We start from the raw sequence: 223,430 nt of genomic DNA on the forward strand, positions 1-223,430 counted from the left end.
GAACGGGTCTTGGCCGGGAGCCAGCTCCGTACGACGGGCGGCGTCCTGGTTGGGGTGCTCGGGCGTGCCCGAGACGAAGCGACGGTTGCCGTCGAGAAGGGCGTCGAGGGCAAGGGCCGGGGATGTTCTGGGCATGCCGCTACCCTATGCGCGCCACCCGCCCTCCGCGCCACTGGCTGAGCCCTCGCCGAGCCCACGTGTGACGCATTGCACGCCCTTCGGAATCCGCACCGCCCCTCACGCCCGGGCCCGGCCACCGACTCCGTCCGCGTACCGGCCCCCTCGTCCCGCCCGCCCCCTTCATCCGCCTTGCCCCGCCTGGGGAGGGTTCAGAGCGTCGCCTCCCAGGCGCGCGTCAGGCCGTCCAGCCAGGCGGGCGGGAGTTCGGCCGCGTCCCACTCCTCCCGCAGCTCCGCCGGCCGAGCGGCGAGCCGTTCGAGGACGGCGAGGCTCGTGGGGGAGTGGACCAGCGTGTAGCGGCCGTGGATGGCGATCGCGCTGCCCGGGCCGTACGTGGCGTACAGCCGTTCCAGATGCGTCCGGTTGTCCGCGGCGAACGACGTCAGCCGCCCCGGATAGGCAGCCCGCTGCCGCACCCCCATCGTGGCGAGCGCCGCGGCGAGCACCTGCTCGGTGACCTCCGGGTCGAGGTCGGACTCCTCGGAGAAGGAGAGGTACAGCGGGACGACCGCCACCTTGGCCCGCTCGACCTCCATCCGGCCGACCCGGGGCCGCGCCTCCGCCTCCGCGGCGGCGTCCTCGGTGACGGCCGCGCCCAGCGCCCGGTCGGCGAGGCCCGCCAGCCCCTCGGTGACGGCCCGTGAACCGTCGCGCCAGCCCGCCGCGTACGGCTCGTCGCTCCCCGGCGGGGCCTGCCGGCCGGTGCCGGCCAGCTCCGCGTGCGCGACGGCGAGCGCGCCCGCCTCGACCAGCCCGATCAGTTCCTCGGCGTCGCCGGAGTACACCCCCGCCCGCGCGAGGAGCTGGAGCAGCGTCGTCCTCGCGTTGTCGACACTCGCGGCGTCGAGCCGGAGTCGTTCTTCCCGGGCGGCGGTCATCGGTGGTCCTCCTCCTCGCGGTACCGGCGCGTACGGGTGCGGCGGACGCGCCTGCGAGGACGCGACGATCACGGGCCCGCGCCACGCTCCCCTCGCGGCGGCGCACGTACGGGACCGGTGATCGGGTCCTCGACGCCGAGGTTTCCAGCTCCCCGGGCCCTCCGTCCAGCCGACGCCCGGGTCCCCTCCCACCAGGCACTCCGTGCCATACGATCTTTCGGGCCGCTTCGGTCGGGGCCGACCCGGGTGCGCCATGGCCTCCATACCCCCGCAGGGTACGTGGATGCCAGTGGGTGCGGCCGTCACGGCGGGCGGAACGGAGACACCAAGTGCCAGTCCGCCTCGGGCGCGAGCGCGCTACGGCGCAGGTACGGCTTCCGCGGGGGCGGGCCCCACGGCGTGACCCGCGCGTCAGGACGCGCCCGGTCCGGCGTCAAGACCGCGCCAGGGGCGGCGACTCCGGGGAGCGGGGTGGCCAAGGCCGCGACGACGAGCCCCGGCGAACCCCTCAGGACCGATCGCACGGGGGAGGACTCCGGGCCCCATGCCCCGCACCCCGCGCCCCGTGTCCTCATGGCCGCACGGCGGGAGCCCGGCACCCGATCCCTCGGACGCGGAACCCGTTGAACCCGCCCTGGCCGGACGCCTCTGCATGCCTGTCCGGCCGGGTGGACACGACGTCACGACCCCCCTCCCGCAGGCCTGTCGCGGCTGTCGTCCGGGAGACCATGGACGGCAGCCTGTGGGCGCGGGGGCGGCGGGCCCGGTCCGCGTCAGAGTTCTTCGTCGGTGGCGGCGAAGAGCTGCCGCACCCAGTACGCGCTCGCCTCCTCGCTGTCGCCGGTCGGGGTGCCGGGGAAGAGCCGGAACCAGGAGCCCGCCCGGCCGAGGGCCGCCAGCCGGACCGCCAGGACCGCTGCCCGCCGCAGCTCCGTCCGTGACGGGCCGAGGCCGGTCCAGTGCTCCAGGTACGCGTCCACCATCGGGGCCACGTGCTCGGCGCCGTACCGCTCCCGCACCTCCCGCACGGGGACCAGGAGGCTGCCGAAAGGGTGGGCCACGCAGGCGTCGCCCCAGTCGAAGAAGGTGAAACGGCCGGGCGACGGGGCGAGGATCTGCCCGTCGTGCAGGTCGCAGTGGTCGAGAGAGTCGGGGACGCCGTACGCGTCGAGCTCGGCGCACAGCTCGACGAGCCGGGGCCGTCGCCGCAGCAGCGCGGCCCGTTCGGCGGCGTCGAAGAGCGGGTTCCCGGCGACGAGCGCGTCGAACGCCTCCGGCAACTCCCGCGCCCGCGCCCCCGGCACCCCCAGCCCCTCGAACCCGCCACCCGCCTCCGGCCCCCGGGCTCCCGGCCCCCGTGCGTTCGCCACGCCCGGGTTCGGTGCCCCCGGGCCCGGCCCGCCCGGGCCCACCACGCCCGCTTCCGCCGGACCCGCGCCCCGTCCGCCGCGCCTCGCGGGCCCCTTCGCGTACGGGACCAAGCGCCGCTGCATCGCGCCGTACTGGCCCAGCGCCGTCGTCCAGGCCTCCGGACCGGCCGCGCCCGCGTCGAGGACGTCGCGGAAGAGCGGACCGCCGTCGGGAAGGAGGACCCAGCCACGGGCGGCGTCCACGGCGAGCGGGGTCATCACGTGCTCGGGTGCCCACGTGGCGAGCGCGCCGGCGAGTCCGGCCTCGAAGGCGTTGGAGGGGGCGCCCGTCTTCAGCCAGACGGCGTCGCGCGGGCCGCCGCCGGTGCGGAACCGGACGAGCACCGACCAGGGCCGTACCCTCACCTCGCGCGCACCCGCCTCCACGAGGCCGTGCGAGGCGAGGACGCGCTCGGCCCAGCCGAACACCTCGCGCCGCCACTCCGCGTCGTCCCAGGGAGTCACCGAGTCGGCGAACCGGCCCCGGTCCACCACCGCGGCCCGCTCGACGCCGCCCGTCCGTCCTTCGTTCCCGTGCATCGGGCGATTCCACCACCGGCCCCCGGCCGCGCGCACCGGAATATGCCGCTCAGGCAGCCCCCGGCCCCCACAGCAGTCGGGACTCCTGCAGCAGCCACGGCTCCCACAGCGGCCCCCGCCCCCGCGGCGGTCCTGACCACCCCGTTCGCCACAACAGCCCCGACCGTCACGACGGTCCCACGCCGTCCCGCCCGCCGCCCGGCCCGGTGACCGACTCCGGCGTTCCCACCCGCCTCCGGACCATGGCGCTCCGGCGCGACGGCTGGCACCGTGGGCGCCACCGGAGGCCGGGGCGGGCCCGGTCCGGGGGCGAGGGAGAGGGCGGGGCCACGATGAGCGGCGCGTTCGGCGGACGGTACGGCGACTACCAGAACGAGATCTACCTCGCCGGACTCGGCGGAGTGCTGCCCGCCCTCCCCATGACCTACGCCGAACTGGAGGCACGGGCGGCCGCCGCCCTGCCGCCGTCGGTGGTGTCGTACGTGGCGGGCGGCGCCGGCGACGAGTTCACCCAGCGGGCGAACGCGACCGCCTTCGAACGGTGGGGCCTGGTGCCCCGGATGATGGTCGGCGCCGCCCGACGCGACCTGAGCGTCGACCTCTTCGGCCTGCGGCTGCCCTCGCCGCTGTTCATGGCACCGGTCGGCGTCGTCGGGCTCTGCGCCCAGGACGGGCACGGCGACCTGGCGACCGCCCGCGCGGCCCGCCGCACCGGCGTCCCGATGGTCGCCTCCACCCTCACGGTGGACCCGATGGAGGAGGTCGCCGCCGAGTTCGGCGACACCCCCGGCTTCTTCCAGCTCTACACCCCCACGGACCGGGAGCTCGCGGAGAGCCTCGTGCGCCGTGCCGAGGCCGCCGGGTTCAAGGGGATCGTCGTCACCCTCGACACCTGGGTCACCGGCTGGCGCCCGCGCGACCTCGCCGCGAGCAACTTCCCGCAGCTGCGCGGCCACTGCCTCGCCAACTACACCTCCGACCCCGTCTTCCGGGCCCGCCTCGCCAAGGCCCCCGAGGAGGACCCCGGGGCGGCGATCCTCGAATGGGTCGGCATCTTCGGCAACCCCCTCACCTGGGCCGACCTGCCCTGGCTGCGCTCCCTCACCGACCTCCCGCTGATCCTCAAGGGCCTCTGCCACCCCGAGGACGTGCGCCGCGCCCGGGACGGCGGCGTCGACGCGGTGTACTGCTCCAACCACGGCGGACGCCAGGCCAACGGAGGCCTGCCCGCCCTCGACGCCCTGCCCGACGTCGTCGAGGCCGCCGACGGCCTCCCCGTCCTCTTCGACTCGGGTGTCCGGACCGGCGCGGACGTCGTCAAGGCGCTGGCGCTGGGCGCCACCGCCGTGGGCGTCGGCCGCCCGTACGCCTACGGTCTGGCGGCGGGCGGCGAGGACGGCATCGTCCACGTCCTGCGCTCCCTGTTGGCCGAAGCCGACCTGATCATGGCCGTGGACGGCTACCCGACCCTCGCCGACCTCCGGGAGCCGGGAGCCCTGCGCCCTCTCTGAGGGCGAGCCGACCGGCCTCATGTGCCCCTGCTCGGCCCGCTGCCGCTGAGCACCGCCGCAGAAGACGCGGATCGAGGTCGTCACCCTCGGGGGCGCGGAACCGGGTCGCGGACGAGGCGGCGGCCTCCGCGGGACCTGCCCCCTCGTCCGCGACCCGGTCGGGTGGCGAGCCCCTACGCGTACGTCTCGAATTCGGCGACGCGCGGGGTGCCGGACGCGGACGTGATCTCGAAGGTGACCTTGCTCAGCGAGGTCGCCGGGACGGAGACCGTGCCGGCCGCGCCGCCGGAGGCGAGTACGGCGCCGGTGTCGGCGTTCAGCAGCCGCCAGCCGGTGACGGTGCCCGCCCCGGAGGCCTCGCGGATGCGGACGGACCGGATCGTCGTGGGGGAGGCCCACTTGACCGAGACCGAGCCGGTGGTGCCGGCGGGCGACCAGTAGGTGGCGAGGTTGCCGTCGCGGACGTTGCCGTAGCTGGTCCCGTCGGCCTTGCTGGAGCCGTCCGCGCCGGCGCCGATGCTGAGGTTGGTGCCGGACGGCGGGGCGGTGGTGGCGGTGGCCGTCGGCGTGGGTGTGGGCGTGCTCGTCGCGGTGGCGGTCGGGGTGGGCGTCGGGCTCGGGGTCTGCGGGGTGCAGGAGCCGTCCGAGACCAGCAGGCCCTTGTTCGCGCCGGCCGTACGGGCGACCACGGCCGGGACGCAGGAGGCGCTGTCCGGGGCGTAGCCGTACGGGACGGAGACGGTCGTGCTGGAGGTCGGGTTCGGGCCGGCGGGCTTGTAGTCGGTGCCGGCGGGCGACCAGGTCACGTTGTCGAAGACGTTCCCGGCGACCTGCCAGTAGCCGGCCGCGTCGGTGTAGAAGGTGCCGAGGACGTCCTTGGAGTCCTCGAAGTAGTTGTTCTCCACCTTGGCGCGGGCGCCGGCGCGGGAGTTGATCCCCGACTCGTTCAGCTGCCGGTAGTGGTTGTTGTACATGTGGGCGATGCCGCCGCGCAGCAGCGGGGCGCGCGAGTCGATGTTCTCGTACAGGTTGTGGTGGTAGGTGATGAAGCCGTTGCTCAGCTCGGTCTCGCTGGAGCCGACCAGGCCGCCGCGGCCGGAGTTGCGCAGGACGCTGTAGGAGAGCGTCACGTACTGCGTGTTGTCCTTCATGTCGAAGAGTCCGTCGAAGCCCTCGGACTCGCCGCCGGAGGCCTCCAGGGTGCTGTGGTCCACCCAGACGTTGCGGACGTCGCTCTCCATGCCGATGGCGTCGCCGCCGTTGGAGACGGGCGAGCCGGACTTCTTGACGTTCTTGACGGTGACGTTCTGGATGATGATGTTGCTCGACTGCCGGATGTGGATGCCGACCTGGTCGAAGACGGCGCCCCTGCCGACGCCGACGATCGTGACGTTGCTGATCTGCTTGAGCTCGATGACGCCGTCGGCGGTGTTGCAGCTGGTGCCGGAGACCTTGGCGGTGTTGGCGTGGTTGATGGTGCCCTCGACCTGGATGACGATCGGGGTGCTGCTGGAGGCCCGGCCGCAGAGTGCCGCGTGGATCTGGGTGCCGGTGGTCGCCCGGACGGTCTGCCCGCCGGCGCCGCCGGTCGTCCCGCCGTTCTGGCTCGCGTAGCCGGTCGCCCCGGCGGCGACGGAGGCGGAGGCGGAGGCGGAGGCCTCCGGCATGGTCAGGATCACGCCGGTGGCGGCCGCGACCGCCATGGCGGCCAAGCCCGCCTGGAGTCGCGTGGAGGGGGAGCGTCGTCCCATGCTCGCCTGCCCTTTCATTGGCGTCCACGCCGCTCGACGGCGGCGCGGAACGTGGTCGTCGTGAGTCCCGTCCCTGGGCCGAAGCGCTAGAAAGCGCTTTCTGGCGGGTGACGATAGGGGCGGCGTCGAGTACCTGACAAGACTCTGAACGCGGTCGGAATGCGCGGGTCCCGTGCGGGAATGGGAGCGCTCCCGTCGGCGAACGGCGCCCCGGCGCTCCTCGACCGGGCGGAAACCGGCAGGTCACGGGCGGGGCGGGCGTCGACAAAAGGGTGGGTGGCGGAGGGGCGGCCGTGATAGGCACTACCTGCACGGGGGAGGTGCGCAACGGCCGCGGAACGCGCGCGGTCGTACGGGGACCGGCGGGCGCGGGGGCGCGTCGCGGCGGTGCCGGGCATCGCTCCCGCACGAGCCATCCACCTCGGACACCACAACGGGAGACACCGCATGCGCGTGAAAGCCTTCGACCACCTCGTCCTCAACGTCACCGACGTCGAGCGGTCCCTCGCCTTCTACACCGATTCCCTGGGCCTCGCGCCGGAGCGGGTCGAGGAGTGGCGCGCGGGCAAGGTGCCGTTCCCGTCCGTGCGGATCGACGAGGGCTCCGTCATCGACCTGTTCTCCCGCCCCCGGGGCGAGTCGAACGTCGATCACATCTGCCTCGTCGTCGACCCGCTCGACTGGCAGGAGGTCATCGCCTCCGGCACCTTCGACGTCGTCGAGGGCCCCGTCCCCCGCTGGGGCGCCCGCGGCTCGGCCCAGTCCGTCTACGTGAAGGACCCCGACGGCAACACGGTCGAACTCCGCTGGTACCCCCAGGACCTCCCGACGGACGAGCAGGGGTCGGCTGCCTCCTGATCGGGGGTTCTTGGAGGTACGGGGACGGGGCCTGCCTCTTGGTGTCGGGCTCCCCCCCCCGGGGGGGGTGCGGGGACGGGCTCGGCTGGACCCCGGGCCTCCCTCCCTGGCGGGACGGGACGGGCCCGCGTTGATCCCAGGGCTCCGCCTTGGGGTACGGGAACGGGGCGCCTCGGTCTCGGGCCCCGCCCTGGGGTGCGGGAATGGGCCCGTCTTGATCTCAGGCTTCCCCCGGGGGTACGGGGATGGGCGCCTTGATCTCAGGCCTCCTCCCCGGGGGTACGGGGACGGGCCCGCCTCCGCGCCTGCGGGTTCCGGGGTGTGTGCGGTCCGGCCCGCTTTTCGCTTGCGCGGGGTCAGGTCTCCTGGGCCGCGTGGGGGCAGCTCCCTCGGGCGTGGGGCGGCGCGTGTTCCGGCCTTCAGGCTCCCGGGGGTGTGGGGTCTGGGCCGCATGCCTGCGGGGCTGCGGTTCTTCCCGGGGCGCGCGGGGGCGCGCCCGCATCCGGCCGCTCCGGCTTGACCCGGGGCGTACGGCCCAGTCCGCGTGCCTGCGGGGATGCGGGCTCCCGGGGGGCGAATACAGGCTCGGCTTCTGGGCTTCAGGCTCGCCGGAGCGGGTGGTCCGGTCCGCGTGTCGGCGGGGCTTCTGGACCTCCCGTGAGTGCGGGGGCGGCCCGCTTTCTGCCCTTCGGGCTGGCCGGGAGGGTGCGGTCCGGTCCCTGTGCCTTGCCGGTTTCAGGTCCCCCCGGGGCCGGCTCGCTTGCTGGCCTTCGGGCTCGCCGGAGGTGTGCGGTCTGTTCCCGTGCCTGGCGGACTTCAGGGCCTTTCGAGGTGCGCAGGCGGGCCCGCCTCCTGCCCTTCAGGCCTCCCGGGGGACGCGCGGTCCGGTCCGCTTCGTCTGCTGGCCTTCAGGCTCGGCGGAGGTGTGCGGTCTGGTTCCCGTGCCTGGCGGACTTCAGGGCTCTCTGGGGTGCGGGGGCGGGCCCGCCTCCTGCCCTTAAGGGCTCCCAGGGGGCGCGCGGTCGCGTCCGCTTCGTCTGCTGGGCTTCGGGCTCGCCGGGATGGTGCGTTCTCGTCCCCGTGCCTGGCGGGCTTCAGGGCTCTCTGGGGTGCGGGGGCGGGCCCGCTTCCTGCCCTTCAGGGCTCCCAGGGAGCGCGCGGTCGCGTCCGCTTCGTCTGCTGGCCTTCAAGTCCCCCGCGAGGATGGGGGACCGGCCCGCATCTTGGCACTCAAGGCTTCCGGCGGAGTACGTGCCCCGCCCGCTTCGCCTGCCGGGCTTCGGGTCTCTGGGAGCGGGCTGATCGGTCCGACTTGGCTCCCGGCGGTCACGCGGACCGGGCGCCTCGCCTTCTGCGTCTCACCTCGCCTGTCCTCGGGCGGCGCGCGGCGAGGGCGGGGGACCTGGCAGGCTGCGGGGGCATGAGCGACGAAGACACCTGGACCACCGTCACCCGCCTCCACGACTGGCTCGCCGACCACCAGTCCCTGCCGCCCGGGCAGGAGATTCTGCTGCGCGTCCTCAAGCTCTCCGAGGAGGTCGGGGAGGCGGCGCAGGCGGTGATCGGCGCCACCGGGCAGAACCCCCGCAAGGGGACCAGCCACAGCTGGGAGGACGTCGAGGCCGAGCTCTGCGACGTCGTCATCACCGCCATGGTCGCGCTGCGCACCCTCACCCCGGACGCCGCCGAGGTCTTCGACCGCCACCTGCGCCGTGTGGCGGCACGGTCGCTGCCGGACGGGCACCCGCACGGCCCGGGGGCGGAGCTCCCGGCCTCCTAACCGGAGACGGCCTTGGACCCGGAGGAGGCGCGGGCTCCCGGGGCGACGTCCACTCGGGAGCCCGAGCCCGAGCCCGAGCCCGAGCCCGAGCCCGAGCCCGAGCCCGAGCCCGAGTCGGAGACGGACCCGGGCCCCGACCGGGAGCCGGACCCGGACCCGGAGCCGGAGCCGGGTCCGGAGCCTCCGACTCCGCCCGTGCCCCCGTCGGGGCCAGCAGCCGCGGCCGCGGCCGTGCCCGCGTTCGTACGGAGGCGGGCACGGAGGGCGGCGTCGGCCGGGGTGAGGCCGGTGAGCTCGACGGTCTTGCCGTGGCGGGCGTACGTTGCCTCTATCGCATCCAGCGCCGCCACGGCGGAGGCGTCGGAGACGCGGGCGGCGGAGAGGTCGATCACCACCCGTTCCGGGTCGCCGGCGGGGTCGAAGCGCTCGGTGAACGCCTCGGCCGAGGCGAAGAACAGTTCGCCGGAGACCCGGTGGACGACGGTCGTCCCGTCCGGGTCCGTCACGGTGGTGACCTCCGTGCGCCGGGCCACCCGCCGGGCGAAGACGAGGGCGGCGGTGACCGATCCGACGACCACGCCGAGGGCGAGGTTGTGGGAGACCAGGACGCACGCCAGCGTGACCAGCATGACGACGGTCTCCCCGACGGGTGTCCGCCGCAGGGTGCGCGGGGCCACCGACTCCCAGTCGAAGGCGGCGACGGACACGATCACCATGACCGCCACCAGCGCGGCCATGGGTATCCGCGAGACGAGCGGCCCGAGGACCACGCACAGGACCATCAGGAACACGCCGGAGAGGAAGGTGGAGAGGCGGGTCCTGGCGCCCGCCACCTTCACGTTCATCATCGTCTGGCCGATCACGGCGCAGCCGCCCATCCCGCCGAACAGGCCGGTGACGACGTTCGCGACGCCCTGCCCGATCGACTCCCGCCGCTTGCTCGACGGCGTGTCGGTGAGGTCGTCGACGAGCTTCGCGGTGAGCAGCGACTCCACCAGGCCGACGAGCGCCACGGCGAGGGCGTACGGCGCGATCGTCGCCAGTGTGCCGAGGGTGAAGGGCACGTCGGGCAGGCCCGGCACGGGCAGCGCGGACGGCAGCGCGCCCCGGTCGCCGACGGTCGGCACGGCGATCCCGGCGGCCACCGTCACCACGGTCAGGACGGTGATCGTGACGAGCGGCGCCGGGACCAGGGTCGTCACCTTGGGGAAGAGCACCAGCAGGACGATCCCGGCCGCGATCAGCCCGTACACGCTCATCGGAACGTTCCGGGTCTCGGGGAGCTGGGCCAGGAAGACCAGGGCGGCGAGCGAGTTCACCGAGCCGACCAGCACCGGGCGGGGGACGTACCGCATCAGCTTCGCCACGCCCACGATCCCCAGCACGATCTGGAAGACGCCCGCGAGGACGACGGTGGCGATGAGGAACGGGACGCCGTGCTCCCGGTTCACCGGCGCGATGACGAGGGCGACGGCCCCGGTGGCGGCCGAGATCATCGCCCGCCGGCCGCCCACGATCGCGGTGGTGACGGCCATCGTGAAGGAGGCGAAGAGCCCGAGCGCCGGATCGACGCCGGCGATCACCGAGAAGGCGATGGCCTCGGGGATCAGCGCCAGGGCGACGACGAGTCCCGCCAGCACTTCGGTACGCCAGACCCGGGGGTCACGCAGCCATTCGGGCCTCAGGGCGCGGAACCGGGACGCGAGCGGCGAGGGGACGGAGGGGGCGGGGGCGGTAGGCAAGGAAGAGGGACCTGTCGTACGGGGAAGGGGGCGGTCGTGGTCGCGGGCCGACGGTGACCGGGAGGAACGGGTCGGGGCGGGGCCGGGTGCGGGGCCGGTACGCGGGGCGACCCATCGACTTTACCCGTCCGCACTCGCCCGCCTGTTCGTCCTGGGCCTTGCCCGACGCCCTGCGGGCAAGGCCTGGGGCGGCCGACGTCACGTGTGAGGGGGGACCCGTCAAGGCGGCTGCCGGGCACTCCCCATCCCGACCGTCCCGTCCGGCGTGGTCGGCACCGACACGTAGTCGGCGGCCGGGGCTTTTCGGCCCGGTCTTCCGGGGCGTCGCCGTGCCGGGCTTCCAGGTGACCTCCGCCGGTCACGGTCCGGCGTCGAGCTCTTCGGCGTCTTCCAGGTGCGGTGACGGTGCTGCACAAACGTCGTGCACCTGTTGTTCGGCGCCGCGGACTTCGTGCCGTACGGCACCGCCGTCAGCCGACGGCTCCGCCTGAGGATCGGCGCCGTCGTGGTCATCGGTCGGTGATCAGTTCGGGCGCACCGGGTGCTTGCTGAGGATGGACACGCGGTTGAAGGCGTTGATGGTGATGGCCACCCAGACGACGGCGGAGAGCTCGGCGTCGTCCAGGACCAGGCGGGCCTCGGCGTAGGCCTTCTCCTGCGTGTCGGCCTCCGCCGGGTGGGTGGTCGCCTCGGCGAGCGCGAGGGCGGCGCGTTCGCGCGCGGTGAAGACCTCGGTGTCCCGCCAGGCGGCGAGCAGCCCGAGCCGGCGGGGGGTCTCGCCGGCGAGGAGAGCGGCGCGGGTGTGGGTGTCCAGGCAGTAGGCGCAGCCGTTGAGCTGGGACACGCGCAGGTTGACCAGCTCGACGAGGATCCGGTCGAGCCCGGCGTCGTCGGCGGCGGTGCGCACGGTCTGCGCGGCCCGGACGAACGCCTTGTAGGCGTCCGGGGTCTGCTTGTCGAGGAAGATCCGCTGGTGGGTCGATGCCGCCACGGCGCCGTCGCTCACTGTCCGCTCCTTCGGGGTGGTCCCGCGCGTGGGGTGGGGCGGGAGTGAGGCCATCTTCTCCCGAAAGGATGTTGAAAATCAAACTACTTGGGGTCGGGGTGGCCGGAATCCGAGGGTCGGTGGGCTTCCGCGGGGCGGAGACGACCGCGCCAGGCGCCGGTCGCGGCGTGGCGGTCCTCCACGAAGTCCTTGAACCGCCGGAGGTCGCCCGAGACCCGGCTCGACACGATGCCCAGCGCGACGGCCGCGCGCTCCGTCGGGCCCTCCGGCTCGACCTCCATCGCCAGGCGCACGCGCGTGTGGCGGCCGTCGAGGGGCGTGAAGGTCACGACGCCGTGCTGGCGGACGTCGCCGCCGACGGTGCGCCAGGCGATGTGTTCGTCCGGGAGCTGGTCGACGATCTCGGTCTCGAAGGTGCGGCGGAAACCGGCGATGCCGGTGCGCCAGCGGAGGTGTCGGGCGTCGGTCTGTTCGACCGCCACGACGCCGTGCATGAAGCGCGGAAACTCCTCGAACTGCGTCCACTGGTCGTACACCCGCCGTACCGGCGCGTCGACCGTGATCGTCCCCTGCACCACGACGCCACCTCCTGACCGGCCCCTCGCTCCATTGTCCGCCGCCGAGCCGCCCCGGGCCCGGCCACCCTCCCCGGGACGGTGGCCCCGGTCGCTCCGTTTGCGGGTGCCGCGCGGCCGTTTCGTCGGGGGCATACGTTCGCTGCGGCGGTGGGGGCGCCCCCTCCAGGCGCAGGAAGCCTTGGCCCGGCAGGGGGCGCCGTCCCTGTGCCCACCCTCCCCCAAGCTCTCGGCTTCGCTCGTCCAGGGGGACCCCATCGCCCAAGCGGGACGCATGCCCACAGGGGGCGGGCGCGTCTACGCAGAAGGGACGGCAAGCGCGGCCCGCAGGGCCGGCAGGCGGAGGCCCAGCGCGAGCGGCGGCCCGCAGGGGCAGCGGACGTGTCCGCGTGCGGGGAGGGGCGGGCGCGGTCTGCAGCGGTGGTGACAGGGCGGGGGTGTCGGCCCAGGACCCGGGGGTGGCGGCGGGTTGGTGGTGGCGGCCGAGGCTCAGCGCGGGTGGCTGCTTGCAGGGTCGCGGGTGCGGGTGAGTGTTCGGTGGTGGTGGAAGGGCGGGCGCGGCCCCAGCGGCGGTAGCGGGACGGAGGGTGGGCCCAGGATCCAGGGGCGGCGGCGGGTTGGTGGTGGCAGGCCGAGGCCCAGCGCGGACGGCCGCTGACCGGTGCCACTGGTGCTGGTGGCTGTGGGATGGAGGGGCGGGCGCGGACCGCAGGGGTGGTGGCGGGGCCGGGGGTGTCGGCCCGGGACCGGGGGCGGGGCCGCCCATGCCTGAGCATGCCCGCAGGGGCCACGGTGGTGTGCGGAAGGTGGGCGCGCTCGGGTGGGTCAGGGGTGCGGGGGGAGGGGGGACGGGCCGCCGAAGGTCTGGTCCCGGGCTTCCGCGAGGGCCAGGGCGAGCGCGCCGGCGAGCACCGGGTTGCCCGTGACCGCCGACAGGCGGACCCGTGCCCGGGAGTGCGCCAGGACGCGGAGCTCGCGTTCGACCAGGGCGCGCAGCGGCTCGCCGCCCGCCGCGCAGAGCCGGCCCGCGAGCACGACCAGGCCGGGGTCGACGACGGTCACGATCGAGGCCAGCCCGGCCGCGAGCCGCGCCGCCACCGCGACGAGGCCCGCCCGCGCCGCCGTGGCGTCCTCCTCGGCCGTGTCCGCCGGTCGTACGGCCTCCGCGCCCTGCGCGACCGTGTCCGCCCGTCGTACGGCCTCCGCGCCCTGCGCGACCCTGTCCGCCCGTCGAACTGCCTCCGCGCCCTCGACGACCGTGCCCGCCCGCGGTCCCGCTTCCGCGCTCTCCTCGGCCGTGCGTGCCCCTCGTATGGCCTCCGCGTCCCCCTCGGCCGTGCCCGCTCGCCGTACCGCCTCCGTGGCCTCCTCCACCGTGCCCGCTCGCCGTACCGCCTCGGCCCCCTCCTCGGCCGTGTCCGCCGGTCGCACCGCCTCTGCGGGCTGCTCCACCGTGCCCGCCAGTCGTACCGCCTCCGCCACCGTCTCCGCGAAGTCGGCGCCCGGTATCCCGTGGCTGTGCAGGAGGTCTCGGATCGCGTCGCCGCCCGCCAGTTCCTGGTAGCCGTGGCGGCCGTAGTGGTCGCCGGCCTCGCGTGCGGTGGGGGCGCCGGGGAGGGGGAGGTAGCCGACCTCGCCGGCGCCGCCGAAGTGGCCGCGGTGGAGGCGACCGCCGATCATCAGCGCCGCGCCGAGGCCCTCGTCGGCCCACAGGAGGACGAAGTCCGGGCAGTCGGCGGCGGCGTGGTCGCGTTCGGCGACGGCGGCGAGGTTGACGTCGTTCTCGATGCGGACGGGGAGCCCGAGGGCCTCGCCCAGCGTCCGTTCGACGTCCGGGAAGAGCCAGGCCGCCATGTCCTCCTCGCTCGCGTAGGCGAGGCGGCCGGTCGTCGGGTCCACCGCGCCCTGCACGCCGACCACGACGCTGCGCGGGGGCTGCGGTGTCGGGACCCTGCCGAGTGCCGTCCGCAGCGCCTCCACCAGGGCCTCGCGGTCCGGCCGCGCGGGCACGGGCGCCACGGTCTCGCCGAGCACCGCGCCGGTGATGTCCGCGGTCCGCACGGCGATGTGTTCCGGCGTCACGTCCACGGCGGTCGCGTAGGCCGCCGCCGGGTTCACCCGGTACGTCTCCGGGACCCGGCCCGGCAGCCCGGGCCGCAGGCCGTTGCCGACCACGAGTCCGGCGTCCAGCAGGCGAGCGAGCACCTGGGAGGCGGTCGGCTTGGAGAGCCCGGTGAGACGGCTGACCTCGGGGCGGGTGAGCGGCCCCTGACGGAGCAGCAGGTGGAGGGTGGCACGGTCGTTCACCGCCCGCACGAGTCCCGGTGTCCCGCGGACGAGCTCCGTCACTTGCCCTCCGCCACGCAGGTCCGGCCCGGTTCGCTCGCATCATCCGCGAACGCGCGAGCGCACAGCCTACAGCGCCCGCCGCCTGCCCGGCGGTCGGCGGATCACGTCCAGTCCCAGCCCAGCCCCCCCCCCCAGCCCCAGCCCCCGGCATCAGCCCAGCCCCCGGCCCCGCCCGGCACGACATCCCTCGCCACGGCCGCCCGCCGCCCCCCCTGAGCCGACCGACGCCCCTCGCCACCGCCAACCCGCCCCGCCCCGCCCCGCACGACACCCCGCGCCCCGGCGGCCGCCCTCTGCCCACGCCGCTGCTCCGAACGAAGCACGGACGGCACGGCCCCGCGCATCTACACGCACCACCGCCCCAGGCGTGGCCCGCATCCACACGCACCACCGCCCCGGGCGTGGCCCGTTCGGAGGATGCTCGTGGGCGGGTGCGTGTCTCCCGGCGGAGCGTCCCGTTGTGAGGGTGTGACCTCACCTCGACGCATCTCCTCGGTCCTCGCCGTCGCCGCGGCGTTCACCTGCCTCGGCGGCGCGGCCGCCTCCCAGGCCGCCGCCGCGCCCGTCGGCCCGCTCGGTCCGCCGATCAGCCCGATCGCCGAAATCGACTCCCTGGCGACCACCGGCATGTCGGAGGACGCCCGCGCCGCATACCCCGGCGTCGGCGAGCAGCTGGGCGGCCTGAGCCGGGTCAACGAACTCCACCAGCTCCACCAGCTCACCGACCAGGCCGCGCCCGTCACCGGCCTGCTCCCCGCGATCTCCACCTGACCCGTCCCGCCGCTCACCCCCCCACCAACCCCCACGGCCCCGAGCCGCCCCGGCCTCGCCCCCACCGGCGCCCGGACGTCGCAGCGCGACCGTCCGGGCGTCGGCGTGTTCCCGCGGACGGGGGCGCCGGAGGCCCGATAGCGGCTCGTCAGCGCAGGTCGAAGCGGTCCAGCTCCATGACCTTCACCCACGCGGCGGCGAAGTCGCGGACGAACTTCTCGCCCGCGTCGCGTGCCGCGTACACCTCCGACAGGGCGCGCAGCTGGGCGTGGGAGGCGAAGACCAGGTCCACGGCCGTGCCCGTCCACTTCGGCCGGCCGGTGGCACGGTCCCGGCCCTCGTAGACGTTCTCGTCGGCCTCCGAGACCTTCCACTCCGTCCCCATGTCCAGGATGTTGACGAAGAAGTCGTTGGTCAGGGTGCCGGGGCGGTCGGTGAGGAGGCCGTGGCGGATCCCGCCGTGGCCGGTGCCGAGCGCCCGCATGCCGCCGACCAGCACCGTCATCTCCGGGGCCGTCAGCGTGAGCATGCTGGCCCGGTCGAGGAGGAGCGTCTCGGGGGAGAGCTTCTCGTCGGGGCCCAGGTAGTTGCGGAAGCCGTCGGCGCGCGGTTCGAGGACGGCGAAGGAGTCCACGTCGGTCTGCTCCTGCGTGGCGTCCGTGCGGCCGGGCGTGAACGGCACGGTCACCGGGTGGCCGGCGTCCTTCGCGGCCTTCTCGACGGCCGCGCAGCCGCCGAGGACGATCAGGTCGGCCAGCGAGATCCGGGTGCGGTCGCCGCGCCCGGCGGCGAACTCCTCACGGATCGCGTCCAGGGTCCGCAGCGCCTCGGCGATCTCGGGCAGGTCGTTGACGGCCCAGTCCTTCTGCGGTGCCAGCCGGATGCGCGCGCCGTTGGCGCCGCCGCGCTTGTCGGTGCCGCGGAAGCTCGCCGCGGACGCCCAGGCGGTGGTGACCAGCTGGGGCACGGTCAGTCCTGAGGAGAGGATCCGCTCCTTGAGGGCGGCGATGTCCTCGTCCGCGACGAGGTCGTGGTCGACCGGCGGCACCGGGTCCTGCCACAGCTGCGGCTCGGGCACCCACGGGCCGAGGTAGCGGGAGATCGGGCCCATGTCGCGGTGGAGGAGCTTGTACCAGGCCTTGGCGAACGCCTCCGCCAGGAGTTCCGGGTTCTCGTGGTAGCGGCGGGAGATCGGGCCGTAGACCGGGTCCATGCGCAGCGCGAGGTCGGTCGTCAGCATCATCGGCGCGTGCGACTTCGACCGGTCGTGCGCGTCGGGGACGGTGCCCTGGGCGGCCGGGTCGGTGGGCTTCCACTGCTGGGCGCCGGCGGGGCTGGTGGTCAGCTCCCACTCGTACCGGAAGAGGTTGTCGAGGAAGCCGTTGTCCCAGGTGGTCGGATGGTTGGTCCAGGCGCCCTCCAGACCGCTGGTGAGGGCGTGGGCGCCGGTGCCGGTGCCGTATGTGTTCTTCCAGCCGAGGCCCAGCTGTTCGATCGGCGCGGCCTCCGGCTCGGGGCCGATGTACTCGGGGTTCACGGCGCCGTGGCACTTGCCGAAGGTGTGGCCGCCGACGATGAGCGCGACCGTCTCCTCATCGTTCATCGCCATCCGGGCGAAGGTGTCGCGGATGTCGCGGGCGGCGGCGAGCGGGTCCGGGTTGCCGTTGGGGCCCTCGGGGTTGACGTAGATGAGGCCCATCTGGACGGCGCCGAGGGGGCCCGACAGCTCCCGGTCGCCGCTGTAGCGTTCGTCGCCGAGCCAGGTGTCCTCCGGTCCCCAGAAGATCTCCTCCGGCTCCCAGATGTCCTCGCGGCCGAATCCGAAACCGAAGGTCTTGAACCCCATGGATTCCATCGCGCAGTTTCCGGCGAAGACCAGAAGATCGGCCCAGGAGATCTTCTGCCCGTACTTCTGCTTCACCGGCCACAGCAGGCGGCGCGCCTTGTCGAGGCTGGCGTTGTCGGGCCAGCTGTTCAGCGGGGCGAACCGCTGGGCGCCGCTTCCGCCGCCGCCCCGGCCGTCGGCGATGCGGTAGGTGCCGGCCGCGTGCCAGCTCATCCGGATGAAAAGCGGACCGTAATGACCGTAGTCCGCGGGCCACCATTCCTGTGAATCCGTCATCAGGGCGATGACGTCCCGCTTCAGCTCCTCGACGTCGAGGCCCGCGAACTCCGCGGCGTAGTCGAATCCCTCGTCGAGGGGGTCGGCCTGGGGGGCGTTGCGATGGAGTACGGAGAGGTCCAGCTGGTTCGGCCACCAGTCCCGATTGGTGCGGGGGCGGGTGTCCTTGGGGCTGGGGGCGGAAATTGCCGGGTTCTCGCTCTCGCTGCCGGTCACGTACGGCCCTCTTCCTGTGCGTGTGCCTTTTCCCGCCGCCGGCCGGAATCTCACGACGGCGCGTCCGTATGGTCGCGCACCGGGGTGCCCGCGGCCACGCGAACACGCAGGGAACGGCGGCCCGGAAGGCGGTGGAACGGGAATTCGTCAGGCATTCCCGCGCGGGTCCGGGCCATTCCGTCGGACGTCCAGCGTGGCGCAGTGGAAGGAGCCGCCGAACGGCGCGTAATGCAGGAGGTCGCAGGGGATCGGCTCGAATCCCCAGCGTTCCAGGGCGCGCAGCGTCCGGGTGTGGTGCCGTTCCGCGACGACCCTTCTCTCGTCGAGCATCAGCACGTTCATGCTCAGCCACTTGCCGCACATCGAGGTGACCTTGAGGAGGGCGTCCGGCAGCGGGTCGGGCTCGGGCGCCATCAGGAGCTCCCAGTCGTCCAGCACCGGGGGCAGCCGGTCCGGGTCGACGTACTCCGGGTTCACCAGGGCGCGGCCGGGGGCCAGCGGCAGGAACGTCGTGTCGATGTGCATGGGGGTCCGGCAGCGGCTCTCGATCTCGTGGATCCGGTACTCGGGCCCCAGGTGCCGGCGCAGCCACTCGATGCCCATCAGGTTGGTGACGTTGCTGCGCGTCACGAACAGGTCCCGGCCGGCACGGACGAAGTCGGCGGCGTCGAAGACCGGCTCGAACTCCGTCACCAGGCGGCGCACCGGCTGACCGGGCCCGGACACCCGGAACGCGGGGTCGTACAGCTCGTCCGTCAGCTGCGGCCTGGGCGCGGCCGTCCAGCGCGCGCCGCGCCGGAAGTAGTCCTTCAGCAGGGTGCGGTAGGCGTGCGTCTCGAAGTACCGGCAGGGCCAGGCCATGGGCGTCTCGATGATCTCGTCGCCGACGATGAGCATGCTGTCGCGCGGGCAGGCGCTGCAGAAGCCCCGGGACGACCAGTCGGGGGTGCCGAACCGCCGGCGGTGGGCCACGGGGTCCGGCCGCCGCACGGTCACCCCGAGGGACTCCAGGAGGGCGACGAACCCCTCGACCTCCTCCTCGGCCTTCCCGACGAGCGCCCGCGGGTAGCGGAACCCGGCGGCGGCGCCCTGCAGCCGGGCCGCCCACGCGGGCATGGTGCACCGGACCGCCGGATGCCGGGAGGGGATCGTGGCGCCGTCGACCCGGCCCACCACGACCTCCTCCAGAGGGTCCCACTCGGTGGACGAGCGGACCGGCGAACTCAGGGCCGCTCCGGCGGGGGAGACCGGCGGGCCGGCCGACGGGCCGGGCGGAGGGAGCTCCCTGGAGCGGATCCGGAAGAGCGTCACGGCGGCCTCCTGGGGGCGGCGGCACCCTCTCGGGCGGCGGGTGCACGGCGCGGCTTCCCCCGATGCTCCGCCCGCATGCCTGCGGGCTCCGGCGGCGCTCGGAAGGAGTCGACCCGGAGACCCGGGCCGGCTCCGGCGGCGCCCGGGCGGGGGCGTCCAGGGGTCGCGGGAACGGCTCCGGCGGTGCCCGGGCGGGGCCGTCCTGAGGCCCGTCGCACGGGCTCTGGCGGCGTTCGAGCGGACTCGTCCAGAGCCCGGGCACCGGCTCCCGCGGCACCCGACCGGGGCCGCCCAAAGGCCCCGGCCCCGGGCACCGGCTCCGGCGGCCCGGCCGGGCCGCCCTGGGACCCCTGAAACCGGCACCGGCTCCCCCGGCCCCCCGCCGGGGGAGCCCAAAGGCCCCGGGCCTCGGGTACCGGCTCCGGCGGCGCCCGCCCGGGGCCGGTCCCCTGTTGAGGGCCCCGGGAACCCTTCCTACGCTGGGCAGAGAGACAGGAGGCGCCGATGGCCACCGTCGCCGTGCACCGCGCCGTCCTCGGCGACGGGCGTCCCACGCTCCCGTACGCGGAGACCGGGCGGCCCGGGAGCGGACCGCCGCTCGTCCTCGTCCACGGTTACGCCGATTCCTGGTGGACCTTCGAACCGATGCTGCGGGCCATGCCGGCCGTCCTGCACGCCTACGCGCCGACCCAGCGCGGCCACGGCGACGCCGACAAGCCGGCCAAGGGGTACCTCCCGGAGGACTTCGCGGACGATCTCGTCGCCTTCCTCGACCACCTCGGGATCGAGCGGGCCATCCTCGTCGGCGGCTCCAGCGGCGGCGTCCAGGCCAGGATCGTCGCCGGTCGGCGCCCCGACCGGGTGGCCGGCCTCGTCCTGCTCGGCACCCCCGCCCTGCTCGCCGACAAACCCGGGGTCGCCGCCGTCCGGGAGACCGTCCGGACCCTGAAGGACCCGGTGGACCGGGGGTTCGCCGCCGAGTTCGCGCGGGGGCTCGCCGCGGGCCGGGTGGCGCCCGGCTTCCTGGAGACCGTCGTCGACGAGAGCCTGAAGGCGCCCGCCCGCGTCTGGCGCGAGACGCTGCGCGGACTCCTGGAGACGGACCTCGCGGCCACGCTCACCGGCATCCTCGTCCCCACCCTCGTCGTCTGGGGCGACCGGGACCCGCTGCTCACCCGTTCGGACCAGCAGCTGATCCTCGACGCCATCCCCGACTCCCGGCTCGTCGTCCACGAGGGCGCCGGACACGTCGTGTACTGGGAGGACCCGGAGCGGGTCGTGCGCGAGCTCGCCGCCTTCGCCGCCGGGCTCCGCCGCTGAGCCCTACGCGCCCGGTGCCGGGGCCGCCCCGGGCCCGGGAAAACCCGTGGACCGCCGCGCCCGCCCTCCGCCACACTCCGTCACCGTACGTGTCGGAACAGCGACGGAAGGTCGTGATGGAAACGTCAGAACAACGCGGCGGCGGACCGGGAAAGGGCTCCGTCCGCCTCGCGCTCCGCCATTACGGGGGAGAGATGCTGCGGCTCCGGAAGGTGGCGGTGCCCGCGCTGCTGCTGCCGGCGCTCGGCAACATCGGGATCCTGTACCTCGCCCCCCTGGTGGTCGCCAAACTCGTCGGCCGGGTCGCCGACGGCGGCCGGGTCACCCTCGACGCGGTCCTGCCCTACGCATTCGTGTTCGCCGCCGTCCTGCTGCTCGGCGAGGCGTTGTGGCGGGTCGGCTTCCACTGCCTCAACCGGCTCGACGCCCACGGCATCGAGCACCTCTACGTCGTGGGCATGGACGCGCTCCTCGCCAAGGACGCGGCGTTCTTCCACGACAACTTCGCCGGCTCCCTCACCAAGCGGGTCATCAGCTTCGCCGGCCGCTTCGAGGACTTCGTCGACACCCTGACCTTCCAGGTCATGGGCAAGATGGTGCCGCTGCTGTTCGCCTCGGTCGTCCTCTGGCAGTACGACCCGCTGCTCGTCGTCGGCCTCCTGGTGATGATCACCCTCACCGGCGTCTGCGTCTTCCCGCTGGTCCGCCGCCGGCAGCGGATCGTCGCCGACCGCGAGCAGGCCATCGCCCGGGTGTCCGGGCACGTCGCCGACGTGCTCACCAACATGGACAGCGTCCGGTCCTTCGCCGCCGAGGACCGGGAGGCCGCCGAGCACCGCGCCCGGGTCGCCGAGTCGCGCCGGATCACCCTGCGCTCCTGGGACTACGGAAACCTGCGCATCGACACCCTCGTCGCGCCCCTGTCGGTCGTCACCAATGTGATCGGCCTGGTGCTCGCGCTGACGCTGGGCGCGGGGGAGCGGGGCGTGGAGGCGATCATCGTGGCCTTCACGTACTACGCCAACGCCACCCGGATCATGTTCGAGTTCAACCAGATCTACCGGCGTCTGGAGAGCTCCATGACGGAGGCCGCGCAGTTCACCGCGCTCCTCCTGGAGCCGCCGACCGTCGTCGACCCGGCCGAGCCCGAGCCGCTCCGGGGCCGGTCGGGCGAGGTCCGCTTCGAGCGGGTGCACTTCGCCCACAAGGGCGCCCGGCCGCTCTTCGAGGGGCTGGACCTGGACGTGCCGAACGGCACCAAGGTCGGCTTCGTCGGCCGCTCCGGCGGCGGCAAGACCACGTTCACCCGGCTGCTGCTGCGGATGACCGACGTCGACGCGGGGCGGATCCTGATCGGCGGTCAGGACATCAGCCGGATGCGCCAGTCCGACCTGCGGAGCCTCATCGCGTCCGTACCGCAGGACCCGGCGATGTTCCACCGCACCCTCCGGGAGAACATCGCCTTCGCCCGGCCCGGGGCCACCGAGGCGGAGGTCCGCAGGGCCGCCGAGGCGGCCCACGTCACGGAGTTCGCGGACGCGCTGCCCGAGGGCTTCGACACCCTGGTCGGGGAGCGCGGCGTCAAGCTGTCCGGCGGCCAGCGGCAGCGGGTCGCGCTCGCCCGGGCGATCCTGCGCGACGCGCCGGTCCTCCTCCTCGACGAGGCCACCAGCGCCCTCGACTCCGAGAGCGAACTCCTCGTCCAGGACGCGCTGTGGCGGCTGATGGAGGGCCGGACGGCGCTCGTCGTCGCCCACCGGCTCTCCACCGTCGCCGGGATGGACCGACTGGTCGTCCTCGACCGCGGCCGGATCGTCGAGCAGGGCAGCCACCGCGAACTGCTCGCCGCGGAGGGCGCGTACGCCAAGCTGTGGCGGCACCAGTCGGGCGGCTTCCTCGACGACGTCCCGACCGGTGACGCCGACCCGGAACCCACCGTGGCCCGCTGAGCCCCGAGCCGCCCCCCGCCCCTCCCACCAGCGGGTTCGCCCGCTCCGCCCCGCACGGGGCTGCGCGCCGTGCGGGTGCGGACACGGTCCGCGTCTGCCAGCCTGGTGCCAGCGTGCCCGGCACAACGCCTTGACGGAAGCCGTCCGCCCCTCCGCCTCCGGGCGGGGGGACGGCGTACACGGAAGGAGGCGGTCATGCTCATCGGCCACGCCTTCGAAGAGGGCGTCCTGCACCTGTCGCTCCCGGGTGATCTCACCCTGACCAGCCGATCCGCCGCCGACCTGGAGGCCCAGGCCCTGGCCCACGCGCACCGGCCCCGGCTCGTCCGGGTCCAGCTCTCCACCGCCGACCCCTCGCCCGCCTCGCTGAGCGTCCTCTCCCGCGTCCGCCGCTTCTGCGAGAACCTCCGCATACCCCTCACCGTCGTGGGGCCGGTCCGGGCCGCGACCGCCCGGCCCGAGGTGATGGACATGACGTGAGGCGCCGAGCGCCGGCGGGGCCCACCTTCGTCGCATTCCCCGGCGGGCACCCGCGGGGGACCCGCGGGGTCCGGTGGGCCGCCCCGGGATGCGGGGCGCCCGGCGCTGCCGTTGACTGGGGCCGACGCGCAGGTGCGACCCGAGGGAGACCACGACATGACCGCACGCTGGGTACGGGGCGCCGCCGCCGGCCTCCTCGCCGGAGCCGTCCTGATGGGCACGGCCGGCTGCTCCGGCGACGGTGACAACGCCGTCTCCGGAGCCGTCAGCGAGGCCGCCTCCGCCGTCGCCTCCGCCGCCGAGGGCCTCTCGCAGGCCGCCTCCCAGGCGGTCGAGAAGGCCGAGAAGCAGATGGCGGAGGTCAAGAACGGCGTCGACGCCAAGGACCAGGTGACGCTCGGCGACCCCACCACCGACGCCGACGGCCGCACCACCGTCCCGCTCACCGTGAAGAACACCGACGGCGCGACGAGGTCCTTCGCGGTCCAGGTGCGGTTCGAGGACGGCGACGGCAAGCTGGTCGACGCGGTCGTCGTCACCCTCTCGGACGTCCCCGCCGGAAAGCCCGGCGAAGGCACCGCCCGCAGCACCCACAAGCTCTCCGGGACCGTGACCCCGACCGTCGCCTCCGCCCTGCGCTACTGACCGGGCCCCGGCGGGACGGGCGGCGGAAAACCGGTACCGCCCCGGCCGTCCGGCGCCCAGACTCCTTCCATGACCGACATGGACGCCTTCCGGGCCGCCGTCGCCGCGTGGGCGGCCGGCGGAACCGGCGACGCCGCGCGCGAACTCGCCGCGCGCCTGCCCGTGCGCACCGTGGTGCTCCTCGAAGGGCGCAGCGACGTCGCCGCCGTCGAGGCGCTCGCCGCCCGGCGCGGCCGTGACCTGGCCGCCGAGGGCGTCTGCGCGCTCTCCATGAACGGTGTCACGAACGCCGCACGCCACGCCCGGCTCCTCGGCCCGCCCGGTCTCGGCCTGCGCCTCACCGGCCTCTGCGACGACGCCGAACGCGCCCACTACGCCCGGGGCCTGGCGGCCGCCGGGGCCGACCCGGACGCCTTCTTCGTCTGCGTCGCCGACCTGGAGGACGAGCTGATCCGCGCCCTCGGCGTGGACCGGGTCGGCGAGCTGGTGGCGGCCGAGGGGGAGGGGCGGGCCCTGCGCACCTTCCTCCACCAGCCCGCCCAGCGCGACCGCGGCCCCCTGCCGCGGATGCGGCGCTTCCTCGGCACGACCTCGGGCCGGAAGATCCGCTACGGGCGGATCCTCGTCGACGGCCTCGACCTCGCCCGCGTACCGGCCCCGCTCGACGGGCTCCTCGCCTCGCTCTGAGCGGCTCGGCGGACTCGCCGTCACCTCCCGGCGGCCGGCCCGGCCGCCGGCCGCGCTCCGTCCGGGCGACCAGAGGGACGACGCCACCGACGGACACGCCCCGGGCGACGCGTCGAGGCTCCGACTTCGGGGTAAACAGAGACCGAACGCCTCCTCTCCCCGAACGGACTTGTGCGCGTTGAGCATGCCACTCGGATCCCGTGTGCCAGGCAGGACCTGGACGATTCGCCTCACCGGACACCACGACCACTCGGCGCGGGTCAGCTGCACCACCGCGGGCTGCCGCATGCCCGACCGCTCCAAGGACATCCGCGCGCTGCGCGCCTTCGCCGCCGAGCACGTGCGGGCGCACGCCCGCCTGGCGACCCCGCGCCCGAACGCCGCCTGCGCCTGCGGAGGGGCCGGCTGCCGCCATCACCAGGCCCGGGCGCTCTGCTCGGGCCGTACGCTCCTCGTCCTCATCCACAATCCGGCCGTCGGCGAGGTGTGGACGCTCGCCGAGATCTGCGAGGCGTGCGCCCCGCTGATCACCCACGCGCGGATCGTGGCCCGTGCCGCGAACCCCGCGGAGACCCCGGGGCCGGAGCGGGTCCCGGAGCCGCGCTCGGCCCCGGCGGCCCCCGCCGTCGCCGGCGGCCCGGGCGTCCCCGTGCTGTTCTCCTCCCCGGAGGCCGCGGGCGGCCCCGGGGACGGCGCCGCTCCCCGCCACGTACGGCGGCCCCGCCGGGGCGGCCGCGGCAACCGCACCGGCGGCGGACGGTACTGACCCGGCGCCGCCGCTACCCCTGCCGAGGGAGGAACGCCGGGCGCAGGGCCGGGTCGACCGGATCGTAGTAGCGGTGGAAGACCGGCGTGGCCGCACCCGACAGCGGCGGGACGATCCAGCTCCAGTCGGCCGGCGTGGGCCGGCCGTGCCGCCGCTCCCGCGCGACGTGGCGCAGGAAGCGCTCGGACTCGGTGTGGTGGTCCGCCATCGTCACCCCGTCCTCCTGGAAGGAGTGCAGGACCGCCACGTTCAGCTCCACCAGTGCCCGGTCCCGCCACAGCGTCCGCTCCGAGGAGCGGTCCAGGCCCAGTCGCTCCGCGACCAGCGGCAGCAGGTCGTACCGGTCGGCGTCGGCGAGGTTCCGGGCGCCTATCTCGGTGCCCATGTACCAGCCGTTGAACGGCGCCGCCGGATACCGCACCCCGCCGATCTCCAGGACCATGTCGCTGATGGCCGGCACCGCGTACCAGCGCAGCCCCAGCCCGGCGAACCAGGCGTGCTCGGGATGGCGCAGCGCCACCTCCCGCACGGTCCCGTCCGGCAGCTCGTACCACTTTGGGCGGGCGCCGGGCCGCTCCCGCACCATCAGCGGCAGCACCTGAAAGGGGTCCTCCTCCCGCTTCCAGCCCAGCTCGCGGGCGAGGGCCGTGGCCGCCGCCGTGCGGGGGTCGCCGATCCAGCGGCCGTCCGCGGTGCGGTGACCGGCGTACCGGACCAGCTGGTCGTTGACGATCCGGGGCGCGGGACGGCCCGGCCGGTCGGGCGCGAAGACGGTGAGGACGGGGCGGATCCGCCCGCCGTTCTCCGCCGCCCGCAGGTGCTCGGCGCAGGCGGCGGCGATCCCGTCGGCGGACGTGACCCCACGCAGGTCCCGCACGACGAGGCTGTTCCAGTAGAGCCGGCCGATGCAGCGGGCCGCGTTGCGCCAGGCGACCCGGGCGCCGAAGGACAGCTCCTCCGGGGTGTGCTCGTAGGTGCCGGTACGGGCGATCTCGGCCCGCACCCGACGGACGCGGGCGTCGGCGTCCCCGGCGCCGGGGCACTCCTCGTGGAACCGCCGGACGAACTCCTCCGCCTGCCGCCGGTCCACCCGGTCCGGCTCGCGCGGAGCGGGCGGCACCCCGGCGGGCGCGGGGCCTGGGGCCGCGACGGCGGCCAAGTACGGGCACGCGGCACCGGCGGGGGCGGCCCCGCGGCGACGGATCAGGCTGAAGACCAAGGTGTTTCCTCCCTGGCCCATGACTACCGTACGGAGTCGTCAGGCTGTGGAGAGTGTTCGAACTTCACCGGGCAGACCCGTCGGCCCTGGTATCGTGCCCGACCCCCGCGCGGCCGACCCTCTCACAGCGCGGTCAGGACGTCCTCGCGCACCCGGTCCAGGACCAGGCCGCCGTCGAGCCGCACCCGCGCCGTGACGACCGGACGCCGGTTCCGGTACGCGTGCCACGCCGGTTCCAGCTCCCGGACCCGCTCCTCCGCCCGCTCCCGGCTCGCCGGCGGCATCTGGGCGCCGAACGACTCCAGCAGCGAGACCAGGCGCTCGTACTCCGCCGCCTCCGGTCCCGGCCGGGCCTCCTCCGGCGCGTCGACCCGTTCGACGGTTCCTTCCGCACCCGCCCCGATGAGCAGCGCCCCGGCGACCGCCGCCGGCTCCCCGGCCGCCGTGACCGTGCCGGCCACCCTCAGATCGACCGCGAGACGCACCCGCCGGCCGTGTGTCAACGTCATCCGGCCTTCTTAGCACGGGGCGCCGCGACCCCGGCGGGTCAGGCCCGGAGGGAACCGGCCGGCGGCGGCGCCGGGATCAGGCGGCCCGCCGCCGATCCGTCCCGGACCACCAGGAGGGCCGTGGTGTCGTCGTCCAGACCGTGGGCGCCGAACCGGTCCAGGTCCTCCCGCAGCAGCTCGGGGATCCGGTCGGCGGGCTCGTCCGCCCAGGCCCGCAGCCGCCGCTCCAGCGGATAGAACGCGCCGCTCGCGTCGCGGGTCTCGGAGACGCCGTCGGTGAACATGAGCAGCCGGTCGCCGGGGCCGAAGGGCACCTCCTCCACCCTGAACGCGGTGTCGACCGGCACCGGCAGGTGGACCGGCACCGACGGCGCGGAGAACTCGACCGTCTCCACCGTCCCGCCCCGCTGCACCACCGGCGCCGGGTGGCCGCAGCTCAGCAGCCGGATCACCGGCCGGTCGTGGGGGATCTCCGCGAGCAGCACCGTGGAGAACCGGTCGGCGGCCTCCGACTCCGGGGCCCGCTCCGCGTAGCGCGCCATGCTGGCCTCCAGGCGCTGGGCGATCGCGGGCAGGTCCGGGGCGGTGTACGCGGCCTCCCGGAACGACCCGAGGAGCAGTGACGCCGCCTCCACCGCCGGGAGGCCCTTGCCCTGGACGTCGCCGATCATGATCCGGACGCCGTCCCGGACCTCCAGCGCCTTGTAGAAGTCGCCGCCCACGTGTGCGCAGGCGGCGGACGCCTCGTACAGCAGCCGCAGGTCGACCGTGCCGAGGTGCCGCGGCAGCGGGCGCAGTACGGCCGACTGGGCGGCCTCGGCGACCGCGCTGACCTGGTGCAGCTCGGTCTCGCGGCGCTGCCGGACGTGGGCGGTGACGGCGGCGGCGAGCAGGACGACGGAGAGCACCGCCTCGTTGCCGAGGAGCCCCCGGTCGAGGTCCCCGCCGCGGACGGCGGCGGTGACGGCCGTCGCGCCCATCGCGAGGGCACCGATCGCGGCCGTGCCGCCGGCGGACCAGGTGGCCGCGGCGAGCGCCGGGGCGGCGATCAGCAAGCGGTCGAACCGTTCGGCCGGTGGGGTGAGGACGTCGGCGAGGGTGGCGAGCGCGATCACCAGGAACGGCAGCGCCCGCCCGAGCAGGTAACGGAACTCCGCGCGGCCCGTGGGGGCCCGCCGCGGGTGGGCGGTCGGATCCGCAGGCATGACTCTCCTTCGTCGGAACCCGCCCGCGGGCGGTTCGCACGGGCCTACGTCCACCAGGGTCCCCGGCGGTCGGGCCGCCCGGCAGGGGCGGACGTCCCGGGGCGGGAGTGACGGAGGGCCCGGCCGAAAGGTCAGGCCGGGAGGTCCTGCTCGGCCCAGACGACCTTGCCGCCGGAGGTGCGGCACGAGCCCCAGCGGCGGCACAGCATGTTGACGAGCTGGAGACCCCGGCCGCCCTCGTCGCTGAGGTCGGCGTGCTGGATCTGCGGCAGGTCGGGGCCGGTGTCGGAGACCTCGACGACCAGCCGCTCGCCGCGCAGCAGCCGCAGCTCGCCCGGCCCGTTCCCGTACCGCAGGGCGTTGCCGACCAGCTCCGAGACCACCAGCTCGCACACGTCGGCGAGGTCGTCCAGGCCCCACTCGGCGAGCTGGCCGGTGACCAGGCGCCGCGCCTCGGACGCCGCCCTGCCGTCATCGGAGAGCGGCCACACCCGCAGCCGGGTCCCGGCGTCCAGCGGTACGGCCCGCGCGGTGAGCAGCACCGCCTCGTCGAAGCGGCCGGGCCCGGCCGGGGCCACCGCGATCAGTCCGCCCGCGTCGAGGGCGGCGGGCGGCAGGGCGAGCGCCGCCGTGCGCAGCCGTTCCAGCTGCTCCTCCAGGTCGGCCCCGCGGGCCTTCACCAGGCCGTCGGTATACAGGACGAGCCCGCCGCCCTCGGGGACCTTCACCGTCACGGAGTCGTACGGGATCACGCCGGCTCCCAGCGGTGCTCCGGCCGGCAGGGGGACGAACTCGGCGCCGCCGCGTCCGTCGATGAGCAGCGGCGGCAGCAGCCCGGCGCCGGCCAGGGTGCAGCGGGAGTCGGCGGGGTCGTAGACCGCGCACAGGAAGGTGGCGACCTGGTCGTCCTCCAGGTCGCGGGTGGCGAGGTCGAGCCGGGCGAGGACCCGCTCGGGCGCCATGTCGAGGGTCATCAGGGTGCGGGCGACGGCCCGCAGCCGTCCCATGGTGGCGGCGGCCGGAAGCCCCTGGCCCATGACGTCGCCGGCCATCAGGGCCGTACGTCCGCCGGGCAGCGACATCACGTCGTACCAGTCGCCGCCCACCGGGTGGCGGGCCGCCGACGGCGCGTACTCGGAGTGCACCCGGAGGCCGGGGGTGACGGGCGTGGCGCGGGGGAGGAGGCTGCGCTGGAGCGAGACGACCCGCTCCCGCTCGCGGCCGTACAGCCGGGCGTTGTCGATGAAGACGGCGGCGCGGGAGGCCAGCTGCTGGGCGAGGGCGAGGTCGGTGGAGGAGAAGGGCGGGCTGCCGGCGCCGCGGACGAAGTCGGCGCTGCCGAGGAGCAGCCCCCGGGCGATCAGCGGCACCGCGAGGTAGCTGTGCACGCCCAGGGCGCGCATCTTCGCCGCGCCGCTCGCGGTCGGGGCGACGCGGGCGAAGTCCTCGTCGCGCATCCGGGCCACCAGGACGGGCTCGCCGCGCCGCAGACAGTACCGGTGCAGCAGGGTCTCGTGCCGGCTCTGGTCGCGCACGTAGGTCTCGCCGACCGGGACGGCCTCCAGCGTGGTCATGGTGTCGACGGCGGAGAGCGCGACCGCCCGCATCGGGGGGACGCCGGTGCCGGTCCAGCGGGAGCCCTCCTCGCCGTGCAGGACGCTCTCCAGGATGTCGACGGCGGCGCCGTCGGCGAACCCGGGGACGGTGAAGTCGGCCAACTCCCGGGCGGTGCTTTCCAGGTCCAGGGTGGTCCCGATGCGGGTGCTCGCGGCGTTGAGCCAGGCGAGCCGTTCCTCGGCGCCGGGCGCGTCGAGCGGAATCGCGCCGTCGGCGCGGCGGCGTCGGGCGCGGAGCGCCGCGGACCGGTACACGGTCGAGGTCCGCACGGCCGAGACCCTGCCGGTCAGGCGCCGTCCGCCACTGCCGCCGCTCACTCTTCCGGCCTCCAGAGGGATCTCGACCAGGTGTGGTGCACAGTCTGCACCGGAACCCCGTCCGGCGCACCATCCGAACAGCAGCGGAATCGAAGTCGAACGGTAGCTCTGTCACATCCGCCGAACGGGTGAAACCTGTTCGGGTCGTCGTTCGTCCTCTCCCCCGTGGACGCGCCGACAGGCGTGGGGTCGCATCGGGAACGCGAGGATCGGAGGGCGCATGCGCCGGATGGGCAAGTACACCGCGCACGTGGCCGTGTTGGCGTCGGCGGTCGGCATCAGCCTGGCCGCGTGGGGAGCGACGGCGCTGGTCGGCGAGGACGAGGCCGTGACGCCGGGGGCGGGCGGTGCCGCCGCGCCGAAGCTGCCGGCGCAGCGGTCCGGAGGCGCTGACCGGCCCGCGGCGCCGACGACGCGGGTGCCGGAGGGGATCGCGCACGCCGCCGAGGCGGGCGGACGGGCCGTCAACATCACCATCGACGACGGGCCGGACCCGCGCTGGACGCCGAAGATGCTCGACATCCTGAAGGAGCACGAGGTCAAGGCCGTCTTCTGCATGATCGGTCCGCAGGCGAAGCGCCATCCGGACCTGGTGAAGCGGGTGGTGGCCGAGGGGCACCGGCTGTGCGACCACACCATGACCCACGACACGACGATGGACCGCAAGTCCGTCGCGTACCAGAAGCAGCAGATCCTCGACGCCCGGAAGCTGATAGAGGAGGCCGCGGGCGGGGTGGAGGTGCAGTACTACCGGGCGCCGGGCGGGGCGTTCACGCCGGACAGCCGGAAGGCGGCGGCGGCCGCGGGCATGCGGCCGCTCGGGTGGAACGTGGACACCAAGGACTTCGAGCGGCCGGGTGCCGCCGCCATCGTGGCGACCGTGAAGAACGAGCTCTCCAACGGGCCGACGATCCTCTTCCACGACGGCGGCGGCGACCGCTCGCAGAGCGTGACGGCGCTGCGGGAGGTGCTGCCGTGGCTGAAGGAGCAGGGCCGCACCTTCAGCTTCCCGGTGCGCACGGCCCCTGACACCCCGTGAGGGCCGGAGCCGTACGGACCGTCAGCGCTTGACGGTGTCGTCGGTCTTGAGGTCCTCGACGGCCTCGTCGAAGGCGTCGACCTGGTCGGGGCAGTACACCTGGAGGACGATCCGCTCGACGTCGACGGCCTTGGAGTCGGCGATGACCGGCCGGTTGCCGGGGCCCGGCGCCCCGGTGGTGAGCTGCTGGAGCCGGTAGAGCGCCTTCTTCAGGGCGTGGCCGGGGTCCTCGCAGACGGGGCCGCCGTCGGTGCCGAGCAGCCGTTCGGCGGTCTCCTGGTCGGGGGCGGGGTAGCCCGCTTCCACCAGCTGGCGGCTGAGCTGTTCGGCCTTCCGCGAGGTCTCGGCGGTCCGCTTGAAGCTGCCGTACCGGACCAGACCGGTGATCAGCAGGCCCACGAGGATGACGATGGCGCCCCAGTAGATCACCTTGTGCTCGGAGGCGAAGCGGGTCGGACTCATGCGGCGTCTCCCTCGTCCAGGGGGGCGGCCTCGGCCGTCCGCCATTCGGGCTTGCGCAGTTTCAGGAAGAGCCAGGGGATGAGGAGGCCGAGGATCACCAGGCCGCCGCCGACGATGAGGACGTACGACCAGACGCTGCCGCTGCCGAACTGCGAGGGCGGCACGAAGCCGATGAACAGGGCGGCGAGCGAGGCCAGCAGGCCGACCGAGCAGATCAGGCCGAGGGCGGGCGCCCGGTAGCCGCGCGGATGGTCCGGCTGGAGCTTCCGCAGCCGCATCGCCGCGACGAACATCAGCAGGTAGACGATGAGGTAGACCTGGGTGGTGATGGTCGAGAAGATCCAGTAGACGCTGGAGACGTTCGGGATCAGCGCGTATCCGAGGGCGATGACCGAGGTCACGACGCCCTGGGTGACGAGGATGTTCTGCTGGATGCCGAACTTGTTGAGCTTCTGCAGGAACGGCGGCAGGTAGCCCTCGCTGCGGGAGATCTCCAGGAGGCCCTTGGAGGGGCCCGCCAGCCAGGTCAGCATGCCGCCGAGGGAGGCGGAGATCAGCATGACGGCCGCGATCGGGGTCATCCAGCCGATGTGGAAGTAGGAGAAGAAGGCGTCGAAGGCCTGCATGACGCCGGCGGTGAGGCTCAGCTGGTCGGCGGGGACGACCCAGCTGATGGCGAGGGCCGGCAGGATGAAGATCAGCAGCACCAGGCCCATCGCCAGGAACATCGACCGTGGGTACTCCTTCGCAGGGTTCTTCAACGAGGAGACGTGCACCGCGTTCATCTCCATGCCCGAGTACGACAGGAAGTTGTTGACGATCAGCACGAGGCTGGCGAGGCCGGTCCACTGCGGGAGGAGGTGGCTGCCGTCCATCGGCGCCGCCGAGGGGTTGCCCTGGCCGAGGAAGACCATGCCGAGCACGACGAGGACGGTGCCGGGCACCAGCGTGCCGATGATCAGACCCCAGCTGGACAGCCCGGCGAGCGCCTTCGTGCCGCGCGAGGACACCCACACGCCGGTCCAGTACAGGACCATGATGACGATCGCCGTGTAGAGGCCGTTCGACGCGAGCGAGGGGTCGATCACGAACGCGATCGTCGAGGCCACGAAGGCCAGCAGGCTCGGATAGTAGAAGATCGTCATCGCGAACTGGCACCACACGGCGAGGAAGCCGAGCGGCTTCGACAGCCCCTCGGCCACCCACCGGTAGACGCCGCCCGACCAGCCCGAGGCCAGCTCGGCGGAGACCAGGGCCGTCGGCAGCAGGAAGACGATGGCGGGCAGCAGGTAGAGGAAGACGCAGGCGAGGCCGTACACGGCCATCGTCGGCGCGGCCCGCAGGCTGGCCACCGACGCGGTGGTCATCAGCGCCAGGGTCACCCAGGTGAGGGTGGGCGGCGCGGTCGGCCGTGCCGCCGCACGGGATTTCGGCAGATCGGCCGGGACGTCCATCGATGCCACGGGCCCTCCCTCGGGTATCGGTGCGATCGGCCCCAGGCTGCGCGGTGCCGGGAGGGTGCGCAGTGCGGGAGGGCCGTTCGGGTGACGCCGGATGCCGGGGGCCGCCCCCTGGGAGATGCTGAGCGTTCGTCACCCTCAGCGCGGCCGCCGCCGAACTCGGGGCGGGGCTGATCACCACCGGCGCCGTCCGGCTGGTGTACGCGGTCTTCCTGCTGGTCCAGCTCTGCGTCGGCGTCCTGCTCGGGGCCTACGTGACCGGCACCCCCACCACCGCGCTCTTCGACACGGCCGCGGCCACCGACCTGCCCCGCTGGCTGCTCTTCGCGTCCTGGACCGTCTTCACCGCCGGCACCCTGCTCGCCTTCGCGATCCCCCGCCGCTTCTTCTGGCCGCTGCTGGCCCTGGTCTACCTGACGGTCGCGATCCAGTCGGCGGCCACCGAGCTGATCGGCGAGATCGGCGGCACGTTCGCCGCCGCGGTCGCGCTCGCGGCGACGGCGACACTGGCCTCCCGCGGCCCGGAGCGGCCGCCCCGGCTCCTCCTCGTCCTGCCGGGCTTCTTCACCCTGACGGTCGGCTCGCTCGGCATGCGCGGACTGACGACGCTGGCCGGCGGGCACGTGGTGGACGGCTTCACGGACCTCCTGGAGCTCGTCCTCGTCGTCACCGCCATCGCGGTGGGACTCGTCCTGGGAGCCACCCTCGTTCCCGAGCGGAGGAGCGGAAGCGAACCGGGCCCGTAGGATCACCGGGACGTCCGGGTGAGCGAGGAGAGCGTGGCAGTGACCGTCGTGGTGGAACCGAACCGTGCGGCCCTTCCCGAGCTGCTCGAACGGGACGAGGACGGGCAGCGGCTCGGCGCGCTGCTCTGGCGGCACGGCCCGGGCTGGCGGGCCGTCAGCAGCGCCGTCCTCGGCGGCGGCATCGGAGAACGCGCCTGGGTGATGAACGCGCAGGTCGCCCACGGCTACACCCGCACCGACCCCGAGGCGCACCTCGCCGCGCTCGCCCGCCGCGCCGGACTCCAGGGGCCCGGCGTCGGCCTGATGACCGCCGCCGAGGTCGCCCGGCGCGGGACCGCCTCCGACGGCGGCGTCGACGCGGTCGCCACCGCCGGGACGGAGGTACGCGGCTGGGCGGCGGCCGCCGGAGCCGGGGTCCCCGGCCCGCAGGCCCCCGGCACGATCAACATCGTCGCCACCGTGCCCGCGCCGCTCACCGACGCCGCCCTCGTCAACGCGGTGGCCACCGCCACCGAGGCGAAGGTGCAGGCCCTGCTCGACGCCGGCCACGACTGCTCCGGGACGCCGACCGACGCGGTCTGCGTCCTCGCCCGCGCGCCGCTGCCCGGCGGCCCCACGGAACCCTTCGCCGGGCCCCGCTCGCTCTGGGGCGCCCGGCTCGCCCGCGCCGTCCACGCGGCGCTCGGCGCCGCGCTGTCCGGCCCCGGCCTCAGCTGAGGGCGGCGACCTCGGCCAGCAGCGTCGCCCGGTCGACGGCGTCGCTCGCGGTGGCGGGGACCGTACAGGCGTGGGCACCGGCCACCGCCCCGTACAGGGCGCAGCGCTCCGGGGGTTCTCCGGTGAGCCGGCCGAAGAGGAACCCGGCCGCGTAGGCGTCGCCCGCGCCGTTGGAGTCGACGACCGGGCCGCGCGGGGCGACCGCCGGAACGTGCAGCGGTTCGCCGCCCGCGCGCGTCAGCAGGTAGGAGCCCTCGGCGCCCGCCGTGGCGACGACCGCCTCCGCCCGGCCGCGCTCCAGGATCCGGCGCATGGTCCCCACCGGGTCGGGCAGCGCCGTCGTCGAGACGAAGACGACGTCGGCGCCGTACGCGAACGGCTCGTGGTACGGGTTCGCGCCGTCCCAGTCGTGCAGGTCCGTCGAGACGGTGAGGCCCGCCTCGCGCAGCAGCGGCAGCGTGAAGGCGCAGGGGTACGTGATCGAGACGTGGGCGTGCCGGCTCGCGGCGGCGAGCTCGCGCACCAGGTCCTCCGGGAGGCGGTCGGACTCCCGGGAGCGGCTGTCGTCGTACAGGGAGAGCCGGCGGCCGTCGGGGCTCACGAGGTTGACGGCCCGCTTGGTGCCGGCGGGCTGCGAGACCTCCGTGAGGCCGATGCCCCGGTCGCGGTGGAAGGCGCGGACCAGATCGCCCGCGTGGTCGTCGCCGACCAGGTCGATGTGGTGGGTGCGCAGGCCCAGGGAGCTGACGCCGAGCGCCACGAAGTCGCCGGTCTGCCCCGCCCGGGCCTCGATGCCCGGGCGGATCATGTAGCTGTCCGCGTACGGCAGCGGGAGCTCGGGGACGTACACGATGGTGTCGACGCCCGCCCCTCCCAGGACGAGGACGTCGTACGCGTGGCTCATGCTTCCCCTCTCGCCGGTGGATCCCGGGCGAGTCAACCAGCCCCGCCATCGAACCCGCAAGATCTTGCGGAAACTTGCAGGACGGGAGGGGGAGACGCGCGGTGGCCCGCTCCCCGAGGGGGAACGGGCCACCGGGGCGCACGCGTTCGGACGTCAGGCGAGGACGACCGGCAGCTCGAAGAGGTCGTTCTGGGTGACGACCGGCTTGTTCCTCAACTCCTCGCGCGGCACGGCGAGCCGCAGACCGGGGAAACGCGCGTACAGCGCCGGGAGCGCCACCGAGGCCTCCAGGCGGGAGAGCGCCGCGCCCGGGCAGACGTGCGGGCCGTGGCCGAAGGCGATGTGCCGGATCGGCTCGCGGGTGACGTCGAAGTCGCCCGCCGTCGGACCGTGCTGGAGCTCGTCGCGGCCGATCGCGCCGTGCGACACGATCAGCCCCTCGCCCTTCGGCAGGACCCGGTCGCCGACCTGGATGTCCTCGCTCGCGAAGCGGATGAGCACGTGCGAGGTGGGCGTCGACCAGCGCAGGGTCTCCTCGATCACGTTCTCCCACGGCACCTCGCCCTTGAGGACCAGGGCGCGCTGCTCCGGGTGGGTCTCCAGGGCGACCACGGCGTTCACGATCAGGCTGATGGTCGTCTCGTGGCCGGCGGCCACCATCAGCTGGAGCGTGTTGGTGATCTCCTCGGTGGTGAGCCGGTCGCCGCCCTCCGAGGCCTCGATCAGCGCGCTCGTCAGGTCGTCGCCGGGCGACTCCTGCTTGCCCGCCACGATCCCCGCGAAGAGCGCCCCGAGGTCCGCCATCATCTGCGGCACCTCCTCCGGCGGCGTCTGCGTCGAGAAGAACTTCTCGAACAGCGCCTTCATCCGCGGGTGGTCCGCCGCGTCCACGCCCATCAGCTCACCGACCACGTTCATCGGCAGCGGGTAGGCGAACTCCGCCTTCAGGTCCACCGTCTCGCCCGCCGGACGCTCCGCGAGCCGGTCGAGGAGCCCCGCCGTCAGCGCCTCGATGCCCGCCCGCAGCCGCTCCACCCGGCGCGCGGTGAGCGCCTGGGCGACCAGCGTGCGCAGCCTGCGGTGCTCCTCGCCGTCGACCGTCAGCATCGACCGGCCCGGGTTGGCGAGGCCGATCAGCGGCCAGTCGAGCGGTATCTCGCCGCGCTGCCAGGCCCCCCACTGCTCGATGTCCTTGACGAGCCGGGAGTCGGTGAGGAGCGCCCGCGCCTCGGCGTGCCGGGTGACGGCGTAGCAGGGCACGCCGCCGGGCAGGACCACGCGGGCCAGCGGCCCGGCCTCGCGGAGCCGGGCGCCCTCGCCGTCGAGGTCCGTGACGAAGGGGTCGAGGACGACGGGCGCGCCCCCCGCGGTGTGGTCGATGGGGCAGGTCATGCGGTCCCTCCAAGGGCGGGGGTCGGGGTGTACGTCACCGGCAGCGCGGTGAGGCCGCGCAGCCAGGGGGAGGGGCGACGGGTCAGGGAGGTCTCGGCGACGGCGAGGTCGACGTCCGGCAGCCGGTCGAGCAGCACCTCGATGCCGGTCCTGGCGACCGTCTCGGCGACCTCCTGCGCGGGGAACGGACAGCGGTGCTCGCCGTGGCCGAAGGAGAGGTGCGCGTTGTTTCCGCCGGTGAGGGCGCCCGCGTCGGCCCGGACGTGCGGGTCGGCGTTGGCGGCGGCGAGCCCGAGCAGCACCAGGTCGCCGCGGGCGATGTGCCGGCCGCCGAGTTGGGTGTCGCGGGAGGCCCAGCGGCCGGCGACGTTCTGGGTGGGCGTGTCCTCCCACAGCACCTCGTTCATCGCCTCGCCGACGCTGTGCCGGCCACCCGAGAGCGAGGCGGCGAAGCGGTCGTCGGTCAGCATCAGGCGCAGCGAGTTGCCGATCCAGTCGGCGGTGGGCTGGTGGCCGGCGGCCATCATCACCATGAGGTCCTGGGCGACCTCCTCGACGGTGAACCCGGCGGTGTTGCCGAGCATCCGCGAGGCGACGTCGTCCCCGGGCGCCTCCGCCTTGGCGGCGAGCAGCGCCACCATCGACTCGGCGAGGTGCCGCTGGCCCTCCAGCGCGCCGGGACCGCCGTTGATCATGTCGTTCATGGCGGTCACGAGCCCCGGGCCCTGCTCGTCGGCGAAGCCGTAGATGCTGGCGAGCACCCGGACCGGCAGCAGCAGGGCGTACTCGGCGATGATGTCGCACTCGCCCTTGCCGCACAGCCCGTCGATGAGCTCGTCGGCGAACCGCTCGGCGCGCCGCCGCAGTTCGAAGGGGTCGACGGCCTCCAGGGCGGCCGAGATCACGTCGGCCCGCTCGCGGTGGCGCTCGCCCACCGTGTACAGGATCGACGGCTGCTTGCGGCCGATCATGGGCAGCAGCGGCCAGTCGGCGGGGATCGCGTCCCACTGGTTCCACAGGTCGGAGTCGCGCGAGAAGAGCACCGGGTCGCTGGTGACCTGGTGCAGCTCGCGGTAGCCGAGGACCAGCCAGGCGGGTACGTCGCCGTCGAGGACGACCGGGGCGACGGCCCCGTGGTCCCGCCGGATGCGCCGGTACAGCTCGACCGGGTCGGTGTGGAAGCGCGGACCGCTCAGCGGGACCGGCGCGGGCTCGGCAGGGTTCACGGGGCGGGCTCCGGGACGGGCCGCCGACCGTGCTCGGGGTCGGCGGCGACGACGTGCTTCAGGTGTTCGACGAGCGCGATGAGGACCTGCTTGCTGGACTCCCGGGACCGGGCGTCGCAGAAGACCAGCGGCACCTCGTCGGCGAGGTCGAGGGCGGCGCGGATCTCGTCGGCGGTGTGCGCGGGCCCGCCGAAGTCGTTGCAGGCGACGACGAAGGGGGTGCCGTGGTGCTCCAGGCGGTCCACGGCGTACCACGAGTCCGAGATCCGCCGGGTGTCGACGAGGACGACCGCCCCGAGCGTCCCGGAGAAGAGCCGGTCCCACAGGAACCAGAACCGCTCCTGGCCGGGCGCGCCGAACAGGTAGAGCACGTTGCGCGCGTCGAGCGAGATCCGGCCGAAGTCGAAGGCGACCGTCGTCGCCGTCTTGGCGGCGACGCCGACGGTGTCGTCGATGCCCTCGCCCGCCTGCGACATGGTCTCCTCGGTGTTCAGCGGACGGATCTCGCTGACCGAGCGGACCAGGGTCGTCTTGCCCACTCCGAAGCCGCCGACGACGACGATCTTCAGTCCGTTGTCGGCGGTGCTGCTCAGCGCCGGGTGCTGCTCAGAGATTGCGGAGTCCAACGAGCACCTGCTCCAGGATGTCGTGATCGGGAAGGCGGTACGTGGCGGGCCGCGGGTGCCGCGCGCTGATCCGGCCGGTGTCGTGCAGATCGGCCAGGAGGATCCGGGTGATCGACACGGGCAGCCCGAGCCCGGCGGCGACCTCCACCACCGCGGTGGGGAAGCGGCACATGCGCAGGATGGCGGCGTGCTCGGACTGCATGCCCGGCACCGGATCGCTCTCCGCGACCACCAGCGTGACCACGTCGAAGGCGGTGGACCCGGAGCTGCTGCGGCCGCCGGTCAGGGTGTAGAGCCGGTCGGGGGAGTCGTCGCGACCCGGCCTGACGCGGCTCATCCCCGCGGCCTCGCGACGAGGTGCTCGCCCAGCTGCTCGACCAGTTCGGTCATGTTGTGCCCCACCAGCCCGGCGTCGGCGTCCTCGTCCGCGACGAGCGCGAGGTGCGCGCCCTCCCCGGCCTCGACGATGAAGAGGATCCCGCCGTAGAACTCGGCCATCGCGGAGCGCACCCCGCCGGTGCCGTCGCCGAACTCCATGGACGCGCCGTGGGAGAGGCTCTGGATGCCCGCGGCGATGGCGGAGAGCTGGTCGGCCTGGTCGACGGAGAGCCCGGAGGTGCGGCAGAGCTTCAGGCCGTCCCGGGACAGCACCAGGGCGTGCCGGGTTCCCGGGGTCCGTTCGAGCAGGCCCTCCAGGAGCCAGCTGAGCTTGTCGTCGGTGGTCGTGCCGGTCATCGCGGATTGCCTTCCGAATGGGGGTCGTTCGAGGGCGGCGTCGTCGTCGGTTCCGCCGAGGGGCCGGCCGGTGCGCCGGGGCCCGCGTCGGGGGTGTCGCCCGGCTTCGGCTCCGTGCCGCGCAGGCCGCTCTGGAAGCCGCCGAAGCGGGCCGAGGCGCGGGACGCCTCGCCGGTGCGGGGCGCGGCCGGGCGGGGCGGCTCGGCCGGGGTCTTCTCCTGGTGGGCGGCGAGGGTCCGGCCGCGCCGGCGGCGCGGCAGCAGGGTCCCGTCGCCGTCGGCGGGGGTCTCGGCGGGGGTCTCGGTGGCCGGCTCCGGGGCGGTGGCCGGGGCGGTGGCCGGCGTGGCGTCGGGGGCGGTGCGCGGGCCGGGCACGGGGAGCGGCGCGGCGGCCTTCGCGGCCGGTGCCGCCGTCTCCGCGCCACGGCTGACGATCTCCTGCGGGATCATCAGGACCACGCCGGTGCCGCCGCGGGCCGAGGGCCGGAAGGAGACCGACAGGTTGTGCTTGCGGGCCAGCCTGCCGACGACGTGCAGGCCGAGGCGGGTGCCGGAGAGGCCGGCCAGGTCCTGGGTCCCCGCGTCGACGGCGGCTTCGGCGCGCCGCAGCTGGACGTCGCTCATGGTCAGGCCGCTGTCCTCGACGGTGATGACGACCCCGGCCGGGACCTCCTCCACGTAGACGTGGACCTCGGCGGTCGGCGGGGAGAAGTTCGCGGCGTTGTCGAGGAGTTCGGCGAGCGCGTGCATGACGCCCTCGGCGGCGTGACCGGCGACGGCCGCCTCGCACGTGGAGTGCAGCCGGACCCGCTGGTACCCGGCGATGCGGCCCATGGCACCGCGCAGGATCGACTCCATGACGATGGGCCGGGCCCAGCGGCGACCGGAGCGGGCGCCGGTGAGCACGGCGACGGAGTCGGCGAGCCGGCCCGCCTGAGCGGTGCGGTGGTCGAGGTGGAGGAGGTCGGCGAGGACGTCCTCGTCGGCGTGCCGGTGCTCCATCTCGCGCAGGTCGGCCATCATGCTCGTGGCCAGCGCCTGCATGCGGCCGGCCGCGTTCGCCGCGGCGGCGAGGGCGGCGGAGCGGGCGGACTCGGCGCGGCGCAGCCGCTGCTCCAGGCCGGCGACCGCGGCCGCGTGGCGGGCGGCGAGCCGCTCGGCCTCGGCGCGGTGGGTGCGCACGAGCTCGTCGGTACGGGCCGCGTGGGCGGCGGCCTCCGCGGCGACCTGGGCCCCGTGACGCTCCTTCAGGGCCGTGATCTCGCGCTCGGCGGCGGCCTGGCGCTGGGTGGCGTAGGTGTCCTGGGAGGCGACCTGTGCGGTCAGCCGCTCGGTCTGCCTGGCGAGGCCGCGGGCGGTGCGCGCGTACCAGGTGACGGCGAAGGCGGCCGCCGCGAGCAGCAGCACGCCGCAGGCCGCGAACCAGCCCAGGGGAGAGCGGACTTCGGCCGGTGCGGCGCTCGTCGCGGCGGCGGTGAGCGCACCGCCCGCGGCGAGGGTCAGCAGCGAGGTGATCAGGGCAGGGCGGAACGGGGTGGGCGACGCCGACATCAACCGGACTCTCGAGAGGCAAGCACAGGGGACGTTCGGAACGACCGCACTATAGAGGCGTTATTGATCGATTCGAAACTCATGTCGACCGAATTGGTATCCGGAGTGATACAAAACCTTCCAAATGGCAGTCCCTGATTCCGCGTCGGGTCGGTTCGTGCCCGTCCGCCGGGCCTGCCGGCCCATCGCCCCTGTCCGAGCGGCAGAATGACGGACCGTACGGTACGTCCCCGGCTGGAAGGCCCCCCGTGAAGCTCCCCGACACCGGTCGCGGCGTCCTCGTCAGCGGCGCCTCCCGCGGCCTCGGCCGGGCGGTCGCCCGCGCCTTCGCCGCCAACGGCGACCGGGTCGCCGTCCACTACGGAACCCGCGCCGACGAGGCCCGCGCCACCCTCGCCGCCCTGGAGGGGAGCGGACACGCCCTGGTCGGCGGCGACCTCGCCGACCCCGGTGAGGCGGCCCGGGTCGTCGAGGAGGCGGCCGAGGCCCTCGGCGGGACCGGCGGCGGCATCGACGTCCTCGTGAACAACGCCGCGGTGAACCTCCCGCACCCGCTCGCCGAGACCCCCTACGACGAGTGGGCGGCGCTCTGGCAGCGGCACGTCTCGGTGAACCTGCTCGCCACGGCCAACCTGAGCCACCTCGTGGCCCGCCGACTCATCGACCGCGGCGCGGCCGGACGGATCGTCAACATCGGGTCCAGGGGCGCCTTCAGGGGTGAACCCGACCACCCCGCCTACGGCGCGACCAAGGCCGCCGTGCACGCGCTCGGCCAGTCCCTCGCCGTCTCCCTCGGCCCGTACGGCATCGGCGTCGCCTCGGTCGCCCCAGGCTTCTTCGCCACGGAGCGGGTCGCACCCCGCCTCGCCGGCGCCGAGGGCGACGCGATCCGCGCCCAGAGCCCCTTCGGCCGGGTCGCCGACCCGGACGAGATCGCCGCCGCCGTCCTCTGGCTCGCCTCGCCCGCCGCCGAATGGGCCTCCGGCACGATCCTGGACCTCAACGGGGCCTCCCACCTGCGGAGCTGACCGCACGGGACCGCCGACTTACGACGGCCACGCCGACGACTGCGAGGGGGACGGCCCCGGTCCCCTCCGCCGCCCCCGCCCGACCTTCCGCCTTCCCCGGTCCGCCTGCAGGGGCTCGGCTCCGGACCCCCGACGGGCCTACGGTCCGGTCAGCTCCGGCAGGAGGTCGGGGTTGACGATCCGCAGGATCGTCGCGATCTGCTCCCGGTCGGCGGCGGCCCACAGCACCCGCCGGGCCGACCGGTACTTGGCGGCGAGCCGTGCGCGCTGCTCGGGCGTGAGCGCCGCCGCCCGGTCCGCGCGGCTGTTGTGCGCGTTGTCCGCGATCTTCACCAGGGTGGCGTCGGGGTCCCGGGCGACGCGCCGGATCTTCTCCTCGTACGGGCGGCCGGGTTCGTTGGTGACCGCCAGGACGATCCGGACGACCCGCTCGGGCACCCCGGCCGCCCGGAGCCCGTCCGCCGTCCACTCCGTGTCCTCGACGACGTCGTGAAGCAGCCCCGCCATGGCCAGCTCGGGCCCGAGCGGCGCGAGCCCCGCGGCGACGGCCCGTACGTGTGCCACGTAGGGGACGCCGATCTTGTCGACCTGTCCGGCATGCGCGCGGTCGGCCAGCGCGTCCACCTCGGCGAGCGTCATCATGCCCCCATCATTCCCGACCCTCCCTCCCGTCCTCCCGGCTCCTCCCCGGTCCTCCCGGCTCCTCCCTGATCTCTCGCTGTCCCTGACCTCTCGCTGTCCCCCTGACCTCCCGCGGCCCCCGCCCCTTGCCCGGCCGTGCAGTAATCGTTCGTATGTTCGGTTTCAGAGGTATCCTGGATCCATGACCACGGCACCACCGGACCTCCCCGGCCTCCAGGGCTCCCTGTTCGACCAGGGCGACGAGCCCGGGCCCGGAGACCTGGACGGGCTGCGGCGGACACCGCTGGCCGGCGGGGCCTGGGTGGACCACCTGCCCGGGTGGTTCCGCGGGGCCGACGCGCTCTTCGACGAGCTGGCCGGACGGGTGCCCTGGCGGGCCGAGCGCCGCAGGATGTACGACGTCGTCGTCGCCGTCCCGCGCCTCCTCGCCCACTACCGCCAGGGCGAGCCCCTTCCGCATCCCGCGCTCACCGCGGCCCGCGACGCCCTCGGCGCGCACTACGCCGCCGAGCTCCCGGAAGGGTTCGCCACCGCCGGGCTCTGCCTCTACCGGGACGGGCGGGACAGTGTCGCCTGGCACGGCGACCGGACCGGCCGCTCCGCCTCCCGCGACACGCTCGTCGCCATCCTCTCCCTCGGCGATCCGCGCGATCTCGTGCTCCGCCCGCGCGGCGGCGGCCCCATCGCGCTCCGCCTCCCGCTCGGCCACGGCGACCTCGTCGTGATGGGCGGCTCCTGCCAGCGCACCTGGGACCACGCGGTACCGAAGACCAGCCGGGCCGTCGGGCCCCGCATCAGCGTCCAGTTCCGCCCGCGCGGCGTCGCCTGACCCCGCGCGCGGATCTCGCGGCCAGCCGGAACTGGCCATGGTCGTCCGGGGCGCCGGCGCCCGCCCGTCCGCGGTCCGTGAACGTCCACGAGACTTCAGGAGAACACAACTGCCCAGCAAGACGCCCGGGTTACCGTGATCCGGACCCGTTCGATCCGGGGGTTGTGGGCCGGGTCGGGCGGGCAGGGTTGCAGCGTCGCGTGGCGGGAATTGTCGGCCGTCAGTGACAGCGGCAACATACAGACGGATTCCGAGGACTGAAGGAGGTGGAGCGACCATGCCCCTGCATGCCGTCGAAATCCCCGAGTTGTGGATGCCTCATCCGCTCAAGGTCAACCCGCACCTACCGGGCCTCCGCGCCGAGAGCGAGTCCTGGGCCCGCGAGATGGGCATGCTGGACGACGGCGACGGACGCGCCGGCGGCCGCCCGATCTGGACCCCGGCCCAGTTCCGCGCCATGACGGTGGACCTGCTCACCGCCTGGACCCTCCCCGACGCCTCGCCCGACGCCCTCCGGCTCAACCACCGCTTCAACATCTGGGCGCTCGCCTGGGACGACTACTTCGCCCACTCCTTCAAGCGGACCAGCGACCTCCAGGGCGCCCACGAGTTCACCGCCCGCCTCCACGCCTTCCTGCGCACGGAGGAGGGCGCCCGCCTCCCCGAGCCCGTCAACGCGGTCGAGCGCGGCATCGCCGACCTCCAGCGCCACCTCTTCCCGCCCCGACTCTCCCACTGGCGCCCGGAGTTCAGCCGCGCCCTCGCCCGCTACGTCGACGCGGGCGTCGAAGAGCTCGCCAACAGCCGTACCGGGCGCGTCCCCCACCTCATCGACTACGCCCCCTTCCGCCGCGAGAGCTTCGCCGCCCACACCGCGCCCTACTCCGTCGAGCTCGCCACGGGCGCCCGAATACCGGAGCGGATCCGTCGCCACCGGACCGTCCGGGGACTCGTCACCGCGTTCATGGACGTCATGGGCCTGGCCAACGACATCGCCTCCTACGAGCGGGAGGTCCACGAGGAACACGACGTGAACAACCTCGTCGTCGTCCTCGGGACCTCCCTGGGGATCCCCCTCCGCGAGGCCGTCCCGGCCTCCGTCCACCTCGTCAACTCCCGGATGCGCGACTTCGAGCAGCTCCGCGAGGAGGACGTCCCCCTGCTCGCCCGCAGGGCCGGACTGACCCCCGAGGAGCAGGCCGACCTCGACACCTGGCTCGGCGGCGCGTGCAGCTTTCTCTCCGGCCTCCACGCCTGGTACACCGGCGCGCCCCGGTACGTCCCCACCGAGCCGGCCTTCCCGGAACAGCGGACGCCCACCGCCTCCTCGTCCGAGGAGTGGTACGGAAGGGGGTCCGGCCGGCACGCGGCCCCGCCCCCTTCCACCGTCGGACTCGGCCTCGACGCCGAGCCATGACGGAACTACCGGAGCCGCACCAGCCGCAGCAGCCGCTCCCACCAGGACGGCGACGCCCCGGGCCGCACGGCCGGCCCGGAGCCGGACGGCCCGGCCGGGTCCGCGGTCGCGGCCGCCGCCTCCGGCGCCGTGGCGGGCGCGGGGATCTCGGCGGCGTGCGGCGCCGGGGCCGCCGGCAGCGGCTCCTCGTCCTGAGCACCCCGCGGCGCCCGCGGCGCGAAGGTGACCGGCAGCGCCGTCAGGTGCCGCGCCCAGGTGGACGAGCGCCAGGTGAGCTCCTCCTCCGGGATCGACAGGGCGATGTCGGGCAGCCGGGTCAGCAGGATGTCGATGCCGGTGTCGGCGATGATGCGGCCGACGTCCTGGCCGGGGCACTCGTGGCTGCCCGCGCTGAAGGAGAGGTGCGCGCGGTTGTGGTGCACGGGCGCGGCGGGATCGGGGCGTACCACCCGGTCCATGTTGCCCGCCGCCAGACCGAGCAGCAGCATGTCGCCGGCCATGATCCGCTGTCCGCCGAGCGTGGTGTCCCCGTTGGCGTAGCGGGACGGGCACACCATCAGCGGCGGCTCGTCCCACAGCACCTGCTCGACGGCCTCCGGCAGCGTCATCTGACCGCCGGCCAGCGAGCCGCGGAACCGCGGGTCGGTGACCACCATCCGCAGCACGTTCGACATCAGGTTGGCGGTGGTCTCGTAGCCGGCCAGCAGGATCAGCCGGAGGTGGTGGACGACCTCCTCGTCGGTGAGGCCCGCCGGGTGCGACATCAGGGCCGAGGCGATGTCCATGCCCGGCCTCAGCCGCTTCTCCCGGACCAGCTCCTCCAGGCTCGCGACCACGAAGGCGTTGCTGGCGAGCGAGGTCTCGGTCGCCTTGAAGAGGTCGCGCGCGGCCTGCACCAGCTTCGGCGCCGCCTCGTCGGACATGCCGAGCAGGTGGATGAGGGTGAGCATCGGCAGGTGCTCGGTGAAGCGGTCGACCAGCTCCGCCTCGCCGTCCTCGCAGAAGGTGTCGATCAGCTCGTGAGCGAAGCGGTTGATGCGGCGCCGGATGCCCCGGTGGTCGAACTGGTCGAGCGAGGCGGTGACCGCGCTGCGCAGCCGCTGGTGCTCCTCGCCGTCCGCGCAGACGCAGTCGGGGCGCCAGCCGATCATCGGCATGAGCGGGGAGGTGGCGGGGTCGATCTCCCCGGTGGTCCAGCCGTGCCAGACCCTCGGGTCGCGGGAGTACTGGGTGGCGCGGGTCGCCACGTCGCGGTTCTCGTTGTAGCCGAGGACGAGCCACGCGCGGACGTCGCCGTCGAGGAGGACCGGCGCCACCGGGCCGTGGATGGCGCGCAGTTCCTCGTAGAGGCCCATGGGATCGGTCTCGGCGGCGGGTCCGTAGAGCCGGGTCGCTCCGCCGGGGCCGTCGGCCACGTGGGCGGGGCAGCCGGGCGGCGGGACGAGCCCGGTGTCCGATGCGGGGTGCTCGTGGGCGGGGAGGGTCATGCGGTCTCCTGGGCGGCGAGGGTGCACAGGTAGACCATCAGCGAGAGGAGGGCGTCCCGGCAGGACGCCCGGTCGCGGGCGTCGCAGGTGACCAGGGGGACGGAGTCGCTGAGGGCCAGGGCCGTGCGCAGTTCTGGTAGCGGGTACTGGGGGGCCTCGGGGAAGGTGTTGACGGCCACCACGAAGGGGACGCGGCGGTCCTCCAGGCGCGTGATGATCTCGAAGCAGACCTCGATCCTGCGGGTGTCGACGAGGACCACGGCGCCGAGCGCGCCCTCGAAGATGCCGTTCCACAGGAACCAGAAGCGCTCCTGCCCCGGGGTGCCGAACAGATAGAGGATCAGTTCCTCGTTGATGCTGATGCGGCCGAAGTCCATCGCGACCGTCGTGGTGTTCTTGCCGGTGACGCCGGGGTTGTGGTCGATCCCGACGCCGGCCTGCGTCATGCGCTCCTCGGTGGTCAGCGGCGGGATGTCGCTGACCGCTCCGACCATCGTGGTCTTGCCGACGCCGAAGCCGCCGACGACCACGACCTTGACGCCACGGGCGCCGTGCGGCAGCAGCAGGTCGGTCTCGCGCCGTCCTGGCGCCCTGAGCGTGTCAGAGTCTGCGTAGTCCATGGATCACCGCCTCCAGAAGGCCCCGGTCGGGGAAGGCCGCGACGGGGACGGGTGCAATCGCCTCGACGCGCTGGTCGTCGACGAGCTGGGAGAGCAGCACGGTGACGACGCTGAACGGAAGGCTGAGGTAGGCCGACACCTCGGCCACCGACAGCGGGTACTCGCACATGGTGAGGATGGAAGCCTGTTCGGGCTGCATCGACGGGTCCGGCGCGGACCTCGTCGCGATCAGCGTGACCAGGTCGAAGGTCTTGGCCGAGGACCCCTCGCCGCCGGTGATGACGTACAGCGGTACGGGGGTGCCCTCCTCCCAGGGCTTCGGGTTGTCCGAGGTCACATCGCCTGCCGGACGTCTTCACGCGGCGGACTGGTCATGTGCCGGCCGATCCTGGTGACGAGCGTCCGCATGCGGTCGCCGAGGAGTCCCGCGTCGACCTCCGCGTCGGCGAGGACGGCGAGGTAGGCGCCGGGGCCGGCGGCCATCAGGGAGAAGTAGCCGCCGTCGGCCTCGATCCCGACCATGTGGGTGGTGCCGTTGCCGTGCGGGAACATCTGCGCGATCGCCCGGGCGAGGCTCTGGATGCCGGAACAGGCCGCGGCGATCGCGTCGGCGGTGTCGGGGGCGGTGTTGGCCTGGCCGATGCTGAGGCCGTCCGCGGAGAGGACGACGACGTGTCGTACGTGCGGTACGCCGCCCACGAGCTCGGTGAGCATCCAGTCGATGTTGGGCAGTGGCTGCATGTTATTCGACCTCATCAGACGGCTGGCTGAGCGGGGTGGTGGGGGATGCGGAGTCCGAGCGCTTGGTGCCGTTGAAGGCCTCCCACATCAGGCCGGGCTGACGCGCGGTGGTGGGGGCGGGGGCGGGCTCGGGGCCGGTGCGGAGGACCGGCGTCGGGACGGGGGAGTCACGGCGGCGGCGGGGCAGACCGTTGAGGGTCTGCCCGTCGATGTAGGGCGCCGCGCCCTCGTCGAACGAGGTGGGGAGCATGGGGGTGGGCGGCAGCACGGGCAGCGGCTCCGGGGCCGGCGGCGGCACCGTGGCACCGCCGCGCGACGGCAGGGGCCGCACGGGCCCGGTCGTGCGCTTCCGGGCGGGCTCGGGGGTTCTCACGACGGGCTTCTCCACCGTGGTGATCAGGCGCCGGGGTACGAGGATCACGGCCCGTACGCCTCCGTAGGCGGAGGGGCGCAGGTCGACGTCGCAGCCGTACTCGCGGGCCAGCCGGCTGACCACCGGCAGACCGAGCTGGGTCACCTCGCCCAGGCCGGCGAGGAAGAGGCCCGAGGCGGAGTCCGTCATGACCCGGTTGATGCGCTGGCGGACCTCCTCGGTGAGACCGACGCCGCGGTCCTCGATCTCGATCGCGATGCCCGAGGGCACCTCGACGGCGCTCACCTCCACCGGCGAGTGCGGGGGCGAGAACGTCGTCGCGTTGTCGAGGAGTTCGGCGAGCAGGTGGATCAGGGGCTCGGCGCCGGGGCCGACGATCGCGGCCTCGGTGACCGACTGGAGCTTGACCCGGGGGTAGTCGACGATGCGGGACATGGCGCCGCGCAGCACGTCGTAGAGGGGGATGGGCTTCGACCACTGGCGCCCGGGGCGGGCGTCGCCGAGGACTGCGATGCTCGCGGCGAGACGGCCGATGAGGGCGTTGCGGTGGTCGACGTCCTGGAGGCCGCGGGCGAGGACGAGGTCCGTGCCGTGGACCATCTGCATCTCGCGGAGGTCCTTGGCCAGCTGGTGGACGATCGCCTGGACGCGGCGGGCGACGGCCACCAGGGCGCGCTGGGAGGAGTCCCGGGTGTTCTCCTCGGCCTCGACGGCGAGGAGCAGCGTCCTCAGCGCCCCCTTGAGCGCCTGGGTGAAGCCCTCGTCGAGGTGCTCGCCGACGCGCACCGAGTTCACGATCTCCGAGGTGGAGTCGCCCTTCTGGAGCCGGGCGACGGCCGCGGGGAGCAGTTCCTCGGCCATCCACACCGTGGCCGTCCGCTGGTCGGCGAGGCGCGCGAGCAGCGCGGCCTCGGTCTCCGCGTGGGCCTGCCGGGCGGCCCGGAGCGCCCCCGTGTGCCGGGCCGCCTCGGCCGCCCGGGCCAGGCGCACGGTCAGGGCGGTGCTGCCGAGCGTGAGGGAGACCGCCGCGAAGCCGTACCAGGCCACCGGAGTCCGTATCTGCGCAGGCGCGAAGAGCAGCCCCATGGCGAAGAGGGCGGCCAGCACCCCCGGCGGGACGAGCCACACCGGAGCCGTCGCACCCGGCCTGGCTCTGGAAGTTGAACCTGCGCGTTCCATCAACGGTTTCCCTCGACGTCCGGAAAGGGGGAAGGACTGAAGCGGGGCGACGTACCGTCAGGAAAATGAGCGGACATGCGATCGATCACGCACAGGTGCTCGAAACATCCCTCGCGGCCGTGCTCCGTCGGCGCCCGCTCCCAGCGTTCATGACTCGCTGTGAGCGGGGCGCAACACATCTGCGGAGCATAGTCAGTTCGCCATTGGCATGTGACGTTGATGGAGGGAAGGGTTCTATCAATCAAACTGGCCCTCAAAGAGGGCAGGAATACATAGAGAAAATGACAACAACTGATCAGACTGCGGGGGTTTCACCGGTCATTGCGAAAGGTCACGCGAACCCGCGTTCGTTTCCTCCGGCTGGCCGTCCCGTTCGCCCTCGGCCGTCGCCGCGGTGAACGCCGCCGCCGGATCCCGGTCCGCGGGACCCACCGGGACCCATCCGCCGCCGACGAGGCGGTAGGGCCACCAGCGGCCGTCCTCGCCGAGCCGCAGCTGCGCCCGTCCGCCCGACGCCGTCCAGCGCGCCCCTGACCGGCTCAGCTCCGGAGCCTCGCCGTCCTCCCAGGCCCCGGCCAGCCGGGCCTCCGCCACGGCCAGGGCCGGCCCGTCCGGGGTCCACGACTCCTCCAGCACGGCGAGGGCCGCGGCCCCGCCCCACCGCCACGCGCGCGTGGCCGCGTCCAGCTCCGCGCGCGAACGCCCGGTGCCCGAGGCGAGACGCCCCGCGACCCAGGCCGGCGGCCGACCCGCCGCCAGCCGCACCGCGTCCTCGGCGACCGAAAGCCCCCCGGCCGAACCGGCGGGGGCGACCGGCCGGCCGGCCAGCAGCTCGGTCAGCAGCCGGTGGGCGCGGGCCGCGGTGTCCGCGGCCAGGAACTCCAGGGCGGCGGGCTCCACCCCCGGCTCCGGATCCGTCTCCGTGTCCAGGGCCGGCGGCTCCCCGGGCGCCGCGTCCGGCACCGGCACGGCGGGCAGCGGCGGCAGGATGTCCCGCAGCGCGTACGCCTCCGCCGCCGACACGCCCCGCGGCCCGCCGGCCCCCGTCCCCGTGTCGCGGGCCCCGCCGGTCGCCGCCCCGCCACCCGCGCGGGCCGCGCTGCGGGCCTGGAGCGCGTCCACGACCGCCTGCTGCCCCCGCCCCCGCAGGAGCAGCAGCGCGAACGGGTCCTCGTCCAGGATCCGCGCCACCTGGTGGCAGAGCGCCGCCGTGTGCGGACAGTGGTCCCACGCCTCGCAGCCGCACTCCGGCTCCAGGTCCCCGATGCCCGGCAGCAGGTCGACCCCGACCCCCGCCGCGTCCTCCACCAGGTGCGGCGGCATCTCGTGGTCGAGGAGCGCGGCGATGTGCCCGGCGCTGTCGACGGCCAGGTCCAGCAGCCGGTCCCACTCCTCGTCGGCCAGGGTGCGCACCAGCACGTCGCTGCGGTACGCCGAGCCGTCGGGGTCCTGCACGACGGCGGTGATCCGCCCGGGCCGCACCGACACGGCGCCGACGGCCCCCGCCCGCGCGTGCCTCCGGCCCTCCTTCACCTGCCGGCCGTCGAGCGCCGTGTCCTCCAGCGCCTTGAGCCACGCCCGGCCCCACCAGGTGCGGGTGAAGGCACCGCCGCGCACCGGCGGCGCCGCCCCGAAGGTGAGCTCCTCGGAGTCGCGGTCCGCCGCCCCGTGCCCGCGGCCGCCGCCCGTCGTCACACCCCCGTCCGCCGTTCCATGGCCGCCCGTCATTCCGTATCCGTCCGCCGTGCCGTGCCCGTCGGCCGTCCCGTATCCGCCCGTGGCCCCGTACCCGCTCATCGTCCGTCCCTGTTCGCGACGTCGTCCCCGCGCAGGGAGACCAGTTCCGCCAGTTCCGCGTCGGTCAGCTCGGTCAGTTCGGCCGGAGCGTCACCGGACCCGCCCAGGACCGCGTCCGCCAGCGCGCGCTTGCGTTCGAGCAGCGCCGCGATCCGGTCCTCGACCGTCCCCTCCGCGACGAGCCGGTGCACCTGCACCGGCCGCGTCTGCCCGATCCGGTACGCCCGGTCGGTGGCCTGCGCCTCCACCGCCGGGTTCCACCAGCGGTCGTAGTGCACCACGTGCTCGGCCCGGGTGAGGTTGAGCCCCGTCCCGGCCGCCTTCAGCGACAGCAGGAAGACCGGCACCTCGCCCTCCTGGAAACGGGCGACCATCGCCTCCCGCTCCGCCACCGGGGTGCCCCCGTGCAGGAACTGCGTCCGCACCCCGCGCGCCGCCAGGTGCGCCTCCAGGATCCTGGCCATCCCGACGTACTGGGTGAAGACGAGGGTGCTCGCCCCCTCGGACAGGATCGTGTCGAGCAGCTCGTCGAGGAGTTCGAGCTTCCCCGAACGGCCGGCGATCCGGGGCCGCTCCTCCTTCAGGTACTGGGCGGGGTGGTTGCAGATCTGCTTCAGCGAGGTCAGCAGCTTCACCACGAGGCCGCGCCGCGCCATCCCCTCCGCCGCCGAGATGGCCAGCAGGTTCTCGCGCACCACCGCCTCGTACAGGCCGGCCTGTTCCGGCGTCAGGGAGACGGCGCGGTCGGTCTCGGTCTTCGGCGGCAGCTCCGGCGCGATGCCCGGGTCGGACTTGCGGCGGCGCAGCAGGAACGGGCGGACGAGCGCGCCGAGCCGCTCCGCGGCCGCCGGGTCGCCGCCCTCGACGGCGTCCGCGTAGCGGCGCCGGAAGGCACCGAGGCCGCCGAGCAGCCCGGGCGTCGTCCAGTCGAGGATCGCCCACAGCTCGGAGAGGTTGTTCTCCACCGGAGTGCCGGACAGCGCCACACGCGCGCGTGCCCCGATCGTCCGCAGCCTGCGGGCGGTGGCGGAGTAAGGATTCTTCACGTGCTGTGCCTCGTCCGCCACCAGCAGCCCCCACGCGGGGGCGGCGAGCCGCTCGGCGTCGAGCCGCATCGTGCCGTACGTGGTGAGGACGACGTCCCCGGCACCGAGCCCGTCCAGGTCGCGGCCGGCGCCGTGGAAGCGGCGCACGCGCGTGCCGGGGGCGAACCGCTCGAACTCCCGCTGCCAGTTGCCCATCAGCGAGGTCGGGCACACGACGAGGGTCGGGCCCGCGGTGTCCGCCTCGCCCTGCCGGTGCAGATGGAGGGCGATGACGGTGATGGTCTTGCCCAGCCCCATGTCGTCGGCGAGGCAGCCGCCGAGGCCGAGCGAGGTCATCCGGTGCAGCCAGTTCAGACCGCGCAGCTGGTAGTCGCGCAGCGTGGCGGCGAGGGCGGCCGGCTGCGCCACCTCGCGGACCCCGCCCTCGGGGTCGGAGAGCCGTTCGCGCAGCCGCTCCAGGGCCTCGCTCGCGACCACCTCGAACCGATGGCCGTCGACCTCCGTCGTGCCGGTGAGCACGGCCGCGAGGGCGTCGACCGGCGTCACCTCGCGGTCCTGCCGCTCGCGTGCGCGCCGCACCTCCGCCGGATCGACCAGCACCCACCGGTCACGCAGCCGCACCAGCGGCCGCCCGGCCTCGGCGAGCCGGTCGAGCTCCGCCCGGGTCAGCTCCTGATCGCCCAGGGAGAAGCGCCAATTGAAGGCGAGCAGCGCGTCGGCGGAGAGGAACGACGGCACGCCGCCACCACGGCCGTCGTCGCCCTCGCCGTACGGCGCGTCGGCCACGGGACCGGTCACGGCAGCGGCCCCCGGGGCCGCCTCGGCCGGTCCGATCTCGGCCCGGGCGGTCAGCCGGTCCGCCAGCTCACGCGGCCAGTGCACGCGCATGCCGGTCGCGGCCAGCGCGCGGGACGCCGGGCCGAGCAGCTCCACGAGCTCCTCGTCGGCCAGTTCCATCGAGTCCGGCACGGCTGCCGTGAGCAGCGGAGTGAGCGCGGGCCAGGCGCGGGCGGCCCGCCGCAGCGCGAGCAGCGCGTCCATCCGGGCGCGCGGCCCGAGCGCCGCGGCGGCCGGACCCGCGCCCGACCAGGCCTCGGCCGCGTCCACCACCACCGCGGGATCGGCGGCGGAGTGCAGCTGGAGCACCGCGCGGAAGCCCGGCGCCTCCGCCCCCGCCGCGTCGCCGCCGACCAGTTCGAGGCGGAGCGACAGCCGTACGCCCGCGTCGTGACCGGCCGCCAGATCGGCCGCCCACGCCCGCTGTTCGGGCACGGGCTGCGCCTCCTCCGCCGCGAACGCGGGGCCGCCGGCGGCGAGCGCGGCTGCCGGGGTACGGGGGAGGGCGTCGGCGACCGCGTCGAGGAAGGCCCGCAGCAGCTCCTCCGGCTCGGGCAGCAGCCAGTCCTCCGTCTCCTCCGTCTCCTCCGCGGTCCCGGCGGGCGCCAGGGGAGTGGCGTGCGCGGTGGGCGGCATCGACGCGGCGAGCGTCCGCATCCGGTCCAGCTCCTCGGGCCCCAACGGCCCGGCCCGCCAGGCGTCGTGACCGGCCGCCGTCACCCCGGGCAGCAGCAGGCCGCGCGCGACGAGGTCCAGCGCGAGGAGCGCCGCACCGCCCCAGAACGCGGCCGCCGGGTCGGCCCCGCCGGAGAGCCGGGCGGCGGCGAGGTACGGCAGCGCGTCCCCTACCGGCAGCAGCGCCGCGGGGACGGTCACGGGCCGGAGCTCCGCCCCGTCCACCACCGTGACCACGTCCTCCGCCGCCCCCGGCGGCACGGGCAGCGGTTCACCGGCGGGCGACCAGAGCGCGATCCGGCCGGCCCGGGGCGGGTCGGCGGGGAGGAAGACGGCGGCCGGCGCGCCGACACCGGACGCCGGGAGGGGGGTGAGGGGCGGGACGGGCCCGACGGGGGAGCCGGGCGGGAGGGGAGTGACGAGTGGGACGGGGGAGCCGGGCGGGAGGGGAGTGACGGGTGGGACGGGGGCGATGGGCGGGACGGAAGGTTCGGAACCGGGGCCGGACGAGCGGAACGACGACGTCAACACATTCCCCACATATGACTACCTGCGAGACGGAGCGGCCGACCTTACCCCACCCGACTCCCCGACCGCGCACATCCTGCGTGACACCCGACACATGCGCACAGGCCTTGGCTACGGCGGAAATCCGTGCCCCTCGGGGGGCGACATCCGCTGCCTCGGGGGTCGGGGGCCGTGCCTGTGCGACCCAGGGCCCGTGCCGCGGCGGCCGGTGTCCCGTGGCTCGGCGGTCGCGTCCGGGGACCCGTGCGTCGGTGGCGCGGTGGCGCGGTGGCGCGGTGGCGCGGTGGCCCGGTGGCCCGGTGGCCCGGTGGCCCGGTGGCCCGGTGGCCCGGTGGCCCGGTGGCCCGGTGGCCCGGTGGCCCGGTGGCCGGTGCCGCGTGCCTCGACGGCCGAGGCCCCGTCCCTCTGCGGCCGGCGTCCGTGCCTCTCCGGCCGCGGCCGGGGGCCCCTGCCACGGGAGGAGCGGACCCCCTGTCCAGGCGGGGGTGGGGAACGCCCCACCCCCGGACGCCGGTCCGCCCCCGCCCGCGGTCGGGTGGTGACGCCATGGCTCCGACCCGTCACCGATTCCTACGGTGAAGGCCTGTCACCGGCCCTCGGCGCGGACGGCGGCAGCCCCACCTCACAGAAGCCGGAGCCCTCCCATGTCCCAGGCCACCGCCCTCGCACCCGCCCCGGCGCCGCCCGCCGCACGGAACCGGGCCGCGGGCAGCGAGTTCTCCCCGCTCCTCCGCCTGGTGCGGAGCCAGGGGCTGCTCGCCCACCGCCCCGGCTGGTACGCCCGGGACATCGCCGTCACCCTCCTCGGCTTCGCCGCCGTCGCCGGCGCCCTCCTCCTCACGGGCCCCGCCTGGTGGTCCGTCCTGCTCGCCGTGCCCCTCGCGCTGCTCTCCGCCCGCGCCGCCTTCCTCGCCCACGACGCCGGCCACGCCCAGATCACCGCCGACCGCAGGGCCGGCCGCGTCATCCAGCTCGTCCACGCCAACCTCCTCCTCGGCATGAGCCGCGAGTGGTGGAACGACAAGCACAACCGCCACCACGCGAACCCCAACCACCTCGACAAGGACCCCGACGTCGCCGCCGACGTCCTCGTCTTCGCCGAGCACCAGACGGCCGGCCGCACCGGCCTGCGCGGCTTCCTCACCCGCCACCAGGCGCTGCTCTTCTTCCCGCTGACCACCCTGGAGGGCCTCGCGCTCAAGCTGTACGGCGTCCGGGCCCTGCTCGCGAAGGACGGCCCGTACCGCACCCGCCGCGAACGCCTCACCGAAGGCGCCCTGCTCGGCCTCCACTTCGCCGGGTACGCGGCGCTGCTCCTCACCGCCCTCACGCCCGCCCAGGCCCTGGCCTTCGCGCTCGTCCACCAGATGCTCTTCGGCGTCCACCTCGGCCTCGCCTTCGCCCCCAACCACAAGGGCATGGAGCGGCCCGACGAGCACGAGGACGGCGACAGCTGGGGCCACCTGCGTCGCCAGGTCCTCACCTCCCGCAACATCCGGGGCGGCGTCCTCACCGACTGGTTCCTCGGCGGCCTCAACTACCAGGTCGAGCACCACCTCTTCCCTTCGATGCCCCGCCCCCACCTGCGCCTCGCCCAGCCCGCCGTCCGCGCCCACTGCCGGGCCCTGGGCATCCCGTACACCGAGACCGGCTTCGTCGACTCCTACCGGCAGGCACTCGGCCACCTCCACGAGGTCGGTTCCTCCCTCCGCGAGGAGCGTGCGGGCCGCCCGGAGTAGGGTCGAACACGGATCCGATCAGCAGCGCTACCAGGGGGTCGCACATGGACGACGGCACCGTCACCGCGGTCAGCAGCAACGGCACCTACTCCTTCACCAAGCCCAACCGCGAGAGCATCACGCTCCTCGCCGGGCTGGGCGTGGACGGCGACGTCCACGCCGGCGTCACGGTCAGGCACCGGTCGCGCGTAGCCCAGGACCCGACCCGGCCGAACCTCCGCCAGGTCCACCTCATCCACGCCGAACTCTTCGACGAGGTCGCCGAAGCCGGCTTCGCGGTGACCCCCGGGGACCTCGGCGAGAACGTCACCACCCGCGGCGTGGACCTGCTGGCCCTGCCCACCGGCACCCGCCTCCACCTCGGGGCGGAGGCCGTCGTCGAGGTCACCGGGCTGCGCAACCCCTGCGCCCAGATCGACGGCTTCCGTCACGGACTGCTCAAGCAGGTCGTCGGTCGCGACGCCGACGGCGCGCTCGTCCGCAAGGCGGGCATCATGGGAATCGTCCTGACCGGCGGCGAGGTGCGTCCCGGCGACCCCATCCGCGTCGAGCTGCCCGCCGAGCCGCACCGCCCGCTGGAGCGCGTCTGACGCCCGCCCCCTCCGGAGCCGGCGGGACGGGTGCCTCCGGAAGGGCGTGCGGAGAGGTGACTCAGGAGGGCCGTACGGCGATGGCGTCGAGCCCGTCGAGCAGCGCGGGGAGCCGGGGGCCGGGCGCCACCGGAAGCACCTCGTGGGGAAGCTCGTCGAGCAGGAAGAAGGCCATGTCGTCGGTGCGGGCCACCAGCGACCAGCCGGGACCGTCGGCGCGGAGCGTCCGCACGCCCTCGCCGGTCGCGTCGGACCGCACCCGGCCCACCGGCGGCGGCGACTCCAGATAGCCGCTCAGTTCGTCCATGGCCCGGCGCACACCGGCGTACGGATCGGGCGCGGAGCCTTGGGAAGGAGCGGGCGCGACGCCCTCGGAGGGTGCGGGCGCGACCCCCTCGGAGGGTGCGGGCGCGGGTTCCGCCTCCGCGGCGGGCGACGGGGCGGAGGCCGCTGGCGACTGCCCGGCCGCCGTTCGGGGACCGATCTGCTCCCGCCAGAGGTTCCAGTGCAGCGCCACCTCGTCCGCGCCGAGCCGTCGGTGGGCGGGCGTCCAGGCGTCCTCGGCGGGGGGCGCCAGCGGGGCGGGGTCGCCCTCTTCCGGCTCGGGATCGTGCGGGTCCGGGAGGCCGGGGGCCTTGGTGGCGACGGGCAGCGGCCAGCCGGGCAGCCCGGCGACGACCGAGTCCTCGTCGGGGGACAGGTCGTAGGCCATGCCGCAGTCCCAGGAGGCGATGGCCACCGCGACGAGCGAGACGTCGTCGATGACGACCGTCCAGCGCGCGCCGAGCCCGTCCTGGCCGAAGATCAGCCCGTACCCCTCCTCGTACGGTTCGAGGCCGAGCGCCGCGCACGCCGCCGGATAGTCGTCGCCGAGCACGCTCGGGAAGCGCGCGGGCGTCAGCAGGCACGCGGTCAGCACGTACAGCGCGTCGTCGCCCGCCCCCGGTTCCGTAGCCGCCACCACACGCTCCCTCACTCGCCCCGCCATCGGATTCGGCGCACCCTACTACCGAGTAATGCGCGCGTCGAGCGCCTTCCGGGTGTGAGCCTCAGCGCTCCTTGATCCCGAGCAGCGCCCGGGCGACGGTCTCGGGGGTCTGGTTGCGCTCGCGGGCGAGGGTGAGCAGGGCGCGGCCCGCCAGCTCGTTGGCGCCGAAGCTGAGCTGGCCGGGCGAGACCCAGGTCGAGGCCTCGTCCATCCGTTCCTGGTCGTCCTCGGCGCAGGCGGCCACGTACACCGCCGCGGCCTCGAAGAGGTTGCGGCCCTGGCGTCCGGAGCGGGCCGGGGGAGGGGCGGCCCCGTCCCGGGACGCGCGTCGGGTGGAGGGGAGGAGCTTGCGCATGCGTTCCGCTATCCGTGCCACGGCCTGCCGCCTTTCCCCGGGCGCGACTGCCCGGCACGTCCACGGTAGACAGTGAAGTGCCGGGACAGAAGGGGGCGTTGAGGACCCGTCAGGCCGTCAGGCCTCCCGTACCGCCAGGGCGAGGTAGCGGGTTTCCTCGTCCACGTAGGAGTCGAGCCGCCAGCCGGCCTCGGCGAGTACGGGGCGCAGGCGGGGTTCGGCCCGCAGGTCGTCCGGGGTGAGCTGCCGGCCGTGGCGGGCCGCGAGGGCGGCGCGGCCGATGGGGTGGAAGAGGGCGAGGCGCCCTCCGGGCCGCACCACGCGGGCGAGTTCGCGCAGGCCGGAGACGGGATCCGCGAGGTGGGAGACGAGCCCGGCGCCGAAGACGGCGTCGAGTGCGCCGTCCCGCAACGGCAGCCGGCCGACGTCGGCGAGGAGCAGGGCGGAGGCGCCGTCCGGGCCCCGTCGCCCGCTCCGTACCGCCTCGGCCAGCATCTCCGGGGTGAGGTCGGCGCCGAGCACGGTGCCCGACGGCCCCACGGCGGTACGCAGCGGCGGCAGCGCGCGGCCGGTGCCGCAGCCCGCGTCGAGCACGGCGTCCCCGGGGCGCAGCCCCATATCGGCCACGGCGGCGGCGTAGGCGGGCCCGTCGCCGGGGAAGCGGCGGTCCCAGTCGGCCGCGCGGCTGGCGAAAAACGCTCGGACATCTGTGGGGTCATCGCTCATGCAGCCATGATCGCCCACCCGTGAGTGTGAGCGTTCTGTGCGCACGTTCGAGCCTCGCCCGATCGATCTGGAACTTCTCTGCGTCATATTCCAACAGCTTTCGAAATGCGCCCCCGATGCGCCCCCCGGCGCGCACTAGCGTCCCCGAGCCATGGGACACCTGGACCACGCCACCTTCGGTTGGCTCACACCTCTGCTGTCGTACGCGATGGCCTGCATCGGCGCCGCCCTCGGGCTGCGCTGCACCGTGCGCGCACTCGACGCGACCGGCCGTTCGCGACGGAACTGGCTGCTCACCGCCGCCTCCGCGATCGGCACCGGCATCTGGACCATGCACTTCGTGGCCATGCTCGGCTTCGGTGTCACCGGCACCGACATCCGCTTCGACGTGCCGCTCACGAGCCTCAGCCTCGTCATCGCGATGGGCGTGGTGGGAGTCGGGCTGTTCGCCGTCGGCCACGGGCACCTCAGGGGCAGATCGCTGCTGATCGGCGGACTGACCACCGGGATCGGCGTGGCCAGCATGCACTACATGGGCATGGCCGCGCTCCGCCTCCACGGCACCGTCCACTACGACCCCGTGCTCGTCGCCCTCTCGGTCCTCATCGCGGTCGTCGCCGCGACCGCCGCGCTCTGGGCGGCCCTCCACATCCACGCGCCGATCGCGGTGGCGGTCGCCTCGCTCGTCATGGGAGCGGCCGTCAGCAGCATGCACTACACGGGGATGTCCGCGGTGAGCGTCGAGGTCGTCCCCTCCTCCGCGGACCTCCCCGGTGCCACCGTCATGCAGTTCATCTTCCCGCTGGCCGTCGGCCTCGGTTCGTACCTGTTCATCACCTCCGCGTTCGTCGCGCTCTCTCCGACCGCCGGGGAACGCGCCGCGTACGCCTCCGCCGAACGCCTCACCGAACCGGACGAGCACGCCGTGGACGTGGCCCCGGCCGGCTTCCGCGCCGGGCGCGACCCGTTGCGGACGCCCTCTCCCTGAAGTCCGCGCCACTCGGCGTGCCTCGGGGCTGGGGCGTGGCGCCTCGTGCCTCGGGCCTGGGGCCTGGGGGCCGCGGGCTTCGCGCCCCCGGCCTCGCGCCTCGGGATTCGTACCCCGGGTCTCGCGGCGCGGACCTCCTGACCCCTCGCCTCTCGCACGCGCGCGTGCACCCGCCCGCCGCCTTCGCCACCCCCAGCCCAGCCGTAGTACTGCCGGAACGAGGAGCCCATGCGTACTCCCCGCAAGAACCAGGACGCCGCGGCGCCCGCGCCTGCGGCGACCGCACGCGGGCGGCGCGCGCACGCCGGGCCGCCCGCCGACGAACCGGAGCCACGTCCGGCCGCCGTCCCGCCGGGGCCGGGGAAGGACGACGGAGCGACGGTTCCCGGGGCCGCCCCCGCCCCCGTTCCCGCTCCCGAGGCCGCTCTCGCTCCCGCCGCCCCCGCCGTGAACGCTTCCGGTGCCGGGAACCGCCGCGGAGGGCTACGGCCCCGAACCGTGCGCGCGAAGATCGTCTCGCTGCTCATGGTCCCGGTCGTCTCCCTGCTCGCCCTCTGGGGCTTCGCCACCGTCACCACCGCCCAGGACATGGCCCGGCTCCGCCAGCTCCAGCGCGTCGACGCCGACATCCGGCAGCCCGTGTCCGCGGCCGTCGCCGCCCTCCAGGACGAACGCCGGGCCGCCGTCCGGCAGCTGGCCGCCCCCGGCACGGACCGGACCGCCGAGCTGGACGACCGGATCCGCCGCACCGACGAGGCCGTCGCCCGGCTGCGACTCGGCGACGGTCACACCGTCGGCGACTCCGGCGACCTGCCCGCCGACGTATCCGACCGCCTCGCCGCGTTCGTCGGCGAGGCGGAAAGCCTCGCCCGGCTCCGGGCCGCCGTCGTCGAGGGCCGCGGCGAGGGGGACCGCGTCCGCGACGCCTACACCGCCGCCGTCTCGGCGGGCTTCGCCGTCAACGGCGCCCTCACCGGCATCCAGGACGCCGGCCGGGGCTCCCACGCGCGCGTGCTCCTCGAACTCGCCCGTGCCGACGAGATGCTCTCCCGCGAGGACGCCCTCCTCACCTCCGCCCACCTCACCGGCCGGCTGACCGCCGCCCACCAGCGTGCCTTCGCCGGCGCGGCCGAGACCCGGCGGACCCTCCTCGCCTCGGCCACCACCGACCTGCCCCCGGCCGGCCGGACCGCCTGGTCACGGCTGGCCCGGAGCCCCGACCACGCGCGCCTCACCGCGGCCGAGGACCGGGTGGCCGGCGCCGCCGACGGCCGGCCCGCCGCCCAGGCCGCGCCCTCCGCGGAGTGGGACGCCGCCGTCGCCGCCGTACGCGCCGGGCTCGCCACCGTCGCGAACGAGGCGCGGGCCGCCGCCGCAGAGTCCACCGACCCGTTCGCGGGCGGCGTCCTCAGCCCCTCGGGCGCGGCCGTCGTGCTAGGACTGCTCGCCGTCGCCGCCTCCCTCGTCATCTCGGTACGCATCGGCCGCGGGCTCGTCGTCGAGCTCGTCGGCCTCCGCAACACCGCACTCGGCATCGCCCGCGGCAAACTCCCGGCCGCCATGGGCAGGCTGCGCGCGGGAGAGGAGATCGACGTCCACGCCGAGGCCCCTCCGGGCCCACCGCCCCAGGACGAGATCGGCCAGGTCGGCGAAGCCCTCACCACAGTCCACCGGGCCGCCCTCTCCGCCGCCGTCGAACGCGCCGAACTGGCCAATGGCATCGCCGGGGTCTTCGTCAACCTCGCCCGCCGCAGCCAGGTCCTCGTCCACCGCCAGCTCAACCTCCTGGACAGTATGGAGCGGCGCGCCGACGACCCCGGCGAGCTCGGCGACCTCTTCCGGCTCGACCACCTCACGACCCGGATGCGCCGCCACGCCGAGAGCCTGATCATCCTCTCGGGCGCCGCGCCGGGCCGCGCCTGGCGGATGCCGGTACCCCTGACCGACGTCGTCCGCGCCGCCGTCTCCGAGATCGAGGACTACGCGCGCGTGGAGGTGCGCCGGCTCCCCGAGACCGCCGTCGCGGGCGCCGCCGTCGCCGACCTCACCCACCTCCTGGCCGAACTCGTCGAGAACGCCGCCCAGTTCTCCCCGCCCCACACCAAGGTGCGGCTCAGCGGTGAGCCCGTCGGGAACGGCTACGCCCTGGAGATCGAGGACCGGGGACTCGGCATGGGCAAGGAGAGCCTCGCCGAGGCCAACGCCCGCATCGACCGCTCCGAGGCCCTCGATCTCTTCGACAGCGACCGCCTCGGCCTCTTCGTCGTCAGCAGGCTCTCCGCCCGGCACGCGATCAAGGTGCACCTGAGGCCTTCCCCGTACGGCGGCACCACCGCCGTGGTCCTCCTTCCCACCGGCCTTCTCCAAGGCGCCCCGGAGGCCGGCGAGGGCACAGAGCCCGTTGCCGGAGCGCCCCGGGACACGGCGTCCCGCGTCGACGGACGCCCCGCCCGGGAGCGCGAGGAGGCCCACCGCGCGGAGGCCCGCCGCTTCGCCCGTCCGCCGGCCGACCCCCGTACCCCCGGGGCGGACACCGGCACACAGACCGCCGCCGCGCCCGGCACCGCAGCCGCCCCGCCCGGCCGGACCGCGCCCGGGACGGTGCCGCCGACCTCCGCCACCCCGCCGCGCCCCGCCCCCGAACGCACCTCGGACCGAACCCGGTCGACGACGCCGAGCGTCCTGCCGCGCCCCACCGCCGTGCCCGCGCTCCGTCCGACACCCGAGACCGCGCCGACCGCCGTCCCGGCGTCCGTACCGCCCGGGGTGACCCCCCTGCGCCCCCGCGGCCACACCGCCGTACCCCCGCCGTCGGCGTCAGGGACGGCGACGGACCCGAACCCGCCCGCCGGCCCCGGCGCCTCGGACGGCGACGACGGACTGCCCCGCCGTATCCGCCAGGCGAGCCTCGTTCCGCAACTGCGCCAGACGCCCGCACCCGATCCGCTGCCCGCGCCGGCCGTCGCCGGCGCCCCGGAGCGCACGCCTGAGCGGGTGCGCGACCGGATGGCCGCCTACCGCGACGGCTGGCAGCGCGGTGGCGGCCCCGCCCCGGGCACCCGGCGCCCGCACGGCGCCGGCTCCCCGACGACGGGCACCTGGGCGGAGACTCCCGCCGGAGCCGCCCACTCCGCCGGGACCGCCCACTCCGCCGGGGCCGTCCACTCCGCCGGGGCCGTCCACTCCGCCGGGGCCGCCCACTCCGCCGGGGCCGCCCACTCTGCCGGGGCGGCGCACTCCGCCGCGGACGCCGGCACGCCCCCGGGCGCACGCCCGCACGGGGACTCCGAGCGGGCGGCCCCGATCTCCCTGCCCACGACCCAGACACCGCTGCCCGCAGTCGCGCTCCCGCCGCCTACAGCCCCGATCCCGACCCCTACGCCCCCGCCGCCCACGGCCTCGACGACACCGAGGCTCACGGCGCCGACGTCCACGCCCACGGCCCCGCGGACCGCCCCGGGCGAACCGCACGGCTCGCGCGACCCACGCCGTGACGCACGCGCGCGTACCGACCTCGGCCCGTACTTCGGCGCCCGCCCCACCCCGCCCCAGGCCCCCCGACCCGAAGGAGACGACGCATGATCGACCACGAGAGGGTCTCCCACCACCGCTCCGGCGAACTCGACTGGCTCCTCGACGATCTGGTCACCCGGGTCCGCGAGGTCCGGCACACCGTGGTGCTCTCCGGCGACGGCCTGCCGGTCGGCGCGTCCAGCGGGCTCAGCAGGGAGGACGCGGAGCACCTCGCCGCCATCGCCTCCGGCTTCCACAGCCTCGCCAAGGGCGCCGGACGCCAGTTCCACACCGGCGGGGTGCGCCAGACCATGGTCGAGATGGACGACGGCTTCCTCTTCGTCGCCGCCGCCGGCGACGGCTCCTGCCTGGCCGTCCTCAGCTCCGTCAGCGCCGACATCGGCCTCATCGCCTACGAGATGGCCCGGCTCGTCAAGCGGGTCGGCGAGCACCTGCACACCCCGCCGCGGCTCGCCGCGACCCCACCGGCCGCCGGCTGACCGGAGAACCACCCCGTGACCAGCCAGTGGTACGACGCCGACGCCGGACCGATCGTCCGGCCGTACGCGATGACCGGCGGACGCACCAAACCCGGCCCCAGCAACGTCCGGTTCGACCTCATCGCCCTGGTCGTCGTCGACGACGACCCGCCGGGCCGGGCCGAGGAGGACCTGCTCGGCCCCGAACACCGCGCCCTGCTCTCCCTCTGCCGGGCCGAGACCCAGTCGGTGGCCGAACTGGCCGCCGACGCCGACCTCCCCGTGGGCGTCGTCCGAGTCCTCCTCGGCGACCTCCTCGAATCGGGCTTCGTACGGGTCAGCCGGCCCGTACCGCCCGCGCAACTCCCCGACGAACGCATCCTGAGAGAAGTGATCGATGGCCTACGAGCGCTCTGACAGCTCTGGCGCGGACGGTAGCGCCGACACCGCTCTCGCCCTGAAGATCCTCGTCGCCGGCGGCTTCGGCGTCGGCAAGACCACCCTGGTCGGGTCGGTCAGCGAGATCCGGCCCCTGCGCACCGAGGAGCGCCTCAGCCGTGCGGGCGAACTCGTCGACGACACCGGGGGAGTGGACCGGAAGACCACCACGACCGTGGCCATGGACTTCGGTCGGATCACGATCCGCGCGGGCCTCTCGCTCTACCTCTTCGGCACTCCAGGACAGGACCGCTTCTGGTTCCTCTGGGACGAGCTCGCGCAGGGCGCCTTGGGCGCGGTCGTCCTCGCGGACACCCGCCGCCTGGAGGACTGCTTCCCGGCGGTCGACTACTTCGAGCACCGGAAGATTCCGTTCGTGGTGGCCGTCAACTGCTTCGAGGGCGCCCGCTCCTACGGGGCGCGGGAGGTGTCCCGCGCCCTCGACCTGGACCTCGGCACACCGGTGCTGCTGTGCGACGCGCGCGACCGGGACTCCGGCAAGGAGGTCCTCGTCCGCGTCGTCGAGTACGCCGGGCGGATGCACACCGCCCGGCTCCTCGACACGGTCGGGTGAACGGGCGGTCGCGCCGGACGAGGGCGGCCGCCCGGGCGGGACGAGGGTGGCCCGCGGGCAGGACGACGACGGTCCCCGAGGCCCCGGGACGGCACGATGCGGGCGTACGACGGCACACCCGGGCGGATCGGGGTGCTTGCCCTGTCCACGACAGTGCGTAAGGCTTGCCGCGACACGCGGTCCGTTCGGCGCACGCGGGCACGGGGCCCGGTCGGCGCGACCGCACCGAAGAGGGGGAGGACACCGCATGGCGCTGGACAAGGGGCTCGACTGGCTCCTGGACGATCTGACCCGGCGGGTCGGGCCCATACGGCACGCGCTGGTGCTGTCGAACGACGGCCTGGTGACGGGCGCGAGCAGCGAACTCGCGCGGGAGGACGCCGAGCACCTGGCCGCCGTCTCCTCGGGCCTGCACAGCCTCGCGCGCGGCTCCGGTCGGCACTTCCGGGCCGGCAGGCCCCGCCAGACGATGGTGGAGTTCGACGAGGCGCTGCTGTTCGTCACGGCGGCGGGCGAAGGCAGCTGCTTGTGCGTGCTCAGCGACGCAGAGGCCGACGTGGGCCAGGTCGCGTACGAGATGACGCTGCTGGTCAACCGGGTCGGCGAGCACCTGGGTGTCGCGGCGCGGCAGCCCGGCGGGCCGACCTTCTGACGTTTTCCACAGGGGACTGTCCACAGGTGGCACACGCATCGTCACTCTCCGTTACATTCGTGGGTGTCGGGTTCGGCTGAACCCGGCCCGGCCATCGGGCCGGCGCGAGCGAGCGGGGAGGCGGCGGACGTCATGACGGTGGACGGGACGACACAGGCGGGGACCGGGACGGGCACGGGCACGGCGGCCCGGCCGGGGGCGGTGGCGCCCGGCCGAGCGGCGGAAGAGCTGGAGCTGAAGCGCGACGAGTTCCGGCTCGCCGTCCGGATGGGTCTGATCAGGACGCTCCCGGATCCGGTGACGGTCCCGGACCCGCGGGGAGCGCACCAGGACCGGTCGCCCGAGCGGCGCCGGGTCGCGCGCGCCGAGCTCGACCGGCTCAAGTCGGCGCCGGACTTCCCCGGCGGTCTACGGGACCGGGTGCGGGCCGTGGGCGCGGCAGAGGCCGCCGGGCTCCTCTCCATCGCCTACGACCGCTTCAACCGGCTGGCCCGCACCGGCCACCTGAGCCCGGTCCGCTTCTACCTCAACCGCTACCGGGCGGTGACCTGGCTGTACCTGGCGGCCGAGGTCACCGCCTTCGGCGAGGCGAACCCCGGACTGCTCAAAGGCCGGCTTCCCGCCGAGGTCCGCGAGCGGGAGGCCGTCGGCGAGGACCTGCGGGCCAGGAACTGGCGCTCCCGGCACCTGTCCCTCCTCCTCCGCGGCACCGACGACCCCTGGGCCCGCGCGGCGGCGATCGCCTCCCTGCTCGACCCGGTCCAGGTCGCGGAGGTCGTCGACGACCCCTATGAGCGCTCCTACCTCGACCGGCTGCGCCCATCACCGCCGCCGGGCTTCCCGGTCGCGGGCGCGTCCCACGAGACCGCCGTCCGCCTCGTCCGCGCCGACGACCCGGACGAGATCCTCTGGCACCGGATCAGCCTCGCCCTCGCCCTGGACGAGGCCCGCGCCGCCCGCCAGGCACCTTCCCCGGGCGACCGCCGACGACCAGGTCAGGACCCGGAGGCCGAACAGCGGCCGGAGCCGCTCGCGAAGCCCGCGGCCCCGCCGGTGACGGAAGCGACGGGGAGAGCGGAAGCGGAGCAGGTGGCCAGGCGTGCGGCCCGTCCGGCTCGGCGCGCGCCCCACCGCCCGGGCGCCGACCGGGGCACCGCCCCCTCGGGCCGCGCGTCGGGTCCCCGACGCCCGGGCTTGCTCGGCCGGATCCGCCGGGCCCTCCCGGGCGGGAGGACGGCGGGCGGGGGGTGGGGCCAGGGCCGGGACTGGAGCTGACGGTCGAGGGCGACGGTGCCGGCACCGGCCGCACCGGCACCGGCTTCGGTGGGTGCGGGTGCGGGTGCGCGTGTGGGGGTGGGCGGAGAGGATGGGGGGATGTTGCTGGCTCGTGTCGCGGAGGTCTCCCGGGCGGTCGCCGCCGTTCCGGCGCGGTCGCGGAAGATCGCGCTGCTTGCCGAACTGTTCGCGGAGGCCACGCCCGAGGAGAGTCCGCTCGTCATCGCCTACCTTTCGGGGCGGCTGCCCCAGGGTCGGATCGGGGTCGGCTGGAGCACGCTCAAGGACGTCGTCCCGCCCGCCGTTCCGCCGGCGGCCGTGCCCGCCCTGACGCTGGCCGGCGTGGATGCCGCGATGGACGAGCTCGCGGCCGTCGCGGGCCCGGGGGCGCAGGCGGAACGGACCCGCAGGGTGCGGGAGTTGTGCGCGGCGGCGACCGCGGAGGAACAGGAGCTGCTGGTGCGGCTGCTCTCGGGGGAGGTGCGGCAGGGGGCGCTGGACGCCGTGGCGCTGGAGGGCGTCGCGAAGGCCGCCGCGGTGCCCGCCACCGAGCTGCGGCGGGCGGTGATGCTGGAGGGGTCGCTGCCGCCGGTGGCCCAGGCGGTCCTCGCGGAGGGGCGCGCCGCGCTGGACCGGTTCACGCTGCGGGTCGGGCGGCCCGTGCAGCCGATGCTCGCGCATACGGCCGCCTCCGTCGTCGAGGCGGTGGAGGCGCTGGGGCCGTGCGTGGTGGAGGAGAAGCTGGACGGCATCCGGATCCAGGTGCACCGGGAGGGGGAGGAGGTGCGGGTCCACACCCGTTCGCTGGACGACATCACCGCCCGCCTGCCCGAGGTCGTGGCCGTCGCCCGCGAGGTGCCGTCGGAGTCGTTCATCCTGGACGGCGAGGTGATCGCCCTCGATCCCGGCAGCGGCCGGCCGGCGGCGTTCCAGTCCATCGCCGGGCGGGTCGGTTCGCGCGCCGACGTCACCGGCGCCCAGGCGGCGCTCCCCCTGACCCCCGTCTTCTTCGACGTCCTCGCCGCCGACGGCGAAGCCCTCGTCGACCGGCCCGGGCGGGAGCGGAACGCGGTCCTGGTCCGGCTGCTGCCCGAGGACCGCCGGGTGCGGCGCCTGGAGATCGCCGACCCCGAGGACCCGGCGGGGCGGGAGGCGGCCCAGCGGTTCTTCGCCGACACCCTGGCCCGAGGGCACGAAGGCGTCATGGTCAAGGGCCTCGACGCGCCGTACGTGGCCGGACGGCGCGGTCGGACCTGGCTCAAGGTGAAGCCCGTGCACACCGTCGACCTCGTGGTCCTCGCCGCCGAACGGGGCCATGGGCGCCGCACCGGCTACCTCTCCAACCTCCACCTCGGCGCACGCGCGGCCGACGGCAGCGGGTTCGTGATGGTGGGAAAGACGTTCAAGGGCCTCACGGACGCCATGCTCCGCTGGCAGACGGACCGGCTCGCGGAACTGTCCGTCGAGGACGACGGCTACACGGTGAGGGTCAGGCCGGAACTGGTGGTGGAGATCGCCTACGACGGCCTTCAGCGTTCCACCCGCTACCCCGCCGGCATCACCCTCCGTTTCGCCCGCGTCCTGCGTCACCGCCCGGACAAACCCGCGGCCGAGGCCGACACCGTCGACGCCCTCCTGGGCGAGGGGTGACGGCGGCCCCCGGACGCGAGCCGTCGACGTGAGCGCGGGGGAGGGGGATGCTGGAGAGGTGGCACCGTGTGGGCCGCGAGGAGATGAGCGACGTGTACGACTTGCACATCGACACCGACGTCAACGTCCAGCTGAGCGACTGTGCCCGGGCGGACGCCCGGGCGGTCTTCGACGTCCTCGACCGCTATTACCGGCTGGAGGACGTGGAACCCGCCTCCCCGGCGGAGTCCGGACCGGCCGCCACCGTCTGGATGGCCACCTTCGACACCTCCGGCGGCCGGCGCGAGGCCATGCCTCCCCCTGCCCTGGACGGGAAGGTGGCCGCCGTCCTCACCGGCGGTTACCACGCCGTCGCCGAGGTCGAGAAGGTGCTCGCCGCCGAGTTCGGCGTCGAGTCCCGCCAGGCGGTCTCGGGCGACCAGGAGACCGAGGCGCGTCTGCTCCTCGCCTCCCGCTGAGCCACCCGTGGGTCCCGGACGTCCCAGACGCCCGGGACGGCACCCCGGGCATTCCTGACACCGGGACACCCCGGACACTGCGGGCCTCCCGACACCTCGACTCCCCGGACGGAGCGGACGGGCTCCGTCCGGGGCGGAGTCATGCCCAGGTAGGGAGCGGGAGGGAGGCGGCGGGAGGGGGCGAGGAAGGGCGGGGGGGGGCGAGGAGGGGAAGGAGACCCCCCTCCCGACCCCGGTATACACCGTGTGTAGAGTTCACGACGGCCTTGTGGTTCCCGCGTCCTGACCAGGCGCGGGAGGGAGGGGCCGCGTCGCACACGAAACCGGGGAAAGCGGGTACCACCATGTTCCGATCCAGCCAGGGCCGTCGCGGTGGGAGGGCCGCCGCCATCGTCGCAGCCGCCGCGCTCATGCTCACGCTCGGCGGCTGCGGGGTCGACCCGCTCACACCGCAGGACGCGCGGGCCGAGGCGGGCGACGACGGCAAGGCGGGCACGGCCTCCCGCAGGGTCGACTGCACGCAGGCGAAGTGCATCGCGCTCACCTTCGACGCCGGGCCGGGCAAGGACACCCCGCACCTCCTCGACGTCCTCAAGGAGAAGCGGGTCCCCGCCACCTTCTTCCTCCTCGGCCACAAGCACGTCGACCGCTATCCGAAGGTCGTCAAGCGGATCGCGGACGAGGGCCACGAGGTCGCCAACCACACCTGGTCGCATCACATCCTCACCGACCTCGACGAGAACGAGGTGCGCGAGGAGCTGTCCCGCACCCAGGACGCCGTCGAGCGGATCACCGGCCGCAAGCCGGTCCTGATGCGTCCGCCCCAGGGCCGCACCGACTCCACGGTCGAGGACGTCAGCCGGGAGCTCGGCCTCGCGCAGATCCTCTGGAGCATCACCGCCAAGGACTACTCCACGACCGACTCCGCCCTGATACGGAAGCGCGTCCTCGACCAGGCGCACCGTGACGGCATCATCCTGCTCCACGACATATACGACGGCACCGTCCCCGCCGTCCCCGGGATCATCGACGAGCTCCAGAACCGCGGCTACACCTTCGTCACCGTCCCGGAGCTCCTCGCCCCCGGCACCGCTCGTGCCGGAGCCGTCTACCGGCCCGAGAAGGACTGACCGGAGGCCCCCAGCCCGGGCCGGCGCGGGTAGGGAGGAGCGCGGCGTCACGGGGTGACCCGACTCACACCGTTCACCCCACCTCATCCGGAACACGGGGCAATCGTTCACCGTTCACCCTTATGTGACGGCGAAGGGGCCCGGTCCCCAAGGTCCCCCCCAGAGGTGACCGCCCTTCGCCCCGTCACGGTGAGTGGCCCCGGCTGGAACCCCCCGTCCAGCCGGGGCTCCGCCATGTCCGGGTCTTCGGCCGCCCGACCGGCGCACGGCGTGTGTGGGGCGCGCGCCACGGCGCGTTCGCCCCGTTCGAGTGAGTGCAGGCATGCTCGTCTTCGTCACGGGCAGTGATCGGTCGGGCCGGTCGACGATCATCCTCCGGCCCGCCGACCAGGCACCGCGCCGAGAGGGACCCATGACGCTCGCCACCACACCGCTCGCCCGCCGGGCCCTCCTGGCCGCCGCCGGGCTGGTGCTGCTCAGCGGCTGCACCTCCGTCCATCCCGACGGGCCCGGACCGCCCGCCGTGCCGACCGGGCGCGCCGCGCAGGACGCGCTCCTCAGGGCGGCCGAGCGCCGACTCGTCGACGACTGCCTGTCCGACCGCGGCATCCGGGCCACCGCCGAACCGCGCGCCCCCGCACCGGACCGGGCCCTCCAGGCCGCTCTGTTCGGGGCCGGTCCCCGCGAACTGGCCGTGACGCTCGCCACCGGCGCCACCGTCACCGCCCACAGCGACGGCTGCCTGGCCGCCGCCAAGGACCGGCTCTACGGCGACCAGCACCGCTGGTTCCGGGCCCAGGTGGTCGTCGACAACCTCCGCGCCGAGGCGCAGGCCCGTTACCGCGACGACCCCGCCCACGAGGCAGCCCTCGCCCGCTGGACCGAGTGCGTCGCCCCGCCGGGCCGCCCCCGCCCCGAGCGTCCCGACCCCGCCGCGTCCGCCCGCTGCGCACGGGAGTCCGGACTCGACGAGACCCGCGCCCGACTGGAGCGCGCCGAGCTGACCGAGGTGCGCGCCCTGCACCACGACGAGCTCACCACCTACCGGCAGTTGCGCGCCGACGCGCTGCGGCGGTCGGTCCTGCTGCCCGCGCCCACCCCACCACCGAAAGGCACGACCACCTCGTGAAGCGCTTCCTGGCCACCACGGCCGCCACCCTCTTCGCCGTCACCACCGGGCTCACCGCCGCCGGCCCCGCCACCGCCGCCGAATGCCCCTCCGGACACTTCTGCGTCTGGCAGGAATCGAACTTCGGCGGCCAGCGGGCCAACTGGAGCGGGGACGACGGCTGGTGGGAGAGCTGGATCTCCGACACCGACTCCTCGTGGGCCAACCACGGCCTCTCCGGTCCGGGGATCAAGGACCACGTGCGGGTCTACGAAAGCGCCTGGCAGGGCGGCGGCATGACGATCTGTCTCGCCCCCGGGCAGGAGGTGGGGTACAGCGGCGCGGCCAACGACCGCGGCGACTCCCACATCTGGTCGACCGGCTGCTGACGCCGCACCCGGCGCGCCCCGGTCACGGGGTGCGCCGGGCCCCCGGGTGCCGCAGCGCGGAGGCGAGCATCAGTCCGGCGCCGCGGACGACGCTGGTCGCCGGGTCGTTGGCCAGCCGGATCCGGGCCCGCAGCACCTGGGCGAGCCGTGCGGTCACGTCGAGCCGCAGCGCGCCGCCGCCGGTCACCAGCACTCCCCGGCGCAGTGCTCCGCGCACCGCTCCGGTGGCGTCCTCGCGCCACATGTCGCTCACCATGTCGGCGGCGGTGCCAACCACCGGGCCCGGCGCCCCGCCGTGCGCCGGCAGGTCGTCGACGCCGAGCTCGGCGAGCCGCGCGTCCTGCACCTGTCCGTCCACGACGAGCGTGACCTCGGTCAGCCGGGCGCCGAGGTCGATCACGAGCAGCGGACCGCCGCCGGGCGGCGCCGCGTAGGCCGCGGCCGCCCGGGCGCTGTCCACGGCGATCACCCGGACCGGGCCGAGACCGGCGACCACCCGGCGGGCCGCCTCGCGCTCGGCCGGGGCGGCGAGCACCGGATGGGTCAGCATCACGACGGTGTCGTGGCTCTCGGCTCCGGGGGCGGAGGCGGCGAGCCGCTTGAGGAGCAGCAGTTGGGCGGAGTCGTCCGACACGCGGCCGCGGCGGACCGCGGTGCTCGGCACGTCCGCGTAGACGCCCGCCCCCGGCGCCCAGGCCCGCGTCCGAGAGCTGCCGATGTCGAGGGCTATCCCCCGTACCGGCCGCCGCGCGTCCAGGTGGGTGCCACCCGCTCCGTACGATCCCATCGCTTCCGTCCATTCCCTGCCGCCCCCGCTGATTGCGAGGCCGATCCGCGCCCACACTATGCAGGATCCGCTGCGGGAACGCCATGGCGCTTGGGGATCGAAGGTCAGGCGGCGGTGCCGTGCCAGAGGTCCGGGCCGAAGACCTCGTAGTGGATGTCGGCGGCGGCGACACCGGAGGCGACGAGGTCGCCGCGGACCGCGCGCAGGAAGGGGAGCGGGCCGCAGAGGTAGGCGTGCGTACCGGCCGGGAGCTCCAGGGCGGTGACGTCGGCGCGGCCCTCGCGGACGCCGGACGCGCCCGGCGCCTCGTACCAGAGGTGGAGGCTGCCCCGTCGCAACCGGCCGACCAGCTCGCGCAGCTCCTCGGCGTGGGCGTGCGCCTCGGGGGAGCGGTCGGCGTGCACGACGACGACCGGGCGCTCGGACCCGGTGGCGGCGAGGTGGTCGAGCATGGCGAGCATGGGGGTGCTGCCGATGCCGGCGGAGGCGAGCAGCAGCGGTCCGTCGCCCTCGGGCAGCACCAGGTCGCCGAAGGGTGCGGAGACCTCCAGGACGTCTCCGGCGGCCGCGTGGGCGTGGAGCCGGTTCGAGACCTCGCCCGCCGGGTCCCCGTCGACCCGCTTCACCGTGATGCGCCAGGAGGGGCGGCCGGGTGCGCTGGAGAGGCTGTACTGGCGGATCTGATGGGCGCCGTCGGGGAGGGCGACGCGGAGGCTCACGTACTGGCCGGGCCGGAAGGGCGGCAGCGGCTCGCCGTCGGGGTCGGTGAGCGTCAGGGAGACGGTGTCCGCGGTCTCCTCGCGCCGCTCGGAGATCCGTACCGGGCGCCACACCTGGCCGTCGTCGACGCCGGTCTCCTGGTAGAGGCGGTGCTCCAGGGCGATGAGCGCGTTCGCCATCAGCCAGTAGACCTCGTCCCAGGCTCGGGCGACCTCGGGGGTGACGGCCTCGCCGAGCACCTCGGCGATCGCGGCGAAGAGGTGTTCGTGCACGATCTTGTACTGGTCGGCCGTGACGCCGAGCGAGGCGTGCTTGTGCGCGATGCGGGACAGCAGGGTGTCGGGGCGGGTGTCCGGACGCTCCAGGAGCGCGACGGCGAAGGCGGCTATGGACCCGGCGAGGGCCTTGCGCTGGTCGCCGTTGGCCTGGTTGCCGCGGTTGAACAGGTCGCGCAGCAGCTCGGGGTGGGCGTCGAAGAGCCGCCCGTAGAAGCGCTCGGTGATCCGGTCGAGCGCCCCGGCGACGGCGGGCAGGGTGGCGCGGGCGACGGGTACGGCCTGCTCGGACAGCATCGGAACTCCTAATCTGGTAGATCATCTACCTATTTAAAACCGAAGGGGCCCGTGCGGTGGGAGCCGCACGGGCGGGGGAGTGAGGGGTCAGGAAGGCGGCCGCGCGGTGAGGGAGAGCAGTACGGGGCCGGTCGGCGACCGCACGAGATCGGCCACCGTCAGCGGATCGAGAGCCCGGTAGAAGGCGTCCTGGGCCTCCCGCAGCGCGCCGCGCAGCCGGCAGGCCGCCCGCAGCGGGCACGGCGGATCGCCCTCGCAGCCGACGACCTCCTCCTCGCCCTCCAGCGTCCTGGTCAGCCAGCCCACCGATGCGCGCCGGCCGAAGTCGGTGAGGGCGAGTCCGCCCCCGCGGCCGCGGCGCGCCTCCACCACGCCGAGGTGCTGGAGCCGGGTGACCGCCTTCGCCATGTGGGCGTGCGGCACCGCCAGTTCCTCCGCCACCGCGCGCGTGGTGACGGGTTCCTCGTCTTCGGTGACCGCCAGGCGCATCACGGCACGCAGGGCCAGGTCGGTGAACTTGGTCAGCCTCACGGCCGGACCGTATCAAAGCGGAATCCCGGACTCGCATTAAGGGTGCGGGTCCGGGACACCGGGGCCTGGCCTGCTCCTCGTCGCTGGTCGCCGTCGTCGGCAACGCCACGGCGCGGGGCGGGCGGGTGTGTGCCGGGGGTCAGGCGAGGACCTTGGCCTTCGCCCGCTGGAACTCCTCCTCGGAGATCGCGCCCTTCTCCCTCAGGGCGGAGAGCCGGGCCAGTTCGTCGGTGGCGCTCGGGGCGTCCGCGCCGGTCCGGGTGCCGGCCGTCTGCCGGATGTACTCCTGGAAGCGGGCCTCGGCGTCCTTCGCCTGCTTGGCGTCACGCAGCCCCATGCCCTTGCCGCGGGCGATCACGTAGACCAGCACGCCGAGGTAGGGGAGCACGATGCAGAAGATCAGCCAGCCGGCCTTGCCCCAGCCGCTCAGCTCGTGGTCCCGGAAGATGTCCGTGATCACCTTGAAGAGCAGGAAGAGCCACATGATCCACAGGAAGAACCACAGCATCGTCCAGAAGACGTTCAGGAGGGGATAGTCGTCCATTCCCGCACTCTCCGTTCCCGCCGGCCGGGGAGGCCGCGCGTTGGAGCGAGTCTCACCCGCCCGGTCCGGGCTCGCACGTCGTGGCCGCCCGTCCGGGCCTCGGCGTGCGGACCCGTGTCCGGCGTGGTCGCATGGACGTTCCGTACGCGGACGGCGGCCCCGCCGCCGAGGAGCGGAGAGCCATGGGACCGGTGGAATGTGTGGTGCTCGCCTTTCCGGGCGAGCGGCTGAAGGTGGCGGCCGTCGCCGCGATCGCCGAGCTCCGCAAGGAGGGGCAGGTGCGGCTGATCGACTCGCTCGTCGTGGTGCGGTCGCCGTCCGGGGAGGTCTCCACCTCCGAACTGATCGAGTACGAGGAGTACGACGAGGCCACCGCGGAGATCGGGCCCGAGGCCAACCTCCTCGGCCCCGAGGACGCGGCAGAGGTCGCCCAGTCCCTCGAACCCGGCTCCTGCGCGCTGATGCTGCTCGTCGAGCACATCTGGGCGGGGCGGGCCGCGGAGGCCATCCGGGAGGCGGGCGGCCGCGTCGCGGCCCGGGTGCCCGTGCCCGACGCCCACGTGGACGAGGCGCGCGCCGCCTACGAGCAGGCGGTCGCCGCCGCCGCGGAAAGGAGCTGACCTCCGATGTTCATGCGCCGCCGCCCCCTCGTCCGCCCCGTGGTCCGCCCCGCCGGAGCCCCGCTCCTGCGCGGCGCCCTCCTCGGCGGAGCCGCGTACGCCGCCGGCCGCAGCGCCGCGCGGAACGCCCGCCGCGAGCAGGACCAGGAGCAGGCCGTCGCCGACCTCCGGTACGAGCAGCAGGAGGCCGAGCAGCCCCCGCGGGCCGCCCCTGCCGCGCCGCCCCCGCAGGCCCCGGCGGCGTCCCCGCCCGGCGGCGGGGCCGACGCCGGCGGGCTGACGGAACAACTGGCCCGGCTCGGCGCCCTCGCCCAGCAGGGACTGCTCACCCCCGAGGAGTTCGCCGCCGCGAAGGCCAAGCTCCTCGGGGCCTGACCCCGAGGAGGGGGCCCGGGCGGACGGGCCCGGGCCCCGCCGGGCGGCAGGCAGCCGGTCGACCCCCGTGCGGAACCGGCCCCGTGAGGGGATCAGCCGGAGAACCGGCCCGTCGGCGGTTCCGTCGTTCAGGCGGTGCGCAGGGTCGCGAGCGCGGCCAGAGCCCGGTCCGCGTGGGCGCTCATGCGCAGTTCGCTGCGGACGACCTCCTTGACGCGCTGATCCTGCCCGATCACGAACGTGACCCGCTTCGTCGGCGCGAGCGAGAAGCCGCGCCGCACGCCGAAGCGCTCCCGCACGCGACCGTCGGGGTCGGAGAGCAGCGGATAGCCGAGCGAGTGCCGCTCGGTGAACTCCTTCTGCTTCGCGACCTCGTCGCCGCTCACGCCCACCGGCAGCGCGCCCGCCGCGCGGAACTCCGCGGCCAGGTCCCGGAAGTGGCAGGCCTCCGCCGTGCAGCCGGGCGTCATCGCCGCGGGGTAGAAGAAGAGGACGACCGGTCCCTCGGCGAGCAGTCCGGAGAGGGAGCGCGGGGCGCCGGTCTCATCCGGAAGGGTGAAGTCCTCGACGACATCGCCGACGTTCATGGGGTCCGCCCCTTCGTCGGGCGCCCCGGTCTCCCGGCGTCCGCCCGGTCCGCGCCCGCCGGCCATCCCGGCGGACTACTCGAGAGTTCTACCGCAGGGTAGGAGCCGGCGTCACCTCGTGCCCACGCCCGCCGAGGCCCGCGGAGATCCGCGCGTCCAGGACCGTGAGCACCCGTTCGCCCCAGCGGAGGTTCTCCTCCTCCAGGAGCCGGCCCCGCATCAGCGTCAGATATGGTCCGACGCGCTCCGCCTCGCGCAGGTACGTCTCCTCGTCCCGCCCGCCGAGCAGCCACTCCCGCAGCCGCTCGTAGCGGGCCAGCTTCTCCCGGGAGAGCTCCATGTGCCGGGCCACGAAGCCCCGTACGGCCTCGGTGTCGCCGCCGTCGCACGCCTGCACCTGCACCATCAGTTCGTCGCGCACCGCCGTCGGGCGGGGTGCCACCGAGGTGAAGGAGTCGAGATCCCGCCGGCCCTCCGTGGTGAGGCTGAACATCCGCTTGTTGGGGCGCCGTTCCTGCTCGACCACCCGGGCCGCGATCAGACCGGCCTCCGACAGCCGGTCCAGCTCGCGGTAGAGCTGCTGCGGGGTGGCGGCCCAGAAGTTGGCGACGGACACGTCGAAGATCTTGGCGAGGTCGTATCCGGAGGCCTCGCCCTCCAGAAGAGCTGCGAGGACGGCGTGCTTGAGCGACATCCGGACACGCTAGCAGTCCGTTGAATAGTTTCCTCCGCACCTATTCAACGGCCGGTGCATCCCCGGCCGCCCGGTCCTGCCTGGCACCCGGCCCCGCCCCTGCCTAGGCTGGATCACCACGACACCACGGGGGAGACGACCGGGGGCCGGAGGAGCGAGCAGCGCCATGGACACCGACGCGTACGTCTACACCAGCTACATCAGGACGACCCCGGACGAGCTGTGGAAGGCGCTCACCGAGCCGGAGCTGACCCGGCGCTACTGGGGCGTGGCCTTCGAGTCGGAGTGGACCCCCGGCGCGCCGATGGTCTGGGACGAGGGCGGCCGCCGGACCGCCGACCCCGAGCAGGTCGTCGTCGAGGCCGTGCCGGGCCGCCGGCTCGCGTACACCTGGCACACCTTCACCCCCGCATGGGCGCGGGCCGTCGGCCTGGACGACGAGGTGTACGCGCGCCTCGCCCGCGAGCGCCGGTCCTCCGTGGCCTTCACGGTCGAACCCTCCGGCGACACGGTCAGGCTGACGGTCACCCACGGCGACCTGGAACCGGACGGCCTCCTGCGGGGGCTCGTCGGGGAGGGCTGGCCGGCGATCGTCTCCAGCCTGAAGTCCCTCCTGGAGACCGGCGAGGAGCTCCCCGAGCCGCCCCGCTGACCCATTCGAGTCGTCTCCCGCACCTCTCGCCCGCCACGCCCACGGCCTTGATCATCTTTTGCTCCCCCCGTCGGTTCTGATACTCCGGTCGGCGGCCGCCCGCCGACCTTCCGACCGGCCGGCGACGAAAGGGGAGGATGGCCGACGTGCCGTCACGCCGATACGCACAGGGGTGGGGGGCGCTCTCGCTCGCCGTCGGGGCCGTCCTCGTCACCACCGCCGCCGCGCAGCCCCCCGCGGACGGCCGGCCCGGCGAGGCGACCGCCCGGGCGCCCGCGATCCTCACGGTCGGCGTCTGTCCCGCCACCGTCGGCCTGTGCCGGCTGTACCCCACCACCGCGGCCCCCGACGCCCCCGCCGCCGTCACCCTGCCCCGTGACGCCCGGGGTCCCGTCGAACTCGCCCTGCGCACCCCCGGCCGGCTCACCGACGTCACCGTCACCGACCGGCGCGGCCGCCGGATCGCCGGCCGCACCGACGCCGACGGCACCCGCTGGACCAGTGAGGTCGCGCTGCCCGCCGGAGGCGCGTACACCGCCCGGCTCGTCGTCGAGGAGCCCGGCCGCGACGGCCCGCGCCGCCGGACCGTCCGGCTCGCCGTGCGCACCGCGAAGGCCCCGTCGGGGGAGCGGCTCACCGTGCTCCTCGGCCCCGGGGACGGCCGGCGGACCCGTACGTACGGAGTGGGCCAGCCCGTCACCGCGGAGCTCAGCCACCGCGTCCCTGCCGATGATCCCGCCGCCCGCCGGACCGTGGAACGCGCCCTGGAGGTACGCAGCGAACCCCGGGTCGAGGGGGCCTGGCACTGGGTGGACGCCGACACCCTGCACTACCGGCCGCGCGTCCACTGGCCCTCCCGCGCCACCGTCCGGGTCCGCCCGGGACTCGACGGCGTCCGCGTCACCGACCGGCTCCACGGCGGCCCCTCACGGCCCCTCGCCTTCACCACCGGCGACCGCGTGGAGGCCGTCACCGACGTCGCCGCCCACGAGATGCGGGTCTACCGCGACGGCCGGCTGCTCCGCGTCATCCCCGTCACCACCGGCAAGCGCGGCTTCCGCACCCGGGTCGGCACCAAGGTCGTCCTCGGGAAGGAGCCCCTGGTCCGGATGCGCGGCGACTCGATCGGCATCGCCCGCGGCAGCCGCGAGTTCTACGACCTTGAGGTGCGCTGGGCCGTCCGGGTGACCTGGAGCGGCGAGTACCTGCACGCCGCCCCCTGGTCCCTGGACGCGCAGGGCAGCGCCGACGTGAGCCACGGCTGCACCGGCATGTCCCCCGAGGCCGCCCGCTGGTTCTACCGCACGGTCCGCGAGGGCGACCTCGTCCGCGTCGTCCACGGGTACGGCGCCGTCATGACGCCCTTCGACAACGGCTACGGCGACTGGAACCTCGGCTGGCCCGAGTGGCTGCGCGGCAGCGCCCTCGGCGCCCGCACCTCCGGCCGCGGCTCAGCCGGCCCGCTGCTCCCCGCAGTCTGACGGCGGCTCAGCGACCCCGGCCGCCCGGCGACTCGGCACGGGCGCCCCGGTCCTCGGGGCCGCAGCAGGTCGACGCCCGCGCCGAACACCGCGTAGATCAGTCGTTGACGGCCGTCAGGAGCACCACGCTGTCCTCCACCGCGGTCAGCCCGTGGCGCACCTTGGGGATCTCCCGCAACTCGCCCCTGGAGACCTCGTGCGTCCGGTCCGGGCTGGTCAGCCGCACCCGCCCGGTCAGCACCTGGAGGCTGGCCGCCGGGGGAGCGTTGTGCTCGTCCAGGGCCGTCCCGGCCGTCAGCGCGATCACGGTCTGCCGCAGCACCCCGTCGTGCAGCACCAGATGCGCGCTGCGCCCGTGCGGCGCGGAGCGGGCGGCGGCCAGGTGCTCGTCGGCGAGGGCGGTGAGGTCCAGGTTCATACCCTCAGCCTCCTGACCGCGCGCGAGGCCGCAACTCGGGGCCGGTGCGCGCTCTCCCCGCCGCCGAGGGCCGGTGTCGCTCGGTCGGGGCCCGACCCCTTGAGGCCATCACGTGGGTACGACCCCGGGGCCGCACCCGCGCGTGTGCGGGTACGGCCCCGGAGGTCGGGCGGCGGGCGCGTCAGCCGGTGAAGACCTCGACGAGGGACCAGAGGGCGAGGCCCGCCATGCAGACGCCGCCGACGCGCTGGACCGTCTTCAGCGGCACCCGCTTGGCGATGAAGCGGCCGGCGACGAGGGCCAGGGCGGAGACCGAGGTCAGCGCCAGGAAGGAGCCGACGGCGGTCGACGCGGTGCCGTTGGTGGCGGCGAGGTTGGCGGTGGTGATCTGGGTCAGGTCGCCCCATTCGCTGATGAACACGGCCATGAAGGCGGTGGAGAACACCGGCCAGAAGCCGGTGACCGTCTTGCCGCCCGCGTCGTCCTCCTCGTCGTCGCCCCCGGCGCGCAGCAGGACGAACGCGCCGAAGCCGAACATCAGCGCGGAGACGAGTTTGACGATCCAGCCGGGGAGCAGCCCGAGGAGGCTGCCGGCGCCGACGGCGATGGCGACGTGCACCGCGAAGGCCGCGGAGGTGCCGAACCACACGTACAGGGGACGCATGCGCGTGCCCATGGCGAGCGACGCGAACATCGTCTTGTCGGGAAGCTCGGCGAGGAAGATGAGCCCGAAGGCGGTGACGATCGCCAAGGGGTCGAGGTGCATACCGGCGCTCTCTGCTCGGTCCGGGCCCTGTGGCTCCGCACGGCACCTCGGTGGGCGACGGGAGGACCACTCGGCCCGGCATGACGGACCACGCCCACGGAGGCGTGGACGCGGTGATGCCTGGCCGAAGGTCTCGCCCGTCCGCGTCACGCGCGGACCCGGTCACCGGGAACCCGGGGGCTCCAGTGTGTCGACGACCGGTTCGCAGGGCTACTCCCCTTCGCTGTCCACCAGTCTATCCGATCGATCGCCGGGGTTCGTAGACGCTGTCTACGGAAGGTGGTAGACAGTGTCTATGTCTCACCCTTCACCTCAGGATCAACCCACCTCCCCGGATCAGCCCGCCCCTCCGGACCGCCCTGACGGTCGGGTCCACGGGGACGCCTACGGCGACGCGCCCGGCGGCGACGACAGCCGCGGCGGGCTGCGCGAGCGGCTCGTCAGGACCGGCGTCGCCCTCGTCGACGCCGAGGGCGCCCAGGCCCTCACCCTCCGCGAGATCGCCCGCCGCGCGGGCGTCTCCCACGGAGCGCCCCGCCGGTGGTTCCCCACCCACCTCGACCTGCTCTCGGCCATCGCCCGCGAGGGCTTCGCCGAACTCGCCGCCCGGGTCGCCGAGGCGGACCGGGAGGCCGACCGCACCGACGCCGGTCCCCGGGCGCGGGCCGAGCTCCTCGCCCGCTGCTACCTCGCGTACGCCGCCGAGCGGCGCGGCATGTACGAGCTGATGTTCCGCCACGACCTGCTGGAGAGCGGCCGGCTGGGGCTGCGCGAGACGAGCCTGCCGCTCTTCGCCCGGCTCACCGCCCTCGTCGCCCGACTCCGTCCCGCCGCCACCACCGGCGTTGACCCGGTCACCGCCGCGGGCGCCCTCTGGGCGAACCTCCACGGCCTCGCCCAGCTCGCCCACTGGGGCAGCCTCGCCCTGGCCACCGGCTCCGACGACCCCGAGTCCCTCGTCCGCGCCACGCTCGACGCCCACCTCGGCCCGGCGGACCCCGCCCGGTGAGCCCCGCCCGGGCCACCCCGGTCCGCACCCTCGTCTGCAGCGTCACGGGCGCCGCCGTCGTCGCCCTCGACGGCACCGTCCTGACGCTCGCCCAGCCCGCCCTCCAGCGCGAGCTGCACACCGGTGTCGCCCAGGTCCAGTGGACCAGCACCGGCTACCTCGTCGCCGTCGCGAGCCTCCTCGTCCTCGCCGGGCGGCTCGGCGACCGCCACGGCCACCACCGGGTCTTCGCCCTCGGCGCCCTCGGCTTCGCCGCCGCCTCCGCCGGGATCGCGCTCGCCCCCGGCATCGGGGCCGTCGTCCTCCTCCGGGTCCTCCAGGGGATCTGCGGGGCGCTGCTCCAGCCCGCCACCCTCGGGATGCTCCGCACCGCCTACCCGGCGGACCGGCTCACCGGCCCCATCGCGCTGCGCACCGGCGCCATCGGGCTCGCCGCCGCGGCAGGCCCCCTCCTCGGCGGCGCCCTGGTCTCCGCGTACGGCTGGCGCGCGGTCTTCCTCCTCGGCGTGCCCCCGACGCTCGCCGTCGGGCTCCTCGCCCTCACCGTCCGCGAGCCCCGCCCGACGGACCCCGCACGCGCGCGTGTCGGCGGCAAGGCTCCCGCACGCGCGCGTGCCGGCGGAGATCCGCTCGGTGCCGTACTGCTCGCCGGGTCGCTCGGCCTCCTCGTGCACGGGCTCGTCACCCTCCCGCGCCCCGGCGCGGGCGGCCGGGCCGCCGTCACCCTCGCCGCCTCGGCGCTCGCCGCGCTCGCCCTCGTACGCCACGCGCGACGTGCCACCGATCCGCTGCTGCCTCCCGCGCTGCTGCGGAGTCGGCCGGTGGCAGCGGGCCTCGCCGCGCTGCTCGCCGCCTCCGCCGCCCTCTCCGGCACCCTCTTCGTGACCACGTACTTCCTCCAGGAGACGCAGCGGCTCGACGCGCTCGCCGCCGGGCTGCGCTTCCTGCCGCTCGCCGTGCTGATGGTGCTCGGCGCCGCGTTCTGCCCGCCGCTCCAGCGACGGCTCGGCCCCCGGGGCACGGCCCTCGCCGGCGGCGCCCTGCTCACCTCGGGGGTGCTGGTCCTCGCCCGCCTCGGCGAAGGCGCGGGAGCGGTGGCGACCGGGACCGGCGCCGCGCTCCTCGGCGCGGGATTCGTCACCCTCATGGTCACCGCGACCGCGGCGATCGTCCGCCACGCCCCCGCGGCGCACGCCGGGGTCGCCGGCGGGCTCCAGCAGACCGCCATGAACACCGGCCCCGCCCTCGGCGTCGCCACCGCCGCGCTCCTGCTCGCCCTGGTGCCCGGTGGTGGGTTCGTCCCCGTGCGGGGGATCGCGCTGCCCGCTCTCGCGCTGCTCGCGGCCCTCACCCTGCCGGCCGCCCTCGCCCTCCCCGCGAGGGGCGGCGGGCGGGACGGCGGGCCGGGCGGTGACCGGAGTGGTGGGACACGCCAGCCCGACGCCGCACGCCGGTCGCGCCGCCCGTTCTGCGTACGATCATGAAATGCACGCAGCTGGTCCCCGGCCCCGGCCGCGGCTCGTCACCGCGCGGCGGACCCAGGTCACCCTCGGCCGCGCCCTGCCCCTCCTGGTCATGGTCCTGGTCGTCGTCGCGGACCTCGTCACACCCGACTCCGAGCGCGTCGACCGCCTCCTGTTCACCGTCCCGGCGCTCGCCGCCGCCACCTGGAGCGTGTACGGCACCGTCGGCATGGGGCTGGTCGCCGCGGGTCTGAGGGCCCTGCTCGTCATCGGCCGGGGCGAGCCCGGTGCCGAGGAGCTGCTCGCGAGCGAGGGCCTCATCCTCGGCATCACCGCCGCCTCCGCCTGGGTGAGCGCGGTCCGCACCCGCTACGAGCAGGACCTGGCCGAGGTCACCGCCGTCGCCGACGTCGTCCAGCGGGTGGTGCTCCGCCCACCGCCGCCCCGGCTCGGGCCCGTCGAACTCCACCTGCTGTACGTGGCCGCCGCCGCCAAGGCCCGCATCGGCGGCGACTTCTACGAGGCCGTCCAGATCCCCGGCGCCGTCCGCATCATGCTCGGCGACGTGCAGGGCAAGGGCCTCGGCGCCGTCGAGACCGCCTCCGTCCTCCTCGGCGCCTTCCGCTCCACCGCCTACGACGCCCCCGACCTGCCCGCCCTCGCCGACCGGCTCGACGAGGGGCTGGCCCGCTACGCCGCCTGGGACCCCGAATCCGACGCCGCCGAACGCTTCGCCACCGTCGTGCTGGTCGAACTCCCCGACGGCGGCGACACCGCTCGCCTCCTCAACTGCGGCCACCCCGCGCCCCTCCTCCAGCACGGCACCGAGGTCACCTGCGTGGAGGTCGCCGACCCCTCGCTGCCGCTCAACCTCACGGGCCTCGCCGACTCCCACCACCGCGTGGAGGAGTTCCCCTTCGGGCCCGGCGACCGGCTGCTGCTCTACACCGACGGCGTCAGCGAGACCCGCGACCGGGCCGGCGTCTTCTACCCGCTGGAGGAGCGCGCCCGCCAATGGGCCGACGCCCCCGCCGCGCAGGTGCCCGAACTCCTCCACCAGGACCTCGAGGCCTACGGCGCCGGCGGCCTCGACGACGACGTCGCCGCGCTCCTCGTCGTCCGCACCGAAGGGCCCGCCGCGCCCGACGACCCCCGCTGACCACCGGTCCGACGGGCGCCGGGCGCCCGGGCCGACCGGGCCGGAACGGCTCCGGCCCTCCGGGCCGCCGCGTTCGCGGCGGCCTACGTCAACGGGGAAGGCGGGCTCGCGACCGGGTGGCGCCGCAGTTTCCTCGCGGGGGTCGACACCGAGGCCACCGCGATGGGCGAGCCGCTGCGGACCGGCCAGGAGGAGTGGAACGGCGACCCGAGGACCTACGACACCCGCAAGATCGACCGGCGGCACGCCCTCGCCTGGACCACCGGGCCCCTCGCGGCGGCCGACGGCGGACCCGTCGGCCGGCGTGTCCGCGGCGCCCCGGGGCTCCGCCTCACGGTCCGCTCCACCACCGGCACGGCCGGTCTCGTCGCCCACCTCTTCGACGTCGCCGAGGACGACTCGGCCCGGATCGTCACCCACGAGCCGCTCAACGTCCATGACCTGGCGCCCGACCGGGACACCACCGTCACCTGGCGCCTGCAGGCCGCCGCGTACGACATCCCGGCGGGCCACCGACTGATGCTGGTCGTCGACAGCAAGGACCCGCTGTACGGCGACGCCACCGTCACCTGGACGCGGACGGAGATCGGCTCCCCGCCCGGGGCCGCGTCGTTCCTGGAACTGCCGCTGGGCTGAGCCGCCCGCGCGGGTCGGTCACAGGCGGTACGCCGGGATGTGGGCCGCCGCCCAGTCGGCCAGCTCGCGGGAGCAGGCGGCGACCGCCTCGCGCCAGGTGCGGTCGGCGCCCTCGCCGGCCGCGTCGCTGACGTGCTTCACCATCCGCAGCGGCACCCCGGCGAGCTCCGCGGCGTGGGCCAGGGCGTAACCCTCCATGTCGACCAGCGGGGCCTGCTCGGCCAGCCGGGCCCGGGAGGCCTCGTCCGAGATGAACGCGTCCCCGGTGGCGAGCACCACGTCTCCGCCGTCGGGCAGGGAGATCGGCGCCCCGAAGGTCTCGCCCGTCGTCAGCCGCGCGAGCGCCTCACCGTCCAGGTCGTGCTGGACGACCGTTCCGACGACGTGCGTGCCCGTCCAGCCCGCGCGCAGCGCACCCGCGGTGCCGAGGTTGACGACGCCCGTGGGGCGCGGCCCCCGGGCCAGGGTGGTGGCGAGGGCGGCCGCGGCGTTCACCTTGCCTATGCCGGTCAGCAGCACGGGCAGCGACGTGTCCAGGAACTGCGCCTCCTCCTTGACGGCGAGGACGAGCAGCGGGCGGTCGGAGGTGATCTCTCCCAGGAGTTCCATGGGCCCCACGCTAGAACGTCCGTGCCACCGCCGTACAGCCGAGGCCGGCCGGGTCGGCCGACCTCAGACGGGGAGCAAGCGGGTGACGAGGTCGCCGAGCTGGCGGGCGTTGCGGCAGGGGCGCATGTCCACGAGCTCCGCGTAGAGCGGGGCCACCGAGTCGCCGGTGCCCCACAGGGCGGGCTGCTCGGGATTGAGCCAGTGGACCCGGCGGGCCCGCTGCGCGATCAGCCGCAGCGCCTCCGGGCGCGGGTCGGCGTTGTTGGTGCGGGCGTCGCCGAGGACGAAGACGACGGTGCGGGGGCCGACGGCGTCCGCGTACCGCTCGGCGAACTCGGCGAGCGCCGTCCCGTAGTCGCTCTGCCCGTGCCAGCCGGTCAGCCGCGCCCCGGCGAGGATCCGCTCGCCGAGCCCCGCGGGATCCGCCGCGCCCGGCGACAGCAGCCCGGTCACCTCGTCGCAGCGGTTGACGAACGCGAACACCCGCACCCGGCTGAACTGGTCGCGCAAGGCCTGCACGAGCACCATCGTGAACTGGGCGAAGCCGGCCACCGAACCGGACACGTCGCACAGCAGCACCAGCTCGGGCCGGCCGGGCCGCCGACGCCGAAGCACCGGCCGCACCGGCACTCCGCCGGTCGACAACGAGCCCCGCAGGGTCCGGCGCAGATCGATCTCGCCGCGCGCGGCCCGCCGCCGCCGGGCCGCGAGCCGGGTCGCCAGCTTCCGTGCCAGCGGCCGCACCGTGCGGCGCAGCTCGTCCAGCTGCTCCCGTCCCGCGAGCAGGAAGTCCACCCGGTCCGCGGTCACGGCGACCGCCCGCCGGGCCACCTCGTCCCGGCCCCGCAGCTCGGCGACCCGCCGCCGTGCCTCGGTCCGCACCCGCTCCCGGAAGCCCTCCACGGCCCGCCGGATCTCGTCGTCCACGAGCCGGTCGGTGAAGCCCGGCTCCTGCCCGGCCGCCGTGCGCGCCGCCCGCACCCGGGCCAGGAGGGTCTCGGGGCGCACCCGGGAGAGCGCCTGGTACGAGGACCAGCCGTCGGTCCCGGGGCCGGAGCCGTACCCGCCGAAACCCGCGACCGCCTCCGCCGCCAGCCGGTCCAGGAGCGCCGCGTCGCCGGTGGCGAGCGCCTCGGCGATCCGGGTGCGCAGCGCCGCGAGGGCGGCGGCGTCACCGGCCTCGCGGCCGTGCCCGCCGGGAGCGGTGACGGCGGCGGGGAAATACAGGTCGAAGACCCGGTCGAAGACGGGACGCTGCCGCTCGCCGTGCAGCAGGGTCGCGGCGAGCGCCTCCCGCATCCGCTCCCGGTCGGCGAACCCGACCGCTTCGAGCGCGAGCCCGGCGTCGACCGTCTCCCCGGTCCCGATGCCGAAGCCGTGGTCGCGCAGCGCCGCCACGAGGCCGGTGAGCCGCGCGGCCGGCCCCTCGGCCGCGGTCCCGGGGACGGTGCCGCCGCCGCTCACACCGCGTCCAGGTCGAGCTGGGCCCCGGCCCGCACGATGTCGTCCTGGTGCTTGAGCAGCACGCCCAGGGTCTCCCGTACCACCCGCTCGTCCAGCCGGTCCGCGCCGAGCGCGAGCAGCGTCCGCGCCCAGTCGATCGTCTCCGACACGGACGGCACCTTGCGCAGGTCCATGGCGCGCAGCGCCCCCACGACCCGGACCACCGAGGCCGCGAGGGCCGCGTCGAGGCCGGGCACCTGGAGCGTCACGATCCGGCGCTCCAGCTCCTCCTCGGGGAAGCCGATGTGCAGGAAGAGGCAGCGCCGGCGCAGGGCCTCGGTCAGCTCGCGGCCGGCGTTGGAGGTGAGGACCGTGAAGGGGCGCCGGGTCGCGGTGATCGTGCCCAGCTCGGGCACGGTGACCTGGAAGTCCCCGAGGACCTCCAGGAGCAGGCCCTCGATCTCGACGTCGGCCTTGTCGGTCTCGTCCACGAGCAGGACGGTCGGCTCCTCGGAGCGGATCGCGGTCAGCAGCGGCCGGGGGAGCAGGAACTCCTCGCTGAAGATGTCCGTCCGGGCCTCGTCCCAGGACTCCCCGCGCCCCGCCGTGATCCGCAGCAGCTGCTTGGCGTGGTTCCACTCGTACAGCGCGCGGGCCTCGTCGACGCCCTCGTAGCACTGGAGCCGCACGAGCCGGGCGCCCGCCGCCTCGGTGACGGCCTTGGCCAGCTGTGTCTTCCCGACGCCGGCGGGGCCCTCGACCAGGAGCGGCTTGCCGAGCCGGTCGGCGAGGAAGACGGTGGTGGCGATGGCGGGGGAGGCCAGGTAGCCGGTGGCCGCGAGCCGTTCCGTGACCTCGTCGACGGAGCCGAAGAACCCGTTCGTCATGGCTGTCCCCCCGGGGAGCGAAGAATCGTACTGGCCGGTAGCCTCTGGCTGTACTTGATCAGATCCCGCACCGCCGCACAACCGTCCCCGCACCGCGCGCGGAACGCCGCCCGCCCCGCCGGTCCCGACCCCCGCACGTCGGCCCCGCACCCCGGACGTCGCGGGCGCGCCCCTCGTCCACACCCTCGGCGCCCCGCTCGCCGTGGAGCGCGAGCGGCCCCTGGGCGCGGTCACCCTGAGCCGTTCGGGGCCCGTACGCCGAGGGCGACCGGGTCGTCCTGGAGCAGGCGGCGCGGTTCGCCGCCACCCGTCGCCGTCCTCGCGGCCCGCGTCCGCGCCCACCCGGCGGGCCGGGCCGGCGGCGGTGACGCAGCGCTGCCCGGGCCCCACCCACCGTGGTGACAAACCGTCACATCGCCCTCTGCGGGCCACTGTTTCGGGTCTCCACGCGATTCTTTCGCCAGAGCGCTTGTGCGGGGCCCCGGAGCCCGGCACGCTCCTCGTATGAACACGGCCAGGCATGCCAGTGAACGTCTGATGAGCTGGCCCTCGCTGACCCGTGGCCGTACGCACTGCGGTGCGGAACTCGGCCTCGGGACGGCGACGGAGGAGATCGTCCACTTCCACGGCGAGCACGAGGCCGACGTCCACCTCACCCGGGCGATGGTCGCCCGGCTCCGCCCCGCCCTCCAGAACTCGACCGCGGTACGGCTCAGGGCCGGCTCCGGCTGGGTGACGGTGCGCCTCGACGCGGGCTCCGACATCGACCTGCTGGCGACTCTGGTCAGCGCCGCCCTCCAGGCCACCACGGCCCCCGACGCGGCCCCCGACCGCTGTACGCGCGCCCGCCCGGTCCTCGCGCAGCGCTGACCGGTCGGGCGCGTGCCGGGCGTCAGGCGCGAGTGCCGTCGCCCGGTTCCCGGCCGGGGACCGGGAAGAGCATGCAGGTGCTGGTGGCGTGCGCGAGGAGGCGATCCTCCTCGTCGTAGAGGCCTGCCTCCGCGAGGGCGGTCCGACGCCCCTGCGAGAGGACCGTGCCGACGGCCCGCACCGTGCCCGTCTCCATCGTGATCGGCCGCAGGAAGCGGGTCTGCAGGTCGAGCGAGGTGTACGCGGTCCCCAGCGGCAGCGTGGTGTGCACCGCGCATCCGGCCGCCGAGTCGAGGAGCGTGGCGTAGACGCCGCCGTGCACGCTGCCGATCGGGTTGTAGTGCTCCTCGCCGGGCTCCAGGACGAAGACCGCCCGCCCGTGCTCGGCCTCCGCCAGGGTGAAGCCCAGCAGCGCCGCGATCGGCGGACCGGGCAGCCGGCCCGCGATCATCTCGCGCAGGAAGTCGAGTCCGGCCATCGAGGCCGCCGCCCGCGCCGTGGCCCCGGCGTCCTCCCACTCGACCGTGCGTGACCGCCCCATGACCACTCCGCTCCGTCGTTTCCCGCCGCCGTCCAGGCAGCTGACTCTGTTGATCGAAGCTAGCCGTCGCGTCGGCTGACTGTCAACGACAGAGCCAGCTGGCTACAGTGGGACGATGAAGTGGCTGGAGATCGACACCGAGAACTGCTCGGTCCGCCGCGCCCTGGACCTGGTGGGCGAGAAGTGGAGCCTGCTCATCCTGCGCGACGCCTTCAACGGCGTCCGCCGCTACGACGACTTCCGCCGCCACATCGGCCTCTCCGAGGCCGTCCTCGCCGACCGGCTCCGCAAGCTCGTCGCCGCCGGCGTCCTGAGCAGCGTGCCGTACCGGGAACCCGGCAGCCGCACCCGCCACGAGTACCGGCTCACCCCCAAGGGCGTCGACCTCTGGCCCGTCATGCTCGCCCTCAAGCAGTGGGGCGACACCCACACCGGCGACCCCGAGGGCCCCGTCCTGGACATCCGCCACACCGACTGCGGCTCCCCGGTCCGGGTCGTCGTCCAGTGCGCGGGCGAGGACGCCGATGTCCTCACCGCCCGCGAGGTCACCGCCACCCCCGGCCCCGGCGCGCGCCGCCTCGCCTGACGGCCCGCACCCCACCCGTTCGGCCGCATCGCTGCGGGACCCGGCCCTCCGGCGGGTACCGCACCTGACATGCCCCGCACCCCCGGTACGCCGAACGACCCGCCGCCCGACCGCGCCCCCTGGTTCCAGCGGTGCCACGTCCGGCTCGCCGAGTCGCCCGCCGGGCTGGTCTGGAACCGGGGCCGCGCGATGGAACTCATGCACCGCGCCATGGGGTTCGCCGCCCTCAGCCTCCTCACCCTCGTCCCCCTCCTCATCGTCGTGGCCGCCGCCGACCTCTCCCGCGGCCAGGGCTTCGCCCGCTGGCTCGTCCAGGGCCTCGGCGTCACCGAGGTCTCCGAGGAGGAGGTCGAGCAGCTCTTCGGCCAGCCCGGCCAAGCACTCCAGCGCACCACCGCCTTCGGCCTCGCCGCCCTCGCCGCCTTCGGCGTCACCTTCGGCTCCGCCGTCCAGACCGGATACGAACGCGTCTGGGACCTCCCCACCGCCCGCTGGCACACCATGTGGCGCCACGTCGTCTGGCTCGCCGTCCTCGTCGCCGCCCTCCTCCTCTTCGTCGCCTTCCCCGCCCCCGCCCACGCCCCCGCCGGCGTCACCGTCCTCGTCGCCCTCGGCGACCTCCTCGGCACCTTCCTCTTCTTCTGGTGGTCCCAGCGCTTCCTCCTCTGCGGCCGCCTCCGCTGGCGCGCCCTGCTCCCCGGCGCCCTCCTCACCGCCCTCGGCCTCCTCGGCCTGCGGATCTTCTCCCAGCTGGTCTTCTCCCCCCTGATCGCCTCCAACGCCGTCACCTACGGCCAGTTCGGCACCGTCCTCGTCCTCCAGTCCTGGCTCGTCGGCGTCGGCTTCGTCGTCTACGGCGGCGCCCTCGTCGGCCGCCTCGTCCACGAGACCCTCGTCCGCCGCCGCCTCACCCGCCCCGGGAGCCGCTGACCGCACCGCCGCGGCTCACTGGTCCCGCCGGCGCACCGCGACCACCGTCACCAGCACCGCCGCCACCGCCCAGGCGCCGTACACCAGCCACGCCCCGCCCGTCGTCCACGGATACGGCCCCGCCGCGCCCTCACCGGCCAGCCGGTGCCACGCCCGGAACGGCGTCGTGTGCGCGGCCACCGCCGTCAGGCGCCGCTCCTCGCTCAGCACCATCGGCACCACCAGCAGCACCACCACCGCACCCACCACGGCCGCCGCCCCGCGCCGCAGCAGCGCCCCCAGCGTCATCCCGGCGAGGGCGCACACCGGAGCGAGCAGCGCCGACGCCACCACCAGCCGCACCGCTCCCGGATGCCCCCACGACACCCCGGCGCCGCGCAGCGACAGCACCGCCTGCGAGGCCCAGAAGGACCCGCCCGCGACCACCGCGCCGAACCCGGCGTGCACCACGGCGAGGACCAGCGCCCGCGCCGAGACCAGCGCCCCGCGCGCCGGCACCGCCACGAACGCCGCCCGCGCCCCGCCGCCGTACTCCCCGACCACCGCCACCGCGCCCATCGCCGCGCACCACAGCACCAGCACCGTCGCCGCGTTCCCCGTGAACGCGTCCCCGAGGGCCATCCCGTCGGCCGTGAACGCCACCCGCGCCGCCTCGTCGTACGCGTACCAGTACCGGTAGTGGTCCCACGCCGTACCCACGTTGAACGCCACCACCGCGAGCGCGCCGAGGAGCAGCGCCCAGCCCGTCGACCGCAGCGACCAGAGCCTCAGCCACTCCGAGGCCACCAGATCGCGGAACCGGGCCCGCGGCTCCCTCAGCGAAGCGACCGCCGTCGTCATCGCGCACCTCCCGCCGTGTAGTCGGCGCTCTCCGCCGTCAGTTCCATGAACGCCTCCTCCAGCGAGGCCCCCCGCGGCGTCAGCCCGTCGAGGACCACCCGGTGCTCCGCCGCCAGTTCGCCGATCCGCGCCGCGCTCAGCCCCGTCACCGTCAGCCGGCCCCGCTCCGTGACCACCTCCGCGCCCGCGGCCAGCAGCAGCGGCGTCAGCACCCCCGGGGACCGCGTCCCCACCACCACGCTCGGCCGCGCCCCGCGCGCCGCGAACTCCGCCAGGCCCTCCTCGGCGATCAGCCGGCCCCGGCCGACCACCACCAGCTCGTCCGCGGTGTGCTCCATCTCGCTCATCAGATGGCTGGAGACGAACACCGTCCGCCCCTCCGCCGCGAGCCGCCGGAACAGGCCCCGCACCCAGCGGACCCCCTCCGGGTCGAGCCCGTTCAACGGCTCGTCGAACAGCAGCACCGGCGGATCGCCCAGCAAGGCGCCCGCGATGCCGAGCCGCTGTCGCATCCCCAGCGAGAAGCCGCCGATCCGCCGCCGCGCCGCGGCGGCGAGCCCGACCTCCTCCAGCACCGCGTCGACCCGCGCGAGCGGGATCCGGTTGCTCCGCGCGAGGGCCGCGAGGTGCGCCCGGGCGGTCCGCCCGCCGTGCGCGTCCGAGGCGTCGAGGAGCGCGCCCACGTGCCGCAGCCCGCGCGGCCGGTCCGCGAACCGCCGGCCCCCGACCGTCACGGTGCCGGCCGTCGGCGCGTGCAGGCCGAGGACCATCCGCAGCGTGGTGCTCTTCCCGGCCCCGTTGGGCCCGAGGAAGCCGGTGACCCGGCCCGGTCGCACGGTGAAGGTCAGCCCGTCGACCGCGGTGGTGGCGCCGTAGCGCTTGGTGAGTTCCCTGGCTTCGATCATGTCCACCACGGTGCCGCCGGGGCCCGCCCCCGGGCATCCGACCAGGACGGACAACGACGTGATCCACCGTCACCCCCGGTCGTACGACCAGGGGTCGATGCCCCGCCCCGGCACCGCGCTCTACGATCACCGGATGTCAGAGACCGCGCAGGCGCCCCTCCGCACACGGGTCACCCCCGGCTGGTGGGCCGCGCTCGCCTGGCTCGCCGGGCTCCTCTTCACCGTGCTCCTGCGGGTGCGGCTGCCCGGCCAGCAGGAGGCCGACGTCCTCGCCGGCGTCGTCTTCCTCCGCTGGGACGGGCTCACCATGCTCGGCCTCGCCACCGCCCTCGCCCTGCGCGGAAGCGCGCTCCTCGAACGCCGGCCCACCGCCGCCCTCGGCCACCTGCTCGCCGCCGCGGTCCTCGGCTCCACGCCGCTGGGCGTCACGGCCATCCCGCTCGCCCAGTACCTCGCCGTCGACGTGGCCCTCTACGCCCTCGCCGACCGGCGGCCCGCCAAGGAGTCCGAACGCGCCCTCGTCCTCGCGGTCGGCACCGTCCTCGGCCACCTCGCCGTCCGGGCCCTCGCCGGCTGGACCGCGGGCACCACCACGGCCCTCGCCGTGGTCGCCACCGCCGCCGCCGTCTGGCTCCTCGGCCGCTCCGCGCGCCAGAACCGGCTGCACGCCGAGGAGACCCGCACCCGCGCCGCGGGACAGGCCGTCACCGCCGAACGGCTCAGGATCGCCCGGGAGATGCACGACACCGTCGCCCACAGCATCGGCATCGTCGCCCTCCAGGCCGGAGCCGCCCGCCTCGTCATCGACAAGCGCCCCGAACTGGCCCGCGCGGCCCTCGACGAGATCGAGGCCGCCAGCCGGGAGACCCTCGCCGGCCTCCGCCGCATGCTCGGCGCCCTGCGCGGCGCCGACGCCCCCGGTACGGCCGGCGGACCCGCGCCCACCGAGCCGCCCGGGCTCGCCGCCCTCGACCGGCTCGCCGAGACCACCGGCGCCGCCGGAGTGCGCGTCACCGTCCGCCGGGTCGGCGCCCCGCGGCGCCTGCCGCCCGACATCGACCACTCCGCCTTCCGGGTCCTCCAGGAGTCCGTCACCAACGTGGTCCGCCACTCCGGCGCCGACCGCTGCACCGTCACCGTCGACCACCGCGACCCCGGCGTGCTCGCCCTCACCGTCGACAACCCCGGCGCCGTGCCCGGCCCCCGGCGCGCGCCGGCCACCGGCGGCTCCGGCTACGGCCTGGTCGGCATGCGCGAGCGCGTCGGACTGCTCCACGGAGAGTTCACCGCGGGGCCCCGCCCCGACGGAGGCTTCCGCGTCACCGCCCACCTGCCCGTCCCCCCAGGAGACGACCCCGCATGAGCGACCCCACCCCCGCCCCGCACCCCGTCCGGGTCGTCCTCGCCGACGACCAGCCGCTGGTGCGCACCGCGCTGCGCATGGTCATGGCGGAGACCGAGGACCTCCGCGTCGCCGGGGAGGCGTCCGACGGCGCGGAGGCCGTCCGGCTCGTCGAGGAGACCGGCGCCGACGTCGTCGTCATGGACCTGCGGATGCCCGGCACGGACGGCGTCGAGGCGACCCGGAGGATCACGGAGGGCCGCTCCGGCGCCCGCGTCGTCGTCCTGACGACCTTCGACGACGACGACCACGTCTACGGCGCGCTGCACGCGGGCGCCTCCGGGTTCCTCGTCAAGGACATGGCGATGGACGACATCCTCGCCGCCGTCCGCGTGGTCGCCGCCGGCGACGCCCTCATCGCCCCCGCGGTCACCGGACGGCTCATCAAGGAGTTCACCCGCCGCACCCGCGACGCCGGGCCCGCCGCCCCGGACGGGCCGACCCCCGCCGCCCGCCACGTCGCCGGACGCACCACCGGACGCGAGCGGGAGGTCCTCACCCTCGTCGGCCGCGGACTGTCGAACGCGGAGATCGCCGCGGAGCTCCACATCACCCCCGCCACCGTGAAGACCTACGTCACCCGGCTCCTCGCCAAGCTCGACGCCCGCGACCGCGTCCATCTCGTGATCCTCGCCTATGAGGCCGGCCTCGTCGCCACCGGAGCCGCCGCCTCCCCGGGGCGAGTTGACGGATGACGGGCCCGACTCCGCCGCCTGCCGGGCGGGGACGACCCACCGGCGGCGGTGCGGCCGTAACTCTTTTCGCTCCCGGCAGTTGACCAGGGCATGAAGAAGCGCAGCATGCTCGCCATCGCCTCCCTCGCCGCAGGCGTCGTCACCGCCCTCGTCACCCCGCCGCCGCAGGCCAGCGCCGCGGAGAGCCCGCTCGGTGGGGCCACCGGGCTCCTCCAGGAGGACGGCGCCGGGGCCGTCCTCCACGAGACCGTCGCGACCGTGGAGGGCGTCGTCGCCGACGGCGCGGGGAAGGGACTCGGCTGAGCCTCGCCCCACTGTCTCCGGTGCCCCGCGTCCCTGTCGGCGCGGGGCACCGGTGCGTCGTGACCCGCCGGAGGGCGGCCCGGGCGCGCGCGGCGCGCGGGTGATGAAAGGATGTCCCCATGAGCAACAACGTTTTCTTCGACATCACCATCGACGACAAGCCGGCCGGGCGGATCGTCTTCAACCTGTTCGACGAGGTCGTCCCGAAGACCGCGCAGAACTTCCGCGAGCTCGCCACCGGCCAGCACGGCTTCGGCTACGAGGGCTCCGGCTTCCACCGCGTCATCCCCGCCTTCATGCTCCAGGGCGGTGACTTCACCAACCACAACGGCACCGGCGGCAAGAGCATCTACGGCGCGAAGTTCGAGGACGAGAACTTCAAGCTGAAGCACGACCGCCCGTTCCTGCTCTCGATGGCGAACGCGGGCCGCAACACCAACGGTTCGCAGTTCTTCATCACCACGATCGTCACCGACTGGCTCGACGGCAAGCACGTCGTCTTCGGCGAGGTCGTCGAGGGCCAGGACATCGTCAAGCAGATCGAGGCCCTGGGCTCCCCCTCCGGCGCCACCAAGGCCTCCATCAAGATCGCCAAGTCCGGCGTCGTCGAGGGCTGACCCGCCCCCGGCGACACCCCGCGGAACGGGGCGGGCAGGGCGACGTCACGACGACACCCGCCCGCCCCGGCCTTCCCGGTGCCTCAGCCGCCCTCGCCGTACCGGCGCTCGAACTTGGCGATCCGGCCCTCCGTGTCGACCGTCCGCGCCTTCCCCGTGAAGAACGGGTGGCTCTCCGACGAGATCTCGACGTCGATCACCGGATAGGTGTTGCCGTCGTCCCACTCGATGGTCCGCTCGCTCGTCGCCGTCGACCGGGTCAGGAACGCGTACCCCGCCGAGCGGTCGCGGAAGACCACGGGCCGGTAGTCGGGCTGCTTGTCCTGCTGCACGGGACCTCCTCGCCTCGGACGACCGCGTGCGGCCACCCGTTCTCGTCCGGCCCGGACGGCCCGGACCCTCCCCAGCCTCGCCGCGCGAACCCCCGCCGACCAGCGCCGCTGACCCGACCGGGTGAGTATCACTCAGCGGTGGCGCCGCCAGCGGGACGCGAGGAGCAGGGCGATGTCGTCGGGGCGGTCCGAGGACCGCACGGCCTCGTGCATCAGCCGGTCCGCCGCCTCCGGTAGCGGCAGCGAGCCCGTCGACGCCAGGGTCCGGCGCAGCCGCTCCACCCCTTCGTCGATGTCCGCCCCCGGACGCTCCACCAGGCCGTCCGTGAAGAGCGCCAGGACCGCCCCCTCCTCCAGCCGTGTCCGGGTCACCGGGTAGGACGCGCGGCCGTCCACGCCGAGCACCACCCCGCCCGCGATGTCCAGCGGCTCCGTCGTGCCGTCCGGCCGCCGCAGCAGCGGCTGCGGGTGCCCCGCCCGTACCGCCTGCACGTCGCCGGTCCTGGCGTCCAGCAGCACGTAGCAGGCGCTGGCGAACTGGCCCGGGTCCAGGTCGATCAGCAGCCGGTTGGTGCCGCGCACGACCTCCTGCGGCGGCAGGCCGCTCAGCGCGAAGGCCCGCACCGCGCTCCGCAGCTGGCCCATCGTCGCCGCCGCCGCGACGCCGTGCCCCTGCACGTCGCCGATCACCAGCGCCAGTTCGCCGCCGGCCGTCTCCACCACGTCGTACCAGTCCCCGCCCACGTCCATGCCCTGCGTCCCCGGCAGATAGCGGCCCACCGTCTCCAGGCCCTCCCGCACCGGGAGCCGGTGGGGGAGCAGGGCGTCCTGAAGCCCCCGCGCCACGGCGGCCTCGCTGTCGTACCGCTGCGCCCGCTCCAGCGCCTGCGCGATCAGCCCGGCCAGCGCCGTGAGCACCGCCCGTTCCTCCGGGCCGAAGTCCCGCGGCCGGTCGAAGCCCAGGATGCACGAGCCCACCGGCCGTCCCGAGGCGATCAGCGGCAGGAACGCCCGCGCGCCCGTCTCCGCGTCCAGCGGCAGCCTCGGATAGGCCCGGCGCAGCGCCTGCATCGACTCGAAGAACATCGCCCGGCCGGACGTCAGCACGTCCACGCCCGGCACGTGCGCGTCGAGCGCCACCCCGTCGAAGGGGTGGAGGAAGCCCGGCGGGAAACCCGTCTCCCACGCCAGGTACATCCGCCGCTCGCTCAACAGGTAGATCGCCAGCTGCCGGCCGCCGAAGGCCGGCAGCAGCTCCTCCGTCACCACCGCCGACACCTGCCGCGCCGTCATCGCCTCCGTCAGCGCGATCGCCAGCGCCACCGGCCGGTAGAGGGACGCAGCCCGCGCGGCCTCCGTCCCGAGCCCGTCCCCGGCGCGCGCGGACGGCGTGGGAGGCGGCGCGGGCGCGGCGGACCCGGGCACCGGTTCGTCCTCCGGGACGAGGACCATCGTCACCCCGTCCCGGCCGGGGTGCAGCGACACCGACAGCCACCGCCCCTCCTCCGGGCGGGCCACGAACCGCACCGGCTCGGTCGACAGCAGCGCCGCCCTCAGCTGCTCCTCGTGGAACGGCAGGCCGAACCACGGGAGCGCCTCCCACAGCGGCCGCCCGGCGAGCGCCCCGCGCGGCCGGCCCAGGAGCTGCTCGGTGCGCTCGTTCACGTACGTCACGCGGCCCAGCCGGTCGATGGCCAGGATCGCCCGGGGCAGCCGGTCCGTGGCGTCCGAGCCGACCAGACCCGTGCCCAGGTCCACCAGCGTCCCCGCCAGGTGCCCGTGCCCGTCCGCCCCCACGAACCGGGAGCGCGCCGAGACCTCCAGCAGGTGCAGCCCGCCGTCCGGCCCCCTCAGCCGCAGCCGGCGCACCGCGCCGCCGCCGTCCGCCGAGCCCGTCCTGCGGGCCGCGGCCCACAGCGCGTAGCCGTCCTCCGGGTCGAGCCGCGAGGTCAGCGCCTCGATCGGCAGCGGCGAGGCCTCCGGCACGCCGAGGATCGACCGCAGACCGTCGTCCATCGTCACCGTCCCCGACGCCAGGTCCCAGTCGAAGGAACCGAACCGCACCGGCGGCACCGCGCCCGACGGCAACTGCACGCACACCGGGTCGCCCGGCCACCACACGCCCGTGCCGCCCGCCGAGAGCCCCGCGAGGACCTCGCCCAGCCGCAGGCCCGCCCGGACCATCCGCTCCCGGTCCCGCGCCCCCACCGGCAGCCCGGGCGCCGGGGGCCGCAGCACCACCAGGACCCCGAAGCGCTCCCGGCCGGCGACCACGGGGGAGTACAGGGAGGCGAAGGGGAAGGGCAGGCTCGCCACCAGCTGCGGGAAGCGCCGCATCGACTCCTCGACGTCCGACAGCTGCACGGGCTGTCCCGAGCGGTGGACCTCCGCGACCGGGAACGGACGGTTGGTGTGCATCCGCGACCACGGCCGGAACAGTTCGCCCGGCAGCCCCGCCAGCACCGCCAGCCGCAGCAGCCCCTCCGTACCGGAACGCAGGTACACGCCGCCCGCGTAGCCGCCGACCGCCTCCACGGCGTCCGTCGCCGCCTCCGCCAGCGCCTGCGTCAGGGCTTGCGGCGGGGCGCCGGGGGACGGGACCGGGCCGTGCGGAGTCACACAGCCAGCATGCGCACGCCGGGAATGCCGCCGCATCCCGACGCGGCGTGCGCCGGGACCGGGTGGGCGTGCCGCCGACGCCCCGGCACGCGCGCGTGGCGCCGGGACACGCCCGCACGGCCCTCCGGGCTGTTGACCCGGCGCGTGCGTACCGTCACACTCGGTCGTCGTCCATCGGCGCCGTCGGCGGCGGGCGGACGCCACCACCACCCTCATCACCACCTCGCACGCAGGGGGCACCATGACCGGCCGGGTACTTCCGTACGACGTCCACGGCGACGGACCGGGGAGGGCCCTCGTCCTCCACAACTGGTTCGGGGACCGCAGCAGCTTCGACCCCCTCCGGGAGCACCTCGACGCCTCGGCCGGCAGCTACGCCTTCCTCGACTGCCGCGGCTACGGCGAGGCCAGGGACGCCGACGGCACGTACACCATGGAGGAGGTCGCCGCCGACGCGCTGGCCGTCGCCGACGACCTCGGCTGGGACTCCTTCTCCGTCATCGGCCACTCCATGGGCGGCAAGGCAGCCCAGCTGATGCTGCTCGACGCGCCGGACCGGGTCCGGTCGATCGTCGGGATCTCGCCGGTCTCCGCCGCCGGCTTCCCCCTGGACGAGGAGAGCCGCCGGCTCTTCGCGGGCGCCGCCGACGACCCGGCGCTGCGCCGGGTGATCATCGACCACACCACCGGCGGCCGGCGCGGCGGCCCGTGGCTGGACGCCGTCGTGGACCGCTCGGTCAGCCGCTCCTCGGCCACCGCCTTCCGCTCCTACCTCGACTCCTGGGCCGGCACCGACTTCCACGAGCGGGTCCGCGACAACCCCACGCCCGTGCTGCTGGTCGTCGGCGCCCACGACCCGGCGCTCGGCGCCGAGGCGATGGAGGCCACCTGGCTGCGCTGGTACCCGAACGCCCGCCTCGAAGTCCTCGCGGACGCCGGGCACTACCCGCCCGAGGAGACCCCGAAGGACCTCGCCCGGGCGATCGAGGCCTTCCTGGCCGCCTGAGCCACCCGGCCGGCCCCCTCGGGGCCTCGGGCGGGGCCGGTCGGGACGTCCGGCCCGCGTGGCGACCGGTCGTGCGGGCAGCCGGCGGGTGTACTCGGTCCCGAGGGCACCCGCGACCGGCGGGGCGCGACGGGAAGGACGGAAGAGCGATGGGGCGCAGCGAGGAGCCGGCCACGACACCGGAGACCACGACGGCGGGCGGGCCGTTCGTCCTCGTCGGGACGGACGGCTCGCCGTCGGCGCTCGGGGCGGTCGAGACGGCGGCGCGGGAGGCCGGGGCGCGCGGTGCCCGCCTGGTCGTCGTGCACGCCTTCCTCTGGCCGATGTTCCGGGTCGGCCTGGAGCCCTCGCTGTACGGACCCACCGAGGGCGGACTGCGGCGGCAGGCGGAGATCGTCCTGGACACGGCCGTGGCCCGGGCCCGGGCGGTCGCCCCGGGCACCGAGGTGTCCGGCGAGCTCATCACCGGCGAACCGCTCGTCGTCCTGGCGACGCGGTCGCGGGGCGCGGAGCTGGTCGTCGTCGGCAGCCGGGGCACCGGCGCCTTCACCGGTCTCGTCGTCGGCTCGGTCGCCGTCCACCTCGCCGCCCACGCCGCGTGCCCGGTCCTCGTGGTGCGCGGCCGGGACGAGCCGGAGGGGCCGGTGCTCCTCGCCGTCGACGGCTCGCCGGACTCGGACGCGGCCGTCGACTTCGCCTTCGCGGAGGCGCGGGCGCGCGGCGCCGGCCTCGTCGCGGTCCACGCCTGGGCGCCGAGCTCGGGCCCCGGCGACCTGACGCCGCTCTTCGCGGGCGCGGAGGAGGTGCACGCGGAGGCCGCCCGCGTCCTGGAGTCGGCGCTGGCCCGGGTCGCGGACCGGTACCCCGGCACCGAGGCCGAGGCCCGGCTGGTACGCGGCCGGCCGCGCGAGGTCCTCCTGGAGGAGAGCGGGACCGCGCGGCTGCTCGTCATGGGCGCCCGGGGGCGCGGCGGTTTCGCCGGGCTGCTCCTCGGCTCGGTCAGCCAGGCGCTGCTGCACCACGCCGACTGTCCGGTGGCCGTCGTGCGGCACGGGGTGGGCTGAGGCCGACCGGAGGCGGCGGCGCCCCGGCCGGTGGGACCCTGGAGGGGTGGGCCGGGTGCGACGGTCCGCGTCCGAGGGGGGCGCCGATCGGGAAGGCGGCGTGTCATGTATTTCACCGACCGGGCCGACGCCGGGCGGCAGCTCGCCGACCGGCTCGGCCATCTCCGGGGCGCCGACGTCGTCGTCCTCGGGCTGCCGCGCGGCGGGGTGCCGGTGGCGGCGGAGGTGGCCGAGGCGCTCGACGCGCCGCTGGACATCTGCCTGGTGCGGAAGCTGGGCGTGCCGAGCAGGTCGGAGCTGGCCATGGGGGCCATCGGCGAGGGCGGCGTCCGGGTGGTGAACGAGCAGGTGGTGCGCGACGCCGGCGTGTCCGGCAGGGAGCTGGAGGCGGCCGAGGAGCGCGAGCGGCTGGTCATGGCCGAGCGGTCCCGCGCGTACCGGGGCAGCCGCAGGCCAGTGCCGCTGGAGGGGCGTACGGCGGTGGTCGTCGACGACGGGCTGGCCACCGGCGCGACCGCGCTCGCCGCCTGCCGGGCGGTACGCGCCGCCGGAGCCGCCCGGATCGTGCTGGCCGTCCCCGTGGCGCCGTACGGCTGGACGGCGCGGGTCCGCGGCGAGGCCGACGAGACGGTCGCCGTGCACACTCCGGAGGACTTCTACGCGGTCGGGCAGTTCTACCGGGCGTTCGACCAGACGCCGGACGCCGAGGTGGTGGCCCGCCTCGACCGGAGCCGGGCGGCACGCGGGCCGGCCGTCCGGCACACGGCGGTAAGCGTCGCGGCCGGGGGCGGCGAGCTGCCGGGCGAGCTGGCGATGCCCGACGGGGCGTCGGGCCTGGTGCTCTTCGCGCACGGCAGCGGCAGCGGCCGGCACAGCCCGCGCAACCGCGCGGTGGCGGCCGCCCTGAACCGGGCCGGGCTCGCCACCCTCCTCTTCGACCTGCTCACGGAGACCGAGGCGGGCGACCGCGCACGGGTCTTCGACACCCCGCTGCTCGCGGATCGGCTGGGCGGCGCCGCCGCCTGGGCGGCGGGGCGGTCCGGCACCGGCGGCCTGCCGCGCGGCTACTTCGGGGCCAGCACCGGGGCCGCCGCCGCGCTGTGGGCGGCGGCGGAAGAGGACGACGACGTGGCGGCCGTGGTGTCCCGGGGCGGACGGCCCGACCTGGCGGGGGAGCGGCTCGGCGGGGTGCGGGCCCCGACGCTGCTGATCGTCGGCGGCGCCGACGAGCTCGTCCTCGATCTGAACCGGCGGGCCGAGGCGCTGCTGCGCTGCGAGAGCCGGCTGGAGGTCGTGCCGGGCGCCGGCCACCTCTTCGAGGAACCGGGGGCCCTGGAGGAGGTGGCGGCGCTGGCGGCGGAGTGGTTCGCGGCCCACTTCGCCGCCGTGACCGGCGGGACGGATCAGTAGGCGCCGTTGACGTTGTCGATGGAGCCGTACCGGTCGGCCGCGTAGTTGCAGGCGGCGGTGATGTTCGCGACGGGGTCGTACGGGTCGAGGGAGGTGCCCGGCACGTGGTACGCGGCGAAGGTCGGGTCGATGACCTGGAGCAGGCCCTTGGAGGGGGTGCCCTTGGCGGCGTTCGAGTCCCAGAGGTTGACGGCAAGGGGGTTCCCGGAGGACTCGCGCATCACGTTGCGGAGGATGCCGTCGTACGAGCCGGGGATGCCGTAGCGGGCCATGACGTCGAGCGACTCGCGGATCCAGCCGTCGAGGTTGTCGGCGTACCGGGGGGCGGCCTTCGCGGCGGCCGGCTGGGCCTGGACGGCCGGGGCCGCGGCACGGGCGGCGGAGCGGCTCGCCCGTTCGGCGGAACCGGCGGACGCGGCCTCGGCGGACTTCGCGGCGGCCTTGCGGGCCGGCTTCGCGGCCGTCTTCGCGGTGGTCTTCGTGACCGGCTCGGCGGCGCGCTCGGCGGAATCCCGACGAATCGTCAGTTCAAGGCCCGGGTGAATGAGTGACGGATCGTCACCCACGGCTTCCCTGTTCGCCTGGTAAAGCGACTTCCAGCCGCCCTGAATTCCCTTTCGGTGGGCGATCAGGGAAAGCGAGTCGCCCTTCACGACGGTGTACGCGCGGGGGGCCGCGGGGGCGGTGGGCGCCTGGGGGGCGACGGCCGCGACGGCCCGGGCGGTGACGGCGGCGGTCGGCGCCGCCGGCTGCGCGGAGGGCGCGGCGCCGGCCGTGGCGGGCACGACCAGGGGCAGGGCGAGGGCCACGCCGCCGGTGCCGGCGAAGGCGAGACCTCGGGTGACGGGGCTGCGTCGGGGGCGGCGGTGCTTGCCGTGAGCGGGCATGACGGTTTCCTCTCCGGCGCCTGCGAGGTGAGCTGTCGGGTTCGGACTGGAGCTGTCCGGCCGCGCGCACGCGGCTTCACCCCGAGCCGTTCCGGACCTCCGGAACGGCGGTGTGGTGGGTCCCCCGCTCCTGCCGTCGGGTGAAATGGGTGGTCTTTCGGGCGGTGGCAGGATTCGGCGTCCGTCCGAATGGAGGTGACCGTAGGCGAGGAATACCGCGGGGAACAAGACGCGAATGCACGGGAAATCAGGAGCCGAAGATCGAATGGATGGAATTGAAGATCCATCATTTCGGCGTGCGATCCGGAATCCCTTGTCCCGTGCGGGTGGTGACGGAGGGACGGCCGCTCGCGAGGCGGAGAAAGTGAGTCGCGTCACGGCAGGCGCAATGTCCGAATAGGGCGTCTAGCTCCTTTAGGGGAATTGTGTGATGACTTGAGGGTGAGAGGTATGGCGCATAGCGCGCAAAGCAGACATTGCCGCTCATGATGGGGGAATGTCCTCCCTCGCCCTGCTGACCGACCCCGACGCCCTCGACCGCGAGGCGGCCCGCCTCTACGAGAGCGCCGCCCCCGAGGCCTGGCGGAGTCTCCTCTCCGTCCCCGTGGACCGGCTCGTCGCCGAAGCCCTGGACGCGCTCGGCACGCTGCCCCCGGCCCCGCCCGCCGAACGCCCGCTGCCCGGCCGGATCGGTGCCGCCCTCCCGGACCGGCTGCACGTGTGGCGCAGGATCGGCCGGGCCGACGTGCGCCCCTCCGTCCACCTGGCGTACGCGCGCCGGGTGCTGACCGACTGGGGGTGGCAGAACACCCCGTACAAGCTGCGCGACGCGCGCGGCGCCCGCTGCCTCTGCGGCGCCCTCCTCGCCGCCCACCGGCTCGGCCACGGCAGCGCGGCCACCATGAACGAGGCCGGTGCCTGGATCATGACCGAGCTGCGGTCCCGCGGCTGGCACGGGCTCATCGGCCCCTGGAATCGCGCCCCGGGCCGTACCGCAGAGGACGCGCTCGCGCTCCTCGACGCCACGATCCGGCGCGCGGCCCTGGCCGGGCGGTGACCGCGCGGGGAGCCGGTCGGCCGGTGACGCTCGGCGCGCCCGTCCCGACGTGGCCGGTGCGGCGGCGCGGCCGGGCGCGGTCGGGGGCAGCCGGATCGTGACCTCGTGCCGGCCGTCCGCGGAGCCCACCTCGTGCGACGCGCCGACCGTCAGGTCGTCACGTGGTCAGACCGTGAGGACGCGGACGCCGGCCTCCGACAGGCGGTCCGCCGTACCGGCGTCGATCGCGGTGTCGGTGAGCAGCAGGTCGACCCGGTCCAGGCCGCAGATGCGGGCGAAGGCGCGCCGTCCCAGCTTCGACGCGTCGGTCACCACCACGACCCGGCTCGCGCGTTCCGCGAAGAGCCGGCTGATGCCGGCCTCCTCCTCCTGGTGGGCCATCGCCCCGAACTCCGGGTCGATCCCGTCCACCCCGAGGACGACGGTGTCGAGGGCGACCTCGCCCAGGACGCCGGCGGCCAGCGGGCCCACCAGTTCGTAGGTCTGCGGGCGCGCGACCCCGCCGGTCGTCACGAGCTTGATCTGCGGACGCACCGCCAGCTCGGCGGCGATGTTCAGCGCGTTGGTGACCACCGTCAGGGCGGGGCCGGAGGCGGCGGTCGGGGTTCCGCTCTCGGCGCGCTCGCCCGCGAAGCGCAGCGCCAGGGCCCGCGCCACCTCGGTGGTCGTCGTCCCGCCGTTCAGGCCGACGACCTCGCCGGGGGTGATCAGTTCGGCCGCCGCCGCGGCGATCCGCGCCTTCTCGGCCGCGTGCCGGCCCGACTTGTAGCGCAGCGGCAGTTCGTACGAGACGCCGTGCGCGACGGCCCCGCCGCGCGTGCGGACGAGGAGGCGCTGCTCGGCCAGTTCGTCGAGGTCGCGGCGGATCGTGGCGGCGGAGACGTCCAGGGCGGCCGCCGCCTCCTCGACCTCCACCTTTCCGGCGGACGCCAGGAGTTCCAGGAGCGCGTTCCACCGCTCGTGCTTGGACATGCCGGACCGATCCTCCCGTGGTTGCGGCCTCGATCGTACGCCGCCGGGGCAGGGAAGCCTGGCAAGGGGTTGCGTGAATCTGCTTGAATGATGAGCGTTTCAAGCATCTTCACGCATTGATCCTGTTCCTTACGTGCAAGGAGTGCGCATGACCCCCTCCCGGACCGCCGCCGAGATCGCCACCCAGCCCGAGGCGTGGCGCGAGGCGCTCCGCACGCTGCCGCGGCACGTGGACGCCCTGCCCCGGCCCGGCGAGCGCGTGGCGGTGATCGGCTGCGGCACCTCCTGGTTCATGGCGCAGGCCTACGCCGATCTGCGCGAGGCCGGCGGGCACGGCGAGACCGACGCGTTCGCCGCCTCCCGCTTCCCGTTCCACCGCCGCTACGACCGGGTCGTCGCCCTCACCCGTTCCGGCACCACCAGCGAGGTCCTCGCCGTCCTCGCCCGCCTCTCCGGCACCGTCGCCACCGGGGCGATCACCGCCGACCCGGCCACCCCCGTGCGGGAGCTGGCCGACGCCGTCGCCGTCCTCGACTTCGCCGACGAGGAGTCGGTCGTCCAGACCCGCTTCGCCACCACCGCGCTCGCCCTGCTCCGCGCCCATCTGGAGGACGAAGGTGCCCTGCCCGAGGGCGTCGCCACCGTCGCCCGGGCCGCCGAGGACGCCGAACTCGCCCTGGCCAGGCCGCTGGAGGAGGCCGTCCGCGAGGCCGGGCAGTTCACCTTCCTCGGCACCGGCTGGACCTACGGCCTCGCCCAGGAGGCCGGGCTCAAGATGCGGGAGGCGGCCGGCGCGTGGACGGAGGCGTATCCGGCGATGGAGTACCGCCACGGGCCCATCAGCATCACCGGGCCCGGGCGCGTCGCCTGGAGCTTCGGGCCGCTGCCCGGGGGCCTCGCCGAGGAGATCCGCGCGGTCGGCGGCACCCTCGTCGCCGACGGGCTCGACCCGCTCGCCGAACTGGTCCTCGCCCAGCGCCTCGCCGTCGCCGTGGCCGAGGCCCGCGGTCTCGACCCCGACCGGCCGCGGAACCTCACCCGCTCCGTCGTCCTCGCCGACGCCGGCGCCTGAACCGGCCCCGCCCGCCCCGTACCCACCCCTTCGCACCCGGAGCAGGACCATGCCACTGACCCCGACCCACGAGATCGTCCGGCGGGCGCGCGCCGACGGCGCCGGCGTGGGCGCCTTCAACGTCCTCCAGCTGGAGCACGCCGAGGCCATCGTCGCCGGCGCCGAGCGGGCCGGCCGGCCCGTCGTCCTCCAGATCAGCGAGAACACCGTCCGCTACCACGGCGCTCTCGAACCCGTCGCGGTCGCCTCGCTCGCGCTGGCCCGCGCCGCCAAGACGCCCGTCGCCGTCCACCTCGACCACGCGGAGAACCCGGACCTCGTGCGCGAGGCCGTGGAGATCGGCCTCGGCTCCGTCATGTTCGACGCGGCGCGGCTCCCGTACGAGGAGAACGTGGCCGCCACCCGGGAGGTCGTGGACCACTGCCACCGGCACGGCGTCTGGGTCGAGGGGGAGCTGGGCGAGGTCGGCGGCAAGGGCGGCGCCCATGACCCGGGGGTCCGCACCGACCCGGACGAGGCCCGCGCCTTCGCCGCCGCCACCGGTGTGGACGCGCTGGCCGTCGCCGTCGGCAGCGTCCACCAGATGGTCACCCGGGACGCCGTCCTCGACCTGGACCTGATCGCCCGGCTCCGGGCCGTCGTCGACGTGCCGCTCGTCCTGCACGGCTCGTCGGGAGTGCCCGACCCGCTGCTCGCGCGGGCCGTGGCCGCCGGCATGACCAAGGTGAACGTCTCCACACACCTCAACAAGGCGTTCACCGGCGCCGTCCGCGACCACCTCGCCGCACACCCCGCCGACGTGGACCCGCGCCGCTACCTCACCCCGGCCCGCGACGCCGTCGCGGAGGCGGTCACCCACCTCCTGGGGGTGCTCGCCCCCCGCTGAGCCCGGACAGGGGTGCGCCCCCGTGACCGGGGCGGGGTCACGGGGGCGCGGGGGGGTGCGGGGCGGCCGGCTCACACGGGCCGCCCCGGCGGGACGGGTCAGCGGAGGTCGAAGCGGTCCAGGTCCATGACCTTGGTCCAGGCGGCGACGAAGTCCGTGACGAACTTGTCCTGGGCGTCGTCGCTCGCGTAGACCTCGGCGAGGGCGCGGAGCTCGGAGTTCGAGCCGAAGACCAGGTCGGCGCGGGTGCCGGTCCACTTGACCTCGCCGGTCGCGTCGTCGCGGCCCTCGAAGGTGTTCGCGTCACCGGAGGTCGCCGACCAGGTGGTGCCCAGGTCCAGCAGGTTGACGAAGAAGTCGTTCGTCAGCGTGCCGGGGTTGGCGGTGAGCAGACCGAGCGAGGTGCCCGGCTGGGTGATGCCCAGGGCGCGCAGACCGCCGACGAGGACGGTGAGCTCGGGGGCGCTGACCGTGAGCAGGTTGGCACGGTCGATCAGCAGGTACTCGGCGGGAAGGCGGACGCCCTTGCCGAGGTAGTTGCGGAAGCCGTCGGCCTGCGGCTCCAGGGCGGCGAAGGACTCGATGTCCGTCTGCTCCTGGGAGGCGTCCACCCGGCCCGGGGTGAACGGCACCTCGACGGTGCGGCCCGCGGCGGCGGCGGCCTTCTCGACGGCCGCGGAGCCCGCGAGGACCACGAGGTCGGCGAGGGAGACCTGCTTGCCGTCGGTGCGGCCGGCGTTGAAGGACTCCTGGACGCCCTCCAGGACGCGGAGCACCTGGGCGAGGTCGTCCGGGTTGTTGACCTGCCAGCCGCGCTGCGGCTCCAGGCGGATGCGGCCGCCGTTGGCACCGCCGCGCTTGTCGCTGCCGCGGAAGGAGGAGGCGGCGGCCCAGGCGGCGCCGACCAGCTGCGCGACCGTCAGGTCGGAGGCGAGGATCTGCTCCTTGAGGGAGGCGATGTCCGCCGCGTCGACCAGCTCGTGGGTGCGGGCCGGCAGCGGGTCCTGCCAGATCAGCTCCTCCGAGGGGACCTCGGAGCCGAGGTAGCGGACGACCGGGCCCATGTCGCGGTGGGTCAGCTTGTACCAGGCGCGGGCGAACGCGTCGGCGAACTGCTCCGGGTGCTCGTAGAAGCGGCGCGAGATCTGCTCGTAGACCGGGTCGAAGCGGAGCGACAGGTCCGTGGTGAGCATGGTCGGACGGTGCTTCTTCGCCGCGTCGTGCGCGTCCGGGATGATCGCCTCGGCGTCCTTGGCCACCCACTGGTGGGCGCCCGCGGGGCTCTTCGTCAGCTCGTAGTCGTACTCGAAGAGGTGCTTGAAGAAGTCGTGGCCCCACTGCGCGGGCGTGGTGGTCCAGGTGACCTCCAGGCCGGACGTGATGGCGTCGGCGCCCTTGCCGGAGCGGTAGCTGTTCGCCCAGCCGAGGCCCTGCGCCTCGATCGGGGCGGCCTCCGGGTCCGCGCCCACGTTCTCGGCGGGGCCGGCGCCGTGCGCCTTGCCGAAGGTGTGGCCACCGGCGATGAGGGCGACGGTCTCCTCGTCGTTCATCGCCATCCGGCGGAAGGTCTCGCGGATGTCGCGGGCCGCGGCGACCGGGTCCGGGTTGCCGTTGGGGCCCTCGGGGTTGACGTAGATGAGGCCCATCTGGACCGCGCCGAGGGGCTCCTCCAGCTCGCGGTCGCCGGAGTAGCGCTCGTCGCCGAGCCAGGTGGTCTCGGGGCCCCAGTAGACGTCCTCGTCGGCCTCCCAGACGTCCTCACGGCCGCCGGCGAAGCCGAAGGTCTCGAAGCCCATCGACTCCAGGGCCACGTTGCCGGTGAGGATCATGAGGTCGGCCCAGGAGAGGGACTGGCCGTACTTCTTCTTCACGGGCCACAGGAGACGGCGGGCCTTGTCCAGGTTGCCGTTGTCCGGCCAGCTGTTGAGCGGGGCGAAGCGCTGCTGGCCGGCGCCGGCGCCGCCGCGGCCGTCGCTGATGCGGTAGGTGCCCGCGCTGTGCCAGGCCATGCGGATCATGAAGGGGCCGTAGTGACCGAAGTCGGCCGGCCACCAGTCCTGCGAGGTGGTGAGGACCTCGGCGATGTCACGCTTCACGGCGGCGAGGTCGAGCGCCTTGAAGGCCTCGGCGTAGTCGAAGTCCTCGCCGAGCGGATTGCCCACGGCCGGGTTCTTGGCCAGGATCCGCAGGTTCAGCCGGTTCGGCCACCACTGGCGGTTGCCGCCGCCCTGGGTGGGGTGCGACGCGCGCTGCCCGTGGGGGACGGGGCAGCCGCCGCCCGCGGCCTTCGCGTCTCCGCCGTGTGCTTCGAGGTTCTCAGACATGGTCTTTTCCTGTCCCTTGGCCATCCAACGAAAGTGATCCTACAATGGACGAAGTCCAAGTCAAGAACAACGTCAAAGTGGAGGTGCGGGGCCCGGGGGCAGGACGCCCGCGCCCCGGCCTTCGCCGAAAAGGAAACAGGTAGCCCCTATGAGTGACCTGCTGGAGCGGCTGCGCGCCCGAGGCTGGCGGATGACGTCGCAGCGGCGCGTGGTCGCCGAGGTCCTCGACGGCGAGCACGTGCACCTCACCGCCGACGAGGTGCACGCGCGTGCCGTGGAGCGACTTCCCGAGATCGCCCGGGCGACCGTCTACAACACCCTGGGCGAACTGGTCTCCCTCGGCGAGGTGGTGGAGCTCTCCACCGACGGCCGCGCGAAGCGCTACGACCCCAACGCCCGCCACGCCCACCAGCACCTGGTGTGCGTGGAGTGCGGCACCATCCGGGACGTCCACCCCGACGGCGACCCGCTCGCCGTCCTCCCCGACTCCGAGCGCTACGGCTTCACCGTCTCCAAGGTCGACGTCACCTACCGGGGCCTCTGCCCGAACTGCTCGGCCTGAGCGGCGGGCCCCGGCCCCCCGGGTGAGCCGGGGCCGCGCGGCGAAGGAGCCGTGGACCGCGTCGCGGCAGCCGGAGGCGCGCAGGACGGGCGGGGCCGGAACCGGGCCGAGTACGCCGGGCGCCCCTGGCGCGCGCGGTGGCGGGCCCCGGCCGCGTCCGGCGCCCGCCACCGCGCGCGTGCCGCGGTCCGGCCGCACCCTAGAGAGGGTGTGTCGCCCGCCCGGCGGCGCCGGAGAGGAAGCCGCCATGAAGGCCCTGCAGTACCGCGCCGTGGGCGCCGCCCCCGAGGTCGTCACCGTCCCCGACCCCGAGCCCGCCCCCGGGCAGGTCCTCCTGAAGGTCACCGCCGCCGGAGTCTGCCACTCCGACATCGCCGTCATGAGCCGGCCCGCCGCACAGCTGCCCTTCCCGCTGCCCCTCACCCTCGGCCACGAGGGCGTGGGCACCGTCGCCGCCCTCGGCGACGGCGTCACCGGCCTCGCCGAGGGCGACTCCGTGGCCGTCTACGGCCCCTGGGGCTGCGGCACCTGCTTCATGTGCGCCCAGGGCAAGGAGAACTACTGCCTGCGCGCCACCGAGCTCGGCATCCTCCCGCCCGGCCTCGGCGCGCCGGGCGCCATCGCCGAGTACATGCTCGTGGACAGCCCCCGTCACCTCGTCCCCCTGGACGGCCTCGACCCGGTGAAGACGGTGCCGCTCACCGACGCCGGCCTCACCCCGTACCACGCCATCAAGCGCTCCCTGCCGAAGCTCGTGCCCGGCTCCACCGCCGTCGTCATCGGCACCGGCGGCCTCGGCCACGTCGCCATCCAGCTGCTGCGCGCCCTGACCGCCGCGCGGGTGGTCGCCCTGGACGTGGCGGAGGAGAAGCTCGCCCTCGCCCGCGCCGTCGGCGCCCACGAGACCGTCCTCTCCGACTCGGCCGCCGCCGGCGCCGTCCGCGACCTCACCGACGGGCGCGGCGCCGAGGTCGTCCTCGACTTCGTCGGCGCCCCGCCCACCACCGCCTCCGCCGGGGCGATGGCCGCGGTCGAGGGCGACGTCACCATCGTCGGCCTCGGCGGCGGCACCCTCCCGGTCGGCTTCGGCGCCCTCCCGTACGAGGTCTCCGTCGCCTCCCCCTACTGGGGCACCCGCGCCGAGCTCATCGAGGTCCTGGACCTGGCCCGCGCCGGAGCCGTCGACGTCCACGTCGAGACCTACGGCCTGGCCGAGGCCCCCGAGGCGTACGAGCGGCTGCACGCCGGCCGGGTCGACGGCCGCGCGGTGATCCTCCCGAACGGCTGAGGGCCCCGGGAGGCGGGCCGCGTAGGCTCGGGGCGTGCCACCCACCCGTCTCCACCGCGTCGCCGTCCTCGTCCTCGAAGGTGCCAAACCCCTCGACGTCGGGATCCCCGCCCAGGTCTTCACGACCCGCGCGAGCATGCCCTACGAGGTGCGCGTCTGCGGCGCGACCCCCGGTCTCGTCGCGGGCGGCGACGGACTGTCGTACAACGTCGCCGACGGGCTCGACGCCCTCGCCTGGGCCGACATCGTCTTCGTGCCCGGCTACCGCTTCCCCGACCGCGAGGACCCGCCGCCGGCCGTCGTCGAGGCCCTGATCGCCGCCCACGCGCGCGGGGCGCGGCTCGCCGCCATCTCCACCGGCGCCTTCGCCCTCGCCGCCACCGGCCTCCTCGACGGCCGGCGCGCCACCACCCACTGGCACTACGCGCGCGCCCTCGCCGAGAAGTGGCCCCTCGTCCAGGTCGACGAGAACGTCCTCTTCGTCGACGAGGGCAGCGTCCTCACCTCCGCGGGCGCCGCCTCCGGCATCGACCTCTGCCTCCACATCCTCCGCGGCGACCTCGGGGTCGGCGCCGCCAACCACGCCGCCCGCCGGCTCGTCGCCGCCCCCTACCGCAGCGGCGGACAGGCGCAGTACGTGCCCCGCAGCGTCCCCGAACCCCACGGCGAGCGCTTCGCCGCCACCCGCGAGTGGGTCCTCCACCACCTCGACGAGCCGCTCACCCTCGACGTCCTCTCCCGGCACGCCGCCGTCTCGCCCCGCACCTTCTCCCGCCGCTTCGTCGAGGAGACCGGCTACACCCCCATGCAGTGGCTGCTGCGCGCCCGCGTCGACCGCGCCCGCGAACTGCTCGAACGGTCCGAACTCGGCGTCGAGCAGATCGCCGCCGAGACCGGCCTCGGCACCGGCGCCAACCTGAGGATGCACTTCCAGCGCATCCTCGGCACCACCCCGAGCGACTACCGGCGCACCTTCACCCAGGGCGACTGAGCCCCCCACCTGGCCCGATTCCCCGGATCTTGGCACGATCCTTGCGGACCATGGCGATCTCGCCCCTGCCGTGCGGCGGCGCGGCAGGCGAGGCTGGGTGGCGAAGAAACGGAAGGGACACCGCATCATGACTCGCATCGCCATCAACGGTTTCGGTCGCATCGGCCGCAACGTGCTCCGCGCCCTCCTGGAGCGGGACACCACGCTGGAGGTCGTCGCCGTCAACGACCTCACCGAGCCGAAGGCGCTCGCCCGTCTCCTCGCCTTCGACTCCACCTCCGGCCGCCTCGGCCGCCCGGTTTCGGTCGACGGCGACACCCTCGTGGTGGACGGCCACCGCATCAAGGTCCTCGCCGAGCGCGAGCCGGCCAAGCTTCCCTGGGCCGAGCTGGGCGTCGACATCGTCCTGGAGGCCACCGGCCGCTTCACCAGCGCCAAGGACGCCCGCCTGCACCTGGACGCCGGTGCCAGGAAGGTCCTCGTCAGCGCCCCGTCCGACGGTGCCGACGTCACTCTCGCCTACGGCGTGAACAGCGACACGTACGACGCCGAGCTGCACACGATCGTCTCCAACGCCTCGTGCACCACCAACGCGCTCGCCCCGCTGGCCGCCGTCCTCGACGAGCTGGCCGGCATCGAGCACGGCTTCATGACGACCGTGCACGCCTACACCCAGGAGCAGAACCTCCAGGACGGCCCGCACCGCGACGCCCGCCGCGCCCGCAACGCCGCCGTCAACATCGTGCCCACCAGCACCGGTGCCGCGAAGGCCATCGGCCTGGTCCTCCCGCAGCTGGACGGCAAGCTCTCCGGCGACTCCATCCGCGTGCCCGTGCCGGTCGGCTCCATCGTCGAGCTGAACACCACCGTGGCCCGCGAGGTCACCCGCGAGGAGATCCTCGACGCCTACCGCAAGGCCGCCGAGGGCAAGCTCGCCGGCGTCCTGGAGTACTCGGAGGACGAGCTGGTCTCCTCCGACATCACCGGCAACCCGCACTCCTCCATCTTCGACGCCGCCCTCACCCGGGTCGACGGCCGCCACGTCAAGGTCGTCGCCTGGTACGACAACGAGTGGGGCTTCTCCAACCGCGTCATCGACACCCTGCAGCTGCTCGCCGGCTGACCCCGCGTCACCCCGTCACACCGACGACGCCCCCTCGGCTCCCCCCGAGGGGGCGTTGTCAGTGCCGGGTGGCAGCATGTCGATCATGAGCCGAATCATCTCGTACACCACCGGCGACCGCGCCGAGGCCGTCGCGTACCTCGGAGCGGCGGAGCGCCTCACCGACGAACAGCGGAGCGTGCTCCCCATGATGCGCGAGAGGGCCGAGGCCGGCCAGCGCGACCTGGACCGCCAGGGGCTCGACTGGGACCTCACCGTCCCCGAGGCCCTGGAGCACCTCATCGAGGGCCGCGCCGACGCGAAGGGGACGTACGCGGGCAAGGCCTACGCCCGGGCGCTCCAGCACATCATCGACCACTGCGGCTCCGACCCCTCCGACCTCGGGGTCTACTCGAAGCCCAGCACCTTCTTCGGCCTCCTCGACGAGCAGTTGAGGCAGCACGGCGTCCCGGCCGACCTGCTGCCGCACGGCTACCTCTTCTCCGGCCCGCCGGACGAGATACCCTTCCCCATCCCCTACGCCATCGACGGACCGGACATCGGGATGCTGCCGCTGGCCAAGGCCAAGCCGGCCGTCGACGCCTACCGCGCGGTCCGCGACAGGATCGACCCCGACTTCGTGTACGACCTCGATCTCCTCACCGAGAAGCTGGAGTTCGAGCACGAGGAGTGGGAGTCGACCAAGGCGCGGGGCTACGACTGGTATACCCACGACACCATCTTCTTCTCCATCAACGGCTGACGGGCGCCGGCCCCGGCAGTCCGAGGGTCGCGGCGAGCCGGGCAGTCGGCGCCGGGATCACCAGAGCGGACCCGGATGACCGAACGGGCGTTCGTCGAGGCCATGGCGGCCCCTTCGGGTGCGGGCTTCGACGCGATGGCCCCGAGAACGTCTCCCCGCTCGTCGTCTGGCTCGGTTCCGGCGCGGCGGAGGGGGTGACGGGGCGGGTCTTCGAGACGGAGGGCGGTCGCATCACGGTCATGGAAGGGTGGCGGCCCGGGCTCACGGCCGACAAAAACGCCCGCCGGACCTCCGCCGAGGCCGGCGAGGCGGCCCTCGAAGTCCTCGCCGCCGCGGCACCCCCGCACCCGCCCTACGGCGCCCGTTGACCACTCCCGCCCCCGACGAAGGAGGGGCGGCCTGTGGCCGCCCCTCCTCGGTGTCGCTCGGGTGCCGGGACTAGTCGGTGCCGGTCTCCATGGCGGCGCGGTCGAGCGCCGTCTCCTCGCTGTCGGGGGTCTCGCCGCGCGAGGCGATCGCCTCGGCGCCGCCCTCGGGCATCGAGCCGATGAGGCCCGTGGCGGCGGCCTGGGCGGCGCCGATGGCCGGGCTGCCGGTGCCGATGAGGCCGATGCCGGCGTACTGCTCCAGCTTGGCGCGGGAGTCGGCGATGTCGAGGTTCCGCATGGTCAGCTGGCCGATCCGGTCCAGCGGGCCGAAGGCGGAGTCCTCGGTGCGCTCCATGGACAGCTTGTCCGGGTGGTAGCTGAAGGCGGGGCCGGTGGTGTCGAGGATCGAGTAGTCCTCGCCGCGCCGCAGCCGCAGGGTGACCTCGCCGGTGACGGCGGCGCCGACCCAGCGCTGGAGCGACTCGCGGATCATCAGCGCCTGCGGGTCCAGCCAGCGGCCCTCGTACATGAGGCGGCCGAGCCGGCGGCCCTCGTTGTGGTACTGGGCGAGGGTGTCCTCGTTGTGGATGGCGTTGACGAGGCGCTCGTAGGCGGCGTGCAGCAGCGCCATGCCCGGAGCCTCGTAGATGCCGCGGCTCTTGGCCTCGATGATGCGGTTCTCGATCTGGTCGGACATGCCCAGGCCGTGCCGGCCGCCGATGGCGTTGACCTCCATCACCAGGTCGACGGCAGAGGCGAACTCCTTGCCGTTGACGGTGACCGGGCGGCCCTGCTCGAAGCCGATGGTGACGTCCTCGGGGGCGATCTCGACCGCCGGGTCCCAGAACCGCACGCCCATGATCGGGTCGACGGTCTCGATGCCGGTGTCCAGGTGCTCCAGGGTCTTCGCCTCGTGGGTGGCGCCCCAGATGTTGGCGTCGGTGGAGTACGCCTTCTCGGTGGAGTCCCGGTAGGGGAGGTCGTGGGCGACGAGCCACTCCGACATCTCCTTGCGGCCGCCGAGCTCGGTGACGAAGTCGGCGTCCAGCCACGGCTTGTAGATCCGCAGGTGCGGGTTGGCCAGCAGGCCGTAGCGGTAGAACCGCTCGATGTCGTTGCCCTTGAAGGTCGAGCCGTCGCCCCAGATCTGGACGTCGTCCTCCAGCATCGCCCGCACCAGGAGGGTGCCGGTGACGGCGCGGCCCAGGGGGGTGGTGTTGAAGTAGGCGCGGCCGCCGGAGCGGATGTGGAAGGCGCCGCACGTGAGGGCGGCGAGCCCCTCCTCGACCAGCGCGGCGCGGCAGTCGACCAGGCGGGCCACCTCGGCGCCGTAGGTCTGGGCGCGCCCGGGCACCGAGGCGATGTCGGGCTCGTCGTACTGGCCGATGTCGGCGGTGTACGTGCAGGGCACCGCGCCCTTGTCGCGCATCCACGCGACGGCGACGGAGGTGTCGAGACCACCGGAGAAGGCGATGCCGACGCGCTCGCCGACGGGAAGGGAGGTGAGAACCTTGGACATGGCAATAGTATGCATGAATCCGCATGGCTATGCAATGCGAGGTCTCGGGGGAGCCGACACGGGCCCGGCGGACCGGCCTGCCGAGAGGCGCGGTCCACCGGGCCCCGCGCTCAGCCGGCCGCGCGGTAGGCCGCGGTCAGCTGCGCCACCGCGCCCCCCGGGTCACCGGAGAGCAGCCGGTGGTCGGCCTCGGCGAAGGGCTTCGCCACCGCCGCCGTGATCCGCTGCCCGATGCGATCCTGCACCAGCAGCCGGGCCCGGGCCACCAGGCGCCGTGCCTCGGGTGAATCGCCCCGGCCGGCGGCCTGGAGCACCCGGGCCGTGAGCCCGAGCGCCTTCAGCGTGGTCTCGCCGCCCCGGGGTACCGCCGTCAGGGTGGTGAGCCCCCAGCCGTACGGGAACTGCGGATCGTACGAGGAGTCGCCGACGTTGATCGGCAGCTGCGCCTCCGACCGGGGCCACGTCACGGGCAGCTGCCCGGTGAAGGGCTCGCGGCCGAAGAGGACGTCCGCGACGCCGTCGCCCTCGGTGCCGGGCAGCCACGACGCCACCAGGGCGTCGATCTCCGGCAGCCGGTCGCCGATCAGCTGCGGCCGCCCCGAGACCACGAGCACCGCGCAGGGCATCGCCGCGCAGACCCGGTCGACCGCCGCCTCGTCGGCGGCGCTCAGCTCCAGGTCGTGGCCGTTGCCGACGTCTCCGACGCCTTCCGCGTACGGCGTCTCGCCGACCACCACGACCCCGGCGTCGTACCCCTCGACCGGCGCCGTGGCGTCCTTGGAGTAGGTGAGCCCGGGCGCGGCCTTCCGCATCCCTTCGAGGATCGTCGTGCCGGTGGTGTGCTTCCCGGAGGAGCCCTGCCAGCTGATCGTCCAGCCGCCGGACTGGTTGCCCAGGTCGTCGGCGTTGGAACCGGCCACGTACACCTTCTGCTCCGGCTTCAGCGGCAGCACCCCGCCGTCGTTCTTCAGCAGCACCTGCGAAGCGGCCGCCGCCTCGCGGGCCACCGCCCGGTGCTCGACCGAGCCGACCGAGGGGAGGTGGGTGGTGTCCGCGTACGGCTTCTCGAACAGCCCGAGCCGGAACTTCTGCGTCAGGATCCTGGCCACCGCGTCGTCGATCCGGGAGGCCGGGATCCGGCCCGCCTCGACCTCGGCGACCAGGGTCCGGGTGAACTCCTGGTAGTTCGTCGGCACCATGATCATGTCCAGGCCGGCGTTGACCGAGGTCCGCACGTCGCTGGGGTAGTCGCCGGGGATCTGGTCGATGGCCTGCCAGTCGCTGATGACGAAGCCCTCGAAGCCCATCCGGTCCTTCAGCACCTCGTTGATCAGTTCCGCGTGGGCGTGCATCTTCACCGGGCCGAGGTCGTCCCCGATGATGTCGACCGAGGAGTACGAGGGCATGACCGTGCCCGCGCCGCGCTTCACCGCCTCCGCGAACGGCGCCAGGTGCACCGCCTCCAGCTCCTCGCGGGTGACCCGGGTGACGCCCTGGTCGATCGTGTACGAGCCCGTCGTCGACGACCCGAACTCCGTACCCCCGTCGCCGACGAAGTGCTTGGCGCTGGTCAGCACCTTGTCGTTGCGGTCCAGGTCGCGCCCGTCGGCCGCGCCCTGCATCCCTTCGATCACCGTCTCCATCGCGGTCACCAGGGCGGGATCCTCACCGAAGGCCTCGTACGACCGCCCCCAGCGCTCGTCCCGCGTCACGCACAGGCACGGCGCGAAGTCCCACGGGACGCCGGTCGCCCGCACCTCCTTCGCGGTGACCGCGCCGGTCCGCGCGGCGAGTCCCGGGTCGCGGGAGGCGCCGAGCCCGATGTTGTGCGGCATGACCGTCGCCCCGGCGACGTTGTTGTGCCCGTGCACCGCGTCCACGCCGTAGATCAGCGGGATCTGGAGCCGGGTCGCCCGGGTCCGCAGCTGGTAGCCGTCGACCATCCGCGCCCACGCCTCCGGCGTGTTGGGGGTGGGCACCGAGCCGCCGCCGGAGAGCAGCGAGCCGAGGGTGTACCCGGCGATGTCGCCCGGGGCCCGCAGCGCGTTCCGCTCGGCCTGGGTCATCTGACCGGCCTTCTCCGCGAGCGTCATCCGGGACAGCAGGTCCCGGACCCGCCGCTCCACGGGAAGCCGCTTGTCGAGGTACGGGAGGCCGTGGGCGTCCACCACGACGACCGGGTCCTCGGCGGGCGCCTTGGCGCCCTCGACCGCGAGCTTCACCGGGATCGTCTCGGCGGCCTCGCCGGAACGGTCCTTCAGCGTCTCCACCGTGAGGGAGCGGGTGGTGCCGGACGGCGTCCCGGCCGGCAGGACGAAGCTGCCGGCCACCGGCCGGTAGTCCTTCCCCGCCACGGCCGGACCGGAGTCGTCCGTCGCGTAGGCGACGGTGACCGGCCGGTCGGTGGGCGCCCCGCCCGTCGTGCGGACGGTGACGTCGATCCGGGCGGCCGAGCCCTCCGCCACCGGGTGCACGGCCGCGCCCGTCACCACCTGGGTGGTCAGCGCCGGGTCGGCCTTGCCGTACAGCTCCACCCCGTCGAGCGCGAAGGAGCCCGGCGCGCCCGTCGGCAGCGTCAGCGCGTACCCCCACATCCGGTCGAGGCCGAGGACCTGGTCGATGCCGCCGACCGGCTGGTAGTCGGCGCGGTAGCGGAAGTCGGAGAAGGGCAGCTCGACGAGGTGCCAGCCCTCCCAGTCGTCGGTGAAGGAGGTCGTCCACAGCTCGGACGCCTCGCCGTTCGCGCCGCCGTCCTTGAGTTCGAAATTGATCCGCTTGCCCGAACCGGGCGGCAGCGGTGCGGTGTTCTGCCCGTACCACCAGAAGCGGATGCCCCGGTGGGCGGTCCAGTCCTGGGCCGGCCGGTCGAAGGCGAAGTCGTGGGTGAAGCCGCCCCAGCCGCTGACGTCGTAGCGGCCTTCGAGGACCTTGCTCCCCTCGGGGGCGTCGGCCCGCTCGGCGAGCGTGAGCGCCGGGTGGTCGTCGGCGTCGCTGCCCCAGGTGAAGATCCCCTCGGCGGGCGGGTTCGCGAAGGGGACCTCGCCCTCGAAGCGGTCGACGGCCCGGGGGGCCGGCTCGTCGGCGCCGGGCGCGGCGGCGCTCGGCACGGCCCCGACGAGACCGGCGATCAGGGCGGTGACGGCGGTGGCGGCCAGGGTGCGGTGGCGGCGCGCTCGGCGCCGGTGGTGCGGGTGCGGCATGCGTCCTCCTGAGGACGGGGGAGGGGAGGCGGTCAGGACGCCTGGTGGGTCCACTTCTGGTTGGCGGCGCCGGTGCAGGACCAGATCTGCGCCCGCGTGCCGTCGGCCGAGGTGTTGCCCGTGACGTCCAGGCACTTGTCGGCGGCGGTGTTCACGACGTCGTGGGTGGCGGCGTCGTATCTCCAGCGCTGGGCGCCGGTTCCGTTGCACGTGTAGAGCTGCACCTTGCTCCCGTCCGCGGTGGCGCCGCCCGTCACGTCGAGGCACTTGCCGAGCGCGCGGACCGTGCCGTCGGCGGCGAGCGTCCACCGCTGGGCGGCCGTACCGTTGCAGGTGTACAGCTGGACGGCGGTGCCGTCCGCGCTCGACGCGCCGGCCACGTCCAGGCACTTGCCCGCGAGCCCGGTGAGCGCCCCGGCCGGCGCGCCGGCCCCCGGCGCCCCCGCCCAGGTGAAGGTGGCCGTGGTGCGGGCCGGCAGGGTGTACGTGAAGGACTGGCCGCCCCAGTCGACGCGGAGGGACTGCGCGGAGCCGCCGCCGTTGTGCGCGATCAGCGCCTTGGAGCCGTCGGGGTTGCGCCAGGCGACGTTCTGCACGGTCGCGTTGTCGGTCGAGGCGATCCGGTACGCCCCGGGCTTCACGAACTTGGTGAGGTGACCGGTCGTGTAGTACTCGATCGTATAGTCGACCTGCCCGGCCCGGGCGCCACCCTCCTGCACGGTGACCAGGCCGGTGCAGGTGCCGCAGCCGCCGTTGTGCGGGCCCATGTCCTGGTTGAGCGCCAGGCTCCACTTGACCAGGCTGCTGCTCCAGTTACGGGCGTAGGAGACGATGTCCTTCAGGTCCTCGTTGTGCTGGTTGCCGATCCAGGTGCCGCCGGAGTGCTCCGTGCTGAACTGCCGGACCGAGGGGTACTGGTCGTGGACCTGGCTGCCGACGGCGGGGTCGCCGAAGTAGCCGTGCCAGGCGATGCCCCCGAAGAGCGGGTCGTTCCGGACGCCCGCGTCGCCGAGGACCGCCGCGCCGAAGTTCGCGTAGTCGCCGTAGTTCCAGTCGTGGACGAGGACCTTGGTGGTGATCCCGGCGGCCCGGAAGGCCGGGTAGACGTGGTTCTTGGTGAACTCGACGAGCCCGGACGGGTTCCAGCTCATGCCCGGGTAGTTCATGGCGGTGGGGTTGGAGGCCTGGCAGCAGTTCGGCTCGTTCTGCACCGAGAGGTAGTCGACCTTGACGCCGGCCGCCTGGTAGCTCTGGATGTACTTGACCAGGTACTGGGCGTACGTGGGGTAGTGCTCCCACTTCAGCCAGCCCATCTGGTCCATCCGGCCGTTGTCCTTCATCCACCCCGGAGCGCTCCAGGGCACGCCCTTGACCCGCAGCGCCGGGTTGAGCTGCTTGGCCTGCGCGGTGAGCAGGCGCACCGGGGTGTCGTAGCCGTTGGCGCCGAAGTCGGCCAGGTCGCAACAGGTGTCGTCGAGGGAGACGTGGCCCGGCCGGGAGAGGTCCGAGGCGCCGATGGGGTTGCGGACGAAGGAGAGTCCGATGCCGTCGGTGGGGGAGAAGAGCCTGCGCATCACCTCGTCGCGGGTGGCGGCGCTGATCGCCCCGCCGCGGAAGAGGTGCGCGGTGGTGTCGGTGATCGAGGCGCCGCCGCCCTCGAACTGCTGGTAGGTGGTGGACTCGTCGACGGTGATGGTGTGGCTCGCGCCGCCGCCGGCCGGGCCGAAGGCGAGCGGGGCCTGCGGGGCGAGTCCCCGCGTGACGGTACGGCCTCCGGCGTCGGAGGTGGTGGTGAGCCAGACGTCCACCCGCTCGCCGGCCGCCTGCGCGGTGCCGGGCGCGGTGAGGACGAGGCCCGTCGCCACGAGGGCGCCGGTGAGGAGGGCGGCGAGGGACCGGGGCCGTGAGCGCCCCCGGTGCCGCGTCCCGCGTGAAAGGTTGAACTGCACCTGACAACCCTTTCGTCGAGGCCGTGCCGCGCTGCCGTACGGAACCCGGCCCGCCCGGGCCCGCACGTGTCCCGCAAGGCGGCAAGCCTTTTATCAAGCTGTGAACTTATGGAGCCACCACTCCTCCGTCAACCCCTCCCGTGTACAACTCCCGAAGCGGGCGCCCGCCCTGACGGCGCCCCCGCCGCCCGCCACCCCGGCGCGCGTTCGGGAGGTGACGGAGCCTCCCGGGCGGCACCGCCTCGGGCGGCGGCCGCTTCGGGAGGGGCGCGGGCGGCGGCGCGGGCGCCTCGGAGCCGCGGTGCGCGCGGGGGCGGCCGGTCCGGCGGGGCCCGCGCCGCGCTTGTACCGGAGGTGCGACGCCCGGGGGCGTGTGCCGGCCGCGCTTGTGCCGGAGGTGGGACGGCCAGGGCCGTGTGCCGGCCCCGTCTGCGCCGGACACGCGACGCCGGGGACAGGTACCGGCCGCGCCCGTGACGGAGGTGCGACGGCCGGGGGCGTGTGCCGGCCGCGCCTGTGTCGGACGTGCGGCGCCGGCGACGTGTACCGGCCGCGCCCGGCGCCCGTGCCGGACGTGCGACAGCCGGGAGGTGTACCCGCCGGGTCCGTGCCGGACGTGGGACGGCTCGCGGCGGGGACCGGCTACGTGTCCGTGTTCAGCGTGACGCGGGCCAGCACCGGCAGGTGGTCGCTCCCCGTGGCGGGGAGGACGCGGATCGCGGGGACGCGTCCGCCGCGCGCGAGGACGTGGTCGATGCGGGCCACGGGGAGGGCGGCCGGGTAGCTCAGGGCGAGGCCCCGGTCGGGGGCGGCGAGACGGGAGGTCAGCGGGGCCAGTCCGCGGTCCTCGACGGTGCCGTTCAGATCGCCGGCCAGGACCACGCGCCCGGACGGCTCCTCCGCCAGGATCCCGCCGAGGAGGCGCGCGCTCTCGTCGCGCCGCGCGGAGGCCAGGCCGCCGGGCCCGAGCCGTATGGACGGCAGGTGCACGACGTACGCCGCCACCTCCCCGTACGGAGTGCGCACTTCGGCCCGCAGTGCCCGCTGCCACGGCTCGGTGACGTCCCGCGGCCTGATGTCCAGGGCCCGGGCGGCGCCGAGGGGGTGGCGGGACCAGAGGCCGACCGTGCCCCGGACGGCGTGGTGCGGATAGCGGGACGCGAGTTCCCGCCGGTAGACGGCCGAGGCCGGGGCGACCAGCTCCTGGAGGGCGATCAGGTCGGCGCCGGAGTCCGCCAGCGCCCCCGCCGTACCGCCCGGATCGGCGTTGTCGTCGGCGACGTTGTGCTGGACGACGGTGAGCTCGCGCGGCCCGGGCGGCCCCGCGGGCAGCAGCGGCGGACCGAAGGCGGCCGCCCAGACCCCGGCGGGGAGGAGCAGGAGGAGCAGCGCCGTGCGGGCACGCCGCACCGCCGCGCACAGGAGGAGCAGCGCGGTGAGGGGGCCGAACCAGAAGAGGAAGGTCTCCAGCAGGCTGCCCAGCCGTCCCGGCGTGTTCGGCACGAACCGGTGCAGGGCGAGCAGCGCGGCGGTCGTGACGCCGAGGCCGGCGAGCAGCCGGCCGCGCCGGCGCCCGCCCTCCGGTGGACGCCGGAGGCCCCGCCGCCGACGTGTCGCCGGTTTCCCTTCCCGCCCCGCCACGGTCATCCGTCCTTTCCCCGGCCTTCCCCCGCCCTCCCCGATCAGGACGGTTCTGCCCGTCCCGCGGTTGCCGGCCGTTTGACCGCTGCTTGGAGTGGGCATGTCAGCGCGCGGTCGTGCGTCGCGTCGGACACACGGCGCGACCACCGCACCCCACCCCCCTCGACCCCCGCAGGGAGCCGGAGTTGAAGACCTCTCGCCGCGTCACGAAGGGCGCCGCCGTCCTCGGCGGCGCCCTCACGCTCCTCCTCACGTTCCCGGGCAGCGCGCTCGCGGCCCCGCCGCCCGCGCTGCCGGCGAACGCGTCCGCCCTGGAGCAGACCTACCAACCCGCGTACGACTACGACACCGACGGTTGCTATCCGACGGCCGCGATCGGCCCGGACGGCACCCTCAACCCCGGGCTCGGCCCCTCCGGCACGGTCAGCAGCCAGTGCCGCGACTCCTCGGACCTCGCCAACACCAACGGCTACTCCCGCGCGCTCTGCGACCACGGCTGGTGCGCGGTCCTCTACGGCCTGTACTTCGAGAAGGACCAGGCGGTCTGGGGGAGTGGTCTCGGCGGGCACCGCCACGACTGGGAGCACGTCGTCGTCTGGATCCAGAACGGGCAGGCCCAGTACGTCTCCACCTCGAACCACGGCTCCTTCACCGTCCACGGTCGGGACGCCATCCGCTGGGACGGCACCCACCCGAAGATCGTCTACCACAAGGACGGCATCGGCACGCACTGCTTCCGCGCCGCCAACGGCAACGACGAGCCGCCCGAGAACCACCGGGGCACCTGGCAGTTCCCCGCGCTCGTCGGCTGGGACGGCTACCCGGCCGGCATCCGCGAGAAGCTCAGCCAGGCGGACTTCGGCAGCGCCCACTTCGGGCTGAAGGACGGCAGCTTCGCCGACCACCTGGCGAAGGCGAAGCCGGCCGGCATCCCCTTCAACCCCTACGCGTAGTCACTCCCGCGGCGGCCGGGACTCAGCTGGAGACCCGGTCCCGCAGCGCTGTCTGCCAGGCGGGCGCCGGGATGCTCGGCGCCCGTTCGGGGCGGCGCCCGCCCTGGGCGAAGAAGTCGACCAGCGGCAGCAGTCCGGCCCCGACCGTGACCGCCTCGGGTCCGAGCGTGCCGAGCGCGATCTCCGTCCGGCCGCCCGGGTGCCGCAGCGCGTACGCCCGGGCGTACACCGCCACCCGGGCGAGGAACCGGCTGCCGAGCTGCAGCCCGGCCCACCCGCCGACGAGGATCCGCTCCGGCTGGAACAGATTGATGAGATCGGCCAGTCCGGCGCCCAGGTACTCGGCGGTCTCGTCGAGGACGGCGAGTGCCACCGCGTCGAATTCCGGGTGGGCGCCGGGGGGCGCGGCCCCGGACGGACCGGCCCCGTCCGCCCCGGTGCCGGCCGGGTACGCCGCCGTCAGCATCGCCGTCAGCGCGGTCTCCTCGTCGGCGCCCGTCGGCGGCCGGCCCCCCGCCTCGCGCCAGCGGGCGAGGAGGGCCTCGGCGCCCGCGTACGCCTCCAGGCAGCCCTGCGCCCCGCAGCGGCAGCGCCGGCCGCGGACCCGTACCGTCAGGTGGCCCCATTCCAGGGCGCGTCCGGGGCCGAGCGGGTCCGTGACGACGCAGGCACCGACGCCGGAGCCGAAGAGGACGACGACCGCGCTGCTCGCGCCCCGGCCGGCGCCGAACCACATCTCGGCCTGGCCGAGGGTCTTGGCGCCGTTTTCGATGCGGTACGGGACGTCGGGCGGCAGGTCGACGGCCTCGCGCAGGAGCCGTTCCAGCGGGACGGCGTCCCAGCCGATCGTCTGGCCGTGCACGACGGCGCCCTCTGCGTCGGTGTGCTCGACGATGCCGGGGACGCCGATGCCCACGCCGAGCAGCCGCTCCGCCGGGACCGCCGCCGCCCGCAGCACCTCGGCGATGCCGTCCCGGAGGTGGTCGACGACGACCCCGACCTCGTACCGCCCCGTCCGCGGCCCCGAGGTCGCCAACGGGCGCTCGGTGCGGGCGAGTTCCGTCAGGGCGAGGTCGAACAGCTCGATCCTGACCCGCGTCTCGCCGATGTCGACGCCGATCATGCAGCCGCTGTCCGGGGCGATGCGCAGGAGGGTCCGGGGGCGGCCGCCCGCCGAGTCGACGCTGCCGGCCTCCTCGACGAGGCCCTCCGCGACCAGCTCCGCGACGACGTTGCTGATCGAGCCCGAGGACAGGCCGGTCGCGGGGCCCAGCATCAGCCGGCTCATCGGGCCGTCGAAGTAGAGCCTGCGCAGCACCGCAGTCCGGTTCTCGCGCCGCAGGTCGCGCACCGTGCGGCCACTCTTCGCGTGCACTCTCGTCCCCGCCCCTCGTAGTCGTCCGCTGCAACATACCCGCACGACAAGCCTTGACGCGACCTTCTCATGCGGTTTAACTCACATCCTAAATTAAGCCGACGCGGCGGAGAGCGGTCCGGGCGCTCCCCCTGTCGGTACTCCCGCCTTCCCTGAAAGGGACCAGGAGCCATGCGCAGAATCAGAGCCGCCGTCACGGGTGCCGTCACCCTCTCCCTCGTCCTCACCGCGACCGCCTGCGGTGGCGGCGGAGAGGACGGCGGCGGCCGGGCGACGAAGACCCTCACCTACTGGGCCTCCAACCAGGGTTCCAGCCTGGAGGTCGACAAGAAGGTCCTCCAGCCCGAGCTGGACGAGTTCGAGCGGCGGACCGGCATCGAGGTGAAGCTGGAGGTGATCCCGTGGTCCGACCTCCTCAACCGGATCCTCACGGCCGCCACCTCGGGCCAGGGCCCGGACGTCCTCAACATCGGCAACACCTGGAGCGCCTCCCTCCAGGCCACCGGCGCGTTCCTCCCCTGGGACGCGAAGAACTTCGACGCCATCGGCGGCAAGGACCGCTTCGTCGACTCCGCGCTCGGCTCGACCGGCGCCCCCGGCAAGGACCCGGCCGCCGTCCCGCTCTATTCGATGGCCTACGCCCTCTACTACAACAAGCAGCTGTTCGAGGAGGCTGGCATAGCCGAGCCGCCGACGACCTGGGACGAGGTCGTCGCGGCGGGCAAGAAGCTCGGCGAGAAGGGCAAGTCCGGCATCGGCGTCGAGGGCTCCAACCTCTCCAACAACATCCACCAGGTCTTCGTCCTCGGCAAGCAGCACGGCGCCGACTTCTTCACCGCCGACGGCAAGCCGGACTTCACCTCCGACGGTGCCGTCGCCGCCGTCAAGCAGTACGTCGACCTCATGGCCGTCCACAAGATCGTCGCCCCCGGCAACGCCGAGTACGCCCAGAACCAGTCCCTCAGCGACTTCGCCAAGGACAAGACGGGCATGGTCCTCTGGCAGACCCCCTCCCAGACCTTCGCCTCCCAGGGCATGAGCGAGGACGAGTGGGGCGTCGTCCCCGCCCCCGTGGCCTCCGGCAAGCCGGGCACCGGCACCGCCACCAACTCCATGGTCGCCGGCATCAACCTCGCCGTCTTCAAGAACACCAAGAACCTCGACGGCGCCCTGAAGTTCGTGAAGTTCATGACCAGCGACGAGGAGCAGATCGCCCTCAACAAGACCTACGGCTCCGTGCCCCCGGTCAAGGCCGCCCAGAAGGACGCCGCCTTCTCCGGCCCGTCCCTCGCCGTCATCCGCGACACCCTCGCCACCAGCGCCGCCGCCCTCCCGCAGGTCCCGGAGGAGTCGCAGTTCGAGACCGTCGTGGGCACCGCCGTCAAGGAGCTCTTCGCCGACGCCGCCGCCGGCCGCCCCGTCACCACCGAGTCCGTCAAGGCCAAGCTCGACAAGGCCCAGCAGCAGATGCCGAAGAAGTAGGCACCGGCCCATGACCCAGACCGCCGTCACCCCCGCGCGGGAGCCGGCGGTGCGCAAGGCCACACCCGGAGGGGCGCGCACCGCACGCCGCTCCGGGCGCCGCCGCCTCGCACTGCCCTACCTGCTGCTCCTGCCCGCCCTGCTCCTCGAACTCCTCGTCCACCTCGTGCCGATGCTCATGGGCATCGTCATGAGCTTCAAGGAGCTCACCCAGTTCTACATCCGCGACTGGGCCGCCGCCCCCTGGTCGGGACTGGACAACTTCTCGGTCTCGCTCGACTTCGACGCGGCCGTCGGGCAGTCGCTGCTGAAGTCCTTCCTGACCACCTGCCAGTTCACCGTGCTCTCCGTCGGCCTGTGCTGGCTCCTCGGCACGGCCGCCGCGGTCCTCCTCCAGGAGCACTTCCGCGGCCGGGGCGTCCTGCGGACCCTGTTCCTCGTCCCGTACGCGCTGCCCGTCTACGCCGCCGTCATCACCTGGACGTTCATGTTCCAGCGCGACAACGGCCTCATCAACCACGTCGTCCACGACCAGCTCGGCATCGGCGACAGCCCCGCCTTCTGGCTCATCGGCGACAACAGCTTCTGGGCGCTGCTCGTCGTCTCCGTGTGGAAGGGCTGGCCCTTCGCCTTCCTCACCGTCATGGCCGGCCTCCAGAACATCCCCCGGGAGATGTACGAGGCCGCCGCCCTCGACGGAGCCGGCGTCTGGAAGCAGATCCGGCACATCACCCTGCCGTCGCTGCGCCCGGTCAACCAGGTCCTCGTCCTGGTCCTCTTCCTGTGGACCTTCAACGACTTCAACACGCCGTTCGTCCTCTTCGGCGACGCCGCCCCGGAAGCCGCGGACCTCATCTCCCTCCACATCTACCAGTCGTCCTTCCAGACGTGGAACTTCGGCACCGGCTCGGCCATGTCCGTGCTCCTGCTGCTCTTCCTGCTCCTCGTCACGGGCGTCTACCTCCTGCTCACCACCCGCGGAAGGAAGACCTCCGATGTCTGACGCCGCCCGCGCGCGCACGGCCCGCCCGCGCTCCCCGATGGCCCCGCCCCGCTCCTTCCTCTGGACCCGGCGGGTCGTCCTCACCCTCCTCACCGGCTTCGTCCTGCTGCCGGTGTACGTGATGGTCTCCAGCTCGCTGAAGCCGCTGGAGGACGTGTCCGGGACGTTCGAATGGATCCCCTCGACGCTCACCGCGCGCCCGTACGCCGACATCTGGAAGACGGTCCCGCTCGCCGACTACTTCATGAACTCGATCGTCGTCGCCGGCGCCGCCACCGTCCTCTCCGTCACCGTCGCGATCTTCGCCGCGTACGCCGTCAGCCGCCACAGCTTCCGCGGCAAGCGGGTCTTCACCGTCACGGTCCTGTCGACGCAGATGTTCCCCGGCATCCTCTTCCTGCTGCCGCTCTTCCTCATCTACGTCAACATCGGCAACGCCACCGGCCTCGCCCTCTTCGGCTCCCGCGAAGGCCTGATCCTCACGTATCTGACCTTCTCGCTGCCCTTCTCCATCTGGATGCTCACCGGCTACTTCGACTCGATCCCGCGCGAGCTCGACGAGGCGGCGAAGGTCGACGGCTGCGGCCCGATCGGCGCGCTCTTCCGCGTGATCGTGCCCGCCGCCCGGCCCGGCATCGTCGCGGTGGCCGTCTACGCCTTCATGACGGCCTGGGGCGAGGTCCTCTTCGCCTCCGTCATGACCAACGACACCACCCGCACGCTGGCCGTCGGACTCCAGGGCTACGCCACCCAGAACGACGTCTACTGGAACCAGGTGATGGCCGCCTCCCTCGTGGTGAGCGTCCCGGTCGTCGTCGGGTTCCTCCTCCTCCAGCGCTACCTCGTCGCCGGCCTCACCGCGGGCGCGGTCAAGTGACGGCCCCGGCGCGCCAGGCCCCCTTCCGCCCCCCGCTCCGTACCGCAGAAAGGCACCCCGTGTCCGACCCCACCGCCACCCCGATCGACCTGGCGGCCTTCCCGCCCTCCTTCGCCTGGGGCACGGCCACCTCCGCGTACCAGATCGAGGGCGCCGTCGCCGAGGACGGCCGCGCCCCCTCCATCTGGGACACCTTCTGCCGCGTGCCCGGCGCGATCGACAACGGCGACACCGGCGACACGGCCTGCGACCACTACCACCGCTGGCCCGAGGACCTCGCCCTGATGAAGGAGCTGGGCACCGACACCTACCGGATGTCGATCGCCTGGCCCCGCGTCCTCCCCGGTGGCGACGGCCCCGTCAACGCCGCCGGACTCGACTTCTACGACCGGCTCGTCGACGGCCTCCTCGACGCGGGCATCACCCCCAACGTCACCCTCTACCACTGGGACCTGCCGCAGGCCCTCCAGGACCGGGGCGGCTGGACCTCCCGCGAGACCGCCGAACACCTCGCCGCGTACGCCACCGTCGTCGCCGACCGGCTCGGCGACCGCGTCAGCCGCTGGGCCACCCTCAACGAACCCCTCTGCTCGGCCTGGATCGGCCACCTGGAGGGCCGGATGGCCCCCGGCCTCACCGACCTGACGGCCGCCGTCCGCGCCTCGTACCACCTGCTCCTCGGCCACGGCCTCGCCACCGCCGCGATCCGGGCCGCCGCGCCCGGCGCCCGCGTCGGCCTCGTCACCAACCACTCCACCGTCGAGCCGGCCTCCAGCCGCCCCGAGGACGTCGCCGCCGCCCGCCGCATGGACGGCCACGGCAACCGCTGGTGGCTCGACCCGGTGTACGGCAAGGGCTTCCCCGCCGACATGCGCGAACTGTACGGCGTCGAACTCCCCGAGAAGCCCGGCGACCCGGAGACGATCGCCGCCCCGCTCGACTGGCACGGCCTCAACTACTACTTCCCGGTGACCGTCGCCGACGACCCCGAGGGCCCCGTCCCGTACGCCCGCGAGGTCCGCCTCCCCGACGTGGCCCGCACCGGCATGGACTGGCAGATCGAGGCCGCCGGCCTGGAGAGCCTGCTCCTGCGCCTCACCGAGGAGTACGGCGTCCGCGAGCTGTACGTCACCGAGAACGGCTCCGCCTTCCCCGACACCGCCGGGCCCGACGGCGCCGTCCGCGACCCCGACCGCACCCGCTACCTGGAGCAGCACCTCGCCGCCTGCGCGAGCGCCGTCCGCAAGGGCGCCCCGCTCGCCGGCTACTACGCCTGGTCGCTCCTGGACAACTTCGAGTGGGCCTACGGCTACGACAAGCGCTTCGGCCTCGTCCACGTCGACTACGCCACCCAGCGGCGCACCCTGAAGACCAGCGGCCGCCGCTACGCCGCACTCATCCGCGCCCACCGCGAGCTGCGCGGCTGACGCACCGCCGCCCCGGACCGCCCGGAAGGCCGCCCCTGCCGTCAGGGGGGCGGCCTTCCGGGCCGGCCGGCCCCACCGGGGTCAGGCCGACTCCCGGATGACCAGGACCGGTTCGAAGACCCTCGAACCGGTCTCCGGCGTGCCCGCGTCCAGGCGGGCCAGCAGCAGCCGGGTCATCGCCGAGGCCATCTCCTCCACCGGCTGCCGCACCGTCGTCAGCGGGGGAGCGGCCGACCGGGCCGCCACCGAGTCGTCGAAGCCGATCACCGCCACCCGGTCGGGCACCGCCACGCCCCGCTCCGCGAGGAAGCGGCAGGCGCCGCGGGCCATCAGGTCGTTGGCCGCGAAAACCCCGTCGATCCCCTGGTCCCGCCGCCACAGCCGGGCCATCGCGGCCCGGCCGCTCTCCTCGGTGAAGAGCCCGTGCTCGACCGGCACGTCCGCCACGCCCCGGCCCGCGAGCGCCGCCGTGAAGCCGTCGAGGCGCCGGCGCGCGGCCGGCGCGGTCGCGGGCGCCGCGATCGTGGCGAGGTGCCGCCGGCCGGCCGCCCACAGGTGGTCGGCGGCCAGCCGGGCGCCCGCCGCGTTGTCCAGGTCCACCCAGCCGCAGTCGACGCCGGCGCGGGGGCTGCCGAAGAGCACCGTCGGGAGGCCGGCCGCTACGAGCATCCCGGGCAGCGGGTCGTCCTCGTCGAGCGGCACCACCAGGGCGCCGTCGGCACCGCCGCGCCGCAGGTACTCCACGAGCTGCGCCCGGGCCGGCTCGGACTCCGCGACGAGCAGCACGGGTTGCACGGCGCGTGCGCGCAGGACCGGGAGGACGCCGTCGACGACCCGCCCGAAGAAGGGGTCGGAGAAGAGCCGGGCGGTGAAGGAACCGCCGGTCGCCGACAGCACCAGGGCGACGGCACCGGTGCGCCGGGTCACCAGGGAGCGGGCCGCCTGGTTCGGCGCGTAGCCGGTGCGGGCGATCGCCTCGCGTACGGCCCGCTGGATGTCGGGAGCCACGTTCCGCACGCCGTTGACGACCCGGGACACGGTCGCGCGGGACACCCCGGCCTCGCGCGCGACGTCCTCAAGGGTCGGTCCTCGATTCCCCATCCACGCACTTTATCGGTGCGGTCCGTCCGCTGGACGGCACGGCGGAAGCCCCGCCGGACCTTCGCGATCGATGCTTAATGCAAGTCAAAAGAAAAGTCGTGTCGTATGGCTTGACCGTCAACTCGGGGCGCGGGCAAGGTTTCGGGAGAGCGCTCTCCCACGTGTCCACCATGTATCACCGAGGAGACTTATGTCCCCCGTTGGGTCCCCGCCGGCTCGCCGGCGCCCCACCCCCACACTCCGCCGCTCCACGGTCGGCGCCCTCGTCGCCGCCCTGGCCGGCACCCTGCTCGCGGTCGTCCCCACGACCGCGGCCCAGGCCGCCGAGACCCTCCTCTCCCAGGGCAGGACGGCCACCGCCTCCTCCCTCGAAGGGTCCGTCTTCCCCGCCTCCGCCGCCGTCGACGGAGACCTCGGCACCCGCTGGGCCAGCCAGTGGCAGGACCCCCAGTGGCTCCAGGTCGACCTCGGCGCCAGCCGGCAGCTCAGCCGGGCCGTCCTCACCTGGGAGGCCGCCTACGGCAAGAGCTACGAGATCCAGGCCTCCGACAACGGCACCGACTGGCGCACCGTCACCGCCGTCTCCGCCGGCGACGGCGGCATCGACGAGGTCGCCCTCTCCGGATCCGGCCGCTACGTCCGCATGAACGGCCTCACCCGCGGCACCGGATACGGCTACTCCCTCTGGGAGTTCCAGGTGTACGGCTCCACCGACGGCACCGGCCCGACGCTGCCCGGCGGCGGCGACCTCGGCCCCAACGTGCACGTCTACGACCCGTCCACACCCGGCCTCCAGGCCAAGCTGGACGCCGTCTTCCAGGAGCAGGAGTCCGCCCAGTTCGGCGCGGGCCGCCACGCCTTCCTCCTCAAGCCCGGCACGTACAACGGCCTCAACGCCCAGCTCGGCTTCTACACCCAGATCGCCGGCCTCGGCGTCCGCCCCGACGACACCACCATCAACGGCGACGTCACCGTCGACGCCGGCTGGTTCAACGGCAACGCCACCCAGAACTTCTGGCGCGGCGCCGAGGGACTCGCCCTCAACCCGGTGAACGGCACCGACCGCTGGGCCGTCTCCCAGGCCTCCTCCTTCCGTCGCATGCACGTCAAGGGCGGCCTCAACCTCGCCCCCAACGGCTACGGCTGGGCCTCCGGCGGCTACATCGCCGACTCCAAGATCGACGGCCAGGTCGGCAACTACTCGCAGCAGCAGTGGTACACCCGCGACAGCTCCATCGGCGGCTGGTCCAACAGCGTCTGGAACCAGGTCTTCTCCGGCACCGAGGGCGCGCCCCCGACCGCCTTCCCCGAGCCCCGCTACACCACCCTCGACACCACCCCGATCTCCCGCGAGAAGCCGTACCTGATCTGGCAGGACAACCAGTACAAGGTCTTCTCCCCGGCCAAGCGCACCAACGCCCGCGGCACCACCTGGGCCAACGGCACCCCGCAGGGCGAGACCATCCCGCTCAGCCGGTTCTACGTCGTCAAGCCCGGCACCACCGCCGCGACCATGAACCAGGCCGTCCGCCAGGGCCTCCACCTGCTCATCACGCCCGGCGTCTACCACGTCGACCGGCCCATCGAGATCGACCGAGCCGGCACCATCGTGCTCGGCCTCGGCCTCGCCACGATCATCCCGGACAACGGCGTCGCCGCCATGAAGGTCGCCGACGTCGACGGCGTCCGCCTCGCCGGCTTCCTCGTCGACGCGGGCCCGGTCAACTCCCCGGTCCTCCTGGAGATCGGCCCCCAGGGCTCAGCAGCCGACCACGCCGCGAACCCGACGACCGTCCAGGACGTCTACCTCCGCATCGGCGGCGCCGGCCCCGGCAAGGCCACCACCAGCATGGTCGTCAACAGCGACGACGTCATCGTCGACCACACCTGGGTCTGGCGCGCCGACCACGGCGAGGGCGTCGGCTGGGAGACCAACCGCGCCGACTACGGCGTCCGCGTCAACGGCGACGATGTCCTCGCCACCGGCCTCTTCGTCGAACACTTCAACAAGTACGACGTCGAGTGGTACGGCGAGCGCGGCCGCACGATCTTCTTCCAGAACGAGAAGGCGTACGACGCCCCCAACCAGGCCGCCATCCAGAACGGCACCACCAAGGGCTACGCCGCCTACCGCGTCGACGACTCGGTGAACACCCACGAGGGCTGGGGCCTCGGCAGCTACTGCTACTACAACGTCGACCCCACCATCCGGCAGGACCACGGCTTCAAGGCCCCGGTCAAGCCCGGCGTGAGGTTCCACAGCCTGCTCACCGTCTCCCTCGGCGGCAACGGCCAGTTCAACCACGTCATCAACGACATCGGCGCCCCCACCGAGGGCACCGCGACCATCCCCTCCACCGTCGTCCACTTCCCGTGACGACCCGCCGGGGCGCGCCGCCCGCCGCCGCGCCCCGGCGCTCCCACCCCTTCCGGGCGGCGACCCGTCCCGCCGCGCCGCCCGGAAGGGCAACCTCTCTCCCCCCCCCCGCGCCCATTACGGAGCCGCCATGCCCGCGCACACCCCCGCAGGAACCCCCCGGCGCCGCCGCACCCGCACCACCGCCTCCCTCGTCTCCCTCGGCGCCCTGCTCGCCGCCTCCCTCACCGCCCTCACGGCCGCCCCCGCCTCCGCCGCCGAGACCCTGCTCTCCCAGGGCAGGACCGCCACCGCGTCCTCCACCGAGGGCGCCGCCTTCCCCGCCTCCGCCGCCGTCGACGGCGACCCCGGCACCCGCTGGGCCAGCCAGTGGAGCGACGGCCAGTGGATCCAGGTCGACCTCGGCCGCACCGCCGCCGTCAGCCGGATCGTGCTGAACTGGGAGGCCGCCCACGCCACCGCGTACGAGATCCAGCTCTCCGACAACGGCACCGACTGGCGCACCGTGAAGTCCGTGACCGGCTCCGACGGCGGCACCGACGAGATCGCCGTCTCCGGCACAGGACGCCACGTCCGCCTCCAGGGCGTCACCCGCGCCGGCGGATACGGCCTCTCCCTCTGGGAGTTCAAGGTCTACGGCGAGGAGGGCGGCACCCCGCCCCAGGGCGGCGGCGCCGTCCGCGTCACCGGGAGCCAGGGCAACTGGCAGCTGACCGTCGGCGGCCAGCCGTACACCGTCAAGGGCGTCACCTGGGGCCCGGCCGTCGCCGACGCCGGCCGCCACATGCCCGACGTGAAGTCGCTGGGCGTCAACACCATCCGCACCTGGGGCACCGACGGCTCCACCAAGCCGCTCCTCGACGCGGCCGCCGCCCAGGGCATCCGCGTCATGAACGGCTTCTGGCTCCAGCCCGGCGGCGGCCCCGGCTCCGGCGGCTGCGCGAACTACGTCACCGACACCACGTACAAGACGAACATGCTGAACGAGTTCGCGAAGTGGGTCCAGGAGTACAAGTCCCACCCGGCGACCCTCATGTGGAACGTCGGCAACGAGTCCGTGCTCGGCCTCCAGAACTGCTACTCCGGCACCGAGCTCGAAGCCCAGCGCAACGCCTACACGAGCTTCGTCAACGACGTCGCCAAGAAGATCCACACCATCGACCCCGATCACCCCGTCACCTCGACGGACGCGTGGACCGGCGCCTGGCCCTACTACAAGCGCAACGCCCCCGACCTCGACCTGTACTCCATGAACGCCTACGGCGACCTGTGCGGCGTCCGCGAGGACTGGGAGCAGGGCGGCTACACCAAGCCGTACCTCATCACCGAGACCGGCCCGGCCGGGGAATGGGAGACCCCGAAGGACGCCAACGGCGTCGCCGACGAGCCCACCGACGTGCAGAAGGCCGAGGGCTACACCCGCGCCTGGAACTGCGTCACCGGCCACCGGGGCGTCGCCCTCGGCGCCACCGTCTTCCACTACGGCACCGAGCACGACTTCGGCGGCGTCTGGTTCAACCTGCTGCCCGACGGCCTCAAGCGGCTCTCGTACTACGCCGTGAAGAAGGCGTACACGGGCAGCACCGCCGCCGACAACACCCCGCCCGTCATCACGAACATGACCGTCACCCCGTCCGGATCCGCCCCGGCCGGCGGCGAGTTCACGATCCGCGCCGACGTCCGCGACCCCGACGGCGACGCCGTCACCACGAAGGTCTTCCTCAGCGGCAACTACGCCAACGGCGACAAGCGGCTCCTGGAGACCCCGCACCGCCGCAACGCCGACGGCTCCCTCACCGTCACCGCCCCCGAGAAGCTCGGCGTGTGGAAGGTGTACGTCCAGGCCGAGGACGGCCGCGGCAACGCCGGCATCGAGGCGAAGTCGATGAAGGTCGTCGCCCCGCCGGTGGGCGGCACCAACCTCGCCCAGGGCCGCACCACCACCGCCTCCTCCTTCCAGGCGTCCTACGGCGACTGCCCCTGCCCGGCCGGCAACGCCACCGACGGCAACCCGAACACCCGCTGGGCCAGCGACTGGGCCGACCCGCAGTGGATCCAGGTCGACCTCGGCTCCGTCCGCGCCTTCTCCCGCCTCCAGCTCGTCTGGGACCCGGCCTACGCCCGCGCCTACGAGATCCAGGTCTCCGACGACGGCCGGAACTGGCGCACCATCCACACCCAGACCGCCGGCAACGGTGACATCGACACCATCGAGGCGGCGGCCACCGCCCGCCACGTCCGCCTGCACCTGACCGCACGCGGCACCGGCTGGGGCTACTCCCTCCACGAGTTCGGCGTCTACAGCTGACCGGCCCGCACCACCCCTTCCTCCCACCCCACTGAGGAGATCCCCATGAGATCGAGTCCGAAGCGGCTCTCCGTACTCCTCGTCAGTACGGCCCTCATCGCCGGCGCCCTCGGCATCGGCACGATGGCCCAGGCCACCGACCCGGCCGTCGGCATCCCGCCCGCCGTCGCCGCGGCCGCGAACCACGTCGGGCACCGGATGGCCGCCTCCACCCAGGCGTCGGGCGACGACGCCGACGGGGACGGATACATCCCCGCCGTCCCGCCGGTCACCGGCGTCACCCCGTCCCAGCAGGTCCCGCCCCCGGCCTACCACCACGAGTTCCAGGCCGGCTGCTCCGTCACCCACACCGCGCCGGACGACCCGATCGTCTACCCCGGCCAGTTCGGCAAGTCCCACGACCACACCTTCATGGGCAACACCTCGACGAACGCCGCCAGCACCACGGCCTCCCTCTACGGAGGCGCCACCACCTGCAAGGCACCCGCGGACGCCTCGGCGTACTGGATGCCCTCGCTCTACAACGGCGACCGGAAGATCCTGCCCGTCGGCCCGCAGGTCATCTACTACAAGGCCGGCGTCACCGACTACCGCAGCGTGCGCCCCTTCCCCAAGGGGCTCCGCTTCGTCGTCGGCAATCCGATGCAGACCGAGCAGGAGTTCCGTGCCCACAAGGGGTTCGTCGAGGGCTGGGAGTGCGGTGACAGCTTCTTCAACACCGACATCCCGGCGAGCTGTCCGAGCCGGCCCGACGTCCAGCTCAACCTGCGCATGCAGGCCCCCAGCTGCTGGAACGGCCTCCACCTCGACACCCCCGACCACCAGAGCCACATGGCGTACCCGGTCGTGAAGCCCGGCACCAACGACAACATGTGCCCGGCCTCCCACCCGGTCGCCCTGCCGATGATCGAGTTCAAGATGGCGTGGCCGGTCAACGGCGACATGAGCCGGGTCCGGCTGGCCAGCGGCCGCGGCTACTCCTTCCACTACGACTTCTTCAACGCGTGGGAGGAGCGCACCCTCAAGGCCCTGGTCGACCACTGCATCAACGGCGGCCTCCAGTGCGACACCCGAGGCTTCGACCTCTACCGCCCCGAGCGCGGCACGGTGCTGGACGCCGACCACCGCCTGCCCTGATCTTCGTCCACCCCGCACCGGGGCGGCCCGGACGCCCGTCGCGGCGCCCGGGCCGCCCCCGCGCGGCCTCCAGCCCGGAGTTCCCATGCCTGCCCACGACCGCTTCCCCGCCGACGACGCCCTGATCGCCCGCCTCCCGCCCGACTTCCGCATCGGCGCCGCCACCTCCGCGTACCAGATCGAGGGCGCCGCCGCCGAGGACGGCCGGACCCCCTCCATCTGGGACACCTTCTGCCGCGTCCCCGGCGCGATCGACAACGGCGACACCGGCGACACCGCCTGCGACCACTACCACCGCATGCCCGAGGACGTCGCCCTCATCGCGGACCTCGGCCTCGACACGTACCGCTTCTCCGTCTCCTGGCCGCGCGTCCAGCCCGGCGGGCGCGGCCCGGCCAACCCCCGGGGGCTCGCCTTCTACGACCGGCTCGTCGACGCGCTCCTCGGCCGCGGCGTCACCCCCTGGCTCACCCTCTACCACTGGGACCTTCCCCAGGAACTCCAGGACGCCGGCGGCTGGCCCGAACGCGACACCGCCCACCGCTTCGCCGACTACGCCGCCCTCGTCCACGACCGGCTCGGCGACCGCGTCACCCACTGGACCACCCTCAACGAACCGTTCTGCTCCGCGATCCTGGGCCACGTCGAAGGCGTCCACGCCCCCGGCGGACGCTCCCTGGCCGACGGCGTCGCCGCCGTGCACCACCTGCACCTCGCCCACGGCCTCGCCGCCCGACGACTGCGCGCCGACGCCCGGCGCCCGCTCGACCTCGCCGTCACCCATCTGCTCGGCACCAGCGCCCCCGCCACCGACAGCCCCGCCGACCGCGAGGCCGCCCGCCGCGCGGACGCCTTCGGCTTCCGCTTCTACCTCGACCCGATCCTGCGCGGCGGCTACCCCGAGGACCTGATCGCCGACCTCGCGGCCCACGGCGTCGACATCCCGGTCCGCGACGGCGACCTCGACGCCATCGCCACCCCGATCGACACCCTCGGCGTCAACTACTACCGGTCCCTGCGCAGTTCGGGAACCGACGAGCACGGCGCCACCACCGACGCCCAGGGCAGGCCGGTCACCCGGAACCTCCCGCACGGCGGCCTGCCCGTCACCGGGCTCGACTGGGAGGTCATGCCCCACGACCTCACCGCCCTGCTGCTGCGCATCGCCCGCGACTACCCCGGCACCCCCCTGGTCGTCACGGAGAACGGCGCCGCCTACGACGACGTCCCCGACGCCCGCGGACACGTCGACGACCACGACCGCACCGCCTACCTCTCCGCCCACCTCGCCGCCGTCGCCCGTGCCCGCGAGGCGGGCGCCGACGTCCGCGGCTACCTCGCCTGGTCGCTCCTCGACAACTTCGAGTGGGCGTACGGCTACGCCCAGCGCTTCGGCCTCGTCCGCGTCGACTACGCGACCCAGACGCGCACCCCCAAGCGCAGCGCCCAGTGGCTGCGCGACACGGCCCGCCGGGTGCGCGGCACGGCCTGAGGGCGGAATTGCGGGCGGTCGGGACGGGGCGGACGATGAGACGAGAGGGGGCCGAAGGAGTGACGTCATGGCCGAAGACCGGGGCGACCCGCACGCCGCCTGGACCGAACGACTGCTCAGTCTCGGCTCCGGCATCCCGCCGGTGGAAGCCAGGGCGTTCGTCCGCGACCTCTACATCCACGCCCAGGCCGACCTCGACGAGGAACGCGCCGAGGCCGAGGCGGCCCGCGAGGAGTAGACGCGCGGCGCGAGCGGTCACGCCGAGCGTCGGGCGCGCGCCTCGGGCGCAGGGGAGCCGGGCACGCGTGGGAGTCAGGCACGGGCGCGCACGGAGTCAGGCCCGCCCGGGTCAGGCGCGGAGCGCCCGCGTCAGGAGGAGCGCGCCGGAGAGCGGCACGCCGATCGAGAAGACCCCGATCACCAGCAGCTCCACCGGGCCGACCCGGCCGGCGGCGAGCAGCAGCCCGCCGAGGAGCAGCAGCACGGGTACGGCCGTGGCCGTGGCCGTACCGATCCGCTTCTGCCGGGCGTCCCACAGCGGCGTCCTCCAGAGCAGCGCGAGCCCGATCGCCAGGACCAGCGTGCCCGCGAACGGGGAGCCGAGGATCAGCAGGCCGCCGAGGGCGGGGAGGAACGCGATGACGCGGGCGGCCGGACGCCCGGCGAGCGGGCCGGCCGGCACGGCGCCGACGGCGGTGGCGGTGGCCGCGGTGGTGGACGTGCCCTCCTCCGCGAGCGCGGAGGCGGCCACCGTACGGGGCTCGCCCAGCTCGGCGAGGACGGTACGGACCGCGTCGTCGTCGCGGGCCTCGCTCACCTCGATGTGCTCCCGCAGGTCCGCGAGGAGTTCGGCCCGGCGCTCGGCGGGGAGGTCGGCGGTCTCGCGGGCCACGGAGTCGAGGTAGGCCGCGACGAGCGGGTGGTCGATGGCGTTCATGCGGTGTCCCCCTGCGGGTCGTTGAGGAAGTGGTCGACGGCGTCCCGGAAGTGCGGCCACGCCCCGGCGAACTCGGTGAGCGCGGTCCGGCCGAGGGCTGTCAGCGCGTAGTAGCGGCGCGGCGGCCCGCTGGGGGACTCGCGCAGCTCGGTGTCGACCAAGCCCTCCCGCCGCAGCCGCGACAGGAGGGGGTAGATGGTGCCCTGGCTGGTGGTCATCACGCTCACCGAGGCGAGCTCGGCGAGGAGTTCGACGCCGTACTTCGGCTCGTCCCTGAGCAGCGCGAGGACGCAGTACTCGAGCACGCCCTTGCGGAGCTGGCTGGGGACCCTTCCTCCGGCGTCTTCGTTCTTTGCGTTACCAGGAACCATGCAATGCAAGATAGCGTCGAAGGGTGGCGCCGACAAGCGGCGACCCGACGGGAACCGGCCGCTCCGGCCGGACGTGTTACGGGGGACGGTGCCGAGACGAGGGGAGACGCGGTGACCGCGAACGCGACCAGGATCGACGGGGACACGCTGGTGCTGGGGGACGGGGTGCGGGTCCGCTTCATGCGGACGCTGCGGCTGCCGGAGACCGGCACCCACCGGCTGCCGCCGGGCCTCGGCAGCTTTCCGCTCCGCCGGGTCGAGGACTACCCCGACACCGTGCCCGGGCCGTGGCGGGCCAAGGGCGGCGTGATGCTGCCCGTCTACCTCCGCGAGGCGATGTGGCTGAGTTTCGCCGGCAGCCCGGAGCCCACCGCGCTCCAGGTCGGCGTCGGAAAGGTCTGCGCCGTCTCCGGCGAGAAGTGGACCGGGAAGCTCTCCCGCCGCCCGCAGAACTACGTGGTGCTGCCCCGCCAGCCGTGGCTCGACGGCATCAACTCCGGCCAGGGCACCGTCCGCCAGTTCGTCGCCGTCCCGCTCGGCATGGGCGCCACCGTCGAGGGCCAGGTCACCGGTGAGGAGACCGTCGGCGGCCTCCAGCTCCAGGCCTTCCCGCTCCGCCCGAAGCTCCGCGCCGCCTGGCGCGAGGAGCAGCGGCGCCTCGCCGAGGAGCGGGCCCGCCGCCTCGCCGCCGCGCCCCCGTCGTTCGGCGGCTACGGCGGCCCGCCGCCCATGGCGATGGCCGCACCCGCGGGCCCGCCGCCCGCCGCGGCGGCCATGGGCATCGGCGCCGGCGGCACCATGCGGCAGGAGGTGTACCGGGACGACCGAGCCTCCCGCGACTGGTCGGACACCCCGGCGGCCCGCGTCTTCGTCCACCTGGTGACGCCGCCCGAGTGGCGCCGCATCACCGGCGAGGAGCCTCCGCCGTCGCCCGCCGACCGCGCCGCCTACACCCGCGCGGGCCTCCCCTGGTACGACTACGACGACCCCGACGGCACCGACCTCGCCCCCTCCGACGCCCTCGCCGACGTGAAACCGGTGGGGGAGTGGCTGGGCGACGACCTCGACCCGTGGACCCCGCCGGCGCCGTGGCAGGTCGAGCCGGTCGGCCCGCCGCCGCCCCCGCCGGGCGCGCCCGTCGCCGACGGCGACTGGTGAACCCGCGGGGCGGGTCTCGGTACGGGGCGGCCGCCCCGGTCGCACCGGCCGCCCGTGACGGGACCCGCCCGCACGGCCCCGGTACCGGCACGGTACGAATCGTTCCGTGAACGACTCGACCCGCCCCGCCGCCACCCCCGCGACCATCCGCGTCTTCATCGCCCTCGCGCCGCCCGACGACGCCAAGGACGAGCTCGCCCGGGCGCTGGCGCCCGCCTACGCGGCGTACCCCGGGATGCGCTGGAACCGGATCGAGGACTGGCACGTCACCCTCGCCTTCCTCGGCGAGCTCCCGGCGGCCGTCGTGCCCCGCCTGTACGCGCCGCTCGCGGAGCTGGCCGCGGAGCGCGGGCCGCTGGAACTCTCGCTCCGCGGGGGCGGACAGTTCGACTCCCGGGTGCTGTGGAGCGGGATCGCGGGCGACGTCCCCGGCCTGCACCGGCTCGCCGACGACGTACGGGAACGCGTCAAGGAGGCGGGAATCGCCTACGAGGGGCGTCCGCTGCGCCCGCACCTGACCCTGGCCCGGGCCCGCCGGGGCGACCTCGCCGGCGTGCCCGCGGCGGTCGGGGTGCTCGACGGCTTCGAGGGCCGCCCGTGGCCCACCGCACGGCTCCACCTCGTCGGCAGCGACGACGCCCGAGGCCCGGCGCCGGTCCGCTACCGGGACATCGACTCCTGGCCGTTCACGGGAACCGGGGCCGCGGGCGGAGCTCAGGCCGCGGCCGGGGGAACCTGAGTGGGGGCCGGGAGGTGGCCCTGGGCCTGAGCCGGGGCCCGGGCCGGGGCCGAGGCCGAGGTCGGGGTCGGAGCCAGGAGCAGGGGCGAACGAGGCCGGGACCAGCACCGGCACCCGGGCCGCGCCCCCCCGTGCTTCAGGGGGCGGTGATCAGTCGGCTCAGGCGGCTCGCGAGCCACGGGCGGGGGCCGCCGGCCCGCATCCGGCCCAGGGCGATCGCCTTCCAGATCGGCAGCCGGCCGAAGGAGACGAGCAGGAAGGCCGTCGGCGACGCCACGATCCGGCAGTCGTACGCCCGCGGCCCCGGGTCCCGGGTGACGCTGGCCGCTCCGTCCGCCACGTCGACGGCGAGCCGTGGACCGCCCTTCAGGACCAGGTCGAAGGCGATCCGCACCCCCTTCGCCCTCTCCGCGTCCACCGCGAGCGGCATCATCGTCACCATCGCCTGCCCGATCACCAGCGAGGCCTCCGCCGGGGCGATGGTCCACGGCCGGCGGGCGCCCCGCGCGATGTCGAGCCCGTGCACCAGGGTCTCGCTGAGCACCAGTCCCGTCGCCGCCGAGAGCGGGACGGTGCGCCCGGGGCCGTACCAGGGGGCGGGGACCGGCGTCTCCGGCGCGAGACCCTCCGAGTCCCGCAGGAAGGCCGCGCCGCGCTCGGCGAGGATCGCACCGAGGCGCTTGCGCTCCTCCCCGGCGATGAGCCCGACGGACAGCGCGTTCACCGCGGCGATCCGCTCCCCGAAGGACCCTTCGCCGCCCGCGAGCAACCCGTCCCAGTCGACGCCCCCGTCTCCGGTCACGGCGGACCGGTACGCGAGGTACACGGCGGCGAGGTGTGCGCCGACGTCCCCCACCGACCACACCGGGAGCCCGGACGGCGCCTCCCACTCGTCGATCCCGTCGGCCGTTTCCACCAGGCGCGCGATCGCGCCCTCCAGCGCGGCTCGCGTCCGCGCGTGCTCCGCGACCGGATCGAACGCCGTGACGACACCCATGCGACTTCCCCCCCGAGGCTGTGGACGGCCCCGCACGTTACCGTCCAGTAGCGTCGTGCGACAGCCCCCGCGCCTCAGGAACCGGACCCCGCCGGCCCAGCGGCGCGACGCGAAGGGGCCGGCCCGGCGGACGCGAAGGGTGCGCCGGGCCCGTCACCGAGGCGCGTCGGCGGAACTCCCGCAACGCACCGAGCCGTTCCGCCCGCCGGCGTTCCCCTCTCGCACTCCCCCCGCACGCCGCGGCGAGGCCCGCGGTGAGGGGGGACCCGCGGGGGCCGACCGACAGGCGGATACGCTCACGCGACCTTGGAGCCTGGCCACCGGCGCGGGGAGGTCCGGCCGCCCGCCCGAGAAGGAGAGACCGCGCATGACCCTCGTCGCCCTCGTCAACCCCAACACGGACCGGGCCACGACCGCGATGATGGCCGCGATCGCCCGCCGCACCCTGCGCCCGGAGGACGGCTACGAGGTCCGGGGCGTCACCGTCGCCGCAGGCCCGCCGATGCTCGTCGACGAGGATCTGCTGCGCGCCTCGGTCCGGCACGTCCTCGACGCCGCGGACACCCTCCTCGCCGGCCCGGACGGCCCCGAGGTCGCGGCCCTGATCGTCGGCGCGTTCGGTGATCCGGGCGTCGAGGAACTCCGCGCCCGCACCCCCGTCCCCGTCATCGGCATCGCCGAGGCCGCCCTGCGCGAGGCCGGCGCCGACGGACGCCGCTTCGGCATCGCCACCACCACCCCCGGCCTGGCCGCCGCGATAGACGCCCGCGCCGCCCGCCTCGGCTGGTCCGCCCAGTACACCGGCGTCCGGCTCACCCCCGGCGATCCGCACCGGCTGGCCGCGAACCCCGGCGAGCTGACGGAACGCCTCGCCGAAGCCGTGGACCGCTGCGTGCGGGAGGACGGCGCCGAGGCCGTCGTCATCGGCGGCGGCCCCCTCGGGGAGGCCGCCGAGGCCCTCCGCGACCGCTTCCCGGTCCCGGTCGTCGGCCCGGTCCCCGCCGCGAGCCGCGAGGCCCTCCGCCTCCTGCGCCACGCCGGATGAACCGGACGGCGGGGCGCCGGCGGACCGCCGCCCGCGCCCGCCCGACGGAGCTCAGCCGGCCAGCTGCTCCTCCAGCGCCGCCAGCTTCCGGTAGCAGGCCAGCACCTGCGCGACGGAGGAGTTCGGCTCGCGGCCCTCGCGGATCGCCGCGACGAACTCGCGGTCCTGGAGCTCGATGCCGTCCATCGACACGTCGACGCCGCTCACGTCGATCGGCTCGTCCCCGCCGGTGAACAGGTCGTCGTAGCGGGCGATGTAGGTGCCGGTGTCGCCGATGTAGCGGAAGAAGGTGCCCAGCGGGCCGTCGTTGTTGAACGACAGCGACAGGGTGCAGAGGGCGCCGTTCGCCGCCTGCAACTGGATCGACATGTCCATCGCGATGCCGAGCTCGGGGTGGACCGGCCCCTGCAGGGCGTTCGCCCGCACGATCGGCGAACCGGTCTGGTACGCGAACAGGTCCACGGTGTGCGCCGCGTGGTGCCACAGGAGGTGGTCGGTCCACGAGCGCGGCTGCCCCAGGGCGTTGAGGTTCGTCCGGCGGAAGAAGTACGTCTGCACGTCCATCTGCTGGATCGAGAACGCGCCCGCGTCGATGCGCCGCTTCACCCACTGGTGGCTGGGGTTGAAGCGCCGGGTGTGGCCCGCCATGGCGACGAGCCCGGTGCGCTCCTGCGCCGCCACGCACGCCTCGGCGTCGCCGAGCGAGTCGGCGAGCGGGATCTCGACCTGCACGTGCTTGCCCGCCTCCAGACAGGCGAGGGTCTGCGCGGCGTGCAGCTGGGTGGGGGTGGCGAGGACGACGGCGTCGACGTCGTCCATCGCGAGCACCTCGTCGAGGGAGCCGACGGCGCGGCCCACGCCGTGCTCAGCGGCGAACTTGCGCGCGCGTTCGAGGCCGCTGCTCACGACGGCGGCCACCTCGACGCCCTCGATGCGCCGCAGGGCGGCCGCGTGCTTCGCGCCGAAGGCGCCGCCGCCGGCCAGGGCGATCCGCAGGGTCCGGTCGTCAGTCATGTCACTCCTTCTCGGCGGGCGCTTCGGCCCGGGGGCGGTTCTCCAGGATGAGGTGGCCGACGGCGGTGTTGGACGCCGGCACATGGTAGAAGCGGTGCTCGACCCCGACGTCTCCCGTGCCGTCGACGTCGCTCAGCGCGCCGCGCGCGATCAGCCACATGACCAGCTCGATGCCCTCGGAGCCGGCCTCCTCGACGTACTCCAGGTGCGGCACCTCCGCCAGGCCGACCGGGTCCTCGACCAGCCGGTCGAGGAAGGCGTTGTCCCAGGCCCGGTTGATGAGCCCGGCGCGCGGCCCCTGGAGCTGGTGGCTCATGCCGCCGGTACCCCACACCTGCACCCTGAGGGGGCGGTCGTACGACTCGATGGCCTTGCGCAGCGCCCGGCCCAGCCGGAGGCAGCGGGCGCCGGAAGGCACCGGGTACTGCACCACGTTGACGTGGAGCGGGATCACCTTGCAGGGCCACTCCTCGACGTCGCCGAACATCAGCGACAGCGGCACGGTCAGTCCGTGGTCGACGGCCATCTCGTTCGCGAGGGTGAGGTCGAAGTCGTCGCGGATGAGGGAGTGCGCGAGGTGCGCGGCCAGGTCGGGGTCGCCCTCGACGGCGGGCACGGGCCGGGGCCCGTACCCCTCGTCGGCGACGGGGTAGGAGGCGCCGGTGCCGAGCACGAAGGTCGGGACGAGCGACTGGTCGAAGGCGCTCGCATGGTCGTTGTAGACGAGGACGACGACATCGGGCAGGTTCTCCCGCATCCATGCCCGGGAGCGCTCGTACCCCGCGAACACCGGTCTCCAGTAAGGCTCTTCGGACTTCCCGTGGTCCATCGCCGCGCCGATCGCGGGGACGTGCGAGGTGAAGACGGCGCCGGTGACCGTGGCGCGGCCGGACGCGGCGGCGGGCGCGTGGGACGCTTCGAGGACGGCGTGGTCGATGCGGTTGCCCTCCACGGACCGGCCGCCGGCCGCCATCATGGCGCGGTACTCCTCCTCGGTCATCCCGGTCATCGAGCCGGCCATCTGCTGGAACGAGAAGCCCAGCGTGGCGCCCCACTTGGCGAGGAAGTAGATGTTGCCGCCCTCGCGCACGGCGGCGTTGAGGTCGCGGTCGAGCAGCGCCCGCTTCTGTTCCTCGCGCAGCGGCCAGGCGTCCAGGTAGGCGCGCTCGTCGGCGAGGTACGCGGCACGGTTCTCCGCCGTCATCAGCGACATGCAGAACTGGTTGAGGTGGTATCCCCTGGCCGACTGCTCGGCGTCGAAGATCGTCGTCCCCGGAACCAGCTTGTAGCTCTTGTCCAGCGGCATGCCGGAACCCCTCTCGCGGGTCAGTCGGTCTCGGGCCAGTACAGGCGGGTCGGGTTGTCGACGAGCAGCTTCCGCCGGAGCTCCGGTGTCGGCGCGATGTGCGGGACGAAGTCGACGAGCAGTCCGTCGTCGGGCATGTGGTCGGTGAGGTTGGGGTGCGGCCAGTCCGTGCCCCACAGGACACGGTCCGGGAACTCCTCGACGACCCGCCGGGCGAAGGGGACGACGTCCCGGTAGGCGGCCCGCTTCCCGTCGAGGGCCGGCGGGCCGCTCACCGACAGCCGCTCGGGGCACGTCACCTTGCACCAGACGTCGGGGCGCGCCCGCAGGAAGTCCAGGAACGCCTCGAAGTCCGGCCCGTCCGGATCCTTCGCGGTGTCGGGCCGCCCCATGTGGTCGACGACCAGGGGCACGGGTATCGCCAGCAGGAAGTCCCGCAGGCCGGGCAGGTCGGCCGCCTCGAAGTAGACGACGACGTGCCATCCGTACGGCGCGACCTTCCCGACGACGTCCAGCAGGTCACGTCGCGGGGCCGCGTCGACGAGCCGCCGGACGAAGTTGAACCGCACCCCGCGCACGCCCGCCTCGTGCAGCTCCCGCACCTCGGCGTCGGAGACGTCGGGCCGCAGCGTCGCCACGCCCCGCGCGCGCCCGCCGGAGGCCCGGAGCGCGTCGACCATCGCGGAGTTGTCGGCGCCGTGGCAGGTGGCCTGCACCACGACGGTGCGGGAGAAGCCCAGGTGGTCGCGGAGCGCGAACAGCTGCTCCTTGGACGCGTCGCACGGCGTGTACTTGCGCTCGGGCGCGTACGGGAACTCCCCGCCCGGCCCGAAGACGTGGCAGTGCGCGTCGACGGCGCCCTCGGGGAGCCGGAACGCGGGGCGGCTGGGCCCGGCGTACCAGTCCAGCCAGCCGGGGGTCTTCTCGAAGCCGGTCATCGTCCGTCCTCGTACCGCAGCCCCAGCCCGGCCAGCGGGGCACGCATCCCGTAGAGGTCCAGGCCGAGCTTCCCGGCCCGGAACTGCGCCCGCTTGCCCTCTTCCGCGGCCTCCCGGGCGGCCGACGCGGCGGCCACCTCCGCGGCCCGCGCGCGCGGCACGACGACGACGCCGTCGGCGTCCGCGACGACCACGTCGCCGGGCAGGACCAGGGCGTTGCCGCAGACCACGGGCACGTTGACGGAGCCGAGCGTGGCCTTGACCGTGCCCTTGGCGTTCACCGCGCGGGAGAAGACGGGGAAGTCCATCCCCTCCAGGTCGGCGACGTCCCGGACCCCGCCGTCGATGACGAGGCCCCGGCAGCCCCGGGCGCGGAAGGAGGTGGCGAGCAGCTCGCCGAAGAAGCCGTCCTCGCTCTCCGTCGTGCAGGCCGCGACGACGACGTCGCCGTCCCGGATCTGCTCGGCGGCCACGTGGAGCATCCAGTTGTCGCCTGGCTGCAGGAGCACGGTCACGGCCGTGCCGCACATCCGGGCCTTCGGGTAGACCGGGCGCAGATAGGGCCGCATGAGCCCGACCCGGCCCATCGCCTCGTGGATCGTGGCGACTCCGTACCGCGACAGGGCCGCGACGGCTTCCGGGTCGGCCCGTTCGACGTGCGTGCGGACGACGCCGATCTCGGTGTGTTCCATGGGTGTTCTTCTCCCTGGGGGCGGTGGTCAGCGGCCGGCCGCGGCGAGGCGGGCGGCGAGCCGGGGGTAGACGCGCAGGGCGTTGCCGGAGTACACGGCGGCGCGTTCCGCGTCCGACAGGTGCGGGGTGGCGTCGACGTACCGCTTGGTGTCGTCGAAGTGGTGGCCGGTGCGCGGGTCGACGTCGCGGACCGCGCCGATCATCTCGCTGGCGAAGAGGACGGACCGGCTGGGGACCACCCGCGTGAGCAGGTCGACGCCGGGCTGGTGGTAGACGCAGGTGTCGAAGAAGACGTTGTCGAGCAGCGCTTCCGGATCCGGCCGGCCCAGGGCCAGGGCGAGACCGCGGAACCGGCCCCAGTGGTACGGGACGGCGCCGCCGCCGTGCGGGATCACGAACCGCAGCGTGGGGAAGTCGGCGAACAGGTCGCCCTGCACCAGCTGCATGAAGGCGGTGGTGTCGGCGTTCAGATAATGGGCGCCGGTGGTGTGGAACGCCGGGTTGCAGGAGGTGCTGACGTGGATCATCGCCGGGATGTCGTACGCCGTCATCGCCTCGTACAGCGGGTACCAGCTGCGGTCGGTCAGCGGCGGCGCGGTCCACCGGCCGCCCGACGGGTCGGGATTGAGGTTGACCGTGACCGCGCCCAACTCCTCCACCGCCCTGGTCAGTTCGGGAAGGCAGGTGGCCGGGTCGACGCCCGGCGACTGCGGCAGCATCGCGCCCGCCGCGAACCGGCCCGGGTAGAGGGCGGTGACCCGGTGCACGAGGTCGTTGCAGATCCGCGCCCACGCCTCGGAGACGGCGAAGTCGCCGATGTGGTGGGCCATGAAGCTGGCCCGCGGCGAGAAGACGGTGAGGTCGCTGCCGCGCTCGTCCATCAGGCGCAGCTGGTTGCCCTCGATCGCGGCGCGCAGCTCGTCGTCGGTGATGACGAGGTCGGCCGGGTCCGGGACGGGGCCCCCGCCCTCGGCGGCAACGATCTGCCGGTCGCGCCACGCGGCGAGCTGCGGCGGGGCGGTGGTGAAGTGACCGTGACAGTCGATGATCATGGGAAGCCTCGCAATCGTGCGGAGGGTGGTCAGCGGCCGCTGGCAGGCCAGCCGGTGTACTGCTCGGCCAGATACCTGCGGCCGGCCCGGGTGCCCACCACGTTGTCCAGTTCGCCGAGCTGCCGTCGCAGGTCGAACGACGAGGCCCCGGGCGCGGTGTGGAGCAGCTGGGTCATCCAGTACGAGAAGTTCTGCGCCCGCCAGACCCGCCGCAGGGCCGGCGGCTCGTACGCGTCGAGGGCCGCCCCGCCGGCGCCGCCGAGCGCCTTCGGCAGCACGTCGGCGAGGACCTTCACGTCGTGCAGCGCCAGGTTGAGCCCGCGGGCCCCGGTCGGCGGCACCGTGTGCGCGGCGTCGCCGGCCAGGAGCAGGGATCCCCAGCGCATCGGCTCCTGCACGAAGGAACGGAACCGCAGCACCGTCTTCTCGGTGATCGGCCCCTCCTTCAGCCGGAAGCCGTCCTCGCCGGCCACCCGCGCCTGGAGCGTCTCCCAGATCCGGTCGTCCGGCCAGGCGTCGGCGGACGCGTCGGGGGCGCACTGGAAGTACATGCGCTGCACCGACTCGGTGCGCTGGCTGATCAGCGCGAAGCCGTGCTCCGAGCGGGCGTAGACCAGCTCGGGAGCGCTCCTCGGCGCCTCGGCGAGGATGCCGAACCAGGCGAAGGGGTACTCCGTGCCGTACCGCGTCCGGCGCTCCGCCGGCACCAGGTCGCGGCACATGCTCCGCGAGCCGTCCGCACCGACCACGAACCGGGCCCGGATCTCGTGGCGGGCCCCGTCGGGCGCGGTGTACCGCACGCGCGGGGCATCGGTGGTGACGTCGAGGACCTCGGTGTCGCGGACCCCGAAGTGCACGGTCCCGCCGTCGCGTTCGCGGGCGTCCGCCAGGTCGGTGAAGACGTCGGTCTGCGGATAGAGCCAGGTGGACGCGCCGACGAGCTTCCTGAAGTCGATCCGGTACGGCCGCCCGGCCGACCGCACCTCGATGCCCTCGTGTTCGTACCCGTCCCGCAGGATCCGGTCCGAGACCCCGGTGGCCACCAGGTCGTGGGCGACGTCGGCCTCCAGGATGCCGGCCCGCTGGGTCGTCTCGATCTCGTGCCGGGTGCGGGTGTCGAGGACGATCGTCCCGACCCCGGCACGGCCGAGCAGGTGACCCAGCATGAGGCCCGCGGGCCCCGCGCCGACCACCGCGACCGGAACCGTGACGACGGAGTCGACGGGGGCGTCGGCCATGGCATCTCCAAGCGGCTGTGAGCGATCCGAACGGTTCGGAACGGCCCGAACGCTGCCAGCCTTCCCGGCCCCCGGTCTGCGGCGTTTCCGTCAGGCGGAAGCCGGCCCGGAAGTCATGCCGTCGTCCGCGTCCGCCTGCCGAGTTCGTCGGAGATCCCGTACGCGGCCCGCAGCAGCGGCTCGCGCAACTGCCGCGCCCTGTCGGCGCCCTGTGCCGTGACCACGATCCCGAGCGCCGCGCTCACCGGCCCCGACCGCCCGATCCGCACCGGCGCGGCCACCGCCACCGTGCTCTCCGACAGCTGCCGGTCGCTGACGAACACCTGCTCCCGCCGGATCCGGTCCAACTGCGCCCGCAGCGTCCTCGGATCGGTGACGGTGTGCGGGGTCCACGCCCGCTGGGGAGCCCCCAGGACCTCCTCCTGGATGTCCCGCGGTGCGTGCGCGAGGAGCACCCGCCCCATGCCCGTGGCCCCCACCGGGAAACGGGTCCCGACCCCCGTGAGCAGCTCCACCGACCGGTGCCCGGCGATCCGCTCCACGAACACCAGCTCGGTGCCCTCCCGCACCGCGAGCTGCACGTTCTCGTGCGTCACCTCGTACAGGTCCTGCATGAACGGCAGTGCCACGTCCCGCAGGATCTGCGTGCGGGGACAGCCCGAGGCGATCTCCCAGAGCCGCAGCCCCACGTGCCACGCCCCGTCCTCACCCCGTTCGAGCGCTCCCCACGCCGCCAGCTCCGCCACCACCCGGTGCGTGGTGCTCAGCGCCAGACCGGTCCGCTGGGCGATCTCGGATAGTGTCTGCGCGGGGTGCTCCCGGTCGAAGGCCGCGAGGACCTCCAGTACTTTGCCTGCCGCCGTGCTCCGGGTCGTGCTCACGCCGCCAGTCTCGCAGACCCGCCCCGAGCCGCCGGCCGCGCTCCTCCCCGATCCCCGCACGACGACGTGAGGTTGCGACATGCGCCGAGAACGCGCCACCCACCGAGAACTCGCAGGACTCTCCTCGATGGCGACCCGCCCGGTCCTCGCGGAGCTCTGCGAGCACCTCCGCCTCGCCGACGGCACGCGCATGCGCTTCACGTCCGCCGGCGGCGTGGAGATCGCCCGCCGGGTCCGCGAGGGCGCAGAGGCGGACCTCCTCGTCCTCGCCGCCGACGCGGTGACCGCCCTGGAGGAGGCCGGTCACGTGGTTCCCGGCACGGCCCGCCCCCTGTGGACCTCCCAGGTCGTCGCCGCCGTCCCGGCCGCCGCCCCGGCCCCCGCCCTCGGCACGGTCGACGACCTCCGCGCCGCCCTCACCTCGGCGACCGCCATCGCCTACTCCACCGGCCCCAGCGGCACGGCCCTGCTGGACCTCCTGCACCGGCTGGCCCTGGCGGACGTGCTCACCGACCGCCTGGTCCAGGCCCCGCCGGGCGTCCCCGCCGGCACCCTCCTCGCCTCCGGCCGCGCCGACCTGGCCTTCCAGCAGCACAGCGAACTCATGGACCTCCCCGGCGTCACGGTCCTCGGCCCCCTCCCCGGCGACACGGCCCTCACCTCCCTCTTCACCGCCGCCGTCCTCGCCACCACCACCGACCCGACCCGCGCCCGCGAGGCCCTGGACCTCCTGGCCGGCGAAGAGGCGACGCAACACGCCGCGGCCCGGGGCCTGACCAGGGCCTGACCGGCCTCTGCGTCCGGTACGCCGACACCCGGCAGCGGCGGGCCGGCCTCGCGGGGGCGAGGCGGGCCCGCCTCACCCCCGTCCAGCGCGGACACCTGACGGCCCTGGGGGTTTCCTGGGCGTGAGGGGCCCGCCCGCTTCACCAGCGGCTCCGGAACACCCGGAGGTCCGACACCTCGAAGGACATCTCGTCGGTGTCGGGGTCGGGTGCGGGGTGATAACGGCCGGCGCAGACCGAGAGGTTGACGATCAGGTAGGCGTGCCAGGACCGGCCGACGCCCCGCCCGTCGGCGAAGACCTCGGTGCCGTTCACCCACCACACCACGGACCGTGATCCGAACCGGGTCCGCAGCTCCACCCACTCCCCGGGCCGGACGGCGGGCGACCGGTGGTAGCGGTGGGCGCCCCGCACCCGGTTGGAGAGCTCCAGCAGGTGGGGGTTGTCCGGGTGGTACTCGAAGACGTCGACCTCCTGCCCGCCGTCGCGCCAGGTCCAGATCGCCGGCCAGGCCCCCGTCTCCGACGGCAGCCGCACCCGGGCCTCCAGCACGTCCCCCGCCCGGACCTCGAACCCCTCGTCGCTCCCCTCCGTCGTCAGCAGCCCGCTGTCCCACAGGCCGTCGGGCCGCCGCGTCGCCCGGAAGACCCCGGAGCGGCAGTAGCCGGGGTCGTCCACGAGGTGGTCGAGTTTGTTGTCCAGCGGATTGACGGGCCCCCCGTCCGGATAGGCCCAGGAACGCCCGGCGACCCACTGCGCGGCGGACCCGAAGTCGGCGGTGAACACGGGCTCGTCGGACGACGGCGAATACGGTACGGACACGGCGGCTCCTCGCGGGCTGAATCGGCCGACAACGGACACCGTCATGGCTCCCCGCTCACGCGCCGCTCATGCGGAACCGTGGCTTCCTGTCCAGAACTCGTCACGCCCGCTCGCCCCGTGTGCGCCGTGACGACCGGCGCCCTCAGTCCCGTACGAGGCAGAACGGATGGCCCGCCGGATCCGCGTACACCCGCCACCCCCGCTTCCCGTCGCCCCCGTCGAGCAGCGTCGCCCCCAGGGCGAGGACCTCCGCGTCGGCCCGCTCCAGGTCCGCCACGCCCAGATCGAGGTGGAACTGCTGGGGGTGCGCCGGATCCGGCCAGCGAGGCGGCCGGTGCTCCGCCACCCGCTGGAACGCCAGGACGACCCCGCCGTCGCCGTGCACCGTCGCCCAGTCGTCGTCGAGCGACCACCGGCGGTCCGGCCGGTTCACCTCGCCGCCGAGCAACGACGCGTAGAAGCGGGCGAGTTCCATGACGTCGGGGCAGTCGAGCACCACGCATTGCAGCTTTCCGATCATGGGGAGCACACTAGAGAACCGCCGCTGCCCAGGCGGTGGGAGCGGGGCGGGGGAGTGCCGCGAGGATCGAGAGCCGGCGTGAACCTGGGATGCGCCGTGTCGGCCGTGACCTCCTGCTCGGGAGCGGAGACCCCGGCGCGGCCGACGCCGACGAGTCCCGCGCCGACCGCCGTCACCGCCTCCCCGTCGACTTCCCCGACCTGACCGTCGGAAAGGGGGCCCGGGGAAAGGGGGCCCGGGGCAAGGGGACCCGGGGACGTTCGCCTCCTGCGGACATCCCTAGGTGGGGCGGAAGGGCCCGTCGGTGCCGCGGGCGGCTGCTCCGGGCGGCTACTCCGGGCGGCCGAAGCGGCGGGCCGCCCAGAGGAGGGCCGCCGCGCCCACGGCCAGGAGGAGGCCCGCTTCGAGGAGGAGGGGGGGCTGGTGGCCCGCCCACGCGAGGCCGTCGGCCGCCGCCTGGTCCGGCGCGCGGAGGGCGATCGAGCGGCGCAGGACGTCCACGCCGTACGCCAGCGGGTTCGCGGCCGCCAGGGCCTGCGCCCAACCGGGCAGGGAGGTCAGGGGAAAGAAGCCGCCGGAGAGGAACAGGAGCGGCATCATCACCAGGCCGAGCAGCGTGTGGAAGGTCTCGGGACTGCGCAGGCCCACGGCCAGGGCCAGGGACAGCGCGGTGATCGCGAACGACGCGAGGACCATCCCGGCGAGGAGCAGCACGAACAGCACCGGGTCGTACGGGAGGCCCACCGTGCCCGCCAGGAGGAGCAGCACCGTGCCCTGGACCGTCGCGACGAGCGTGCCGCCCGCGCAGCTGCCCAGGAGGAGGGTGGCGCGGCCCACGGGGGCCATGAGGAGTTCGCGGAGGTAGCCGCTCTGCCGGTCGGTGATGAGCCGGATCCCGACCATGATCGCCGGGGTCTGCACGGTCATCATCAGCATCCCCGGGAAGAGGTACGTCCGGTAGCCGACGCCGAGCGCGGCGGCGGGGATCAGGGCCGCCAGACCGCCGCCCAGGATGAAGAGGTACAGGATGGGGTGGAGCAGCATCACGGTGGTGGGGACCCGCTGGCAGGCGAGGCGCAGCAGATCGCGGTGGACCAGGGCGTGCACCGCCCGCAGTTCGCGCCGGAGGCCGCTGCCGGCCGCGGTGCCCGTGCCGGTCCCGGCGGGGGTGCCCGCGCCCGTGTCGGTGAGGGTCGTCATCGGGCACCGCCCTCCCCGGGAGCCATGCTGCGGCCGGTGTGGTGGAAGAAGACGTCGTCGAGCGTGGGCGGGGTGGCGGAGGCGGCGTGGACGGCGATGCCGTGCGAGCCGACCGCCGCGCACAGACGGGGGATCCAGGCGCTGCCGTCGGGGACGCGCAGCCAGAGGCCGTCCGCGTCGACGGTGACGGGCCGGCCCGGCGGGGCGAGCGCGGCGACGATGTCCCGCGCGCCCGCGTCGTCGCTCGTGCGCAGTGCCACCCGGTCGTCACCGATCGCGGCCTTCACCTCCCGCGGCGTCCCCTGCGCCACCAGCCGGCCCCGGTCGACGATGGCGAGGCGGTCGCAGTGCTCCGCCTCGTCCAGGTAGTGGGTGGTGACGAAGAGCGTGCTGCCGTGCCGGTCGCGCAGGGTCCGCAGATGGTCCCGGACGAGGGCCCGGGCGTGCGGGTCGAGGCCCGTGGTCGGCTCGTCGAGGAACAGCACGCCGGGGGAGTGCAGCAGCTGCCGGGCGAGCTCCAGCCGCCGCCGCATGCCGCCCGACAGGGTGCGGACGGGCACGCGGCCCCGGTCGGAGAGGCCGGCGACGTCGAGCGCCTCGACCGTGCGGCGGCGGGCCTCGGCGCGGCGGAGCCCGTACAGGCGCGCGTGGACGCGGAGGTTCTGCTCGGCCGTCAGGTCGGTGTCGAGGGCGCTGTGCTGGAACAGCAGCCCGACCCTTCGCCGTACCAGGTCGGGTTCGGTGAGCACGTCGGCGCCCGCCACCGTCGCCTGTCCGGAGGTGGGGCGGGTCAGGGCGCAGAGCATCGCGATGGTCGTGGACTTCCCGGCGCCGTTGGGGCCGAGGAACGCGAACGTCTCCCCTTGGCGCACGTCCAGGTCGAGCCCGCGGACCGCCTCGGTGGGGGTGCCGTCCGGTCCCCGGTAGCTCTTCACGAGGCCGCGCGTGCGGATGGCGGAGGAGACGGGACCGGCCGACGGCGCGGGGGGCGCGGCGGTCGTGCGGCGGGAGTCGTGGTCGCCGGGGTGCAGGGGCATGGTCTCGACCTCGTCGGTGGGGCGGTCGGGGCGGGCGGGCCGGGGCCTCACCCCGGCCGGTGGCTGCCCCGGGACAGCCACCGGCCGGGGGAGGCGTCGCGGCTACGCGCAGCTCACACCGATACAGACGGTGTTGAGGAGCGTCAGCAGGCCGACGCACTGGCAGGTGCCGGCGAAGGCCGCGCCGTCGGCGCCGACCGGGTCGGTCTCCGGAAGGGCGTGCAGGGCGGCGAGGATGTCGAGGTCCTTGTTCTCCATGGTCTTTCTCCTTCTTCGTGGTGTTCGTGTTTCTTCGCTGCGCCGTTCTTCGGGGCGCGGCGGCGGCGCGTCCGCCGCCGCTCAGACCGGCAGCTGGACCATCCAGTGCCGGGGCTCGGGGTGGCGTACCCGCAGGAGGAACGCCAGGATTCCGGCGGAGCCGTCGCTCCAGCCCGTCGAGACCTCCCCGTACTCGTTGGGGAAGACGACGTGGTCGCCGCGGTGCGTCCGCTCGGCGACGAGGAGGCGGGCCAGGTCGGCGGCCCGCGCGCGGGGGGCCGGGTCGCCGGTGGCGTCGGCCAGGTCGAGGAGGAAGTCGCCGTTGCCCGCCAGGCCGTGGCACTGGGTGAGCGCGGCGCGGGAGGCCCGCTCGACGACGGCCGGGCCGGCGGCGCGGGCGAGGTCGCCGTACCGGTCGTCACCGGTCGCCCGCCAGAGCCGGACCAGGAACGAGCCGATGCCGGCCGAGCCGTGGCACCAGTACGGAGCCGTCGGCACGTCCCCGGTCTGCGACGGCCACTGGGCCGTGCCGCCCACGTCCACGGCATGGGCGACCAGGTGCTCGCCCGCCGCCACGGCCAGCTCCCGGTGGACCGGGCGGCCGGTGACGGACGCGGCGGCGAGGAGGAAGCAGCCGATGCCCGACGAACCGTGCGCGAAGCCGAGGTAGCGCTTGCCGGCCTCCTGGGCGACGGCCTCCGCGGGCACGGGCCAGCTCACGCCCGAGTCCTCGCGGCGGGCCGCGTCGGCCAGCCGGTCGGCGGCCTCCCCGACCAGCGCGGCGAGACGCGGATCGCCCGTGCGTCGCCACAGGTGGGCGTACGCCATGCCGCTGCCCGCCGTGCCGTGGGTGATGTCGTGGCTCGGCGTCCACCCCTGCGGGGCGACCGCCAGGGCCAGCGCGTGGTCGACGAGGGCCCGGTCCTCGACGGCCCGGCCCGCCTCGTACAGCGCCCAGGCGGTGCCGCCGGTGCCGAAGTGGAGGCCCGGGCGGCCGGAACCCGGGTCGGTGCGCTCGGCGATCCAGCGCCCGGCGGTGGCGATCGGTCCGGGCAGCCGTGGGTCTCCGGTCACCTCGAAGTACCGGGTGAGCACCGCGAGTACACCGGCCGCGCCCTGCTGCACGGTGCACGGGTCGGCCTCCCCGGCCAGCGTCGAGACGGGCCACAGCCTGTCGTCGGCGTCGGGCGCCATCGTGTCGAGGAGGTGCCGCACGATCCCTTCGACGGCGGTCCCGATCACGTCGTCTTCGCCGGCCGCCGCGGTGGCCGCGGGCGGGACGGTGGACGAGGAGGACGACCGTGCGGAGGGCTGTGAGGAGGGTGCCGCCGGCCCGGGGGCCGTCCGCGCGAGGGCCTTACGGGCCCTGGCCGGATCCCAGCGCGCGGCCGGATCGTCCCGCATCAGGCCGAGGATCAACTCCCGCATGCCGTCAGGGAGTCGTACGGAGACCTGGCAGGCGTCCAGCCACTCGGCCAGCCGCTCCTCCACCGGCCGGTCCTGCGGCTCCTCCGCCATCAGGTTCGGCACCTTGCCCGTGAGCACGAAGCACACCGTCGCGCCGAGACTGTAGTAGTCGGCCGTCGGGGAGACCGGCGCGTCGACCAGGCGCTCGGGGGCGCTGAAGCCCGGAGTGCCGACCCGGGTCGGGAGGGCGGCGTCGTCCGCCAGGACGGCCAGCTCCAGGTCGATCAGGCGCAGTTCGCCGTCGGGGCGGACCATCACGTTGCCCGGCGTGAAGTCGCGCAGCACGCAGCCCTGTTCGTGGGCCGCCGCCACCAGGTCCACGAGCCGTTCGACCTGGGCCGCCGCCTCTGCCCCGTAACGCTCGCCGCCCGTGTCGCGGAAACGCTCGGCGACCCAGGTCCGCAGCGGGACGCCCGGTACTTCCTCCTGGGCGAGGAACAGGTGTCCGCCGTGCTCGAACAGCGCCAGCGGCTCCGGCGCGAGCCCCGAGCCCCGCAGCTTCTCCAACGCCCTCGCCTCGGCGCGCAGCCAGTCGCGGACGTCGCTGCCGGAGGCGTCGGCCTCCACGTGCGGGCGGGTCTCCTTGATGACGACGGGCGCGCCGGTGCGGACGTCGCTGCCCCGGTACACACCGCCCTTGTTGGTGTGCCGGATCGCCTCCCGCACCTCGAACCGGTCGCCGACCACCACGGAGCGGGGCTTGGCGGGAGCCGGGGCGGGGGAGGGGACGTGGGCGGGGGCGGGGAAGGGGCTGACGGCCCACTCCGGGGGCGTGTACTGCCCGGTCCGCCGGTCCTCCACCGGATTGCCGTCGGGGTCCTCGAAGTACCAGACCAGAAGGCCGTCCTCGGACAGCCGCCGCCGGCCGACGAAGGCCCCGTAGCGGTAGTGGACCAGGCTGCCGACGGCGTACTGCTGGTCGGACAGGATGCGGGGGCCGGCGAGCCCCGCCGTCGCGCGGTGCAACTCCGCGGCGAGACGGGCCGCGTCCGCGTCGGAGCGCGGGTACACCGTCAGGAACTTGCCGGAGCTTCCGCGCGGTGTGGCGCGGGAGTTGAGCGCACCGACCCGCTCCAGCGACCGGGCGAACTTGAATCCCGAGGAGTCCGGCAGCAGCACCTCCAGGGACTTCAGGAGGACGGTCGGCGCGGACGCGGCCGTCGCCGACACGTGCAGCTTCCACCCCTGCTGACGCTGCTCCCCGTGCAGGGGCGTGACCCGGCACCACATGTCGTCGGACCCGGTCGTCCAGCGCTCGCCCGTGTCCGTGGCGTTCATGGCTCGGTGGAGGAGGTCTTCGAGTACGGCTTCGGTGGCGTGGCTGGTCATGCCCATCCCTCTCGACGGCGAGAACCGCTGCGGAGAAGGTGCCCGACGCACGTGTCGGACCCACATACCCGGTACTGGATTCACCGGTTCCGCCGAGCGCGCGCCGGATTTTTCCCACCATGAGGTGCGACCGGCGCGGAACGGCGCACGGGGGCTCACCAGGGGGTTCACACCTCCCTGACCAGGACCGCGTACCCGTTGGGCGGGGCCCGGAGCGTGCCGACGGGGCGCGCTCGGGCGTGCCCGCGGAAATTTCCCCGCGAACGTGCCCCCGGCCGACTGGAGAGACCGGCGTCGCGGCTCCGAGCCGGGGACGACGGTGCCACAGGGGCCCCGGCGCGCACAAAAGGACCGTCCGCCCCCACGGGCGGGCTCGTCGCCTTCGTCCACCCGTCCCCCGGTGGTCACGTTCCGGGCCCTGACGGAGCCTCGACCGGCCGTGAGGGGCCCCACCGCTTCCCCTTCGAAGGCACGGCCCCTGCCCCCGGCGCGGGGTGGCGGGCTTGACCTTGACACGGTGACAAGGCTTTGACTGCCGGGCGAGGAGGTGGTTCCGATGACCACGACGTATCAGGACCCAGAAGTGCGGCGCGCGCTCCGGGCGCTCGCCGACGACCGCCCGTCGGTACGGCTCAAGGCCGCCCTGGCGGTCGGCACGGCGCCCGACGAGCGGTTCGTCGACGCCCTCGTCGAGCGGTGCGCCGTCGAGCCCGAGTTCTTCGTCCGGGACATGCTGACGTGGGCCCTGACCCGGCACCCCGACTCCGTGACGCTGCCCCGCGTGCTCGCCGAGCTCGACTCGGAGCGGGCCCGGGCACGGAGCCAGGCCCTGCACACGCTGTCCAAGATCGGCGACCGGCGGGCCTGGCCGGCGCTCACCCGCGCCCACCTCACCGACCCCGACGACGACGTGGCCAGGGCCGCCTGGCGCACGGCCGTCCTGCTCGTACCGGACGGCGAGGAGGCGGCCCTCGCCACCGCGCTCGCCACCCAGCTGGGCCGCGGCGGGCAGGAGACGCAGCTCAGCCTGAGCCGGGCGCTGATCGGACTCGGGGACGTGATCCTGCCGGTCCTGGACACCGCAGCGACCGCCCCCGACCCGCTGGTGCGCGCGCACGCCCTCGCCACCCGGCGGATCCTGAGCGACCCCGACACCGGATTCGCGTACGCGATCGAGGAGGCGAAGCGCGTCGTGGCGCTCGACGGTGCTCCGGGGGAGGGACACTAGGGCGTGTTGATCGGTGAGGTGGCGCGTCGCTCCGGCGTCAGCGCCCGCATGCTCAGGCACTACGAGAAGCTCGGCCTGGTACGGCCCTCGGACCGCACCGGCTCCGGCTACCGCGAGTACCGCGACGAGGACATCCGGCGAATCTTCCACATCGAGAGCCTCCGCTCGCTGGGACTGTCGCTCCGCGAGATCGGCCGCGCCCTCGACGACCCCGGCTTCACACCCGGGCGGCTCGTCGGCGAGCTCATCGAGCAGACCCGGGCCCGCATCGCCACCGAGACCGAACTGCTCACCCGGCTCCGCCGCATCGACGCCACCGGCCCCGAGGCCTGGGACGACGCCCTGCGGGTCGTGGCGCTGCTGCAGGCCCTCGGCTCGGCGAGCAAGGACACCCGGCAGCGCGCCGCGCTCGCCGCCGCCGAGGACCCCGTACCGGTGGAGGCGCTGGTGGAGGCCGCCCTGGCCGAGGAGGAGACCAATGTCGCGGGCGCCCTCCGCTGGGCGCTCGCCCGCTCGGGCGACGGCGGCCCCGCACTCCTGGCCGAAGGACTGGACTCCCCGGAGCCCGCGGTACGCGAACGGGCCGTCCGCGCCCTCGCCGGTCTCCCCGGCGACGAGACGATCGCTCCGCTCCGCGCCGCCCTCGACCACCCCGATCCGGTGGTCGCGGGCCGGGCGGCCCTCGCGCTCGGCACCCGCGGCGACGCCGACGCCCTCCCCACGCTCGTAGAGATGGTCGTCGACGGCCGGAACGACACCGACGCCGCCGACGCGCTGGCCGCCCTCGCCACCGACGACACCACCGGCGACGGCATCGCGGCCGGACTCCTGGCCCGCCTCACCGACCCCGCCACCGGGCCCGCCGCCCGGGGCCGGCTCACCCAGGCCCTCGCCGACATCCCCGGCCCCGCCGCGGCCCGCGCGCTCGCCGGCCTCACGCACGACGAGGACCCGGCCGTCGCCCTGACCGCGACGTACCTGCTCCGACTCCGCGACGGCCACTGACCCACCCCCGCGTCCGCCCGGCGGGGCCTCGGCCGTCCGGCCCAGCCGGCCGTGTCGGTGCCGGGCGGACGGCCCCGGCGGCGCTGCAATGCCGCTGTGAAGGCGGCCCGCGCCCCGCCGGCCGCCGCGACCGAGCCGGGAGTGTCCGTGAAGAGATCCACGACGGGTGTACGCGCCGCAGCCTGCGGCACCTTGATGGCGATCGGCCTGGGCCTCGGCCCGGCCGTCCCCGCGCAAGCGGCCGACGCCCCCTGCCGCTCGGCGGCGTGCGCCTCGCCGCCGACGCACGACGGCGTCGCACCCCAGAACGTGGTCACGACCGCGCACCTGACGGAGCGGGCCGCCGAGAAGGCCGCGCGGGCCGCGCTCGCGGCGGCGGTCGCCGCGGGGCAGCGGGTCAGCGTCGCCGTCCTGGACCGCGGCGGCAACGCGATCGTCACCCTGCGCGGCGACGGCGCGGGCCCCCACACCTACGAGTCCGCGCAGCGCAAGGCGTACACGGCCGCGTCGTTCAACGCCCCGACCTCGGTCCTCGTCGGCCGCCTCGAGCGGAACCCCACGCTCGCCGACATCCCCGGCACCCTGTTCCTCGCCGGCGGCCTTCCCCTCACCTATCAGGGCTCCCCGATCGCCGGCATCGGCGTCGCCGGCGCGCCCAGCGGCCTGCTGGACGAGGAGTTCGCCAGGGCGGGAATCGAAGCCCTCGGCCGCTGACCGCCACCGGGGCGGCACACGGTTCGCGTGCGCCGCCCCGGACGGGCCGGTACGCGGGGATACGGGGTCCGGGCCCCGGGCCGGTACGCGGGGGCACCGGGTCCGGGCCGGTGTCCATACGGAGACACCGGCCCGGGTCCGGGGTCGGGTCAGTACGTGAGGATGCCCGGGTCCGTCACGCCCTCCGCGCCCGTCTCCACGTGACCGGCCAGACGGCGCACGTAGTCCACGTGGGCGGGTGACGTGACCGTGACGTCGTACCACCGGCCGGAGGCGGCGAGCGGCACCGTGTGGGTGACGGTCGCGCCACGTGCCACCGTCAGCGTCTGCGGGCCTCCCGCGTAGGCGTTCACGACGGTCACGGTGGTGGTGGCGCCCGCGTTGGTGAAGGTGAGGCGCAGGGAGCCGGTGGCGGCGTCGTGCCGGGCGGTGACCTCGGGGACGGCGGTCTTCCCTGGCGAGCGGAAACGGCGCAGGAACCCGTTGGGGCCGTGCACGGTGAGGTCCGTGACGCCCTTGGAGTACTTGGTGTTCCAGGTGTCGGCGATCGAGGCGCCGGCCCCGGTCGTGTACGTCCAGGGGGCGTCGGTGCGGTTCGCGGACGTCACGTAGAACTGGGCGCCGGCGGACGGGCCGCCGCTGAAGGAGAGGCGGAAGGTGCCGGCCGTGGTGTCGGCGGAGCCGTCCACGTATGGGGCGTACTTCAGCGGGCGCGTCGGCTTCGCCCCCGGCTCCTGGCGCGGCATCGTGCCGACGGCCGGGGCGGTGGCGGGGAAGTCGGGGTGGCGCTCGCGGTCCGGCGGGTAGTAGCCGGCGGTGGACGGCAGCGCGACCGGCTGCGGCTGGGCGCGGCCGAAGTCGAAGGCCGAGGTCAGGTCGCCGCAGACGGCCCGCCGCCACGGCGATATCTGCGGCTCCAGGACGCCGAAGCGGCGCTCCATGAAGCGGATGACCGAGGTGTGGTCGAAGGTCTCGGAGCAGGTGTAGCCGCCGGTGGACCACGGGGAGACCACGATCATCGGGACGCGGGGGCCGAGGCCGTAGGGGCCGGCGACGTACCCCGTCTTCCCGGGGAAGTGGTCCAGGGCGGTCGGCGTGGTGGACAGGCCCTGCGCCGCGGAGGCCGGCACGTACGGCGGGACGACGTGGTCGAAGAAGCCGTCGTTCTCGTCGTACGTGATGAACAGTGCCGTACGCGCCCACACGTCCGGGTTCGAGGTCAGCGCGTCCAGGACCTGGGCGATGTACCAGGCGCCGTAGTTCGAGGGCCAGTTGGAGTGCTCGGAGAAGGCCTCGGGGGCGGCGATCCAGGAGACCTGCGGCAGCCGTCCGGCCTGGACGTCGGCGCGGAGCCGGTCGAAGTACCCTTCGCCGGCCTTGGCGTTCGTGCCCGTGCGGGCCTTGTCGTACAGCGGGTTCCCGGGCTGGGCGTTGCGGTAACTGTTGAAGTAGAGGAGGGAGTTGTCGCCGTAGTTGCCGCGGTACGCGTCGTTGATCCAGCCCCAGGAACCGGCGGCGTTCAGGCCGTCACCGATGTCCTGGTAGACCCGCCAGGAGATCCCGGCCGCCTCCAGGCGCTCCGGGTACGTCTTCCAGCCGTACCCGGCCTCGGCGTTGTTGAGGACCGGGCCGCCGCCGGTGCCGTCGTTGCCGGTGTGGCCCGACCACAGGTAGTAGCGGTTGGGGTCGGTCGAGCCGATGAACGAGCAGTGGTACGCGTCGCAGATGGTGAACGCGTCGGCGAGCGCGTAGTGGAAGGGGATGTCCTCCCGGGTCAGGTGCGCCATCGTCGCCTTGGTCTTGGCCGGGATCCACTGGTCGTAGCGCCCGTTGTTGAACGCCTTCTGGCCACCGGCCCAGTCGTGGTTGAGCCCCTGGAGGAACTCCATCCCGAGCTTCGCGCTCTCCGGCCGGAACGGCAGCGTGACCTTCGAGCCGTCGGACTGGTTCCACACCGACTTCCCGCTCGGCAGCGTCACCGGCCGGGGGTCGCCGAAGCCGCGGACGCCCTTCATGGCCCCGAAGTAATGGTCGAAGGAACGATTCTCCTGCATGAGGACGACGATGTGCTCGACGTCCTGGATCGTGCCGGTGGACCCCTGCGCGGGGATCGCCGCGGCCCGGGCGATGGACTCGGAGAGCGCGCTGAACGCGACGGCACCACCTGCGAGCTGAAGGAACCTGCGACGATCGAGATCGGCCATGGGGGAAGCCTCCGGAGGACGAGCGGACACGGGAACCGAGCGCCGGCCGCGGACCGGCACGGAGCGCCCCAAGGAGAGCGCCCGCGAACCACCACTCCGCGACCGTCCCGTGACTTCCCGCTGTACGCCCGGCGAAATCCCCCGCGACCCGGAAGCACCGGAAACCAGCCCTGCCGGGGGCGGCCGACATCGATGAGCGTGCTGGCGTCGACCAGCGCGCTGGCGTGGGCGGGGTCGGCGGGGTCGGGGGGCCCAGGGGGCAGGGGCGTCGGCGGCGCCGGCGCGTCCTCGGCATTGGCGGGTTCGGCGGCTCGGCGTGACCGGTCAGCCGTACGGCCCGGGTGCGGCCCGGGTGCGGCCGTGGTGGCGCCTTCCGCGGGGCGGAGCTCGGCGAGGAGCCCGCTCCGGCCCGGCCGGGAGTTCCGTGAGGACGCGGCGCGGATTCGAGGAGGTCCGCGACCTCGCCGCCGACGATCGCGTGGCTGACGGTGGCACCGTCCCGGACGGGCACCACGATCCCCGAGCGGCGCCAGACGGCCGGCTGCCGGCTGAGGTTCGAGCCTTTCCGCGCGGTCTATCGTGACCCGATGCAGACACACCCCATCGACCGTCCCGACGACCTCGACACCGTGCGCGACTCCTACGACCGCGTGGCGGACAACTACGTCGACATGGTCCTGAACACGGGGATCGGCGACATCCGCAAGGAGCCCTGGCTCAAGGCCTCGGTCGACGCCTTCGCCGACACCGTGCGCGGACTCGGCCCCGTCCTCGACGTCGGCTGCGGCCCGGGAACGGTGACCGCGTACCTCGCCGAGCTGGGGATCGACGTGTCCGGCGTGGACCTCTCGCCCCGCATGATCGAGCACGCGCGGCGGCTCCACCCCCAGTGCCGGTTCGCCGTCGCCTCCGCCACCGAACTCGACCTCGCCGACGCGTCCCTCGGCGGCGTGCTCGGCTGGTGGTCGCTCTTCAACCTCCCCCGCCACATCCTCCCGCAGGTCCTCGCCCGCTTCACACGGGCGCTGAAGCCCGGCGGACACCTCCTGACCGCCTTCCACGTCGGCGAAGGCGACCTGTCGCGCACCGAGGCCTACGGCGGCGTCCCGGTCCGGTGGACCACGCACCGGTGGCGGCCGGAGGAGATCGTCGCGCTGACCGAGGAGGCCGGACTGCGGACGGTCGCGGAACTGCGTTTTCCGGCCGACGAGGCCCGGGGGACCGGGCCGGGCGTGGTCGTGATGGCGCGGCGGGACGCCTGAGGAGAACGCGGCCGGGCGAAGGCCGGAGGAGGGGGGATGGCCGCGGGGCGGAGGCCGCGGCCGCAAGAGGCGCGGCGGCCGCGCGGACCAGCGTTGTCAGTGGTGCCCACTAGCTTCGGAGGTGTTGCGAGAGATTCGCACGACACCGTTCCGACAGGGGGTTTCGATGACCGACGGCTGTGTGGGCACCGCATTGCGGGTGGTGCTGACGGATGTCAACGCGGGGGTGGTACAGGCCTGGCGCGCCGCCTTCGCCGACGTTCCCGGCATCGAGATCCGGCACGGTTCCATCCTCGACGAGGACGTGGACGCCTGGGTCACGCCGACGAACGCGGCGGGCCGCATGGACGGCGGCGTCGACGCCGCCATCAAGCGCCACCTGGGCACCGGGATCCAACTGCGGGTCCGCAAGGCGATCGCCGACCGCTTCGACGGCAGCATGCCGGTCGGCAGCGCGGTGTGCGTCCCCTCCGGCGCGACCGTCCCGCGCTTCGTCATCTCGACGCCGACCATGGTCACCTCCTCGCAGAACGTGAGCGAGACGCTGAACGTGGCCATGGCCTGCGCGGCCGCCTTCCAGGCCGTCCACCGGCAGAACCGCAAGGCGCCCGGCAGTATCCGCTCGGTGGCGCTGGTCGGAATGGGTGCCCGGACCGGTCGCGTCCCCGCCCGGGTGTGCGCCAACCTGATGTGGACCGGCTACACCCTCTTCCACGACCACTGGTTCCAGGACGACGACGAGCTGCGCGCCACCATCACCGCACAGCTCGCCGGCATCGACCAGGCCTCCCCCACGACCCGGGTACGGATCGTTCCGCCGGGCGGCACGCCGGAGGAGTACGCGGCACCCGCGGGAGACGGGACGGCCCTGGCAGGAGCCGCGGGCAAAGCAGCGTCTGCCAAAGGAACCGCCGGCAAAGGGGCATCTGCCAAAGGAGCAGTCGCCGAAGGAGGCGCTGGCACAGGAGCCGTTGACAAAGGGGACGCCGGTAAAGGGGGCCCTGGCGAAGGAGCAGCCGGAGGCGGGGTCGTCGCAGGCGCCATGAGCGACACCCCCGCTTCGCCCTCACCGCAATCCGATCCGACCGACCCGAACGACCCGCTTGCCCTCGCCGAGCTGTTCACCGGCGGCGGCGAGCCCTGGCTGCCCGTGCTCAAGCCGGTCATCGAAGCCCGCGCGGAGGCCGACCGGTTCATCGGTCCCGGTCGCAGCGCGCAGGTGGTCCCCGTCCGCGAACTCACCTTCCAGGCGCTCAAGCCTCACCCGCCGCACAAGTGGAAGGTCGTCGTCTTCGGCCAGAACCCCTACCCGCGGCCGGAGAGCGCCACCGGCATCGCCATGTTCGACAACACCTTCAACGACTGGAAGGACAGCCAATTCGGACGGGTCGTCAGCATCCGCTGCCTCATCAAGGCGGCGGCCATGTGGAAGTACGGCATCGTCAAGAAGACCCCGATCAAGGACGTCCGCGCCCTCCTGAAGGAGCACGAGACCGTCCAACCGCCCGAGTGGTTCCAGGCGATGCTCACCCAGGGCGTCCTCCTCCTGAACGCCTCGCTGACCGCCAGCGCGGACGGCGCCCTGGCCACCGACCGGCACACCGCCTTCTGGCGGCCCGTCGCCGAGCGGATCGTCGACGAGATCCTGCGCGCCAAGCAGGAGGCGGAGGACCCGGAGGACCGCGGCGTCGTCTTCGCCTGGTGGGGCGCCCACGCCCGCAGCCTCAAGAAGACCGTGCAGCGCCTGGAGAAGAACTACCCGGGCGTCGAGGTCCGCCACATCGACCACGCCAACCCGGCGGCCCAGGGCGATCTCTTCTGCGACGGCGACCACCTCGCCACCGTGAACGACGCCCTGATGTCCCTCGGCGCCGACCCCGTCGACTGGCTGCCGAGCAAGGGCTGGGACCGGCCCCCGGCCGGCGCCGCCACAAGCTCCCCGACGTCCGCCCCAGGGGCCGGCGGCGGCCCGGACACCGATGTGGCGGCCCGTATGGGCGCCTTCATCGCCTCGACGATGGAGCTCCACCAGCTCTATCTGGAGCGCCTCACCAGTGTCCGCGACGAAGGCCACGTCCTGCCCCCGCTCACCGGCGTCTTCGACACCGCGCTGATGCCGTTCGAGGACGCCGTCGCCCCGGTGGCCCGAGTGCTGCGCGGCCTCGCGGGTCACATCGACCGCTCCCGCGAGTTCGGCAAGCGACGGGCGGACGAGCCGGCCGGCGCGGGACTCTCCGCCGACGCGATCGCCGCCCTCTACCTCTACACCTGCGAATCCGGCTTCTACCGGAACATCAACGCCGTCCTCCGCTCCCCGGACCGACGCCAGGTCGTGCCGTACCTGCCCTACCTGCGGCTGCTGTTCTCCGCGGTCGAGTCGCTCCCCGCCCGCACCGAGCCCCTGTGGCGCGGCGTCGCCCTGGACCTGCGGGCCCAGTACCCCCTGGGGGAGACCGTCACCTGGTGGGGCGTCTCCTCCTGCACCTCGGAGCCGGGCGTCGCCCGCTCGTTCCTCGGCAGCCGCGGCAAGCGGACCCTGTTCGAGGTGACGCCGGCCCGAGCCGTCGGCATCCGCAGCTTCTCCGCCTTCACCGGTGAGGAGGAGTACATCCTGACCCCCGGCACCCAGTTGGAGGTCACGGACGTGAAGGCGGAGCGCGGCGGACTGTGCACCGTGAAGCTCAGGGAGGTGGAGACCCGCCTCGTCTCCTGACCCGCCTCGTCTCTTGACCAGCCGGAGTCGCCCGGGGGGCGGCGGTCAGCCGGCCTGGCCGGTCGGCATGATGGTGACCTGCTGGAGGTTCACGCGGGGCGGCAGCGAGGCCAGGAAGCCGATGGTGTCGGCGACGTCCTGCGGGGTGAGCCACTCCATCGACTCCCGCGCGTCCGCCAGCCACGCCCGCGCGCCCTCGTCCGTGACGTGGCTCTGCAGCTCCGTGCCGACGATGCCCGGCTCGATCGCCGCGACCCGCACGTTCTTCGGGCCCAGCTCGGTGCGCAGATGCCGGGAGAAGTGCGTGACGTACGCCTTGGTGCCGGAGTAGACGGCGAACGTGGGGAAGATGTTCTGCGCCGCGATCGACGAGGTGTTGATCAGGTCGGCCACCCCGCGCTCCGCGGCGGCCGCGACCAGCTGCGGCGTGAACGCACCGGTCACGTTCATGAGACCGGTGATGTTCAGGTCGATCTGCCGCTGCCACTGCTCGGTGGCCAGCTCCTCGATGGGGGCGGGCAGCATGACACCGGCGTTGTTCAGCAGCAGGTCCGCGCCGCCCAGCTCGGCCGCGACCCGGTCCGCCGCCGCATGGACCGCCGCCGGGTCGGTGACGTCGACGGCGATCGCCAGCGCCCGGCCGCCGTTCTTCTCGATGCGGGCGACGAGCTCCCGCAGCCGCTCGGCCCGCCGGGCCAGCGCGACGACGTGCGCACCCAGCCCGGCCAGCGTCTCGGCCGCCGCCTCGCCGATGCCGCTGGAGGCGCCGGTGACGACGGCCACCCGACCGCGCAGGGGGAGGGGGGATCCGAATTCGCCCCGCGCGGCGACGGAGGAGTGCGGGGCGGCGGCCGCGCCGGTGTTCTGCGGCGACGCGAGAGTGTTCTGCGTGGACATGAGGGTGTTCTGCGTGGACATGAGGTCCTGCCTTCCGGAGGAACGAGGAGGGGCGCGCGCCGTGGGCTGCTCCCCGGCACACCTCAAGAACACCAGCCAGCGACCCCGTCCGGGACGCCCGAGCAGGCCCTGTCGAAACAGGTACCGACAGGGCCACCCTGGGGCCTCCGCGGCCCGCGCGACGGCCCACACTGGAACCATGGACCGCAGCAAACAGACCGCCGACTTCCTCCGGAGCCGCCGCGCCGCGATCGGCCCGGAGCGGGCCGGACTCCCGAGCGACGGCCGGACCCGCCGCGTACCGGGCCTGCGCCGGGACGAGGTCGCCCGCCTGGCCGGAGTGAGCACCGAGTACTACACGCGCCTGGAGCAGGGGCGGGCCGGCAACCCCTCCGCCGAGGTGGTCGCGGCCCTGGCCGATGCCCTCCGGCTCGACGCCTCCGAGCGCGAGCACCTCACCGACCTGCTGCTGCCCGAACCGCACGCGGCCCGCCGCGCCCCGAACCGGCCCCAGCGGGTCCGCCCCGGCCTGTACCTCATGCTGGAGACGCTGAGCCACGTGCCGGCCTTCATCATCGGCAGGCGCACCGACGTCCTCGCCTCCAACCACCTCGCCAGGGCCGTCCTCACCGACTTCGACGCCCTTCCCGCCACCCGGCGGAACATCGCCCGCTACTACCTCCTCGACCCGCGGGCCCGCGAGCGGGTCGGCGACTGGGAGCGGATCGCCGCGGAGACCGTGGCCATGCTTCGCCTGGAGGCCGGCCGCCACCCCGGCGACCGCAGGCTCGCCGATCTGGTCGGCGAACTCACCCTCGGCTGCCCCGAGTTCTCCGCCTGGTGGAACGACCACAAGGTGCTGCGCCGCACGCACGGCGCCAAGTTCTACCTCCACCCCGAGGTGGGCGAACTGCACTTCTCCTACGAGTCGTTCCAGGTCCCCGGCGACACCGAGCAGACCCTCTGCGTCTACAACGTCGAACCCGCCTCCGAGACCGCCCGCTCCCTCCGGCTCCTCGCCGACTGGACCACGCCGCACCCGACGGGCGAGCCGACGGGCGAGCCGACGGCCCGGCTCACGGACGACCCGGATGCCCCGCGCGGCCCGGACGCCTCGGGGATCCACCCCGAGAACCGCCCGGCGGCTCCGTCGGCCTGAGCCGCCGGGCCTGAGACTTCCGGCTGGGGCGACGTGGGCCTGAGACACGGGCTTGCGATCTAGCCAGGCGCCTCAGCGTGGGCCGTCGGCCGGGGGTGTGAGCCGCTCCGTCAGGAACGCGATGATCTCGTCGCGGGCCCGCACGGTGGGGTGCCCGGCGGTGTCCACCAGATGGGCGGTGACGACGCTGTGGGCGCAGCCGACGACCTCGCGGAAGAACGGCGGCGGGTCCGGGTTCGCCGTCTCGGCCGGGAGGACGCGCCCGTCGAAGGCCTCGCCGAGCAGCGCGCGGTACGCGGCGAACCGCCGGCCCGTGCACCAGCGGTCGCCCTCGAAGCGGTAGGCGAGCACCGTCAGCCCGTCCCGCCGGACCCGCTCGGCCACGGCGACGGCGTCCTCGCCCCCCAGTTCGAGTCCGTCGGGGTCGTCGAGCGGCAGCGACGGATGGTTGACGACGGGCGCGACGACGGCCGGTTCCAGCGTCATGGAGAGGGCGAAGTTCCCGGTGAAACACAGCCCGACCGCCCCCACCCCCACCCCACCGCGCTCGGCGTGCGCCACCCGCGCGAGTCCCCGCAGCCACGCGACGACGGGACTGGTCCCCCCGCCCGCGAACGCCCGGAACTCGGCGCTGACGCAGGCCCGCCGCACGACGGTCTCGGCCGCCTCCGCCCGCGGATAGGCCCCGTCGACCCCGAACAGCGACGGCACGTACACCAAGAACCCGGCGTCCCGGATCCACCGGGCGAACCGGGCCACGTCAGGACTGATGCCGGGCATCTCCGGCATGAGGACGACCGCGGGCCCCGCCCCCGTCACGTACACCCGCCTGCCGACGCCCTCGACCTCCACGATGCGGCACGAGAAGTCGTCCAGCGGGTCGTCGAGCTGCTTCTTCCGGTCTGTCATGGCCGAAAGCATGACGAGGCTGGCCCTTCCCGGGAACGGGCGATATCGCCGATACTCCGGGGTATCCCGCCATCCGCCCTGCCCGGGAGGACCCCGCCCCATGAGCCCGCTGCGCGTGAGCGTCCTCGCCCACCCCGGCTGTTTCGCGTCGGAGGTGTACGGCGTCCCCGACCTGCTGACGATGGCCGCGCACGTCAGCGCCGCACGGGGCCGGACGGAGCCCTCGTACGAGACCTCCGTCGTCTCGCCGCGCCGACGGGTCCTCGCGGCCGGCGGGGCCCGTATCGACGTGGCCGCCGTCCGCCCGGCCGACGTCCTGATCGTCCCCGGCTTCGACCTGCCGCCCTCGCTCGACCCGGACGCGGCGCTCGCGGGGCTCGCCCCGGAGCTCGCCGCGATCCGGGAGGCGGCCGCCTCGGGAACAGCCGTGGTGTCGATCTGCGTCGGCGCCTACCTCCTGGCGGAGGCCGGACTGCTCCACGGCCGGGAGGCGACGACCTCCTGGCTGCACGCGGACCGCTTCGCACGCCGCTACCCCGGGGTGCGGATCCGCGCGGACCGCCTGGTGGTCACCGACGGCGGGGTGACGACCACGGCCGCGTTCAGCGCGATGTACGACTTCGCGCTGCGCTTCGTCCGCGACCACGACGGCCCCGGAACCGCCCGGGCGACGGCGCGGGCCGCCCTCCTCGACGACACCCGCTCCACCCAGTCCCCGTACGTCGACACCGACCTGCTACCGACGGCGGGGCGCGCGTTCTCCGCGACCGTCATGCGCCACCTGGACCAGAACCTCGCGGCGCGCTACGACCTGACGGGCCTCGCCCGGGAGTTCGGCGTCAGCACCCGCACCCTGCTGCGCCGCTTCGGAGCGGAGACGGGCCGGACGCCCCTCGTGTACCTCCACACCGCCCGCGTCCGCCGCGCGTGCCACCTCCTGGAGACCACGGACCGCACCGTCGCCGCCATCGCCGCCGACGTCGGCTACCGCGACCCGGGCACCTTCTCGGCCGTCTTCGTCCGCCACACGGGCCGCCGGCCGAGCGTGCACCGCGCGACGGCGGCCACGACACCTGCCCGAAGCCGGTAGGACCGTGATCACAGAGACGGAGGGCCACGGAGACGGCTAGACGGTGCGGGCGATCCCGACCTGCTCGCCCTGCCCGACGGCTTCCCGCCGGGCCAAGAGGCAACCGGCCACCTGCTGCCGGCGGTACGGTTCCGAACACCCCCATGGCCTGACGTCGGCTGGATCCCGGAGTCGGTCACAACGGCGTGAGCACCATCAACACCTCGTCACGGTCGTCGCCGGGCGCCAGCCGGAGCGCGCCCGGCCACCGCCCCGCCTCCCGCCATCCGAGCCGCGCGTAGAACTCCTCCAGCCCCTCGCCACCGCGAGCGGCCAGCCGCAGTTGTTCGAGCCCCAGTTCGTCCCGGGCGATCCTCCGTGCCTCCCCGACGAGCGCCGCCCCGACTCCCCGTCCGCGCCGGTCGGGTCTCGTCTGCAGATGATGGATGCTGCCCCAGTGCCCGACGAGCCGGTCCGGGTCGCGGCGCAGCTGTACCCATCCGACGAGTGCCCCGTCGCCGCGCGCCACGATCAGACGACTCCGCTCCGGACTCAACCCGCCCACGATCGCATCCGCGACGGGCCCCACCTCACCGTCACCGACCGGCGGGAACGGAAACCCGGCCGCCCCACCCGCGTTGGTCACCGCTATCCAGCACTCGATCAACTCCCGCCGAAGCCGAGGACCGACACCTTCCGGATGCGAGACCTGAAACAGCTCCAGCCCGGACTCCCGCTCAAGGACACGTACGCACGTCATGCGAACGAGCTTGCCAGAGGGGTCCGACACCCGAGGGACGCCGAAGACCTACGGGCCCTGGCACGGTACAGGCTCTCCCCAGCTCCCCAGCTCCCCAGCTCCCCAGCTCCCCAGCTCCCCAGCTCCCCGGCCCACTGCCTGACGGCTTCCGCCATTGCCGTGCATGCACCACGAACGGACCGACGCGCCAACGGCTTACGGACGCGATGCTCTGTGTGTTCCGCTCCGCCGGGCGGCTCCCATCGGTATGCCTTGGCGCTCCTTCCTCTCAGCTTCGAACTCGGCTGCATCAGCGGGGAGTTCGCTGCGCGAGGGGCAGCGCTTCTCGCAGATCCGCGGGAAACGGCGAGGGCTGCCGCGCGTGCCGGGAACCGGCGGCGCGACTTCTGACAGTGTGAGCCGAGCCTGACGTACAGGCCTGTCACGACGATCCCGGCATCGCGTTCCCGCGCTCCTCGGGCCCGGCGCGCGGATCCGCGCGCTCCGGCCTGGGCCGTTGCTCTCTGTCGTGGGTCTCCGCGGGCGTGGGGGTGGTGCGGGGTTTCTCAACTCCGATTCCTGCCAGTCTCCTTCTGTTTCGTCTGCTGAGCTTTGGCCATACATCCGGCCATGAAGGCCGAGGAGAACACGGAGAGTGGCCGGAACTGTGTGCGGTCGTCACCCGTTGGAGCGAAGGAGGGGGCGAGGTGTAGACCCGCAGCACATGCCTCCGTAGCGTGCTTGATCAACGAGGGCCGACCGATGGGGACCGGTCCTGGAGTCAGACACCCGTGGTTCAAGGGGGAGTGCGTGGACGGTAGTTGGATGGCGTCGGGTCGGTGCCGGGCGGCGGACGCCGAGGACCTGTTCGTCGAGGGGGCGGCACAGAACCAGGCCAAGGAGCTGTGCGTGGGCTGTCCCGTACGTTCCGAATGCCTTGCGTACGCGTTGGACCGGCGGATCGAGCACGGCGTCTGGGGCGGCATGACGGAGCGGGAGCGCCGCGCCCTCCTGAAGCGCCGTCCCACCGTGCGGGACTGGGCCGGCCTGCTCCAGGCCGCCCGCCGTGAATACGTCGCGAGCGGGGGTGCCGCCGCCGAGATGGCCACGGTCTCGGCGGAGCGTCGCTCCGCCTGAGGCGGAGATGGGAAGGCGTTGCGATCCGGAGCAGGTCGAGCGGGCAGTCCGGATCGGCGAGAGGCTGGCCGGAGCTGCGGTGGGGCGCCTTGTCGGTGATGGTGTAACCGGAGTTCCGGTGGACCCTGCGTGGTGCGTGTTGGAGGGTGTTGCGCTGCTGGGCAGCCGATTGTGCGCGAAGTGGGAGGACGTCAGCAGTGCGCAGTCGGGCGGGTTCCGCCGCGATGCCCCTGGTCGGCCGGGGTCACGAGCGGAGTCGTAGCCCGGCCATGGCCGGGACTGTCTCCGCCGGTCCGGCAGGCGCAGCCCGCGCGCCGGTCGTTGAGCTCGATGATCCAGGTGACCCTCGGGTGAGGGTGCGGCGCGTTCCGGGCGCGGTGACGATCCGGGTGGCCTGGATCTGCACGGGGTCGGGCGTGCAGGCCGAACTAGCCCGATTTGAAAGCGACTTGGGCGCAGCCCCTCCGCCGCGCAGCGTCGGGGGCGGATTGCGTGTCGTACGCCTACCCCTTGTTCTGCCTGATCGGGTGACGCAGGAGCGTCAACCTCGTCCGGTCATCCAAGGCGGGTTGCGGGAAGAGGAACCACCCCCCTGCGATCCGCAGGTGGGTGGTCGGGCCGTCAGAGCTGTTCGAAGTGGAAGGAGCGGATGAAGCAGTCCCTCGGTTGGCCGATCGCGAACAGGACACAGTCCACGACGGACTGGGCGGTCAGCGGGCGGTCGGCGGTTCGGGGCGTGGCCTTCCAGGAGGGGGACAGCGGGTCGCCGTCGTCGAAGTCGGGCGGGTACAGGGAGATGACGCGGATGCCCTCGGGGCGTAGCCGCTGCGACAGGACGTCGGCGAAGCCGGCTTGGGCGGCTTTGGCCGCGCAGAACGCGGGGTGTGCCGAGGAGCGGTTGTCGCGGGGGTCCGCCACCGAGGAGACCAGGTTCACCACGTCCGCGTTCGCGGATGCCCGGAGAAGGGGCAGGAAGTGTTTGGTCGTCAGGAGGGTGCCGGTGGCGCCGGAGGCGAGGGTGTCGCTGATCGCGTCGTCGTCGGCGTCCCAGAGTTCGGGACCGTGGAGATAGCGGGCGCCGTTGTTGACGAGGACGTCCACGTGGTCGGTGAGGTCCGCGACGCCCCGGGCGAAGGCGCGGATGGAGGCGGGCTCGGACAGCTCGCAGGCGAACGCGTGCGCCGCCGCCCCACTGTCCGCGACCACCTCGCGCGCCACCTTCTCGGCCGCCCCGCGACCGCGCGCGGACACCAACACCCGTGCGCCCAGCCGCCCCGCCCGCAACGCCAGCGCCCGCCCGAACCCGCGCCCGGCCCCGGTGATGACCACCGTGCGGTCCGTGAGATCCATGCGTCTCCCCACTTCTCCCGAACGAAGACGATCACCGTGAGCCTAGACGGGGCGCCGACGGCCCCGGAGCGGGATCCGGCGCCGAGCCTTCGGCGGGCATGGGGCAGAGTGGGGGCATGGCTGCCTACGAGACGATGGCGTTCCACCTGGAGACGGAGCGGCTCGTGCTGCGTCCCTGGGCCGAGTCGGACGCCGACGCGTTCTGTGCCCTTCTCAACGAACGCGACACGGAGACGTTCACGGTCGAGCGCGCCCGGGCCGGGATCGTGAAGCTGCTCGCCGAGACGGAGACCACGGGGTTCGCCCTGCTGCCGATCCAGCGGCGCGAGGAGGGTGACTTCATCGGATACTGCGGGCTGATCGTCGGCCGCGCGTCCGTGGACGAGCCGGAGATCGCGTACGAGCTCTTCCGGCACGCGCACGGCAAGGGGTACGCCACGGAGGCTGCCCGGGCGGTGCTCGGCGCAGCCGTCGCCACCGGGCGGAAGCGGCTCTGGTCGACCGTCGGCTCGTGGAACGGGCCGTCCCTCCGCGTCCTGGAGAAGCTCGGCTTCACCAGGGACCACGTCTCCCAGGAGGAGGGAGCCGGCGAGGTCGTGTGGCTCACTCGCTCCCTGCCGTGACGCGCAGCCGACGCGTGCGCTGCGGGTCGTACGCTGCCCACAGCGCCAGGGCGATGAAGAGGATCTGCTCCGGGATTCTGAACCAGAGCGGCGTCGCCGGTTCGCCGTTCAACTCGACGTGGGAGACGGCCGCGTGGATGTTGGCCGGGAGCATGAGGACGAAGAGCACGGCGAGGCCCAGGCCCGCGGCGGGACGGGTCGCCCCGCGAACCAGCCCCGCCGCGCCGGCGAGCTCCAGGACGCCGGTCGCGTAGACCACGAAGCGCGGGAACGGCACGAACGACGGGACCATCGCGACCAGGTCCTGATGGCCGGGCATCGGACCGAGGCCCGACGGGGCGAAGTGCGCGCTCGCCGTGAAGACCAGCATCACCGCGAGGCCGTGCAGGGCGGAGACCCGCCAGGAGGCGAACCGTCCGACGCCCAGCGCGCCGAGCAGGCGGAACAGCAGGGCGGGGACGGCGAGGAGCAGGAGAGTGCCGAACATGGGAGGGGTGTCCTTCCGGTGAGAGCGGGTGGTGTTCGGGCGGAGCTCGGAAACGCGGGGTACTCGGGGGTCGGGCAGATCTGGAGCAGACGTCTGTGCAGGTGCAGGTGCAGGTGCAGGTGCAGGTGCCGTGCCGGTACGGGTGCAGATAGGAGCAGTTGCCGGCGGAGTCGCTGGTGGTCGGGCGTGGTGGCCTGACGGGCCGCGGCGTCGCTGTCGGCGCAGAATGGATAATAGCGCTATCCGTTATCCGTTATCGAGGGGAGAATCGATGAAGGTCTCTGAGTTGAGCCGCCGCACCGGCGTCCAAGTGCCCCTGATCAAGTACTACTTGCGCGAGGGCATGCTCCCGCCCGGTCGGGCCACCGCCGCCAACCAGGCCGATTACGGAGAGGACCACGTCCGCCGCCTCCGGCTGATCCGCACCCTCATCGGGACGCGCGGGCTCTCGGCCGGCGCGACGAAGGAGATACTCGACGCGATCACCGCAGGAGAGGAGGATCTGCACCAGGTCCTCGGCATCGTTCTGGGCGTCCGCCCGGCGAAGGGCGCGGAATCCGCACCGGCGAAGGACGCGGAGCCCGTACCGGAGAAGGGTGCTGAGTCCGTATCGGCACCGGATCCGGACGAGGGGCGTGACTCGGACGGGCGGCGTGACCCGGGTGCGGGGGGCTCCGACGCCGCTACGGAAGGGCTCGCCGAGGCGCACAGCCTGATCGGCGCGATGGGTTGGGACGTGTCCCCGGGCAACCCCGCGACGCGCACCGTCGCCGAGGTCCTCGCCGCCCTCGATCATCTTGGTGCGGGGACCGACTGGCGCAGCCTCCTGCCGTATGCCCGCCTCGCGGACGACATGGCCGAGCTGGACCTGCGGCAACTGGACGGACGCGGTGACCCGTTGGCCCAGGCGGAGCGGGCCGTACTCGTCACCGTCCTCCTGGAACCGGCCCTGCTCGCGCTGCGGCGCCTGGCCCAGGAGGACAAGTCCTCCCGGCTCTTCGGCGGTGGCCACGCCGACGGTGCGGACGAGGCGTAGGCCCGCTCGGCCGGGGGCGAAGGGCCACGTCTCCTCGGTGGCGTCGTCGCCGAGCTGGACGTCCCTCGGTACGCAGAAGGTTCGGCGGCGGCTCGGTCACCCTCGGGCGAGGAGTTCGCGGGACGCGGTCCGGCTGGACGGGGTCAGTTCGGGGGGTCCAGCAGGTGGGGGCCGTTGTTGCGGACGCTGTTCACGGCGGGCGAGACCGCACGGGTTTCAAGGTGTCCGCCGGCGGGCTGGGTGAGCAGGGCGCGCAGGTCGCCGGTGTCCTGGTGGTGGGGGTCGAGCCAGGCGTCGTAGTGGTCGGGGGAGAGGGCGAGCGGCATGCGGGGGTGGATGCGGCCGGCGGCGTCCGTGGCCTCGGTCGTGATGATCGTGCAGGTGATCAGCCAGGCGGCCGGGTCGTCGTCGGCGGTGACGTCGGGGTCGCGCCAGTACTCGTACAGCCCCGCCATGGCCATCGGGCCGCCGTCTGCGGGGTGGATGAAGTACGGCTGCTTGCGGGTCCTGCCCGTCGCCTCGTCCTTCACCGGGTCCCATTCGTAGAAGCCGTCGGCGGGGAGCAGGCAGCGCCGCTTGGCGAAGGCGCGGCGGTAGGCGGGCTTCTCGTGCACGGTCTCGACCCGCGCGTTGATCATGCGGGCCCCCGATCCGGGATCCTTCGACCACGACGGGACCAGGCCCCAGCGCAAGGTCCGCAGTTCGCGGCGAACCTCCCCGCCGCCGTCCCGTCCGGCCCGCTCCAGTACGGCGTACACCGGATCGGTGGGCGCCACGTTCCAACTGGGCTCCAGCGCCTCCTCCGGCTGCCAGTCGGTCACCTGGAAGAGCCGCGTCAACTCTTGGGGGCTGCGGGTGGATGCGTAACGGCCACACATACGTCCACTCTCCCATCCCTGGCGCGCCGTCGGTTGTTCCCGCGCCGCCCGGCGCACCAGGGATTTGCCCGGGCCGACTGGGGGCCTCGGTCGCCGGTCGACGCGTACGACGCCCAATGCGCGTAACGCACAAGGTAATTATGTGGGCCGAGGAGGGCCTCGGCGGTGGCCTGGGCCGGTCGCTGTGCCTCTCTTCGCCGTCGGGTTCTCCCGCGGCGACGGCGTGGATCGCCCCTTTCGGCGGCAGTCGTGTTCCTCCCCACTTCCCTTACGTGTCAAGGGCGTTGGAGGATGCGGTCATGAATCCGTATGCGCCTGAGCCGACCGCCGACGCGGCGGCCACGTACCTCGCCGCCCTCCGGGAACGGCTGGCCGGAGACGGCTGCGCGGTGACCATGTCGGAGTGGAGGGGCCACCGCGTGGAGATCGGTGCCCGGGCCGACCGGAAGGCGCGGTGGTTCGGGACCAAGGTCGAGGTGTTCGTCCTCGCCGCCGCCGTGCCCGAGGTCGACGTGGCCGACCTGGCGGAGTTCACCAGCTGGGCCATGGGCTACGCGAAGAGCCTGCGGAGCGGGATACCGGGCGCCCGTAACGCGGCCATGGTCCTGCCCGCGCTGGTGGGCACGCGCGTGCGGCCCGAAGCGGCGCGGTGGGCGGCGGAGGACGCCCGGATCCTCGGCACGACGCTGATCGGCCGGCCCGTGACGGTCGAGACCGCGCCCGGTGGGACGCGGACGACGATGTACCGGGGGCAGGTGCAGTGGGGAGGTCTCTTCACGCGGCACGTGCTGGAGAAGGCCGCCCTGTACTTCCCCTGAGGGGGACCGGCTCGTACCGCGATCGGCCCAAGCACACGACGTGCCGGAGCCTCCTGCCGGGGGGTTCCGCACGGCCGGGTGGCGCAGCCCCGGCCGACGGGCCCTGAGGCGTGGGCCGAAGCTGGACGGACCGGTGCGCCGCACCCGGCCGCCGGTCCGTCCAGGAGGTCACGCATGCCCCGCTCCGCCCCCGCCCGCCACCCGCACCGGCCCCGCCGCCCGAGACGGTCGGCCGTCGCCGCGCTCGTCCTCGCCGCAGCGCTGGCCGGCCCCGCCGTTCCGTATGCCACGGCCGGTGAACGGCCTCCCTCAGGGACGTACGGCTACGGGACGTACGGCGATGGAGGGGGACACGGCGACGCCGAGGGACGCGAGCTGCGCCGCGCCCTCGCCGAGCTCGTCGCCGCCCCCGGCGGCCCGCCCGGCGCGATCGCCGTCCTCACCCGCGACGGCGAACGCCGCGTCTACCGCGCCGGAACCGCCGAGCTCGGCGACGGCGCCACACCCCGCACCACCACCCCCCGCACCGACACCACCACCGCATCCCCCACCAGCACGAACACCGGGACCAACGGGCCGCGGCCGCCCCGTGCGGACGACCACATGCGGATCGCGAGCGTCGCCAAGGCGTTCAGCGGGGCCGTCTCGCTCGCCCTGGTGGACCGGGGCGCCCTCGCTCTCGACGACACCCTCGGCGAGCGGCTGCCGCACCTTCCGAGGGACTGGCACGCCGTCACCCTGCGCCAGCTCCTCCAGCACACCAGCGGCCTGCCCGACTTCAGCCGTAGCCCGCGGTTCCAGGCGATCGTCCGCGCCGATCCGCGCCACCGCTTCGACTCCCGGCGCCTGCTGGAGTTCGTCGCGGGCGAGGACCTCGCCTTCCGTCCCGGCAGCCGGTACGCCTACTCGAACTCGGACAACATCGCCGTCGCCCTGATGGCCGAACAGGCCACCGGACGGCGCTACGAGGACCTGCTGCGCGAACTGGTGTACCGGCCGCTCGACCTGCGGGACACCAGCCTCCCCTCCGGGTTCCGGCTGCCTCGCCCCTTCCTCCACGGCTACGACACGACCCCCGGCGAACCGCCCGAGGACGTCAGCGAGGCGATCAGCGCCTCCGGCGCCTGGGCCTCGGGCGGGATCGTCTCCACCCCGGCCGACCTGAACACCTTCATCGGCGGCTACGCCGGGCCGGCCCTGCTGTCGCCGCCCACCCGGCACGCCCAGCACCGGTTCGTGCCCGGCGAGTCCCAGCCCGCCGGCCCCGGTGAGAACGCCGCCGGGCTCGCCCTCTTCCGCTACAAGACCCGCTGCGGCACGGTCTACGGCCACACGGGGAACACCCCGGGCTACACCCAGTTCGCCGCCGCCACCCGTGACGGCCGCCGCGCCGTCACGGTCTCCGTCACCAGCCAGGTCACGCTCGATCCCGCTCTGCTCGCCCGTCTGCGGGCGACGGAGGAGCGGTTCGTCTGCGCCCTCCTGGAAGGGGGAGGGGAGCGGCCCTCCGGCGGCTACGGCGACCCCGCCGCCTGACAGCGGAGGGGCGGGACTCGGGAAGGGCTGTCTCCCCGCGCGAGACGCGCGACGGGAGACAGCCCCTCCGAGCTTGCCCTTGTCCCTCGCTCAGGAGGGACGAGGGGCGATGGTCACGGCGTCACGCAGACGATGGATCCGACCGGGTGGTTGTTGCCCGTCGAGGTCGCGGTGAAGCCGAAGGTGACGCTGCCGTCCGGGGGGACGGTCCGGTTGTAGTCGACGTTCCTCACCGTGACCGTGCCGTCGGTCCCGGTGGTCAGCGCGCCGTTCCACAGGCTGCTGATCCGGGTCCCGGTGCCCGGTGTCCAGCGCACCGCCCAGCCGTCACGTGCCGTCGTGGCGTGGTTCATCACCTCGACGGAGCCCTGGAAGCCGCCGCTCCAGGCGTTCGTGACGGTGTAGACGGCCATGCAACCGGTGTGCGGGTCGGTCGGAGTCGGCGTCGGGGTCGGCTCCGTGGGGGTGGGGGTAGGAGTGGGCGTGGGAGTCGGGGTCGGCGTCGGCGTGCCGCCCGAGCCGCGGATGCCGGTCACCTCGCCGTTGCCGCCGTCGAAGACGATGTCGGAGCAGGAGAAGAAGTTCTCCTGGCTGTCCGAGCGGACCCACTGGATGAAGAGAACCGCGTCACCCGAGCGTCCCGAGGGCAGCGTCAGGTTCCAGTAGTAGTGCCCGCCGTCCGTGCCCGGCGAGCCGGTCTGCGGGGGGTCGGTGACGGTCTGGATCAACTCCAGGTCGTCCCAGCCCAGTTCGCTCGTGGGGGAGTAGCCCGGCTTGGAGAGGTACACCCGGAAGGAGCCCGGGTGGGCGGCCCAGTTGCTGTGCTTGAGCTGGATCGTCCGACCGGCGGTCAGGTGGGTGCGGGGCCAGTCGGCGCGGGCCGCGTTGTAGCCGCTGAAGTCGTACGGCGAGCGGTCACCGGCGCTGCACAGCGTGCCGTCCGGGACGTAGCCGGCGCCGCGTCCGCCCGCGTGGGAGTCGAGGACGGCGAACCAGTTGTACAGCGAGTTCGGTCCGCTCTCGGCGAGCGCCGCCTTGCAGGCGGGGTTGGTGGGGTCGAGACTGCCGGTGCTGGTCTTGGCGTCGAGCCAGCAGAGGTACGTACGTGATCCGGGCGTCATCGTGACGCCGTGGGCCTGCGCGCTGCCCTGGCCGAGCAGGGTCAGGCCGATTCCGGCGAGCAGGGTCGCGAGCACCGCCGTGAGGGAGGCGATTCGCTTCTTGCGTCCAGCCATCGTGTCTCCTGTACGTGGGAGGGGGAGGCTCGCGCCTCGGGTCACGAGCAGGGCACCCCGCCGAGGGTGAAGCCGGACGGCGGGGCGAACGTGCCGCTGTACGTCCCCTGGAAGCCGAAGGACTGGCTGCCCCCGGCGGGGATCCGTGCGTTGTGGGTGAGCGGGGTCGCCGTCACCGTGCCGGTGGACGGGGAGACGGCGGCGTTCCAGGCCTGGGTGACGCGGTGGCCTGCCGGGACGGTGAAGGCCAGCGTCCAGGGCTCGACGGCCGTGGAACCGGTGTTGGCGACGGTGACGTCCGCGGTGAAACCGCCGGTCCAGACGTTCGGCGTGACCGCGACCCGGCAGGCCGTCGTCGGGCCCGGCACCTCCGGTCCGGTGGGCGGGGTGCCGAGGGTCACCGCCGAGGAGAAGGAGTGGACGGTGAGTCCGGCGCCGTTCTGCCAGGGTTCGAAGCCGGCCTGGACGCTCGTCAGGTACCAGTCGTTCCGGGCCATGCCCCGGGAGACGGTCTCCCGGACGAAGTCCATGACGTCGAAGTTCCACTCCGCGAGGGCGGACGGGGCGACGAAGGAGATGACGTCGTTGGAGCCGTTGCCGCCCGTCCACACCTGCCACGACCGCCCGCCGACGTTCGCGGTGCGACCGGCGAGCCGATCGGCTGGACCGGGCCGGCCTTGTGGAACCAGATCATGATCTCGGTCCGGTTCACCCCGTCGGTCCGGGGCGCGGGGTCCAGCCAGATGTCGTACGAGGCGTTGTAGACGGCGTCGCCGACGAATCCGTACGAGATGGCGCTCGGGGCCGCGGCGATGCCGTCGATCCGCGCGGGGAGGGCGGTGCCGGGCGAACAGCGCGTGTAGTGGCAGCCGTTGAAGAGCGACGGGTACGCCTTCGGGGGGCCGTCGGTCGGCACGGAGCCGTCGGCGCGGGTCAGCCGGAAGCCCGTGTCGGTGGCGGTGACGCACTGGGTCGCGCCGGTGCCCCAGCGGTTGTTCTGGACGACGTACCGGCCCTGGACGGTGGCCGTGCCGTACTGCTCGCAGATCAGGGTGTCGGCCGAGGCGGCCGGCGCGGTGCCCACGAGCAGCGCCACCACGGTGGCGAAGGCGAGGAGCAGCGCGCCGAACGCGGCACGGGGGCGGTGGGGGGACGCTCGCACGGGGACCTCCTGGGGAAGGGAGACCTGTCAGAGGGGGCGGACCGAGCAGAGGAGCGTCCCGATTTGCGGCGCTTTCATACAACTGGGAGCGCTCCCATAGGCGGGTGTTGGACGCACTGTAGGAGCCAGGCGCGTACCTGACAACCCGTCGCGCGGGACGTGGACAGAGGGATGCGGGATGAGGACAGGGGACAGACAGCGGGCGGCGGACAGCGTGATGCCGTGCGGGACGTCGCGGTGTCGTGACGGATCCGGTGGGGCACACTGGCGGCGTGCGCATCGTGATGATGACGGCGGGGTCGCGGGGCGACGTCGCGCCGTACACGGGTCTGGGCGCCGGTCTCGTCAGGGCCGGGCACGAGGTGACGCTGGCCGCGCACGCGGTGTTCGAACCGCTGGTGGCGGGGTCGGGAGTGCGGTTCCGTCCGCTTCCGGTCGACCCGCGCGCCGAACTGCACTCCGCCCGGGGCCGTCGGCTGCACGACGCGCGGACCGGCGCGGGGAAGCTCGTGCGCCTCGCGGCCATGGCCCGCGGGGCGGTCGACGAGATGACCGCGGCCCTGGTGGACGTGGCGCGGGAAGGAGAGGTCCTGCTGGTCGGCGGGGCGCTGGGGCCGCTCGGGTACGCCATCGCCGACGGCCTGTCCGTGCCCGCCCTCGGCCTGCACCTCCAGCCCTTGCACCCGACCGTGGAGTTCCCCGCACCCGTCCTGGGCACACGGTCCCTGGGACCGGTGGGGAACCGGCTGAGCGGACGGGCCGTCATGGCGTCGGTGGAGCTCATGTTCCATGGCGCCGTACGGTCCCTGCCCCGGCGGCACGGGCTTTTGAGGCAGGCCGGACGTTCCCGGGCACCGCGGGTCCGGCCGGTGCTGCACGGCTACAGCGAACTCGTCGTCCCGCGACCCCGGGACTGGCCCGCCGGCCTGGAGGTCTCCGGCTACTGGTGGCCGTACGACACCGGGCGGCTGCCCCGCGAACTGGAGGACTTCCTCGCCGCCGGACCCCCGCCCGTCTTCGTCGGGCTCGGGAGCGCCACCGTGCCCGACCCCGAGCGGGTGAGCGGCGAGATCGTCGCAGCGCTGCGCGCGGCGAAGGTGCGGGGAGTCGTACAGAAGGGCTGGGCCGGGTTGGCCGCCCGGGGCGACGACATCCTGACCGTCGACGAGGTGCCGCACGCCCTGCTGTTCCCGCGCACGGCGGCCGTCGTCCACCACGCGGGAGCGGGCACGACCGGCGCCGTCCTGCGGGCGGGGGTGCCGAGCGTGCCGGTGCCGGTCCAGTTCGACGCGGCGTTCTGGGCGTCCCGCCTGACCGCCCTGGGCGCCGCCCCCGGGGCCGTGCCCCTCCGGCGCCTCACCGCCGGGACCCTGGCGGAGGCGCTGCGCGCGGCGACGGAGGACGGCTCCCGTCGGGCCCGCGCCCGTGCCCTCGCCGACCGCTTGGCGACCGAGGACGGCGTGGCGCCGGTCCTCGCGGCGCTCGCGCGGCTGACCCCCTGACGGCCTGCGGTTTCGCCGCGGGCGTTCCCCGGCGGGGGACCCTCTAGGATCCTGTACCCGTGAGCCGTCCGGCGCGAGGTGTCCGGGCGGCGGTCGTCTCTACGGGGGGAGTGCTTCGGTGTTCGGAATCATCAGACCGTGCCGTCATCGGCTGGGGGAGGGCCTGCGTACGGAGTGGATGGCGCACCTGTGCGGGCTGTGTCTGGCGCTGCGCGGCGAGTACGGGCAGTTCGCCCGGGTCGCGACCAACTACGACGGCCTCATCGTCTCGGTGCTGACGGAGGCGCAGTCGGAGCGCACCGGGGACTGGCGGCGGGCCGCCGGTCCGTGCCCGCTGCGGGGGATGCGGTCGGCGGACGTGGCCCAGGGCGAGGGCTCGCGGCTCGCGGCGACGGTGTCGCTGGTGCTCGCCGCGGCGAAGATACGCGACCACGTCGCCGACGGCGACGGTCTGGTGGCGCGCCGCCCGGTGGCGGTGGCGGCCCGTCGGATCGCCCGGGGCTGGGACCGCGCGGGCGCGGCGGGCGGCGAGCGCCTCGGATTCGACACGGCGGTGCTGGTCGAGGCGGTCGAGCGGCAGCCGGAGATCGAGCGGACCACCGGGCTCGGCGGCTCGCTGCTGACGGTGACCGAGCCGACGGAGACGGCGACCGCGGCCGCCTTCGCGTACACCGCGGTCCTCACCGACCGGCCGGGCAACGCCGCACCGCTCGCGGAGGCCGGCCGCCTCTTCGGGCGTCTCGCGCACCTGTTGGACGCGGTGGAGGACCTGGAGGCGGACGCGGCCGCCGGCGCGTGGAACCCGATCGCCGTGACCGGCACGGACCGTGCCGAGGTGCGCAGGCTCTGCGACGACGCCGTCCATGGCATCCGACTGGCCCTGGCCGAGGCCGACTTCGTCGACGGCCGGCTGGTACGGACCCTGCTCGGCGGCGAGTTGGAGCGCGCCGTCGACCGCGCCTTCGACCCCCGGCACCGTGACCACGGCCACCGGCACCACGACCGGCCGCGGCTGTTCGGCCTGCTGCCCCTGCCGGGCCGTCGGGCGGAGACGCTCCCGGCACCCGGGGCCGAGCACTCCTGCGGTGTCGGCACGCTCACGGGCACCGCCCCGGAGGGTGGCATGACGGCGGCGAACCGGCCGCCGGACGGGGAGTGCCGGCGGTGCGGCCAGTGGCGCCGCCTCTGCCCCGACTGCCGGCTGTGCTACGACTGCTGCCGCTGCGACGACGAGGTCGAGGGGGAGGACCTGGAGTCCGTCCAGTTCGGCGACGGTGGCGGCGGAAACAGTGGCGGTTCCGGTGGAAACGGCGGCGGTTCCGGCGGCGACGGCTGGTTCGGCGGGCGCGGCGGCGGCAACTCGAGCGGCTCGTCCGGCGGTTCGGGCGGCTGGGGCGGCGGCTCGGGCGGCTCCGGAAGCGGCTCCGGTGGTTCGGGGGGCTCGGGCGGCGGCTCCGGTGGTGGCTGCGGCGGCGGTGACGGCGGCTGCTGCAACCCGTGCAAGTGCTGCGACTGCTGCTGCGACTGACGGGCCGGGCGCGCCGCTCCGGTTCCCCGCGGACGGGGGCACCGGAGCGGCGCGGGGCGGCCGGCCCCGGCCGGCGGGCTCAGTGCTCGCAGAGGGAGAACTCCCGCTCGTAGAGCTGCTCGTTGTGCTCGTCGACGAAGAACTTGCGTTCCTTCATGAGCTCTTCGCGGAACGTCTTCGCCTGCTCCAGCGTCATGGTCGCGGTGTCGGCCCACGGCTGCTGCGGAGGGACGTCGGCCGTCGAGACGATCCGCTGCGAGGGGTCGACCAGGAAGAACGCGAGGATCTTGCGGTGTCCCGGGCGGGTGGGGTCCGCGAGGCGGAACGCGTCGACACGGTGCTGGAGGACGTTGGGGAAGGCCAGGCAGCGGCCCTGCGGCGTCGACGCCGACCCCAGCACCTGGTTCAGCGCCTCGTCGTTCTCCAGGCCGTAGACCTCGCGGACGCCCGCGTCGTCGTTCTGCTGGTACTCCGGGTCGTCGAGCGCCGTCCGGAAGCCCAGCCGGCTCTCGGTGATGTTCTCGCTGTCCCAGTAGTAGAGCCCGGTCGAGACGATGCGCTCGTTCACCATCCCCTCGACGTGCCAGGAACCGCCGGCGTACTCGGGCTTCTCCGGAGTCAGGTGGATGGTGGCGAGCTTGACGATCACCTGGAGGCGACGGCCGCGCAGGTCGACCCGGTCGGCCTCGGCGGGTGCCTCGGGGGCGGTGAACTCCGGGGCGTCCGGGACGACCGGGACGCGGTTCTCGTACCAGTCGTCGTGGGCCTCCACCCACGCGTGGTAAGCCTCCTGGTAGGCCGCGCCGTCGGGGTGGTCGGCCTTGGCCGGGTACGCCGGCTCCGCGTCGTACCACCCGTAGGGGTCGGCCTCGACGCGCAGCGGCCGCGGGTGGCGCAGATCGGTGAGCACCCGCTCGAACAGCGGGCGCATTCTGCCGAACAACTCCGGAAGCACGGCACCGAGTTCACGATGCTCCACGGGGTGGACGTTGTTGACGTACGAGAGGAAGGAGACACCGCCCTCGTCATCGACCTCGACGTCCGTCGGCAGCCACTGGAAGCGCTCGGAGAACTCGTACGCCGAATAGCGGTCCGTCGGGTTCCGCCACGCCTCCTCGGGCGCGCCGCTCACCTCCCGCACCAGGCAGAACAGCGAAGGGTGCACGAGGTCCAGCACCTGGCCGTCGGAACCGGGATGCCAGTCCTTCTCCGCCTCGGGAACCTCTTCGAGGACGCGCACCGCGTCCCGTAGCCGGGACCTCAGCCCCTCGTCGACGAGCGTGTCCGACTGCCACACCCCGTCCACCGCGGACACCTCCGCGCCGGTCGCCTCGTCCCGCAGCGCGGCGTAGTGCGCGAGTTCGGCGAGCACGTACGCCACCTGCGCCTCGGTGAGGCCCTGAGCGACCGCCTCCCGCGTCCAGCGGGCCACGATGTCGGCGTCGTTCCTCTTCTCGAACCACCCCGACTTGGCCCGGATATGGGCGCTGCACGCCATCATCTCCAGCTCCCGCAAGGTCCGGGGAGGCGTGTACGGCAGCGTGCGGGAGGCCTGGAAGGGCAGGGGGAAAGCGGTGAAGCCGGTCAATGCTCTGGGTCCTTCGAGTCGGCGTGCGATGGCGGGAAGGATATGTCAGTGGACCGACAACGGGACCGGCCGGAAGGGCCGGTCGCCCACGGTGAGCGGTGGCATCCGAGCGTGACGAGGAGAGGACGGGACGATCCATGACCCACACCCCTTGGCGGGAGCGGTCCGTGGTGGTGACGGGCGGGACGCGAGGCATCGGACGCGGCATCGCCGAACTCTTCGCCCGCCGCGGCGCGGCCGTGCTCCTGACCGGACGCGACGCGGCCGTGGCACGCGAGGTGGCCGGAGCCGTGGCCCGCGCCACCGGCGGGCGGGTCGCCGGGACCGGGGTGGACCTGCGTGACCCGGCCGCGGTCGAGGCGATGGCGAGGCGGAGCGCCTCCACGGCCACGTCGACGTCCTCTGCGCGAACGCCGGCGTCTTCCCGGAGAAGCCGCTGCGCGAGATGACGGCGGCCGACGTCGACGACGTCCTCGCCGTCAACCTCCGGGGGACGATCCTCGCCGTCCGCGCGTGCCTGCCCGCGATGAAGTGCGGCAGCACGTACTCGGCGAGTTCGTGCAGCAGCTCGTCGACCGGGCGGTCGTTGGGACACAGGTTGAAGGAGACGTGAGAGACGCCGAGTTCGGCCATCCGGCCCAGGTGATCCACCAGGGCCGCGCGGCCCGTGCTCAGGCCGAGGCGGATGGGCCGCGCCGGGGCGGCCGGGTCCTCCTGGAGGGTCAGCACCATCGGCGTCAGGTACGGCTTCCCGGTGCCACCGGCGCCGGGCCCGTCCGCCGTGCCGCCGGTCAGTTTCCGCCACTCGCGGGTGCGCAGGCGCAAGGCGCCCAGGTCGCGAGGGTAGTTGAGCGAGGCGTCGGCGTGCTCCGCGATCCAGGCGGGAGCCTGCTGAGCGCCGCCGGCGACGGCGATCGGGATCCCCGTCGGGGCGACGGGACGGGGCAGCACCTCAAGCCGCCGGTCCGGGCCGAGACCGGACCCGGGCAGGTGGAGGGGCCCGGGCGCCAGGCGGCCCGCAGCGTCTCGACGCCCTCGCGGAACGCGGTGCCGCGCCCGTCGAAGTCCCGGCCGAACAGCGGGTACTCCACCGGTCGGTCGCCGCTCGCGAGACCGAGTAGCATCCGGCCCCCCGAGAGCACGTCGACGGTGGCCGCGGCCTTGGCCACGAGGAGGGGCTCGCGCAGCGGCAGCACGACCGCGCCGGTCGCGAGGACCACGTTCTCGTTCACTGCGGCGAGGTGCCCAAGATGGGTGAAGGTCTCGAAGACGCTGCCCGCGTCACCGAAGGCGACGGGGTCGTGGAGAGGGACGTCGCGCAGCCACAGCGCCGCGAAGCCGAGGCGGTCGGCGAGCCGGGCCGCAGGGGTGTGCGCCGTCAGGTCAGGCACACCGAAGGGCCGCCCGGCCGCGCTCGACGCCCCAGTCGTTGTCCAGGGGCAGTTCGAGACCGAGCGTCAGGCGACCGGCGGCGGGAGCGAGCCGGGCGAGCGAGGGGTGGGCGGAGAGCGAGGAAGGGGAGGGGAGGGCGGCGGAGGCGTGGACGGAGGTGGGGGCCTGGGACACGGCGGATCCTTGGGCGACGTCGGCCCGCGCTCGCGCGCGGGCCGACGGAGGGAAGGGGGCGCGCCCGGTGGGCGCGGGGTCAGTTCAGCTCGTCGGGGTGCGGGCCGGTGCGCAGTCCGCGGTCGAGGCCGGCGATCGCCGTCATCTCCGCGTCCGTCAGGACGAAGTCGAAGACGTCGAGGTTGGCGCGGATGCGGGCCGGCGTGACCGACTTCGGGATGACCACGTTGCCGAGCTGGAGGTGCCACCGGATGACGACCTGGGCGGGCGACTTGCCGTGGGCGGCCGCGATCGCGGTGATCGCCGGGTCGTCGAGGACCGCGCCCTGCGCCAGCGGGCTCCACGCCTCGGTGGCGATCCCGTGCTCGCCGTGGAAGGCGCGCAGCTCGGACTGCTGGAGCGCGGGGTGCAGCTCGATCTGGTTGACGACCGGGGTCAGCGTGGCGTCTTCGAGCAGCCGGCGCAGGTGCTCGGGCTGGAAGTTGGAGACGCCGGCGGCGCGGACGCGGCCTTCCTCGGCGAGCCGCTCCAGGGCGCGCCAGGAGTCGCGGTACAGGTCGCGGGCCGGGGTCGGCCAGTGGATCAGGTACAGGTCGACGTAGTCCAGGCCGAGCTTGGCCAGGCTGGCGTCGAAGGCCCGGAGGGTGGCGTCGTAGCCCTGGTCCGCGTTCCACAGCTTGGTGGTGACGAACAGCTCCTCCCGGGGGATCCCGGAGGCGGCGAGGGCGCGGCCGACGCCGGCCTCGTTGCCGTAGACGGCGGCGGTGTCGACGCTGCGGTACCCGGCGTCGAGGGCGGCCGTGACGGCCGCGGTGGTCGCCTCGTCTGCGACCTGGAAGACGCCGAAGCCGAGCTGGGGGATCTCGACGCCGTTGTTCAGCTTGACGGTGGGGACGGTGGGCGTTGCGGACGGTGCCATGGGGGGTTCGTGCTCCTTCACGGGGCGAGCGCGGTGCGCTCGGTGGTGCGGGCGGCGTTCACGGAGGGGGTTCCGGAGGCCGCGTCTGTGGGGGACGGGTCAGTGGTGGACGGGGGTACGGGCCGGGGCGGCCTGGGCGACGACCCGGCCGGCCTTGGTGGTGCGGCGTTCGAGCGCGGCGGACCAGAAGGCGAGGGCGAGCGCGGTGACGGCGAGGAGGGCGCCGACCCAGTTGGGGGCGGTGTAGCCGAGTCCCGCGGCGATGACGAGGCCGCCGAGCCAGGCGGCGAGGGCGTTGCCGAGGTTGAAGGCGCCGATGTTGACGGCGGAGGCGAGGGTGGGGGCGCCGTGCGCCTGGTCGAGGACGCGCTTCTGGAGGGGCGGGACGGTGGCGAAGCCGAGCGCGCCGACGAGGAAGACGGCGACCGCGGAGAGGATCTTGTCGTGTGCGGCGAGGGTGAACAGGGCGAGGACGACCGCGAGCCCGCCGAGGGTCGTGTACAGCAGGGGCATCAGGGCGCGGTCGGCGAAGCGGCCGCCGAGGAGGTTGCCGAGGAACATGCCGACGCCGAACAGCACGAGCAGCCAGGTCACGGCACCCTCCGAGTACCCGGCGGTCTCGGTCATCATCGGCGCGATGTAGGTGATGGCGGCGAAGACACCGCCGAAGCCGAGGACGGTCATCGCCATGGCCAGGAGGACCTGGGGGTTGCGGAAGGCGGTGAGCTCCCGGCGCAGGTTCGCGCTCTCGGGGCGGGGCATGGCGGGGACGAGACGGGCGATGCCGACCAGTCCGACGACGCCGAGTGCGGCGACGATCGCGAAGGTGGTGCGCCAGCCGACGGCCTGACCGATGAAGGTGCCCAGGGGGACGCCGACGATGTTGGCGACGGTGAGGCCGGTGAACATGGTGGCGATGGCCCCGGCCTTCTTGTCGGGGGCGACGAGTTCGGCGGCGACGACGGAGCCGATGCCGAAGAAGGAGCCGTGGGCGAGGGAGGCGACCACGCGCCCGGCGAGCATGACCTCGAAGGTGGGGGCGAAGGCGGAGACGAGGTTCCCGGCCACGAACAGGCCCATCAGCAGCATCAGCATCCGCTTGCGGCTCACGCGGCCGCCGAGGACGGTGAGCAGCGGGGCTCCGATGACGACGCCGAGGGCGTAGCCGGTGACGAGGAGTCCGGCCGTGGGGATGGAGACGCCGTAGTCGCCGGCGATCTGGGGCAGGAGTCCCATGATCACGAACTCGGTCGTGCCGATTCCGAAGGCCCCCACGGCGAGGGCGAGGAGAGCGAGTGGCATGGGGTCCGACCCTTTCCGATTGCTTGAGTGAGCTCCTTGCGTGCTTCCACAATATTTGCATGCGCGCGTTAAATGCAAACGCGGGCAGGCGGTGATGCGGGTGGATGGGCGTATGCATGCCGAGACCGGCCCTGCGGTGCGGGGTGCGGGCGGTGCGGCGGTGTGCGGTCGGTGGGCCGGCGGTCCGCGGTCGGGCCGGGGGTGGGTGCGGGAGGCGGGCGGGCGCGACGAAGAACCCCGCCCGAGCGGGAGCTCGGACGGGGGCGGGTGTTACGAGCGCCGCGCCGGTGCGTCGATGGCCTCGATCGCCGCGACCAGTGAGGCCAGCTCCGGGTTTCCGGCGGCCTCGTCCAGCGCCTGCCGCAGCGCGGCGTCATTCGTCGGCCGGGCCGCGTCCAGGAGTGCGCGGCCGGCCGGGGTCACGTCGGTGTAGATGCCGCGGCGGTCGGTCGGGCACAGGTACCTCGACAGCAGGCCGCGGTCCTCCAGGCGGGTGACCAGGCGCGTCGTGGCGCTCTGGCTGAGGACGACCGCGTCGGCGACCTGCTTCATCTGCAGGTGGCCGCCTTCGCCGTCGTGCTGCCGGCTGAGCACGTCGAGCAGCGAGTACTCCCGCGCGCTCAGGCCGTGGCCCGACTGCAGGGCCCGCTCGACGCGGGACTCGATGCGGCCGTGCAGCAGGGAGAGGGCGCCCCAGCCGCTGGCGAGTGCCGTGAGCGCAGGATCCGTGGCGGTCATGGGGTCCGGTCTCCTTTCGGGGGCTGTGGAGCCCAGGATACGCCACAGGAGCAAAAATCGGCGAGCACCTATATAGCGCTTGCGCAAGTACTGGGGGAGTGCGGGGAGATGCGGAAAGTGGTGGTTTCGTAAGAATTGCCGTGGATGCCCTCGCCGGAGGGCGGGAAAGAGGAGGGCCCATGGCCGTCGCCGACACTCCGATGCACCTCACCCGGGCCGCCCACGTCGGGATCTCCGTCTCCGACCTGGACGCCTCGATCGCGTTCTACACGGTGCTCACCGGGCGCGGGCCCGTCGCGGAGGGAACGATGGACAGCGTGCCGTTCGGCCGGTCGCAGGGGCTCCCCGTCGCGAAGCTGCGCTACGCGACGATCGACATCGACGGGCTCGGCATCGACCTGATCCAGTTCCAGGACCCGGTCGGCGAGCGGACGAACGGCAGGGCGAACCGCCCCGGCTCCATGCACCTGTGCTTCAGGGTCGACGACTTCGACGCGGTGTACCGGCGCATGAGGGACGCCGGGTACGACTTCCTCGGCGACGACTACACCTTCGCCGCCGGAGAAGTCACCCCGGACGCGGCCCTCGGTACCAAGGTGGCCTACTTCAACGACCCGGACGGCACCAACCTGGAGATCATCGAGCCTCGGGGCGGGTTCGCGAACTGACCGCCTCCGCGCGGGCCAGGGCGTCGCGGGCCGCCTCCTCCGCCAGGGCGCGGTCCTCCGGGACGACGCCGACGCGGGTGCGGCGGTCGAGCAGGTCGGAGGTGTCGAGGGCGCCCTCGTGGCGGGCCGCCCACACGAGTTCCGCGCCGGTGACGGGATGGCCGGGCACGACGGGTACGGCGAGGGCCGGATCCTCGGTGCCGAGGGCGTGCACGGCCGGGGCCTCGGAGCCGTACCGCTGGACGAGGCGGGGCGGCACGTCGAGTCCGGCGAGGACCGCGGGGCGGGCGGCGCCGACGAGCGGGACGGACGCCGTGCGGCAGGGGCCGGCGCTCAGGCCGCGCACGGCGACGGCCGCGTCCACGGCGTCCTGGGCCATGCGGCGGTAGGTGGTCAGCTTGCCGCCGACGACGGTGACGACCCCGTCGGGCGAGGTGAGCACGGCGTGCTTGCGCGAGATGTCGGCGGTGCGGCCGTCCGGGCCCCGGGAGTCGAGCAGGGGGCGCAGTCCGGCGAAGGCCCCGACCACGTCGGAGCGGCCGACGGTCACGTCGAGGGCGGAGCCGAGGACGTCGAGGAGGAAGCCGATGTCGGTCTCCGGGACCTCCGGCACGTCGGGCACCTCGCCGTCGACGGGCTCGTCGGTGAGGCCGACGTACACCCGTCCGTCACCCTGCGGCAGTACGAGGACGAAGCGGTTCGCCTCGCCGGGGATCGGGATGTGCAGTCCGGCGGAGAGCCGGCCGAGGGTCTCGGAGCGCAGGACCAGGTGGGTGCCGCGCGAGGGTCGCAGCCGTACGTCGTCCACGAGGCCGCCCGCCCAGACGCCGGTCGCGTTGACGACGGTGCGGGCGCGGACCCGCAGCTCCTGGCCGATGGTCTCGTCCCGTACCAGCGCCCCGTCGCCGTACAGCTCCAGGGCCCGGGCGCGGGTGAGGACCCGGGCGCCGTGGGCGGCGGCGGTGCGGGCGATCGCCGTCACGAGACGCGCGTCGTCGGAGAGCTTGCCGTCCCAGGAGAGCAGTCCGCCGCGCAGGCCGACCGGGCGCAGCGCCGGGGCGAGGTGGCGGGTCTCGACGGCGGACAGGGTCCGCGGCCGCGGCAGGGTGCGCCGCGAGGTGCGGGCACCGACGCGCAGCAGGTCGCCCGCGGTGAACCCGGCGCGCGCGAGGGCCGCCTGGCCGCGGCTCACGAGCGGGGTGAGGGGGAGTACGAAGGGCTGGGCGCGGACGAGGTGCGGGGCGGTGCGCTCCATGAGGATGCCTCGCTCGACGGCGCTCTCGTGGGCGACGTCGAGCTGCCCGGTGGCGAGGTAGCGCAGCCCGCCGTGGATCAGCTTGGAGCTCCAGCGGGAGGTGCCGAACGCCAGGTCGTGGGCGTCGACGGCGGCGACGCTCAGTCCGCGGGTGGCGGCGTCGAGCGCGGCTCCGGCGCCGGTGGCGCCGAGTCCGACGACGAGGACGTCGACGGTCTCCCCATCGGCGAGCCGGTCCAGTTCGCGCCGGCGCCGCCGGGCGTCGAGCGAGGAGCCGGGCAGGGCGGTGCCGCCCGGGGGAGTGCTCGTGGGGTTCACGGGGCGAGGGTCCTCTCCAGCAGGGTACGCAGCTCTCCGAGGAAGGCGGCTTCGCTCAGTTCGGGATCGCTCGCGTCGGCCATGGTGCCCAGCGAGAGCGTGAAGGACTGGACGACGAGCAGCAGGGACCGGGCCTGCAGTTCGGGGTGGGCGCGGCGGACGGAGCCGTCCTCGTGCCCCTCGTCGAGCGCCTGCACGAGCAGCCCGAGCAGGGCGTCCTGGCTGGCGCCCCGCCGGTCGAGCACATAGGGCAGCAGCAGTTCGGGGTCGACGTCGAGGATCTTCCGGAACAGCGGGTGGGACCGGAAGGCGGCGACGCCCGCCACGAGCCCTTCGACGATCCGGTCCCGCTCCGGGCGGTCGTCGTCGACGGGCGGCATGGCGCCGGCGGCGACGGCGATCCACTCGCGGGTCATCAGGTCGCCGACGAGGCTCCGCACGTCGGGCCAGCGCCGGTAGATGGTCATCCGGGACACGCCGGCCCGCCGGGCGACGTCGGTGAGGGTGGTTCGCCGTACGCCGACGGCGAGCACGCAGTCCCGTGCCGCGTCGAGGACGGGATCCGCGTCCGCATGGTTGTGACGAATGGGCGTCATCTGTCACAGTGTAATGCCAGTGTGGGCCGAGCGGCAGCGCCGTCCCGGAAACAGACCGTGAGGAACCTCTCGAAGTGGACATGTTGTGGAGCGGCTGGGGCGACCCGGCCAAGGCGGCGCCCCTGCCCGAATCGGTGACCGGTCTCCTGCGGGACCTGCTCGGCGTCACCCCCCGCGAGAGCGGCCCCTCCGCCCTCACCGGCATCGAGGTGCCCGCCCCGGCACTCGCCGACGAGGCGAACGGCGCCCTGCGCGCCGCCGTCGCCGCACCCGACGGCGTACGGGACGACGCCGAGAGCCGCATCCGGCACACCCGCGGCAAGTCCACCCCCGACCTCCTGCGTATCCGCGCCGGCGAGGTCGACGACATCCCCGCCGCCGTCGTCCTCCCCGGCAGCCACGACGAGGTCCTCGCCGTCCTGCGCGCCTGCGCGGACCACGGCCTCTCCGCCGTCCCCTTCGGCGGCGGCACCTCCGTCGTCGGCGGCCTCGCCCCCACCACGAAGCGCCCCTTCGTCGCCCTCGACCTGCGGCGCCTCGACCGGCTCCTCGCCCTCGACGAGGTCTCCCGCACCGCCACCCTCCAGCCGGGCCTGCGCGGCCCGCAGGCCGAGGCGCTGCTCAACGAACGGGGCTGGACCCTCGGCCACTTCCCCCAGTCCTTCGAGTGGGCCACCCTCGGCGGATTCGCCGCGGCCCGCTCCAGCGGCCAGGCCTCGGCCGGCTACGGCCGCTTCGACGAGATGGTCCTCGGCCTGGAGGTCGCCACCCCCGAAGGCACCCTGTCCACCGGCCGCGCCCCGCGCTCCGCCGCCGGCCCCGACCTGCGCCAGCTGATCCTGGGCTCCGAGGGCGCCCTCGGCGTGATCACCTCGGTGACCGTGCGCGTCCGACCGCTGCCGGAGAAGCGGATCTACGAAGGCTGGCGCTTCGCCTCCTTCGAGGCCGGCACGGCCGCCCTGCGCCGGCTCGCCCAGGACGGCCCACGGCCCACGGTCCTGCGGCTCTCCGACGAGTCCGAGACCTTCGTCGGCCTCGCCCAGCCGGACGCCATCGGCACCGCCGCCCTCCCCGAGAACCCCGGCTGCGCGGCCATCGTCGGCTTCGAGGGCACCGAGGCCGACACGGCCGCCCGCCGCGCCGCCGCGCGCGAGGTCCTCCTCGCCTGCGACGGCGAGTTCATCGGCGAGGAGGCGGGCGACAGGTGGGAGCACGGCCGCTACGACGCCCCCTACCTGCGCGACGCGCTCCTGGACGCCGGGGCGTTCGCCGAGACGCTGGAGACGGCCGCCTTCTGGTCCGCGATCCCCGGCCTCTACACGGCGGTGCGCGACGCGCTCACCGGCACCCTCACCGAGGCCGGCACCCCGCCCCTCGTCATGTGCCACATCTCGCACACGTACGAGAACGGCGCCTCGCTGTACTTCACGGTCGTCTCCGCGCAGGGCGAGGACGCCGTCGCCCACTGGGCGCCGGCGAAGCGGGCGGCGAACGACGCGATCCTGGCGGCCGGCGGCACCATCAGCCACCACCACGGCGTCGGCACCGACCACCGCGACTGGTACGCCCGCGAGATCGGTCCGCTCGGCATCCGTATGCTCCAGGCGGTCAAGGCCGAGGTCGACCCGACCGGCGTGCTCAGCCCCGGGGTCCTCATCCCCGTCCGCTGAGCACCGCCGCCCGCCCCCTTCCCGCACCTCACATCGCGCCGCCCGGAGGCCATTCCATGCGACAGTTCACCGCCGTCGTCAACCCCACCGCAGGGGGATCCAGCGGCACGGCGAGCCTGCTGCCGGTGGCCCGGCTGCTGCGCGAGGCGGGCGCACGGCTCGACACCGTGTACAGCCGCAGCCTGGACCACGCGAGGGACGTCGCCCGGGAGGCGGGGGAGAAGGGGCACGTGGTGCTCGCCGTCGGAGGCGACGGCATGGCCGGCACCGTCGGCGGCGCGCTCAGCGGCACGGACACGGTCTTCGGCCTGGTCCCCGCGGGCCGCGGCAACGACTTCGCCCGCGCCCTGGGCCTCCCCGCCGACGCCCCGGGCCTCGCCGCGGTCCTCCTCCACGGCGAGCCCCGCGCGGTCGACACCATCGAGGTGGAGTCGGCCCGGCACCCGCGCCTCCGCGTCCTCGGCAGCGTGTACGCGGGCGTCGACGCGGTGGCCAACCGCCACGCCAACGCCTCCCGGCTCCTGCGCGGCGCCGCCTCCTACTACGCGGGCGGCCTCCGGGCCGTCGTCGCCTGGAAGCCCGCCGCCTACCGCATCACCCTCGACGGGGTCCGCCACGAACGCACCGGCTACACCGTGGTCGCCGCCAACTCCGGCTTCTACGGATTCGGCCGGAACATCGCACCCGGTGCCCGCGTCGACGACGGCCTCCTCGACGTCGTCGTCATCAAGGAGGCACCCAAGCGCCTCTTCTTCGCCATGATGAACGAACTCAAGACGGGCGCCCACGTGAACCGCCCCCAGATCGAGATCCTCCGCGCCAAGGAGGTCCGCATCGAGGCCGACCGCCCCCTCCCGTACGGCGCCGACGGCGAGGTCGACGCCACCCTGCCCGTCACCCTCAGGGCGATGCCCGCCGCCCTCCGCGTCCTGGCCTGACCCGGACCCGGGAGCCGGGGTCATCTATGCTTCTGGGCGGCACCCGCGCAGCGGCTTGTGAGGCCCGGGCGGGGACCGCGTGACACCGATCATGAAGCTCCTGGGAACCGAGTACCGCCGCAGCGTGTCCGGGCGGTGGGGGGCACCCGGCTCTCGCCGTGAACAGGAATCCCAGGGAGAAGTGAGGTATGTCGGTGATCTGCGTCGGAGGCATGATCGGGATCGGCAAGACGAGTGTGGCCGAGCTTCTGGCGAAGGAGCTGGGCAGCGACGTCTTCTACGAGAGCGTCGACGACAACCCGATCCTGCCGCTCTTCTACACGGCGAGCCCCGAGGAGATCCAGGCCAAGCGGTACCCCTTCCTGCTCCAGCTCTACTTCCTCCAGACGCGCTTCGCGTCGATCAAGGAGGCGTACAAGCAGGGCGACAACGTCCTCGACCGGTCCATCTACGAGGACTGGTACTTCGCCAAGGTCAACCACGACCTGGGCCGCATCAGCTCCCTGGAGATGCAGGTGTACGAGGGCCTGCTGGACGAGATGATGCGCGAGATCGACGGCCTGCCGTATCGCAAGGCCCCCGACCTCATGGTCTACCTGAAGGCGGACTTCGAGACGGTGCTCAAGCGCATCGGGCTCCGCGGCCGCGACTTCGAGCAGGACGAGGCCCTCGTGGAGTACTACCGCACGTTGTGGTCCGGCTACGACGACTGGGTGCACAAGCACTACTCGGCCAGCGAGGTCCTCGTCATCGACATGAACCGCACCGACGTCGTCCACGACCCCGACGACGCCGCCCGCGTGGTGCGGCAGGTCAAGGACGCCCTGGCCGCCGCCAGGGCCCGCGCCTGATCCACGCGCGCATGCCCGGCGGGCGTGCGCGCGACCGCACCGGGTAGGCGCTGGGGCCCCGGGGCCCCCGCACGGCCCCTGACGCCCCACGGCGGTCGGCGTCCTGGAGGGCGCCGGCGGATGAGCGGTGCGGCTCCGGGCCGTCCGGGGCCCGTCCGGACGCCGGTCATTCCGGAGGCCGGGACAGGGGGCTGGTGTCGAGCGTCCGCAGCAGCGTCATGGCGTCCTCGCAGACGAGCACCGCGCCCGCCTCCTCCAGCTCGGCGCGGGTCGCGCCGCCGGTCAGCAGCCCGACGCACGGCACCCCGGCGCGCCCGGCCGCCTGGACGTCCCAGACGGTGTCCCCGACGAAGACGGCGTCCCCGGGCTCGACACCGACCGACTTCAGGGCCGCCTCCACGAGGTCCGGTGCCGGTTTGGTGGCGTCCACGTCCGCGCTGGAGGTGGCCGCGTCGATCACGTCGTCGGCGTCGAGCAGCCCGCGGACGGCGCCGACCTCCTCCTCGGACGCCGAGCTGGCGAGTACGACCCGCCACCCCCGCGCGGCCACCGCGCGCAGCAGCTCCGCCGCACCCTCGAAGGGGCGGAGATTCTCGTACCAGGCGGCGTAGAGGGCCCCGTGCGCGTCGGCGATCGCACCGTCCTCGCTCCGTCGGCGCCCCTCTCCCAGCACCGCGTCCAGGAGGCGGTCGGAGCCCATGCCGATGGCGTGGTGGATGCGGGACATCGGAACGTCGTGGCCGTGCCGACGCAGGGCCTGCCACCAGGTGACGGTGTGGAGGTAGTTGGTGTCCACCAGCGTCCCGTCGACGTCGAACAGGGCGGCGCCCCGAGGCGCTCGTGCCGTACGCGCAGTCATCGTCTCCTCCTCACACCGAGCCCGTCGCCTCGGTCCGGTGACGCGGTCCGGTGACGCGCCTACCCGACCGCGCTCCTCCCACCCGTGCCCCTTCCGTACCCGCACCTGCACGGAGGCGATCGGGGCACGCGGCGCCGCCGCATGAAGGCCGGGGGAAGGGGCAACCGCGCAAGGAAGGCCCTGCCGCCCGGGCAGGGCTACGCCGGTACGGAAGGAGCACGCCATGCCTCGTGGGTCGAGTCCCAAGCGGGAGCGCCAGTACGAGCACATCAAGGAGAGCGCCGAGGACCGGGGCGAGAGCGAGAAGCGCGCGAAGGAGATCGCGGCCCGCACCGTGAACAAGGAGCGCGCGCGTTCCGGCGAGTCCAAGACGGCGAGCAAGAGCTCCACGCAGGACATGTCGTCCTCGCGCCGCGGCGGCAAGCGCTCGCACAGCGGCTCCGAGGGGCCCACGTACGACCAGCTGTACGCCGAGGCCCAGCGGCGCAACCTGCACGGACGGTCCCAGATGAACAAGGCGGAGCTCAAGCAGAAGCTCGGCCACTAGGGGATGGGTTCCGGGGGATACCAGGAGCATCGGGAGCGTCACCGGATCCAGGGACCCGGCGACGCTCCCGGCGGTTTCAGGAGGCCTGGGCCTCAGGCGGGCTCGCGGGCGGGGACCGGCAGTTCGTAGAGCGCGAACGCGCGGTCGATGACCGGCTGGGCCACGTTGCGGACGCGGACCCCGCCCGCCGTCATGCCGTGCTCCGTCCCGAGGTGGGCGTGGCCGTGGACGGCGAGGTCCGCACCCACGGAGTCGATCGCCTCGGCCAGCAGATAGCTGCCGAGGAACGGGTAGATCTCGACGGGCTCGCCGGCCAGGGTGTCGGGGACCGGCGAGAAGTGGGTCAACGCGACGCGGACGTCGCACCGCTCTGAGGCCAACTCCTCCAGGGCGGCGGTCAGCCGCTCGGCGCCGACGTGCGCCACGCGGACCCAGGCCCTCATCTCGGGCTCGCCGAAGGCACCCGCGCTCCGGCCCGCGAACCCTCCGCAGAACCCCTTCGCGCCGGCCACGCCGACCCGGTGGTCACCCACGGAGAAGACCGCCGCCTCTCCCTCCAGGACGCTGACGCCCGCGGAGCGGAGCGTGCGCGCGACCTCCTCGTCCTGGTCCGAGTGGTAGTCGTGGTTGCCCAGCACGGCGACGACCGGGACCCCGATGTCCCGGACCTCCTCCGCCACCACCCGGGCCTCTTCGACGGTGCCGTGCCGCGTCAGGTCACCCGCGAGCAGGAGAACGTCCGCGCACTCGGGGAGCGTCGCGAACGCGGGACGCAGCAGCCCCTCGCAGCCCGGCCCCAGATGGATGTCCCCGACCGCCGCCACCCTGACCACGTGGTCCCCGCCGCCCGGGGACACCGGCGTCGCCGGCCTCATGACAGCTGCTCCCCGTGGTCGGGCGCGGCGACGGAGGGGGTGGTCAGATCGGCGCGCACCACGATCCCGTCCAGCTCCTCCCGCGCCAGGCGCAGGATCTCGTCCCGCCGGTCGGCCGTCGCCAGCGAGCCGGTCAGCAGGACCGTGGCGCCGCGCAGCTCGATCCGGACGCCGAGCTCGGCGACGTCGTCGTCGGCCAGGCGTTCACGCAGCCGGGCGATCCGGTACTCCACCTCCTGGGAGGCGTGCTCGGTCATGCGTCCGGCTCCTCTCCGCCGGAGGGACGGGGCTCGATGACGTCGAGCCGTTCCAGCAGGTACAGGAAGGCCGCGGCCATCGGCTTGTCCTCGGTCTCCTCGCGCACGCGGTCCCAGTCGACGCGCTCCCGCAGTCCACGGGCGACGGGGAGCAGCCGGCCGAAGTCGCAGTGGTGCTCCGAGAAGGCGGCCAGCCGCCCGACCATGAGGTCGGTCGGATGGATCACCGGCATGTGCACCGAGTCGACGGGCAGGGTCTCGGCCCGTTCGAGCAGTTCGGTCGTGACGGGGCGGCCCGCGAGGGAGAAGATCAGGTCGATGTGCTCCCCGCTTCTGCGGCCCTTGATCAGCCAGTCCTCGGGCGGCTCGACGATCTCGATGCCCTGCTCGCTGAGCAGGGGCGTCAGCTGGTCGGCGTCCTCCCGGCGCACGGCGAAGTCCACGTCGTGCTGGAGACGCACGGGGATGCCGTGGGCGTACGCGGCGACGCTGCCGACCAGGGCGAACGCGCACCCCGAGGACTTGAGGACGGCCGCGACCTCCTTCGTGACCTCCAGGATCGCCTGGGTGTGGTCCGGCGGAAGGTCCTGTTCCTGTCCTCGCTGGTCACCGGCGGTGCGCGCCGCGAACCCGGCGGAGCCGGAGGCCAGGCCGGCGCCGGAACCCGGGCCCGGATCCGAGCCCGCGGGGTTCGCGGCGAGGCGAGGGCCGGAGCCCGAGCCGAGGCCGGTGGCGGGGTCCGTGGGCCGTCGGCCGTCGGCGGCGGTGCCCTCGGGCGCGGGAGCCCCTTCGACGAGGTTCATCTCGATCCCTCCTGCCGAACGCACCGCTGCGGGTTCCGATCCCCGAGGGTCTGCCAGTACCCCGTCCGTCCCGAAGAATGCACCGGCCGGGCGCGACGCGTCCGGCCCGTGTCCCGGCGCGCTCACGAGTCCGCGCTGGGGACGTCGAGCGGATTGCGGGGCGCGTTCTTCCGCTCCTCGGCCATCCGCTCCCCGAGCTCGACCAGGCGCTTGCGGCCCATGGCCTTGCGCACGTCGGGGAACCAGTCGCTCTCCTCCTCCTCGACGTGGTGCCGGACGTTCTCCATGAGCACGGTCATCTTGGCGTCGAAGCGCTCGTCCTTCGGGTCGAGCCCGTCCAGCTCCGACATCATCCACAGCACCGCGTGATGCTCCTCGACGCTCTCCAGGACGTGGTCCTTGGTATCGGGCGCGGCCTCCCGCGCCGCCGGGTAGAACACCCGTTCCTCGATCCAGGCGTGGGCGGTGAGCTCGCGGATCACCTCGTCGGCGATCTCCCGCTTGCGCTCGTACGCGTCGTCTCCCGCCTTCTCGAACTCCTTGAACAGCTTCTCCACCGTCTTGTGGTCTTCGCGGAGCAGCACGATGCCGTCCATGAGGTACTCCTCGTCGCAGGGGTGGGGCGGCGGCCCTGCGGCCACCGCCGGGACACGGGACAACGGATCGGGGGCGGCGGAGCCCGGTGGGCTCCGAGGGACTCAGTGGGCCCCGGCGCCGAATTCGGCGTGCTGCGTGCGCAGCGCGAAGTCGACCTCCGCCGGCGGCGGGCCGCCGAGCGACCGGCGCCGGGCCTCCGCGCGGGCCTCCCGCGTCAGCGCCCGGAACTCGCCCTCCGTCAGGGCGGGGCGATGCGGCCGACCGTCGCCGGGCCCTCGGTTCTCCGCGTGCGTACGCATGATGACCAGTCCGCCTTTCTCGATCTCGCCCCGCGTGTACCCGGCATGCGCCGGAGCAGTACTCGCTTCGCCACCGAGCCCGCGGAGCGGAGCCGTTCTCGACGCGGGCCCGGGGCCCCGGCCCCGAGCACGCCTCGGCTCCGACATCACCACCCCGGGCGGGACTCCACCACCGGAGCCGCCGGACACGGCCGGGCGACCGAGCGTCCGCGTGACCCAAGACGAGGAAAGAACCGCCGGGGGCGTGTACGCCGCGGCCGACGGTGAAACGGATCAGGGCATGGACATTCCCACCCCGGCCGACGGAGCCCTCTGCCTGGTCACCGGCGCGAGCGGCTACATCGGAGGCCGCCTCGTCCCGGAGCTGCTCGACAAGGGGTACCGGGTGCGCTGTCTCGCCCGGAACCCCGACAAGCTGCGCGACTTCCCGTGGTCCGACCGGGTGGAGACCGTGCGCGGTGACGTCACCGCCGCCGAGAGCCTCCGCGAGGCGTTCGCCGGCGTCGACGTCGCCTACTACCTGGTCCACTCCATGAGCTCCACGGCCCGCTTCGAGGACGCCGACCGCCGCGCCGCCCGCGCCTTCGCCGCAGCGGCCGGGACCGCCGGCGTGCGGCGCATCGTCTACCTCGGCGGCCTGGTGCCGAGCGGCGTCCCGGAGGGCGAGCTCTCGCCGCACCTGCGCTCCCGCACCGAGGTGGGCCGCATCCTCCTCGACTCGGGCGTCCCCACCGCAGTCCTGCGCGCCGCCGTCGTCATCGGTTCGGGATCGGCCTCCTTCGAGATGCTCCGGTACCTCACCGAACGGCTCCCCGTCATGGTCACCCCCACCTGGGTCGACACCCGCGTGCAGCCCATCGCGGTCCGCGACGTGCTGAGGTACCTGGTCGAGAGCGCCGCCCTGCCCGCCGACGTGAACCGGACCTTCGACGTCGGCGGGCCCGACGTCCTCACCTACCGGCAGATGATGGAGCGGTACGCCGAGGTGGCCGGGCTCCGCAAGCGCCTCATCATCCCCGTACCCGTCCTCACCCCCCGGCTGTCGAGCGAGTGGATCGGCCTCGTCACCCCGGTCCCGTCGTCGCTGGCCCGCCCCCTCACCGAGTCGCTGCGGCACGAGGTGGTCTGCGCGGAACACGACATCGGCCGCTACGTGCCCGACCTCCCCGGCCGGCCCCTCCCCTTCACCGAGGCCCTCCGGCTGGCCCTCCGCCGGGTGCGGGAGGCACGGGTCACCACCCGCTGGTCCTCCGCCTCACCGCCGGGCGCGCCCAGCGACCCGCTGCCGACCGACCCGCACTGGGCGGGCGGCAGCCTCTACACGGACGAACGCTCGCGCATCGTCGAGGCGAGCCCCGACGCGCTGTGGCGGGTCGTCGAAGGCGTGGGGGGCGAGAACGGCTGGTACTCCTTCCCGCTGGCCTGGGCCGTCCGGGGATGGGCCGACCGGCTCGTCGGCGGCGTGGGACTGCGCCGGGGCCGCAGGGACGCCGACCGCCTCCGCGTCGGCGACGCGCTGGACTTCTGGCGGGTGGAGGCGATCGAGCGCGGCCGCCTGCTGCGCCTGCGCGCCGAGATGCGCCTGCCCGGCCTCGCGTGGCTGGAAATGGCGGTGGAGCGGGACGAGCGGGGTCGGACCTCGTACCGTCAGCGGGCGCTCTTCCACCCCCGGGGTCTCGCCGGTCATGCGTACTGGTGGGGCGTGTCACCGTTCCATGCCGTGGTGTTCGGCGGCATGGCCAGGAACATCGCCCGGACCGCGGAGAAGTCCGGCGGCGCCACCGGGGCGCCACCGGGCCGCGGGTGACGGCCAAGTGCCCGGACGGATCCCGCGCCCGCCCCGGGAGGGCGCCGGAGCCGGCTCCGCTGGTCCCTCCGCGGGCGACCGGCGCCCCGGCACCGGGGAACCGCGTACGCGGAAGTGACCCACCCGAACCCCGGCGCGGCGCCGCGCGTCCGTGACCGGGGCCGAGCAGAGAGAGCGCGATGACCGTCTCCGTCGTCCTGTACACCTCCGACCTCCGGGTGCACGACCATCCGCCGCTGAGGGCGGCGGTCGGGAGAGCCGACGAGGTGGTGCCCGTCTTCGTCCGCGACCCGGCGGTGGACCGCGCGGGCTTCGCGGCCCCCAACCGGCTGGCCTTCCTCGCCGACTGCCTGGAGGACCTCGACCGTTCCCTGCGGGAGCGGGGCGGCCGGCTGGTGGTGCGGGAGGGCGACACGGTCGCCGAGGTGCGCGCCCTGGCGCGGCGGACCGGCGCCGAAGAGGTCCACGTGGCCGCCGGGGTCACGGCCTTCGCCCGGCGGCGGGAGGACCGCCTGCGCAGGGCCCTGGAGGAGGACGGTCGCCGGCTGTCCGTGCACGACGGCGTGGTCACCGTCGTGCCGCCCGGCGACCTCGCCCCGCAGGGGTCGGACCACTACGCCGTCTTCACCCCCTACCACCGGCGCTGGGCCGCCGAGTCGCTCAGGACCCCCTTCGCCGCCCCGAGGACGCTGCGGGTGCCGGCGGACGTGCGCTCCGATCCGGTGCCGCTCCGCTCCGCCGTCGCGGACGTGTCGCCGGCCCTGCCCGCCGGTGGCGAGAGCGCGGGCCGCGAGCGGCTCGCCTCCTGGCTGTCCGCGGGCCTCGACGGGTACGGGGACGGCCACGACGACCTGGCGGGCGACGCCACTTCCCGCCTGTCGCCCTACCTGCACTTCGGCGCCCTGTCCGCCACCGAGGCGGTGCACCGGGCGGCGCGGCGCGGCGGGGCGGGCGGCGAGGCGTTCGTACGACAGCTCTGCTGGCGGGACTTCCACCACCAGGTGCTGGCCGCGCGTCCCGCGGCGGCCGAGGCCGACTACCGGCCCCGGCCGGGCGGCTGGCGGGTGGGTCCGGACGCGGACGCGGACCTGGCGGCGTGGAAGGAGGGGCGCACCGGCTATCCCCTCGTCGACGCGGCCATGCGGCAGCTCGCCCACGAGGGGTGGATGCACAACCGGGGCAGGCTGCTCGCGGCCTCGTTCCTGTCCAAGACGCTCTGCGTCGACTGGCGGGAGGGCGCGCGGCACTTCCTGCGTCTGCTGGTCGACGGGGACGTGGCGAACAACCAGCTCAACTGGCAGTGGGTGGCCGGAACCGGAACGGACACCCGTCCCCACCGCGTCCTCAACCCCGTCGCCCAGGCCAAGCGGTACGACCCCGAGGGCCGGTACGTGCGCCGCTGGGTGCCGGAGCTCGCCGGCCTCGAACGCCCCGCCGTCCACGAGCCGTGGCGGCTGACCGGCCCCGATCGGGCGGCCGTCGCCTACCCGGAGCCGCTGATCGGGCTCTCCGAGGGCCTGGAGCGTTACCGGCGGTTGCGGGGTCTCTCCTGAAACGGGGCGCGCCCCGGCCCGAGGGGCGTCGGCCGTCGGTCCCCCTCGGAATCGCTATCGCGATCGAGTCGATCCGGCCATTCCTCCGCGCTTTTAGGGCTCTCCGCAGGTGGAAACCTCGCGTTAACCCCGTCGGCAACCCCACTGGATTAGCATGCGTCTTGACCTTCCCTTGACCAATTGTTGGTTCGGGCTATACGTGTGAGCCCGCCGAAAAGGAAGCAGAAGCCGCATGTCACGAGCCTCGGCGACCCGGTGCGTGGTGACGCTCCTCGCCGTCGTGCTGCTCGCGTCGTCGCTGCTCGCCACCACCGCGCCCTTCGCACACGCGCACACCGGGCGCCACGCCGCCCTCGGGGGACAGGGTGCGCTCACCCCGCCCGACGCCACGCCGCCCTGCGACGCCGCGCCGCCACCGGTCCACCCTTCCTGGGGCGACCCGACCGGACCGCCCCTGGCCCGTGACCCCCACCGCGCCGTCGTTCCGCGCGCGTCCGTCCGGTCCGACCGTCCGGCGGTCGCCCCGCGGCGCGAACCGGCGCCGGGGGACGACGCGTCGGTGACCGGCCCCGCCGACCTGCCCGGGCCGAGAGACTCCAGAGCTCCCACCCGCGCCGCCCTCCAGGTGTTCCGCTGCTGACAGGGGCGGAGCAGCAATCCCCCCCCACACCCCGTCAGCACCCGACGCGCACCCTCGCGCGCCAGGAGGAATCACCACGCCATGCAACCCCTCATCGACAACGCGCGGGCGTTCGGACAGCGCCCCGAGGAGTTCACCGGCCTCGCCGCAGGCCAGTCCCCCGCGGTCCTGTTCATCACCTGCTCCGACTCGCGGGTCGTCCCGGCCCTGATCACCGGCGCCCGCCCCGGCGAGCTCTTCGAACTCCGCACCGCGGGCAACATCGTTCCCCCCTACGCCTCCGGCACCCCCACCGGCGAGGCGGCCACCATCGAGTACGCCGTCGAGGTCCTCGGCGTCGAAGACGTCGTGGTCTGCGGACACTCTCACTGCGGCGCCGTCGGCGCGCTGGTCCGCGGCGAGGACCTCACCGCCGTGCCGGCGGTACGGGACTGGCTCGCGCACGCGGCGGACGAGCCCCGGTCCTCCGACCCGGCCGACCCGGCGGTGGCCGAGGCCGTGCAGAACCACGTCCTGACCCAGCTGCTGCGGCTGCGCTCCTACCCGTGCGTGGAGAAGCGGCTGGCGGAGGGCCGGCTCCGGCTGCGCGGGTGGTACTACGAGGTCGGCACCGGCGCCGTGCGGGAACACCGCCCGGACTCCGACGCGTTCGAGGCGCTGTGAGCGGCGTGACCGCCGGCGCGCGTCGCCGCTTCCCCCACCTCCGGCAGGACTTCCTTGCGTCCGTCGTCGTCTTCCTCGTCGCCGTCCCGCTGTGCGTGGGCGTGGCGGTCGCGTCCGGCGTCCCGGCCGAACTCGGCCTCGTCACCGGCATCGTGGGCGGCCTCGTCACCGGCTCCATGGCCGGCAGCAGCCTCCAGGTCTCCGGCCCCGCGGCGGGCCTGACCGTCATCGTCTTCGAGGCGGTCAGCACGTACGGCGTGGGCACGCTCGGCGTGATCGTGCTCGCCGCCGGGCTGCTCCAGCTCGCGATGGGCTTTCTCAAGGTGGGCCGCTGGTTCAGGGCCATCTCGATCTCCGTCGTCGAGGGCATGCTCTGCGGCATCGGCCTGGTGATCATCGCCGGCCAGCTCTACGCCGCGGCGGGCCTCAGGGCCCCGGAGACCGGCATAGGCAAGATCGTGGGCCTGCCCCGGGCTTTCGCCGACGTGCTCGGGAACACGGAGGCCCTGGCCTCGCTCGCGATCGGTGCCGGCACCATCGCCGTCATCGTGTTGTGGAAGAAGCTGCCGAAGCGGGTGCGGTCCGTGCCCGGCGCCCTCGTCGCGGTGGTACTGGCCACGGCCGCCTCGCTCGCGTTCGGCCTGCCCGTCGCCACGGTCGAGGTCGAGGGGCTCCTCGGCGTCGTACAGCCGCCCGGCGCCCAGGCCTTCGCCGAGCTCGCCACCCCGGCCATCTGGGGCACGATCGTCGCGTTCGCCCTGATCGCGTCCGCGGAAAGCCTGTTCAGCGCGGCGGCCGTGGACCGGCTGCACGACGGTCCGCGCACCGAGTACGACAAGGAGATGATCGCCCAGGGCACGGGCAACACGGTGTGCGGCCTGCTCGGCGCGCTGCCGATGACCGCGGTGATCGTCCGCAGCTCCGCGAACGTCGAGGCCGGCGCCAGGACCAAGGCCTCGCGGGTCCTGCACGGCGTATGGCTGCTGCTCTTCGCCGCCGTGCTGCCGTTCGCCCTCGCCCTCATCCCGCTGGCCGCCCTGGCCGGAATCCTCGTGCACGCGGGCTGGAAGCTGATCCCGTTCCGCCAGCTCGCGGGGCTGTGGCACGGGCACAAGGGAGAGGCCGTCGTCCTCGTGGTCACGGCCGTGGCCATCGTCGTCGTGAACATGTTCGAAGGCGTCCTGATCGGTCTCGCCCTGGCGGTCGCCAAGACCGCGTGGGAGGCCTCGCACGTCAAGATGGAGGTCGTCGACAAGGGAGCCGGCCCCATCCGGGCGTACCTGGCCGGCAACGCCACCTTCCTCCGCCTGCCGAAGATCCTCGACAGCCTGGAGTCGCTTCCGCAGGACCGCCCGGTCGAGCTGGACCTGTCACGGGTCCACCACCTCGACCACGCCTGCCGCACCGCGCTGGAGAACTGGGCCGAGAGGCACAGCGCCGCCGGCACCGAGCCGGTGAAACTCACCATCGCCGCCTGAGCGGGCGGCGCCGTCGGCCGCCGGACCGACGCGACGCCGGTGTCCGTCCGGGACTGTCACGGCCCGGATGGACACCGGCGTCGCACACCGCGGATCGGCCTCGCCGCCCGCCTCCCTCAGCGGTGGCGCGCCACCACCCGGAAGGTCTCCACGGACGGATCGGCCGCGTCGGGGATCAGCATCCCGTGCTCCGCGCCGCTGCGCAGGTACTCCACCACCTCGGCGGTGATCACCTCGCCGGGCGCCACCACGGGCACCCCCGGCGGGTACGGGCTGATCGTCTCCGCCGCGATCCGGCCCACCGCGTCCTTCGCCGCCACGTGCTCGGCCTCCCCGAAGAAGGCGTCCCGCGGCAGCCGGGCCTGCTCCAGCTCCAGCGCCGGCGGCTGCGGCAGCCGCACCCGGGGACGCCGTTCCATCCCCTCGGCCCCGTCGACCAGCGCGCGCAGCGCGTCCACCAGCACCCGCTCCGTCTCGTCGTCGTCCGCGTGCGTGATCGAGGCGCTGATCCGGCAGGTGTCGGAGCCCCCCGCGTCGACGTGGCGCTCGGTCCTCAGCCACTCCGCCGCCTGCATGCCGCTGATGCCGAGGCCCCGGACGTCCATGACGATCTTCAGCGGATCCAGATCCGCCGCGAGGCCCGCCCCCACGATCTCGTCGTGCTCCATCACGGAGATCCCGGGCAGCTCGGCCACGGCCTTCCGGACCCGGGCCGCGCGGTTCATCGCGCCGTCCAGCAGCTCCCGGCCCTGCTCGACCATCTGCCGCCGCCAGCCGTCCAGCGTCGCGTACACCAGCGACGACGCGCTCGTCGTCCCCAGCAGGTCCTCCCGCTGCTTCAGCACCTCGGGCGAGACCCGGTCGTACTGGAGGTGGAACACCGAACTCTGTTCGATCGCCCCACCCATCTTGTGCACGCTGGTGACCACCAGATCGGCCCCCGCGTCGATGCCCCACGCCGGCAGGTCCGGATGGAAGGGCAGGTGCGCGCCCCACGCCTCGTCGACGATCAGCGGCACGTCGTACGCGTGGCACACCTCGGCCACACCGGCGACGTCGGCGCAGGTGCCCGCCTCGGTGGGGGTGATCAGGAGCATGCCCTTGGCGTCGGGGTGCTCCTCCAGCTTCCGGCGCACGTCGTCCGGCTCCGGAGGGTGGGCCATGTGCCGCTCGGCGTCGAACTTCGGGTGCACCCAGATCGGCTCCACCCCGTTCACCACCACGCCGGCGATCACGGACTTGTGGGCGTTGCGCGACAGCAGCAGCTTCTCGCCCGGTCCGGCGACCGCCAGCATCGCGGTCTTCACCGAGAGCGAGCTGCCGCAGGTCGAGAAGAACGCCCGGTCCGCGCCGACCGCGTCGGCCATCAGCTCCTGCGCCCGGTCGAGGACACCCTGCGACTCCCGTCGGTCGTCGAGACCGTTGAGGGTGAGCACGTCGGACCGGAACACGTCGAGGCCGACGACCTCGGCGACACGGGGGTCCACCCCCCTGCCCTGCTTGTGCCCCGGGGGTCCGAAGACGACGTCCCCACGGCGCCGGAAGTCCTGAAGTGCCTCGAGTACGGGTGCGCGCGAGTGATCCATTGCTCCTCCGGGTTCTGCCGCTTCCGGGCTTCTCAGTCCCGCTGGGTGGGCCGTCGGCCGTCGGCGCCATCGGCGTCGGTGCCGCCGCTCTCCTCGCGGTCGTGGTCCTGGTCCGTGTGCGCCGCCCGGCGCGGACCGAGCATCGCCTCCTCCGCCTCCCGGCGGGCCTGCGCGTCCCCGCTCTCGCCGACCGCCTCGGACGGCGTGGTGCGCGGCTCTTCCTCCCGGCCTCCACCACTCATGACGTGCTCCTTTCCTCACCTGACGGCGGCGCCCGGTCCCGGGCGCCACGCGGTGTGCGCCTGCCCCCGGCAGGTCGGCCGAAACGACGGCGCGGAGACCGCCGGGGCCGCCGCGGGCGGCGGCCCCGGCGCCTCGGTCCTGCCCGGGGCGCTACGGCACCTCGGTCGTGATGCGGGCGCAGGCCCGTACGACCTCCGCGAGGTCACGGCCCTCCTCGTACAGCTGCCGCTGGCGCCGCGCACCGCCGCCGTGCGCGAGCAGCTCCGCGATCCCCTTCCGCACCATCTCCAGGTCCCCGCTGTCCCGCAGGGCGTCCTCCGTGTGCGCGAGGAGCGATTCGAGCACCGCCTCCGCCGGACGCTCCCGCATCGTGAGGGGGTCGACGAGCGGCCCTTCGAGCCCCGAGCGCGCCGCGCGCCAGGACGCGAGCCGCAGCAGACCGACCGGCATCCGGGCCGGCGGCTCGCCCGCCCGCCAGGACCGCGCCGCCGTCTCGACCAGGCCGCGGACGAGCGCGGCCACCAGCACGGTCGTGCGCGGCTCCAGACAGACGTCGGCGACCCGGATCTCCACCGTCGGGTAGTTGTGGGACAGCCGGGCGTCGAAGTAGATCATCCCCTGGTCGCGCAACACCCCGGTGGCGAGCATCTCGCCCACCACCTCGTGGTACCGGTCGGCGCTGCCGAACAGTTCCACGGGCCCGGCGGACGGCCACCGGTTCCAGACCCGGCTGCGGTAACTGCTGTAACCGCTGTCCTGGCCCTGCCAGAACGGCGAGTTCCCGCTGATCGCGTTCAACGGGTACAGCCACGGCCGGATCCGGTCGAGGACGGCCACCCCCTCCTCGTCGGACTCCACCGACACGTGCACGTGACAGCCGCAGGTCAGCTGCTCCTGCACGGTGAGCCCGTACTGCTCGGCGAGCCAGTGGTACCGGCTCCCCAGGTTCCGCGAGGGCTCCACCGGCAGGGGAGAGGTCGCCAGCGCCGCCACCCGGGCACCGGCGCGCTCCGCGTGCCGCCCCGCCTCCGCCCGGCACTGGACGATCGTCTCCTCCAGTTCGTCCATGGCGCTCACCGGCCGGGTCGCGAACTCCACCTGCTCCTGGTGGAGCTCCTTCTCGAAGACCTCCTCCTCCTGGTCCTCCGCCTTCAGCGCCGCCGACGCCAGGACCGCCGAGGAAACCGCGAGCGGCTCCCCGGTTCGTTCACTGACGAGCAGCAGCTCCTCTTCCACTCCAACGGTGCGCAACGGTGGCTCCTGTCGTTCCGCGGGCCACCTTCGGGCCCGCCGCTCACACGTATGCCCCGCGATCGGCTCCCGACGCACCGCGCCGCGCCGTGTAAGCAGGCCGGGACCGGGCAGGCGTCCGCTCAGGAAGGCAGCGTCGGCCCGCGGTCCGACGTGCGTCCCCGGTGGCGTCGTGCGTGTGCGGCGGGGCCTCGGGTGGTGGCTTCGGCCGGATGGCCCCAGGCTGAGACCTGTGGCCGGCGCAGGCGCCGCGCCGCGCCTTCCGCCTGCCCGTCCACAGCCGTCGAGGGCCGGGGCGGGCCACTGTCCGACACGAGGAAAGGCAGCGTGACCGATGACCGACAGCCGCCCCGTCACCACGACCGATTCCGGTGCGCCGGTGGAGAGCGACGAGCATTCGCTGACCGTCGGCCCGGGTGGCCCGATCCTGCTGCAGGACGCCTACCTGATCGAGCAGATGGCGCAGTTCAACCGTGAGCGGATCCCCGAGCGGCAGCCGCACGCCAAGGGCAGCGGCGCGTTCGGCCACTTCGAGGTCACCCACGACGTCAGCCGTTACACGAAGGCGGCGCTGTTCCAGCCGGGCGCGCGCACCGAGCTGGTCGCCCGGTTCTCGACCGTGGCCGGTGAGCGGGGCAGCCCGGACACCTGGCGCGACCCGCGCGGCTTCGCGCTGAAGTTCTACACGTCCGAGGGCAACTACGACATGGTCGGCAACAACACGCCGGTCTTCTTCGTGAAGGACCCGATGAAGTTCCAGCACTTCATCCGGTCCCAGAAGCGCCGCGCGGACAACAACCTGCGCGACCACGACATGCAGTGGGACTTCTGGACCCTCTCCCCGGAGTCCGCGCACCAGGTCACCTGGCTGATGGGCGACCGGGGCATCCCGCGCACCTGGCGCCACATGAACGGCTACACCTCCCACACCTACATGTGGATCAACGCCTCCGGCGAGCGGTTCTGGGTGAAGTACCACTTCAAGACCGACCAGGGCATCGAGTACTTCACACAGCACGAGGCCGACCAGATGGCGGCCGCCGACACCGACTACCACACGCGGGACCTCTTCGAGCACATCCGCGACGGCGACTTCCCCTCCTGGACGCTGCACGTGCAGGTCATGCCGTACGAGGAGGCGGCGACGTACCGCTTCAACCCCTTCGACCTCACGAAGGTGTGGCCGCACGGCGACTACCCGCTCATTCCCGTCGGCCGGATGACCCTGGACCGCAACCCCACCGACAACCACGCCGAGATCGAACAGGCCGCCTTCCAGCCCAACAACCTCGTCCCTGGCATCGGGCCGAGCCCCGACCGCATGCTGCTGGCCCGCCTCTTCTCCTACGCGGACGCCCACCGCCACCGCATCGGCGGCAACTACCAGCAGCTGCCCGTGAACGCGCCCGTCGTCGACGTCCACACGTACTCCAAGGACGGCGCGATGGCCTACCGCAAGACGACCGACCCGGTCTACGCGCCGAACTCCAAGGGCGGCCCGGCCGCCGACACGGAGCGGTACGGGACGCCGCCGAGCTGGACGGCGGACGGCGAGATCACCCGGGCGGCGTACGTCGACCACCCGGAGGACGACGACTGGGGCCAGCCCGGCACCCTGGTGCGCGAGGTCATGGACGACGCCGCCCGTGACCGGCTGGTCGACAACGTGGTGGGCCACCTCCTCAACGGCGTCACCGAACCCGTCCTGGAACGCGCCTTCGCCTACTGGAAGAACATCGACAAGGCCGTCGGCGAGCGCATCGAACAGGGCGTGCGCGCCAAGGCCGACGAGAAGGACCCCAAGGCCGCCGAACAGGGCAACCCCGCACGCAGCTCCATGCAGCACAAGGCCTGACGGCACCTCTCGGCCCGCCCGCGCGAAGTCCTCGCGCGGGCGGGCCGCGTGCTGCCGCGCCGCAGGAGGGCGCGGACGACGGGAGGTCGTACGGCTGGAAGGGCGTCCGCGTGGGGAGGAGACGGTGGGGCTCGTTCGCGTACGGGCCCCCGCGTCACGAACAGGGAGGACCCACCCATGGCACAGCCCCATCGGCCGAACGGCGCCGACTCCGGCGCCCGTTCGACGGCAACGGCAACGGCAACGGCGGCCCGCGGGAGCGGACTGCTGCGGCTGGGCTCGCTGCCCGTCGCGGCGACCGCGCTGACGGCGACCGTCGCGGTCTACATGACCCTGGTCGCCTTCGGGAACATCACGGACTTCGGCACCAACCAGCAGTTCGTCCAGCACGTCCTGAGCATGGACACCACCTTCAAGGACCCCGACCTGATGTGGCGGGCGGTGGAATCACCGGCCCTCCAGAACGCCGCCTACGTCGCCATCATCGTCTGGGAGACCCTGACCGCGCTGGTCCTGCTCGCCGCCACCTGGTTCTGGATCACCGGGTTGCGGCGCGAGGCGTACGACCGGGCCCGGGCGGCGAGCACGGTGGGGCTCGTGATGGTGCTGCTGCTCTTCGGGCTCGGTTTCCTCGCGATCGGCGGCGAGTGGTTCGCGATGTGGCAGTCGTCGGACTGGAACGGTCTGGACGCCGCGGCCCGCAACATCGCGCTGGCCGCCTTCACCCTCCTCGTGGTGCACCTGCCCGGTGCGCGCCGGACCGCCGCCGAACGGATCTGAGGTCCCGCGCCGAGGGCCCCCGATAGCCTGCCGGTATGGAACCAGTGCTGGTGAGCGCCTGTCTGCGCGCAGTGCCCTGCCGCTTCGACGGACGGGACAAGGCGTCCCCGGAGATCGAGGCCGCGCTCGCGGGCCGCGAGCCGGTCCCGTTCTGCCCGGAGACGGCGGGGGGCCTCGCGACCCCGAGGCGCCCCGCCGAACTGGTCGGCGGCGACAGGGGCGCCGTGCTCGACGGCGCCGCACGGGTGGTCGACGACACGGGTCGCGACGTGACGGCGGAGTTCGTCGCCGGGGCCCGTCTCGCGCTCCGTGCGGCCCGGCGAGCCGGCTGCCGGGAGGCCCTGCTGATGCCGCGCAGCCCCTCGTGCGGCCGGGGCACGGTCCACGACGGCTCGTTCACCGGCCGGCTGACGGCCGGCGACGGCGTCACCGCGGCCCTCCTCGCACGGAACGGCGTCACGGTCAGGCCCGCACCCGGAGCGTGATCCCCTTGCGTCCCGGCGCGGCGACGTCCACGGAAAGACGACGCTGTCAGAACGCGGTGGTCGAACTGCGGGCCTGCGCGTCGGGGATGTCCACCATGAGGCACCCGTGGCCGGATCCATGTCAAGCGCGAGGGCCGGTTTCGCTGCGGCCGCCCGGTACGGCGCCGTCGGTTCAGCGGACGCGCACTGAACGCGCGGCCGTCGTACTGGTCCCGGCGCCGTCGATGGCGTGCCGTCCGAACCGGGAGACGTTCAACCGCTCGGCGTCCGGGCCTCGTCGCGGTACCGGGAGGGCGAGACGCCGTAGCGGTCGAGGAACGCCTTGCGCAGGGCCTCCGGTGTGCCGAAGCCGCAGCGGACGGCCACCGACGCCACCGGGAGCGCACTCGACAGGAGGAGCTGCGCGGCCGTCTCCGTCCGCACGGCCCGGACGTACCGGCCGGGCGGCTCCCCGAGGCACCGCGTGAAGAGCCGGGCGAGGTGACGGGGCGTCATGCCCGCGCGGGCGGCGAGCGCGGGCGTGCTCAGGTCCTCGTTCGGGTGGGCGGCGATGTAGGAGGCGAGGACGCGGACGATGTCCTCGCGAGGAGCCGGCGCCGCGGTGAACACGCTCATCTGGCTCTGGTCGCCCGGCCGTTGCATGTGGACGACGAGGTGCCGGGCCACCTGGCGCGCCGGTTCGGGCCCGTGATCCTCCTCGATGAAGGCCAGGGTCAGGTCGAGCGCGCTGGTGATGCCGGCCGACGTGTACACGTTGCCGTCGCGGATCCACAGGGGCGCCGGGTCCACCCGTACCTCCGGGTATCCGCGCGCCAGGTGCGGGGCGAACTGCCAGTGGGTGGTGGCCCGTCGGCCGTCGAGGAGGCCGGCCGCGGCCAGCACGGCCGCGCCCGTGCAGACGGAGGCGACCCGGCGGCTCTCGCGGCTGAGGCGCCGGACGTGGCCGACGAGCCGGGGGTCCGCGGCGAACCGCTCGACCCCGAGCCCGCCCGACACGACCAGCGTGTCCAGCGGCCCCTTCGTCCGCTCCAGGGACTCCACACCGGCCAGCGTCAGCCCCGTGCCGCACCGGACGGGCGCGCCGCCCGGCGCGAGCACCCGCACCCGGTACGGCGTACCGGGGTCCGCGAGCGCGTTGGCGAGGGCCAGTCCCGAGGTGACGCAGGCGATGTCGAGGAGCTCGGCCGACTCGAAACCGACGACGGCCACCACCCGTTCAGCGCGTTCCCCCATGGGGCGACCCTAGTCCGGACGGACGACCAGCCCAAGACGGCGGACATCCCGGGAACGGACCGGAGACCGGAGCGGTCCCGTGTCCGACAGTGGGGGGCATGACGACGATCCGGTTCCTCGCCCACCGCTGGCCGACCCTGCTGGCGCTCGGCCTCGCCGTGGCGACCTTCGCCGACGGGCTCCCGCCCACCTCCTTCCTCGCCGCCCTCCTCGTGGTCATGCCGCTGTGCTATCTGGCCTTCGGCGCGGTACGCGGCGAGCTCGGCGACCGCCGGGCCCTCACCGTCCAGACGGTGGGCCTCGTCCTCTTCTGCGCGTGGGCCGCGACGGTCCTGCTCGTGGACGGCCGGACCGCTCTGTACGTCGTGGCCGCCGGCTGGTTCGCCCATGCCCTCTGGGACCTGGCGCACCACCGCACCGGCCGCGTCGTCCCCCGCGCCTGGTCGGAATGGTGCGGCGTCGTCGACGCGTCGGGCGCGCTGGCGATCGTCCTGCTGGTCTGACCCGCGGACCGGCGGCCGGGCCCGGACGGACAGCTCCGTCCGGGCCCGGCCGCGGGGGTCAGGCGCAGGCGCTCGCGTTGAGCGTGAAGCCCGCGGGGGAGGGGGTCGAGCCGGTGTGGGTCCCCTGGACCCCGAAGCTCACCGTCGCGCCGGGGGCGATCGTCCGGTTCCAGTCGGCGTTGCGGGCGCTGACGGCGGTGCCGCTCTGGGTGACGGTGGCGTTCCACGCGCTCGTGACGCGCTGGCCGCCGACGTAGGCCCAGGCCAGCTGCCATCCGTCCACGGCCGTCGGACCGGTGTTCTTGACGGTGACGGTCGCGGTGAAGCCGGTGCTCCAGACGTTGCTCACCGCGTACGTCACCGCGCAGGCGGCCGCGGGCGGTTGTTCACCGCCGCCGGAGGTACGCTCGGCGGCGTAGGCGGCGAGCCAGGCCAGCGGGGCGTTCCAGTTGACCGCCACCTCGTTGGTCGAGTACGAGTCGATGTGGTCGACGTAGCAGGCCGCCGGGGCGCAGCCGCGCAGCCGCTCCTGGGCCACCGGGTCCTGGAGCCCGCTGTTGGGGCCGCCCGCGAGCGAACCGGCCGGCGGGTGCGGCAGGGAGGCGTCCAGCTGGTGCGCCCAGAAGCGGTGGTGCTGGTTCTGCGCGGACGTCTCGCCGTAGCCGGTCACGTACGAGGTGCCGAGGGCGTTGCGTCCCAGCAGGTAGTCCAGGGTCTCCAGGGCGCCGGCGCGGTAGCGCGCGTCGCCCGTCAGCTCTCCGGCGACGGCCATGACGACGGCGTCGTTGGCGACCTCGCCGTTCGATCCCCAGAAGTAACCGTCCGCGGGGACGGGCACGGCGTACCCCTGGGCGGCCATCCTGTTCAGGTAGCCGTCGGCCGCCGCGGTCACCGAGGTGCGGATCCGGGCCGTGTCGGCGGCGGGCAGCCCGGTCGGTACGGTGGCCAGGACGAGCCGGCCGAGCGCGGCGGTGTCCGCCCAGCCGAAGCCGTACGGGCTGAACGCGTCGGCGGAGGTGTGCCAGGGCGACGAGGTGACGGCGTCCCGGTAGGCGCTGTCGCCGGTCGCCGCGTACAGCTCGGCGGCCGCCCAGTAGAACTCGTCGGTGACGCGGGTGTCCCCGTAGGCGCCGCCGCCCGTGCTGTCGGAATCCGGGGCGTAGAGCGCCGGGTTCGCCTGCGCGGCGGTCCACGCCCGGCGGGCGGCGGACAGGCATCGGTCGGCGTAGGCGGAGTCGTACGGCCGGAAGACCCGGGCGCACTGCGCGGCCGCCGCCGCGAGGTTGAGGGTGGCGGCGGTGGACGGGCGGTGCAGCTCGCGCGGCTGGGGGTCCTGCTCGGGCCGCATCGGCATGCCGGTCCAGGCCGCGTCGTGGATCTTGTGGAACGCCATGCCCGCGTACGGCTTGCCGTCGGGCACCTGCATCCGCATCAGGAAGTCGAGCTCCCACCGCGCCTCGTCGAGGACGTCCGGCAGGCCGTTGCCGCGCTCGGGGACGCGCAGCGTGGAGTCGCCCAGCGCGGCCTCCTTGCCCGCGCGTGCGGCCCTCTCGTAGGAGTTGACGAGCAGCCAGGTGGAGAGGCCGCCGTTGACCACGTACTTTCCGTGGTCGCCGGCGTCGTACCAGCCGCCGCGGACGTCACGGGTGTAGTCGCACACACCGGCCTGACAGGGGACGGCGGTGTCCCCCTCGTTGGGGGCGACGCCGAGATGGCCGGCCGGGCGCGCGTAGGCCGGACCCACCAGGGAGGCGTCGATGGCGATGCCGCTGCGCTGGTGGTGGAAGAAGGCCATGGAGTCGGAGCGCAGCGTGTCGTAGAGGTCCGCGCGGATGTCGAAGGGCGCGCTGCTGCTGCCGTCCACGGTCAGGACGTAGCCGCTGCCCGTGGTCCGGTGCGAGGAGAAGTCCGCCACCTGGGTGGACTGCCCGGAGGGGGCGTCCGCGCCGCGCGGGACGGTCGAGCCGGAGGCCACGACCGTCCCGGAGGCGTCCCTCAACTGCCAGCCGAGCGGCTGCGTCGCCGTGGTGACGACGGTGGCGCGCTTGGGGCCGTCGGGCAGGTAGCCGACCTGGTTGACGCGTACGGCCGAGGTGGCCGCCGCCGTGACGGACGGGCCGGCGGCAGCGGGGACGGTCGTGAGGCCGCCGAGGAGGAGCGCGCCCGTCAGGAGCGCGGCGGAGAGGTGGGCGGGGCGGCGCAGTAACGACGAGGCGGTGGGGGGCATGTGCGGCTCCTACGGGAAGGGGAGGGGCGTCGGCGGGACGGGCGGACGGGCGGGGGCCCGGTGGAGAGCCGGGGTGCTCGGACGGGCGGGCCCGGGGCAGGAACGATCCGGCACGGGTTGTGTCGCAGGCGTCCGCGGAAGCTGTGGGAGCGCTCCCAAAGAGTGCCGCGTCGGACCGGGTCGGTGGGGTGGGGATCTGGAGCGGAGATTAGTGACCGCCCGCCGTCACCGTCAACGGTTTCGACGGAGGCGTGAATCCCGGCGGTTCGGCCATTCGGTGGCGCCCGCGGAGGGGGCCGCGAGGCCGGGCGCGCGGCGCGCCCGGCCCTGGCGGAGCCTCACCGGGGCCGGGGCCGGGGCCGGGGCCGGGGCCGGGTGGGGGTGGGGGAGCGGCGCTCAGCGGTTGAAGGTCAGCCGGGGTGTCGCGTTGCGGGCCAGCGCATGGGCCTGAGCGGGCCACCAAGTGCCGGCGGGCGGGTCGACGACGCCGTACTCGGGGTCGATCGTGCCGCCGGTGCCGCGGGCGCAGGTGCCGTCGGACTCGCCCGGGATCTTGATCCACAGGTAGGCGTCGACGAGTGGAACCCCGGTGTCGGCGGTCGGGCGCGGACCGAGGCCGCGGCCCGGTGCGTTGCACCAGACCTCCGGGTCGCCGGTGTACTTGCCGGGCTCCGGCGTCCAGGCCCCCCGGCCGTTGCGGCTGGTGTCGATGACGAAGTGCTCCAGCGCGTCGTCCGGCGGGGTCCCCACGGCCTGGTCGAACCAGGCGTCGGTCCAGCGCCAGGTGGCGGGGTCGGCGGAGTCGACCGCGTTGCCCGGGGTGCCGTCGTTGGGCGCGGCGGGGGAGTAGTACTGGGTGGCGCACCAGTCGGTGTGACCGCGGGCGTGGGCGGGCCCCTCGGTGGCGTACCACACGCACTTGGCCATCCAGGTGCCGTAGCGCGCGTTGTGGTCGGTGGGGTGGTTGTTGGAGACGTTGAGGGCGAAGCCGTCGCCGTCCCGCACCCCGGCGTCGAGCAGGCGCCGCGCCATCTCGCCGACGGACCGCCACAGGACGTTGCCCGCGTCGAGGTAGACCGCGGTCCGGGCCTTGGCCTTGAGGGTCCTGACGGCGTATCCGAGGTCGGCGACGCGGGCCGCCGTGAGGGCGCCGGTCGGATCCACGTCGGGCCCGCAGTCGCTCGGGAGGAGGGCCAGGCCGTCGGGCTCGACCACGACGACGGCCTTGCTGTCGCCGATGCCGGCGGCGAAGGCGTCGATCCACCGCCGGTAGGCGGCGGAGGACGCGGCGCCGCCGCTGGAATACTGGCTGCAGTCCCGGCCCGGGACGTTGTAGGCGACCAGGACGGGGGTCCGGTCCGCCGCCCGGGCCTCGCGGACCAGGCTCCGTGCCTTGGCCCGCACCTCGTCGGGGGTGCCCTCGGTGAACCACTCGGCCTGCGGCCAGCTCGCGAGCCTGGCCATGTTCACGGCGTTCGTGAGATCGCCGTGCCGGAGGTCGGTGAGCGCCTGCCGGGCGGCCTTGCTGTCCGGATCCACGTAGAACTCCGTGGCCGGGCCGAGCGGGTCCGCGGCGGGCGCGGCCTGCGCCTGCCCCTGCGTCGCGGTGAGGGCGGCACAGGCCGCGAGCGCCGCGAGGGCGGCGGTCGCACGGCGCCGAAGGCTGCGTGGCTTCATGGGGGGCGGCTCCTGGTCGGAGGACGGGGGAGGGGGACGGATGGTACCCGCGGCCCGGCCGTGCGGCGGCGGAGGCCGGGCCGCGGGAGTCGGAGATCAGTAGCCGTAGATCATCTTGTAGGCGACCTCGGGGAGGAACTGGCCGGCCGTGGAGCCGGTCCCGACGCCGCAGTTGCCGTCGGACTCGCCCGGGGCCTTGATCCACAGCAGCATCTCGGCGCCGCCGCCCAGCCGGGTGGGGGTGCCGATGCGGCGGCCGGCCGCGTTGCACCACTCGCCGTTGGCGCCGTTGCCGTTGCGGCTGGTGTCGACGACGAAGGGCTTGGTGTAGCCGTAGCGGGCGGCCAGCTCGCCGTTGACGGCGTTGCCGTAGGCGGTGTTCTGGGCGGTGGTGTAGTGGTTCGAGACGTTGAGGGAGAAGCCGTGCGCCTGCCGGAGGCCGGCTTCGTGGAGGCGCTGGGCCATCGTCGCGGCGTTGACCCAGCCGGGGTTGCCGGCGTCGAGGTAGACCCAGGTGTGAGGGGCCTGGCGGTTGAACTCGGCGACGGCGCCGCTGATCATGCCCTGGCGTTCGCGGATCTGGGTCGCATTCAGGCAGCCGTAGTCCGCGAGGGAGTCGGGTTCGAGGACGACGACGGCCGGGCGCTGGGCGATCCCGCCGGCGAACTGGGCGATCCAGGTCGCGTACGCGGAGGGCGAGGAGGCGCCGCCACCCGAGTGACCGCCGCACGAGTCGCGGAGGTGGATGTTGTACGCGACCAGGACGGGCAGTTTGTCCTGTTGGTCGGCGGCGCCGACGTACGCGCCCGTCGCGGTGCCGATCGTGCCGCTCCAGGCGCCGAACCAACGGGCCATGGGGGTGTTGGCGACGGACGCGTTGATCGCGGGGGCGCGGCCGTCGCCGGGGTTGGCGGCGACCCACTTCTTCGCGCTGGAATCGGGGTCCACGTAGAACCCGCTGGTCATGGTGGTGGGGTCCGCCGCGTGGGCGGACGGTGCGACGGCGAGCGCCAACGGCAGCGCGGTGAGTGCTGCGAGGAGGGCGCGGATTCTGCGGCGCATGGCTGTACCTCGGTTTCCTGACGGCGGCAGCGTCGCGCGCTCTCGTCCCGAGCGGGCGACGCACTGAGGAAGTGCGGTGGTACGAGCTCCCGTGCGGCGGCGGCTCCGGCCACGGGGCACCCGTGCGCCTCGGCCGCCGAAGAGGCCTGGGAGCGCTCCCATCGGAAGCGAGCCCAGTAGGGGTTCGGCAGGTCCGGGGCGTGGCCGTATCGTGGGCGGCACCGATCCTGGCTGTCAAGTGGACGCGTTTGAAGGGCACTTCGGGCGGTCGCTATGGCGTACTAATGGTCCTGCGACGGGAAGCGCTCCGGTCTTCCGGCTTTCCGGTCTTCCGGCTTTCGGGTTCGGGCCTTCGGTGCGGGACATGAGGCGAATCATGGTGGGCGGCGTGCCGTGACGGCGGTCGACCCTCGACGAGGTGGCCGAAACGGCCGGGGTCTTCCGGCCCGCTCCTGACGGCACCTCACGCCGCCCCGCCCGGGACGGCACCTCCTATCAGCCCGCTCACGAAGCCCCGCCCTACGGGCGGAGCGGGATCCTCCCGACGCGCGGGTCGCCGCCGGACGTGGATGCCACGGCCCGCTCGAACTCCACGAGGTCCATCCGGTGGGTGAGGAGGGCGAGCGGTGTCAGCCGCGCCGCGGAGAAGGCGCGTACGGCGTGGGACCAGGCGTCGGAGGAGGCGCCGAAGGCGGTGCCGAGCGACAGCTGCCGTGCGACGACCCGCGCGGGGTCGAGCCGCTCCGCCCCCGCGGCGGGGAGGCCGGTCAGGACCAGACGTACTCCCGGTCGCAGCAGGGACGTCGCGGCGCGTGCGGTCGACGTCGCGCCCACGGCGTCGATCACCACGTCGACGTCGGCGAGACCGGAGGCGCGGTCCCAGGTGCGGTAGCCGGAGGCCCCGAAGCGGTGGGACGGCTCGGCGCGGCCGGGGCCGGTGCCGACGACCGTCAGCTCGCTCGGGGAGAAGGCGTCGAGGAGCTGCGCGGCGGGCGGGCCGAGCGCGCCGGAGCCGATGACGGCTACGCGCGCCGAGCAGGGGGCGTGCCTCAAGGCCGGAGGACGGCGGCGGCCGCGCGGGCGGCGGGTTCGAGGAGCGCGGCCGCGTCGAGATCGGTGTCCGGCGGCAGGGGTGTGCAGCGGGCGCGCGGGGAGGACGAGGGTCGGGGTCATCGCGCCGGGGAGGGCGAACCCCGTCTCCTCGTAGTCGGCGGCGCAGTGGTCGGTGGCGCCGGCCCGGCAGGGTGCGCAGGTCGCGCAGGTGCGCAGCCCCTCGCCCACGACCTTCCGGCCGACCAGTGAGGCGGGCGCGCCCTCTCCCACGGCGGAGACGGTGCCCGACCACTCGTGGCCCGGGGTGAGGGGATACCGCGCGTACGGCGCGGGGTGACGGCCCAGGTGGAGGTCGCGATCGCTCCCGCACGTCCCCACGGCGTGGACGCGCACCTCGGCCTCGCCCGGCCCCGGCCGTCGCGGCAGGTGCTTCGTGAGGCGGACCGCGCCGGGGGCGTCGAGGACCACGGCCCGCCCCCGGCGGCTCACCGGCGGCGGCCCTGGGGGAGGGAGCGAGGGGTACGCATGGGCGACTCCTGCTGTTCGACATCCCGGACGTCGTTCGAAAGGGTGCCGCGACGATACGAAGCGCGGCGGGGCGTGTCAACGGACGCCAATGCGTTCGGACTTCGGCTCCGGGGTACGGCGCTGCCCTCACTGTTAACGCTCACAACTTCCCCAGCCCGGTTCCCGGAAGCCGCCTCCACCTCTCCGTATCAAAAACGGGTAACCACCGTACGAACCCTTGAGTTGCGTGACTGTTAGCGCTCACAATGACTCGCGTTCGCCGACCCACCGGTCGCCGGGAGCCGACGCCTCGTTCTGTCACCACCCGGTTCGACCACCGCTGCGCAGCCTCCCTTCGCCGGGCCCGTCCCCTTCTGGGCCCCGCCTCGTACCACGCACGTCCCGAGAGGAACCACGACATGGCCCACAGAGCCCTCCGCGTCATCGCCACCGCCGTCCTGGCCGCCGGCGCGCTGACCGCCTGCACCACCGAGCCCGCACCCACCGGCACCACCGGCGGCACCGGCAAGGGCTCCTCCGACGGCACCCTGGTGCTCGGCTTCGCCCAGGTGGGTGCCGAGAGCGGCTGGCGCACGGCCAACACCAAGTCCGTACGCGAGGCGGCCGAGAAGGCCGGCATCACGCTCAAGTTCTCCGACGCGCAGCAGAAGCAGGAGAACCAGATCAAGGCCATCCGCACCTTCATCCAGCAGAAGGTGGACGTCATCGCCTTCTCGCCGGTGGTCGAATCCGGCTGGGACACCGTCCTGAAGGAGGCGAAGAACGCGGGCATCCCCGTCATCCTCACCGACCGCGCCGTCGACTCGCAGGACACCTCCCTCTACCGCACCTTCCTCGGCTCCGACTTCGTCAAGGAGGGGCAGGAGGCGGGCAAGTGGCTCGTCAAGGAGTACGAGGGAAGCTCCGACCCCGTCAACGTCGTCGAGCTCCAGGGCACCACCGGCTCCGCCCCCGCCAACGACCGCAGGGCGGGCTTCGCCGAAGTCGTCAAGGGCGACCCCAAGTTCAAGGTCGTCGCCTCCCAGACCGGGGACTTCACCCGCGCCAAGGGCAAGGAGGTCATGCAGGCCTTCCTCAAGTCCCACGAGGACATCGACGTCCTGTACGCCCACAACGACGACATGGCCCTCGGCGCCATCCAGGCCATCGAGGAAGCGGGCAAGAAGCCGGGCACCGACATCAAGGTGATCTCCGTCGACGGCATCAAGGACGCCTTCGTCGCCATGCAGGAGAAGAAGATCAACGTGGTGGTCGAGTGCAACCCGCTCCTCGGCGACCAGCTCATGGAGCTCGCCAAGAAGGTCGCGGCCGGGGAGAGCGTCCCGCGCCGGGTCGAGGTCAAGGAGGGCGTCTTCACCCAGGACCAGGCCGCGGCCGCCCTGCCCGGCCGCCAGTACTGACCCACCGCCCGCACCGGGCCGGGGGCGGCCCCCGCGCCGCCCCCGGCCCCCCAGAACGAGGAGGGCGGATGACAGCCCCACCCACCCCCCGCACACCCACCCCCGCCGGCCGCCCGGTCCTGGAGGCCCGCGGCATCCGCAAGGCGTTCCCCGGCGTCCTCGCCCTCGACGGCGTGGACCTGCGCCTCTTCCCCGGCGAGGTCCACGCGCTGATGGGCGAGAACGGCGCCGGCAAGTCCACCCTCATCAAGGTGCTCACCGGAGTCCACCCGCCCGACGCGGGAACGGTCTCCGTCGACGGCGACCCCCAGCGGTTCGCCCAGCCGCTGGAAGCGCAGCACGCCGGAATCAGCACCGTCTACCAGGAGGTCAACCTCTGCCCCAACCTCTCGGTCGCCGAGAACATCCTCGTCGGCCGCGAACCCCGGCGCTTCGGCCTCGTCCACTGGAAGGCCCTCCACCGGCGCGCGGCCCAACTCATCACCGAGCTGGAACTCGACCTCGACGTCCGCATGCCGCTGAGCGCCCACTCCCTGGCCGTCCAGCAACTCGTCGCGATCGTCCGCGCCGTGGACGTCCAGGCCAAGGTCCTCGTCCTCGACGAGCCCACCTCCAGCCTCGACCGCGACGAGGTCGCCCAGCTCTTCGCCCTGGTGCGCCGGCTCCGCGACCGGGGGGTGGCGATCCTCTTCGTCACCCACTTCCTCGACCAGGTCTTCGACCTGTGCGACCGGGTGACCGTCCTGCGCAACGGACGCCTGCAAGGCGAGTACCG

At 74.2% G+C, this 223,430-nt stretch carries 204 protein-coding genes, 4 pseudogenes and 1 riboswitch (2 of these 209 running past the window's edge); of the genes and pseudogenes, 102 read left to right on the forward strand and 106 right to left on the reverse strand.

What is annotated here, in order from left to right; all coding sequences use genetic code 11:
• The 3 genes from ACFZCF_RS14400 to ACFZCF_RS14410 all read right to left on the reverse strand — a co-directional run.
• Nucleotides 1-135 carry the start of a carbonic anhydrase gene (locus ACFZCF_RS14400; protein ID WP_388448071.1) on the reverse strand. Its footprint begins 498 nt before the window's first position, so the window shows 135 of its 633 coding nt (coding positions 1-135); it begins with the start codon at nt 133-135; its stop codon lies beyond the left edge, outside the window.
• 194 nt (nt 136-329) lie between these two features.
• A complete protein-coding gene (locus ACFZCF_RS14405) occupies nt 330-1,058 on the reverse strand; it encodes a hypothetical protein (protein ID WP_388448069.1) in 729 nt (242 codons plus the stop codon).
• Nucleotides 1,059-1,831: 773 nt separating this feature from the next.
• Nucleotides 1,832-3,007 carry a phosphotransferase gene (locus tag ACFZCF_RS14410; RefSeq protein ID WP_391286715.1) on the reverse strand — a complete coding sequence of 392 codons (1,176 nt, stop codon included), beginning with the start codon at nt 3,005-3,007 and terminating at the stop codon, nt 1,832-1,834.
• Between the two features lie 332 nt (nt 3,008-3,339).
• Between ACFZCF_RS14410 and ACFZCF_RS14415 the strand changes: the two genes are divergently transcribed.
• Nucleotides 3,340-4,518 carry an alpha-hydroxy-acid oxidizing protein gene (locus tag ACFZCF_RS14415; RefSeq protein ID WP_391286716.1) on the forward strand — a complete coding sequence of 393 codons (1,179 nt, stop codon included), beginning with the start codon at nt 3,340-3,342 and terminating at the stop codon, nt 4,516-4,518.
• Between the two features lie 173 nt (nt 4,519-4,691).
• On the opposite strand, the gene ACFZCF_RS14420 is transcribed toward ACFZCF_RS14415, so the two are convergent.
• A complete protein-coding gene (locus tag ACFZCF_RS14420) occupies nt 4,692-6,269 on the reverse strand; it encodes a polysaccharide lyase family 1 protein (protein ID WP_391286717.1) in 1,578 nt (525 codons plus the stop codon).
• A 447-nt stretch (nt 6,270-6,716) separates the two neighbouring features.
• Between ACFZCF_RS14420 and ACFZCF_RS14425 the strand changes: the two genes are divergently transcribed.
• Together ACFZCF_RS14425 and ACFZCF_RS14430 are read left to right on the forward strand one after the other, a co-directional pair.
• Entirely contained in the window at nt 6,717-7,127 is a 411-nt protein-coding gene (locus tag ACFZCF_RS14425; protein ID WP_388448061.1) for a VOC family protein, read from the forward strand.
• A gap of 1,420 nt (nt 7,128-8,547) precedes the next feature.
• Nucleotides 8,548-8,907: a MazG-like family protein gene (locus tag ACFZCF_RS14430; RefSeq protein WP_388448058.1), complete on the forward strand. Its 360-nt coding sequence runs from the start codon at nt 8,548-8,550 to the stop codon at nt 8,905-8,907.
• Here the strand turns inward: ACFZCF_RS14430 and ACFZCF_RS14435 are convergent.
• The 4 genes from ACFZCF_RS14435 to ACFZCF_RS14450 form a co-directional block, all read right to left on the reverse strand.
• Nucleotides 8,904-10,649, reverse strand: coding sequence for a SulP family inorganic anion transporter (locus tag ACFZCF_RS14435; RefSeq protein ID WP_391286718.1), 1,746 nt, complete (start codon nt 10,647-10,649; stop codon nt 8,904-8,906). The genes ACFZCF_RS14430 and ACFZCF_RS14435 overlap by 4 nt on opposite strands.
• Before the next feature lie 523 nt (nt 10,650-11,172).
• A complete protein-coding gene (locus tag ACFZCF_RS14440; RefSeq protein ID WP_391286719.1) occupies nt 11,173-11,655 on the reverse strand; it encodes a carboxymuconolactone decarboxylase family protein in 483 nt (160 codons plus the stop codon).
• Between the two features lie 83 nt (nt 11,656-11,738).
• On the reverse strand, nt 11,739-12,233 hold the full coding sequence (locus tag ACFZCF_RS14445; protein WP_391286720.1) for an SRPBCC family protein: 495 nt from the start codon (nt 12,231-12,233) through the stop codon (nt 11,739-11,741).
• A gap of 822 nt (nt 12,234-13,055) precedes the next feature.
• Nucleotides 13,056-14,579 (reverse strand): ROK family protein, encoded by a 1,524-nt coding sequence (locus tag ACFZCF_RS14450; RefSeq protein ID WP_391286721.1) that lies wholly within the window; start codon nt 14,577-14,579, stop codon nt 13,056-13,058.
• Between the two features lie 468 nt (nt 14,580-15,047).
• Between ACFZCF_RS14450 and ACFZCF_RS14455 the strand changes: the two genes are divergently transcribed.
• Nucleotides 15,048-15,350 carry a hypothetical protein gene (locus ACFZCF_RS14455; RefSeq protein WP_391286722.1) on the forward strand — a complete coding sequence of 101 codons (303 nt, stop codon included), beginning with the start codon at nt 15,048-15,050 and terminating at the stop codon, nt 15,348-15,350.
• A gap of 148 nt (nt 15,351-15,498) precedes the next feature.
• Here ACFZCF_RS14455 and katG (ACFZCF_RS14460) read toward each other — a convergent pair whose 3' ends face one another.
• Together katG (ACFZCF_RS14460) and ACFZCF_RS14465 are read right to left on the reverse strand one after the other, a co-directional pair.
• Nucleotides 15,499-17,688: a catalase/peroxidase HPI gene (gene katG, locus ACFZCF_RS14460; RefSeq protein ID WP_391286723.1), complete on the reverse strand. Its 2,190-nt coding sequence runs from the start codon at nt 17,686-17,688 to the stop codon at nt 15,499-15,501.
• 147 nt (nt 17,689-17,835) lie between these two features.
• Nucleotides 17,836-18,915 carry an amidinotransferase gene (locus ACFZCF_RS14465; RefSeq protein WP_391287087.1) on the reverse strand — a complete coding sequence of 360 codons (1,080 nt, stop codon included), beginning with the start codon at nt 18,913-18,915 and terminating at the stop codon, nt 17,836-17,838.
• 588 nt (nt 18,916-19,503) lie between these two features.
• On the opposite strand from ACFZCF_RS14465, the gene ACFZCF_RS14470 reads away from it, so the two are divergent.
• From ACFZCF_RS14470 to ACFZCF_RS14495, 6 genes are all read left to right on the forward strand, one after another.
• On the forward strand, nt 19,504-20,319 hold the full coding sequence (locus ACFZCF_RS14470; protein ID WP_391286724.1) for an alpha/beta fold hydrolase: 816 nt from the start codon (nt 19,504-19,506) through the stop codon (nt 20,317-20,319).
• A gap of 194 nt (nt 20,320-20,513) precedes the next feature.
• Nucleotides 20,514-22,268: an ATP-binding cassette domain-containing protein gene (locus tag ACFZCF_RS14475; RefSeq protein WP_391286725.1), complete on the forward strand. Its 1,755-nt coding sequence runs from the start codon at nt 20,514-20,516 to the stop codon at nt 22,266-22,268.
• A 195-nt stretch (nt 22,269-22,463) separates the two neighbouring features.
• Nucleotides 22,464-22,748 (forward strand): hypothetical protein, encoded by a 285-nt coding sequence (locus ACFZCF_RS14480; protein WP_388448041.1) that lies wholly within the window; start codon nt 22,464-22,466, stop codon nt 22,746-22,748.
• Nucleotides 22,749-22,904: 156 nt separating this feature from the next.
• Nucleotides 22,905-23,393, forward strand: coding sequence for a hypothetical protein (locus ACFZCF_RS14485; RefSeq protein WP_391286726.1), 489 nt, complete (start codon nt 22,905-22,907; stop codon nt 23,391-23,393).
• Between the two features lie 69 nt (nt 23,394-23,462).
• The gene (locus ACFZCF_RS14490; protein ID WP_388448037.1) at nt 23,463-24,080 is read left to right on the forward strand and encodes a TOPRIM nucleotidyl transferase/hydrolase domain-containing protein; all 618 of its coding nucleotides are present in this window, start codon (nt 23,463-23,465) and stop codon (nt 24,078-24,080) included.
• 202 nt (nt 24,081-24,282) lie between these two features.
• The gene (locus ACFZCF_RS14495; protein ID WP_391286727.1) at nt 24,283-24,846 is read left to right on the forward strand and encodes a hypothetical protein; all 564 of its coding nucleotides are present in this window, start codon (nt 24,283-24,285) and stop codon (nt 24,844-24,846) included.
• Nucleotides 24,847-24,859: 13 nt separating this feature from the next.
• On the opposite strand, the gene ACFZCF_RS14500 is transcribed toward ACFZCF_RS14495, so the two are convergent.
• From ACFZCF_RS14500 to ACFZCF_RS14515, 4 genes are all read right to left on the reverse strand, one after another.
• Nucleotides 24,860-26,086, reverse strand: a complete 1,227-nt coding sequence (locus ACFZCF_RS14500; RefSeq protein WP_391286728.1) for a nitric oxide synthase oxygenase — start codon at nt 26,084-26,086, stop codon at nt 24,860-24,862.
• A 101-nt stretch (nt 26,087-26,187) separates the two neighbouring features.
• Nucleotides 26,188-26,574, reverse strand: a complete 387-nt coding sequence (locus tag ACFZCF_RS14505; protein WP_391286729.1) for a hypothetical protein — start codon at nt 26,572-26,574, stop codon at nt 26,188-26,190.
• A 38-nt stretch (nt 26,575-26,612) separates the two neighbouring features.
• A complete protein-coding gene (locus ACFZCF_RS14510) occupies nt 26,613-27,779 on the reverse strand; it encodes a SpoIIE family protein phosphatase (RefSeq protein ID WP_391286730.1) in 1,167 nt (388 codons plus the stop codon).
• Nucleotides 27,780-27,910: 131 nt separating this feature from the next.
• Nucleotides 27,911-29,713 (reverse strand): SpoIIE family protein phosphatase, encoded by a 1,803-nt coding sequence (locus tag ACFZCF_RS14515; protein WP_391286731.1) that lies wholly within the window; start codon nt 29,711-29,713, stop codon nt 27,911-27,913.
• 220 nt (nt 29,714-29,933) lie between these two features.
• Here ACFZCF_RS14515 and ACFZCF_RS14520 point away from each other — a divergent pair, with 220 nt between their 5' ends.
• Complete coding sequence (locus tag ACFZCF_RS14520; RefSeq protein ID WP_391286732.1) at nt 29,934-30,752, forward strand: polysaccharide deacetylase family protein; 819 nt, start codon at nt 29,934-29,936, stop codon at nt 30,750-30,752.
• 21 nt (nt 30,753-30,773) lie between these two features.
• Here ACFZCF_RS14520 and ACFZCF_RS14525 read toward each other — a convergent pair whose 3' ends face one another.
• Together ACFZCF_RS14525 and ACFZCF_RS14530 are read right to left on the reverse strand one after the other, a co-directional pair.
• Nucleotides 30,774-31,214, reverse strand: coding sequence for a hypothetical protein (locus ACFZCF_RS14525; RefSeq protein WP_388448024.1), 441 nt, complete (start codon nt 31,212-31,214; stop codon nt 30,774-30,776).
• Nucleotides 31,211-32,677 carry an APC family permease gene (locus ACFZCF_RS14530; RefSeq protein WP_388448022.1) on the reverse strand — a complete coding sequence of 489 codons (1,467 nt, stop codon included), beginning with the start codon at nt 32,675-32,677 and terminating at the stop codon, nt 31,211-31,213. The genes ACFZCF_RS14525 and ACFZCF_RS14530 overlap by 4 nt, the downstream gene beginning before the upstream one ends.
• A gap of 194 nt (nt 32,678-32,871) precedes the next feature.
• Here ACFZCF_RS14530 and ACFZCF_RS14535 point away from each other — a divergent pair, with 194 nt between their 5' ends.
• A complete protein-coding gene (locus ACFZCF_RS14535) occupies nt 32,872-33,420 on the forward strand; it encodes a hypothetical protein (protein WP_391286733.1) in 549 nt (182 codons plus the stop codon).
• Nucleotides 33,421-33,459: 39 nt separating this feature from the next.
• A complete protein-coding gene (locus tag ACFZCF_RS14540; protein WP_391287088.1) occupies nt 33,460-34,137 on the forward strand; it encodes an adenosylcobinamide amidohydrolase in 678 nt (225 codons plus the stop codon).
• Here the strand turns inward: ACFZCF_RS14540 and ACFZCF_RS14545 are convergent.
• The 7 genes from ACFZCF_RS14545 to ACFZCF_RS14575 form a co-directional block, all read right to left on the reverse strand.
• Nucleotides 34,130-35,041, reverse strand: a complete 912-nt coding sequence (locus ACFZCF_RS14545; protein WP_391286734.1) for a PfkB family carbohydrate kinase — start codon at nt 35,039-35,041, stop codon at nt 34,130-34,132. The two genes, ACFZCF_RS14540 and ACFZCF_RS14545, sit on opposite strands and share 8 nt — an antisense overlap.
• Before the next feature lie 153 nt (nt 35,042-35,194).
• The gene (locus ACFZCF_RS14550) at nt 35,195-36,433 is read right to left on the reverse strand and encodes a cytochrome P450 (protein WP_391286735.1); all 1,239 of its coding nucleotides are present in this window, start codon (nt 36,431-36,433) and stop codon (nt 35,195-35,197) included.
• Complete coding sequence (locus ACFZCF_RS14555; protein WP_391286736.1) at nt 36,430-37,659, reverse strand: cytochrome P450; 1,230 nt, start codon at nt 37,657-37,659, stop codon at nt 36,430-36,432. Before ACFZCF_RS14555 ends, ACFZCF_RS14550 begins: the two co-directional genes overlap by 4 nt.
• Nucleotides 37,656-38,285: an ATP/GTP-binding protein gene (locus tag ACFZCF_RS14560; protein WP_388448013.1), complete on the reverse strand. Its 630-nt coding sequence runs from the start codon at nt 38,283-38,285 to the stop codon at nt 37,656-37,658. Before ACFZCF_RS14560 ends, ACFZCF_RS14555 begins: the two co-directional genes overlap by 4 nt.
• Nucleotides 38,266-38,622: a DUF742 domain-containing protein gene (locus ACFZCF_RS14565; RefSeq protein ID WP_388448011.1), complete on the reverse strand. Its 357-nt coding sequence runs from the start codon at nt 38,620-38,622 to the stop codon at nt 38,266-38,268. Before ACFZCF_RS14565 ends, ACFZCF_RS14560 begins: the two co-directional genes overlap by 20 nt.
• On the reverse strand, nt 38,619-39,020 hold the full coding sequence (locus ACFZCF_RS14570; protein ID WP_189852256.1) for a roadblock/LC7 domain-containing protein: 402 nt from the start codon (nt 39,018-39,020) through the stop codon (nt 38,619-38,621). Before ACFZCF_RS14570 ends, ACFZCF_RS14565 begins: the two co-directional genes overlap by 4 nt.
• Nucleotides 39,017-40,570, reverse strand: coding sequence for a sensor histidine kinase (locus ACFZCF_RS14575; protein WP_388448008.1), 1,554 nt, complete (start codon nt 40,568-40,570; stop codon nt 39,017-39,019). Before ACFZCF_RS14575 ends, ACFZCF_RS14570 begins: the two co-directional genes overlap by 4 nt.
• A 248-nt stretch (nt 40,571-40,818) precedes the next feature.
• Here ACFZCF_RS14575 and ACFZCF_RS14580 point away from each other — a divergent pair, with 248 nt between their 5' ends.
• Entirely contained in the window at nt 40,819-41,598 is a 780-nt protein-coding gene (locus tag ACFZCF_RS14580) for an SDR family NAD(P)-dependent oxidoreductase (protein WP_388448006.1), read from the forward strand.
• 138 nt (nt 41,599-41,736) lie between these two features.
• Here the strand turns inward: ACFZCF_RS14580 and ACFZCF_RS14585 are convergent, their stop codons facing one another.
• The gene (locus ACFZCF_RS14585) at nt 41,737-42,240 is read right to left on the reverse strand and encodes an HD domain-containing protein (protein ID WP_391286737.1); all 504 of its coding nucleotides are present in this window, start codon (nt 42,238-42,240) and stop codon (nt 41,737-41,739) included.
• 181 nt (nt 42,241-42,421) lie between these two features.
• Here ACFZCF_RS14585 and ACFZCF_RS14590 point away from each other — a divergent pair, with 181 nt between their 5' ends.
• Nucleotides 42,422-43,069 carry an alpha-ketoglutarate-dependent dioxygenase AlkB gene (locus ACFZCF_RS14590; protein WP_391286738.1) on the forward strand — a complete coding sequence of 216 codons (648 nt, stop codon included), beginning with the start codon at nt 42,422-42,424 and terminating at the stop codon, nt 43,067-43,069.
• A 277-nt stretch (nt 43,070-43,346) separates the two neighbouring features.
• A complete protein-coding gene (locus tag ACFZCF_RS14595; RefSeq protein ID WP_391286739.1) occupies nt 43,347-44,486 on the forward strand; it encodes a hypothetical protein in 1,140 nt (379 codons plus the stop codon).
• A gap of 5 nt (nt 44,487-44,491) precedes the next feature.
• On the opposite strand, the gene ACFZCF_RS14600 is transcribed toward ACFZCF_RS14595, so the two are convergent.
• The 7 genes from ACFZCF_RS14600 to ACFZCF_RS14630 all read right to left on the reverse strand — a co-directional run bounded on the left by ACFZCF_RS14600 (nt 44,492) and on the right by ACFZCF_RS14630 (nt 53,769).
• Entirely contained in the window at nt 44,492-45,973 is a 1,482-nt protein-coding gene (locus ACFZCF_RS14600; RefSeq protein ID WP_391286740.1) for a cytochrome P450, read from the reverse strand.
• Nucleotides 45,970-46,593, reverse strand: a complete 624-nt coding sequence (locus ACFZCF_RS14605) for an ATP/GTP-binding protein (protein WP_169092296.1) — start codon at nt 46,591-46,593, stop codon at nt 45,970-45,972. Before ACFZCF_RS14605 ends, ACFZCF_RS14600 begins: the two co-directional genes overlap by 4 nt.
• Complete coding sequence (locus tag ACFZCF_RS14610) at nt 46,574-46,930, reverse strand: DUF742 domain-containing protein (protein ID WP_189952715.1); 357 nt, start codon at nt 46,928-46,930, stop codon at nt 46,574-46,576. Before ACFZCF_RS14610 ends, ACFZCF_RS14605 begins: the two co-directional genes overlap by 20 nt.
• Complete coding sequence (locus ACFZCF_RS14615; protein WP_169092294.1) at nt 46,927-47,334, reverse strand: roadblock/LC7 domain-containing protein; 408 nt, start codon at nt 47,332-47,334, stop codon at nt 46,927-46,929. The genes ACFZCF_RS14610 and ACFZCF_RS14615 overlap by 4 nt, the downstream gene beginning before the upstream one ends.
• A 1-nt stretch (nt 47,335) precedes the next feature.
• Nucleotides 47,336-48,835, reverse strand: a complete 1,500-nt coding sequence (locus tag ACFZCF_RS14620) for an ATP-binding protein (RefSeq protein WP_391286741.1) — start codon at nt 48,833-48,835, stop codon at nt 47,336-47,338.
• Nucleotides 48,836-49,204: 369 nt separating this feature from the next.
• Complete coding sequence (locus tag ACFZCF_RS14625; RefSeq protein ID WP_391286742.1) at nt 49,205-50,683, reverse strand: SWF or SNF family helicase; 1,479 nt, start codon at nt 50,681-50,683, stop codon at nt 49,205-49,207.
• The gene (locus tag ACFZCF_RS14630; RefSeq protein ID WP_391286743.1) at nt 50,680-53,769 is read right to left on the reverse strand and encodes an SNF2-related protein; all 3,090 of its coding nucleotides are present in this window, start codon (nt 53,767-53,769) and stop codon (nt 50,680-50,682) included. Before ACFZCF_RS14630 ends, ACFZCF_RS14625 begins: the two co-directional genes overlap by 4 nt.
• Nucleotides 53,770-54,413: 644 nt before the next feature.
• Between ACFZCF_RS14630 and ACFZCF_RS14635 the strand changes: the two genes are divergently transcribed.
• On the forward strand, nt 54,414-55,508 hold the full coding sequence (locus ACFZCF_RS14635) for a fatty acid desaturase (RefSeq protein ID WP_391286744.1): 1,095 nt from the start codon (nt 54,414-54,416) through the stop codon (nt 55,506-55,508).
• A 44-nt stretch (nt 55,509-55,552) separates the two neighbouring features.
• Nucleotides 55,553-56,098, forward strand: a complete 546-nt coding sequence (locus ACFZCF_RS14640; RefSeq protein ID WP_391286745.1) for an MOSC domain-containing protein — start codon at nt 55,553-55,555, stop codon at nt 56,096-56,098.
• 61 nt (nt 56,099-56,159) lie between these two features.
• On the opposite strand, the gene ACFZCF_RS14645 is transcribed toward ACFZCF_RS14640, so the two are convergent.
• The 3 genes from ACFZCF_RS14645 to ACFZCF_RS14655 form a co-directional block, all read right to left on the reverse strand.
• Complete coding sequence (locus tag ACFZCF_RS14645; RefSeq protein ID WP_391286746.1) at nt 56,160-57,086, reverse strand: hypothetical protein; 927 nt, start codon at nt 57,084-57,086, stop codon at nt 56,160-56,162.
• Between the two features lie 61 nt (nt 57,087-57,147).
• Nucleotides 57,148-57,462: a hypothetical protein gene (locus tag ACFZCF_RS14650; protein ID WP_391286747.1), complete on the reverse strand. Its 315-nt coding sequence runs from the start codon at nt 57,460-57,462 to the stop codon at nt 57,148-57,150.
• A 96-nt stretch (nt 57,463-57,558) separates the two neighbouring features.
• Nucleotides 57,559-58,167, reverse strand: a complete 609-nt coding sequence (locus tag ACFZCF_RS14655) for a methyltransferase domain-containing protein (RefSeq protein ID WP_391286748.1) — start codon at nt 58,165-58,167, stop codon at nt 57,559-57,561.
• Between the two features lie 151 nt (nt 58,168-58,318).
• Between ACFZCF_RS14655 and ACFZCF_RS14660 the strand changes: the two genes are divergently transcribed.
• The 12 genes from ACFZCF_RS14660 to ACFZCF_RS14715 all read left to right on the forward strand — a co-directional run bounded on the left by ACFZCF_RS14660 (nt 58,319) and on the right by ACFZCF_RS14715 (nt 70,821).
• Nucleotides 58,319-59,155 carry an MHYT domain-containing protein gene (locus tag ACFZCF_RS14660; RefSeq protein ID WP_391286749.1) on the forward strand — a complete coding sequence of 279 codons (837 nt, stop codon included), beginning with the start codon at nt 58,319-58,321 and terminating at the stop codon, nt 59,153-59,155.
• Between the two features lie 498 nt (nt 59,156-59,653).
• On the forward strand, nt 59,654-62,737 hold the full coding sequence (locus ACFZCF_RS14665) for a nitrate- and nitrite sensing domain-containing protein (protein ID WP_391286750.1): 3,084 nt from the start codon (nt 59,654-59,656) through the stop codon (nt 62,735-62,737).
• A complete protein-coding gene (locus ACFZCF_RS14670) occupies nt 62,734-63,168 on the forward strand; it encodes a roadblock/LC7 domain-containing protein (RefSeq protein ID WP_391286751.1) in 435 nt (144 codons plus the stop codon). Before ACFZCF_RS14665 ends, ACFZCF_RS14670 begins: the two co-directional genes overlap by 4 nt.
• 15 nt (nt 63,169-63,183) lie before the next feature.
• Nucleotides 63,184-63,564, forward strand: coding sequence for a DUF742 domain-containing protein (locus ACFZCF_RS14675; RefSeq protein ID WP_388447977.1), 381 nt, complete (start codon nt 63,184-63,186; stop codon nt 63,562-63,564).
• On the forward strand, nt 63,545-64,159 hold the full coding sequence (locus ACFZCF_RS14680; RefSeq protein WP_391286752.1) for an ATP/GTP-binding protein: 615 nt from the start codon (nt 63,545-63,547) through the stop codon (nt 64,157-64,159). Before ACFZCF_RS14675 ends, ACFZCF_RS14680 begins: the two co-directional genes overlap by 20 nt.
• A gap of 247 nt (nt 64,160-64,406) precedes the next feature.
• Complete coding sequence (locus ACFZCF_RS14685; protein ID WP_388447973.1) at nt 64,407-64,811, forward strand: roadblock/LC7 domain-containing protein; 405 nt, start codon at nt 64,407-64,409, stop codon at nt 64,809-64,811.
• A gap of 132 nt (nt 64,812-64,943) precedes the next feature.
• Nucleotides 64,944-66,086 (forward strand): DUF6397 family protein, encoded by a 1,143-nt coding sequence (locus tag ACFZCF_RS14690; RefSeq protein WP_391286753.1) that lies wholly within the window; start codon nt 64,944-64,946, stop codon nt 66,084-66,086.
• 99 nt (nt 66,087-66,185) lie between these two features.
• Nucleotides 66,186-67,736, forward strand: a complete 1,551-nt coding sequence (locus ACFZCF_RS14695; RefSeq protein ID WP_391286754.1) for an ATP-dependent DNA ligase — start codon at nt 66,186-66,188, stop codon at nt 67,734-67,736.
• A gap of 83 nt (nt 67,737-67,819) precedes the next feature.
• Nucleotides 67,820-68,194 (forward strand): hypothetical protein, encoded by a 375-nt coding sequence (locus ACFZCF_RS14700; protein ID WP_388448180.1) that lies wholly within the window; start codon nt 67,820-67,822, stop codon nt 68,192-68,194.
• Nucleotides 68,195-68,538: 344 nt separating this feature from the next.
• Nucleotides 68,539-69,324, forward strand: coding sequence for a polysaccharide deacetylase family protein (locus ACFZCF_RS14705; RefSeq protein WP_391286755.1), 786 nt, complete (start codon nt 68,539-68,541; stop codon nt 69,322-69,324).
• 412 nt (nt 69,325-69,736) lie between these two features.
• Entirely contained in the window at nt 69,737-70,453 is a 717-nt protein-coding gene (locus ACFZCF_RS14710) for a hypothetical protein (protein ID WP_391286756.1), read from the forward strand.
• On the forward strand, nt 70,450-70,821 hold the full coding sequence (locus ACFZCF_RS14715; protein WP_391286757.1) for a peptidase inhibitor family I36 protein: 372 nt from the start codon (nt 70,450-70,452) through the stop codon (nt 70,819-70,821). The genes ACFZCF_RS14710 and ACFZCF_RS14715 overlap by 4 nt, the downstream gene beginning before the upstream one ends.
• Nucleotides 70,822-70,843: 22 nt before the next feature.
• Here ACFZCF_RS14715 and ACFZCF_RS14720 read toward each other — a convergent pair whose 3' ends face one another.
• The 4 genes from ACFZCF_RS14720 to ACFZCF_RS14735 form a co-directional block, all read right to left on the reverse strand.
• Nucleotides 70,844-71,608 carry a rod shape-determining protein MreC gene (locus ACFZCF_RS14720; RefSeq protein ID WP_391286758.1) on the reverse strand — a complete coding sequence of 255 codons (765 nt, stop codon included), beginning with the start codon at nt 71,606-71,608 and terminating at the stop codon, nt 70,844-70,846.
• Nucleotides 71,609-71,712: 104 nt separating this feature from the next.
• Nucleotides 71,713-72,900, reverse strand: coding sequence for a globin domain-containing protein (locus ACFZCF_RS14725; RefSeq protein ID WP_391286759.1), 1,188 nt, complete (start codon nt 72,898-72,900; stop codon nt 71,713-71,715).
• A gap of 87 nt (nt 72,901-72,987) precedes the next feature.
• A complete protein-coding gene (locus ACFZCF_RS14730; protein ID WP_388447957.1) occupies nt 72,988-73,431 on the reverse strand; it encodes an RrF2 family transcriptional regulator in 444 nt (147 codons plus the stop codon).
• Nucleotides 73,432-73,570: 139 nt separating this feature from the next.
• The gene (locus ACFZCF_RS14735; RefSeq protein ID WP_388447955.1) at nt 73,571-73,975 is read right to left on the reverse strand and encodes an SHOCT domain-containing protein; all 405 of its coding nucleotides are present in this window, start codon (nt 73,973-73,975) and stop codon (nt 73,571-73,573) included.
• 131 nt (nt 73,976-74,106) lie between these two features.
• Between ACFZCF_RS14735 and ACFZCF_RS14740 the strand changes: the two genes are divergently transcribed.
• Complete coding sequence (locus tag ACFZCF_RS14740; RefSeq protein WP_388447953.1) at nt 74,107-74,595, forward strand: DUF6325 family protein; 489 nt, start codon at nt 74,107-74,109, stop codon at nt 74,593-74,595.
• 6 nt (nt 74,596-74,601) lie between these two features.
• Nucleotides 74,602-74,970: an SHOCT domain-containing protein gene (locus ACFZCF_RS14745; RefSeq protein ID WP_388447951.1), complete on the forward strand. Its 369-nt coding sequence runs from the start codon at nt 74,602-74,604 to the stop codon at nt 74,968-74,970.
• Between the two features lie 128 nt (nt 74,971-75,098).
• Here ACFZCF_RS14745 and ACFZCF_RS14750 read toward each other — a convergent pair whose 3' ends face one another.
• On the reverse strand, nt 75,099-75,557 hold the full coding sequence (locus tag ACFZCF_RS14750; RefSeq protein WP_391286760.1) for a redoxin domain-containing protein: 459 nt from the start codon (nt 75,555-75,557) through the stop codon (nt 75,099-75,101).
• Between the two features lie 88 nt (nt 75,558-75,645).
• On the reverse strand, nt 75,646-76,251 hold the full coding sequence (locus tag ACFZCF_RS14755) for a helix-turn-helix transcriptional regulator (RefSeq protein ID WP_391286761.1): 606 nt from the start codon (nt 76,249-76,251) through the stop codon (nt 75,646-75,648).
• 166 nt (nt 76,252-76,417) lie between these two features.
• On the opposite strand from ACFZCF_RS14755, the gene ACFZCF_RS14760 reads away from it, so the two are divergent.
• Nucleotides 76,418-76,903: an SRPBCC family protein gene (locus ACFZCF_RS14760; protein ID WP_388447944.1), complete on the forward strand. Its 486-nt coding sequence runs from the start codon at nt 76,418-76,420 to the stop codon at nt 76,901-76,903.
• Nucleotides 76,904-77,049: 146 nt separating this feature from the next.
• Complete coding sequence (locus tag ACFZCF_RS14765) at nt 77,050-78,384, forward strand: Ig-like domain-containing protein (protein WP_391286762.1); 1,335 nt, start codon at nt 77,050-77,052, stop codon at nt 78,382-78,384.
• A 97-nt stretch (nt 78,385-78,481) separates the two neighbouring features.
• Here ACFZCF_RS14765 and ACFZCF_RS14770 read toward each other — a convergent pair whose 3' ends face one another.
• Together ACFZCF_RS14770 and ACFZCF_RS14775 are read right to left on the reverse strand one after the other, a co-directional pair.
• A complete protein-coding gene (locus tag ACFZCF_RS14770) occupies nt 78,482-78,802 on the reverse strand; it encodes a cupin (RefSeq protein ID WP_388447940.1) in 321 nt (106 codons plus the stop codon).
• Nucleotides 78,803-78,983: 181 nt separating this feature from the next.
• Nucleotides 78,984-79,568: a TMEM165/GDT1 family protein gene (locus tag ACFZCF_RS14775; RefSeq protein WP_388447938.1), complete on the reverse strand. Its 585-nt coding sequence runs from the start codon at nt 79,566-79,568 to the stop codon at nt 78,984-78,986.
• A gap of 295 nt (nt 79,569-79,863) precedes the next feature.
• Here ACFZCF_RS14775 and ACFZCF_RS14780 point away from each other — a divergent pair, with 295 nt between their 5' ends.
• From ACFZCF_RS14780 to ACFZCF_RS14795, 4 genes are all read left to right on the forward strand, one after another.
• The gene (locus ACFZCF_RS14780; RefSeq protein WP_388447936.1) at nt 79,864-80,577 is read left to right on the forward strand and encodes a TetR/AcrR family transcriptional regulator; all 714 of its coding nucleotides are present in this window, start codon (nt 79,864-79,866) and stop codon (nt 80,575-80,577) included.
• Complete coding sequence (locus ACFZCF_RS14785; RefSeq protein WP_388447934.1) at nt 80,574-82,061, forward strand: MFS transporter; 1,488 nt, start codon at nt 80,574-80,576, stop codon at nt 82,059-82,061. The genes ACFZCF_RS14780 and ACFZCF_RS14785 overlap by 4 nt, the downstream gene beginning before the upstream one ends.
• 1 nt (nt 82,062) lies before the next feature.
• A complete protein-coding gene (locus tag ACFZCF_RS14790) occupies nt 82,063-83,199 on the forward strand; it encodes a PP2C family protein-serine/threonine phosphatase (protein ID WP_388447932.1) in 1,137 nt (378 codons plus the stop codon).
• A gap of 162 nt (nt 83,200-83,361) precedes the next feature.
• On the forward strand, nt 83,362-83,835 hold the full coding sequence (locus ACFZCF_RS14795; protein ID WP_391286763.1) for a CocE/NonD family hydrolase C-terminal non-catalytic domain-containing protein: 474 nt from the start codon (nt 83,362-83,364) through the stop codon (nt 83,833-83,835).
• A gap of 18 nt (nt 83,836-83,853) precedes the next feature.
• Here ACFZCF_RS14795 and ACFZCF_RS14800 read toward each other — a convergent pair whose 3' ends face one another.
• The 3 genes from ACFZCF_RS14800 to ACFZCF_RS14810 all read right to left on the reverse strand — a co-directional run bounded on the left by ACFZCF_RS14800 (nt 83,854) and on the right by ACFZCF_RS14810 (nt 86,774).
• Nucleotides 83,854-84,444 (reverse strand): nucleosidase, encoded by a 591-nt coding sequence (locus ACFZCF_RS14800; RefSeq protein WP_388447928.1) that lies wholly within the window; start codon nt 84,442-84,444, stop codon nt 83,854-83,856.
• Nucleotides 84,445-84,507: 63 nt separating this feature from the next.
• Entirely contained in the window at nt 84,508-85,908 is a 1,401-nt protein-coding gene (locus ACFZCF_RS14805) for a VWA domain-containing protein (protein WP_391286764.1), read from the reverse strand.
• Nucleotides 85,905-86,774, reverse strand: coding sequence for an AAA family ATPase (locus ACFZCF_RS14810; RefSeq protein WP_388447924.1), 870 nt, complete (start codon nt 86,772-86,774; stop codon nt 85,905-85,907). The genes ACFZCF_RS14805 and ACFZCF_RS14810 overlap by 4 nt, the downstream gene beginning before the upstream one ends.
• 504 nt (nt 86,775-87,278) lie before the next feature.
• Between ACFZCF_RS14810 and ACFZCF_RS14815 the strand changes: the two genes are divergently transcribed.
• Nucleotides 87,279-87,644 (forward strand): luciferase family protein, encoded by a 366-nt coding sequence (locus ACFZCF_RS14815; protein ID WP_388447920.1) that lies wholly within the window; start codon nt 87,279-87,281, stop codon nt 87,642-87,644.
• A gap of 22 nt (nt 87,645-87,666) precedes the next feature.
• On the opposite strand, the gene ACFZCF_RS14820 is transcribed toward ACFZCF_RS14815, so the two are convergent.
• Nucleotides 87,667-88,185 (reverse strand): hotdog fold thioesterase, encoded by a 519-nt coding sequence (locus tag ACFZCF_RS14820; RefSeq protein ID WP_391286765.1) that lies wholly within the window; start codon nt 88,183-88,185, stop codon nt 87,667-87,669.
• A 115-nt stretch (nt 88,186-88,300) separates the two neighbouring features.
• Between ACFZCF_RS14820 and ACFZCF_RS14825 the strand changes: the two genes are divergently transcribed.
• Together ACFZCF_RS14825 and ACFZCF_RS14830 are read left to right on the forward strand one after the other, a co-directional pair.
• Nucleotides 88,301-88,771, forward strand: coding sequence for a winged helix-turn-helix transcriptional regulator (locus ACFZCF_RS14825; RefSeq protein ID WP_391286766.1), 471 nt, complete (start codon nt 88,301-88,303; stop codon nt 88,769-88,771).
• A 69-nt stretch (nt 88,772-88,840) separates the two neighbouring features.
• Nucleotides 88,841-89,701 carry a YhjD/YihY/BrkB family envelope integrity protein gene (locus ACFZCF_RS14830; RefSeq protein WP_388447913.1) on the forward strand — a complete coding sequence of 287 codons (861 nt, stop codon included), beginning with the start codon at nt 88,841-88,843 and terminating at the stop codon, nt 89,699-89,701.
• Between the two features lie 15 nt (nt 89,702-89,716).
• Here ACFZCF_RS14830 and ACFZCF_RS14835 read toward each other — a convergent pair whose 3' ends face one another.
• Both ACFZCF_RS14835 and ACFZCF_RS14840 read right to left on the reverse strand, forming a co-directional pair.
• Nucleotides 89,717-90,541, reverse strand: coding sequence for an ABC transporter permease (locus ACFZCF_RS14835; protein ID WP_391286767.1), 825 nt, complete (start codon nt 90,539-90,541; stop codon nt 89,717-89,719).
• Nucleotides 90,538-91,446 (reverse strand): ABC transporter ATP-binding protein, encoded by a 909-nt coding sequence (locus ACFZCF_RS14840; RefSeq protein WP_388447909.1) that lies wholly within the window; start codon nt 91,444-91,446, stop codon nt 90,538-90,540. The genes ACFZCF_RS14835 and ACFZCF_RS14840 overlap by 4 nt, the downstream gene beginning before the upstream one ends.
• 133 nt (nt 91,447-91,579) lie before the next feature.
• Here ACFZCF_RS14840 and ACFZCF_RS14845 point away from each other — a divergent pair, with 133 nt between their 5' ends.
• The 4 genes from ACFZCF_RS14845 to ACFZCF_RS14860 all read left to right on the forward strand — a co-directional run bounded on the left by ACFZCF_RS14845 (nt 91,580) and on the right by ACFZCF_RS14860 (nt 94,463).
• Complete coding sequence (locus tag ACFZCF_RS14845; protein WP_391286768.1) at nt 91,580-92,809, forward strand: histidine kinase; 1,230 nt, start codon at nt 91,580-91,582, stop codon at nt 92,807-92,809.
• Nucleotides 92,806-93,543 (forward strand): response regulator, encoded by a 738-nt coding sequence (locus ACFZCF_RS14850; RefSeq protein ID WP_388447905.1) that lies wholly within the window; start codon nt 92,806-92,808, stop codon nt 93,541-93,543. The genes ACFZCF_RS14845 and ACFZCF_RS14850 overlap by 4 nt, the downstream gene beginning before the upstream one ends.
• A gap of 90 nt (nt 93,544-93,633) precedes the next feature.
• Nucleotides 93,634-93,846: a hypothetical protein gene (locus tag ACFZCF_RS14855; protein ID WP_388447903.1), complete on the forward strand. Its 213-nt coding sequence runs from the start codon at nt 93,634-93,636 to the stop codon at nt 93,844-93,846.
• A gap of 119 nt (nt 93,847-93,965) precedes the next feature.
• On the forward strand, nt 93,966-94,463 hold the full coding sequence (locus ACFZCF_RS14860) for a peptidylprolyl isomerase (protein WP_388447901.1): 498 nt from the start codon (nt 93,966-93,968) through the stop codon (nt 94,461-94,463).
• Between the two features lie 83 nt (nt 94,464-94,546).
• Here ACFZCF_RS14860 and ACFZCF_RS14865 read toward each other — a convergent pair whose 3' ends face one another.
• Together ACFZCF_RS14865 and ACFZCF_RS14870 are read right to left on the reverse strand one after the other, a co-directional pair.
• Nucleotides 94,547-94,795 carry a type B 50S ribosomal protein L31 gene (locus ACFZCF_RS14865; protein ID WP_169092250.1) on the reverse strand — a complete coding sequence of 83 codons (249 nt, stop codon included), beginning with the start codon at nt 94,793-94,795 and terminating at the stop codon, nt 94,547-94,549.
• Between the two features lie 132 nt (nt 94,796-94,927).
• Entirely contained in the window at nt 94,928-97,450 is a 2,523-nt protein-coding gene (locus tag ACFZCF_RS14870; RefSeq protein ID WP_388447898.1) for a SpoIIE family protein phosphatase, read from the reverse strand.
• 205 nt (nt 97,451-97,655) lie between these two features.
• Here ACFZCF_RS14870 and ACFZCF_RS14875 point away from each other — a divergent pair, with 205 nt between their 5' ends.
• The 3 genes from ACFZCF_RS14875 to ACFZCF_RS14885 all read left to right on the forward strand — a co-directional run bounded on the left by ACFZCF_RS14875 (nt 97,656) and on the right by ACFZCF_RS14885 (nt 100,894).
• Nucleotides 97,656-98,420 carry an alpha/beta fold hydrolase gene (locus tag ACFZCF_RS14875; RefSeq protein WP_388447896.1) on the forward strand — a complete coding sequence of 255 codons (765 nt, stop codon included), beginning with the start codon at nt 97,656-97,658 and terminating at the stop codon, nt 98,418-98,420.
• A gap of 149 nt (nt 98,421-98,569) precedes the next feature.
• Nucleotides 98,570-99,484, forward strand: coding sequence for a universal stress protein (locus tag ACFZCF_RS14880; protein ID WP_388447894.1), 915 nt, complete (start codon nt 98,570-98,572; stop codon nt 99,482-99,484).
• A gap of 105 nt (nt 99,485-99,589) precedes the next feature.
• Nucleotides 99,590-100,894 (forward strand): phosphoribosyltransferase family protein, encoded by a 1,305-nt coding sequence (locus tag ACFZCF_RS14885; RefSeq protein WP_391286769.1) that lies wholly within the window; start codon nt 99,590-99,592, stop codon nt 100,892-100,894.
• Here the strand turns inward: ACFZCF_RS14885 and ACFZCF_RS14890 are convergent.
• Entirely contained in the window at nt 100,888-101,781 is an 894-nt protein-coding gene (locus tag ACFZCF_RS14890) for a transglycosylase SLT domain-containing protein (protein WP_391286770.1), read from the reverse strand. The genes ACFZCF_RS14885 and ACFZCF_RS14890 overlap by 7 nt on opposite strands.
• A 4-nt stretch (nt 101,782-101,785) precedes the next feature.
• A riboswitch (cyclic di-AMP (ydaO/yuaA leader) is annotated at nt 101,786-101,971 on the reverse strand.
• A gap of 306 nt (nt 101,972-102,277) precedes the next feature.
• On the opposite strand from ACFZCF_RS14890, the gene ACFZCF_RS14895 reads away from it, so the two are divergent.
• Complete coding sequence (locus ACFZCF_RS14895; protein WP_391286771.1) at nt 102,278-102,838, forward strand: hypothetical protein; 561 nt, start codon at nt 102,278-102,280, stop codon at nt 102,836-102,838.
• Between the two features lie 165 nt (nt 102,839-103,003).
• Here the strand turns inward: ACFZCF_RS14895 and ACFZCF_RS14900 are convergent, their stop codons facing one another.
• A complete protein-coding gene (locus tag ACFZCF_RS14900; protein WP_391286772.1) occupies nt 103,004-103,810 on the reverse strand; it encodes a DeoR family transcriptional regulator in 807 nt (268 codons plus the stop codon).
• Between the two features lie 148 nt (nt 103,811-103,958).
• Here ACFZCF_RS14900 and ACFZCF_RS14905 point away from each other — a divergent pair, with 148 nt between their 5' ends.
• Together ACFZCF_RS14905 and ACFZCF_RS14910 are read left to right on the forward strand one after the other, a co-directional pair.
• Nucleotides 103,959-104,882, forward strand: a complete 924-nt coding sequence (locus tag ACFZCF_RS14905) for an SIS domain-containing protein (RefSeq protein WP_391286773.1) — start codon at nt 103,959-103,961, stop codon at nt 104,880-104,882.
• Nucleotides 104,883-104,931: 49 nt separating this feature from the next.
• On the forward strand, nt 104,932-105,768 hold the full coding sequence (locus tag ACFZCF_RS14910) for a ketose-bisphosphate aldolase (protein ID WP_391286774.1): 837 nt from the start codon (nt 104,932-104,934) through the stop codon (nt 105,766-105,768).
• Between the two features lie 98 nt (nt 105,769-105,866).
• Here the strand turns inward: ACFZCF_RS14910 and katG (ACFZCF_RS14915) are convergent, their stop codons facing one another.
• Nucleotides 105,867-108,092, reverse strand: a complete 2,226-nt coding sequence (katG, locus tag ACFZCF_RS14915; RefSeq protein ID WP_388447880.1) for a catalase/peroxidase HPI — start codon at nt 108,090-108,092, stop codon at nt 105,867-105,869.
• 148 nt (nt 108,093-108,240) lie between these two features.
• Between katG (ACFZCF_RS14915) and ACFZCF_RS14920 the strand changes: the two genes are divergently transcribed.
• The 6 genes and pseudogenes from ACFZCF_RS14920 to ACFZCF_RS14945 form a co-directional block, all read left to right on the forward strand.
• Nucleotides 108,241-108,654 (forward strand): Fur family transcriptional regulator, encoded by a 414-nt coding sequence (locus ACFZCF_RS14920; RefSeq protein ID WP_189951181.1) that lies wholly within the window; start codon nt 108,241-108,243, stop codon nt 108,652-108,654.
• A 247-nt stretch (nt 108,655-108,901) separates the two neighbouring features.
• Nucleotides 108,902-109,942, forward strand: coding sequence for an alcohol dehydrogenase catalytic domain-containing protein (locus tag ACFZCF_RS14925; protein WP_391286775.1), 1,041 nt, complete (start codon nt 108,902-108,904; stop codon nt 109,940-109,942).
• A 34-nt stretch (nt 109,943-109,976) separates the two neighbouring features.
• Nucleotides 109,977-110,933, forward strand: a complete 957-nt coding sequence (locus ACFZCF_RS14930) for a GlxA family transcriptional regulator (protein WP_388447876.1) — start codon at nt 109,977-109,979, stop codon at nt 110,931-110,933.
• Nucleotides 110,934-111,060: 127 nt separating this feature from the next.
• The gene (gene gap, locus ACFZCF_RS14935) at nt 111,061-112,056 is read left to right on the forward strand and encodes a type I glyceraldehyde-3-phosphate dehydrogenase (RefSeq protein WP_388447874.1); all 996 of its coding nucleotides are present in this window, start codon (nt 111,061-111,063) and stop codon (nt 112,054-112,056) included.
• An 85-nt stretch (nt 112,057-112,141) separates the two neighbouring features.
• Entirely contained in the window at nt 112,142-112,798 is a 657-nt protein-coding gene (locus ACFZCF_RS14940; protein ID WP_391286776.1) for a hypothetical protein, read from the forward strand.
• 66 nt (nt 112,799-112,864) lie between these two features.
• Nucleotides 112,865-113,166 (forward strand): annotated as a pseudogene (locus ACFZCF_RS14945) (short-chain dehydrogenase); the annotation flags it as partial.
• 70 nt (nt 113,167-113,236) lie between these two features.
• Here the strand turns inward: ACFZCF_RS14945 and argG are convergent.
• The 4 genes from argG to ACFZCF_RS14965 all read right to left on the reverse strand — a co-directional run bounded on the left by argG (nt 113,237) and on the right by ACFZCF_RS14965 (nt 121,481).
• Nucleotides 113,237-114,685: an argininosuccinate synthase gene (argG, locus tag ACFZCF_RS14950; RefSeq protein ID WP_391286777.1), complete on the reverse strand. Its 1,449-nt coding sequence runs from the start codon at nt 114,683-114,685 to the stop codon at nt 113,237-113,239.
• A gap of 110 nt (nt 114,686-114,795) precedes the next feature.
• Nucleotides 114,796-117,885, reverse strand: coding sequence for a glycoside hydrolase family 3 N-terminal domain-containing protein (locus ACFZCF_RS14955; RefSeq protein ID WP_391286778.1), 3,090 nt, complete (start codon nt 117,883-117,885; stop codon nt 114,796-114,798).
• A gap of 32 nt (nt 117,886-117,917) precedes the next feature.
• Entirely contained in the window at nt 117,918-119,834 is a 1,917-nt protein-coding gene (locus tag ACFZCF_RS14960) for a ricin-type beta-trefoil lectin domain protein (protein ID WP_391286779.1), read from the reverse strand.
• Nucleotides 119,835-120,476: 642 nt separating this feature from the next.
• Nucleotides 120,477-121,481, reverse strand: a complete 1,005-nt coding sequence (locus ACFZCF_RS14965) for an endonuclease/exonuclease/phosphatase family protein (RefSeq protein WP_391286780.1) — start codon at nt 121,479-121,481, stop codon at nt 120,477-120,479.
• Nucleotides 121,482-121,660: 179 nt separating this feature from the next.
• Between ACFZCF_RS14965 and ACFZCF_RS14970 the strand changes: the two genes are divergently transcribed.
• The gene (locus tag ACFZCF_RS14970; protein ID WP_391286781.1) at nt 121,661-122,428 is read left to right on the forward strand and encodes an NPP1 family protein; all 768 of its coding nucleotides are present in this window, start codon (nt 121,661-121,663) and stop codon (nt 122,426-122,428) included.
• Nucleotides 122,429-122,450: 22 nt separating this feature from the next.
• Here ACFZCF_RS14970 and ACFZCF_RS14975 read toward each other — a convergent pair whose 3' ends face one another.
• Nucleotides 122,451-123,803 carry an ROK family protein gene (locus tag ACFZCF_RS14975; protein ID WP_391286782.1) on the reverse strand — a complete coding sequence of 451 codons (1,353 nt, stop codon included), beginning with the start codon at nt 123,801-123,803 and terminating at the stop codon, nt 122,451-122,453.
• 171 nt (nt 123,804-123,974) lie between these two features.
• Between ACFZCF_RS14975 and ACFZCF_RS14980 the strand changes: the two genes are divergently transcribed.
• Genes ACFZCF_RS14980 through ACFZCF_RS14995 form a run of 4 tightly spaced genes read left to right on the forward strand, consistent with a single transcriptional unit; the run spans nt 123,975 to nt 128,592 of the window.
• Nucleotides 123,975-125,285, forward strand: a complete 1,311-nt coding sequence (locus tag ACFZCF_RS14980; protein ID WP_391286783.1) for an extracellular solute-binding protein — start codon at nt 123,975-123,977, stop codon at nt 125,283-125,285.
• A 10-nt stretch (nt 125,286-125,295) separates the two neighbouring features.
• Nucleotides 125,296-126,288, forward strand: a complete 993-nt coding sequence (locus tag ACFZCF_RS14985; RefSeq protein WP_391286784.1) for an ABC transporter permease subunit — start codon at nt 125,296-125,298, stop codon at nt 126,286-126,288.
• A gap of 37 nt (nt 126,289-126,325) precedes the next feature.
• Nucleotides 126,326-127,165, forward strand: coding sequence for a carbohydrate ABC transporter permease (locus tag ACFZCF_RS14990; RefSeq protein WP_388448178.1), 840 nt, complete (start codon nt 126,326-126,328; stop codon nt 127,163-127,165).
• A gap of 59 nt (nt 127,166-127,224) precedes the next feature.
• The gene (locus tag ACFZCF_RS14995) at nt 127,225-128,592 is read left to right on the forward strand and encodes a GH1 family beta-glucosidase (protein WP_391286785.1); all 1,368 of its coding nucleotides are present in this window, start codon (nt 127,225-127,227) and stop codon (nt 128,590-128,592) included.
• A gap of 81 nt (nt 128,593-128,673) precedes the next feature.
• Here the strand turns inward: ACFZCF_RS14995 and ACFZCF_RS15000 are convergent, their stop codons facing one another.
• Nucleotides 128,674-129,693 carry a substrate-binding domain-containing protein gene (locus tag ACFZCF_RS15000; RefSeq protein WP_391286786.1) on the reverse strand — a complete coding sequence of 340 codons (1,020 nt, stop codon included), beginning with the start codon at nt 129,691-129,693 and terminating at the stop codon, nt 128,674-128,676.
• A 190-nt stretch (nt 129,694-129,883) separates the two neighbouring features.
• On the opposite strand from ACFZCF_RS15000, the gene ACFZCF_RS15005 reads away from it, so the two are divergent.
• The 5 genes from ACFZCF_RS15005 (at nt 129,884) to ACFZCF_RS15025 (ending at nt 137,245) form a co-directional block, all read left to right on the forward strand.
• Nucleotides 129,884-132,070: a discoidin domain-containing protein gene (locus tag ACFZCF_RS15005; RefSeq protein ID WP_391286787.1), complete on the forward strand. Its 2,187-nt coding sequence runs from the start codon at nt 129,884-129,886 to the stop codon at nt 132,068-132,070.
• A 130-nt stretch (nt 132,071-132,200) separates the two neighbouring features.
• Entirely contained in the window at nt 132,201-134,378 is a 2,178-nt protein-coding gene (locus ACFZCF_RS15010; protein WP_391286788.1) for a discoidin domain-containing protein, read from the forward strand.
• A gap of 45 nt (nt 134,379-134,423) precedes the next feature.
• The gene (locus tag ACFZCF_RS15015; RefSeq protein ID WP_388447845.1) at nt 134,424-135,515 is read left to right on the forward strand and encodes a DUF1996 domain-containing protein; all 1,092 of its coding nucleotides are present in this window, start codon (nt 134,424-134,426) and stop codon (nt 135,513-135,515) included.
• Nucleotides 135,516-135,600: 85 nt separating this feature from the next.
• Entirely contained in the window at nt 135,601-137,007 is a 1,407-nt protein-coding gene (locus tag ACFZCF_RS15020; protein WP_391286789.1) for a GH1 family beta-glucosidase, read from the forward strand.
• Nucleotides 137,008-137,074: 67 nt separating this feature from the next.
• A complete protein-coding gene (locus ACFZCF_RS15025; RefSeq protein ID WP_388447840.1) occupies nt 137,075-137,245 on the forward strand; it encodes a hypothetical protein in 171 nt (56 codons plus the stop codon).
• A gap of 111 nt (nt 137,246-137,356) precedes the next feature.
• On the opposite strand, the gene ACFZCF_RS15030 is transcribed toward ACFZCF_RS15025, so the two are convergent.
• Together ACFZCF_RS15030 and ACFZCF_RS15035 are read right to left on the reverse strand one after the other, a co-directional pair.
• Complete coding sequence (locus ACFZCF_RS15030) at nt 137,357-137,944, reverse strand: HAAS signaling domain-containing protein (RefSeq protein ID WP_391286790.1); 588 nt, start codon at nt 137,942-137,944, stop codon at nt 137,357-137,359.
• Nucleotides 137,941-138,315: a helix-turn-helix transcriptional regulator gene (locus tag ACFZCF_RS15035; RefSeq protein WP_391286791.1), complete on the reverse strand. Its 375-nt coding sequence runs from the start codon at nt 138,313-138,315 to the stop codon at nt 137,941-137,943. The genes ACFZCF_RS15030 and ACFZCF_RS15035 overlap by 4 nt, the downstream gene beginning before the upstream one ends.
• A gap of 111 nt (nt 138,316-138,426) precedes the next feature.
• On the opposite strand from ACFZCF_RS15035, the gene ACFZCF_RS15040 reads away from it, so the two are divergent.
• Together ACFZCF_RS15040 and thpR are read left to right on the forward strand one after the other, a co-directional pair.
• On the forward strand, nt 138,427-139,473 hold the full coding sequence (locus tag ACFZCF_RS15040) for a hypothetical protein (RefSeq protein ID WP_391286792.1): 1,047 nt from the start codon (nt 138,427-138,429) through the stop codon (nt 139,471-139,473).
• A gap of 106 nt (nt 139,474-139,579) precedes the next feature.
• Nucleotides 139,580-140,212 (forward strand): RNA 2',3'-cyclic phosphodiesterase, encoded by a 633-nt coding sequence (thpR, locus tag ACFZCF_RS15045; protein WP_391286793.1) that lies wholly within the window; start codon nt 139,580-139,582, stop codon nt 140,210-140,212.
• Between the two features lie 136 nt (nt 140,213-140,348).
• Here the strand turns inward: thpR and ACFZCF_RS15050 are convergent, their stop codons facing one another.
• A complete protein-coding gene (locus ACFZCF_RS15050) occupies nt 140,349-141,209 on the reverse strand; it encodes a maleylpyruvate isomerase family mycothiol-dependent enzyme (RefSeq protein WP_391286794.1) in 861 nt (286 codons plus the stop codon).
• Nucleotides 141,210-141,576: 367 nt separating this feature from the next.
• Between ACFZCF_RS15050 and ACFZCF_RS15055 the strand changes: the two genes are divergently transcribed.
• Nucleotides 141,577-142,254 carry an aspartate/glutamate racemase family protein gene (locus tag ACFZCF_RS15055; RefSeq protein WP_391286795.1) on the forward strand — a complete coding sequence of 226 codons (678 nt, stop codon included), beginning with the start codon at nt 141,577-141,579 and terminating at the stop codon, nt 142,252-142,254.
• Nucleotides 142,255-142,305: 51 nt separating this feature from the next.
• Here the strand turns inward: ACFZCF_RS15055 and ACFZCF_RS15060 are convergent, their stop codons facing one another.
• From ACFZCF_RS15060 to ACFZCF_RS15090, 7 genes are all read right to left on the reverse strand, one after another.
• A complete protein-coding gene (locus tag ACFZCF_RS15060; protein WP_391286796.1) occupies nt 142,306-143,268 on the reverse strand; it encodes a Gfo/Idh/MocA family oxidoreductase in 963 nt (320 codons plus the stop codon).
• Nucleotide 143,269: 1 nt separating this feature from the next.
• Nucleotides 143,270-144,574 carry a protocatechuate 4,5-dioxygenase subunit alpha gene (gene ligA, locus ACFZCF_RS15065; protein WP_391286797.1) on the reverse strand — a complete coding sequence of 435 codons (1,305 nt, stop codon included), beginning with the start codon at nt 144,572-144,574 and terminating at the stop codon, nt 143,270-143,272.
• 20 nt (nt 144,575-144,594) lie between these two features.
• Nucleotides 144,595-145,512: an amidohydrolase family protein gene (locus ACFZCF_RS15070; protein ID WP_391286798.1), complete on the reverse strand. Its 918-nt coding sequence runs from the start codon at nt 145,510-145,512 to the stop codon at nt 144,595-144,597.
• Nucleotides 145,509-146,204, reverse strand: a complete 696-nt coding sequence (ligK, locus tag ACFZCF_RS15075) for a 4-carboxy-4-hydroxy-2-oxoadipate aldolase/oxaloacetate decarboxylase (protein WP_391286799.1) — start codon at nt 146,202-146,204, stop codon at nt 145,509-145,511. Before ligK ends, ACFZCF_RS15070 begins: the two co-directional genes overlap by 4 nt.
• A 27-nt stretch (nt 146,205-146,231) precedes the next feature.
• Entirely contained in the window at nt 146,232-147,257 is a 1,026-nt protein-coding gene (locus tag ACFZCF_RS15080) for an amidohydrolase family protein (RefSeq protein WP_391286800.1), read from the reverse strand.
• A gap of 29 nt (nt 147,258-147,286) precedes the next feature.
• A complete protein-coding gene (locus tag ACFZCF_RS15085) occupies nt 147,287-148,495 on the reverse strand; it encodes a 4-hydroxybenzoate 3-monooxygenase (RefSeq protein WP_391286801.1) in 1,209 nt (402 codons plus the stop codon).
• A gap of 113 nt (nt 148,496-148,608) precedes the next feature.
• Nucleotides 148,609-149,376 carry an IclR family transcriptional regulator C-terminal domain-containing protein gene (locus ACFZCF_RS15090; RefSeq protein ID WP_391286802.1) on the reverse strand — a complete coding sequence of 256 codons (768 nt, stop codon included), beginning with the start codon at nt 149,374-149,376 and terminating at the stop codon, nt 148,609-148,611.
• A 79-nt stretch (nt 149,377-149,455) separates the two neighbouring features.
• Here ACFZCF_RS15090 and ACFZCF_RS15095 point away from each other — a divergent pair, with 79 nt between their 5' ends.
• Nucleotides 149,456-150,163, forward strand: coding sequence for a substrate-binding domain-containing protein (locus ACFZCF_RS15095; RefSeq protein ID WP_391286803.1), 708 nt, complete (start codon nt 149,456-149,458; stop codon nt 150,161-150,163).
• A 139-nt stretch (nt 150,164-150,302) separates the two neighbouring features.
• On the opposite strand, the gene ACFZCF_RS15100 is transcribed toward ACFZCF_RS15095, so the two are convergent.
• From ACFZCF_RS15100 to lanL, 6 genes are all read right to left on the reverse strand, one after another.
• Complete coding sequence (locus tag ACFZCF_RS15100; RefSeq protein ID WP_391286804.1) at nt 150,303-150,983, reverse strand: beta-glucanase; 681 nt, start codon at nt 150,981-150,983, stop codon at nt 150,303-150,305.
• Between the two features lie 142 nt (nt 150,984-151,125).
• On the reverse strand, nt 151,126-151,503 hold the full coding sequence (locus ACFZCF_RS15105) for a VOC family protein (RefSeq protein WP_391286805.1): 378 nt from the start codon (nt 151,501-151,503) through the stop codon (nt 151,126-151,128).
• A gap of 330 nt (nt 151,504-151,833) precedes the next feature.
• Nucleotides 151,834-152,703, reverse strand: coding sequence for an ABC transporter permease (locus ACFZCF_RS15110; RefSeq protein ID WP_391286806.1), 870 nt, complete (start codon nt 152,701-152,703; stop codon nt 151,834-151,836).
• Nucleotides 152,700-153,740, reverse strand: a complete 1,041-nt coding sequence (locus ACFZCF_RS15115; RefSeq protein ID WP_388447804.1) for an ATP-binding cassette domain-containing protein — start codon at nt 153,738-153,740, stop codon at nt 152,700-152,702. Before ACFZCF_RS15115 ends, ACFZCF_RS15110 begins: the two co-directional genes overlap by 4 nt.
• Nucleotides 153,741-153,842: 102 nt before the next feature.
• On the reverse strand, nt 153,843-153,998 hold the full coding sequence (locus ACFZCF_RS15120) for a VenA family class IV lanthipeptide (protein ID WP_388447802.1): 156 nt from the start codon (nt 153,996-153,998) through the stop codon (nt 153,843-153,845).
• Between the two features lie 81 nt (nt 153,999-154,079).
• Complete coding sequence (gene lanL, locus ACFZCF_RS15125; RefSeq protein WP_391286807.1) at nt 154,080-156,794, reverse strand: class IV lanthionine synthetase LanL; 2,715 nt, start codon at nt 156,792-156,794, stop codon at nt 154,080-154,082.
• Nucleotides 156,795-157,350: 556 nt separating this feature from the next.
• Between lanL and ACFZCF_RS15130 the strand changes: the two genes are divergently transcribed.
• The 3 genes from ACFZCF_RS15130 (at nt 157,351) to ACFZCF_RS15140 (ending at nt 159,741) form a co-directional block, all read left to right on the forward strand.
• A complete protein-coding gene (locus ACFZCF_RS15130) occupies nt 157,351-158,022 on the forward strand; it encodes a HEAT repeat domain-containing protein (protein ID WP_391286808.1) in 672 nt (223 codons plus the stop codon).
• Nucleotides 158,023-158,025: 3 nt separating this feature from the next.
• Nucleotides 158,026-159,027: a HEAT repeat domain-containing protein gene (locus tag ACFZCF_RS15135; RefSeq protein ID WP_391286809.1), complete on the forward strand. Its 1,002-nt coding sequence runs from the start codon at nt 158,026-158,028 to the stop codon at nt 159,025-159,027.
• 195 nt (nt 159,028-159,222) lie between these two features.
• Entirely contained in the window at nt 159,223-159,741 is a 519-nt protein-coding gene (locus ACFZCF_RS15140; protein WP_391287089.1) for a heme-binding protein, read from the forward strand.
• Between the two features lie 149 nt (nt 159,742-159,890).
• Here the strand turns inward: ACFZCF_RS15140 and ACFZCF_RS15145 are convergent, their stop codons facing one another.
• A complete protein-coding gene (locus ACFZCF_RS15145; protein WP_388447793.1) occupies nt 159,891-161,945 on the reverse strand; it encodes a phosphocholine-specific phospholipase C in 2,055 nt (684 codons plus the stop codon).
• Nucleotides 161,946-162,532: 587 nt separating this feature from the next.
• On the opposite strand from ACFZCF_RS15145, the gene ACFZCF_RS15150 reads away from it, so the two are divergent.
• Entirely contained in the window at nt 162,533-163,207 is a 675-nt protein-coding gene (locus tag ACFZCF_RS15150; RefSeq protein ID WP_391286810.1) for a methyltransferase domain-containing protein, read from the forward strand.
• Between the two features lie 166 nt (nt 163,208-163,373).
• Nucleotides 163,374-165,920: an ADP-ribosyltransferase domain-containing protein gene (locus ACFZCF_RS15155; RefSeq protein ID WP_391286811.1), complete on the forward strand. Its 2,547-nt coding sequence runs from the start codon at nt 163,374-163,376 to the stop codon at nt 165,918-165,920.
• Between the two features lie 45 nt (nt 165,921-165,965).
• Here ACFZCF_RS15155 and ACFZCF_RS15160 read toward each other — a convergent pair whose 3' ends face one another.
• A complete protein-coding gene (locus tag ACFZCF_RS15160; protein ID WP_391286812.1) occupies nt 165,966-166,838 on the reverse strand; it encodes an SDR family NAD(P)-dependent oxidoreductase in 873 nt (290 codons plus the stop codon).
• Nucleotides 166,839-167,016: 178 nt separating this feature from the next.
• Here ACFZCF_RS15160 and ACFZCF_RS15165 point away from each other — a divergent pair, with 178 nt between their 5' ends.
• Nucleotides 167,017-167,976, forward strand: coding sequence for a helix-turn-helix domain-containing protein (locus ACFZCF_RS15165; RefSeq protein WP_391286813.1), 960 nt, complete (start codon nt 167,017-167,019; stop codon nt 167,974-167,976).
• A gap of 72 nt (nt 167,977-168,048) precedes the next feature.
• Here ACFZCF_RS15165 and ACFZCF_RS15170 read toward each other — a convergent pair whose 3' ends face one another.
• Nucleotides 168,049-168,885, reverse strand: coding sequence for a dienelactone hydrolase family protein (locus tag ACFZCF_RS15170; protein ID WP_391286814.1), 837 nt, complete (start codon nt 168,883-168,885; stop codon nt 168,049-168,051).
• A 100-nt stretch (nt 168,886-168,985) separates the two neighbouring features.
• Between ACFZCF_RS15170 and ACFZCF_RS15175 the strand changes: the two genes are divergently transcribed.
• Nucleotides 168,986-169,975: a helix-turn-helix domain-containing protein gene (locus ACFZCF_RS15175; RefSeq protein WP_391286815.1), complete on the forward strand. Its 990-nt coding sequence runs from the start codon at nt 168,986-168,988 to the stop codon at nt 169,973-169,975.
• A gap of 175 nt (nt 169,976-170,150) precedes the next feature.
• On the opposite strand, the gene ACFZCF_RS15180 is transcribed toward ACFZCF_RS15175, so the two are convergent.
• Nucleotides 170,151-170,714, reverse strand: a complete 564-nt coding sequence (locus tag ACFZCF_RS15180) for a GNAT family N-acetyltransferase (protein ID WP_391286816.1) — start codon at nt 170,712-170,714, stop codon at nt 170,151-170,153.
• Nucleotides 170,715-171,518: 804 nt separating this feature from the next.
• Here ACFZCF_RS15180 and ACFZCF_RS15185 point away from each other — a divergent pair.
• Nucleotides 171,519-171,830 carry a WhiB family transcriptional regulator gene (locus ACFZCF_RS15185; protein ID WP_391286817.1) on the forward strand — a complete coding sequence of 104 codons (312 nt, stop codon included), beginning with the start codon at nt 171,519-171,521 and terminating at the stop codon, nt 171,828-171,830.
• A 621-nt stretch (nt 171,831-172,451) separates the two neighbouring features.
• Here ACFZCF_RS15185 and ACFZCF_RS15190 read toward each other — a convergent pair.
• Nucleotides 172,452-173,180 (reverse strand): SDR family NAD(P)-dependent oxidoreductase, encoded by a 729-nt coding sequence (locus ACFZCF_RS15190; RefSeq protein ID WP_391286818.1) that lies wholly within the window; start codon nt 173,178-173,180, stop codon nt 172,452-172,454.
• 116 nt (nt 173,181-173,296) lie between these two features.
• On the opposite strand from ACFZCF_RS15190, the gene ACFZCF_RS15195 reads away from it, so the two are divergent.
• Entirely contained in the window at nt 173,297-173,803 is a 507-nt protein-coding gene (locus ACFZCF_RS15195; protein ID WP_388447782.1) for a GNAT family N-acetyltransferase, read from the forward strand.
• On the opposite strand, the gene ACFZCF_RS15200 is transcribed toward ACFZCF_RS15195, so the two are convergent.
• The gene (locus ACFZCF_RS15200; RefSeq protein ID WP_391286819.1) at nt 173,784-174,290 is read right to left on the reverse strand and encodes a hypothetical protein; all 507 of its coding nucleotides are present in this window, start codon (nt 174,288-174,290) and stop codon (nt 173,784-173,786) included. The two genes, ACFZCF_RS15195 and ACFZCF_RS15200, sit on opposite strands and share 20 nt — an antisense overlap.
• Before the next feature lie 271 nt (nt 174,291-174,561).
• Between ACFZCF_RS15200 and ACFZCF_RS15205 the strand changes: the two genes are divergently transcribed.
• A complete protein-coding gene (locus tag ACFZCF_RS15205) occupies nt 174,562-175,326 on the forward strand; it encodes a MerR family transcriptional regulator (RefSeq protein WP_391286820.1) in 765 nt (254 codons plus the stop codon).
• Between the two features lie 143 nt (nt 175,327-175,469).
• On the opposite strand, the gene ACFZCF_RS15210 is transcribed toward ACFZCF_RS15205, so the two are convergent.
• On the reverse strand, nt 175,470-176,204 hold the full coding sequence (locus tag ACFZCF_RS15210; protein WP_391286821.1) for an SOS response-associated peptidase family protein: 735 nt from the start codon (nt 176,202-176,204) through the stop codon (nt 175,470-175,472).
• Between the two features lie 299 nt (nt 176,205-176,503).
• Between ACFZCF_RS15210 and ACFZCF_RS15215 the strand changes: the two genes are divergently transcribed.
• Nucleotides 176,504-177,022, forward strand: coding sequence for a hypothetical protein (locus tag ACFZCF_RS15215; RefSeq protein WP_391286822.1), 519 nt, complete (start codon nt 176,504-176,506; stop codon nt 177,020-177,022).
• A gap of 174 nt (nt 177,023-177,196) precedes the next feature.
• On the forward strand, nt 177,197-178,558 hold the full coding sequence (locus ACFZCF_RS15220) for a serine hydrolase (RefSeq protein ID WP_391286823.1): 1,362 nt from the start codon (nt 177,197-177,199) through the stop codon (nt 178,556-178,558).
• A 113-nt stretch (nt 178,559-178,671) separates the two neighbouring features.
• On the opposite strand, the gene ACFZCF_RS15225 is transcribed toward ACFZCF_RS15220, so the two are convergent.
• Together ACFZCF_RS15225 and ACFZCF_RS15230 are read right to left on the reverse strand one after the other, a co-directional pair.
• Entirely contained in the window at nt 178,672-179,793 is a 1,122-nt protein-coding gene (locus tag ACFZCF_RS15225) for a lytic polysaccharide monooxygenase (protein ID WP_391286824.1), read from the reverse strand.
• 41 nt (nt 179,794-179,834) lie between these two features.
• Nucleotides 179,835-180,955, reverse strand: a pseudogene (locus ACFZCF_RS15230) (cellulose binding domain-containing protein).
• 272 nt (nt 180,956-181,227) lie between these two features.
• Here ACFZCF_RS15230 and ACFZCF_RS15235 point away from each other — a divergent pair.
• Together ACFZCF_RS15235 and ACFZCF_RS15240 are read left to right on the forward strand one after the other, a co-directional pair.
• Entirely contained in the window at nt 181,228-182,457 is a 1,230-nt protein-coding gene (locus ACFZCF_RS15235) for a nucleotide disphospho-sugar-binding domain-containing protein (protein ID WP_391286825.1), read from the forward strand.
• A gap of 118 nt (nt 182,458-182,575) precedes the next feature.
• On the forward strand, nt 182,576-183,985 hold the full coding sequence (locus ACFZCF_RS15240; RefSeq protein ID WP_391286826.1) for a DUF5685 family protein: 1,410 nt from the start codon (nt 182,576-182,578) through the stop codon (nt 183,983-183,985).
• A 79-nt stretch (nt 183,986-184,064) separates the two neighbouring features.
• Here ACFZCF_RS15240 and ACFZCF_RS15245 read toward each other — a convergent pair whose 3' ends face one another.
• A complete protein-coding gene (locus ACFZCF_RS15245; protein WP_388447772.1) occupies nt 184,065-185,573 on the reverse strand; it encodes a DUF4246 domain-containing protein in 1,509 nt (502 codons plus the stop codon).
• Between the two features lie 137 nt (nt 185,574-185,710).
• On the opposite strand from ACFZCF_RS15245, the pseudogene ACFZCF_RS15250 reads away from it, so the two are divergent.
• Nucleotides 185,711-186,186, forward strand: a pseudogene (locus ACFZCF_RS15250) (SDR family NAD(P)-dependent oxidoreductase).
• A 178-nt stretch (nt 186,187-186,364) separates the two neighbouring features.
• On the opposite strand, the gene ACFZCF_RS15255 reads toward ACFZCF_RS15250, so the two are convergent.
• The 5 genes from ACFZCF_RS15255 to ACFZCF_RS15275 all read right to left on the reverse strand — a co-directional run bounded on the left by ACFZCF_RS15255 (nt 186,365) and on the right by ACFZCF_RS15275 (nt 190,098).
• The gene (locus tag ACFZCF_RS15255) at nt 186,365-186,964 is read right to left on the reverse strand and encodes an LLM class flavin-dependent oxidoreductase (protein ID WP_391286827.1); all 600 of its coding nucleotides are present in this window, start codon (nt 186,962-186,964) and stop codon (nt 186,365-186,367) included.
• On the reverse strand, nt 186,957-187,139 hold the full coding sequence (locus ACFZCF_RS15260; protein ID WP_391286828.1) for a hypothetical protein: 183 nt from the start codon (nt 187,137-187,139) through the stop codon (nt 186,957-186,959). The genes ACFZCF_RS15255 and ACFZCF_RS15260 overlap by 8 nt, the downstream gene beginning before the upstream one ends.
• A 79-nt stretch (nt 187,140-187,218) precedes the next feature.
• Nucleotides 187,219-188,058, reverse strand: coding sequence for an aldo/keto reductase (locus tag ACFZCF_RS15265; RefSeq protein ID WP_391286829.1), 840 nt, complete (start codon nt 188,056-188,058; stop codon nt 187,219-187,221).
• 99 nt (nt 188,059-188,157) lie between these two features.
• Entirely contained in the window at nt 188,158-189,360 is a 1,203-nt protein-coding gene (locus ACFZCF_RS15270; protein WP_391286830.1) for an MFS transporter, read from the reverse strand.
• A 270-nt stretch (nt 189,361-189,630) separates the two neighbouring features.
• A complete protein-coding gene (locus ACFZCF_RS15275; RefSeq protein WP_391286831.1) occupies nt 189,631-190,098 on the reverse strand; it encodes a MarR family transcriptional regulator in 468 nt (155 codons plus the stop codon).
• Nucleotides 190,099-190,277: 179 nt separating this feature from the next.
• Here ACFZCF_RS15275 and ACFZCF_RS15280 point away from each other — a divergent pair, with 179 nt between their 5' ends.
• Nucleotides 190,278-190,766: a VOC family protein gene (locus ACFZCF_RS15280; RefSeq protein ID WP_391286832.1), complete on the forward strand. Its 489-nt coding sequence runs from the start codon at nt 190,278-190,280 to the stop codon at nt 190,764-190,766.
• Here ACFZCF_RS15280 and ACFZCF_RS15285 read toward each other — a convergent pair.
• Both ACFZCF_RS15285 and ACFZCF_RS15290 read right to left on the reverse strand, forming a co-directional pair.
• Nucleotides 190,735-192,339 carry an FAD-dependent oxidoreductase gene (locus ACFZCF_RS15285; protein ID WP_391286833.1) on the reverse strand — a complete coding sequence of 535 codons (1,605 nt, stop codon included), beginning with the start codon at nt 192,337-192,339 and terminating at the stop codon, nt 190,735-190,737. The two genes, ACFZCF_RS15280 and ACFZCF_RS15285, sit on opposite strands and share 32 nt — an antisense overlap.
• Nucleotides 192,336-192,935, reverse strand: coding sequence for a TetR/AcrR family transcriptional regulator (locus ACFZCF_RS15290; RefSeq protein WP_388447760.1), 600 nt, complete (start codon nt 192,933-192,935; stop codon nt 192,336-192,338). The genes ACFZCF_RS15285 and ACFZCF_RS15290 overlap by 4 nt, the downstream gene beginning before the upstream one ends.
• 74 nt (nt 192,936-193,009) lie before the next feature.
• Between ACFZCF_RS15290 and ACFZCF_RS15295 the strand changes: the two genes are divergently transcribed.
• From ACFZCF_RS15295 to ACFZCF_RS15305, 3 genes are all read left to right on the forward strand, one after another.
• Nucleotides 193,010-194,605, forward strand: a complete 1,596-nt coding sequence (locus ACFZCF_RS15295) for an FAD-linked oxidase C-terminal domain-containing protein (RefSeq protein WP_391286834.1) — start codon at nt 193,010-193,012, stop codon at nt 194,603-194,605.
• Between the two features lie 56 nt (nt 194,606-194,661).
• The gene (locus tag ACFZCF_RS15300; protein ID WP_391286835.1) at nt 194,662-195,543 is read left to right on the forward strand and encodes a YegS/Rv2252/BmrU family lipid kinase; all 882 of its coding nucleotides are present in this window, start codon (nt 194,662-194,664) and stop codon (nt 195,541-195,543) included.
• Nucleotides 195,544-195,731: 188 nt separating this feature from the next.
• Entirely contained in the window at nt 195,732-196,394 is a 663-nt protein-coding gene (locus ACFZCF_RS15305; RefSeq protein WP_388447754.1) for a deoxynucleoside kinase, read from the forward strand.
• 166 nt (nt 196,395-196,560) lie between these two features.
• Here the strand turns inward: ACFZCF_RS15305 and ACFZCF_RS15310 are convergent, their stop codons facing one another.
• On the reverse strand, nt 196,561-197,253 hold the full coding sequence (locus ACFZCF_RS15310) for an HAD-IA family hydrolase (RefSeq protein WP_391286836.1): 693 nt from the start codon (nt 197,251-197,253) through the stop codon (nt 196,561-196,563).
• Nucleotides 197,254-197,476: 223 nt separating this feature from the next.
• Here ACFZCF_RS15310 and ACFZCF_RS15315 point away from each other — a divergent pair, with 223 nt between their 5' ends.
• The gene (locus ACFZCF_RS15315; protein ID WP_388447750.1) at nt 197,477-197,800 is read left to right on the forward strand and encodes a plasmid stabilization protein; all 324 of its coding nucleotides are present in this window, start codon (nt 197,477-197,479) and stop codon (nt 197,798-197,800) included.
• A gap of 92 nt (nt 197,801-197,892) precedes the next feature.
• On the opposite strand, the gene ACFZCF_RS15320 is transcribed toward ACFZCF_RS15315, so the two are convergent.
• From ACFZCF_RS15320 to ACFZCF_RS15340, 5 genes are all read right to left on the reverse strand, one after another.
• Nucleotides 197,893-198,633, reverse strand: a complete 741-nt coding sequence (locus ACFZCF_RS15320) for a metallophosphoesterase (protein WP_391287090.1) — start codon at nt 198,631-198,633, stop codon at nt 197,893-197,895.
• Nucleotides 198,634-198,671: 38 nt separating this feature from the next.
• Complete coding sequence (locus tag ACFZCF_RS15325) at nt 198,672-198,932, reverse strand: hypothetical protein (RefSeq protein WP_388447746.1); 261 nt, start codon at nt 198,930-198,932, stop codon at nt 198,672-198,674.
• A complete protein-coding gene (locus ACFZCF_RS15330) occupies nt 198,929-199,735 on the reverse strand; it encodes a nucleotidyltransferase family protein (RefSeq protein ID WP_391286837.1) in 807 nt (268 codons plus the stop codon). The genes ACFZCF_RS15325 and ACFZCF_RS15330 overlap by 4 nt, the downstream gene beginning before the upstream one ends.
• Nucleotides 199,736-199,857: 122 nt before the next feature.
• Nucleotides 199,858-200,331, reverse strand: coding sequence for a hemerythrin domain-containing protein (locus ACFZCF_RS15335; protein ID WP_388447743.1), 474 nt, complete (start codon nt 200,329-200,331; stop codon nt 199,858-199,860).
• A gap of 102 nt (nt 200,332-200,433) precedes the next feature.
• Nucleotides 200,434-200,631 (reverse strand): hypothetical protein, encoded by a 198-nt coding sequence (locus tag ACFZCF_RS15340; RefSeq protein ID WP_391286838.1) that lies wholly within the window; start codon nt 200,629-200,631, stop codon nt 200,434-200,436.
• Between the two features lie 280 nt (nt 200,632-200,911).
• On the opposite strand from ACFZCF_RS15340, the gene ACFZCF_RS15345 reads away from it, so the two are divergent.
• The 5 genes from ACFZCF_RS15345 (at nt 200,912) to ACFZCF_RS15365 (ending at nt 206,772) form a co-directional block, all read left to right on the forward strand.
• Nucleotides 200,912-202,438 (forward strand): SDR family oxidoreductase, encoded by a 1,527-nt coding sequence (locus ACFZCF_RS15345; protein ID WP_388447739.1) that lies wholly within the window; start codon nt 200,912-200,914, stop codon nt 202,436-202,438.
• Nucleotides 202,439-202,617: 179 nt separating this feature from the next.
• Nucleotides 202,618-203,991: an FAD-binding domain-containing protein gene (locus tag ACFZCF_RS15350; protein WP_391286839.1), complete on the forward strand. Its 1,374-nt coding sequence runs from the start codon at nt 202,618-202,620 to the stop codon at nt 203,989-203,991.
• 232 nt (nt 203,992-204,223) lie between these two features.
• The gene (locus ACFZCF_RS15355; RefSeq protein ID WP_391286840.1) at nt 204,224-204,631 is read left to right on the forward strand and encodes a hypothetical protein; all 408 of its coding nucleotides are present in this window, start codon (nt 204,224-204,226) and stop codon (nt 204,629-204,631) included.
• Between the two features lie 81 nt (nt 204,632-204,712).
• Complete coding sequence (locus ACFZCF_RS15360; RefSeq protein ID WP_388447733.1) at nt 204,713-205,294, forward strand: carbonic anhydrase; 582 nt, start codon at nt 204,713-204,715, stop codon at nt 205,292-205,294.
• On the forward strand, nt 205,291-206,772 hold the full coding sequence (locus ACFZCF_RS15365; RefSeq protein WP_391286841.1) for a SulP family inorganic anion transporter: 1,482 nt from the start codon (nt 205,291-205,293) through the stop codon (nt 206,770-206,772). Before ACFZCF_RS15360 ends, ACFZCF_RS15365 begins: the two co-directional genes overlap by 4 nt.
• A 116-nt stretch (nt 206,773-206,888) precedes the next feature.
• Here ACFZCF_RS15365 and ACFZCF_RS15370 read toward each other — a convergent pair whose 3' ends face one another.
• The 3 genes from ACFZCF_RS15370 to ACFZCF_RS15380 form a co-directional block, all read right to left on the reverse strand.
• Entirely contained in the window at nt 206,889-208,358 is a 1,470-nt protein-coding gene (locus ACFZCF_RS15370; RefSeq protein ID WP_391286842.1) for an aminotransferase class I/II-fold pyridoxal phosphate-dependent enzyme, read from the reverse strand.
• Between the two features lie 32 nt (nt 208,359-208,390).
• Nucleotides 208,391-208,600, reverse strand: coding sequence for a hypothetical protein (locus ACFZCF_RS15375; RefSeq protein WP_391286843.1), 210 nt, complete (start codon nt 208,598-208,600; stop codon nt 208,391-208,393).
• Between the two features lie 151 nt (nt 208,601-208,751).
• Nucleotides 208,752-209,852 (reverse strand): glutamate--cysteine ligase, encoded by a 1,101-nt coding sequence (locus tag ACFZCF_RS15380; protein ID WP_388447725.1) that lies wholly within the window; start codon nt 209,850-209,852, stop codon nt 208,752-208,754.
• Nucleotides 209,853-210,186: 334 nt separating this feature from the next.
• On the opposite strand from ACFZCF_RS15380, the gene ACFZCF_RS15385 reads away from it, so the two are divergent.
• From ACFZCF_RS15385 to ACFZCF_RS15395, 3 genes are all read left to right on the forward strand, one after another.
• Nucleotides 210,187-211,707, forward strand: a complete 1,521-nt coding sequence (locus tag ACFZCF_RS15385) for a catalase (RefSeq protein ID WP_391286844.1) — start codon at nt 210,187-210,189, stop codon at nt 211,705-211,707.
• A gap of 177 nt (nt 211,708-211,884) precedes the next feature.
• Nucleotides 211,885-212,487, forward strand: coding sequence for a DUF2165 family protein (locus ACFZCF_RS15390; protein WP_391286845.1), 603 nt, complete (start codon nt 211,885-211,887; stop codon nt 212,485-212,487).
• Nucleotides 212,488-212,522: 35 nt separating this feature from the next.
• Nucleotides 212,523-212,972 carry a 2-thiouracil desulfurase family protein gene (locus tag ACFZCF_RS15395; protein WP_391286846.1) on the forward strand — a complete coding sequence of 150 codons (450 nt, stop codon included), beginning with the start codon at nt 212,523-212,525 and terminating at the stop codon, nt 212,970-212,972.
• A 252-nt stretch (nt 212,973-213,224) separates the two neighbouring features.
• Here the strand turns inward: ACFZCF_RS15395 and ACFZCF_RS15400 are convergent, their stop codons facing one another.
• The gene (locus tag ACFZCF_RS15400) at nt 213,225-214,205 is read right to left on the reverse strand and encodes a helix-turn-helix domain-containing protein (RefSeq protein ID WP_391286847.1); all 981 of its coding nucleotides are present in this window, start codon (nt 214,203-214,205) and stop codon (nt 213,225-213,227) included.
• A 98-nt stretch (nt 214,206-214,303) separates the two neighbouring features.
• Between ACFZCF_RS15400 and ACFZCF_RS15405 the strand changes: the two genes are divergently transcribed.
• Nucleotides 214,304-214,708, forward strand: a complete 405-nt coding sequence (locus ACFZCF_RS15405; RefSeq protein ID WP_391286848.1) for a hypothetical protein — start codon at nt 214,304-214,306, stop codon at nt 214,706-214,708.
• A 58-nt stretch (nt 214,709-214,766) separates the two neighbouring features.
• Here the strand turns inward: ACFZCF_RS15405 and ACFZCF_RS15410 are convergent, their stop codons facing one another.
• The 4 genes and pseudogenes from ACFZCF_RS15410 to ACFZCF_RS15425 all read right to left on the reverse strand — a co-directional run bounded on the left by ACFZCF_RS15410 (nt 214,767) and on the right by ACFZCF_RS15425 (nt 221,216).
• Entirely contained in the window at nt 214,767-216,935 is a 2,169-nt protein-coding gene (locus ACFZCF_RS15410; protein WP_391286849.1) for a glycoside hydrolase family 9 protein, read from the reverse strand.
• 396 nt (nt 216,936-217,331) lie between these two features.
• Nucleotides 217,332-218,612, reverse strand: coding sequence for a glycoside hydrolase family 6 protein (locus ACFZCF_RS15415; RefSeq protein ID WP_391286850.1), 1,281 nt, complete (start codon nt 218,610-218,612; stop codon nt 217,332-217,334).
• Between the two features lie 96 nt (nt 218,613-218,708).
• Entirely contained in the window at nt 218,709-219,674 is a 966-nt protein-coding gene (locus tag ACFZCF_RS15420; protein WP_391286851.1) for a glycoside hydrolase family 6 protein, read from the reverse strand.
• A gap of 519 nt (nt 219,675-220,193) precedes the next feature.
• Nucleotides 220,194-221,216: pseudogene (locus ACFZCF_RS15425) on the reverse strand (zinc-binding dehydrogenase).
• A gap of 437 nt (nt 221,217-221,653) precedes the next feature.
• On the opposite strand from ACFZCF_RS15425, the gene ACFZCF_RS15430 reads away from it, so the two are divergent.
• Together ACFZCF_RS15430 and ACFZCF_RS15435 are read left to right on the forward strand one after the other, a co-directional pair.
• Nucleotides 221,654-222,655 carry an ABC transporter substrate-binding protein gene (locus ACFZCF_RS15430; protein WP_388447708.1) on the forward strand — a complete coding sequence of 334 codons (1,002 nt, stop codon included), beginning with the start codon at nt 221,654-221,656 and terminating at the stop codon, nt 222,653-222,655.
• Between the two features lie 68 nt (nt 222,656-222,723).
• Nucleotides 222,724-223,430: the 5' end (the start) of an ATP-binding cassette domain-containing protein gene (locus ACFZCF_RS15435; RefSeq protein WP_391286852.1), read on the forward strand. It continues 856 nt past the right edge of the window; only the first 707 of its 1,563 coding nucleotides appear in the window; it begins with the start codon at nt 222,724-222,726; its stop codon lies beyond the right edge, outside the window.

Origin of the sequence: Streptomyces sp. NPDC007945 (assembly GCF_042958885.1) — a bacterium.
Classification (GTDB): domain Bacteria; phylum Actinomycetota; class Actinomycetes; order Streptomycetales; family Streptomycetaceae; genus Streptomyces.

Bases quoted from the DNA above. Each gene is read 5' to 3' on its own strand.
- ACFZCF_RS14405 (WP_388448069.1), bottom strand. From the start codon at position 1,058: ATGACCGCCGCCCGGGAAGAACGACTCCGGCTCGACGCCGCGAGTGTC.
- ACFZCF_RS14410 (WP_391286715.1), bottom strand. From the start codon at position 3,007: ATGCACGGGAACGAAGGACGGACGGGCGGCGTCGAGCGGGCCGCGGTG.
- ACFZCF_RS14415 (WP_391286716.1), top strand. From the start codon at position 3,340: ATGAGCGGCGCGTTCGGCGGACGGTACGGCGACTACCAGAACGAGATC.
- ACFZCF_RS14420 (WP_391286717.1), bottom strand. From the start codon at position 6,269: ATGGGACGACGCTCCCCCTCCACGCGACTCCAGGCGGGCTTGGCCGCC.
- ACFZCF_RS14425 (WP_388448061.1), top strand. From the start codon at position 6,717: ATGCGCGTGAAAGCCTTCGACCACCTCGTCCTCAACGTCACCGACGTC.
- ACFZCF_RS14430 (WP_388448058.1), top strand. From the start codon at position 8,548: ATGAGCGACGAAGACACCTGGACCACCGTCACCCGCCTCCACGACTGG.
- ACFZCF_RS14470 (WP_391286724.1), top strand. From the start codon at position 19,504: ATGGCCACCGTCGCCGTGCACCGCGCCGTCCTCGGCGACGGGCGTCCC.
- ACFZCF_RS14475 (WP_391286725.1), top strand. From the start codon at position 20,514: ATGCTGCGGCTCCGGAAGGTGGCGGTGCCCGCGCTGCTGCTGCCGGCG.
- ACFZCF_RS14480 (WP_388448041.1), top strand. From the start codon at position 22,464: ATGCTCATCGGCCACGCCTTCGAAGAGGGCGTCCTGCACCTGTCGCTC.
- ACFZCF_RS14485 (WP_391286726.1), top strand. From the start codon at position 22,905: ATGACCGCACGCTGGGTACGGGGCGCCGCCGCCGGCCTCCTCGCCGGA.
- ACFZCF_RS14490 (WP_388448037.1), top strand. From the start codon at position 23,463: ATGACCGACATGGACGCCTTCCGGGCCGCCGTCGCCGCGTGGGCGGCC.
- ACFZCF_RS14500 (WP_391286728.1), bottom strand. From the start codon at position 26,086: ATGGGCCAGGGAGGAAACACCTTGGTCTTCAGCCTGATCCGTCGCCGC.
- ACFZCF_RS14505 (WP_391286729.1), bottom strand. From the start codon at position 26,574: ATGACGTTGACACACGGCCGGCGGGTGCGTCTCGCGGTCGATCTGAGG.
- ACFZCF_RS14510 (WP_391286730.1), bottom strand. From the start codon at position 27,779: ATGCCTGCGGATCCGACCGCCCACCCGCGGCGGGCCCCCACGGGCCGC.
- ACFZCF_RS14520 (WP_391286732.1), top strand. From the start codon at position 29,934: ATGCGCCGGATGGGCAAGTACACCGCGCACGTGGCCGTGTTGGCGTCG.
- ACFZCF_RS14525 (WP_388448024.1), bottom strand. From the start codon at position 31,214: ATGAGTCCGACCCGCTTCGCCTCCGAGCACAAGGTGATCTACTGGGGC.
- ACFZCF_RS14545 (WP_391286734.1), bottom strand. From the start codon at position 35,041: ATGAGCCACGCGTACGACGTCCTCGTCCTGGGAGGGGCGGGCGTCGAC.
- ACFZCF_RS14550 (WP_391286735.1), bottom strand. From the start codon at position 36,433: ATGACCTGCCCCATCGACCACACCGCGGGGGGCGCGCCCGTCGTCCTC.
- ACFZCF_RS14565 (WP_388448011.1), bottom strand. From the start codon at position 38,622: ATGAGCCGCGTCAGGCCGGGTCGCGACGACTCCCCCGACCGGCTCTAC.
- ACFZCF_RS14570 (WP_189852256.1), bottom strand. From the start codon at position 39,020: ATGACCGGCACGACCACCGACGACAAGCTCAGCTGGCTCCTGGAGGGC.
- ACFZCF_RS14575 (WP_388448008.1), bottom strand. From the start codon at position 40,570: ATGTCGGCGTCGCCCACCCCGTTCCGCCCTGCCCTGATCACCTCGCTG.
- ACFZCF_RS14585 (WP_391286737.1), bottom strand. From the start codon at position 42,240: ATGATGACGCTCGCCGAGGTGGACGCGCTGGCCGACCGCGCGCATGCC.
- ACFZCF_RS14590 (WP_391286738.1), top strand. From the start codon at position 42,422: ATGACCACGGCACCACCGGACCTCCCCGGCCTCCAGGGCTCCCTGTTC.
- ACFZCF_RS14595 (WP_391286739.1), top strand. From the start codon at position 43,347: ATGCCCCTGCATGCCGTCGAAATCCCCGAGTTGTGGATGCCTCATCCG.
- ACFZCF_RS14600 (WP_391286740.1), bottom strand. From the start codon at position 45,973: ATGACCCTCCCCGCCCACGAGCACCCCGCATCGGACACCGGGCTCGTC.
- ACFZCF_RS14605 (WP_169092296.1), bottom strand. From the start codon at position 46,593: ATGGACTACGCAGACTCTGACACGCTCAGGGCGCCAGGACGGCGCGAG.
- ACFZCF_RS14615 (WP_169092294.1), bottom strand. From the start codon at position 47,334: ATGCAGCCACTGCCCAACATCGACTGGATGCTCACCGAGCTCGTGGGC.
- ACFZCF_RS14625 (WP_391286742.1), bottom strand. From the start codon at position 50,683: ATGAGCGGGTACGGGGCCACGGGCGGATACGGGACGGCCGACGGGCAC.
- ACFZCF_RS14635 (WP_391286744.1), top strand. From the start codon at position 54,414: ATGTCCCAGGCCACCGCCCTCGCACCCGCCCCGGCGCCGCCCGCCGCA.
- ACFZCF_RS14640 (WP_391286745.1), top strand. From the start codon at position 55,553: ATGGACGACGGCACCGTCACCGCGGTCAGCAGCAACGGCACCTACTCC.
- ACFZCF_RS14645 (WP_391286746.1), bottom strand. From the start codon at position 57,086: ATGGCGGGGCGAGTGAGGGAGCGTGTGGTGGCGGCTACGGAACCGGGG.
- ACFZCF_RS14655 (WP_391286748.1), bottom strand. From the start codon at position 58,167: ATGAGCGATGACCCCACAGATGTCCGAGCGTTTTTCGCCAGCCGCGCG.
- ACFZCF_RS14660 (WP_391286749.1), top strand. From the start codon at position 58,319: ATGGGACACCTGGACCACGCCACCTTCGGTTGGCTCACACCTCTGCTG.
- ACFZCF_RS14670 (WP_391286751.1), top strand. From the start codon at position 62,734: ATGATCGACCACGAGAGGGTCTCCCACCACCGCTCCGGCGAACTCGAC.
- ACFZCF_RS14680 (WP_391286752.1), top strand. From the start codon at position 63,545: ATGGCCTACGAGCGCTCTGACAGCTCTGGCGCGGACGGTAGCGCCGAC.
- ACFZCF_RS14685 (WP_388447973.1), top strand. From the start codon at position 64,407: ATGGCGCTGGACAAGGGGCTCGACTGGCTCCTGGACGATCTGACCCGG.
- ACFZCF_RS14690 (WP_391286753.1), top strand. From the start codon at position 64,944: ATGACGGTGGACGGGACGACACAGGCGGGGACCGGGACGGGCACGGGC.
- ACFZCF_RS14695 (WP_391286754.1), top strand. From the start codon at position 66,186: ATGTTGCTGGCTCGTGTCGCGGAGGTCTCCCGGGCGGTCGCCGCCGTT.
- ACFZCF_RS14700 (WP_388448180.1), top strand. From the start codon at position 67,820: ATGAGCGACGTGTACGACTTGCACATCGACACCGACGTCAACGTCCAG.
- ACFZCF_RS14705 (WP_391286755.1), top strand. From the start codon at position 68,539: ATGTTCCGATCCAGCCAGGGCCGTCGCGGTGGGAGGGCCGCCGCCATC.
- ACFZCF_RS14710 (WP_391286756.1), top strand. From the start codon at position 69,737: ATGACGCTCGCCACCACACCGCTCGCCCGCCGGGCCCTCCTGGCCGCC.
- ACFZCF_RS14720 (WP_391286758.1), bottom strand. From the start codon at position 71,608: ATGGGATCGTACGGAGCGGGTGGCACCCACCTGGACGCGCGGCGGCCG.
- ACFZCF_RS14725 (WP_391286759.1), bottom strand. From the start codon at position 72,900: ATGCTGTCCGAGCAGGCCGTACCCGTCGCCCGCGCCACCCTGCCCGCC.
- ACFZCF_RS14735 (WP_388447955.1), bottom strand. From the start codon at position 73,975: ATGGACGACTATCCCCTCCTGAACGTCTTCTGGACGATGCTGTGGTTC.
- ACFZCF_RS14740 (WP_388447953.1), top strand. From the start codon at position 74,107: ATGGACGTTCCGTACGCGGACGGCGGCCCCGCCGCCGAGGAGCGGAGA.
- ACFZCF_RS14745 (WP_388447951.1), top strand. From the start codon at position 74,602: ATGTTCATGCGCCGCCGCCCCCTCGTCCGCCCCGTGGTCCGCCCCGCC.
- ACFZCF_RS14750 (WP_391286760.1), bottom strand. From the start codon at position 75,557: ATGAACGTCGGCGATGTCGTCGAGGACTTCACCCTTCCGGATGAGACC.
- ACFZCF_RS14755 (WP_391286761.1), bottom strand. From the start codon at position 76,251: ATGTCGCTCAAGCACGCCGTCCTCGCAGCTCTTCTGGAGGGCGAGGCC.
- ACFZCF_RS14760 (WP_388447944.1), top strand. From the start codon at position 76,418: ATGGACACCGACGCGTACGTCTACACCAGCTACATCAGGACGACCCCG.
- ACFZCF_RS14770 (WP_388447940.1), bottom strand. From the start codon at position 78,802: ATGAACCTGGACCTCACCGCCCTCGCCGACGAGCACCTGGCCGCCGCC.
- ACFZCF_RS14775 (WP_388447938.1), bottom strand. From the start codon at position 79,568: ATGCACCTCGACCCCTTGGCGATCGTCACCGCCTTCGGGCTCATCTTC.
- ACFZCF_RS14780 (WP_388447936.1), top strand. From the start codon at position 79,864: ATGTCTCACCCTTCACCTCAGGATCAACCCACCTCCCCGGATCAGCCC.
- ACFZCF_RS14790 (WP_388447932.1), top strand. From the start codon at position 82,063: ATGCACGCAGCTGGTCCCCGGCCCCGGCCGCGGCTCGTCACCGCGCGG.
- ACFZCF_RS14795 (WP_391286763.1), top strand. From the start codon at position 83,362: ATGGGCGAGCCGCTGCGGACCGGCCAGGAGGAGTGGAACGGCGACCCG.
- ACFZCF_RS14800 (WP_388447928.1), bottom strand. From the start codon at position 84,444: ATGGAACTCCTGGGAGAGATCACCTCCGACCGCCCGCTGCTCGTCCTC.
- ACFZCF_RS14810 (WP_388447924.1), bottom strand. From the start codon at position 86,774: ATGACGAACGGGTTCTTCGGCTCCGTCGACGAGGTCACGGAACGGCTC.
- ACFZCF_RS14815 (WP_388447920.1), top strand. From the start codon at position 87,279: ATGAACACGGCCAGGCATGCCAGTGAACGTCTGATGAGCTGGCCCTCG.
- ACFZCF_RS14820 (WP_391286765.1), bottom strand. From the start codon at position 88,185: ATGGGGCGGTCACGCACGGTCGAGTGGGAGGACGCCGGGGCCACGGCG.
- ACFZCF_RS14825 (WP_391286766.1), top strand. From the start codon at position 88,301: ATGAAGTGGCTGGAGATCGACACCGAGAACTGCTCGGTCCGCCGCGCC.
- ACFZCF_RS14830 (WP_388447913.1), top strand. From the start codon at position 88,841: ATGCCCCGCACCCCCGGTACGCCGAACGACCCGCCGCCCGACCGCGCC.
- ACFZCF_RS14835 (WP_391286767.1), bottom strand. From the start codon at position 90,541: ATGACGACGGCGGTCGCTTCGCTGAGGGAGCCGCGGGCCCGGTTCCGC.
- ACFZCF_RS14840 (WP_388447909.1), bottom strand. From the start codon at position 91,446: ATGATCGAAGCCAGGGAACTCACCAAGCGCTACGGCGCCACCACCGCG.
- ACFZCF_RS14845 (WP_391286768.1), top strand. From the start codon at position 91,580: ATGTCAGAGACCGCGCAGGCGCCCCTCCGCACACGGGTCACCCCCGGC.
- ACFZCF_RS14850 (WP_388447905.1), top strand. From the start codon at position 92,806: ATGAGCGACCCCACCCCCGCCCCGCACCCCGTCCGGGTCGTCCTCGCC.
- ACFZCF_RS14855 (WP_388447903.1), top strand. From the start codon at position 93,634: ATGAAGAAGCGCAGCATGCTCGCCATCGCCTCCCTCGCCGCAGGCGTC.
- ACFZCF_RS14860 (WP_388447901.1), top strand. From the start codon at position 93,966: ATGAGCAACAACGTTTTCTTCGACATCACCATCGACGACAAGCCGGCC.
- ACFZCF_RS14870 (WP_388447898.1), bottom strand. From the start codon at position 97,450: ATGCGGCGGCATTCCCGGCGTGCGCATGCTGGCTGTGTGACTCCGCAC.
- ACFZCF_RS14875 (WP_388447896.1), top strand. From the start codon at position 97,656: ATGACCGGCCGGGTACTTCCGTACGACGTCCACGGCGACGGACCGGGG.
- ACFZCF_RS14880 (WP_388447894.1), top strand. From the start codon at position 98,570: ATGGGGCGCAGCGAGGAGCCGGCCACGACACCGGAGACCACGACGGCG.
- ACFZCF_RS14885 (WP_391286769.1), top strand. From the start codon at position 99,590: ATGTATTTCACCGACCGGGCCGACGCCGGGCGGCAGCTCGCCGACCGG.
- ACFZCF_RS14890 (WP_391286770.1), bottom strand. From the start codon at position 101,781: ATGCCCGCTCACGGCAAGCACCGCCGCCCCCGACGCAGCCCCGTCACC.
- ACFZCF_RS14895 (WP_391286771.1), top strand. From the start codon at position 102,278: ATGTCCTCCCTCGCCCTGCTGACCGACCCCGACGCCCTCGACCGCGAG.
- ACFZCF_RS14900 (WP_391286772.1), bottom strand. From the start codon at position 103,810: ATGTCCAAGCACGAGCGGTGGAACGCGCTCCTGGAACTCCTGGCGTCC.
- ACFZCF_RS14905 (WP_391286773.1), top strand. From the start codon at position 103,959: ATGACCCCCTCCCGGACCGCCGCCGAGATCGCCACCCAGCCCGAGGCG.
- ACFZCF_RS14910 (WP_391286774.1), top strand. From the start codon at position 104,932: ATGCCACTGACCCCGACCCACGAGATCGTCCGGCGGGCGCGCGCCGAC.
- katG (WP_388447880.1), bottom strand. From the start codon at position 108,092: ATGTCTGAGAACCTCGAAGCACACGGCGGAGACGCGAAGGCCGCGGGC.
- ACFZCF_RS14920 (WP_189951181.1), top strand. From the start codon at position 108,241: ATGAGTGACCTGCTGGAGCGGCTGCGCGCCCGAGGCTGGCGGATGACG.
- ACFZCF_RS14925 (WP_391286775.1), top strand. From the start codon at position 108,902: ATGAAGGCCCTGCAGTACCGCGCCGTGGGCGCCGCCCCCGAGGTCGTC.
- gap (WP_388447874.1), top strand. From the start codon at position 111,061: ATGACTCGCATCGCCATCAACGGTTTCGGTCGCATCGGCCGCAACGTG.
- ACFZCF_RS14940 (WP_391286776.1), top strand. From the start codon at position 112,142: ATGAGCCGAATCATCTCGTACACCACCGGCGACCGCGCCGAGGCCGTC.
- argG (WP_391286777.1), bottom strand. From the start codon at position 114,685: ATGTCCAAGGTTCTCACCTCCCTTCCCGTCGGCGAGCGCGTCGGCATC.
- ACFZCF_RS14955 (WP_391286778.1), bottom strand. From the start codon at position 117,885: ATGCCGCACCCGCACCACCGGCGCCGAGCGCGCCGCCACCGCACCCTG.
- ACFZCF_RS14965 (WP_391286780.1), bottom strand. From the start codon at position 121,481: ATGACCGTGGCGGGGCGGGAAGGGAAACCGGCGACACGTCGGCGGCGG.
- ACFZCF_RS14980 (WP_391286783.1), top strand. From the start codon at position 123,975: ATGCGCAGAATCAGAGCCGCCGTCACGGGTGCCGTCACCCTCTCCCTC.
- ACFZCF_RS14985 (WP_391286784.1), top strand. From the start codon at position 125,296: ATGACCCAGACCGCCGTCACCCCCGCGCGGGAGCCGGCGGTGCGCAAG.
- ACFZCF_RS14990 (WP_388448178.1), top strand. From the start codon at position 126,326: ATGGCCCCGCCCCGCTCCTTCCTCTGGACCCGGCGGGTCGTCCTCACC.
- ACFZCF_RS15000 (WP_391286786.1), bottom strand. From the start codon at position 129,693: ATGGGGAATCGAGGACCGACCCTTGAGGACGTCGCGCGCGAGGCCGGG.
- ACFZCF_RS15005 (WP_391286787.1), top strand. From the start codon at position 129,884: ATGTCCCCCGTTGGGTCCCCGCCGGCTCGCCGGCGCCCCACCCCCACA.
- ACFZCF_RS15010 (WP_391286788.1), top strand. From the start codon at position 132,201: ATGCCCGCGCACACCCCCGCAGGAACCCCCCGGCGCCGCCGCACCCGC.
- ACFZCF_RS15015 (WP_388447845.1), top strand. From the start codon at position 134,424: ATGAGATCGAGTCCGAAGCGGCTCTCCGTACTCCTCGTCAGTACGGCC.
- ACFZCF_RS15020 (WP_391286789.1), top strand. From the start codon at position 135,601: ATGCCTGCCCACGACCGCTTCCCCGCCGACGACGCCCTGATCGCCCGC.
- ACFZCF_RS15025 (WP_388447840.1), top strand. From the start codon at position 137,075: ATGGCCGAAGACCGGGGCGACCCGCACGCCGCCTGGACCGAACGACTG.
- ACFZCF_RS15030 (WP_391286790.1), bottom strand. From the start codon at position 137,944: ATGAACGCCATCGACCACCCGCTCGTCGCGGCCTACCTCGACTCCGTG.
- ACFZCF_RS15035 (WP_391286791.1), bottom strand. From the start codon at position 138,315: ATGGTTCCTGGTAACGCAAAGAACGAAGACGCCGGAGGAAGGGTCCCC.
- ACFZCF_RS15050 (WP_391286794.1), bottom strand. From the start codon at position 141,209: ATGGGTGTCGTCACGGCGTTCGATCCGGTCGCGGAGCACGCGCGGACG.
- ACFZCF_RS15055 (WP_391286795.1), top strand. From the start codon at position 141,577: ATGACCCTCGTCGCCCTCGTCAACCCCAACACGGACCGGGCCACGACC.
- ACFZCF_RS15060 (WP_391286796.1), bottom strand. From the start codon at position 143,268: ATGACTGACGACCGGACCCTGCGGATCGCCCTGGCCGGCGGCGGCGCC.
- ligA (WP_391286797.1), bottom strand. From the start codon at position 144,574: ATGCCGCTGGACAAGAGCTACAAGCTGGTTCCGGGGACGACGATCTTC.
- ACFZCF_RS15070 (WP_391286798.1), bottom strand. From the start codon at position 145,512: ATGACCGGCTTCGAGAAGACCCCCGGCTGGCTGGACTGGTACGCCGGG.
- ligK (WP_391286799.1), bottom strand. From the start codon at position 146,204: ATGGAACACACCGAGATCGGCGTCGTCCGCACGCACGTCGAACGGGCC.
- ACFZCF_RS15080 (WP_391286800.1), bottom strand. From the start codon at position 147,257: ATGATCATCGACTGTCACGGTCACTTCACCACCGCCCCGCCGCAGCTC.
- ACFZCF_RS15085 (WP_391286801.1), bottom strand. From the start codon at position 148,495: ATGGCCGACGCCCCCGTCGACTCCGTCGTCACGGTTCCGGTCGCGGTG.
- ACFZCF_RS15095 (WP_391286803.1), top strand. From the start codon at position 149,456: ATGCGCCGAGAACGCGCCACCCACCGAGAACTCGCAGGACTCTCCTCG.
- ACFZCF_RS15105 (WP_391286805.1), bottom strand. From the start codon at position 151,503: ATGATCGGAAAGCTGCAATGCGTGGTGCTCGACTGCCCCGACGTCATG.
- ACFZCF_RS15110 (WP_391286806.1), bottom strand. From the start codon at position 152,703: ATGACGACCCTCACCGACACGGGCGCGGGCACCCCCGCCGGGACCGGC.
- ACFZCF_RS15115 (WP_388447804.1), bottom strand. From the start codon at position 153,740: ATGCCCCTGCACCCCGGCGACCACGACTCCCGCCGCACGACCGCCGCG.
- ACFZCF_RS15120 (WP_388447802.1), bottom strand. From the start codon at position 153,998: ATGGAGAACAAGGACCTCGACATCCTCGCCGCCCTGCACGCCCTTCCG.
- lanL (WP_391286807.1), bottom strand. From the start codon at position 156,794: ATGACCAGCCACGCCACCGAAGCCGTACTCGAAGACCTCCTCCACCGA.
- ACFZCF_RS15130 (WP_391286808.1), top strand. From the start codon at position 157,351: ATGACCACGACGTATCAGGACCCAGAAGTGCGGCGCGCGCTCCGGGCG.
- ACFZCF_RS15140 (WP_391287089.1), top strand. From the start codon at position 159,223: ATGGCGATCGGCCTGGGCCTCGGCCCGGCCGTCCCCGCGCAAGCGGCC.
- ACFZCF_RS15145 (WP_388447793.1), bottom strand. From the start codon at position 161,945: ATGGCCGATCTCGATCGTCGCAGGTTCCTTCAGCTCGCAGGTGGTGCC.
- ACFZCF_RS15150 (WP_391286810.1), top strand. From the start codon at position 162,533: ATGCAGACACACCCCATCGACCGTCCCGACGACCTCGACACCGTGCGC.
- ACFZCF_RS15155 (WP_391286811.1), top strand. From the start codon at position 163,374: ATGACCGACGGCTGTGTGGGCACCGCATTGCGGGTGGTGCTGACGGAT.
- ACFZCF_RS15160 (WP_391286812.1), bottom strand. From the start codon at position 166,838: ATGTCCACGCAGAACACCCTCATGTCCACGCAGAACACTCTCGCGTCG.
- ACFZCF_RS15165 (WP_391286813.1), top strand. From the start codon at position 167,017: ATGGACCGCAGCAAACAGACCGCCGACTTCCTCCGGAGCCGCCGCGCC.
- ACFZCF_RS15170 (WP_391286814.1), bottom strand. From the start codon at position 168,885: ATGACAGACCGGAAGAAGCAGCTCGACGACCCGCTGGACGACTTCTCG.
- ACFZCF_RS15175 (WP_391286815.1), top strand. From the start codon at position 168,986: ATGAGCCCGCTGCGCGTGAGCGTCCTCGCCCACCCCGGCTGTTTCGCG.
- ACFZCF_RS15180 (WP_391286816.1), bottom strand. From the start codon at position 170,714: ATGACGTGCGTACGTGTCCTTGAGCGGGAGTCCGGGCTGGAGCTGTTT.
- ACFZCF_RS15185 (WP_391286817.1), top strand. From the start codon at position 171,519: ATGGCGTCGGGTCGGTGCCGGGCGGCGGACGCCGAGGACCTGTTCGTC.
- ACFZCF_RS15190 (WP_391286818.1), bottom strand. From the start codon at position 173,180: ATGGATCTCACGGACCGCACGGTGGTCATCACCGGGGCCGGGCGCGGG.
- ACFZCF_RS15195 (WP_388447782.1), top strand. From the start codon at position 173,297: ATGGCTGCCTACGAGACGATGGCGTTCCACCTGGAGACGGAGCGGCTC.
- ACFZCF_RS15200 (WP_391286819.1), bottom strand. From the start codon at position 174,290: ATGTTCGGCACTCTCCTGCTCCTCGCCGTCCCCGCCCTGCTGTTCCGC.
- ACFZCF_RS15205 (WP_391286820.1), top strand. From the start codon at position 174,562: ATGAAGGTCTCTGAGTTGAGCCGCCGCACCGGCGTCCAAGTGCCCCTG.
- ACFZCF_RS15210 (WP_391286821.1), bottom strand. From the start codon at position 176,204: ATGTGTGGCCGTTACGCATCCACCCGCAGCCCCCAAGAGTTGACGCGG.
- ACFZCF_RS15215 (WP_391286822.1), top strand. From the start codon at position 176,504: ATGAATCCGTATGCGCCTGAGCCGACCGCCGACGCGGCGGCCACGTAC.
- ACFZCF_RS15220 (WP_391286823.1), top strand. From the start codon at position 177,197: ATGCCCCGCTCCGCCCCCGCCCGCCACCCGCACCGGCCCCGCCGCCCG.
- ACFZCF_RS15225 (WP_391286824.1), bottom strand. From the start codon at position 179,793: ATGGCTGGACGCAAGAAGCGAATCGCCTCCCTCACGGCGGTGCTCGCG.
- ACFZCF_RS15265 (WP_391286829.1), bottom strand. From the start codon at position 188,058: ATGGCACCGTCCGCAACGCCCACCGTCCCCACCGTCAAGCTGAACAAC.
- ACFZCF_RS15270 (WP_391286830.1), bottom strand. From the start codon at position 189,360: ATGCCACTCGCTCTCCTCGCCCTCGCCGTGGGGGCCTTCGGAATCGGC.
- ACFZCF_RS15275 (WP_391286831.1), bottom strand. From the start codon at position 190,098: ATGACCGCCACGGATCCTGCGCTCACGGCACTCGCCAGCGGCTGGGGC.
- ACFZCF_RS15280 (WP_391286832.1), top strand. From the start codon at position 190,278: ATGGCCGTCGCCGACACTCCGATGCACCTCACCCGGGCCGCCCACGTC.
- ACFZCF_RS15290 (WP_388447760.1), bottom strand. From the start codon at position 192,935: ATGACGCCCATTCGTCACAACCATGCGGACGCGGATCCCGTCCTCGAC.
- ACFZCF_RS15300 (WP_391286835.1), top strand. From the start codon at position 194,662: ATGCGACAGTTCACCGCCGTCGTCAACCCCACCGCAGGGGGATCCAGC.
- ACFZCF_RS15305 (WP_388447754.1), top strand. From the start codon at position 195,732: ATGTCGGTGATCTGCGTCGGAGGCATGATCGGGATCGGCAAGACGAGT.
- ACFZCF_RS15310 (WP_391286836.1), bottom strand. From the start codon at position 197,253: ATGACTGCGCGTACGGCACGAGCGCCTCGGGGCGCCGCCCTGTTCGAC.
- ACFZCF_RS15315 (WP_388447750.1), top strand. From the start codon at position 197,477: ATGCCTCGTGGGTCGAGTCCCAAGCGGGAGCGCCAGTACGAGCACATC.
- ACFZCF_RS15325 (WP_388447746.1), bottom strand. From the start codon at position 198,932: ATGACCGAGCACGCCTCCCAGGAGGTGGAGTACCGGATCGCCCGGCTG.
- ACFZCF_RS15330 (WP_391286837.1), bottom strand. From the start codon at position 199,735: ATGAACCTCGTCGAAGGGGCTCCCGCGCCCGAGGGCACCGCCGCCGAC.
- ACFZCF_RS15335 (WP_388447743.1), bottom strand. From the start codon at position 200,331: ATGGACGGCATCGTGCTGCTCCGCGAAGACCACAAGACGGTGGAGAAG.
- ACFZCF_RS15340 (WP_391286838.1), bottom strand. From the start codon at position 200,631: ATGCGTACGCACGCGGAGAACCGAGGGCCCGGCGACGGTCGGCCGCAT.
- ACFZCF_RS15345 (WP_388447739.1), top strand. From the start codon at position 200,912: ATGGACATTCCCACCCCGGCCGACGGAGCCCTCTGCCTGGTCACCGGC.
- ACFZCF_RS15350 (WP_391286839.1), top strand. From the start codon at position 202,618: ATGACCGTCTCCGTCGTCCTGTACACCTCCGACCTCCGGGTGCACGAC.
- ACFZCF_RS15355 (WP_391286840.1), top strand. From the start codon at position 204,224: ATGTCACGAGCCTCGGCGACCCGGTGCGTGGTGACGCTCCTCGCCGTC.
- ACFZCF_RS15360 (WP_388447733.1), top strand. From the start codon at position 204,713: ATGCAACCCCTCATCGACAACGCGCGGGCGTTCGGACAGCGCCCCGAG.
- ACFZCF_RS15370 (WP_391286842.1), bottom strand. From the start codon at position 208,358: ATGGATCACTCGCGCGCACCCGTACTCGAGGCACTTCAGGACTTCCGG.
- ACFZCF_RS15375 (WP_391286843.1), bottom strand. From the start codon at position 208,600: ATGAGTGGTGGAGGCCGGGAGGAAGAGCCGCGCACCACGCCGTCCGAG.
- ACFZCF_RS15385 (WP_391286844.1), top strand. From the start codon at position 210,187: ATGACCGACAGCCGCCCCGTCACCACGACCGATTCCGGTGCGCCGGTG.
- ACFZCF_RS15390 (WP_391286845.1), top strand. From the start codon at position 211,885: ATGGCACAGCCCCATCGGCCGAACGGCGCCGACTCCGGCGCCCGTTCG.
- ACFZCF_RS15395 (WP_391286846.1), top strand. From the start codon at position 212,523: ATGGAACCAGTGCTGGTGAGCGCCTGTCTGCGCGCAGTGCCCTGCCGC.
- ACFZCF_RS15400 (WP_391286847.1), bottom strand. From the start codon at position 214,205: ATGGGGGAACGCGCTGAACGGGTGGTGGCCGTCGTCGGTTTCGAGTCG.
- ACFZCF_RS15405 (WP_391286848.1), top strand. From the start codon at position 214,304: ATGACGACGATCCGGTTCCTCGCCCACCGCTGGCCGACCCTGCTGGCG.
- ACFZCF_RS15410 (WP_391286849.1), bottom strand. From the start codon at position 216,935: ATGCCCCCCACCGCCTCGTCGTTACTGCGCCGCCCCGCCCACCTCTCC.
- ACFZCF_RS15415 (WP_391286850.1), bottom strand. From the start codon at position 218,612: ATGAAGCCACGCAGCCTTCGGCGCCGTGCGACCGCCGCCCTCGCGGCG.
- ACFZCF_RS15420 (WP_391286851.1), bottom strand. From the start codon at position 219,674: ATGCGCCGCAGAATCCGCGCCCTCCTCGCAGCACTCACCGCGCTGCCG.
- ACFZCF_RS15430 (WP_388447708.1), top strand. From the start codon at position 221,654: ATGGCCCACAGAGCCCTCCGCGTCATCGCCACCGCCGTCCTGGCCGCC.